Genomic DNA, 214,566 nt, shown 5'->3' with positions numbered 1-214,566 from the left:
ACCACATGACGCAGACTGATCCACTCCGACCCGCAGAGACCTGAGAAAATGGCACGCAGCGACACGCGTTTCCGCGAGACCTACAACAGCCTGCTCGACCTCTGCGGCGGGCACGCCCCCGGCGACTCGCTCCCGTCGGAGAACGCCCTTGGCGACCGGCTCGGGGTCAGCCGCACAGTGGTGCGCGCCTGCCTTCAGCACGCCTCGACACATGGGATGATCCGCTGGGAGGGCCGCGAGAAATCCCTGCTCCGCGCTCCGCGCCCCGACGATCGCTTGCCCCTCGAGACCAAGACCGAGGATCCCGAGATGCTCGAGAGCCGCTTTCTCGAATGGATCCTGCGGTTCGATGTCCCCGCGGGGACACCGCTCAACGTGGCGGCGCTCTCGCGCGAGTTCGGCGTGACACCGCAGCTGCTGCAAGAGTTCCTGGCCGGGCTCAGCCGCTTCGGCCTCGTCGAGCGGCGCAAGAAGGGCGGCTGGCTGCTGCTCGGCTTCACTGCGGCCTTTGCGGTCGAGCTTTCGGAGTTCCGCAGCCTGCTTGAACTCAACGCGGTGCAGCAGCTCGTGACCCTGCCCGGCAGCCACCCGATCTGGCCTAAGCTGGAAACGCTCCGCGCAGAGCATCTCGACCTTCTGGACCGGATCGAGAACGATTTTCACGCCTTCTCACCGCTGGATGAACGCTTCCACGCAACGATCAACTCGGTGGTACAGAACCGGTTTGTGGCGGAATTCCAGAAGGTGATCGCTCTGATATTCCACTACCATTACATGTGGGACAAAACCTTCGAGAGGCATCGCAACCAAGCCGCCATAGGAGAGCACCTCGCCCTGCTCGACGCCTTGCTGCTGCGCGACGCGGCGGCCTCGGAACAGGCGGCGCGGCGGCATCTTCTGACCTCGAAGACGACGCTGCTTTCTTCGCTGCGGGACCATCGCCTCGGCTAAAACCTGCGCGGTCGTCAGTCGAAAAGCGCTCCCGTCCCCGCGGGGACAGGGGCCTTCAGCGCGTCAAGGTTGCGCGTCAGGCTCGAGGCCTTGGACGTGCCAAGCAGCACCGAGGCCGTCGCCCGGTGACGGAGCGCGAACTGCAGCGCGGCGGTGGCCAGCGGCATGCCAAGCGCCTCGGCCTCGCGCTGCAACTCGGCGACGCGGTCCAGTACCTCCTTCGGTGCGGGGCCGTAGTCATAGGTCGCGCCCTCGACCGGGCCGGTGGCGAGGATGCCGGAGTTGAACACCCCGCCCAGCACAAGGCTCGTCCCCGCCGCCACGCAGCGCGGCACCAGCACGTCCTCGGCCGAGCGGTCGAGCAGCGTCAGACGCCCCGCGAGCAAGATTACGTCTATCGGTCCGTGGTCCATCACATCGAGGCAGACCTGGCACTCGTTCACGCCAAGCCCGAAAGCGCCGATCCTGCCCGCTTCCTTGAGCTTGACCAGAGCCTCGTAGCCACTGCCGAAGAAGGTTTCCATGTGTCCCGCGTTGACTTCCGCCCCGTGCGTATAGGCGCCGATGTCGTGCACATAGGCGATGTCGAGCCGGGTGACGCCGAGCCGCCCGCAGGTCTGCTCGAAGCTCTCGCGGATGCCGTCGCCGGAATAATCGTAGGACACTAGGTTGGGCAAAGGCTCGATGTAGCTGTCGGCCTCTGCGATCGGCTCGGGCGAGGGCGACAACACCCGGCCGAGCTTCGACGAAAGCGCGTAGCTGCCCCGGTCCCGACCCTGCAGGAAACGTCCCAGCCGGGTTTCCGACAGGCCGCGCCCGTAGTGCGGCGCGGTGTCGAAATAACGGATGCCCGCCTTCCAGGCAGTCTGCAGCACGGCCTCGGCATCCGCATCGCTCACCTTCCGGTAAAGATTGCCGATGCTGGCGCAGCCGAAGGAGACTTCGGTTACCTCGATGCCCGTATTGCCGATGGTCCTGGTCTTCATACGGTGTCCTTCCTGTGTGCAAGCGCGGCCTCGAGGCGCGGTTTCGCCGTGCGATCGCCTTGGCCGCGCGCCCAAGTCACGAAGGCGGCGATACGGCGGTCGAGTTTTTCCGAATGGTTCTGCGCGATATCCGCCAATGCGTGGTCGAGAAACGGATTGGCGAATCTGTCCAGCGTCTCAGCCACATAGGCAGCGGCGGCCGCGCCCTCGCCTGCTGCCGCGAAGCCCGGCAACACTTCCTCGCGGTAGAGCGTCTCGAGCGCAGCGCGGCGCTCTGGGTCGGCCAGCACCTCGCGCACCAGCGCCGGGCCTTCGCGCCCCGCCTCCAGCCAGCGCGAGACCAACCATGTGTGGCCAAGGTTGAGGATGAAGAGCTTGAGTCGCTCCACACGGCCAAGATCGCCGACAACCTGAACCTCGGGATGGGCGCAGGGCAGGATCAGGCCGGGACGGTCCTCGATGGCCCAGAGCGCATAGGGTTCGGCGACGGCCCCGGCGGGCTCGAGCGGCTCCGAGACGATGCGGTCGACCAGCGAATTCACCCAGAGCACATCGGTACTGAGCCAGTCTTGGAAAGATTGGCAAAGCTCAGTGGAGGCGGCAAGCACCAGCTCATGCAGCACGTCGCCATTGTTCTGCACCAGTTCGGTCGGCATGATCTGGATCGGCGCGCCGCCTGCCTCGAAGCGCGCGAACAGCAGTCGGGCAAGCTTGCCGGGGTAGGACATTTCCTGCTGCGGGCGCGTCTCGGCCGTGCCATCCGCCGGCTGCGGGCGAAAGCCTGCATCGGCAGTGTTGGAGAGGATGATCTGCACTTCGCCGCGCACAAGTTCCAGCAGGTGGTCCATGTCGGTCGCGGTGCTGAGAGCGCGCTTGACGCTGGTGACGCGGCGCTCCTCGTCGATCTGCTCCCCGGCGCGAAGGCCGCGCAGGTGGACCGGGTAACCTTCGGGAGCAATGAGACCTTGCAGCCGCGCGGCGCGCGCGGGATCGCCCGAGGATTGGACGACGGTGACAGGTCCGAGCGCCTCACCGCGGGCCATTGCTTCCGACAGAAAAAGATCAACATGGGCCTGCAGGAAGCGGCTCGTGCCGAACTGTAGGATCGGCGTGCTGAGCATGGTGTCTCCTCCTCCCTGCTCTGCCGGGCCAACTCCTCTTGGTCCGGCGGTGTTTGGTTTTTATTATTCAGTACCCACGCGGGGTCAAGGGCCTTGTCCGGCGGTGCCCGCCATTGAGCGGGCGCATTCCACCAAGGGATGATCTGTCCGGCGTCGGCGCCTATGGGGGACCATGTCAGTGGGGCGGCTCAGGCTCAGATATTGCGATGGACTCCGTGCTCTTCGGAGAGATCGGCAAGGACCTCGTGCAGCCGCGCAATGATCTCGGCACGCGGAGAGACCACGCGTTCGACGATGCCGATATGGCGCGATATCTGCGGGGTGCCAAAAGGAACCTGTTCGAGGTCGCTGTCCTCGGGCTGGGTAAGCGCGGCGTGTGGCACGACGGAGATGCCGAGCCCCTGGCGCACGCAGGTCACGATCGAGCCGATGGTGTCGATCTCGGCGATGTCGTTCGCGACCACCCCCATGCGCGACAGCTCGGTGTCGATCACGTTGGCCAAGGGCACCGCGCTGCGGAACCGGACATAAGGCAGCGCGTTCAGCGCCCCAAGGGGGTCGCGCAGATCGCTCCCCCGCGGGCCGATCAGCCAGAGGGGCTCTTTCAGGAACGTGCTCCACCTGAGGGACGAAGGAAACCCGACGTGCTCGGCCACGACCGCGGCGTCGAGCCGCCCTGCCGCGACGTCGGCAATGAGTGTCGAGGAGAGCGAGACCCGGAGATTGAGTTTTAACTCGGGGTAATCCCGGCGCATCCGGACGATGGCCTTTGGCAGCAGGTTCAGCGCGCTTGACCGCACCGACCCCAGCATGAGCGTTCCCGAGATACGATCCCCCCGCAGGCTGGCTTTCGTGTCATCCTCCAGGCGCAACATGTTTCTCGCCATTTCAAGAACCTGCATGCCCTCTGCGGTCGGTCGGGGCGGCCGCGACGCGCGCTCGAAGATACGGACGCCCAATTCCTGTTCCAGGGTCTGAACTTGCTGACTGACCGCAGAGGGGGTCAGGCCGACGACATCTGCGGCGCGCGCGAAGGTCCCGTGCGCGGCAATGGCAACAACGGTCTTGAGTTGGCGGGTGTCCATGGCTTGATCCAGTTTTTCTTAATCTGCAAAGCAGAATTATTCGCTGTTGTGAAGTAAAACTTTCCAATATGCCATTTCGGCAGGAGGAAACCGCGCCCCGAGGAGAGGACGCGGATCCAATAGAAAAACATGAGACCGAATGCCTTCCGCCCTGCTGCGGAGGATGTGGAGACCTACGCGATGAGCAAAACCATTCTCGTTACCGGACCGGATCTGCATCCGAACGCAGCGCGATACGTGCGTGACCATGGCTACGAGACGGTGCACACGCCTCCCTATGCCGACAGCGCGGTGATCAAGGAATACATCGACAAGACCGGTGCCGTCGGGATCGTCTCGCGCATGGGGCGGATCGACGCCAGCGTGCTGGCGGATGCGGGCTCGCTCAAGGTGATTTCCAAGCACGGCGTCGGCGTCGACAACATCGACCTTCAGGCCGCCGCAGACCGGGGCATTCCGGTGCTCGTGGCCACCGGCGCCAACGCGGTCTCGGTCGCCGAGCACGCCATCGCCCTGCTGATGACTTGCGTCAAGCGGATCCTGCCGCTCGACACCAGCCTGCGAGAGGGCCGCTGGGAAAAGCCCGGCTTCAAGGGCCGCGAGATCGCCGGCGCGACGCTGGGCCTGATGGGCATGGGCGCCATTGCCCGCGCCACCGGCAAGATCGCCGCCGCCGGCCTCGACATGAAAATCATCGGCTACGATCCCTATGCGAGCGACGAGGCCTTTGCCGCGATCGGCGCCATCCGGTGCGACAGCTTCGAAGAGCTGCTGGCCGGATCCGATTTCCTCAGCCTGCATTGCCCGCTGACCGACCAGACCCGCGGCCTTCTGAACGCCGAGGCTTTCTCGAAGATGCGCGACGGTGCCTTAGTCATCAATACCGCCCGCGGCGGGCTGATCGACGAGACCGCGCTGTTGGACGCGGTGCGCTTGGGCAAGCTTGCCGGTGCCGGCCTTGACAGTTTCGCCGTCGAGCCGCCCGCCGCGGATCACCCCTTCTGGGACGAGCCGCGCATCGTCGTCACGCCGCATATCGGCGGCGTCACCGCCGAGGCCAATGCCCGGGTCGGTGTGGACGCGGTCAGCGGCATCATCGGCTATCTCGCCGGCGAGCAGCTTCCCCCGCAACGCATCATCAACCGCACCCTGCTCGACAGCGCGCGCGCCACACTTTCCAAGGTAGAGGACTAATCCATGTCGATCGGTTTCCGTATCTGCACCCGCGAGCAGGTCGCGTCCAAAGAGCTTGTCGAGGCATTCTCCAAGCTGCCCGTCGCCAACGTCTCGGATTCCATGTCGCGCCTCAGCGCTGCCGGGCCGACCCTGCGCCCGATGCACGCCTCGGGGGGAATGGCGGGTGTCGCGATCACCGTGAAATGCCGCCCCGGTGACAACCTCATGCTGCACAAGGCCATCGACATGGCCGTGCCGGGTGACGTGATCGTGGTGGATGCCGGCGGCGAGACCACCAATGCCTTGATGGGCGAGCTGATGCTGGCCTACGCCATCAAGCGCGGCGTCGTGGGCTTCGTGCTCAATGGCGCGATCCGCGACCTTGACGCCTTTGTCGAAACCAACCTGCCGACCTTCGCCGTCGGCGTGACCCACCGCGGCCCGTACAAGGACGGCCCCGGCGAGATCAACGTGCCCATCAGCCTTGGTGGCATGGTGATCAACCCCGGCGACATCGTGATCGGTGATGCCGACGGCGTGCTGTCCGTGCCGCTGGCGGATGCAGAAGAAGTGCTGGCCAAGACCGAGGCTAAGCAGGATGCCGAGGTGCGCCAGATGAAGGCCATCGCAGAAGGCACGAACGACCGGACGTGGGTGGACGCAGCGCTCAAGAAGCTGGGCTGCGCTCTGCCGACCGAATGAAGAACGAGTTGAACCAAGGGAGGAAAATGATGTTCAATTCCATCAAGTACGCCACCGTTATCGGGGCCACGCTGATCGCGGGCGCCGCCATAGCGCAAGACTACCCGGAGAAGCCGATCGAGGTGATCGTTGGCTACTCCGCCGGCGGCGGCACCGACGTGATGGCGCGCACTGCCGCGCCCTTCATCGAGAAATACCTCGGTGACGGCGCGAGCCTCGTGGTCAAGAACATGCCGGGTGCGTCGGGCCAGATCGGCGTGACCGAAGTCGCAAATGCCGACCCCGATGGCTACACACTGGGCACGTTCAACCTGCCGGGCATGATGGCGCGTACCATCGACCGCAAAGCGGACTATTCGGCGGACAGCTTCACGTATCTCGCAAACGTGGTGAACGACCCCAACGTGATCGTCACCTCGAAACGCAGCGGCATCGAAACCATGGACCAGCTCGTCGAAGAGGCGCGCGAGAACCCCGGTGCGGTGACCGTCGGCATGTCGAGCCTCGGCGGCGACGACCACTTCATGCTGATCAAGCTGCAGAACCTCACCGAGACCGAGTTCACCATCGTGCCGTTCCGCGGCTCGGCCCCGGCGCGCACCGCGCTGATGGGCGGCCACGTGGCCATGGGCATCCTCAACATCTCCGAGGTTGCCAGCTTCCAGGACGATCTGAACGTGCTGGGCATCGCGACCACCGAGCGCTCGGATTTCGCGCCCGACCTGCCGACTTTTGCCGAGCAGGGCTACGAGCTGGTCAACGGCTCGATGCGCGGCTTCGTCGCGCCCAAGGGTCTGCCCGAGGATGTCGAGGCCAAGCTTCTTGCGGCCTTCGAGCAGCTCGACGGCGACGAGGAATTCCTCGCCGCGATGGCCGCGACCTCGAACCCGGTCGAAGTGGTCACAGGCAATGACTTCAAGGTCCTGACCCAGGACCTGTGGGATCTTGCCAAGGGTGTCTGGGACGAGACCCCCTGGAACTGAGTTCCTCCCAGGGGGCCCGGCCCGGCGCAAGTCGCGCAAGCCGGGTCCCCGCCTTATCTCACATATCACCGTAGAGCGCGGCGGCAGGGTACTGTACTGCCCCCGCATCTTCAGACTCAGGGATCCGATCCATGTCCGACCGACACACATCCCGCCTGCTGCGCCCCGAAACGCTGACTGCCATTGGCATCATCGTCGTGGCCGGCTGCTTCCTTTACGCCACGACCGACCTGCGACCGATCTCCGCCCTGCTTCCCGGGGCGATGCTGGCCGGTCTCGTCGTTCTGGCCGTGGCGCTTCTGGTCCGGGACCAGAGGAAGGCCTCCGCCGGTGAGCCTCCGGTTCAACTGAGCAGCGCCCCGCTGCGCGTCATGGGAGCCTTCGCGCTGATCGTCGGCTACGCGGTCGCCACCGATTTCATCGGCTTCTACCCGAGCACCATCGTGATCATCCCGCTGGTCTCCGCGCTCTTCGGCTTCCGCAATCCGCTTGGCCTGCTTGCCGCGACCGTGATCGTGGTCGGCGCCGTCTACCTGATCTTCGACTTCGGCATGTCGCAGGATTTCCCTGCCGGCCGGCTCTGGCAGAACTGAGGCCGCCATGTATTCCGATCTTCTCCACGCACTTCCCGAAGTCTTCGGCCTGACCAACTTCTTCGCGGTGATCATCGGCGTGATCGCCGGGATCGTCGTCGGGGCCATGCCCGGGCTGTCGGCCACCATGGCGATCTCGGTCCTCGTGCCGTTCACCTTCGGCCTCGAACCGCTGGTGGCGCTCGGCCTGATGGCCGGTATCTACAACGGCGCCATGTATGGCGGCGCGATCCCGGCGGTGCTGCTTCGCATCCCGGGCACCCCGGCTGCGGTTGCGACCACCTTCGACGGCTACCCCATGGCACAAAAGGGCCAGGGGGGTTTCGCGCTGCAGGTTGCCGTGGTGTCCTCGTCGATCGGCGGTATCGCCTCGGCCTTCGCGCTCATGCTGCTGGCGCCGCCGCTGTCCAAGGTGACGCTGCTCTTCGGCCCGTCCGAGGTGTTCTGGGTGGCGGTCTTCGGCCTTGCCTCGATCATCTTCCTGCTGGGCGGCAACCCGATCAAGGGGCTGATCAGCGCCTGTTTCGGTGTCTTTGTCTCGGTGATCGGCTCGGACCCGATCTATGGCAACGATCGCTTCACCTTCGGCCAGCTCGAACTGCTGGACGGCATCAACATGGTGATCCTGCTGGTGGGCCTCTACGCGCTGCCGCCGGTCATCGACCTGCTCGAGACGCCGCTGAAGACAGATAACGTCGGCGAAAGCCAGCTCGGCACCGAGCCGATCTGGAAAGCGCTGCCGAAGATGAAGCACTTCTGGAAGACCTGGCTGCGCTCGTCCTTCATCGGCATCTGGATCGGCATCCTGCCCGGTGCCGGAGGCTCCATGGCGGCCTTCATGTCCTACAACGAGGCGCGCCGCGCGTCGAAGAACCCCGACGCCTGGGGCGAGGGTGAGCCCGAGGGCGTTGCCGCCGCCGAGACCGCCAACAACGCCGACACCGCCTCGGCCCTGATCCCGGCGCTGACGCTGGGCATTCCGGGAACCGCCGTTGCTGCGGTCATGCTCGGCGGCCTGCTGGTGCATGGTCTGCAGCCCGGCCCGATGCTGTTCCGCGACAACCCCGATGTCGTCTTCGGCTTCATGTGGCAGTTCCTGTTCGGCGCCATCCTGCTGGTGCTGCTCGGCGGCTCGCTGGCAACCAACAGCTTCGCGCGCCTGCTGAACCTGCCGCGACCGCTGCTCGGCTCGATCATCATCGTGCTCATGCTGATCGGCGTCTACTCGATCCACGGCCGCATGTTCGACGTCTACCTGATGCTGGGCTTCGGGGCCGTTGGCTGGGTCATGGACAAGCTGAAGTTCCCGCTGCCGCCGGTGGTGCTCGGCCTCATCCTTGGCGGCTTCGCCGAAGAGAACCTGCGCCTCGCCCTGCGGATCGGCCGCGGTGACTGGATGGTGCTGTTCAGCAACGTGACCAGCCTTGTCATCGTCGCGCTGACCGTCGCCGTCATCGTGGGACCGATCCTGAAGAAGAAGCTTGCGAAGTCCAAGACGCGAGACGCGACCTGACATCCACACGCGACAGAGACTCTGTGTCGCGGAGAGACAGGTGAACCCCGGATCGAAGAGCACACTACGTGGCGGCGCATCCGGCCACCTTCGCCCCCGATCAGGTCGCCGGGGATCTGTGACATGAATTTGCGCAGGGTGGCGCCAACGGCCACCCTGCGCAACAAGCGATGCACCTCCTGGCCAAAGGAGGGACTCGACCAATGAAGCACCCTGTTGTCACGGCGCTTGCCGCGCGCGTCCGCACCACCGCTGCAGCACAGGCCGCCGACTTGGCCGGAACCCGTTCCAGTCGTTCTGAGTGTGCAGATTGAGGCGGATGCAGAACTTTGGATGCGTCGAATTTGGCCCTATATCCACACCAGTCGATGAAACGCGAAGGAAGTCCGATCATGGCCACCACCGGAAAACAGCTCTTCACCACGCTCGAGGCCGACGGCACACTGACCGTCGCGCTCGAGGACGTGTCGTTCGCCGACCCCTCCCAAAACCAGGTGCTGGTGCGCATGGAAGCCGCACCGATCAACCCCTCGGACCTCGCCATTCTCGTCGGCGGCGCCGACATGGAAAACGCAGATTACACGCCCGGCAAGTTCGTGGCCCGAATGCCGGAGGCGGCAAATGCCGCGTCGAAGGCGCGTCACGGTTTGAAATTGCCCGCTGGTAACGAAGGCGCAGGCACGGTCATCGCCGCTGGCGACAGTGATGCTGCGCAGGCGCTGGTGGGGCAGCGTGTCTCCTGCGTCCCGGGCAACGCCTACAGCCAGTATTGCCTCTCCGACGCGGACATGTGCCTCCCGCTGGGCGAGCATTCCGCCGAAGAAGGCGCCAGCGCCTTCGTCAATCCGATGACCGCGCTCGGCTTTTTGGAGACTGCCAGGGCCGACGGACAGAACGCCATCTTGCACACTGTCGGGGCCTCGAACCTCGGCCAGATGCTGACGCGCATCTGCGCAGAGGATGGCATCGGGCTGGTGAACATCGTGCGAAAGAGCGATCAGGTGGAGCTGCTGAAGGGGCTTGGCTCCGAGCATGTGGTCAACTCCTCCGAGGAGGACTTCATGGACCGTCTGGCCGACGCCATTCGTGCCACGGGCGCCTTTTACGGCTTCGATCCAGTGGGGGGCGGCACGATGGTCGATACGGCCTTCCGGGCGATGGAGCGCGTCGCAAGGGAGCAGATGGCCGAGTATTCACGCTACGGATCGAACCAGCCGAAACGCATGTTCATCTACGGCCGCCTCGACACCAGCCCCACTGTCCTGACACCCAGCTATGGGTTCGGCTGGACGCTGTCGGGCTGGCTGCTGTTCCCGTTCCTGCAATCGGTCGGGCCCGAGACCGTGGGCCGGATGCGTCAGCGCGTGCGTGACAACCTGACCGGCACCTTTGCGAGCAGCTACAAATCTCGGGTCACGCTTGAGGAAATGCTCACCAAGGATGCTGTGCTGGACTACCGCGAGATGCGCACGGGAGAGAAATATCTCGTCACGCCCTGGGCCTGACTCGCAGGCAAGAGCGGCGGCGCCCGGCAAAGGGCGCCGCCACAGGCCGCCACAGGAGGTTACAGAAGGGCAAGCACATTCTTGGCCGCAACCTCCGACGATGCCGGGTTTTGACCGGACACCAGACGGCCAGCTGCCACGGCATGCGACTGCCGGTTGCCGATGGCGCCGAAGTGGGCCCCGAACTCGCGAAGCTTCGAGCACGCGTCCGAGCGAGCTGGCACCGGGGTGCCAGCGCGCTCCGACCTCAACAGGTCTTCACGCCGTCGCCGCAGCCAGCCCCTGGTCAAGATCGGCGATGATATCCGCGACATCTTCGATGCCGATCGAGATGCGCACCACATTCGGCGCGGCCCCGGCCTGCACCTGCTGCTCTTCCTCGAGCTGCCTGTGGGTCGTCGAGGCCGGGTGGATGATCAGGCTGCGCGTATCACCGAGGTTGGCGACGTGGCTGAACAGTTTTAAGCTGTCCACCAGTCTGACGCAGGCGTCGTAGCCGCCCTTGATCGCCACGGTGAACAATGCGCCAGCGCCCTTGGGCACGATGCGCTGTGCCCGATCATGCCAGGGGGAGGAGGGCAATCCTGCATAGGTCACCGCCTCGACGCGCGGATCCTTTTCGAGCCATTCCGCCACCGCCTGCGCGTTCTTCACATGACGCTCCATGCGCAGGCCGAGGGTCTCGATTCCCATCAGCGTATAATGCGCGCCTTGCGGGTTCATCGTCATGCCGAGGTCGCGCAGCCCCACCGCGATGGAATGGAAGGTGAAGGCCATCGGCCCCAGCGCGGCGTGGAAGGTCAGCCCGTGATAGGCCGGCTCGGGCTGCGACAGCGAGGGGAACTTGTCAGAAGCCGACCAGTCGAACTTGCCCGAGTCCACCACGATGCCGCCGGTGACCGTGCCGTTTCCGGTCAGGTACTTGGTGGCCGAATGCACTACCAGCGTCGCGCCGTGCTCGATCGGCTTGCAGAGCCACGGGGTGGCGGTGGTATTGTCGACAATGAGCGGGATGCCCGCCTCGTCCGCGATCTTTGCCATGGCCCCGAGATCGGTGACGTAGCCGCCAGGGTTTGCGATCGTCTCGCAGAAAAGCGCGCGGGTGTTCTCGTCAATCGCCGCCTTCACCGCCTCCAGATCATCGGTGTCGACAAATGTCGCGGACCAGCCAAAACGCCGGATCGTCTGGCTGAACTGCGTGATTGTGCCGCCGTAGAGTCGCGAGGACGAGACGATGTTGCAGCCCGGCGCCATCAGCGGGAAGAGCGCCATGATCTGCGCCGCGTGGCCCGAAGAGCAAGCGATGCCGCCGGCTCCGCCCTCGAGCGCGGTGACCCGGTTCGCCAGCGCCGAGACAGTGGGATTGGTCAGGCGCGAGTAGATGTAGCCGACCTCTTCGAGGTTGAAGAGCCGGGCCGCATGATCCGCATCGCGGAATACGTAGGACGTGCTTTGGTAGATCGGCACCTGCCGCGCGCCGGTGGCGGCATCGGGCTCGGTGCCGGCATGCACGGCCAGCGTGTCGAAGCCGGGGGTCTTGTCTGTCATGGATTCACTCCTCCTTACCTCGCGGCACGTTAGGCAAGCCGCACGCCGGCTGCAATGACCCGAGCGGTGCGCCGCCCCGATCTCGGGCGCGGGCGGTTGCGCCGAGACTTCCTGGGGCGGCGACGTCCATCGCGACACGAGGTCCGCGGGCGAGCGACACGAGGATTTCGGCGACCCAGACGTCGACACGGCGCATTGCGGCGCTATCTCCCCCTCCACAAACCACGCGCCACGCTACGCATGCGCAGCCAGGGAGGGAAGCCATGGTTTCGTTCGAACTCAACGGAAAAGATGTGTCCGTCGACGTGCCGGAGGAGACACCGCTCCTCTGGGTATTGCGCGATGAGTTGCAGATGACGGGCACCAAGTTCGGCTGCGGCATCGCCCAATGCGGGGCCTGCACGGTGATGATGAATGGCATGACCCGCAGGTCTTGCGTGACCCCCGTCTCCATGGTCGACGGTGCCTCTGTGACCACGATCGAGGGTATCGACGGCCCAGAAGCCGAGGCCGTGCAGGCTGCCTGGGAAGGGCTCGACGTGCCGCAATGCGGCTGGTGCCAGTCGGGACAAGTGATGAGCGCCACCGCGCTCCTACGCGAAGTGCCCAAACCCAGCGACGAGGACATCGACAACGCGATGGCCGGCAACATCTGCCGCTGTGCCACCTACGTCCGCATCCGCAAGGCGATCCATGACGCCGCGGACAAGCTGGAGGGATGAGACGATGACACAGGTGCTTTCCCGCCGCAGTTTCCTGGCCTCCTCCGCGGGGCTGGTGATCGGCATGACCCTGCCCCTTGCGGCCCGCGCCCAGTCCGGGGCGGCCGCGGCCTTTCAGTCCGGGGCGACCGACGAAGCGAGCTTCGCCCCCAATGCCTTCGTGCGCGTCGCGCCCGACGACACCGTGACGGTGATCATCAAGCACATCGAGTTCGGCCAAGGCCCGTTCACCGGCCTCGCCACTCTGGTGGCCGAGGAGATGGACGCCGACTGGGGCCAGATGCGTGCCGAGAACGCGCCGGCCAACGACGAGCTCTACAAGAACCTTGCCTTCGGTATGCAGGGCACCGGCGGCTCTACCGCCATGGCCAACTCCTACATGCAGATGCGCAAGGCCGGCGCCGCTGCCCGCGCCATGCTGGTCGCCGCCGCGGCCGAGGAATGGGGCGTGCCCGAGAACGAGATCACAATCTCCAAGGGACAGATCGGCCACGGCTCGGGCAAAAGCTCGGGTTTCGGCGCGCTGGCGGAGAAGGCTGCCGGGATGACTCCGCCGGAGGACCCGCCGGTGAAATCCGCAGACAAGTTCGTGCTGATCGGGACCGACCTGCCCAAGCTCGACACCAAGGCCAAATCGACTGGCACGGCGATCTTTACCATGGATGTCTACCGCGAGGGCATGCAGACCGTGGTCGTGGCGCATCCGAGCAAACTGGGGGCCACGGTTGCCTCCGTCGACGACAGCGCGGCGCTCGAGGTTCCCGGGGTCGAGGCCGTGCGGCAGATCCCGCAGGGCGTCGCTGTCTACGCCCGATCCACCCACGCTGCGCTGAAGGGCCGCGAAGCGCTGAGCGTCGAATGGGATGAGAGCGGGGCGGAGACGCGCTCCTCCGCCGAGATTTTCGAGGCGTTCTCGAAAGCCGCCTCGGAGGGCGGCAAGGACGCCGAGATGCTCGGCGACGGGGTGGCGGGCATCGACGGGTCCGCCGAGGTGATCGAGGCGGAATTCCGTTTCCCCTATCTCGCCCATGCCCCGATGGAGCCGCTCGACGGCGTCATCGAGGTCCGCGAAGACGGCGCCGAGGTCTGGATGGGCTCGCAATTCCCCGCGCTCGACAAGCCGACCATCGTGCAGACGCTCGGACTTTCTCCCGAGAGCGTGCAGCTCAACGTGATGCTGGCGGGCGGCAGCTTTGGTCGCCGTGCGCAGGACACTGCGCATTTCGCCGCTGAACTCGCCGAAGTTGCCAGGGCCGCCGGCGGCCCCGGCAGTTTCAAGCTGGTCTGGACCCGCGAGGACGATCTTCACGGCGGCTATTACCGTCCGCTCACCATCCACAGGATGCGCGCCGGCCTTGATGGCGACGGCAAGCTGACCGGCTGGGAAGACATCGTCGTCAACCAGTCGATCATGGCGGGGGGGCCGATGGCGCAGATGATGCAGGACGGCATGGACCCGACCTCCTACGAGGGCTCGACCAAGATGCCCTACGACCTCGGCAATCTGCGCGTTGGTTGGGCCCAGCAGGAAAGCCCCGTCTCGGTGCTCTGGTGGCGTTCGGTGGGGCATACGCACACCGGCTATGCCACCGAGGTCTTCCTCGACATGGTGCTCGAGGCGCAGGGCAAGGACCCGGTGCAAGGGCGTCTCGACCTCATGCGCGAGGATGCGGCGCGCGACCGCGGCGTGCTCGAGAAGGTCGCTGAGATGGCGGGCTGGGATGGCACCAAGGTCAAGGGCGACAAGGCCTATGGCGTTGCCGTGCACGAGAGCTTCGAGACCTACGTGGCGCAGATCGCCGAGGTCTCGGACGCGGGCGGGCAGCCGCGCGTGCACCGGGTCTGGTGTGCCGTTGACTGCGGCGTCGCGGTAAATCCGAACGTGATCCGCGCGCAGATGGAGGGCGGCATCGGCTTCGGCCTCGGCACGGTGCTCTTTGACGAGATCACCTTGGGCGAGGGCGGCGTGGTCCAGCAGTCGAACTTCGACAGCTACCGCATGTTGCGCATACACGAAATGCCAGAGGTGATGGTCGAGATCATCGCCTCGGACGCCGAGCCCACTGGCGTCGGAGAGCCGGGCGTCCCACCGATCGGACCCGCCGTCGCCAATGCCTGGCGGGCACTGACCGGCAAAGCGGTGACCGAACTGCCCTTCCTCAAGACCATGGAGGCCTGAGCCATGCGCAAAACGATCCTGATGGCGGCGCTGCTCGGCGCCGCACCCGCCCTTTTCGCCCTGCCCTCCCTTGCCGAGACGGTGAAAGGCCTGCGCACCGTGGATGAGTTCGATGGCATCGAGAACGAAACCGAACGCTCGGTGGCGCTCTTTACCGAGATGATGGCGGTGATCGAGCACCCGCGCTGCCTCAATTGCCACCCTGTCGGCGACAGCCCGCGGCAAGGCATGGACATGCATCCGCATGTGCCGCCAGTGGTGCGGGGGGATGCGGATTTTGGCGCACCGGGCATGCGCTGCAACACCTGCCACGGCGAGGAGAACTTTGCCTTCACCACCGGCGAAGGCTCCATCCCCGGGCATTCACCCTGGCAGCTTGCCCCGATCGAGATGGGCTGGGTTGGCAAGAGCGCCGCGGAGATCTGCGCGCAGCTCAAGGATCCGGAGCGCAACGGTGGGCGCAGCATGGACGACCTGCATGAGCACAACGCCACGGACGGGCTTGTCGGCTGGGGTTGGGAGCCGGGCGAAGGGCGCGAAACTGCCCCCGGTACGCAGGAGGTCTTCGGCCAACTGACGAAAGCGTGGATCGAGACCGGTTCGGCCTGCCCCGATGGCTGATCCTCTGCATCTGAGACTTGGATGGCACAACCAATTAGGCGCCCCCGCAGGAAAGACGAGGGGCCGGATGGGGTTCGATCAACGTCGTGGAAGTATGGCAGCGTGGTCGAGTTGATGGGGTGCCCCGCGAACCGAATTCAACCGGAGGCATGACCCAGGCCCAACGGCGTGGTTAGCGACCTGCCTTGGCTGAAGCGGTCATGCTGGGCGGGGATGTCTGTCTCGGAGCCGAAGTGGCGAGCAATCGCGCGTCGCTCATGGGTGTGCCTTTAATCTCGGTGCCTCTCGCCTAGATAGCTTTAAGCGATCAACTATTCCGACGAGAGCCATGTCCAATTTGCGCCAGCTTCCGAGGGGAGCAAGACCATGATCCCCGCCCTGGCCTTCTTTGCCTTCAGCGTCGGTTACGCGCTCTTTTCATTTCTGATTGCCGTGCTGTTTCGCGACGAGGTGATCGCCGATGTCCTCGGGACGGTGAGATCAGAGCCGGATGTCTCGCTCTGGTACGTGGGTGTGATCGCCCTTGCGCTGGCGTATTGGGCCCTACGCGCAGAGACCCGGCGCGGCGCGAGCCGAAGGAGGGCCGCCGCCAATGTCGCGCTGGTCTTCGGTGCCATCCTCGCCCTGCACCTCGGCTTCACGCTGTTCAAGACCACGATGCCGCAGATCGTGCCCTATTACGCGGATCCCTACCTCGCGCGGTTCGATGCCTGGTTGCATGGGGACACGGACCCTTGGACGGTCATCAACCGGCTCTTCGGCCCCGACATCATGCTGAGCCTCACCCCGCTCTATCACGGACCCTGGCTGATCGCCGCCTTCCTGTTCCCGGTGATCCTCGTGGCCTGTGACCACGATCACACGCGGGTAAAGCGCTACCTGGTGCTCTATTGCGCAAGCTGGATCGTCATTGGCAATATGATCGCCCTCGGCGGCATGTCCGTGGGGCCGGTGTTTTATGACCGGCTCTACGACAGCAACCGCTTTGCCATGCTGACCTGGACGCTGCGCTACGCAGGGGTGGACGGCTCCACGATGGGGGCGTTGCAGGATTACCTATGGGAAATGTACTCGGCGGGGCGCGAGAGCTTTGGCACCGGGATCTCTGCCTTTGCCTCGGTGCATGTGTCGGTCGCCACGCTGGTCGCGCTCTATTGCGGCGAGCGTTCGGCGCTGCTGGCCTTTCCGGCGGCGCTGTTCTGCGCGGTCATCCTGCTGCTGTCGATCTGGAGCGGCTACCACTACGCCGTGGACGGATACTTCTCCATCGGCGTCATGGCGCTGCTCTGGGCCTACCTGCGCAAGCGCATGGAGCCAGAGGCGGGATCCCTCGGGCTCGGTGGCGGTGCGCTGGGGGGGCTCCAGCGAGTCCGAAAGGACTGACGCCCGGAACAAGGCCTCGGCAGTTTCGCAACCCGCTCGGCCTGAGCCATGCACGGTGGCGAAACCGAGGGAATGTTGATGAATGTCCTCGCCGGAGCGCGCGTGTCGCCCGGAGGGCTGCAGCCAACTCGGGTGTTGCGATGCCGATGCGCCCGGTGGAAGCGGGCCTGCGCTCTACTCGCCAACCGTCCCCGGAGCAAGCGTCGCGTAATAGGCGGCAAGATCAGCGACATCTGCATCCGTAAGGTTCCGCGCGGCCGCCTGCATGAGATGCGATCGCGGTGTGTCGGGCGCGGGACCGTCCCGGTAGAGATGCAGCCAGTTGACCAGCCAATAGCCGTCCTGTCCGGCGATCCGCGGGGTGTCGGTCCGCTTGGGTGAGATCCCGTCGGCGCCGCCCTCGTGGCAGGCGGCGCAGCTGGCGATATCCTCGTGCTCGTCGCCCCGCTGTGCCAGCTCGCGCCCCCGCTCGGCATCGCCGAACGGCAGCGGCCTCCCCTGCCAGTCGCCGCTCATCCCCGCGTAGCGTTCGGCGATCGCGGCGCGTGTCCCGGCGGCAAGCGGCGCGGCGAGCGGCTCCATGAAGCCGCTTTCGCGGTGGCCCCCGGCATAGGCGCCGAGCACCAGGTCCAGCCATTCGGCGGACTGGCCGGCCAGCTTCGGCGCCGTGCCGTCGCGGCCCAGCCCGTCCTCGCCGTGGCAGCGTGCGCAGGCCAACTCCTGCGGAATGGCCCCGGGCAGACCCCCGAAGCGCACGCCTTCGCTTTCATAGCCCCCGGCGCGGCCAAAGGCGGCGTCCTCGTAAGCGGCACGGTCGAAGCTGTCGTAGTGCGACAGGAAGGCTGCCAGCGCCCAAGGCTCGTCGTCGCGGCCCTCGCCGGGCCAACTCGGCATGCCCGTATACTTGAAGCCATGCCGGGCGATCCACCAGAACTCCTTGGGCTCGAAGTCACCGGAGGTAAGCATCGGCGGCTCGGGGCGCATGCCCTTGACCACCGGGTTGCGCGCGATACCCGGCGCGCCGTGGCAGGTCTGGCAACCGGTGGCGAAATGCCCGGCGCCGAGGCGGATCAGCGCCGGATCGTCGAGGTCGACGTGGCGCGGCACCTCCACCCGGTTCGCCCGCACTCGCACCGCGTTGCGCAGGTACTGGTGCAGCGTCTCTCCCACGCCCGGCAGATGCGGGACCGAGGCCGCGATATTGTAGGGCGCGAACCAGAAGAACGCCGCGCCCCCGACCGCCAGCGCGCCGATGCCCCCCGCGATCCAGCGTTTCAGTCTCATGCCTGCGTCTCCCCGAGTTCCAGAGCCTGCCCCAGCCGGCGCAATGCGGCAACGAGGTAGATCGCGCCCCCTGCCCCGGCCATCAGCGCCCCCGCCACCTGCTGCTCCTGCAGCGCCGAGAGGCCCAGGTGCCCTGCGCAGATGTCCCCGTAGAGCGTGCGCGGCGCGAGGCCGATCAGCGCGCCGAGCAGGGTCATGTGCATTGTCGTGGCCAGCAGCACCACAGCGCCACCAAAACCGCCCGCCGCGCGCACCGTTGCCCAGAGCAATATCCCGGCGACCAGAAAGCTGCCTTGCTCCAGAACGAGGCCGGTGGTGCTCAGCCGAGCCCATAGGTGCAACGCCGGAAGGTGCCAGACCCAGACCACGAGCATCTCGGCCACTGCGCCCAGCACCAGCGCCATGGCGCCCGACGGCAGGCGCAGGACCGGGGCCCAGAGCGCCGGAACCACGGCGGTCACGCCCAGATGCAGCACCATGTGCAGCACCATCGACCCCGCCGCCAGCCCGGGCAGCGGCCCGAGCCAGAGAGCCGCCAGCAGGCCGAGCGCAAGGAGGCGGCGCGGGCTCAGCATTGGCCCAGCACCATGCCGGGGATCACGGTAAAGAGGATCGCCACCGCCGAGAGCACGCAGAGCAGCAGGGCCACGTGGCCGATGAATTTGTCGCGCGCCCGCTCCGAGCTTTCGGTGATTTCCTCGAAGATCACGAAGACGCCACCGTAGCGCCGGATCGCCAGCGCAGCCAGACCTGCGATCACCGCGATGCAGAGCGCCCCGAGCGCGGCGATGATCCAGCGTGGTTCGGCCAGCGCGGTCCCGCGCCCGAGCTTGGCGCACCAGATCGCGGCGACCCAGTAGCTCAGCAGGAAATGCGCCGCCCAGATCGAGGGCGCGGCGACGAGGATCCAGACAGAGCCCTGGTCGATCACCCGCGGCGCCTCGCCGGGCGGAACGGTCTTTTTCCCCTCGGACCGGGCCATCACACCACCCCCATCAGCATCGGGAAGAGCGCCAGCAGCGCGAAGATCACCACCGCCGTCAGCGCGAGGAAGTGGGTGAAGAGCGTCAAGTTCGCACTGTCGGCGCGGTAGCGCGGCGTGCAGCGCCCGCGCCAGATCCGCGCCGCCACATAGAGCCGCATCACCGCGTCGAGCAGCAGGTGCAGCCCCATCCACAGGATCAGCACCCAGACGGTGGCGTCGAAGGAGGTCTCGGTGGGGTTCAGTCCGGCGCTCCATGCCGCCCAGCACCACGCCCCGATCCCAAGCGCGGCAAGCGGCACGCCCGCGATCAGCAATGCCATCGCCTGCGCGGTGCCGCCCCCGGCCAGTCGCTCGCGCGCGAGCAGCGCCGTGATCCAGCCAGCCAAAAGCAGCGCGAGCCCGATGACCAGCCAGCCGAAACCCGGAAGTTTCGCCGCGTCCGGCAGGAAATTGGGCAGCGCGGTCCAGTAGAAGAAATAGCTGAACACCAGCCCCATGAAGGCGGTCATGTCGCCGGTCATGGTGATGAACACCGCCCACCAGCCGGGCGCGTTGTTGCCCTGCGCGTAGGTCGGCAGCACCAGCCCGCGCCCCGCCTCTTTCTCCGGCTTTTCGGGGATCTCCGAGGTGCCGGTCCAGAGCCACCAGAGCGTGAACCCGACGAAGCCCGCGCCGAAGAGCAGCGTCAGCGTCCAGAGGTGGAAGGTGGCGAGGATGAACACCGCGCCGAGGCAGAAGGCCGAACCGAGCGTCAGGTAGCTCGGCCCGCCGACCCGCTGCACGTAGAGCGGCCGCGCGTCAAGGATGTCGGTGATGATGAGCTCGCGCTTGCCCTCTTCCGCGTCGGGCAGGAACCATTCGCCCCTGTCCATCTCGCCGAGCAGCTCTTTCTGCTCCCAGAGCGGATAGCGGGTGTGGATATAGGGGATCGAGCGCACGCCCCAGGGCTTGTCGGGAACCTCGGCGCTCCATTCCATGGTGCCGGCGTTCCACAGGTTCCGCTCCACCAGCGGCGCCTTTCCGCGTGGCCAGAGCACGTTGACCGCGAGCACCACGAAGCCCGCCGCGAAGATGAAGGCCCCGACGGTTGAGACCATGTTCAGCACCGCCCAGCCGTCGGTCACGTCATAGGTCCAGACCCGCCGCGGCATGCCCATCACCCCGGTCCAGTGCATCGGCAGGAAGGCAAGGTTGAAGCCGCCGAACATCAGCCAGAAGCTCCAGCGCCCCAGCTTGTCGGACATCTTCTTCTGCGTGACGAACGGGTACCAGTAATGCACCCCGGCAAAGAGCGGGAAGAGCATGCCGCCGATCAGCGTGTAATGGAGGTGCGCCACCACGAAGTAGCTGTCATGCGCCTGCCAGTCGAAGGGCACCAGTGCCACCATGACACCCGTCAGGCCTCCGAAAACAAAGATCGCCAGCGCGCCCCCCGCAAAGAGCATCGGCACGGAGCGGCGTACCTTGCTGACCAGCATGGTCGCGATGAAGCAGAAGATCTGGATGCCCGTGGGCACCGCGACTGCTTCGGAGGCCGCCGAGAAGAACGAGAGCGAGATCTCGGGCAGGCCCGTGGTGAACATGTGGTGCACCCAGAGCCCGAAGCTCAGGAAGGCGACCCCCACTGCCGAAAGCACGATCCACGAATGGCCCACCATGGGCCGCCCGGCGAACGTCGGCAGGATGGTCGCGATGAGCGCGATGGAGGGCAGGAAGATGATGTAGACCTCGGGGTGGCCGAAGATCCAGAAAAGGTGCTGCCACAGAAGCGGGTCGCCGCCCCGGTCGGGGTCGAAGAAGGCCCAGCCAAAGGCCCGCTCCATCTCCAGCAGCAGATCCCCGGCGATCAGCGGCGGGAAGGCAAAAAGGATCATCCCCGCCACCACCAGCACGTACCAGCAATAGAGCGGCACAAGGTTGAGCCGCATCCCCGGCGGGCGCGACTTGAGCACTCCGACGATCAGCTCGACGGCGGCGGCAATGGACGAAACCTCGATGAACGACAGGCCCAGCAGCCAGATGTCGGCCCCCAGCCCGCTGTAATCGGGGTTGGACGACAACGGCGCGTACATGAACCAGCCGCCGTCCGGGGCGACGCCAAAGAACACCGAGCCGCAGACGAAGATGCCGCCGATCAGGAAGCACCAGTAGCCGAAGGCCGAGAGCCGCGGGAACGGCAGGTCGCGCGCGCCGAGGATCTCGGGCAGGATGAGGATCGCCACCGCCTCGAAGATCGGCACCGCGAACAGAAACATCATCGCAGTGCCGTGCAGGGTGAAGAGCTGGTTGTAGAGGCTCTGCGACAGCAGATCGTTGTTCGGCACCGCCAGTTGGGCGCGCATCAGCAGAGCCAAGAACCCGGCGAAGGCGAAGAAGGCGAAGGAGGTCAGCAGGTACCATTTGCCCACCGATGAGTTGTTCACCGCCGAGATGCGCCGCCAGCCGGTCGGGGTCTGCCAGACCTTCATCAGGCGCGCGCGCTGCGCCTCGTCGCGCGCCTTGTCGTAGGGCTCGGCGGGGGGGAGCTTCGAGAGGTCGATCTCTTCGGTCATGCGCGGCGCGGTCCCTTATTCGAGGCTCATCAGGAAGCCGACGAGCGCATCCAGCCGCTCGCCCTGCAGGCCCGGATAGGCGGGCATGTCGATCTCGGGCTTCATTTCGTGGGTGTCGGTGATCCAGCGCGCCATGTTCCCCGGAGTCATCGCGTAGATGCCCGCCCCAAGCTTGTCGCGCGAGGCGAGATGGGTGAGATCCGGCCCCACCGCTCCCCGCGCCTCGGTGCCGCGGATGGCATGGCAGGCGCCGCAGCCTTCCTCGTCGAAGACGACGAAACCCCGATCGCCCTCGGCCACCTGCGCGGGCCGCGCTTCGTGTTCAAGCCATCGAGCAAAGTCATCGGGCTCCATCACCACGGCGTCAAAGCGCATCAGCGCATGCGCGCCGCCACAGAACTCGGCGCAGAGCCCGCCCCAGTTGCCGAGCCTCCGGGGCGTCAGGGCCAGTTCCGTCTCGCGGCCGGGGATCATGTCCATCTTGCCCCCCAGAGCGGGCACCCAGAAGGAGTGAATCACGTCATCGGCGGTCAGCTTGAAGAGGGCCCGCTCGCCGAGCGGCAGGCGGATCTCGTTGGCGGTGGTCACCGGGCCCTCGGGCGTTTCGTAAATCACCCGCCACCACCAGCGCTCGCCGTCGACGCGCACGGTCAGCGCGCCGTCATCTGCGGTGATGTCGCGCAGGATCAGCAGCCCCCAGACCAGCAGGCCGCCGACGACAAGCACCGGCAGAATGACGCCGCCCCAGACGATGAAACGCCGGGCCTCGCGCTCGCGGTGCGGCTTGGCCTCGGCACGGTGGGCATAGGTGGCCGCGCCGATCACCAGAGCCCAGATCACTCCCGCGCCCGTCAGGACCACCCAGAAAAGCGTCTCTACCGACCGCGCTTCCTCGCCGGCGCCGGCGAGCCAATTGTGGCGCCCCGAGCACCCGGCCAAAAATACCAGTGCCGCCGCCGCTGCCAATGCCCTCAAAGGTTTGCCCTGTCGCTGCAAAATTCTTGCTAAACGATTCAGGAGGCGAAGCGTTCCACGCCAGCCCTGCGAAAGTTACCTCGCGGCGCGGGCGCCCCACGCTCCCTCAGAGGCTTCGCGCGACAAACTCGCGATCTGCCCTATCATCATCCAGCAGGCGGACAGCACCCGCTTCAATTTTACCGGTATTCCCGAAACACCACCGTCGACAGGAGCAAGATCCGTGGCACACCCCAAGATTGCAGTCATCTTCTACTCAACCTATGGCACCAATCACCAGATCGCCCTCGCGGCGGCCGAGGCCGCCAAGGACGCCGGCGCGGAGGTCCGCCTTCTGCGCGTCGCCGAGACCGCACCCGAGGCCGTGGTGAACGGCCAAGACGCCTGGAAGGCGCAGGCCGAGAAGATGGCCGACATCCCCGTCGTCACGCCCGACGACATGGTCTGGGCCGATGGCTATTTCTTCAGCGCCCCAACGCGCTACGGCCAGTCCGCCTCGCAGTTGCGGGCCTTCATCGACACGCTCGGCGGGGTCTGGTCGGAGGGCAAGCTCGCGGGCAAGACGATCACCGCGACCACCAGCGCGCAGAACGTGCACGGCGGCCAAGAGGCGACCACGCTTGGCCTTTACACCACCGCGATGCATTGGGGAGCGATCATCGTGGCGCCGGGTTATACGAGCGACGTCATCTACGCCTCGGGCGGCAACCCCTACGGCTTCTCGACCGAAGCCGGCGCGTTTGACGAGACCGGCAAGGCCTCGGTCTCGCACCAGGCCAAGCGCCTGGTCGACATCACCGCGAAGCTGATCGCCTAACGCGCCTGCCTTGGGCCCTTGCGCACCGGGTTTCAGAACTCGGTGCGCAAGGAGAGGCCCGTCTCGCCAAAGGCGCGTCCTCAAGCGTGCCATGACAAATTCGTGGCGGTTGCTCGCCAATTCCTCTGGCGCGCGTGCCGAGTCGGTCGCCTCGCACCGGCTCAGTACGGCAGCGCGAGCCGGATCAGCAGCGCCACGGCACCCACTGCCGCGATTCCCGCAAGCCAGAGCCCTACGAACCAGAGCAGCCTCCTGCCCCGCATCAGTGATAGCCCTCAGAGGGGTCGATCTTGCCGCGGAACACCCAGTAGGCGTAGGCGGTGTAGGTCAGGATGATCGGGATCAGGATCACTGTGCCCACGAGCGCGAAGGCAAGGCTGCTGTCGGGCGCCGCAGCCTCGACGATGGTCAGCGAGGGCGGGACGATCATCGGATAGAAGCTGATGCCGATGCCGATGAAGCCCAGCACAAAGAAGCCGAGCGCCGAGAAGAACGGCAGTCGGTCACCGCCGCCTCGCAGCCCCTTCCAGAGACCCGCCGCGCAAAGCAGCACCAGCACAGGTACGGCCACGGAGAAGACCAGCGAGCCGCCGCTGAACCAGCGCTGGAAGTAGACCTCGTCCTGCAGCGGCGTGAAGAGCGACACGAGGCCCAAAAAGACCAGCGTCGCCAGCCCCAGCGGCTGCGCGACCCGGCGCATGCGGTCATGCACCCCGCCCTCGAGCTTCATGACGAGCCACGTGGCGCCGAGCAGCGCATAGCCCGTGGCCACCGCCAGCCCGGTGAGCAGCGAGAAGGGCGAGAGCCAGTCCCACCAGCCGCCGGCGTAGCCGCGATCCACCACCTCGATGCCCTGCACCAGGCCGCCGAGCGCCATGCCCTGCGAGAAGCCCGCCACCAGCGAGCCGCCGAAAAAGGCGAAGTCCCACAGCCGCTTCCAGCGTTTCGTGCGCCAACGGTACTCGAAAGCGACCCCTCGGAAGATCAGCGCGAGAAGCATCAGGATGATCGGCACGTAGAGCGCCGGCATGACCACCGCATAGGCCAGCGGGAAGACCGCGAAGAGCCCGCCGCCGCCCAGCACCAGCCAGGTTTCGTTGCCATCCCAGATCGGCGCGACCGAGTTCATCATCACGTCGCGCTCCTGCTCGGTCTTGGCGAGCGGGAACAGGATGCCCACCCCGAGATCGAACCCGTCGAGGATCACGTAGACCAGCACGGCAAAGGCGATGATCCCGGCCCAAATGAAGGAAAGCTCCAATCCGAGCATGTCAGTCGCTCCTCTCGCCGGAGGTCATTGTAGGGCCTGGCATGATCCCCGCCGTCCGGATCGGCCCGTCGCGCAGGCCGAGCCGCGGCGTATCGGGCGCCTTGCGCATCATCCGCAGCAGGTAAAAGGTGCCCGCTCCGAAGACGAAGAAATAGACGGTGACGAAGCCGATCAGCGAGGTCGTCAGAGCCGGCAGGTCCAACGGCGAATGACTCTCGGAGGTGCGCAGCAGCCCGTAGACCGTCCAGGGTTGGCGGCCGACCTCGGTGGTGATCCATCCCGCCAGCACCGCCACGAAACCCGCCGGACCGAGCGCCACGCAGGCGCGCAGCAACCAGGGATCGCTATAGAGCCGGCCTCGCCAGCGCGCCCAGAGCCCCCAGAGCGCCAGCCCGAGCATGGCAAAGCCGAGCGCCACCATCACCCGGAACGACCAGAACACGATCCAAACCGGCGGCTGATCCTCGACCGGGAATTCCGAGAGGGCCGGGATCTGCCCGTCCCAGCTGTGTGTCAGGATGAGAGAGCCCAGGTGCGGCACCTCGAGCGCATAGTCCAGCTTCTGGTTCTGTTGGTCCGGGATGGCAAAGAGCACCAGCGGCACGCCACCCTCGTGGCGCTCGAAGTGGCCCTCCATCGCGGCGATCTTCGCAGGCTGATGTTCGAGCGTGTTGAGCCCGTGCTGGTCGCCGGCGAAGATCTGCAGCGGCGCCACGAGCACCAGCATCCACATCGCCATCGACAGGCTCCGTTTCGACACCGTGTGGCCGGGCGCCCTGAGAAGCTGGAAGGCCGAGGCGCCACCGACCACGAGCGCGGTGGTCAGATAGGCCGCCAGCACCATGTGCACCAACCTGTAGGGAAAGGAGGGGTTGAAGACGATCTGCCACCAGTCCTCGGGCACGAACTGGCCGTTCTCGGCGATCGAGAAGCCGGCCGGCGTGTGCATCCAGCTGTTCACCGCGAGGATCCAAGTGGCCGAAATCAGCGTCCCCAGCGCCACCATGCCGGTCGCCAGCATGTGCAGCCCGTCCCCCACCCGGCTACGGCCGAAGAGCATAATCCCCAAAAAGCCCGCCTCGAGGAAGAAGGCGGTCAGCACCTCGTAGGCCATCATCGGGCCGATCACCGGGCCGGCCTTGTCGGAAAACACCGACCAGTTGGTGCCGAACTGGTAGGACATGACGATGCCCGACACCACGCCCATCCCGAAGGCGACGGCGAAGATCTTTTTCCAGAAGTTGAACAGGGACAGGTACCGCCCGTCCCGCGTCCACAGCCAGGCGCCGTTGAGCACCGCGAGATAGCTCGCCAGCCCGATCGAGAAGGCCGGGAAGATTATGTGGAACGACACCGTGAAGGCGAACTGGAGCCGGGCGAGAACTTCTGCGGTCATGGCAAATTCCGTCGAAGGTGTGGCTTTAGGTAGAGCTAGCCCCGCCCGCGCATCCGGCAAACAGCCGGACGATCTTCGGGCAATCGGCCTGTCCGGCCGGATCGCTCCGTGGTCGGTCTGCCCCATTGATGGAGACTACGGCACAGCAGCCGCTGCGGATCACCCGGAGGCTTCACGGAACCGGCACCGGCGGAACAATCCCCCCGACGCCCCGGTTGTCCCGAAGCCCCCACGGAGCAAAGGAGCGATGTCATGGATGAAAGAAATTCCTCTGCCGGCCACCGGGCGGACACCCAGGATCCGGACACGCCCTTCGACAGTCACCCGGCCGGCGGTTGGGGCTCACTGAAGGGTGTCGCACGGATAGCTGGCGAAACCGGGGTCCCCACCGTGGCGACGAAGGTACTGGCCAAGCTCAACAAGCCAGGCGGGGTGATGTGCTCCTCCTGCGCCTGGGCCAAGCCGGCAAAGCCAAGCACCTTTGAATTCTGCGAAAACGGTGCAAAGGCGACCCTCTGGGAGCTTGATCGCAACCGCGCCGGGGCCGAGTTCTTCTCACAGCATACCCTCGCCGAGCTGCGCGGCTGGCACGACCATGATCTGGAGAAGTCCGGACGCCTGACCGAGCCTCTGCGCTACGATCCAGCGCAGGACCGCTATCTGCCCGTCCGCTGGGAGGAGGCCTTCGCCGAGATCGGTCGCGAGCTGCGCGGTATGGCCCCCGAGAAGGCAGTTTTCTATGCCTCCGGCCACGCGGGGCTCGAGGCGTCCTATCTCTACGCGCTCTTTGCCCGCGCCATGGGGCACCAGAACCTGCCGCAAAGCTCGAACATGTGCCACGAGACCACCAGCGTGAACCTCAAGACCTTCATCGGCACACCGGTCGGCACCTGCACGCTCGAGGATTTCGAGCATTGCGACACGATCTTTTTCTTCGGCCAGAACACCGGCACCAACAGTCCGCGCTTCCTGCACGTGCTGAAGGATGCGGTGAAGCGCGGCTGCCGTATTGTCACCTTCAACCCGGTACGCGAGCGCGGGCTGATCGAATTCGCCGATCCGCAGAGCCCGGCGCAGATGACCGTCGGCACGCCGACGCGGATCTCCGAGCTTTATTACCAGTTGCGCCCGGGCGGAGACATCGCAGTGATCGCCGGTCTGATGAAATGCGTTCTCGAGGCCGAGGACGCCGCGCCCGGCACCGTGCTGGATCACGGATTTATCGCGGCGCATACGAGCGGCTTCCCGGAGACGCAGCAGGCCGTGCGGGCTGCAAGTTGGGCTGAGATCGAGCGGCACTCGGGGCTGACCGAAGCGATGATCCGTGAGGCGGCGGAGGTGTATCTCTCGGCCAAGACCGCAATCGGCATCTACGGAATGGGCATGACGCAGCATGTCAACGGCTGGCTCAACCTGGGGATGCTGTGCAACCTGCTCCTCATGCGCGGCAATATCGGCAAGTTGGGCGCCGGCATCTCGCCGGTGCGCGGCCATTCCAACGTTCAGGGTCAGCGCACCGTCGGCATCGGCGAGAAATCGGCGCATATGCCAGCAGACAAGCTGCGCGCACTCTTCGGGATCGAAGCGCCGACCCGCGATGGAATGAACGCCGTCCACGCCTGCGAGGGCATCCTCGACGGCCGTGTCGAGGCGATGATCTCGCTCGGTGGCAACCTGGTCCGCGCCCTGCCCGACCGCGCGCGCATGGAGGCCGCCTGGCCGCGCCTGCGCCTGACCGTGCATGTGGCCACCAAGCTCAACCGCTCTCACCTTGTCCCGGGCCAGGTCAGCTACATCCTGCCCTGTCTTGGCCGCACGGACCGCGACATCCAGGCGACCGGCCCGCAGGCCGTTTCGATGGAGGATACCTTTTCGCATATCTACGGCTCGCTCGGTGGGGCCGAGCCACCGTCGGAGACGGTGCGCTCCGAGCTCGCCATCGTGGCGGGCATGGCCAAGGCGACGCTGCCCGAGAACCCGAAGCTGGACTGGGAGGGATGGACTGAAAACTACGATCTGTTGCGCGACCTGATCGCCCAGACCTTCCCTGACGACTTTGCCGACTTCAACGAGCGGCTGATGCAGCCCGGCGGCTTCTACCGTGGAAATCCCGCTCGCGATCGCATCTGGCACACCGAGAGCGGCAAGGCCGGGTTCACCGAGCCCACGACGCTCTCGGCGCTTGGCGAGGCGCCGACGGGCAAAGAGGTGATGACGCTGATCACCCTGCGGTCGAATGACCAGTTCAACACCACGATCTACGGCTTTTCCGACCGGCTGCGCGGGCTGAGCGGCGGGCGCGAGATCGTCATGATCAACCGGCGCGAGATGGAGCGGCTCGGTCTTTCCGAGGGGCAGAAGGTGGCGCTGGTCACCGCCGTCGACGAGGGCGTGTCCCGGCGGGTCGAGGACTTCAGGATCACCCCCTACGACCTTCCCGATGGCTGCATTGCGGGCTATTATCCCGAACTCAACCCGCTGGTGCCGCTGACCTACCACGAGAAAAATTCCCAGACCCCCGCCTACAAGGGCACACCTGTGAGGATCGTCGCGTGAGCCTGCACCAGAGCCTGACCGGCGAGGGGCCTGCGCTGCCGCCGCAGATCGGAGAAGCCCCTGTGGCGCTGACCTGCGACGGCAGCACGCTCGCGGTGATGATGGCGACCCCCGACGATCTGGAGGACTTCGCGCTCGGGTTCATGTTGACCGAGGGTATCCTCCACCACCGGAGCGAGCTGCGCGACCTCGAGATCCTGCACCACCCGAATGGCTTCGAGGCGCGCATGTGGCTGGCGCCGGAGGCGTCTCACCGCGTGATGAAGCGCCAGCGCGCCACGATCGGTCCGGTGGGCTGCGGCCTCTGCGGCATAGACAGCCTTGCCAAGGTGGCGCGCGACCTGCCGACCTTACCCGACGGGCCCTGCTTCGACCCGGACGAACTCGCCGCGGCGCCCGAGCGGCTCCGCGCGCACCAGCCCTTGCACGATCGCACGCGCGCCTGCCATGCGGCGGGCTTCCTGCTGCCGGGCCGCGGCATCGTGTTGGCCCGCGAAGACGTGGGCAGGCACAACGCGCTCGACAAGCTGGCCGGTGCGCTGTGCCGGGGCGACCTCAACCCGGCGGAAGGCGCGGTGATCATCTCGTCGCGCGTGTCGACGGAGATGGTGCAGAAGACCATCGCGATCGGCGCCACGGCGCTGGTCGCCCCGAGCGCCGCAACCGACTACGCGCTGCGCATCGCTCTGGACGCCGGCCTGACGCTGGTCGCCCGCGGCACAGGGCGGACGCTGTGCTGTCTCAGCGGCTCGAGGAGGCTGCTGGCGCGGTAGACCGGGTCCCGCGCACGTCCCACCCTTCGGTGAGGCACGCGGCACGCCACGGCGTCAGCCGGACGTCAAGAACCCCCTGAATTCCTCGGACTCGGGCATGCGCACTGGCGCCACCGCGGAGCACCCAAGCAGCCGATTGGTCATCCGCTCCTCGAGGCTCAGCCGGTCCTCGAGCATCGCCCATCCCCCGGCGACGTCGCCCTCCACGCAGAGCTGGCGCGCCTGCGCAAGGACCACCCAGCGCATTCGCCACGTGTGCTGCAGCAAGCTCACGGTCATGTCGATGTCGATCACGTCGAAGGCCCTTTCCCGGACGCCATCGGCGACGAGCCGTCGCAACAGCGGCGTGGCCCGCTGCCGGGATTCCTCCTCGAGCTTGAGAAAGATCGACTCGTTCCCGGCCATCATCGCGATACGGATCACCGCCATGATCTTTTCGGCATGGTCGAGTTCCCAGCGGGTCGTGCCCCCGAGATAGGCGGTGAAGCGCGCGACCGCGCCGCCTGGACTCCGCTCGTGGACCGCCTGGCCTGCTGCGGTGCACGCGTCGGTGAACCGCAGCAAAAGCGCTTCGAGCACGTCCTCCTTCGAGGTGAAGTGGTGGTAGAAGCCGCCCTTGGAGATCCCTGCCCCCTCGAGAAGAAGGGCCACGGTCACCTCTTCCCACGGGTGAGTGGACAGTAGCTCGGCCGCGACATCCAGGATCGCCGTGCGGCGGTCCCCTGCGGTCATTCTGGAACGTTTGGCGGTCACGATTACGTTCTCCGTCATCTGCGCCCTTGATTACAGACCGACGGTCGGTATGTAAAGGCGCGCAGACCGAGTTCCGATCACGCCCTCATGAGCGAAGGTGCACCAGCATGACCGACCGCCCCGACGCCGCGCCCCGAGGACCGGCGCTGCAGTTCGAAACCGACCGCGGCTCCTCGCGGCCGTTCTGGATCGCCATCGCGCTGGTGGGGGCCCTCGTCGCCTGGATGGGCAGCGGCTTCCTCTTCCCCGGTGCCGAGCCAAAGAACGAGGCCGCCGCCAAGGAGCCGCTGCCACCCTCGGTGAGGGTCCGCCCCTCGCAGGCGGAGCCGGTCACGCTGAGCTACCGCGCCGAGGGTCAGGCGCTGCCCGACCGTGACACCGAGGTGATCGCCGAGACCGCGGGCACGGTGATCGAGGTGCCCTTCTCCAAGGGCGACCGGGTGGAACCGGGAGACATCCTCGCCCGCCTGGACGCGACCCGCGCCGAGGCCGCGTTTGCCCAGGCCAAGGAACAGCGCACCAATGCCCGGCGGGAATTCGACAATGCCGCGCAGCTTTTCGAGCGCGGCGTCGCCACCAACGACCGGCTGTCCGACGCCCGCGCCGCGCTGGCCGTCGCCGAGGCCGACGTGGCAAGCGCCGAGGAGGCCATCGGCAACCTTGTCGTCGAAGCCCCCTTCGCGGGGCGCATCGAGGCGCTGCCTGCCAGCGAGGGCGAATACGTGCAGGCCGGTGCCACCATCTCGCGCATCGTGGACAACGATCCGCTCACCGTTGCCATCCAGGTGCCGCAGCAGGCCTTGAGCCGGATCCGCGAGGGACAGAGCGCCGAGGTCAGTTTCATCACCGGCCAGACCCGCGAGGGGCGCGTCAGCTTCGTCGGTGCCGCCGCGGCCGCCGAGACCCGCACGTTCCTGACAGAGATCGAGGTCGCCAACCCCGGCGGCGAGGTGCCCGCGGGCATCTCGGCGCAGGTCACCATCCCCACCGGCGAGGCCAAGGCGCATCGCGTCGTTCCTTCGATCATCTCGCTCGACGAGGCCGGTCAGATCGGGCTGAAGACCGTCGAGGACGGGCGCGTCGTCTTCCACCCGGTCCAGATCGTGAAGACCGAGATCGACAGCGTCTGGGTCACCGGGCTCGACGACGAAGCGACGCTCATCACCCTTGGACAAGGCTTCGTGCGCGACGGCGAGGACGTCCGAGCCGAGCGGGAGGAAGGCACAGGGCAAGGCTCCGCCGCCACCGCCGCCCTGCCGCTCGATGTCGCCGAGGATACCCCATGAACAGCCTGATCGACGCCGCCTTCTCCCGCGGCCGCGCGGTGATGATCCTGCTGGGGATGATCCTCGCCTTCGGCGCCGTGGCCTATGTCTCGATCCCCAAGGAGGCGAACCCCGAGGTTCCCCTGCCGCTCGTCTACGTCAGTACGACGCTCGACGGTATCAGCCCCTCGGATGCAGAGCGGCTGCTCATCGAGCCTATGGAGGCCGAGTTCGGCGCCATCGAGGGGCTCGAGAAGATGTCGGCCGAGGCCACCGAGGGCTTTGCCAGCGTGCAGCTCGAATTCGCCGCCGGCGGCGACATCGACGAGGCGCTCGACAAGGTACGTGAGGCCGCCGACACGGTGCAGAGCGACCTGCCCGAGGACGCGACCACGCTCAACGTCACCGAGATCAACACCGCGCTCTTCCCGATCATCACCGCCGTGCTGTCCGGCCCCCTGCCCGAGCGGACGCTGAACGACATCGCCGAGGCGGTGCAGGACAAGCTCGAGGCCCTGCCCGGCGTGCTCGAGGTGGACATCGGCGGCGCGCGCGAGGAATTCCTCGAGGTGCTGATCGATCCCACGGTCTTTCAGACCTACAACCTCAGCTTCGAGAGCCTGACCAGCCAGCTCCAGCGCAACAACCAGCTGATCGCGGCGGGCGCCATCGAGACCGGCGGCGGGCGCATCGTGCTGAAGGTGCCAGGCCTTATCGAGGATCTCGAGGATGTGATGGACATGCCGGTCAAGGTCGACGGCACCACGGTCGTCACCTTCGGCGATGTCGCCACGGTGCGCCGCACGTTCGAGGACCCCACCGGCTATGCGCGCATTGATGGCCAGCCCTCGCTCGCACTCGAGGTCACCAAGCGCTCTGGGGCCAACATCATCGACACGGTCGCAGCCACCAAAGAGGTCATCGACGAGATGAGCGCCGACTGGCCGGACAGCCTGCGCGTGACCTACCTCCAGGATCAGTCCGAGCAGGTGAAGACGCTGCTTTCGGACCTCGAGGCAAACGTCATGGCCGCCATCATGCTGGTGATGATCGTCATCGTCTTTGCGCTCGGTTTCCGCTCGGCGATCCTTGTCGGCCTGTCGATTCCCGGCGCCTTTCTTGCCGGTGTCGCGATCATCTGGGCGATGGGTTACACGATGAACATCGTCGTGCTCTTCGCGCTGATCCTCGTGGTGGGCATGCTGGTCGACGGCGCCATCGTCACGGTCGAACTCGCAGACCGCCGCCTGCAGGAGGGCGACAGCCCCAAGGCCGCCTACGCCCATGCCGCCAAACGCATGGCCTGGCCGATCATCGCCTCGACCGCCACCACCCTTTCGGTGTTCTTCCCGCTGCTGTTCTGGACCGGCCTCATCGGGCAGTTCATGAAGTACCTGCCGATCACGGTCATCCTGACGCTCGGGGCCTCGCTCTTCATGGCGCTGATCTTCATTCCGGTGCTCGGCGGCATGATCGGCCGCAACCAGCCGCAGACCGCGCGCGCCAAGGCGGCGCTGCACGCGGCCGAACGCGGCGACCCGCGGCAGATCGGTGGGCTCACCGGGGCGTATGTGCGACTGCTCGAACGCGCCATCCTGCGCCCCTGGACGACCATCGTCCTGGCGCTGGCGCTGCTGCTCGGCGGCTTTGCGCTCTACGGCCAGTTCGGGCGCGGCATCTCGTTCTTCCCGTCGGTCGAGCCCGAGTTCATGCAGGTGCAGGTGCGCGCCCGTGACAACCTGTCAATCTACGAGCGCGACGATCTGGTGCGCAAGGTCGAAGACCGGCTTGTCGGCACCGAGGGCATCGAGAGCGTCTATGCCCGCTCGACCATGAGCGCCGGAGGCGGCGAGGAGGACGTGATCGGCACGCTTCAGCTTGACCTCGTGGACTGGCAGGAGCGCCGGACCGCCGACGAGATCGGCGCCGAAATCCGTGACAAGATGGCCGATATTGCCGGCATCGACGTGCAGGTCGAGACCGAGAGCGGCGGACCCTCGAGCGGCAAGCCGGTGAACCTCAGGGTCTCGGCGAGCGACACCTCGGAACAGAGCGCCTCGGTGGATGCCGTCCTGGCCGCGATGGAACGTGTCGGCGGCTTCACGGACGTCACCGACACCCGACCTCTGCCCGGGGTCGAGGTGGCGATCAACGTCGATCGCGCCGAGGCCGCGCGCTTCGGGGCCGACGTCAGCCTGCTCGGCCAGGCGGTGCAGCTGCTCACCCAGGGCATCACCGTGACCGACTACCGGCCGCCGGACGCCGACGGCGAGCTCGACGTGCGCGTGCGCTTCCCCAACGACTCCCGCTCGCTGTCGGAACTGACGAACCTGCGTGTGCCGACCTCGGCGGGTCTCGTGCCGATCTCGAACTTCGTGACCTTCGAGCCAGTCGAGCGCGTCGGTGTCATCCGCCGGATCGACGAAAAACGCGTCACCACAATCGAGGCGAACGTCGCGCCCGGGCTTTTGGTCAACGATCAGGTCACCGCCCTGCGCGCCGAGCTCGACAGGGCGGAGCTGCCCGAGAGCGCCAGTTACGACTTCGCCGGCGAAGCCGAGGATCAGCAGGAATCGATGATCTTCCTTGCGCTCGCCTTCGTTGCCGCCATCGTGCTGATGTTCCTGATCCTCGTGGTGCAGTTCAACAGCATCTACCAGTCCGCCGTGGTGATGAGCGCGATCGTCTTCTCGATCGGCGGGGTGCTGCTAGGGCTGGTCGTCACCGGGCGCCCCTTCGGCATCGTCATGGGCGGCGTCGGGGTGATCGCGCTCGCAGGCATCGTGGTGAACAACAACATCGTGCTGATCGATGCCTACAATGACCTGCGCCGGACCGGGCTTTCGCCGCTCGAAGCCGCACTGCGGACCGGCGCGCAACGCCTGCGCCCGGTGGTGCTCACCTCCGTCACCACGGCGCTCGGCCTGATGCCGATGGTGCTGGGGATGAACATCAACTTCATCGACCGAGAGATCGTCTTCGGCGCGCCCTCGACACAGTATTGGACGGAACTGTCGAGCGCGATCGCCGGCGGGCTGGTGATTGCCACGGTGCTCACCCTCGTGGTGACCCCTGCGATGCTCATGCTGCGAGAGAAACCGGGTAGGCGCGCCTTGGGCACGCAGGCCCCGCAGCCTGCGGGGTGAAGCCAAGCCGCAGGGAGCCCTCGCACGATCAGCTCTCTCCTCCGGGACACGCTCGCCGTCCGGAGGCCTTGGCCAAGAAATCTTCCTCCACCCCGAGCTAACCGGTCTTGGGGGGCTGTGTCTCGAACTCGGCCGCCTTCGCCTCGGCCCCGCCCGATAGGGGGCAGGACAGGGCCGCGGGCGACTGTCGCGTCCGTGTGTTGATCAGGCTTTGATGCGCGCCACGGTTTGCCACCAGTTCAGCGACTGCCCGCTCACCATGAAGGGCCTCAAGCAGCACCTTCGCCTTCAACTCGGCGCCGTAGCTCTTCCGTTTGACAGCCATGCTTTTCGGGCTCGACATCGTTGGCGGCAAGCTCGGCAAAATGTCGGAATTTCGGTGCCTTCCTAAACCCGTAGCTAGCGCGCCGGATGCTCTGCACATGATCGGCAGCAGAACTTCTCTTCGGCTTCGTCGACATCGCCTCGATCCGACTTTGGGTGCGCCAGTTCTCAGCCTGACCTAGGAAACAGAATTTTGTCGCTCGCTGACGTTAGGCCATCCCGCCATACCCCATGAATCCGACGGTCGGATTGCTCCCATCCGAGCCCACCCGGCATCGCCACGGGGCGCCGCTTGGACCGATCCGCATGTAGACCGAGCTTCTTGCGCCCGTGGATTGCGATCCCACGACCTTCAGCTTGCCCGAGGTTTCCGCCGCCAGCTTGGCCCTGCATGCCCCCACGGCCGCATCGCTCGCGGTAAAGCTGCCCTCGACAAAGCCCTTGGTCAGCGGTTGTATCTGCGGGCCCTGGGCACAGGCGCCCAGGGCAAGAACCGTGGCAACCATCGCGAACGTCCGGGCGTGCTCGACCATCGGGGGATCCTCCTTTCGGGGCAGTCGAGAACAGCTTGCGGCACGAAGGGGCCCGTCTCAAGGGGGGCTGGCGAACTCGTGTCCGCCCCCGATCGCGTGTGGGCGCCTCTTTGCCGGTCACCTCCGCGCTGCTCCCGATGATGGCGGATGGGGATGTCGATGCCATCCCGGTGCTGGAGAGCGGACGCATTGTCGGCATCGTCACGCGCACCGACCTAATCGCCGCGCCGACGCGCGAGGCGCTAAGGTTGGGCTGAGATCGCCGTGGAAGTCGGGCAGCCGGCAAGGCGGCCTACGCGGTGATGGTGTCGATCGGCAGTACAGTCTGGGTCTTCAACCGCCGCAGCGCGAAGTTGGCGGAAATCTCGCGCACCGGAACTGCTTCGGTGATCTGCCGCCGCAGACGCTCGAAGCCGGACATGTCGCGAACCACGATGCGCAGGACGTAATCGTGACTCCCGGCAAGTTGATAGACCTCCATGACCTCCGGCAAACCGACCACGACACTTTCGAACAGTTTTTGCCACTCTGCGCTCTGCTCCGGTGCCGAAATGCTGACGAAGACGGTGAGACCGAGCCCAAGATGCTCGGGATCCACCAAAGCCACGCGTCCCCGGATCACGCCGGTCTGCTCCAGTTTGCGCACGCGCTTCCAACAGGGGGTCTGTGACAACCCCACCATGTCCGCCAGCCGGGCGAGCGGGACCGTCGCGTCCCCCATCAGCGTTGCGACGATCTTGCGGTCGATGCGGTCGAGGCCCATCCGGATCCCTCCTGCGAGTCGGTTTACCGGATCAGCATGTCGCATTTTAACAATATGTCTACCGTCATTATCGTGATTAAAGTAAAGACGACTTCTCCTGCCGTGAATTTGGTGTTTTACTGGGCGCATGATCACGCAGAAGACCAAATACGCTCTCAAGTCCCTCATGGCCCTCGGCGCGCTCGAACCGGGCACGGCGCTGACCATCGAGGAGGTCGCACAACGGTCGGGAGCGCCGAAGCGCTTTCTCGAGCACATCCTGCTCGATCTGCGGAAATCCGGATACCTCGGGGCCAAACGGGGTCGCGCCGGAGGGTACTTTCTGATCCGCGAGCCCGCAAAAGTCTCGCTTGGCGAGTTGCTGCAACAGATCGACGGGCCCATCGCGCCCCTGCCCTGCCTCTCTCGCCGCGCCTATCAGCGCTGCGAGGATTGCGACGACGAGCAGAGCTGCCAGCTGCGCCGGGTCTTCGGCGAGGTGTTCTACAGCTACCTGCTGCTGATCGAGTCGCTGACCCTTCAGGATTTGCTGAAAGATCCTGTTATGGCAGGGAAAACCTTCGGCACCGGCACGCCATAGGGGGCGGCGCAGGCAAACGGATTGTCGCGGCAACCGAGCGCCAGAGAATAAAGTTCTCTCACAGCGATGCAAGACGCTGAACCTCTTCTCTCGCAAATACGACTAACACGATGGATATTTAGGTTATTGGGCAAGCTGCCCAGCTCATCGTCGGGCGATCCCGCCCGTCCGAAAGGAGGACCCGAATGCCGACGTCCCTTCACTCCAGTCCTGCGCGGCGGGTGCATGTGACGCACCTCGTGGCCCGCGACTCCCGACTGCCGCTTCAGCTCGGCAGCCGTGCGCTGACCATGCGTGCCAGCGACCACGAAGGGGACCGCCCGCGAGAGGATGCAAGGCCGCTGCCCCATGCAATGGCGTGTCCGCGTGATCCGTCCCGGCCAAAGGCCGATCTGACATTCCCGTTTTGAGAGAGACCCGACATGAGCCTCGCCTTTCTTCGCACCCCTGCGCCCCTGCTCGCCGCCGTGCTGGCCAGCGGCGCGGTCATGAGCCCCAGTCTCGCCGCCGCCGAGACCCGGCTGCTTAACGTCTCCTACGACCCCACGCGCGAATTCTACCGCGCCTACAACGCGCTATTCTCCGACTGGTGGCAGGCGCAGGGACACGATCCCGTCACCATCGAACAAAGCCACGGCGGATCAGGCGCGCAGGCGCGTGCGGTGATCGACGGGCTCGACGCACAGGTGGTGACACTCGCGCTCGCCTCGGACATAGACGCAATCGCCGAGCGTTCCGGCGTGCTGCCCAAGGACTGGCAGGCAAGCCTGCCGCATAATTCCGCGCCCTATACCTCGACCATCGTCTTCCTTGTCCGCCAGGGCAATCCCAAGGGCATCGCCGACTGGGACGACCTGATCCGCGACGACGTGCAGGTGGTCACCCCCAACCCCAAGACCTCGGGCGGGGCACGCTGGAACTTCCTCGCCGCCTGGGGCTGGGCGCTGACCCAGTCCGGCGGCAGCGGGGACAGCGCGCGGGACTACGTGACCGAGCTTTTCAGACACGTGCCGGTCCTCGACAGCGGCGCGCGCGGGGCGACCACCACCTTCACCCGGCGCGGCGTCGGTGACGTGCTGCTGGCCTGGGAAAACGAGGCCTTCCTCGCGCTCGACGAGCTTGGCGCGGAGGCCTTCGAGATCGTCGTGCCGTCTGTTTCGATCCTCGCCGAGCCGCCGGTGGCGCTTGTGCCGGGCAATATCAAGGATGACGCGCAGCGCGAGGTGGCGCAGGCCTATCTCGAGTATCTCTACAGCCCCGAGGCGCAGGCGCTGGCGCTCGCCAACTTCTACCGCGCCTGGGACAGCTCGCTGGCCGCGGATGACGAGATCGACCGCTTCCCCGACCTCGAGCTCGTCACGATCGCCGATTTCGGCGGCTGGACCGAAGCGCAACCGCGCTTCTTTGGCGACGGCGGCATCTTCGACCAGATCTCCGCGGAGTGAGCCCGATGCTGCGCGTCGCCTCTCCCCTGCCCGGCTTCGGCCTCGGCATAGGGATAATGCTTGCCGCCCTGACCGGCGTGGTTCTGCTGCCGCTGGCGGCGCTTCTGGGTCAGGGCCTGCTCATAGGCCCGGCGGAGATCGCCGGTCACCTCGCCCCGGCACGGGTGCGCGCGGCGCTCCTGCTTTCGTTTCGTGCGGCGCTGATCGCCTCGCTGTTCAACCTGGTCTTCGGGCTGGCGCTGGCCTGGGTGCTGACCCGCTATCGCTTTCCGGGGCGGCGGCTGATCGATGCGGCGGTGGACTTGCCCTTTGCCCTGCCGACGGCGGTGGCCGGGATCGCGCTGACCACGCTCTACGCGCCGAACGGCGTGTTTGGACAGGCGCTGGCGCCGCTGGGGATCAGCGTCGCCTACACCGAGGCGGGCATCTGGCTGGCGCTGGTCTTCGTCGGGCTGCCCTTCGTGGTGCGCACCGTGCAGCCGGTGATCGACGAAATCGACCCGGAATGGGAGGAAGCCTCGGCCACGCTCGGCGCCTCGAGGCTGCGCACGCTGCGCAAAGTCGTCCTGCCGGTGCTGACGCCCTCGCTGCTGACCGGCTTTGCGCTGGCGCTGGCCCGGTCGGTGGGCGAGTTCGGTTCGGTCATCTTCATCGCCGGCAACCTGCCGGGACAGACCGAGATCGCGCCGTTGCTGATCGTCATCCGGCTCGAGGAATACAACTACGACGCGGCTGCGGCCATCGGCCTCGCCATGCTCGGCATCTCCTTCGCGATGCTGCTCTTCATCAACGCCACGCAGGTCTGGACCCGCAGGAGGATCGGCCATGTCTGACCCCGCCGCGCTTGACAGGCCCCAGCCCCACCGCGCGACCACCGAGGGCCCGACCGTCCGCGCCCTGCTCACGTTGGGCGTGCTCGGCCTGACCCTGGTGCTGCTGATCGCGCCGCTTGCGGTGGTTTTCGCCGAGGCCCTGCGGGACGGGTTTGGAGCCGCCGGCGCCGCACTCACCGAGCCCGACGCGCTCTCGGCGATCCGCCTCACCCTCATGGTCGCCGCCGTCTCGGTGCCGCTCAACGCGGCGATTGGCCTCGCCGCCGCCTGGTCCATCGCCAAGTTCGACTTCCGTGGCAAGGCCGTTCTGATCACCCTCATCGATCTGCCCTTCTCCGTCTCGCCGGTGGTCGCGGGGCTGGCCCTCGTGCTGCTTTACGGAGCGCACGGCTGGCTCGGCACTTGGCTGCAGGCGCATGACCTCAGGATCGTTTTCGCCTTCCCGGGCCTGCTGCTGGCGACGCTTTTCATCACCTTTCCCTTCGTCGCGCGCGAGCTTATCCCGGTGATGACCGAACAGGGCCGCGCCGAGGAAGAGGCAGCGCTGACGCTCGGCGCCTCGGGCTGGCACATGTTCCGCACCGTGACCCTGCCCAATGTCCGCTGGGCGCTGCTCTACGGCGTTCTGCTGTGCAATGCGCGCGCCATGGGAGAGTTCGGTGCGGTGGCGGTGATCTCGGGCAAGATCCGTGGCCAGACCACCACCATGCCGATCATGATCGAGATGCTCTACAACGAGTATCTCTCGGTCGCCGCCTTCTCGATGGCGGCGCTGCTGGCAGCGCTCGCTCTGCTCACGCTCGCCCTCAAATCCCTGCTTGAATGGCGCCACGCGGACCAGCTGGCCGCCACCCGCCGTCACTGATCGGAGACTTCCATGCACATCGACATCGACGAGATTTCCAAGAGTTTCGGCACGATGACCGCGCTGCACCCGGTGTCGCTCGCCATTCCCTCGGGCGCGATGGTCTCGCTGCTTGGCCCGTCCGGCTCGGGCAAGACCACGCTGCTGCGCATCCTGGCCGGGCTGGAACAGCCAAGCGCCGGGCGGGTGCTGCTCGACGGCGTGGACGCCACTGGCACCCCGGTGCAGCAGCGGCGCACCGGCTTCGTGTTCCAGAGCTACGCGCTCTTTCGCCACATGACAGTGTTCGAAAACATCGCCTACGGTCTGCGCGCCCGGCCGCGCCGCACCCGCCCCGGCAGTGCCGAGATCGCCCGCCGCGTCGCGCGGCTGCTCGAGCTGATCCAACTGCCGCAGATCGCCGGGCGTTATCCCAGCCAGCTGTCGGGAGGCCAGCGCCAGCGGGTCGCGCTGGCGCGCGCGCTGGCACCCGAGCCGCGCATGCTGCTGCTCGACGAGCCCTTCGGGGCGCTCGACGCCAGGGTGCGCCGCGAGCTGCGCGCCGGCTTGCGCGAAATCCACGATGCAACGGGGCTTACCACCGTTTTCGTCACCCATGACCAGGAAGAAGCCCTGACCCTCGCCGACCGGGTCGCGGTCATGTCGATGGGCCGGATCGAACAGGTCGGAGCCCCGGCCGAGATCCGCAACCAGCCGGCCACCGAGTTCGTCCGGAGCTTCATCGAGCCGCCGGCCGGCGTCACACCGACACGCGCCACCGCGGTGCTCGACAGCGCAACTGTGCCGCGATAGCACAGGACCGACACCGCTGGCTGCGGGCCCGCGCGCAGGAGACGACACCCATGAGGTCCCATGCCTGATCCCGTATCTGGCCCCCGACCCGCAATGCCCGCTCGATGAGAAGCCCGCTCCTCCGAGGCATCCTGTCGGTCGGCAGCTGGACGCTCGCCAGCCGTTTTGTCGGCTTCCTGCGTGACCTGATGATCGCCGCCTACCTCGGGACCGGGCCGGTGGCGCAAGCCTATCTCGTGGCCTTCAGCCTACCCAACATGTTTCGCCGTTTCTTTGCCGAGGGTGCGTTCAACACCGCCTTCGTGCCGATGTTCGCGCGGCGCCTCGAGGTCGGCGACACCCCGCGCGGATTTGCCGAAGAGGCCTTTTCCGGACTCTTTGCCGTGGTGTTTGCGGTCTCGCTGCTGGCACATCTGGCGATGCCCTGGCTGGTGGCGCTGCAGGCCAGCGGCTTTCTCGGCGACGAGAGGTTCGATCTCGCGGTGGTCTACGGGCGCATCTGCTTTCCCTACATCCTGTTCATCTCGCTCACCGCCCTGCTCTCGGGCCTGCTGAATGCGGGAGGCCGCTTCGCCACCGCCGCAGCTGCACCCGTGGTGATGAACCTCGTTCTGATCACCGCGATGCTGCTGGCGGACCGGCGCGGCTGGGACATGGGCCTCGCGATGGCCTGGTCGACCCCATTGTCGGGAGTGGCGCAGCTGGCCATTGTCTGGTGGGCGGCCCGGCGCATGGGCTTCGCGCTGCGTCTGCGCCGCCCGCGGCTGAGTCACGACATGCGCAGGCTGCTCGTGGTCGCCGCGCCGGCGGTGCTCGCGGGGGGCGTGGTGCAGGTGAACCTGCTGGTCGGGCGGCAGGTCGGCTCTTACTTCGAGCATGGCATCGCCTGGCTGACCAACGCCGACCGGCTCTATCAACTGCCATTGGGAGTCGTCGGGATCGCTATCGGGATAGTCCTGCTGCCCGAGATCACCCGCCGCCACAAGTCTGGCGACATCGCCGGTGTCCGCCATGCCTTCAACCGCGCGGCCGAGCTTGCCTTGGTTCTGACGCTGCCCGCCGCGGCGGCGCTGGTTGTCATCGCCGAGCCGCTGATCTCGGTGCTGTTCCGCCGCGGGGCGTTCCTTGAATCCGACGTCGGCCCGACCGCACTGGCGCTGGCGATCTACGGCGCGGGCCTGCCGGCCTTCGTGCTGCAAAAGGTGCTTCAGCCTCTCTACTTCGCGCGAGAGGACACCCGCAGCCCGTTCCGCTTTGCGCTATGGTCGATGGCGGTGAACGCCGCGCTGGCGCTTGGCCTCGCGCCGGTCATGGGATTTTCGGCCGCGGCGCTCGGTACGACGGTCGCGGGCTGGGTCATGGCGCTGCAGCTTTGGCGGGGCGCACGCACCTTCGGCGCCGCCACGCGGCTTGATCAGCGGTTGCGGCGGCGCCTGCCGCGGATCGGCATCGCCACGGCTGTCATGGCCGCCACGGTGGCGGGAGCCTGCGGAGGTTTCAGCGGCGCGCTCGAGGCGGACGGCCTTCGATACATTGCTCTCGGGGCCGTTATTCTGGTCGGCGCAGGCAGCTATCTCGGGACGTATTGGATGCTGGGCGGATTGCGCCGCAGGGGCTCGGAACTCTAAAGCGATCACGAGCACGAACCGAGACGGGCTATGACGCCAGGCGCGCATGGCATCGCGACGACCGAGACCGAACTGTCGCGCGTCACGGAGCGCGCAGACGGCGTCGGGCATAGCTGCATGGGGACGAGTAGTCCGGGAGGAGAGGAAGGGTGGCGACGACCCAAGGGAGGAGGAGAAGGGTCGTCGCCGATTTCCGAGGCTCAGGGAGGAGGAGGAGAGCCTCTAGAAAATTCCTCGGCACTGCGTGGTGCCGATGAGCCATTGATGCCATTTGCTGCGCCGCAGCACCACTGCCGAAAGAGAAGACCCGCCTTGCATCCGGCGCATGGCTCGGACCCGCATGAGGCAACTCCGGGAAGCGGCTGTTTACAAACGTTTAATGAAAGCCCGTCACCCGACCAGCGGCCGGAAGGAAACCTGTCCCTGAAGCCAGTCCGCAAAGGCCGCCGCCTTGTCGCCCCGCCCTTCCGGCGCGACGATGTACCAGGCCTGCTCGGTGCTCAGCGGCGCGTCCAGCACGATGGTCAGCTCGCCGCGCTCCAGCTCCGCCTCGATCAGGTAACGCGGCAGTAGCGCGATGCCGAGCCCGGCCTTGACTGCCTCGATGCTGAGCGCGAATTCGTCGAACCAGTGGCCGCCTTGCGGATCGGCCCCGTCCAGCCCCAAGCTGGCAAACCACTCGGCCCACATGGTCGCGCGGCTGGTGACATGCAGCTTGGGCTGCGCCAGCAGCTCCCCCGCGCGTCCGATCCGAAGGTCGCGCAGCGCACCTCCGGCGACGGGCACCACGATCTCGCTGCACAGGTAGGTGCATTGCCCGCCCGGCCAGAGCGGCTGACCGAAGTGCAGCGCGAGATCGCATTGCCGGCTGCCGAGGTCGAAGACGCCGGGATTCGTGCTCACATCCACCCGCAGCCCCGGGTGCCGCGCCAGGAAATCAGGCAGCCGCGGCATGAGCCAGCGCGTGGCGAAGGTTGGCGGCGCGTTCAGCGCCAGAAGGCTCTGGCCCTGCGCCCCGGCGGTGGCATGGCGCATGGTGCTTTCGGCCATGCGCAGCAGGCGCTGCACCTCGGGCAACAGCTCCGCCCCGGCTTGGGTCAGCACCACCCGCCCCCGCAAACGGTCGAACAGCGGCTTGCCGATCTGCGCCTCGAGGTCCCGCACGTGCCGGCTGACCGCGCTTTGGGTCAGGGAAAGCGCCTCGCCCGCGCGGGTGAAATTGCCGTGCCGGGCGGCAAGCTCGAAGGTCTGCAGCACCTTCATGTCGGGAAGCAGGCGTCGTTGCAGGGGCACGTCGGTCCTCGGGTTGATGCGGCGGTCACGATATGCCGCAGCAGCAGTGATCACCATGCCAAACCCGCATGGGGTCAGCCCGACTTGGCGTTATGCGCATCGGCTGTTCGCTTGCTAACCTTACGCCGACCCATCGCTCCCGGAGGCCCCCATGCTGAGCAAACCCCTGCCCGCCCTCACCGCCGAAACGCTCGAAAGCTGCGGCGTCGCCGCCGCGCTTGACGTGGACGGCGGCTTGCAGGTCGTCTCCCCGGTGACTGGCGACGTCGTCGCGACGCTCGCGACCCACAGCGCGGAAGACGCGGCCAAGGCGATCGACATCGCCGCACTGGCCTTCCGGGCCTGGCGCCTCGTGCCCGCCCCGCGCCGCGGCGAGCTCGTGCGGCTCTACGCCGAGGAACTGCGCAAGTCCAAGGATGCGCTCGGCCGCATGGTCTCGATCGAGGCGGGCAAGTCGCCATCCGAGGGGCTGGGCGAAGTGCAGGAAATGATCGACATCTGCGACTTCGCTGTCGGCCTCTCTCGCCAGCTCTACGGCCTGACCATCGCCACCGAACGCCCCGGCCATCGCATGATGGAGACCTGGCACCCGCTCGGCGTGGTCGGCATCATCACCGCCTTCAATTTCCCCTGCGCGCCCTGGTGCTGGAACGCCGCGCTGGCGCTGGTCTGCGGCGACCCGGTGCTCTGGAAACCGTCCGAGAAGACCCCGCTCACCGCGCTCGCCTGCCAGGCTGTGCTGGAGCGTGCCCTTGCCCGCTTCGGCGACGCGCCCGAGGGGCTGAGCCAGGTGTTGATCGGCGGGCCGGAGCTGGGCAAGACGCTGGTGGACAGCCCGAAGGTGGCGCTGATCTCGGCCACCGGCTCAACCCGCATGGGCCGCGTCGTCGGGCCGAAAGTGGCGGCCCGCTTCGGTAAGTGCATCCTCGAGCTTGGCGGCAACAACGCGGGGATCGTCTGCCCCTCGGCCGACATGGACATGGCCCTGCGCGCCATCGCCTTCGGCGCCATGGGTACGGCGGGACAACGGTGCACCACCATGCGCCGGCTCTTCGTGCACGACAGCATCTATGACCAGCTCGTCCCCGCGCTGCGCAAAGCCTACGCCAGCGTTACCGTCGGCAACCCGCTGGACAGCGGCGCGCTGGTCGGGCCGCTGATCGACAAGGCCGCTTTCGAGAGCATGCAGACCGCCCTGCAGGAAGCGGCGGAACTTGGTGGCACCGTGCACGGCGGAGCGCGCGCGCCGGTCGAAGGCGCGGCCGCCTACTACGTGAAACCCGCGCTGGTCGAGATGCCCGAGCAGGCCGGCCCGGTGCTGCGCGAGACCTTCGCGCCGATCCTCTATGTGATGAAATACAGCGATCTCGACGAGGCGCTGGAGCAGCACAACGACGTCGGCGGCGGGCTCAGCTCGTCGATCTTCACCACCGACCTGCGCGAGATGGAGACCTTCCTCTCGGCCCGCGGCTCGGACTGCGGTATCGCCAACGTCAACATCGGCACCTCGGGCGCCGAGATCGGCGGGGCCTTCGGCGGCGAAAAGGAAACCGGCGGCGGGCGCGAGAGCGGCTCGGATGCCTGGCGCGCCTACATGCGGCGGGCGACCAACACGATCAACTATTCCTCGGAGCTCCCACTGGCGCAGGGCGTCGTCTTCGACATCGGCTGATCGGGGGGCGCCGGGCGTGCAACCCCCGGCGCTTTATCGTGCGGCCTACCCTAGGAACCCCGGCTTCAGGGCATGGGTCAGCGTCGCGCCAGCCTCGTAGTAGGCACTGCGCAGGCCGGTGAAGCGCTCGGCATAGCTGTCGATCGGCGCAACCGGCAGCGCGTCCTCGCGCCCTTCGAGAAGCGCCTCGGCGGCGGCGGTGCCAAAGACCGTCCCCGGCGCGATGCCCCGGCCCGAGTAGCCGAAAACCGAGAGCGCCGTGGGGCCGAAACGCACCACCTTGGGCACATGGTCCCGGGTCATCGCGATGCGCCCCTGCCAGGCGTGCTCGAAGGGCACATCCGCCAGTTCGGGATAGACCTGCGCCAGTTTGCGTCGCGCCCATCCCGCGTGAAGACCGCCGCCGAGCCCTTCCGCATCCCCCATGCCACCGAGGATCAGCCGCCCGGCCTGATCGACGCGGAAAGAAGACATCACAAGCGCGGTGTCCCAGCATCCCTCGCCCCCCGCCAGGATGCGCGCGCGCAGATCGTTCGGCAGCGGCGCGGTGGCAAACTGGCTGTAATGCACGGCGACGTAGGACGGGCGGAAGGGCTCCGAGAACCCCTCGTGATAGGCATTGGTGGCCATCAGCACGGCCCCGGCCCGGACCCGGCGCCCGCCCGCGCGGATCTCCCAGCCCTTGCCGGAGCGCGACAGCTCGGTGACCTGCGTGCGCCCGTGAAGTCTTGCACCCGCCGCCTGCGCGGCCCGTGCCAATCCGCGGCAATAGGCCAGCGGCTGCACCGTGCCCGCCCGCGGGTCGAGCAACGCGCCAGCGAAAGCGTCGGACCCGGTCCGCCGCGCGGTCTCGGCGGCGTCGAGGAGCTGCACCGGTGCGCCGACCCGATTGCCCTGCCGATGGCGCGAAGCGAGATCCTCCGCCCCCGAGGCCGCATGCGCGAGATGCAGCGTGCCGTTCCGCGTCGCCTCGCAGGCGATCCCCTCGCGCTCGATCAGACCGAAGACCCGTGCCGGAGCCCCGCCGAGCACGTCGATCAGCCGCCGCCCCGCCGCCTCGCCCATCTGCGAGAGGATCTCGTCCGGGGGCAGCCAAAGCCCGGCGTTGACCAACCCGACGTTCCGCCCCGAGCCACCATGGCCGATCTCCCGCGCCTCGAGCAGTGCCACGCTGGCGCCGAGACGCGCCGCCTCGAGTGCCGCCGCACAGCCGGTGAAGCCGCCGCCGATCACCGCCAGGTCGACGTCGAGATCATTCTCGAGCGGGGGCGCCAAGACCTCTTCGGAGGCGCTCGCGTGCCAGAGGTTGCCCTTCGGGAAGTCTTCCATGTTTTCAGCCCAGTCCTCGCGGCCCCTCTGGCCGCGAGGACAGTCTTGGTCAGAGCCTCCGCCGCCGTCCAGTGCCGTTTGCGCATAGGCCGACAAGTGCGGCGCATGGTGGCCAGGCTGGCACGGGCCACACGCCGGGCTCCCGGGGAGGTTGGCGTCCAGAGGAAAAGGCGGGCGTTCAGGCGGCGAGGAGCCCGACCAATGGCAAAAGCGCGAGGAGAATGCCGAGCTCCACCCAGCCGCCGTCCTCGTCCGAACCCTCCTCGTCTTCGGCGGGCCGCGTGTCTTCGGCTCCGGCCAGATCGATCAGGGGCATCTCCGTGCCGGGTGAACTGCCGCCCTCGACGGTGTCGATCCCGGCAAGGACCGGGGCGAAGGCCTCGGTCGGAGACACGTCCCAGATGACGACCTGAAGGATCTCTTGGGGCGCGAGGGTGACTTCGAGCAGCCCGTCTCCGTAGAGCACCTCCGGGTCGAGCGCCTCGAGCTGCGGCGCGGCGGCCGCATCGCCGGGACGCGCTCCCTCGGCGACGCCGAGCAGGGTGATCTCCATGCCGCCGAAACCCGTGAGAAGGCCCGACAGATCGAGATCGGTGACGCTGGCCTCCCCAATCTGCGAAATCACGTAGAGCACAAGATCGCCCTCCCCCGCAAAGCCATGCACGGCAAGCGCGGCATCCCCCGTCTCTGTGACGCTGGCGTCGCGGGGGGCGAAGTCGAGCAGGGCCTTGCCGGGGATCGCCCCGGCCATCATGGCGAACATCTCTCCAGGCACGGTGCTGGCCGTGTACGTGACCCCTGTCGAGAGCGCATTCGCGGTGTTCTGGATCAGCGGCCAGACGTGCGCCTGCTCGACCCCGGCCTCGACGAACTCCTCGACGATCTCCAGCATCTCCTGCGCCTGCAGCAGCCCATAGTCCGACCGCGCATCGAGGTTTTCCGAGGACTTGAGGTTCCACTCGGTGACATGGATCTCGAGATGTCCGAACCCCTCCTGCGCCAGCCAGGTGTCGTGGATCGTGTCAAGATCGTAGGACCGGCTGTCCTCGGTCCCGCGGGCGTACACATGGGCGATGACGCCATCGAGCGCCGCCTGCTGCGCTTCGGTCTCAAAGCCCATGCGGACCAGCGCGTTGGTCACCTCGGACCAGTTCACCTCGCCATTGCCGCGGATATTGGCGGCGCCGAGCCCGGCTCCCGGATAGGTCTGCGCCAAATCGGCAATGATGTCCTCGGCGTCCCAGCCCGCATAGCCGTCGGAAATCTTCGAGGCCCCGTAGTTCTGGCCCATCTGTGCCAGCACGCGGATCTTGCTGGTGTCGAGGTCCATCACCTCCGCCACGAGCGCCAGTTCGTCGGCGATGATCTCGGCCATACGCGCCGCCAGACGCCCGTATTCCACCGCCGTCATCTCGCCCGAGCCCCAGTATTCGTTGCCGATCTCAAGCGCCGCGATCTCGGCATCGCCGTAAACGCCGGAGACGAGGTCGTGCACGAAGTCGCGCAGGGCTTCCTCGTCGATCCGCGGCAGGCGGTTGTCAGACGCGTCCAGCGCCTCCGACAGCTGGTCGCGGGTCGGCAGCACGACGGTCACCGCGTGGCCCGCCTCCCCCGCATAGGTCATGAAGTCCGACAGCGGGATAAAGGGTATCTGCTCCCCCGTCTCGGCGTGGCTGGCGGTGGCGACATCGGGGGTGGCAAGGTCGAAATAGTATTCGGTGAGCGAGCCGCCCGGGTAGCGCAGCCCCGTGACGTTGAGCGCCGCGATGGCCTCGGCATAGGAGCCTTCGCCGGTCATCGCCGTGCGCGGTGCGAGGATATTGCCGCCAAAGAGCGCCGCGCCGGCGGGCGCGCCGGTCGCGGTGATATCTGTGGGCAGGGCAAGGGGCATGCCGTCCTCCGGGTGGCGGCGCGGGGGGAGCGGGAAACCGGGGGAACTGGCGCTGGACCGGCCGGAGCCGGGCACAAAAAGGCTCTGGCGGAGCCACAAGAGGCTCGCCATGCAGCACTCGTCTCAGGCGTCGAAACAGGGAAGGCCGCGATATCCGCGGCGCGGTCGTGATCGGAAATATCGGAATGAAAGCTGCTTACGCGGCGCGAAACCCACCAGCGCCTGCCCTCGACGGTAGATGGGCACCCCCGTCCGCGCAAGCGTGTTCACCCGGTGGGCGAGCGGATGGGCGGGGTCCTGCCGCAGGCCCGTCAGGCGGGCCGGCAAAAAAAGGCGCGGCGACAGGGGTCTGCCGCCGCGCCTGTGATGCGCAAGGTGCCGGGCGGACCCGGCGCCCGCTCAGAGTATGCGCTCGCCGGTGCCGGGATTGAAGTAGGACACCTTGCCGAGATCGAAGGCGAAGGTATGCGCCGCCCCCGGGGCCGCCGCGGTCTCGGCATGGAGCCGCGCGGTGATCTGTTTGCCGCCAAGCGTGGTCATCACGTAGGTGTCCGCGCCCGCGGGCTCGACGATCTCGACCTTGCACTGCGCCTGCTGCACGGTCTCGCCCGAGCGGTAACCGGGCTCCGAGATGTCCTCGGGGCGCAGGCCGAGGATCACGTCCTCGGGCAGGTTCGTCGCGCGGGTGTCCGTGAGCACGACGGGCTCGGCGCCTTCACGGGCGATCTCGAGCTTGGTGCCATTGCCGTTGGCGCGGGCCTTGGCGGGGATCAGGTTCATCGCCGGGGAGCCCATGAAGTCCGCGACGAAGAGGTTGGCGGGCTTGTTGTAGATCTCGGCCGGGGTGCCGATCTGCTGGATCACGCCGCCCTTCATCACGACGATCTTGGTGGCCAGGGTCATCGCCTCGATCTGGTCGTGGGTGACATAGACCATCGAGGCGCCGAGCCGCTGGTGAAGCGACTTGATCTCGGTGCGCATCTCGACCCGCAGCTTGGCGTCGAGGTTCGACAGCGGCTCGTCGAAAAGGAAGAGCTTGGGATCGCGCACCAGCGCCCGGCCCATGGCCACGCGCTGCCGCTGGCCGCCCGAAAGCTGGCCGGGACGGCGCTTCAGCAGCGGCTCGATCTGCAGCTGGCGGGCCACCTCGGCGAGCTTGCGGTCCTGGGTCGCCTGATCGACGCCGCGCACCTTCATGCCGAAGGTGATGTTCTTGGCGACGCTCATCGTCGGGTAGAGCGCGTAGGACTGGAACACCATGGCGATGTCGCGGTCCTTGGGCGAGACATGGGTCATGTCCTCGCCGCCGATCTTCAGCGTGCCGCCGGTGATTGGTTCGAGCCCGGCGATGCAGTTGAGCAGCGTGGACTTGCCGCAGCCCGAAGGGCCGACGAGCACGAGGAAATCGCCCGGCTCGATCGAGACATTGATGTCCTTGAGGATCTCGGTCGCGCCGTAGTTCTTGTAGAGGTGCTGGATATCGAGGATCGGAGCCATGGGGATCATCCTTTGACGGATCCGGCGGTCAGACCGCGGATGAAGTATTTGCCGGCGACGACGTAGACGAGGAGGGTCGGCAGCGCGGCGATAATCGCGGCGGCCATGTCGACGTTGTATTCCTTCACGCCCGTCGTCGAGTTGACGATGTTGTTGAGCGCCACGGTCACCGGCTGCGTGCCGGCCGAGCTGAAGGAGACACCGAAGAGGAAGTCGTTCCAGATCTGGGTGAACTGCCAGATCACGCTGACCACGATGATCGGGATGCTGAGCGGCAGGAAGATCGACCAGAAGATGCGCAGGAAGCCCGCGCCGTCAACCTTGGCCGCTTTCACCAGCTCCTGCGGGATCGTGACGTAGTAGTTGCGGAAGAACAGCGTGGTGAAACCGATGCCGTAGATCACGTGCACGAAGACCAGACCGGGGATCGTGCCGGCGATGCCCATCAGCCCGAGCAGCCGCGCCATGGGCAGCAGCACCACCTGGAAGGGGATGAAGCAGCCGAAGAGCATCAGCGCGAAGATGATGTTGGCGCCCTTGAAGCGCCATTGCGCGATCACGTAGCCGTTCACCGCCCCCAGCAGGGTCGAGATCAGCACGCCGGGCACGGCGATCAGCACCGAGTTCCAGAAGTAGGGACGCACCCCCTCGCACTGGATGCCGGTGCAGGCGCCGGACCAGGCCTTGGCCCAGGCGTCGAAGGTCACCTCGCGCGGCAGCGACACGAGATCTCCGGTGCGGATCTCCTCGAGGCTTTTCAGCGAGGTGGTGAGCATCACGAAGAGCGGCATCAGGTAGTAGACCGCGAAGAGTCCGAGGATCAGGTAGAGCCCCCAGCGCAGCGCGGTCTTCAGGCCGGTGCCCTGCGAGCGGGCCGCCGCCGCGGCAGCGGGCGTTGCGGAGACATCAGTCATTTTTCGCCCTCAGTTCGGAGTAGAGATAGGGCACAACGATGATGAAGATCACCATCATCATGATCATTGCCGAGCTGGCTGCCTGGCCGACGTCGCCACGCGAGAAGGCCATCGCGTACATGTAGGTGGCCGGAAGGTCGGTGGCATAGCCGGGGCCGCCGCCGGTCAACGCGATGACGAGGTCAAAGCTCTTGATTGCAAGGTGCGCGAGCACGATGAAGGCCGACAGGAAGATCGGGGCCATCGAGGGGATGATGATCGCGGTATAGACGCGCCATGTCGGGATGCCGTCGATCTGCGCCGCGCGGATGATTTCGGTGTCGACCGAGCGCAGCCCCGCGAGGAAAAGCGCCATGACGAAGCCCGAGCTTTGCCAGATCGCCGCCATCACCACCGTGTAGATGGCCATGTCCGGGTTCACCAGCCAGTCGAACTTGAAGTTCTCGAAGCCCCAGCCCTGCACCATGGCCTGCACGCCGAGGCCCGGGTTCAGGATCCATTTCCACGCGGTGCCGGTGACGATCATCGACAGCGCCATGGGGTAGAGGTAAATCGTGCGGATCGCGCCCTCGACGCGGATCTGCTGGTCGAGCAGTATCGCAAGGATCAGCCCCAGCACCAGCGAGATAACGATGAACATCCCCCCGAAGATGTAGAGGTTGTTCATTGCCGTGTCCCAGCGCGGGGAGGCAAAGAGCCGGTCGTATTGAATGAAGCCGTCGATCTCGTAGCGCGGCATCAGCTTGGAGCGGGTGAGCGACACCCAGGCAGTCCAGCCGATGAAGCCGTAGACGAAGATCAGGACCGCGATGAAGCTGGGCGCCAGCACGATCTTCGGCAAATGGGTTTCGAACCATTTGGCCATGGTGTTCTCCTATGACGGGCCCGCCCCGGTGAGAGACGGGCCCGCTTGAGTTTGGTCAAAAATCGTACGATCCAAGACCGGGAACGGTGATTACATCGAGTTCGCGACAGCGTCCGCGAGCATCTTCACCGCATCCTCGGAGCTGATGTCCGAGTTGAAATGCGCCGTCACCACATCGGTGATCGCGCCGGACTGCGCACCGCGCAGCGCCATGCCGTGGGCGTAGGAAGGCAGCAGCGAGGCGTTCTCGGCGCTGGCCTTCATGTCCTCGGAGGATTTCACCGCGCAGTCGTCGAAATCGTCGAGCGCGACGTCGGTACGGACCGGGATGGAGCCCTTGTTGAGGTTGAACACCTTCTGGAAGTTCGGTCCGACGATCAGCTTGGCGAGCAGCTCCTGCCCGGCCTTCTTGTCGTCGCCATCGACGTCGAACATCGCGAAGCTGTCGACGTTGTAGAGATAACCCTCGCCCGGGGTCGCGGCGCAGAGGAAGTCCTCGCCCGGCACCTTGCCCGCGGCCAAGAATTCGCCCTTGGCCCAGTCGCCCATGATCTGGAAGGCGGCTTCGCCGTTCATCACCATCGCGGTGGCGAGGTTCCAGTCACGGCCCGAGAAGTTGTCGTCGACATAGCCGCGCATGGTGCGCATCTGGTCGAAGACCTGCACCATCGTGTCCGAGGTCAGCGCCTCCTGGTCGAGGTCAACCAGCGCCTTCTGGAAGAACTCGGGGCCGCCGAGACCAAGCACGACAGTCTCGAAGACGGTGGCGTCCTGCCAGGACTGGCCGCCGTGCGCCAGCGGGATCACGCCAGCCGCCTTCAGCTTCTCGGCTGCGGCGTTGAACTCGTCCCAGGTGGTCGGCATCTCGATGCCGTTGGCGTCCAGAACCGACTTGTTGGCCCAGATCCAGTCCACGCGGTGCACGTTCACCGGCGCGGCGCACCAGGTGCCCTCGCACTTCATGTGCTCGGCGATCTGCGCGGGCAGCACGTCGGCCCAGCCCTCGGCGTCGGCGACCGAGGAGATGTCGGCGAGAACACCCTCTTCGTACCACTCCTGGATCGCCGGACCCTTGAGCTGCACGGCGGTCGGCGCGTTGCCCGACAGCACGCGGGCGCGCAGCGCGGTCATCGCGGCATCGCCGCCGCCGCCGGCCACCGGCATGTCAGTCCAGGTGCCGCCGTTTTCCGAGAACTCTTCTTGCAGAACGGCAACGGCCTTGGCCTCGCCACCGGCGGTCCACCAGTGCAGAACTTCGGCTTGCGGCTCGGCATGGGCAACGCCGGCAACCGTCAGGGCGAGCGCAGAGATCGCCGCTTTTGCGGTGTATGTCATATCGGTATTCCTCCCGTTCGTGCTGCTTTCCCAAGCAGCGTGTGGCGAAAACCCTGCGTTTTCGCGGCGCGGGTTCGCAAGGGCTTACCCCACGCCGCCGCGCAGCATCCCTTCAGAATTCCGGGCGATCTGTTACAGGCTGTTACAGCACGATTGCAAAGCCCGCCAGCGGAGGCAAAAACTCCGCGCCGGGACAGCCGCGAGGAGACGCCAGTGACCATCTCGAGACTGCTCGTCGTGGACGATGATTCCGAGATGCGCGAGATGATGATCCAGTTCCTGCAAAGGCAGGGGTTCATCGCGCATGGGGCGCAGAACATGGCCGAGATCGCGGCGGCGATGGAGGCAGGGCGCATCGATCTCATCCTGCTCGACGTGATGCTTGGCGACGAGAGCGGCATCGAGATATGCGCCCGACTGCGGCGCGAGCAGGACGTGCCGATCATTATGGTCTCGGCGCTCTCGGCCGATCACCAGCGCATGGCGGGCTACGAGGTTGGGGCGGACGACTATATCGCCAAGCCCTTCAACCCTGAACTGATGGTGGCGCAGGTGCGCGCGGTGCTGGCCCGCACTCGGCGCACCGCCTCTCTGGCGCACCGCCGCCGCACGCAGGCGTTCCGCTTCGCCGGCTGGCGCTACGACGCCAAGCGCGCCGAGGTGACCTCGCCCGAGGGCTTCCAGGTGCCGCTGTCGCGGCGCGAGACCATGCTGCTGCAGGCGCTGCTGGCCAATCCTTTCATCCCGCTCACCCGCGAGGAGATCGCCGCGGCGCTCGACGTCACCGGCGAGGGCGGCACCGAGGACGCCCAGGGCCGCGCCATCGACGTGCTCGTCGGGCGGCTGCGTTCGAAGATCGAGAAGACGCCGAAAGACCCGAAGATGCTGCGCACCGAGCGCGGGGTGGGCTACGTATTCGCGGTGGATGTGACCACCGAGGAGACATGACGGAGGGCGTGGGCTCCGGGGGCCCGAGCCTGCGCCTCTCGGGCACGCTGCTGATCCTCGCCGCGGCGCTGGCAGGGGTGGTGATCACCGGCATGTGGAGCCTGTCGCAGACCCGTTGGACGGCGCATCTCGACCGCGCCGAGCGGGCGGGGCTCCTGCTCTATGGCGCCTTGACGCGAGGACTGGCTCCGCCCGAGGGTGTCAGCCTCGCCCCGCTGGACCCCGCCGATGCCGCGCGCGCTGAAGAGGGCAACTTCGCGCAGGTCTCTGCCCTGCCAAGGCCAGCCTATGTCACCCTCGCGCCGATCCTGCCCGATGGCACCGGCGGCCCCGGGCTGCAAGTCGCGGTGGTCTCGGACGGGCTGCAATACCGCGTCGCCGAGCTGCCCTCGCGCCCTGGCCAGCGCCCCGAGGAGACACTTGGGCAACTCACCCGGCTGATGGCGCGCTACTGCAGCCACCCGCAGATCATCGCCCGCCCCGACGCCGGAGATTGGCAGCGCGTCGAAGCGCCGGGGGTCTGGGGCTGCGAGGCCGCCCCTGCCGATCTGCGCCTGCCCGCCATCGTCCTGTCGTTGCTGGCGCTCGGGGTGATCTTCACGCTGGTCACGAATACAGCCGCCCGCTTCACCGAGTTCGCCGCGGCGCTCGCCGCGCGCCGTCGCCTCGGCGGGCCGGAAAGCTACGAGGCCACGGGCCCCGCCGAGCTGCGCGCCATCGTCGGCGCGGTCAACACCTACCTCGAGGCCGAACGCGAGCAGCTCGCCAAGCGAGCGGTGGTGCTCTCTGGGGTCAGCCACGACCTCGGAACGCCTGCGACCCGGCTGCGCCTGCGCTCGGCGCTGATCGAGGACGACGGACTGCGCGGAAAATTCGAGGCCGACATCGACCGCATGACCGCGATCATCGAAAGCGCGCTGACCTACACCCGCGCCGAACTCAACGTCGAGGCCCCGCGCGAGCTGTCGCTCTCGGCGCTGGTCGAGGCGTTGGTGGACGACTACCGCGATATGGGCCAGCCGGTAAGTCTCGCTGCGGTAGAGCCGATCGTGCTGCGCGGCGGGCAATCGCTCTTCACTGCGCGGCGCGGGGCGCAGGTGGTGGGGGGCGCGCATCGGGTCATCATCACCGCCCGCCCCGTCTCGATCCAGCGCGCGGTGTCGAACCTCGTGGACAACGCGCTGAAATACGGTCGCAGCGCCCGGCTGCGCCTCGAGGCCAGTGCCGAAACCGCGACGATCATCGTCGAGGATGAGAGCGGCATGCGCTCCACCGAGGAGATCGAGGCGCTCATGGCCCCCTTTCGCCGCGGCGCGAACGCGCGCTCGAGCGACGGCATCGGTCTGGGGCTCAGCATCGTGTCCACAATCGCGATGATGCACGGCGGGGAGTTGCGCTTCGAAACCGCGCCGCATGGGCTGCGCGCGCTCTTCACCATCCGGCGCGGTTGAACCCCCGGCACTGAATTCGCGCGAAAATTTGCCTGTTCCGGATTGCGCGCTACTCCTTGAAGGGACGCGGCCGCGAGCCTTCCCTGCAGCGTGGCCCGCCGTTGAAACCAAACGGGAACCTCGCCATGTCCTATCGAACCGGCCTGACCGTCATGATGGTCTCGGCGCTGGTCGCGCTCGGCTGCGGCCTCTACGCCTATTTCACCCCTCTCACCGGCGTGACCGGGGTCTGGGGACCTCTCGCCGCCGCCTTCGGCGCGCTCTGTCTTCTGCTCGGTGCGGCGCTGATGATCCGCGCCCGTGCCCGCGGCCTGCGCGTCCTGCTGCTTGTGTTGCTCGCGCTCGGCCTGCTGCTCACCGCCATCGCCGCCTTGCTGATGCATCAATGGGTGATGCTCGCCGCTCTGGCGGTCTGCGCGCTTGGTTGGATCGCCGCGCTCTCCGGTCCGGAAGGAACCTACGCATGACCTCTCTTCTCCGCAGCACCGCCCTGCTCGCCCTGCTTGCTGGCCCCGCCTTCGCCCAGCAGGCAGACACCCCGACGCCCCCGGCGCAGCCCGAAAGCGCCGCGCCGGAAACCGAAGCCCCCGAGACCCCGCCGCCCGGCGCGACCGCGACCGAAGAGGGCAGCGAGACTGGCGTCTCGACGGAGGAAGGGCCCGCCCGCGATGCCGTGAGCCCCGAAGCGCAAGGCGCCGAGGCCCCCGCTGCCGAGGCTCCGGCCGCCGAGGCGCAGGACGACAGCGCCCCCGAACCCAACGCTGAAACCATCAATGTCGAGGTCCCCGCCGCACGCCCGTCGTCGGACGCCAAGGTGCCGACCCCCGGCACCGGATGGCCGAGCTTCCACGGGCAGGTCTCGGGCGCGAAATACTCGCCGCTCGGCCAGATCACCCCCGAGAACGTCGGTGACATGGAACTGGCCTGGCGGGTCGAGACCGGCGATGTTTCGGACGGCTCGGGCGATCTGCCCGCGACCGTCTGGTCCGCGACACCGATCTACGCCAATGACACGCTCTACATCGGCACGCCCTTTTACCGCGTGCTGGCGCTCGATCCGGGCACGGGCGAGGAAAAATGGTCCTTCGACAGCAAATCAACCCTCGAGGCGCTCACCCAGCCCGCGCTTAAAAACCGCGGGGTCGCCTATTGGGAGGCCGACGATCCACAGGAGGGCGCGGCCTGCCAGAAGATCGTCTACCTCGGCACCATGGACGCGCGGCTCTTCGCCATGGACGCCGACACCGGCGCGCTCTGCGAGGATTTCGCCGATGGCGGCGTGCTCGACGTCAACCAGTGGAACACCGTCAACGACCGCTGGCCGCTGTCGCTGCTGCAGCCGCCGACCATTGTCGGCGACCATGTGATCATCGGCTGGGCCGGCAACGACTGGGACTGGGCCGAGGCGCCTCCGGGCTCGGTCTTTTCGGTCGACGCGCAGTCGGGCGAGCTGGAATGGACCTTCGACACCATCCCCGAGGACATCCGCGCCAAGACCGGCACTGCCAACGTCTGGACCGCGATGAGCGCCGACGAGGAACGCGGCATCGTCTACCTGCCCGTGGCCTCGCCCTCGCCCAACTACTGGGGCGGCAACCGCACAGAGGACATCCCCTATGCCACCTCGACCACCGCGCTCGACGTCGACACCGGCGAGGTGATCTGGTCGCGGCAGTGGGTGCATCACGACATCTGGGACTATGACATCAACTCCGCCCCCACCCTGATGGACATCACTGTGAACGGAGAAGAAATCCCGGCGCTGATGCAGGCCACCAAGATGGGCTTTCTCTTCGTGGTCAACCGCGAGACCGGCGAGGACATCTGGCCGATCGAGGAACGCCCCGTCCCCGCGGGGACGATCGAGGGCGAGCGCTACGCGCCGACCCAGCCCTTCCCCACGATCCCCAAGCCGCTGCTCGACCAGTCGCGCCTGCCGGACGTGTGGAAACTGGCCGATCTCGCCTCCTTCGGGGAATGTTCGGAGCTCTGGAGCAAGCTGACCTACGACGGCATGTACACCGCACCCACCACTGAGGGTGAAGGCGCCGGGGCCTACCCGAACTCGGCGGGCGTGGTGCAATGGGGCGGCGTCGGCTACGATCCCGAGCACCAGATCGCCGTGGTGAACCTCAGCCATGTGGTGCAATACATCAAGCTGTGGTCGCGCGAGGATTACGAGGCCGAGAACGGCGAAGCCGGGGTCGGAGAAAGCGGCTTCCACCCGCAGACCGGCGCACCTTACGGCATGTCGCTGAAGACTGCGATGAACCGCTGGGGCATGCCGTGCTGGGAGCCTCCCTTCGGGGAGTTGATGGCGCTCGACATGACCACAGGCGAGACGCTCTGGCGCAAGCCCTTCGGCATGTCGCAGCGCTATGGCTTCTACATGCCCGAGGCCTGGGGTTCGCCGACCATCGGCGGCCCGGCGATCACCGCCGGCGGGCTGATCTTCATCGGCGGCACGATGGACGGCATGGTGCGCGCCTACAACCTGCAGAGCGGCGAGGAGCTTTGGAGCGACCTGACCGAGGCGCCCTCGGTCTCGAACCCGGCCATCTACGAGCACGACGGGCAGGAATACGTCGCCTTCATCTCGGGCGGCAACTCGATCCTGAAGCCGTCGGTGGGCGACATGATTTCGGTCTACCGCCTGCCCCTCTGAGCCCTTTCCCCCGAAAATTCCTGTCGGCGCCACGCCGCCGACAGGCCCACCAAGGCTCTGGAGCCACACCCCCTTCCGCGCTATGCTGCAACGCAGAATTTCTCCACTTTTTCGGAGGCTTTTTGCTTGTCCATGACGACTTCAAAATCACATGATTCCAACAAGATAATACTCGACGTCGCACTGCAGGGCGGTGGCGCGCACGGGGCCTTCACATGGGGCGTCCTCGACGCGCTCCTGGAAGAGGAACGCATTGAAATCGGCGCCCTTTCGGGCGCCAGCGCCGGGGCTATGAACGCCATCGTCGCAGCCTCGGGCATCGCCACCGGCGGACGCGAGGGCGGGCGCGCCGCGTTGCGCCGCTTCTGGACCTCGGTCAATGCCGCGGCGCGCGAGGCGACGCCGGTCTTTCATATGCTCGAGACCTTCCCCGGGTTCTTCGCCGCATCCGCCGCCTGGTGGCAGATGGTCAGCGGCGGACAGGTCACCGTCTCTTCGCGCCCCTGGCAGGGACGCGGCGCCCAGATGGCGCTCCGCCAACTCATCGCTGACCAAGTGGACTTCGAGGCGCTGAGGCGCGCCGATGCGCCCCGGCTCTTCGTGTCGGCGACCAATGCCCGCAGCGGCGGCGCGCGCATCTTTCGCAACGATGAGATCAGCCCCGACGTCGCCATCGCCTCGGCCTGTCTGCCGATGAGTTTCCCGCCGGTGACCATCGACGGGGTCGATTACTGGGACGGCGGCTACTCCTCCAACCCGCCCGTCGCCGCCCTCGTGCGCTTCACCCCGCAGGCCGATTTGCTGCTGGTCACCATCAACCCCGCCCGCCGCCCCTTCACGGCGCGCTCGCCCGAAGAGATCACCCAAAGGGTCAGCGAGATGGTCTTCAACCAGGCGCTGCTTACCGAGCTCCGTGCCATCGCCATCATCCAGGACGCGCTGGTCGAGCATATGAAGTCGCATGAGGGCGACAGCAGCTCGGACCTGCTACGCGACCTGCACGAGTTGCGCTTTCACGAGATCCACGACGAAGCGAGCCTCTCCGAGCTCGATCCCCATACCAAGATGTACCCGACCCTCGACATGCTGCTCGAGTTGCATGAAACCGGGCGCGCCGCGGCGCAGGGCTGGCTGACGAACAACTTCGAGCATCTCGGCAAGCGGGGCACCGCGAAACTCAAGGAGCGCTACCTGAGCGACATGCTGCAGACCGGAGCCTGACTCGCTTCTGCCTGACTCGCTTCTGAAGGTAACGCTCGACGCAAGCGCCTGTTTCGCGCTAGGATTTCTCCCAAGCGACGGCAAAGACCCGCGACGGAAGGGAAGACGGCGGCGCGCAGGCACCGGTCGGAGGGTCCGGTCGGCAGTCGGAATTTGCGCGGCGCACAGCCTTGCCGGACGGGTCCGATTGATGTGGGTGCGTCCGATGCGTTTTCTTGAAGTCCTTCTTTTTATCGCTCTTTTGCTTGTTACCTTCGTCTTCGGGATGAAGCTGATCTTCCCCCTGCCCAAGCAGAATTTTGCGGAAAGACAGCTCCGGCTGCCGCCCGACACCGAGGGCGAGCTTGGCAGGATCATCGCCCCGATCGTTGCCGCGCACCCTGGGCAGAGCGGGGTGCTACCGCTTGCCGACGGGCGCGACGCCTTTGCCGCGCGGATGCTGCTGGCGCGGGCGGCGCAGCAGTCGATCGACGCGCAGTATTACATTTGGCAGGACGACACGACCGGGCTGATCCTGCTCGACGAATTGCGGGCCGCCGCGGATCGCGGCGTGCGGGTGCGGCTGCTGGTGGACGACAACGGCATTCCTGGCCTCGATGCGCTGCTCGCCGAACTCGACTCCCTGCCGAGCGCCGACGTGCGCATCTTCAACCCTTTCACCCTGCGCACGCCCAAGCTTGCGTCCTACCTCTTCGATTTCAGCCGGTTGAACCGGCGGATGCACAACAAGTCGATGACGGTCGATGGGGCGGCCACCGTGGTCGGAGGGCGGAACATCGGCGATATCTACTTCGAATACGGCGATGGGACGCACTTCTTCGACGTTGACGCGCTGGCGCTGGGACCGATCGTCAACGACGTCTCGGCCTCGTTCGACCGCTACTGGAACAGCGCCTCGGCCTATGATGCGGACCTGCTGCTGGATCCGTTTGTCAGCCCGGCGCTGGCCGAGGCGGGCAAGGGGGCGCGCGGCACCTCGGTCGGCAACGGCTATCTGAAGGTGGTGACCGAGAGCCAGCTCGTCTCGGGGCTGAAGGGCGGGGCGCTGAACCTCGAATGGGGCAAGGCCGAGTTGCTCGTCGACGATCCCGCGAAGGGGCTGGGCCGGGCGCCCGCCAAGAGCAAGATCGTCGAACGGCTGTTCGAGCTGCTCGGCGAGGTGGAGAGTAGCCTCGATCTCGTCTCTGCCTATTTCATTCCTGGCGAACGCGGCACCGAGGCGCTGACCGACCTCGCCCGCAAGGGCGCGCGCGTCCGGGTGCTGACCAACGCGCTGGAGGCCACCGACGTGATGCCGGTGCATGCCGCCTACATGGGCTATCGCGCGCCCCTGCTCGAAAGCGGTGTCACCCTCTACGAGCTGCGCGCCATGCGCGAGGAGCATGTGAAGCGCTCGCTGCCAGAGGTGCTCTCGGGCTCGGCCTCGGGGCTGCATGCCAAGGTCTTCGGGCTGGACGGCAAGCGGGCCTTCATCGGCTCGTTCAACCTCGACCCGCGCTCGGCGCAGATCAACACCGAGATGGGCATTCTGATCGACAGCCCGACCATCGCGGCCTCGCTTTCCGAGCAGCTCGACACGCCCCGCTACGCCTATCACGTCACGCTGGATGACGCAGGAGCGCTTGTCTGGACCAACACCCCCGAGGTCGGCCCGCCGCTGGTCTTTCACCACGAGCCGAACACCGGCCCGCTGAAACGCGCGCTGACCTATGTCGTCGGCTGGCTGCCGTTGGAATGGATGCTCTGAGCGGGCGGTTGCGGCGGACGCCGGGTTGCGACATCTTTCTGCCGAGGTGCCGCGCGGCACCGCAACGAAGCGACGGAGCCTCCCGCCATGACACAGCCCTGCATCATCTGCGTTGCCATCACCGGCTCGCTGCCCACCAAGGCGGACAACCCCGCCGTGCCGATCACCGTGGCCGAGCAGGTCGAGTCCACGCAGGAAGCCTTCGAGGCCGGCGCCACCATCGCCCACTGCCACGTACGCGACGACGATGGAAAGCCGACCTCCGACCCCGAGCGTTTCGCCGCGCTGAAGGAGGGGATCGAGAAACACTGCCCCGGGATGATCGTACAACTTTCCACCGGCGGTCGTTCGGGCGCGGGCAGGACCCGCGGTGGCATGCTGCCGCTGAAGCCGGACATGGCCTCGCTCTCGGTGGGATCCAACAACTTCCCCACGCGCGTCTACGAGAACCCGCCGGATCTTGTGGACTGGCTGGCGGCAGAAATGAAGACCTACGGCATCAAGCCCGAGATCGAGGCTTTCGACCTGTCTCACATCTACCAGGCCAAGGCGATGGCGGACCGCGGCGCGCTGGTCGGCACGCCCTACGTGCAGTTCGTCATGGGGGTGAAGAACTCTATGCCCGCGGTGAAGCGGGTGTTCGATTACTACGTGGAGACCGTGAAGGTTCTTTTCGGCGAGGATACGCCCTGGTGCGCCGCCGGGATCGGGCGACACCAGATCGAGCTCAACGACTGGGCGGCTGCCGCGGGCGGCCACCTGCGGACCGGACTCGAGGACAACATCCGCCTCTACAGGGATACGCTGGCGCCCTCGAACGCCGCGCTGGTCCAGCGGGCGGCGGAGGTGGCGCAGAAGCACGGCCGCAGTATCGCCACCCCCGCCGAGGCGCGCGCGCTGCTGGGGCTGCGCGCCGCCTGACCGCTCACTCCGCCGCGGTGGGCTCCGGCCGGAGCCCGCCGGACGTGCTCTCCTCGCTCACCGGGCCGTGGCCGAACTCCTCGAGGCCCGGCCGCGTGCCGATGGAGATGTGCTCGATATCCTCGGCGTTGAAGCCGCGGATGATCGCCGGGATCATCATGCTCACCAGCACGAAGATCGGCAGGCCCACGACGGTGATCACCTGCTGCAGCGCGGTGAGACCCGCATCGCCCGCCAGCAGGATCAGCATCGCCGCAACGACTCCCTCGGCCGCACCCCAGAACACCCGCTGATGCACCGGACCCGGCGTCGCGCTGCCGGTGCAGAGCATGTCCACCACCAGCGAGGCCGAGTCCGAGGAGGTGGCGAAAAAGATCGCCACGATCACCACCGCAAAGCCCTGGATGAAGGTGGTAAAGGGGAAGTGCTCGAAGAAGGCGAACATCGCCAGCGGCACGCTGTCGGCAACGGCGCGGCTGATTTCGCCAGCACTGTCGCCCATGGCTGCGCGCGCCGCGAGGCCGAGCCCGTCAAAGTCCATCGCCTGCCAGCCGAAAATGGCAAACCAGATCAGCGTGAAGAGCGACGGGGCCAGCAGCACGCCGAAGACGAACTCCCGCACCGTGCGCCCGCGCGAGATGCGCGCCACGAAGAGCCCGATGAAAGGCGACCAAGTGACCGTCCAGGCCCAGTAGAACACCGTCCACGATCCCTGCCAGCCCCATCCGTCGGTGCTCGGGTTCTCGTTGGCCAGCATGTCGTTCCAGAAGGCCAGACGCGGCAGATTGGTCAAATAGAGCCCGAAGGTCTCGACGATGCCGCGCAGCAGGAAAAGCGTCGAGCCGCAGACCAGCACGAAGATCATCAGCGCCACCGCCATGGCGATGTTGAGGTTCGAGAGCATCTTCACACCCTTGTCGAGCCCCGCGACGATCGAGCCCACGGCCACCACGGTCAACACTGTCAGGATCGCCACCTTGACGAAGGCCCCGTCGCCGGTGCCGAAGAGCGCGTCGAGCCCCGCGGCGATCTGGCTCGAGCCGAGACCGAGCGACACCGCCACGCCGAAGAGCGTGCCGAGGATCGAGGCGATGTCGATGGCCTTGCCGATGGGGCCGTGAATGCCCTCACCCAGCAACGGATAGAAGACCGAACTCACCCGCACCGGCAGGTCGTAGCGGTTGATGAAATAGGCGAATGCCAGCCCCGGCAGGGTGAAGATCGTCCAGGTGTGCAGCCCGAGATGGTAGATGGCGATCGAAATGGCGTCGCGTGCTGCCTCTTCGGTGTAGGGCTCTACCCCCGGCAGAGGCGGCGTCGAGAAATGGCTGATCGGCTCGGCGACGCCCCAGAACATCAGCACCGTGCCGATGCCGCCGGCAAAGAGCATGGTGAACCATGACAGGTTGGAATAGACCGGCCGCTCGCCTTTGCGGCCCAGCCTTATATGCCCGTGCCGCGACATCGCGGCCCAAATGAGAAAGCCCAGCCAGACGTTTACGCCCAGCACGAAGAACCAGCCGAGGTTGGTCACGATCCAGCTGCGGCCGGTGGCAAAGGCGTCGCCGATAGCTTCGGGGAAGATCACCAGCGCGAGAACGAAGACGATGGTGAAACCGGCTGAGATGAAGAAGATCGTCGGATCGGTGCGCAGTCCGAGGCGGCGGGCAAGCTGTTCCAAGGGCTCAAACCTATGTGTAATTCCGTGTGGGCTCCGTTTTCGAACCAACGGGTTCCGCATTGGTTCCCAAATTTGCTGCCCGGCGCTCGGCGGAGCCGGCCAGAAAAACGCCGGCCCCGCGAGGGACCGGCGGTCTCCGTTTCGTCGGAATGAGGCCTCTCAGAGGTCGATCAGCACCGTTTTCGTGCGGCGGTTGGCGAGATAGGCCTCGCGGCCCAGATCCTTGCCGAGGCCGCTCGCCTTCCAACCGCCGGTCGGCAGAATATGGTCGCGGGTGCGGCCGTAGCGGTTCACCCAGACCGTGCCCGCCTCGAGATCGCGTGTCAGGCGCAGCGCGCGCGACAGGTCGCGGGTGAAGAGCCCCGCCGCCAACCCGTAGGTCGGATGGCTGGCAAGCTGCATCGCCTGCTCCTCGGTCTCGAAGGTCTGGAAGGTGGCCACGGGGCCGAAGATTTCCTCGCGGACAGCCGGGTTGGTTTCGTCCACGCCGCCGATCAGCGTCGGACGGTAGAAGGACCCCGCATGCTCGAAACGCCCACCGCCGCAGATGAGCTCGCCGCCCTGATCGGTCGCCGCCTGCACGAGGCTGTCGATGCGCTGCAGCTGCTTTTCCGAAATGATCGGCGAGAAACCGGCCTCGGCGCTGTGGGTCTCCGACGGGGTGATCTTGGCAAACCTCTCCGAGAGCTTGGCCGCCAGCTCATCGGCGACGCTGGCCTCGACGATCATCCGCGAGCCGGCAACGCAGAACTGCCCGGCGTTGGGGATGATCCCGGTGACCAGCGCGTCGGCGGTCACGTCAAGATCGGCGTCGGCGAAAACCACCATCGGGCTCTTGCCGCCCAGCTCCAGCGTCATCGGCTTGATACCGCAGCGCGCGATATTCTCCATGATCGCGGCCCCGGCGCGGGTCGAGCCGGTGAACGAGACCTTGTCGATGCCCGGATGACCGGTGATCGCCGCGCCGGTGGTCGGCCCGTCGCCCAGCACCACGTTGATCAGCCCCGTCGGGATCCCCGCCTTCACCGCCAACTCGGCGAGATAGAGCGTGGTGTAGGGGGTCATCTCCGAGGGCTTCAGCACAACCGCATTGCCCGCCGAGAGCGCCGGACCGAGCTTCCAGGCGGCCATCGAAATCGGGAAGTTCCACGGGGTGATCGCACCGATCACGCCATAAGGATGATCCGAGATGAAGCCGAACTGGCTGTCGGCCGTGGGCACCAGCGTGCCCGCCTCCTTGTCGGCGAACTCAGCAAAGAACTTGATCTGCTCGGCGGTGACCATCACGTCCCCGGCCAGCGCCGCGGCATAGGGGCGCGACGAACAGATCGCCTCGAGCTTGGCCAGCGTCTCGGCCTCGCGTTCGATCAGCTCGGCCCAGGCGTAGAGGGCGCGCAGCCGGGCGCGCGGCTGCAGCCCGGCCCAGCCCGAGCTCTCGAGCGCCTTGCGCGCCGTCCTCACCGCGCGATCGACCAGCGCCGCGTCGGCGCAGGGGATGGCCCCGAGCAGCTTGCCCGTCGAGGGCGAGCGCAGCTCCAGCGCGTCCTCACCCGAGACATAGTCTCCGCCGATGAAGTGCTGGTTCGGCAGGGTCAGCCTGTCGGGATCGAAAGCGAACGTCATGGGGTACCTCGTGTTGGTCTTGCGTGGGTCGTCTCGCCAAGGCCCCTCCCGCGCAGCATCGCTGCGCCGCGGGGCGTGTTTGCGACCGAAGCTTCTGCGCCAGTCTTAGCGAGGAGAAATTTCGCTGGCCAGCGCCGCCACGGCCACCGCGCCGCAAGCGGCCTGCCGCACCTCGGGTAAGGCTAGATTTCCGGGCAGTTTTTCCCGGTTCTCGGCCCGCAGGTCCCCGCCGGTGAGATTCGCAGGTCGCGGCCTGCGGCGGACATGCTGCCCAACTCGTAGACACGGACGAAGGTGCGGATATTGTCGAGATAGGACATTCTTCGGCAAAACTTGAAACTGCTTGGATGTTGCTGGAGATAGCAGAATAATTGCTCGCGGCCTAGAGTGCCGCAACAAACTGCATCAGGGAGAGACCGGCATGTATGATCTCGCGATCCTCTGGGATTGGCTCGGCTTTGCCGTGCGTTGGCTGCACGTGATCACCGCGATCGCCTGGATCGGCTCGTCCTTTTATTTCATCGCGCTCGACCTCGGCCTGCGCAAGGCGCCGCACCTGCCGGTCGGCGCGCATGGCGAGGAATGGCAGGTCCATGGCGGCGGGTTCTACCACGTGCAGAAGTACCTCGTGGCGCCCGAGACCATGCCCGACCACCTGACCTGGTTCAAATGGGAGAGCTATGCCACCTGGCTCTCGGGCGCGGCGCTCTTGATGATCGTCTACTGGGCCGGCGGCGAGCTTTTCCTGATCGATCCTACCAAGGCCGACATCTCGCTCTTCCAGGGCATCGTGATCTCGGCGCTGTCGCTGACCCTCGGCTGGCTGGTCTACGACCGGCTCTGCAAGTCCAAGCTCGGCGAGACGCCGACGCTGCTGATGGTGCTGCTCTTCGGGATGCTGGTGGTGATGTCCTGGGGCTACACCCAGGTGTTCACCGGCCGCGCCGCGCTCTTGCACCTCGGCGCCTTCACCGCGACGATCATGACCGCCAACGTCTTCTTCATCATCATGCCGAACCAGCGCATCGTGGTGGACGACCTGAAGAACGGCCGCACCCCCGATCCCAAGTACGGCAAGATCGCCAAGCTGCGCTCGACGCACAACAACTACCTGACGCTGCCGGTCGTCTTTTTGATGCTGTCGAACCACTACCCGCTGGCCTTCGCCACCGAGAACGCCTGGATCATTCCCTGCCTGGTCTTCCTCATGGGCGTGACGATCCGGCATTTCTTCAACACGATGCACGCGCGCAAGAAGGCGCCCTACTGGACCTGGGCGGTGACCGCGCTGCTCTTCATCGCCATCGCCTGGCTCTCCACCGCGCCGATGCTGGATACCTACGAGGAGGCCGAGGCCCGGCCGCTCACCGCCGCCGAGCAGCGTTTCGCGGGGGCGGCGGGCTTCGAGGACGCCTATCACGCGGTGATCGGCAATTGCTCGATGTGCCATGCGCGCGAGCCCTCGTGGGACGGGCTGCACCACCCGCCCAAGGGCGTGGTGCTCGAGACCGAATCCGACGTCGCCCGCCACGCGCGGCTGATCTTCCTGCAGGCCGGCGCCAGCCACGCCATGCCACCGCCCAACGCCATCCAGATGGACCCGGCGGCGCGCCGCGAGATCGTCCAGTGGTACCGCGCCGCGACAAAAGGCTGAGCACGCGCAGGACCTGATTTGAGCTTGGCACCATGTCCCGCGCCGCTCGAGCCGCGCCCCCGGGTGGAAACATCAGGATCAGGAAGTCTGCGGCGCGCCTCCGCACCACGGCTTTCTGTAATGAGCGCCGCCACGAACTGATCACGTCGTTGTTATGACCCGGGTGCATGGCGGGATCTCCGAATTGTCGGTGGTCCGACAGGCCGCCCATCTCTATCTCACCGCCGGTGCAGAAAGGATGACCCATGGCGACCGCAGAGGCAGTGCTGAGAACCGTAACGACCGAAGGCTCCGTCCATCGGGCGGCGGCGCTGCTCTATGGCCATTGGAAGCGCCTCAGCGCCGCGGCGATCCGCAGCCGCTTTCACAGCCGCGTCGGCGACGAGTGGCTGAAGCGCCGCGCCGAGTCCTGCCGTCCTGATCTGGTTCTGGGACTGGAAGCCGACGGCGACACCCGCGCCGTGCTCGAGATTTACCGCGTCGCCAAGACCCATGCCGAGATCGCGCTCTCGGTCGAGGATGCCTATCAGGGGTGCGGCTACGGGCGGCAGCTCTTTTCCGCCGCGCTCGGCCATGCGCGGGAGATGGGGATCGAGACCGTAGAGGCCAGTTTCTCCCACGACAACCGCGCCATGCTGCAGATCGCGCTCAGCGCGGGTGCCAAGATCATCGCCGAGAGCGGCAACCGCTGCGCGACGATCTGGCTCTGAGGCTTTAGGCCGCCTGCGCCTCGCGGATCCGCGCGCGGCACCAGTCGGTCACCGCATCGACATCCGGAGCAAGCGGCTCGGCCAGATCCTCTGCGAAGGCGAGGAAGGCATCCAGGTTGCCGGCGTTCACCGCCACCAGCACCGGCACGCCCGCCGACAGCGCCTCGCCGATCACCGGACGGAAGCCGCGGCCGTCGACCTCCTGCTTGCCGAACTTGTTGACCAGCAGCAACGCCGCGCCCTTCTGCAGCCCGGCGCTCACCAGCCCGACGACCCGCTCGAGCCCCTGCGGATCGAGCCGACACCCGCGCGACAGCGCCCCGAGGTCCTGGCTGATGCGCACGACGTCCGTGCCGCTCAGGACCTGCAGGTCCATGTGGCACTTGCTGGTCGGCCCGGTCTCGATGTTGTGCTGCACAGCGCCGGCGAGCGGCACGCCCTCGGCGCGCAGGCGGCGCGCCACCTCGCACATCAGCACATCGACCTCGCCGCGGCCCAGACCCGTTACGTACCCAAGCATGCTCGTCCCCTTGAAACTCCGCGTCGCAGGTTACAAGATGCCCGACGTGCAGGCCAGAGGAGGCGCAAGATCACCCGCATGCCCGAAATTCCCCTGCTCCCGAACCCCGCCGACCCGCGCCTCACCCGGCGCATCTCGGGCACCGACCAGACCGGTGCCGAGACCGAGATCTCGGTGGTCGAGGAGCGCCCGCTCACCATCTATCTCAACCGCCAGGAAATCGTCACGGCGATGACCATCGGCGACTATCCCGAGTATCTGGCGCTGGGGTTCCTGCGCAATCAGGGGATGCTGCGCGCCGATGACGTGGTGACCGGCGTCGATTACGACGACGAGATCGAGACCGTCGTCGTGCGCACCCTTCGCGAGACCTCCTACGAGGAAAAGGTGCAGAAGAAGACCCGCACCTCGGGCTGCGCCGTCGGCACCGTCTTCGGCGACATGATGGAGGGGCTCGAGGGGCTGACCCTGCCGCAAGCCGAGGTCCGCACCTCTTGGCTCTATGCCTTAGCGAAAGAGATCAACACCACCCCCTCGCTCTATCTCGAGGCCGGGGCGATCCATGGCACCGTGCTTTGCGAGCGGGACAAGCCTTTGGTCTACATGGAAGATGTCGGGCGGCACAACGCCGTCGACAAGATCTCGGGCTTCATGTTTCAACACGGGCTGGGGTCCGAGGACAAGATCCTCTACACCACCGGGCGGCTGACCTCGGAGATGGTGATCAAGACCGCGCTGATGGGCATTCCCGTGCTGGCCTCGCGCTCCGGCTTCACCGCCTGGGGCGTCGAGATCGCCCGGCAGGTGGGGCTGACGCTGATCGGCCGGATGCGCGGGCAGCGCTTCGTGTGCCTGTCGGGCGAAGAGCGGCTTCTGCGCGATGTGGATCCTGCCTCGGTGCCCGAGGAAGACCGCAAGTCCCGTCGCAAATCCGCCGATGAGGCCGCAGAATGAGCCGCCTGCTGCAACAGCCGCTTGGGGTGATCCTCGCAGGCGGCCTCGCCACGCGCATGGGCGGCGGCGACAAGGGGCTGCTGGAGATCGGCGGCGCGCCCCTCCTGCAACGCGTGATCGACCGGATCGAGCCGCAAGTGGGCGGGCTGGCGCTCAATGCCAACGGCGAGGCCGCGCGCTTTGCCCGCTATCGCCTGCCGGTGTTGCCCGATACGATCGCCGGCTTCCCCGGCCCGCTGGCGGGCGTGCTGGCGGGTCTCGACTGGGCCGCCGAGCAGGGGGCCGACAGCATCGTGACGGTGGCCGCCGACACGCCCTTCTTTCCCTGCGATCTGGTGCCGCGCCTGCTGCTCGCCGCCGAGGAGGCGCCGCACCTGCTGGCGCTGGCCTGCACACCGCGCTCCGGGGACGAAGCGCTGAAGTCCGGCGGCGGCAAGAAGATCAACCGGCACCCCACGTTCGGCCTCTGGCCGGTGTCGCTGCGAGACGACCTGCGCGCCGCGCTCGAGGGTGGTCTGCGCAAGGTCGTGCTCTGGACCGACCAGCACGGCGCGGGCGAGGCGCTCTTCCCCGCCGAGCCCTTCGATCCCTTCTTCAACGTCAACACGCCCGAAGATCTGGCGCGGGCCGAGGCGCTGGCGTCGTGAGGATCTACGGCGTCACGGGCAGCAAGAACTGCGGCAAGACCGGGCTGATGGAGCGGCTGGTGGCGGAGGTCTGCGCCCGGGGTCTGTCGGTCTCGACGCTCAAGCACGCGCATCACAGCACCGATGTCGATCAGCCCGGCCGCGACAGCTACAGGCACCGGCAGGCCGGCGCGCACGAGGTGCTGCTCGCCTCGCCGCATCGCTGGGCGCTAATGCAGGAGCTGCGCGATGCGCCCGAGCCACCGCTGGAGGAGCTGCTGACCAGGCTGAGCCCGGTCGATCTGGTGCTGATCGAGGGCTACAAGTCCGCGCCGCACCCGAAGATCGAGGCGCACCGGGCCGAAACCGGCAAACCGCTGCTCTCGCCCGCCAACGCCAGCATCCGCGCCGTGGCCGCCGACAGCGTGGTGGAGACCGCCCTGCCCCGCTTTGACCTCGACGACACCGCCGCCATCACCGATTTCATCCTGCGCGAGGTGGGCTTGTGAGCTTCGACACCTTCGTCGTCGTGGACTGGTCGGGGGCCTCGAAACCCTCGCCCGCCAAGCCGTCGAAGGATGCGATCTGGATCGGCATCGCCCGCGAAGGCGGCGTCGAGGCCAGCTACCACCGGACCCGCGCGGACGCGACCGACACCCTCGCTACCCTCTTTGAGACCGAGCGCGATGCCGGGCGGCGGGTGCTGGCGGGGTTCGACTTCCCCTTCGCCTATCCGAAGGGCTTTGCCGAGGCGCTCACCGGTACGCCGGGTCCGCTGCGGCTCTGGGAGGCGCTGGCGGCGCGCATCGAGGATGCGCCGGACAATGCCAACAACCGCTTTCAAGTCGCCGCCGAGCTGAACGATCTCTTCCCCGGGATCGGCCCGTTCTGGGGCTGCCCCGAGACCTTTGACGACCCGCGCCTGCCGAGCAAGGGCACGCGCCGGGACGGCCACGGGATGCCTGAACGGCGCACGTGCGACGCCACCCCCGGCGCGCAGACGGTGTGGAAGCTCTACACCACCGGCTCGGTCGGCTCGCAGGCGCTGCTCGGGATCCCCCGCCTGCAGGCCCTGCGCGCGCGCTTCGGCGCCGATCTCTCGGTCCGCCCCTTCGAGCAGCACGACACGCCGATCACGCTGGTCGAGCTCTTTCCCTCGCTGATCGCGAAGACCGTGGCCGCGCTGGCCGAGCCGGACGAGATCAAGGACCGCGCGCAGGTGCGCATCCTTGCCGGGGCGCTGCGCGCGCTCGACCCACAGCAGCTTGACGCGATGACCCGCGAGGGCGATGCGGTGGAAGGCTGGATCCTCGGACTCGGCCACGAGGAGACCCTGATCCGGGCCGCGCATCGCGCCTTTCCCCAACCCAGCGAGGCCCCCATGCCCTCCGATCCCGACAGCCCCCTCCTTCCGCCGCGCCTGCGCGACGATTGTTTCGCCATGCCGCAGGGCGTGAGCTGGGTGCCCGTCGACGAGGCGCTCGCCAAGCTGCGCGCCGCGCTCAGCCCGGTGACCGGCACCACGACGATTGCCACGGCCCGCGCAGCGGGCCGCGTGCTGGCGGCGAATGTGGCGGCCAAACGCTCGAACCCTCCGATGCCGAACTCCGCGGTGGATGGCTACGGCTTTGCCCATGCCGCAACCGGCAGCGGCGTGCAGCGCCTGCCGCTGGTGGCGGGCCGCGCGGCCGCCGGGCAGCCCTATGCTGACGCCGTGCCGTCGGGCGATGCGGTGCGCATCCTCACCGGGGCGATCCTGCCCGAGGGGGTCGATACGGTCGTGCTCGAGGAAGATACCAACACCGATGGCACAACTGTGGTCTTCGACGGGCCACTCAAGCCGCGCGCCAACACCCGCAAGGCCGGCGAAGACATGGCTGCCGGTGATCTTGCCCTGCGCAAGGGCCGCCGCCTGCGCGCGCCCGACCTGGCGCTGGCCTCGGCGCTCGGCATCGCCGAGCTGCCGGTGCACCGTCCGCTGCGGGTGGGCGTGCTGTCGACCGGCGACGAGATCATTGCCTCGCCCGACCTGCCCGCCGCGCCGCATCAGATCTGGGACGCCAACCGTCCCATGCTGCTGTCGCTGGCGCAGGGCTGGCACTACGAGCCGGTCGACCTCGGCCACGTCGGCGACGACGCCGAGGACATCGCGGAGCGCCTGCACGAAGGCGCGCGCGAGGCGGATGTGATCCTGACGTCGGGCGGCGCCTCGGCGGGCGACGAGGACCACGTCTCGGCGCTGCTGCGCGCCCGCGGCACCCTGTCGAGCTGGCGCATCGCGCTGAAACCCGGGCGTCCGCTGGCGCTGGCGATGTGGGAGGGCGTGCCGGTCTTCGGTCTGCCGGGCAACCCGGTGGCGGCGCTGGTTTGCGCGCTGATCTTCGCGCGCCCCGCCCTGTCGCTTCTTTCCGGCGCGGGCTGGACCGAGCCGCAGGGGTTCACCGTCCCCGCCGCCTTTCAAAAGCGCAAGAAGCCGGGCCGGCGCGAATACCTGCGGGCACGGCTGAACGAAGACGGCGCGGCGGAGGTCTTCAGCTCAGAAGGCTCGGGGCGGATCAGCGGGCTCTCGTGGGCGGACGGGCTGGTGGAGCTGCCGGACGGAGCGCTCGAGGTCACGCCGGGTACGCCGGTGCGCTACATCCCCTACGCGTCCTTCGGGCTGGTCTGAGGCAGGCCGAAGCCGGACCTCAGCCCTTGCGGATCAGGTAGACCTGCGCCGCGCCCTCGTCCGCCTGACCTACCAGCGCATGGCCGGCCTCGTTGCAGAAATGCGGCACGTCGATCACCGCCGCCGGGTCGGTCGCGACCACCCGCAGCACCTCTCCCGATCCCATGCCCTGCAGGCGCTTGCGCGCCTTGAGCACCGGAAGCGGGCAAAGCAGCCCGCGCGCATCAAGTTCCTGATCCCAAGTCATGCGCTCTCAATAGCAGACGGCCCGGCGCTGTCCATCCGTCTGCTGCCGCCTTTGATAGAGAATGCCTATCAATTGACGGCACAGCGATATTGACCGGCAATGACCCTATGCCCCAAGAACGGATACCCACCGCAACGACAGGGAGGCATTCGATGGCGCTGGATCAGCAGCAGGGGATCTGGAAATCCGGCCGCAAGGGCGGCAAGGGACGCGCCACGCCGAAGGGCCGACAGCTCGACGACCGCGCATGGGACGAGGTGAAGGCGCTGCTCGGCGACCGCCCGCGCCGGCGCGATCTGCTGATCGAATTCCTGCACCTGATCCAGGACCGCTACCGCCACCTCTCTGCGGCACACCTGCGCGCGTTGGCCGAGGAGATGCGGCTGTCGATGGCCGAGGTCTGGGAGGTCGCCACCTTCTACGCCCATTTCGACCCGGTAAAGGAAGGCGAGACCCCGCCGCCCGACCTGACCATTCGCGTCTGCGACTCGCTGTCGTGCGAGATGGCGGGGTCGGAGGCCCTCTTTGACGCGCTCTGCGCCGGGCATGACCCCGCGAAGGTCCGCGTGCTGCGCGCGCCCTGCATGGGCCGCTGCGACACCGGCCCGACGGTCGAGATCGGCCATCTGCACGTCGATCACGCCACGCCTCAGAAAATTCGCTCGGCGATCGACAAGGGCGATTTCGAGCCGGTGATCCCCGCCTACGAGGACTTCGAGACCTATCGGGCGGGCGGTGGCTATGACCGGCTGCTGACCCTGCGCGAAAGCGGCGACTGGGAGAAGGTGCAGGAGGAGATCTTCGCCGCCGGTCTGCGCGGCATGGGCGGCGCGGGGTTCTCCTCGGGCAAGAAGTGGGGCTTCGTGCGCGCCAACCCCGGTCCGCGCTACCTTGCGGTGAACGGCGACGAGGGCGAGCCCGGCACCTTCAAGGACCGCTTCTATCTCGAACGCACGCCGCACATGATGCTCGAAGGCATGCTGATCGCCGCATGGGCAGTCGAGGCCGAGACCTGCTTCATCTACATGCGCGACGAGTATCCGGCGATCCTTCACATCCTGCACAAGGAGATTGCCGCGCTCGAGGCCGCGGGGATCGTGCAGCCCGGCTACATCGATCTGCGCCGCGGCGCGGGCGCCTACATCTGCGGCGAAGAATCGGCGATGATCGAATCCATCGAGGGCAAGCGCGGCATGCCGCGGCTGCGCCCGCCCTTCGTGGCGCAGGTGGGCATCTTCGACCGCCCGACGCTGGTGCACAATGTCGAGACCCTGCATTGGATCGGCCGCATCGCCCGCGAGGGGCACGCGATCAAGTCCGAGGTCGCGCACAACGATCGCAAGGGGATGCGCAGCTACTCGCTCTCCGGCCGTGTCGCCAATCCGGGCGTCTACGTGCTGCCTGCCGGCAGCACGATCAATGATCTTATCGAGGCCGCGGGCGGCATGGCCGAGAGTCATGTGTTCAAGGCCTATCAGCCGGGGGGGCCATCCTCGGGCTTGCTGCCGGCCTCGCTGGGCGACGTGCCGCTCGATTTCGACACGTTGCAGCCGCATGGCACCTTCATCGGCTCCGCCGCCGTGGTGGTGCTGTCGGATCAGGACAGCGCCCGCGGTGCGGCTCTCAACATGCTGAAGTTCTTCGAAAAAGAGAGCTGCGGCCAATGCACGCCCTGCCGTGTCGGCTGCGAGAAGGCGGTGAAATTGATGCAGGCCGAAAGCTGGGACGGGGAGCTGCTCGAGGACCTCTGCCAGGTGATGACCGACGCCTCGATCTGCGGCCTGGGCCAGGCGGCCCCGAACCCGATCCGATTGGTGATGAAGCACTTCCCCGAGGAGGTGAAATGATGCGCGCGGCCCCCTCCCGTCCCCCTGCCCGCGCGCATTTTCCCGGGCCGCAGCCGTCCTCCGCTCAGTCGGACGCGGCCCGGGACCAATTTCGCCGCACATTTCCTTGCGCCTCTCCCAAGACTTTGACCCCCGGAGCTGCACACCATGGCTGACGGATCGAACCTTCCCCAGACCTCCTTCATCCTCGACGGGCAGGAGGTCACCGCCCTCCCAGGAGAGACCATCTGGCAGGTCGCCAAGCGGCTCGGCACCACCATCCCGCACCTGTGCCACAAGGAGGCGCCGGGCTACCGGCCCGACGGCAACTGCCGCGCCTGCATGGTCGAGATCGACGGCGAGCGCACGTTGGCGGCCTCGTGCTGCCGCGCGCCCGCCGAGGGCATGAAGGTGACCACCGACAGCGCCCGCGCGAAGAAATCGCGCGAGCTTGTGATGGAGCTGCTTCTGGCAGACCAGCCCGAACGCGCGCAGGCACACGACCGCGGCTCGCACCTGTGGGACATGGCCGACCTGACCGGGGTTTCCGACAGCCGTTTCCCCAGGCTCGAAGAGGCCCGCATCCCGCTGCTCGATGACAGCCACGTGGCAATGAAGGTCAATCTGGATGCCTGCATCCAGTGCAACCTCTGCGTCCGCGCCTGCCGCGAGGTGCAGGTGAACGACGTGATCGGCATGGCGGACCGGGGGCATGACGCTTTCCCCGTCTTCGACATGGACGACCCCATGGGCGAAAGCACCTGCGTCGCCTGCGGTGAATGCGTGCAGGCCTGCCCCACCGGCGCGCTGATGCCCGCCACCGTGGTGGACGCGGCCCAGCACGGCGACAGCCGCGACTTCGATGAGGCGGTGCAATCGGTCTGCCCCTTCTGCGGCGTCGGCTGCCAAGTCTCGCTGAAGCTGAAGGACGGCAAGGTCAAATACGTCGAGGGGATCAACGGCCCTGCCAACGAGGGTCGGCTTTGCGTTAAGGGCCGCTTCGGCTTCGATTACATCCACCACCCGCACCGGCTGACCAAGCCGCTGATCCGCCTGGAAGGCGCCGAGAAGGGGCTGAACGTCGATCCTGCCAACCCCTTCACCCATTTCCGCGAGGCGTCGTGGGACGAGGCGATGGAGGTCGCGGCCAGCGGTCTGGCGAAGCTGCGCGACCAGGGCGGCGAGACGGTGGCCGGTTTCGGCTCGGCCAAATGCACCAACGAAGAGGCCTATCTCTTTCAGAAGCTGATCCGGCAGGGCTTTGGCCACAACAACGTCGACCATTGCACGCGTCTTTGCCATGCGTCCTCGGTCTCGGCGCTGATGGAGAACGTCGGCTCGGGGGCGGTCTCGGCCACCTTCAACGAGATCGAGAACGCTGATGTCGCCATCGTCATCGGCGCCAACCCGATCGAGAACCACCCGGTCGCCGCGACCTTCTTCAAGCAGTTCGCCAAGCGTGGCGGCAAGCTCATCGTCATGGACCCGCGCGGCCAGGCGCTGAAGCGCTTCGCCAGCCACATGGTGCAGTTCCGCCCCGGCGCCGACGTGCCCCTGCTCAACTCGATCATGTCGGTGATCGTCGAGGAAGGGCTTTACGATCAGGCCTATATCGACCGCTTCACCGAGAACTGGGAGCACGAGAAGCAGCACCTCGCCGGTTTCGGCCCCGAGACGCTCGAGGATCTGACCGGCATCGACGCCGCCACGGTGCGCGATGTCGCCCGCACCTTCGCCAAGGGCAAGGCGGGGATGATCTTCTGGGGCATGGGGGTCAGCCAGCACATCCACGGCACCGACAATTCGCGCTGCCTGATCTCTCTCGCGCTGATGACCGGCAACGTCGGCAAGCCGGGCGCCGGGCTGCACCCGCTGCGCGGCCAGAACAACGTGCAGGGGGCGTCCGATGCGGGACTCATCCCGATGTTCCTGCCCGACTACCAGGACGTGACCGACGACGGCGTGCGCTCGGCCTTCACCGAGATCTGGGGCTCGGAGGACTTCAGCGGCCAGAAGGGCCTCACGGTCACCGAGATCATGGACGCGGTACATGATGGCGCGATCCGCGGCATGTACATCCTCGGCGAGAACCCGGCCATGTCGGACCCGGATGTGACCCATGCCCGCGCCGCGCTGGCCAAGCTCGAGCACCTCGTGGTGCAGGACATCTTCCTGACCGAGACCGCCAATTACGCCGACGTGATCCTGCCCGCCGCCGCCTTCTACGAAAAGACCGGTACCGTGACCAACACCAACCGGCAGGTGCAGATGGGCCGCGCCGGGGCCACGCCCCCGGGCGACGCCCGCGAGGACTGGGCGATCACGGTCGAGCTGGCGCAGCGGCTGGGGCTAGGCTGGACCTACAGCCACCCGCGCGAGGTCTTCGCCGAGATGGCGCGCGGCATGCCCTCGCTCGACAATATCACATGGGAGCGGCTGGAGCGCGAGGACGCGGTGACCTATCCGTCGCTCTCGCCCGAGGATCCCGGTCAGCCCATCGTGTTTGGCGACGGCTTCCCGCGCGAAGGCGGCCGGGCGCGGTTCACCCCCGCCTCGGTGATCCCGCCGGACGAGACGCCCGACGCCGATTACCCGATGATCCTGACCACGGGGCGGCAGCTCGAGCATTGGCACACCGGCTCGATGACGCGCCGTTCGAAGGTGCTCGACGCGGTGGAGCCCGGCGCCAACTGCTCGCTGCACCCCTCGACCCTGCGCAAGCTGGGCGTCGAGCCCGGCGGCATGGTCAGGCTGCAGACACGGCGCGGCGAGATCGAGGTCATGGCCCGTGCAGACCGCGCGGTGGCGCCCGACATGGTGTTCCTGCCCTTCGCCTATGTCGAGGCGGCGGCGAACATCCTCACCAACCCGGCGATCGACCCCTATGGCAAGATCCCCGAGTTCAAGTTCTCGGCGGTGCGGGTCACGGCGGCGTAGCGGGGCGGCGCGCGCGACCCGCTCTCAGCCCGCCTCTGGCAGCCAGACGGTGAAGACCGCCCCGCCGTCCGGCGCATTGGCGGCGGTGATCAACCCGCCCGCCCGCTGCACGATGCTTTGCGAGATCGACAGGCCCAGCCCGGTGCCTTCGCCGCGGCGGGTGGTGAAGAAGGGATCGAAGAGCGACGGCAGGTTCTCTGGCGGGATGCCAGGCCCGGTATCGCGCACCACCAGCGCCACGCCCGGCAGGCCGTCCCGCGCCTCTTCGGAGAGCAAAAGCGAAAGACGCCCTGTCCCGCCCATCGCCTGCGCCGCGTTGAGGATGAGGTTGATCACCACCTGCTGCATCTCGCCCGCGTCGATGGTCACCTGCCGCAGGGCGGGCAGTTCGGTCTCGACCGTGATCGCGCCCTTGCTCAGCGCGTGCTCGACCAGCAGCAGGGAATCCTCGACCAGAGGCGCCAGATCGACGGTCTCGCCGCAGTCAGAGAACTCGGCAGGGCGGGCGAATTTCAGCAGTTTTCCGACGATGGCCTCCATCCGCATGATCTGCCGGTCGATGAGCGACAGCTCGGTCTCGACTTGCGCGGCGGCCTCGCCCAGTTCCATGCGGATCACCTCGACGTTGCCCTGGATCACCGCCATCGGGTTGTTGATCTCATGCGCAACCCCTGCAGTGATTTCGCCGATCGAGGCGAGTTTCTCGCTCATCACGAGCTGGCGGTAGGTGTCTTCGAGCTTGGAATTTGCCTCGCGCAGTTCGGCTGTGCGCTGATCGACCCGGTCCTCCAGCTCCTCCGCCCAGGCCCGCAGTTTCAGGTCCCGATCCTGCACCTGGTCGAGAAGCCCGTCGAGATGCGCCGCCACCTGGCCGATCTCGTCCAGTCCCACCGGGCCGATGCGTGCCGAGAGGTTGCCCCGCCCCACCCGCCGCATCGTGTGGGTCATCCGCTCGAGCGGGGCGAAGATGCCCTTCGCCATCCACAGGAACACCGGCGCGGAAAGCGCCAGCACCGCCGCGAAGGCCGCCATCATCCACAGGTAGGCGGCGCGCTTGGCCTCGGCGAAAGGCGCCTCGAGGAAGCCGACGTAAAGCATGCCAACCCGCTTGCCGAAACTGTCGGTGAGCGGCAGATACCCCGAGATGTACCAGTCATTGACCACGAAGGCGCGGTCGAGCCAGGTCCGCCCCTCGCCCAGCACCGCCTGCCGAACCGACGCCGAGACCCGCGTGCCGAGCGCCCGCACGTCCTCGAACAGCCGGACGTTGGTCGAGATGCGCACGTCGTCGAGGAAGAGCGTCGCGGTGCCCTGCCGCGCGCCGCCGGTGACCGGGTTGAGATAGACCAGTGCATTGATCGCATCGATGAAGCCGAGGTTGCTGTTGAGCAGGATGCCCCCGACCAGCACGCCCTCGCGCCCCGGCAGCGAGACCGGGCTGGCTGCATGAACCACCATGCCGCGGTCTTCGACCCTGCGCTCGGTGGGCACGGCGGCCTGTGTCTTGATCAGATCGATACGCGCCCGAGCCGCGAGGTCGCGCGGCAGCGCCGCGAGCGCCTCTTCCGGGAAGATGTCGATGGCGGTCCGGGTCGTGCCCTGCCCCGCGGCGGCGATCACCGGCCAGTCGGCGGCGGCCTTGGGCACCTCGGAGGCTGGCAGGTAGTAGAGGAAATCCAGTTGCAGTTCAGAGCGTTTGTTGAGCAAGAACTGGCGGTCCGGCACGCCGTCTGCAAAGGCTTCGGCAAAGGCGACGGAGCCCGACACCCCCGACAGCTCTTCGCCGGTGCGCGCCATGAGCTGCGAGAGATATTGCTCGGCGATGCGCAGGTCGCTCTGCACGTTGGCCGCCAGCACCTTGTCGTAATCCTCGGTCCAGCGGGTCATGCCGAGCAGCAGCAGGAGCGGCATCAGCAGGACGAGCGGCGCAAGCGCAAGGATCAGCAGGCGCAGGCGGACGGAGATCATCGGGCGGGACTTCGCTTTCATGTCGGAGCGAGCCTAGCACGGCCCTCGCCCCCGGTCAGTCTGGATCGTCGGGCCCGATTTGGGGGCCGGATCTGGGCGCGCCTCAGTGGTGGTGGCCGTGCGGGTCGTCGAGCGAGCCGTGGATGGCGAACTGCTCGAGCCCGGCGTCGCTGGCCTCGATCACCCGGTAGCTCTCGCGCACCCCGGCCTCGGTCAGCTCGCGGGCGACGGTGAGCAGGGTGTTGGCCGGGTGGTCGTCGCAGAGCTCGACCATCTGCGCCAGCTCTTCGGCGGCGACCGGGCGCGCGGCCTCGACCGAAGGCGCGCCGTAATAGGTCACAAAGTGCTCGGCCAAAAGGTCGGTCAGCGCCTGCATCTCGGCGGGCTCGGCATTGGTCACCGCGACAAAGGTCACCCGGCCGAAGGTCTCGAGCCCCAGCCATCCGTTGGCAAAGGCCTGCCGCGCCTTGCCGGTAAGATCGCCCTCGGTCCAGTTGGAGAACTCGAAGCCGCCCGAGATGCACCATTCCCCGGTGCGGGCGGGCGAGGCGAAGACGCGGGTGTCGCTTTCGTCGAAATGGATGGCGCGGGCAAGCTTCATGCAAATTCCTTCAAGGGGCGGGGTCAAGCAGGGTGGTGAGCGGAATGAGATGGGTGGTCTCGCCGTCGCGCAGCAACATGCCGAAGTCCTCGTCGACGCCGAGGAAGGTGCCGGAAAGCCCGTTCTGCGTGACCTCCTCGCCCATGTCCTGCGCCAGTGCGCGCCAGTCGGTGTGCAGCGCGCGGCTGCCCTCGTCCTCCCAGCGGTTGACCCAGTTCAGCGTGTGACGCGCCCAGGCTTCCAGCAACGCGGGCGGCTGCACCTCGGCGCAGCCCTCGGCGAAGAGCGAGGTCTGGTCGGGGGTGTCGCCGGGACGGTCGCTCTCGGGGATCAGCGGCAGGGTGAAGCCGATGACCAGCCAGTCCGGCACCTGGGCGGGATCACTCGTCGAGGCCATGCAGCGGAACCGCCCGCAGGCGGCGCCGTTGATCCGGATGCCGCCGTCCCAGTCCAAGTGCACCGAGACCTCGGGCGGCGCCATGACGCCAAGCGCGTTCTGGAAACCGACGCCGCAGAGCGGCAGCATCGACAAGGCCTGCTTGAGCGGCACCTCGGGGGCGAAGACCAGCGCCCCCTGCAGCACGTCCGCCGTGATCCGGTAGGCGACCAGCCCGGCATCGCAGCCCAGAAGAGCGCGCTGGCAGGCGTGGTCAAAGGCATCGGTGGTCACCTCCTCGCCCCACAGAAGGGGCGGGAAGGCAAGCGCGTCGGTGGTGCTCATGCCACCCCCTGCGCCACCAGCGCCGAGGCGATGGCGTGGAACGCCTGTGCCTGCGCGCTGTCGGGCTGGCTCACCACGATCGGCGCACCGCCGTCCGAGGCGAGGCGGATCTGCAGGTCGAGCGGCACCTCGGCGAGCAGCGGCACGCCGAGCTTCGCCGCCTCGGCGGCGACGCCGCCATGGCCGAAGACATGCTCTTCATGGCCGCAGTTCGAGCAGACGTGGGTGCTCATGTTCTCCACCATGCCGAGGATCGGCACGTTCAGCTGCTTGAACATGTCGATACCCTTGCGCGCATCGAGCAGCGCCACGTCCTGCGGCGTGCTGACCACGATGGCCCCGTCCACATGCGCCTTCTGGCTCAGCGTCATCTGCACGTCGCCGGTGCCCGGCGGCAGATCGACGATCAGCACGTCGAGCGCCCCCCATTGCACCTGCATCATCATCTGCTGCAGCGCGCCCATCAGCATCGGGCCGCGCCAGACCACCGCCTGATCCTCGTTGGTCATCAGGCCGATCGACATCATGGTGACGCCGTGGTTGCGCAGCGGCAGGATGGTCTTGCCATCGGGCGAGGCAGGACGGCCCGAGACACCGAGCATGCGCGGCTGGCTCGGCCCGTAGACATCGGCATCCAGCAGACCCACGCGCCGCCCCTGCTGCGCGAGCGCGCAGGCGATGTTGGACGAGACGGTGGACTTGCCGACCCCGCCCTTGCCCGAGGCAATCGCGATGATGTGGTTTACCCCCGGGATGCGCTGCGGGCCTTGCGGCTCGGCCTTGCGCATCTTCAGATCGGGCGGCGCCTTCTCGGTGTGGCCGGTCAGCACGATCGAGACCGCCGAGACACCCTCGGTGGCCTTGAGCGCGTTCTCGGCCTGATCCTTGATCTTGGTGTAGGCGGCGCTCTGGCTGGGCGGGATCTCCATGACGAAACGCACCGCGCCCGCCTCGTCCACATTCAGCGCGCGCACGACGCCGCTCGACATGATGTCGCCGCCCGCAACCGGATCGGCGACGCTCTTCAGGACGGCCTGAACCGCCTCTCTGCTGGCTGGCAAGGGTTTACTCCTGTCCCTTGATCTCGCCCGTGACCTCATGGGTCAGACCGAGCTCTTCGATGGTGATCACGGCTTTCACGGCAAAACTCTTCCCGGCCGTGTCGCTGCCGCGCATGGCCTCCTCGATGGCCTGCTGCGAGGTGACGCCCACCTGCTTGAGGAACTTGCGCATGGACATGTTGAAATCGTCGCTCATTCGGGCCTCCTGTGGCTCGGCATTCAGTGGTCGCGCCGTTTGCTGAGGTAATCGTCCGTGGTCCGGGGACGCGGACGCTCGCCGGCGGCAAACGGGTTGTCCTGTGCATGGTACTGCGCATTCACCCGGCAGTCGTCACACATCTGGATCATCCGCAGCTTGTCGCCGCCGAACATGGCGTGGGACTGAAGCTTTTCGGTGATCCGGTCAATGGTCGATTTCACCCCGAAAAGCGTGCCGCACTCGATGCAGGCAAAGGGCTCTTCCTCGTTGACAACGCGCTGCTCGAGCGCCTCGTCGCTGAGCAGAAGGCGCGGCTCGTAGGTGATCGCATCCTCGGGGCAGACGTTGGCGCAGAGCCCGCACTGCAGGCAGGCGTCCTCCTGGAAGCGCAGCTGCGGAAGGTCCGGGTTGTCGCCGAGCGCGCCCGACGGGCACAGCGAGACGCACGACAGGCACAGCGTGCAGGCGTCGGTATCGACCAGCACGGCGCCATAGGGCGCGCCCTCGGGCAGCGGAAGGCTCTCGGCTCCGGGATGCAGCGCCTTCGCCGCCTGCCGGGTGATCTGGCGGCGGGTGCCCATCGGGCGCACCGGCGTGGCGACCGGCGCGGGGGCCTCTTCGGCGTAGAGCGCGGCGGACATGGCGTCGGGATCCGGTGTTTCCAGCAGGCGCACCTTGCCGCCACCGCTGATCGCATCCGAGAGCGCCACCTGCGCCTGCAGCGCCGGCAGGTCGGCCCCCGGACCTGGCAAGATCGTGACCGAGGCAAAGCCGGCGGCCAGCGCAGCCACGCTCTCGGCATGGCCGAAGGCGCCGATGGCGCGGATTTCCAGCGGGATCACGTCGGCGGGCAGCCCGTCGCCGTGGCGCGCCGAGAGGCGGATCATCTCGGCCCCATGCGCGTCGTGCACCAGAAGGCGCGGCGCATGGCCCCCAGCGTCGAGGAAGGTCTTGGCCAGCACCTGCACGCGGCGCATGGTGAGATCCACCGGCGGCGCATCGTAGCTGATCGCCCCCGAAGGGCAGGCCGAAGAACAGGCCCCGCAGCCGGCGCAGATCATCGGATCGACCGTCACATGCTCGCCATCGGGCGAGATCGCCCCGGTGGGGCAGAGGTCGAGGCAATTGGTGCAGCCGGTCTGGCCCGCGCGGGAATGGGCGCAAAGCAGAGGTTCGAGCCGCACGTAGAGCGGTTTCTCGAATGTGCCGACAAGGTGCGACGCCGCCATGACCGCTGCCGCCACCGCCTGCGGGCGCCCCGGATCGGCGCGCAGGTAGCCCTCGCGCTTTTCATGCGCCGGGAAGAGCGGCGGCTCGCGGCGCAGGTCGAGGATCACGTCGCACTGCGACACTCCAGCATCGCGCGGCTCGGTCAGGGTGAAGCTGCCGCGCCCGCCGGGCTCCACCTGGCGCAGCGCATCGATGGTCACCTTGAACTGGCCAAGCGCGCCCTGGGCCTTGCGCAGACGACCGGTGACCACGTCGAAGGCGCGGGTGTCGGGGATCTCGTCCGCCTGCTCGAGCAGCACCGTCACGCCAAGATGCGGGGCCAGCTGCGCAGCCGCCTCGAGCGCTACCTCCGGCGCGCCGAGGATCAGGCACAGCCCCTCGGAGATGACGTCGAGGGTCTTCTCCGGTGCCGCGGGCAGCATGGCCTCGGCGGCGAGGGCGGACATTTTGGGTAGTTTGGACGCGCCGTCGGCGCTCCAGCCGGCGCGGTCGCGCAGGTCGAGCAGCGGCGCGGCCTCCACCTCGAGCTCCTCGGCCAACGCCTCGAAGGTGCGGCTCTCCTGGGTGCAGCAGAGGACAACATTCCCCTGCGTCAATCCCTTGGCGGCGCGCTCGATCTGGCTGGTGCAGAGTGCCTTGCAGGGCGGCGCGACCTCGAATCCCGTGGCTTTGGCGAGCGCCTCGGCATCGATGGACTGCGTGCCCATACAATCACATGTAATCAAGGTCTTGGTCATGACTTCCTTCCTGGCGAACGGCGCGGATGCGGGCCGTTTTGCGCTCGGTATTGGGGGTAGCTAGCCCCGATTCGCCCTATCCCACAACTCAATTCCGCGAGCGGAAAGCCGCCCACGACCAGACCTCTGCCCCGCTCCAAGCCGGTGTGATTCGCATGCCGCGTCGCAGCACCTTTTCGGAGTAAAAAGGTCGGATTGGACAGTTTGACCTTGCCGCATTTTTGCCCCCTCGACGACTACCCAAAATGTCCACCATCGGTCACAGAATACCGCTGTGCACAAATTGGCCCTTCCCCGAGGCGCTCTAGTTGCTTCAATCACAGTGGGAGGAAGGATACATCACTGTGACAGGTCATCCGAGCAACGATCAATACATGCCCGTGGGCGTGGTCCTGCGCCGCACTCCCGGCGTCACCCGGTGGGCCAAGTGGGCCTGGCGGGCCGTTGCCGTGCTGCCCGGCGCCGGCCCTGCCGACTGGCGCGAGCTGCGCCGCGAGGGCGATGCGGTCGAGTATCACGCCGCCACAGTATCGCTCGAGCTCTACCGCGCCGAAACCGAGGCCTACCTGCATGGCATCACTGCCCGCGAACCCAGCGTCTACGTCGTGATGCGCAAGACCCTCGGCGAACACCCCTTCGAGGTCGTGCTGATCACCGCCTCTCCCTACGAGGCGCAGGACTATTGCGACAGCGGCGAGGACATCGTCGAGAAGGTGCCGATGCCCGCCGGGCTGCTGGCCTGGGTCGGCGATTTCGTCGAGCGTTACCACGAAGAGGAAGAATTCGTGAAACGCCGTCGGGATCGTGCCAAGGTGGATGGCCAGCAGGACGGCATCGGCGATCCGCGCATTTCCAAGCCCGCGGATATCTACGCCTCGCCCGCCCTGAAAAGAGGGAGGCTGCAATGAAGGATTTCTGGTCCCGCCGAAAAGCCGCCGTCGCGGCCGAGACCCGCTCCGACGAGCAGGCGCAGGACACCGCCCGCCGCGCAGAGACCGAGGCGCAACTGGCCGAGCGCAGCGACGAGGAACTGCTGGCCGAGGCCGGGCTTCCCGCGCCGGAAGAGATCACCGACGGCGAAATGGTCCGCAAGTACCTCGAGTCGCAGTTGCCCAAGCGGCTGAAGAACCGTGCCCTGCGCGCCCTTTGGCGGTCGAACCCGGTGCTGGCCTGCCTCGATGGGCTGAACGACTATGACACCGACTTCACCGGCGTGACCCCTGCTGCCGACTTCAAAACGACCTATCAGGTCGGCAAGGGGCTGCTGGCGCATCTCGAATACGTCGGACGACAGCAGACCGAGACCGAGAGTGCCGAGCCCCAGGCGGAGGAGGATCAGGCCGAGATTGCCGACGCCGACAGCACGTCGATCCGCGCACCTGAAACCCTTGGCCCGACCATCGAGGCGCAGCCGGAGATCCCGCCGCTGCATACCACCGAGCCGCAGGTGGCCGAGGCCGCCCAAATTGACCCCGAGCCCGAGGAAAGCGCCCTGCCCGCAAGCGCGCGCCGCATGCGCTTTTCCTTCGAGGCCAGCTGATGACGGACACGCCTGACATGACCGCAGCCGCACAAGCCACTGCCCCAAAGATCGCCGACGAGGACCGCCTGCGCGCCGACCTCTACAACTTCCTCGGCCTGCTCCTCTCCCGGCCCGCCGACCAGGGTCTGATCGACCAATGCGCCGGGCTGACCGGCGATGCCAGCCCGATCGGCGAGGCGGTGACCACGCTGGCAAAGGTGGCGAAGATCTCCAAGCCCAAGGCGGTGGAGAGCGAGTACAACCGCCTCTTCATCGGTCTCGGGCGCGGCGAGCTGCTGCCCTATGCCTCCTACTACCTGACCGGCTTCCTGAACGAGAAGCCGCTCGCCCTTCTGCGCCAGGACATGACCGCCCGCGGTCTCGCCCGCGCCGAGAACGTCTTCGAGCCCGAGGACAACATCGCCTCGCTGATGGAGATGATGGGCGCGATGATCGTCGGGCGCTTCGGCACCCCGGCCACGCTGAGCCAGCAGAAGAGCTTCTTCAACAAGCACATCGCCCCCTGGGCGAGCCATTTCTATTCAGATCTCGAGGGCGCCAAGAACTCGGTCTTCTATGCCCCGGTCGGACGTCTCGGCCGGGCCTTCATGGAGATCGAGACCGAAGCCTTCCGGATGAGCGCGGAGTGATCCGCACAAGGGCGGGCAACCGCCGCAACCCTGAGAGAGGAGGTCTCTCGATGAAGCGGAAAGACGAGGAGGCGACCAGCCGCCGCGATTTCCTGAAACTGGCCTCGACGGCAGCGCCGCTTGCGGCGGTCGCCGTGGCGACCACCACCGGAACCGAGGCGGAAGCCGCCGAGCCCGACCTGTCGTCGAACAAGATGCAGGACACCGCGCACACGCGCGCCTATTACGCCGCCGCCCGGTTCTGACCGGACGAGGCACTTCCCGCCAAGGACGACTGGTTGCGTGACGCCCGACTGTCCGAGGCACCCGATCAACACCAAGCAAGCCAGGCACCATGCGGGGGCCTAGCGCGCAAGGGGAGAGAGAAACATGTTGAGGAAAAAGACCAACGGGGTTGCGCGACGCCCCCAGCGGACAAGTATCCTTTCCGAAGTGGCGAACACTTCGGTTGACCGTCGCGCCTTCCTGCGCGGGTCCGGTCTGGCGATCGGCGGCCTTGCGGCCGTAGCCGCCACCGGAGGTACGGTAACCCAGGCCACCGCGGCCACCGCCACCGGCGGCGAGATCAAGACGGTGAAATCCGTCTGCACCCACTGCTCGGTCGGCTGTACCGTGATGGCAGAGGTGCAGGGCGGCGTCTGGATCGGGCAGGAGCCCGGCTGGGACAGCCCGTTCAACCTCGGCTCGCATTGCGCCAAGGGCGCCTCGGTGCGCGAGCACGCGCATGGCGAGCGGCGCCTGAAGTACCCGATGAAGAAGGTGGGCGGCGAATGGCAGCGCATCTCCTGGGAGCAGGCGATCAACGAGATCGGCGACCAGATGCTGTCGATCCGCGACAGCTCCGGCCCTGACTCGGTCTACTGGCTGGGCTCGGCCAAGCATAGCAACGAGCAGGCCTACCTGTTCCGCAAGTTCGCCGCCTACTGGGGCACGAACAACGTGGATCACCAGGCCCGGATCTGCCACTCGACCACGGTTGCGGGCGTTGCGAACACATGGGGCTACGGCGCCATGACCAACTCCTACAACGACATCCACAACTCCAAGGCCATCTTCATCATCGGCGGCAACCCGGCCGAGGCGCACCCTGTCTCGCTGCAGCACGTGCTGAAAGCCAAGGAACAGAACAACGCGCCGCTGATCGTCTGCGACCCGCGCTTCACCCGCACCGCCGCCCACGCGGACGAATACGTGCGGTTCCGTCCGGGTTCGGACGTGGCGCTGGTCTGGGGTCTGCTGTGGCACATCTTCGAGAACGGCTGGGAAGACAAGGACTTCATCCGCAGCCGCGTCTGGGGGATGGATCAGATCCGTCCCGAGGTCGCCAAGTGGACCCCGGACGAGGTCGAGCGTGTGACCGGTGTTCCGGGCAGCCAGCTCGAGCGCGTGGCGCGGACGCTGGCCAACAACCGTCCGGGCACCGTGATCTGGTGCATGGGCGGCACCCAGCACACCAACGGCAACAACAACACCCGCGCCTACTGCATCCTGCAGCTGGCCCTCGGAAACATGGGCACCGCCGGCGGCGGCACCAACATCTTCCGCGGCCATGACAACGTGCAGGGCGCGACCGACCTCGGCGTGCTCGCCGACACGCTGCCGGGCTACTACGGCCTGACCGCAGGCGCATGGGCGCATTGGGCGCGTGTCTGGGGAGAGGACCTCGACTGGCTCAAGTCCCGCTTCGCCATGCTGAAAGGCAAGGACGGCAAGGACAAGGAGATGATGGGGCTGACCGGCATCCCCGTCTCGCGCTGGATCGACGGCGTGCTCGAGGCGAAGGAAAACCTCGAACAGCCCGACAACACCCGCGCGATGGTCTTCTGGGGCCACGCCCCCAACTCGCAGACCCGCCTCAAGGAAATGAAGACGGCGATGGAGAAGCTCGACCTCTTGGTCGTGGTGGACCCCTATCCCACCGTCTCGGCGATCCTGCACGACCGGACCGACAACACCTACCTGCTGCCGGCCGCGACGCAGTTCGAGACCTACGGCTCGGTCACCGCGTCGAACCGCTCGCTGCAATGGCGTGACAAGGTGGTGGACCCGCTCTTCGAGTCCCTGCCCGACCACATCATCATGCACAAGTTCGCCACCAAGTTCGGCTTTGCGGATCGCATGTTCCGCAACATCGAGGTGAACGGCGAGGAGCCGCTGATCGAGGATCTGACCCGCGAGTTCAACAAGGGCATGTGGACGGTGGGCTACACCGGCCAGTCGCCGGAGCGCCTCAAGACGCACATGGCGAACCAGCACACCTTCGACCGCACGACGCTGCGCGCAAACGGTGGCCCCGCGGATGGCGACTTCTACGGGATGCCGTGGCCCTGCTGGGGCACTGCCGAGATGAACCACCCGGGCTCGGCCAACCTCTATGACATCTCTCTGCCGGTGGCCGAGGGCGGTCTGCCCTTCCGTGCCCGCTACGGCGTGGAGCACAACGGCGAGAACCTTCTCGCCGAAGGCTCCTACACCGTCGGGTCGGAAATCGAGGATGGCTATCCCGAGTTCACCATGCAGATGCTGATCGATCTCGGCTGGGACAAGGACCTCACCCCCTACGAGCGTCGGATGATCGAGTGGGTCGCTGGGTACACGGACTCGCGTCCAGAGACCGACACCGAAGTTGGCGAGCAGTCGCAGACCGGCCCCTACCCCTCGGACTTCGCCGAGCAGATCGGCGGCGTGAACTGGAAGACCGACCTGTCGGGAGGCATCCAGCGCGTGGCGATCAAGCATGGCTGCGCCCCCTACGGCAACGCCAAGGCCCGCTGCGTGGTCTGGACCTTCCCGGATCCGATCCCGCTGCACCGCGAGCCGCTCTACACCAACCGGCGCGATCTGGTGGAAGACTACCCGACCTACGAGGACAAGACCTTCTGGCGGGTGCCGACCATGTACGCCTCGATCCAGAAGAACGACTTCTCGAAGGACTATCCGATCATCCTCACCTCCGGCCGACTGGTCGAATACGAGGGTGGCGGCGACGAGACACGGTCCAACCCGTGGCTCGCCGAGCTCCAGCAGAACATGTTCGTCGAGATCAACCCGCGCGACGCCAACAACCTTGGTGTGCGTGACGGGGCGGACGTGTGGGTCGAGGGCCCCGAGGGCGGCAAGGTCAAGGTCATGGCCATGGTCACCCCGCGGGTCGGAGAGGGCGTTGCCTTCATGCCCTTCCACTTCGGTGGCCATTTCGAAGGGGTCGACCAGCGGTCGAAATACCCCGACGGGGCGGACCCGATCGTGCTGGGCGAATCCACCAACACCGCGCAGACCTATGGCTACGACTCCGTCACGCAGATGCAGGAGACCAAGGCCACACTCTGCAAGATCATGCCGGCGTAAGGAGAGCGAGACATGGCACGAGCTAAATTCCTCTGCGATGCCGAACGCTGCATCGAGTGCAACGCCTGCGTCACCGCGTGCAAGAACGAGCACGAGGTGCCGTGGGGCATCAACCGTCGGCGGGTGGTGACCATCCAGGACGGCCAGCCGGGCGAACGCTCGATCTCGGTCGCCTGCATGCACTGCTCGGACGCGCCCTGCATGGCCGTCTGCCCGGTGGACTGCTTCTACCAGACCGAAGAAGGTGTGGTGCTGCACTCCAAGGACCTGTGCATCGGCTGCGGCTACTGCTTCTACGCGTGCCCCTTCGGCGCGCCGCAGTACCCGCAGGCGGGCAACTTCGGCTCCCGCGGCAAGATGGACAAGTGCACCTTCTGCAACGGTGGCCCGGAAGAGAACAATTCCGCGGCCGAGTTCCAGAAGTACGGGCGCAACCGGATCGCCGAGGGCAAGCTGCCCATCTGCGCCGAGATGTGCTCGACCAAGGCTCTACTGGCCGGTGACGGCGACCAGGTGTCGGCGATCTACCGCGAGCGCGTGGTGGCCCGTGGCTTCGGCTCGGGCGCCTGGGGCTGGGGCACCGCCTACGACGAAAAGGCCAACTGAGCCAAGGACGGCGGGCTTCCGGGCCCGCCGGCAACGCAACGAAGTCCCGCGCGGGGCGGCGCCTGCCGCCGTTCCGCGCGATTCTCGCGTGACCCTACTTCATGGAGACGACCATGCTGCGCCACCTGCTGGCACTTTTCGCACTGGTCCTGCTGACCGCCGCCCCCTTGGGCGTCGCGGCGCAGGGCACTCTTCTTCCGCCCGAGCCCGACCGCTCCGCCACAGGCGGCGCACAGACGCTCGAGGACATCATGCGCAGGCAGGCAGGCATCAAGGTCGATGACAGCTTCCGGCGCGAGAACATCGGCGGCGATGCCGTCAACGCTCCGGGCATGGGGCCGCTCGGCGGCGCCTCGGACCCGGACCTCTGGCGCGCCCTGCGCTACAACGAGGCCGACGTGCGCGCCTCGACGATCAACCCCAACGGCAAGGTCCTGATCCAGGACGGCGGCATGTGGTGGCTGACCTTCCGCCAGGGCCCGCTGGCCACCTACGGCGGCTGGCTGCTGCTCGGCACCATCGGCGTGCTGGCAGTGTTCTTCCTGCTGCGCGGCCGCATCAAGATCGACGGCGGCAAGACCGGCAGCACCGTGCTGCGCTTCAAGTGGATCGAGCGTTTCGCCCACTGGACGCTGGCCGGCTCCTTCCTGCTGCTCGGCTTCACCGGGCTCTTCACCCTCTTCGGGCGCAAGTACCTCGTGCCGCTGCTGGGCCATGACTTCAACGCCGCGCTGCTGCATTACTCGAAGCTGATCCACAACAATGTCAGCTGGGCCTTCATGCTGGCGCTGATCATGGTCTTCGTCATGTGGGTCTGGCACAACATCCCCGACCGGACCGACATCACCTGGTTCGCCCAGGCCGGCGGCATCATCGGCAAGAAGCACCCGCCCGCGAAGAAGTTCAACGCCGGCCAGAAGATCATCTTTTGGAGCGTGATCCTGCTCGGGGCCTCGGTCTCGGTCTCGGGGCTGTCGCTGCTCTTCCCCTTCGACATGCCCCTCTTTGCCCACACCTTCTCGGTGCTCAACGACTGGGGCGTGCCGGGCTGGTTCGGCATGGACACCTTCCCCGTCGAGCTCGCCCCGCAGGAGGAAATGCAGTTCGCGCAGCTCTGGCATGCCATCGTCGCCTTCCTGCTGATGGCGGTCATCATCGGCCACATCTACATCGGCACGATCGGCATGGAGGGCGCCTATGACGCCATGGGCTCCGGCCAGGTCGACGAGAACTGGGCGCATCAGCACCACTCGATCTGGTACGAGAAGGTCAAGGAGCGCGAGGCCGCCGAAGGTCATGGGTCGGCCCGCAAGTCGGCCACGCCTGCGGAGTGACCGAGATGGGCCGACTGGCCTTGATCCTGAGCCTGATGCTCTGCGCCGCCCCCGCGGCGGCGCAGGAGTTCGCCACTCTGAAGGGCCACGGCGGACCGATCATGGGCATCGCCGTTTCTCCCTCGGGGCAGGTGGCGACCGGCAGTTTCGACAATTCCGTGGGTCTGTGGGACGCGCTCACGCCGACTTGGCTCGAGGGACATGCGGCGGCGGTGACTGCCCTGGCCTGGGGGCCCGAAGGCACGCTGGTCTCGGGCGGCGACGATTTCGCCGTGCGCGCCTGGGGCGATCCCCCGCGCGTGCTGGGCCAGCACCAGGGAAAGGTCGCGGCGCTGGCGGTCTCGCCGGATGCCACGACCGTCGCCAGCGGAAGCTGGGACGGCTCCATCATCCTCTGGCCGCTCGACGGCGGCGAAGACACAAGCGGGGGCGCTGACGGGGGCACTGCCCTGCCCTCCCCCGGCGCCGGCGTCAACGCCCTGGCGTTCGAGGGGTCCGACACGCTCTATGCCGCGACGATGGCCGGGGCGCTGCTGCGCTATGATCTCACCAGCGCAGAGGCACCGCTGGCCATCGCCCAGCATGGCTTCGGCATCAACCGGCTGGCCGTGGGTCCGGGCTGGATCGCCTATGGCGCCGTCGACGGCGGCACCCGGGTGCTCGATCTTGCGAGCGGCGCGCAGCTCGCCGACCTGACGCTCGACCGCCGGCCGATCCTCGCCCTGGCCTACAATGCTCCCTCGCATCAGCTCGCCGTGGGCGACGGCGAGGGGTACATCATGATCGTCGACACCGAAAGCTGGCAGATCACCCGCGACTTCCGCGCCACCCGGCAGGGGCCGGTCTGGGCGTTGGCCTTCTCGCCCGACGGCTCGGTGATCCACGCTGGGGGCCTTGACGACGTCGCCTATGCCTGGCCGGTCGAGGCACTGGACGCCTTCGAGCCCGGCATCACGGGCGAACGCAGCTTCCTGCGCGCTGCCGAGACCATGCCCAACGGCGAGCGGCAATTCATGCGCAAATGCTCGATCTGCCACGCGCTGACCCCCGGCCCCTCGCGCAAGGCGGGTCCGACACTGCACGGCGTTTTCGGCCGCCGCGCGGGCACGGTGCCGGGCTACAGCTATTCGCCAATCCTAGACGGCTCCGACATAACCTGGACCGAAACCACGATCGACGCGCTTTTCGATCAGGGCCCGGACCACTACATTCCCGGCTCGAAGATGCCCATGCAGGTGATCGCGGGCGGCAGCGACCGGGCCGATCTGATAGACTACCTCAAACAGGCCACCAAAGGAGAGTGACCGCACATGAAAGCCATGTTCACAGGCTTCGCCGCCATCATCGTCATCGGCATCGTCGCCTATTTCGGCCTGCACGAGATGAATTTCTCGTCCGCCGAGGTCTATTCGAGCTCCAACGTCCGGCTCGACGACCACTGAGGCACGCATGACGCCGAAGGACGCCGCCACCGACGATTACGGCCCGACGCTGGCCGGCGCCTCGATCCTCGTGGTCGATGACGAGCCGGGCATGCGCAACTTCCTCGTCAAGATGCTGGGCCCCAAGGTGCAGCGGGTCGAGGAGGCGGGCTCGGCACTCGAGGCGACGCAGAAACTCGACGCGGCGCATTTCGACCTCGTCATCCTTGACAACGTGATGCCGAGGATGACCGGGCTCGACTGGCTGGCCGAGCAACAGCGCAAGGGGTTCTTTGGCGACACCATCCTGATCACCGCCTATGCGGACCTGGAAACCGCGATCACCGCGCTGCGCGCCGGGGTCAGCGATTTCGTGCTGAAGCCCTTCCGCGCCAACCAGATCCTCGGCGCCGTGGCACGCACCCTCGACCGCAAGTATCTGCGCCGCGACAACACGCTGCTGCGCCGCGAACTGCGCACTGGGCAGTTCCAGGGCAAGCTGCTCGGCAAGTCCGAAGTCATGGTCGCGGTGCGCGCGCTCTTGGCCAAGCTCGCGCCGCTGCCGACCCCGGTGCTCTTCACCGGCGCCAGCGGCACCGGCAAGGAGATGGCCGCGCGGCACCTCCACCAGCTGTCCGACCGCTCGGACAAACCCTTCGTGCCGGTCAACTGCGCCGCCATCGCCCCCGACCGCATGGTGCAGGAGCTTTTCGGCAGCCTCGAGAACGGCGAGCGGCTGAAGCCCGGCCTGTTGCTGCTGGCGGACGGCGGAACGCTATTCCTTGATGAAGTTGCGCAGATGCCCGAGCCGCTGCAGGCGGCGCTGCTGCGGGTGCTCGAGGACCAGCGCATCCGCCCCACCGGCGCCGAGCGCGAGATTCCGCTCAACCTGCGCTTTCTCTTCGCCACCAATGCCGATCTCGAAGCGCTCGTGGCCCAGAACAAGTTCCGCGCCGATCTCTATCACCGCATCAACGTCCTCAACGTCGAGATGCCACCCCTCTCCGACCGCTCCGACGACATCCTCGAGCTGGCCGCGCTGTTCACTCGGCAATTCAGCCAGGCGCTCGGCATGCAAGGGCTCGAGCTTGACGAGCAGACCCTGTTGAAACTGCGCCGCTACGCCTGGCCCGGCAACGTCCGCGAGCTGCGCAACCTGATCGAACGCTCGGTGATCCTTGGCGGTTTCCCCGAGGAATTCTCGGGCGCGGGCGAGGTGATCGGGGCGCGGGCAATCGAGGATCTCGACCTCGTGGTGCAGCGCCACATCCTGCACATGCTCGACCTCTGCGACGGCAACCGGGCAGAGGCGGCGCGAAGGCTCGGGGTCTCGCGCAAGACCATCGACCGCAAGATGGCACAATGGGGCGAAGAGAGCGTGGCCCCGCCACAGGCGCTGCGGTAGGCTGGGGCAAAATCCGCCCGAGCAGCCCCCCGGAGTCCCCATGAACAGACCCCTCACCTTCCACGGATGGCGCAAGACCGTCGCGGCCGCGCTCCTGGCCTGCGCCTGCCTTGCCTCCCCTGCCGCCGCGCTCGACCGAGGTGCCGTCGAGCGCCAGTTCCGCGGCTGGCTGGAACAGACGGTCTGGCCGCAGGCGGCGCGCAGCGGCGTCTCGCGCGCAACTTTCGAGGCAGCCTTTGCGGGCGTGCATCTCAACTGGGACCTGCCGGACCTCGTGCCCCCCGGCACCAAGCCGCAGACCCCCAAGCGGCAGCGCCAGGCCGAGTTCGGCCAGCCGGCGAAATACTTCAACCGCGGCTCCCTCGACAGCGCCACCTCCATCGGGCGGCAGATGGCGCGGCAGCACGCCTCGGCGCTCGCGGCGACGGAAAAGGCCACCGGTGTGCCCGGCCGGATCATCCTCGGCATCTGGGGGCGCGAAAGTGGCTATGGACGCGTGGCGATCCCGCACAGCGCCTTCGAGGTCCTGGGCACCAAGGGCTTCATGTCCACCCGCGCCGCGTATTTCACTAGCGAGCTGATCGCCGCGCTGCAAATCGCGCAGGCCGGGCATGCGCCCGCCGGCGTGATGAAAAGCTCCTGGGCCGGGGCGCTGGGGCAGCCGCAGTTCATGCCGACGAACTTCCTGAAGTACGCCGCCGACGGCAATGGAGACGGCCATGCGGACATCTGGCGGTCCGAGGCGGACACCATCGCCTCGATCGGCACCTACCTCGCCAAACACGGCTGGCAGAGCGGGCGCGACTGGGGCTTCGAGGTGCGCGTCCCGGCCTCGGTCTCCTGCGCGCTTGAGGGCCCGGATCAGGGCAAGCGGATCTCGGATTGGGAAAAGATGGGGATCACCCGCGTCTCGGGCCGCCCCTTCCCCGAGCACGAGCGGCGCGGCGAGGGCTTTCTGCTGATGCCCGCCGGGCGGCATGGGCCGGCGTTCATTGTCACCCCCAACTTCTACGTGCTGAAGGACTACAACATGAGCGATCTCTACGCGCTCTTCGTCGGCCACGTGGGGGATCGCATCCAGTACGGGTCTGGCGATTTCAGCGCGGGCTGGGGCAAGGTGGGCGGTCTCTACCGCTCGGACGTCGCCGCCATGCAGCGGGCGCTGGAAGGCATGGACCATGACGTCGGCGGCGCCGACGGGCTGCCGGGGTTCAAGACCCGCCGCTCGATCGGCCGCTGGCAGGAGGCACAGGGGCTTTCGGCCACCTGTTTCCCCGAGACCGCGATGAAGAGCGCGCTGCGCTAGGCGTTCCAGACCACCTCGCCGAGCCGCGACAGATCATAGCCCCCAAGGCTTTCGGCACGGCTGCGGAAGGTCTCGGAGCGGCAGAAGGCCATGAGCGTCTGCAGAGGCGGCTCGAAATACGCCTTGCGATCGATGAGCAGGTCGAAGCGCTCTTCGATCACCGGCACGAAGGGCAGCCCGTAGGCCCGCGCCACCGACTCGAGGCCGAAGGTCACATCCGCTTCGCCGCGGCGCACGCTTTGCACCGCCTCGTCCTCGGTGCGCTCCAGCGGGGTCAGCGTGACGGTGCCCAGCTCGAGCCCGGCCTCTGCGGCGAGATCGCGCAGCAACCCGGCAGTGCCGGAACTCTCCTGACGCGGCGCCAGCCGCAGCCCCGCAAGATCCGCGAGCCCTTGTGGAGCAGGCCCGTCCTGGCGCAGCACCAGCCCACGCCTCCGGGCCGCGAAGCCGACCAGCACCGCGTTCTGCCCCGAGGCCGCCTCGCGCGCCGCGTCAATGTTCCAGCCGCCCTCGGTATCGCGCACGTGAAGGCCCGAGGCGACGCCCTCGCCCGCGGCAAAGCGGGCCAGCCCATCGAGCGAGCCGTCGAAATAGGTGGCAAGCCCGCAGCGCGACTGGCGGATTGCCCAATCGAGCAGAGGATCGTGGGAGCCCAGAAAGACCCCGGGGCGCACCACCGGCGCTGCGACGAACCCGCCCCTTTGCGCGCCCTCGATCCAGGCGCGGATCTCGGCGGCGGGGAAGAGCAGCTTCCCGGTGGCGCGCGAACAGGGAACCTCGCCCGAAGCGGCAAGATCGTAGACCTTGCGCTCCTTCAGGCGGAGCAGATCGGCCAGCTCGCGGACGGTAAGGTATTCGTGGGGATGGTCTGGGGGCGGGCTCTGCAGGTCAGTCATCGTCTCGGGCATATTGGGGGCGGCACTGTGCCGCCCCCCGAACCCTATCAGTTCTTCGGTGCGTTGGGGAAGAACAGCTGCTGGCCCTCGATCTTGTACTCCGCGATGGCCTGCTGGCCCTCGTCCGAGAGCAGCCAGTCAGCGAAATCCTGCGCCGCGTCGATCTTCACCGAGGGGCATTTCTCGGGGTTCACCGGGATCACGCCGTACTGGTTGAAGAGATCCTCGTCGCCTTCGACCTCGACCGCGTAGTCCTGCTTGTTCTGGAAGCTGATCCAGGTGGCGCGGTCGGTCATCACGTAAGCACCCATGCCGATGCCGGCGTTCAGCGTCGCGCCCATGCCCGACCCGGTCTCGCGATACCACTCGCCCGAGGCCGCCGTGGTGTCGATGCCTGCGGCCTTCCAGAGCGCGACCTCTTTCTTGTGGGTGCCGCTGTCGTCCCCGCGCGAGGCAAAGAGCGCGCCCGCCTCGGAGATCTTGGTCAGCGCCGCCTCGACGTCGGTCATGCCCTTCACGCCCGCCGGGTCGCTCTCCGGGCCGACGATGACGAAGTCGTTGTACATCAGATCCGTGCGCGTGGTGCCGAAGCCTGCCTCGACGAATTTCTCCTCCGACGGCTTGGCGTGCACCAGCAGCAAGTCGCCGTCGCAGTTCTCGGCGTTCTTGATCGCCTGCCCGGTGCCCACGGCGACGACATTGACGGTGATGCCGCTCTCTGCGGTGTAGATCGGCAGCAGATAGTCGTAGAGCCCCGAGTTGGCGGTCGAGGTGGTCGACTGCACGATGATCGACTGCTCCTGCGCGAGGGCGCCGCCGGCGAGTCCGAGGGTCAGCGCGGTCGAGGCGATCAGTCTTGCGATGGTCATGAGGAACGTCCTTCTGTCCTTGGTAATCAATAACTTGGTGAGAGAGTGGCGCGACGGGTCAGAGCACGATCCGACCCGCGAGATAGTCCCGCGCCGCCGCGCTGCGTGGCTCGGGGAAAAAGACATCGGCGCTGCTGTGCTCGGCGACGCGGCCGCGGTGCAGGAAAACCACCTCGTCGGCCATGCGCCGGGCCTGCCCAATGTCATGGGTGACAAAGATGATCCGCGTACCGCGGTCGCGGGCGGCGGCCACGATGCGCTCGATCACCAGCACCGAGGCGGGATCGAGGCTGGCGGTGGGCTCGTCGAGAAACAGCACCTCGGGATCGATGGCAAGCGCCCGGGCCAGTGCCAGCCGCTGCGCCTCGCCGCCCGAAAGCATCCGCGCGGGCTGGCGCGCCTTGTGGAGAAGCCCGACCTCGCGCAGCAGCGCATCGCGGCGCGCGCGGTCGCGGCGCCGGGTCTTCAGCACGAAATCAAGATTGGCAGCCACCGAGCGGCGCAGCAGCACCGGTTTCTGGAACACCAGCGCCTGCCGCGCTGTGGCCCGCGCGGCGGGGGTGCCGTTCCAGCTCACCTCGCCGCCTCCCGGCACCAGCAGCCCGTGCAGCATCTTCAGCAGCAGGCTCTTGCCCGCGCCGTTCGGCCCCATGATCACCGTGCAACCGCCGGGCGCGAGCGTCAGGTCCACCCCGTCGAGCAGCGCCGCGCCGCCCGAGGCGAGCCGCAGGCCAGAGACACGCAGGGGCAGAAGCGGGCGTTTCATCGCAGCCTCGTCGCGGGGGCGCGCCACGGGCGGCACGGCGGTGATCGGCAGGTCAGACATGGGTTTGCTCAGACATGGGACACCTCAGACATGCGCCTGCCGTGCCGCGGTCATGCGCAGGGTCTGCACCCCGGCGTTCACCCCGAGCGCCAGAACCAGCAGGATGATCCCCAGCGCCAGCGCCAGCGGCAGGTCGCCCTTGGAGGTCTCGAGCGCGATGGCGGTGGTCATCACACGGGTCAGGTGGTCGATGTTGCCGCCGACGATGATCACCGCGCCGACCTCGGCCACGGCCCGACCAAAGCCCGCCAGCCCCACGGTCAAGAGCGCGTAGCGCCCGTCCCAGAGCAGCGCGGTGATGCTCTGCCAGCGCGTGAGGCACAGCGAGCGGAACTGCTCGGCGTATTCGGCGTGCAGGTCTTCCAGCACCTGCCGCGACAGCGCGGCGACGATGGGCACGATGAGGATGGTCTGCGCGAAGATCATCGCGCCGGGGGTATACAGCAGCCCCAGAAAGCCGAGCGGCCCCGAGCGGGAGAGGTAGAGATAAACAAGCAGGCCGACGACCACCGGCGGCAGCCCCATCAGCGCGTTCATCACGACGAGGACGACACCCCGCCCGCGGAACCGGCTCACCGCGACCAGAGCGCCGACCGGCAGGCCGATCACGCAGGCAAGCACCGTGGCGCTCAGGCTGACCCGCAGCGAGAGGCCGACGATCTCGTAGAGATCGGCCTCGCCGGACAGGACCAGCGACAGCGCCAAGTGGAAGGCCTCTCCGATGTTCTGCAAAATTTACCCTCCCTGCGGAAATTTTGCCTCATTTGACTATGCACCCTCTGGCTCATGACGCAAGGGTCGTCAATGGCCTGAATAAGATACGGCCCGCTCAATGGAGCGGGCCGCGGTCTATGGCATACTGCAAAATTTCCCGGGATCGGGCCAAGTCGCGTCAGAAAGGCAGGCCGACGTAGTTCTCGGCGAGATCCTTGCGCGCAGTTTCCGAGTCCGCCAGATGCTGCAGAGTGGCGCGGCGCATCTCCGCGGCGAAGCTGTCCTCGCCTTCAAAACTGTGCAGCATGGTGGTCATCTGCCAGCTGAAGCGCATCGCCTTCCAGATCCGCGCCAGCGCGCGCTCGGAATAGCCGTCGATGCCCGCGGTCTGGCCCGCCTTCAGCGCCGAGATCAGCGCCTCGTGCAGGTAATAGACATCCGAAACCGCGAGGTTCAGCCCCTTCGCCCCGGTCGGCGGCACGATATGCGCGGCATCGCCGACAAGGAACAGCCGGCCCCAGCGCAGCGGCTCCGAGACGAAGCTGCGCAGCGGCGCGATGGATTTCTCGATCGACGGGCCGGTGATCAGCTTGGCGGCCGCCTCTGACGGGATGCGGCGCTTGAACTCGGTCCAGAAACGCTCGTCGGACCAGTCCTCGACCTTGTCGGTCAGCGGCACCTGCACATAGTAGCGCACCAGGTTCTCGTTGCGCATCGAGGCCAGCGCGAAACCATGCGGCGAGTTGGAATAGATCAGCTCATCATGCACCGGCGGCGTGCGCGAGAGGATCCCCAGCCAGCCGAAGGGGTAGACCCGCTCGAACTCGCGGCGCTTCTCTTCGGGGATGGTCTTGCGGCTGACGCCGTGGAAGCCATCACATCCGGCCACATACGCGCAGGTGATGCGGTGCCGTTCGCCGTTCAGCGTGTACTCAACCGCGGCCTCGGACGCGTCGAGGTCATGAATGGTCACATCCTCGACCCCATGGATCACCGTGGTCCCCATCGCGTCTTGCGCTTCGTAGAGGTCATGGGTCACCTCGGTCTGGCCGTAGACCATGACCTGTTTGCCGGTGAGCGCCTTGAAGTCGATATGCACCATCAGCTCGGCATCGGTCAGGTAGGTGCCGTCGTGCGGATACCCTTCGGCATCCATGCGCGCGCCGACCCCGGCCTCGCGCAGCAGCTCGACCGTGCTCCATTCGAGGATGCCCGCCCGGATGCGCGACAGCACATGCTCGCGGCTCGACCGTTCGAGCACCACGGTTGCGACCCCGGCCTTGTTCAGCAGCTGCGAAAGCAGCAGGCCCGAGGGGCCGCCGCCGATGATCACGACTTCGGTTTTCATGCAGTCTCCTCCGATAATTGTTGGCAGCCTAGCCCCTGCAGGGCCGCGCGCGAATAGACGGGAGCCGCATAGGCTGGTACTATTCATGCATGACCCAGCGTCCACACATCCCCTTTTTCGATCTCTTCGGTGAGACCGGAGGCTTCCCCGACACGGTGCATTGCGAGCGCATCTGGGACCGGGCAAGACTTCACGATTGGGTGATTTCCCCGCACAGACACGCAGAGATCACCCAGGTTTTCTTTATGCGGCAGGGACACGCCGAGGTCCGGATCGACGGGCGGGATGCAACGCTCGGCGACGGGCAGTTCCTCCTGATCCCGGTACATATCGTGCATGGGTTCGAGTTCCAGAAGCTGAGCGAAGGTCTGGTGCTCTCCTTCCCCGCACCTGTGCTCGCGGGGATGCGGCCCACCTCGCCGGGGCTTGCCGCCCGGCTCTCGCGCCCGGTGGTCGGCACGGCCTCGGACACGCTGGTCACCCTTTCCGACCAACTCGTCGCTGCCTTTGCCCGCCCCGGCCTCTACCGCGCAAACCTGCTGGTCTCGCTGGCGCAGGCGCTGCTCGCCGAGATCTGCGCGCTGGCCCCGACCGAGGAGGCCGCCGCCCCCGGCGGGGCGAAGATGATGGCGCTCGACCGGCTGATCGCCGAACATCTTGCCGAGGGTTGGCGCGCCGGCGACTACGCCGCGGCCCTGTCGATCACCCCCGGCCATCTCACCCGGATCTGCCACGCCGCCACCGGCCTCAGCGCCTCGCGCTACATCGAGGGCAAGGTGATGACCGAGGCCAGCCGGATGCTCGCCTTCACCCAGGTGCCCGTGGCCGAGGTCGGCTACCGGCTGGGCTTTGCCGACCCGGCCTATTTCTCCCGCCGCTTCCGCGCGTTGCGCGGCCAGAGCCCGAGCGCCTACCGCGGTCGCTTCGTCGGCTGAGCCGCGGACCACCCGCTTGACCCCGGCGCGCAGAGGCGTATCGCTTGGCCGGTCCAAGTTCCGCGGAGGCACCCCATGACCCGCATCATGATCAACGGCTTCGGCCGCATCGGCCGCACCCTGCTGCGCCAGATCCTCACCGACCCGGCCCATGCCGATCTCGAGCTGGTGGCGATCAACGACATCGCCTCGCCCGAAATGTGCGCCTATCTCTTCCGCTACGACAGCGTCTTCGGCCCCTACCCCGGCACGGTGACCGAAGAGCCCGGCACGCTGGTCGTAGACGGACGCCGCATCCCGTTCCACACCACCCGCGACCTGCGCGAGCTCGACCTGAGCCATGTCGACGTGGTGCTCGAATGCACCGGCGCCGCCTCGAACCGCCCGCATGCCGAGGCCGGGCTGCTGGCCGGGGCGAGGTCGGTGCTGCTCTCTGGCCCCTCCGAGGCCGCCGACGTGACCTGCGTGCTCGGCGCCAACGAGGCCGAGATCGGCGACGCCCGCATCGTGTCGAACGCCTCCTGCACCACCAACGCCATCGCGCCGATGCTCAAGGCGCTCGACACCCGCTTCGGCATTGCCCGCGCCCATGTCACCACGATCCACTGCTACACCGGCAGCCAGCCGACGGTGGATGCCCCCGGCGCCAGCTACGAGCGCAGCCGCGCCGCCGCGGCTTCGATGGTGCCGACCAGCACCAGCGCCGCGAAACAGGTGATCAAGGTGCTTCCCGGGCTCGACCAGCGTCTCAGCGTGACGGCGGTGCGCGTGCCCTGCATCTCGGTCTCGGCGGTGGACGCGGTGCTGCAGCTCGACACTATGCCCGAGGATGCCAATGCCGCGCTTGTCGAGCTCTTCGCGGGTTCTCCGCTCGTCGGCCTCACCGGGGATCCCTGCGTCTCGACCGACCTGCGCGCCCGGCCCGAGTCGCTGGTGCTGTCAACGCGCGAGACCCGCGTGGTCGAGGGAGGCCAGCTCAGGCTCTTCGGGTGGTACGACAATGAATGGGGCTTCTCGGCGCGGATGCTCGACATGACCCGGCGCATTGCGACGCGCTGATCTTCAAACCGCGTTTGAAACTGCCTCGGCCGGGCGGGCCTTTACCCGGCCCCCGCTTCTGCCACTATGACCCGCGACACCGCCGAGATACCTCATGGAGACCCGCCGATGACCGGATACCTGACGACCCACGTGCTCGACACCGCCCGTGGCTGCCCCGCCGAGGGTCTGAAGATCGAGCTCTTCCGGATCGAGGACGGAACCCGCAGCCTTCTCAAGACGCTGGTCACCAATGACGACGGCCGCACCAATGAGCAGATCCTGCCCGCCGCCGAATTTGCGCCCGGCACCTATGAGCTTGTGTTCCACGCCGGGGCCTATCTCGACGCCTGCGGCACGCCGCCGGAGGAGCCGCGTTTCCTCGACGTGGTGCCGATCCGTTTCGGCATGTCCGAACCCGCGCATTACCACGTGCCGCTGCTGCTTTCGCCCTTCGGCTATTCGACCTATCGCGGCAGCTGATCCCCGGATCCCGAACTGACACGACCGGCGCCCCTCGCGGGCGCCGTTTTCGTTTTCGCGGCTGATTTCACCAATCTGTCACGCCCCTGTCGCCCGCCTGTCGCAGCCCGCCGCCACAGATCGCCGCGACGCTGCACAGCTGTGCAGCCCGGCAAACAGGGCAGACCATGAGCGACATTCGCATCTCGGGGATCGACAAGAGCTACGGCCAGACGCAGGTGTTGCGGCAGGTCTCGCTGAGCATCGAGGCCGGGGAGTTCGTCGCCGTCCTCGGCCCCTCGGGTTGCGGCAAGACCACGTTGTTGCGCTGCCTCGCCGGCTTCGAGCGGCTCAACGCCGGCCGTATCGAGATCGGCGGAGACATCGTCTCGGCCCCCGGTCGTCACCTCGCCCCCGAGCATCGCGGCATCGGCGTTGTGTTCCAGAATTACGCCCTTTGGCCGCATATGTCGGTGGCGCAGAATGTGGCCTACGGGTTGAAGATCGCCGGCATTCCCAGAACCGAGAGGAAGTCCCGTGTCGCCCGGGTGCTCGATCTGGTCGAGTTGGGTCCGCTCGCGCACCGCCGCCCCGCAGATCTCTCGGGCGGCCAGCGCCAGCGCGTCGCCCTCGCGCGCTGCCTCGCCATGGAGAGCCGCGTCGTGCTGCTCGACGAGCCGCTGGCCAATCTCGACGTGCACCTGCGCGGCGCGCTGGAGGAGGAATTCGCCGCCTTCCACGCCCGCTCCGGCGCCACCATGTTCTACATCACCCACGACCAGTCCGAGGCGCTCGCCCTCGCCGATCGCGTGGCGGTCATGGACAAGGGCCGCATCCTGCAGTTCGACCGCCCCGAAGCGCTGTTCAGCCAGCCGCAGACCGAGACCGTCGCGGGCTTCATCGGCGAGGGACGGGTGCTCGAGGCCGAGGACATCCGCCCGCTCGGGCAGGGCCGCGCCGCCGCCTCGCTGCTCGGCCAGCGCATCGAACTGCGCTGCGCCCCCGGCCAGACTGCCCGCCGCCGCGCCAAGATCTCCTTCCATCCCGGCGACCTCCAGCTCACGGATGCGGCGGAGGCCATCGCGGGCAACGTCACCCGCGCCACCTACCGCGGTGCCTTCCTGCGCGCCGAGGTCATGGCCGGGCCCGCGGGGGACATCCCGCTCTCCGTGAACATCGCCGCCCCCGCCGCGCTGAGCCGCGGCCAGCGGGTCTCGCTCGCCCTGCGCGACGGCTGGGTCATTCCCGATGCCGCCGCGTCTCACCCCTCCTGAACACGCAACCGCAAGGACACCGAACATGCGTCTTCTCTCCCTCACCCTCGCCGCGTCGCTGCTCTCCAGCGCCGCCTTTGCCGAAACCACGCTGACGCTCTACACCAGCCAGCCCCCCGAGCAGGCGCAGCAGACCGTCGACGCCTTCGAGGCCGCCCACCCCGACATCAAGATCGAATGGACCCGCAACGGCACCTCGGCGCTGATGAACGTGGTGCGCGCCGAGATCGAGGCGGACAACGTGCAGCCCGATATCCTGCTGGTCGCCGACGTGATCAACCTCGGCGAGCTCAAGGCCGGCGGTCACCTGATGGCCTACGAAGACGCACCCGTGGCGGACTACGACCCCGCCACCTATGACGCCGACATGACCTATTTCGGCACCAAGGCGATGACCACCGGCATCGCCTACAACACCGAGATCGCCGAGCCGGTCAGCCATTGGATGGACCTCATCACCGAAGAGAACCGCGGCATGATCGGCGTGCCGTCGCCGCTCTACTCCGGCGCCGCGCTGAACCACCTGCATGCGTTGCTGAACGCCGAGGGCATCGGCTGGGCGTTCTACGAGGGGCTCAACGAGCTCGACATCGTCCCCGAGGGCGGCAACGGCCCGGCGACCAAAGCCGTCGCCTCAGGCATGGCGAAATACGCGATCATCGTCGATGCCAACGCCCTGCGCGCCAAGGCCGACGGCTCGCCGGTCGACTTCATCGTCCCCGAGGATGGCGTGAGCTTCATCACCGAGCCCGCCGCGATCATGGCCGGCACCGAGCACCCGGAAGAGGCCAAGCTCTTCATCGACTTCCTGCTCAGCAAGGAAGGCCAGGAGCTGGTCGCCGAGCAGGGCTCGCTGCCGATCCTGCCCGGCGTCGAGGGCCCCGAGGGCTTTCCCAAGCTCGAGGACATGACCCTGCTCGGCTACAACGTCGATGCCGCGCTCGAGACCAACGAAGCCGTGCGCGCGCAGTTCGCCGAGCTCTTCGGGCTCTGATCGCGTGAGCCTCGTCCAAGACCAAGCGGCGCGCCCCTCTCGGGCGCGCCGGCTGCTCGGGCACCTCGGCGGCGAACGCGCGCTGACTCTGGTGCTGATCCTTTTCGTGGGGCTGCTCTCCATCGCGCCGCTCGCCCGGCTCCTCTATGCCGCGCTCTTCCCCCAGGGCACCTTCGACGTCGAGCGCATCGCCGCGATCCTCGGGGGCCGCCGGGTGCTGGAGGCCACGCTCAACACCCTCTGGATCGCCTGCGCCGCAACGCTGCTGGCCACGGCGGTCGGCACGATGGCCGCGCTGCTGACCTCGCTCACGGATATGCGCCGCCGCACGCTCTGGGTCTTCGGCTTCGTGCTGCCGCTGATGATCCCGCCGCAGGTCACCGCGCTGGCCTGGGTTCAGGCCTTCTCTCCGGCAAGCCCGATCCTCGGCCCGCTCGGCCTCGCGCTGCCTCCCGGCACCCGCCACCCGCTCTATTCCATGGGCGGCATCATCTTCCTGCTCGGGCTCTACAATGCGCCCCTCGTGTTCCTGTCGGTCCGCGCCTCGCTGCAGCGCCTCCCCGCCTCGCTGGTCGAGGCCGCCCATGCGAACGGCGCCGGCGCGGGACAGGTGACGCGCGACATCATCCTGCCGCTGATCCGCGGCGGCGTCTTCGCCGGGGCCGCGCTGGCCTTCGTCTCGTCGATCGGCAACTTCGGCATCCAGGCGATGCTCGGCATCCCCGCCCGCGTGCCGACGCTGATCACCCTCATTTACCAGCGCCTCAACGCCTATGGCCCCTCGGCGCTGAACGACATGGCGCTGCTGGCGCTGCTGCTGGCCCTGCTGACCGTGCTCGGCATGACCCTCACCGCCTGGCTCGGACGCCGCGGTGACCAGCGCGTCGATGCCGCGCAGCGCCCGCCCCGCATGGCGCTCGGAGCCTGGCGCCTGCCGGTCAGCGGCGTGGCCTGGCTCTACCTCGCGCTCTGCCTCGTCCTGCCGCTCTCCGCCCTTCTCGGCACCGCACTGGTGCGCGGCTACGGCCAGCCCCTGACGCCGGACACGCTCACCTTCGAGAACTTCGCCAACGCCCTCTTCCACCACGAGGGCATCCGAAGCGCCTTTCTCACCTCGCTCTGGCTGACGCTGCTGACCGTGGCGGTATTGATCCCGGCGGCGGTCGCCCTTGGCTACGTGCTGAGCTGGCGGCGCGGCTGGGTGGCGCGGCTGCTGCGCCTCGCGTCAGAGCTGGCCTATGCGCTGCCCGGCATCATCATCGGCGTGGCGATGATCCTCTTCTTCCTGCGCCCCCTGCCCTTTGTCGGCACCGGGCTCTACGGCACGGTCTGGGTGATCCTCGCCGCCTACCTGTCCAACTTCCTCGCCCTCGCGCTGCGCCCCGTCCTCGGCGGCTACGCCCAGATCGACCGGGCGCTGGACGAGGCCGCGCAGCTCGCCGGCGCCGGGGTCTTCGCCCGGCTGCGCGACATCGTGCTGCCCGCGCTCGCCCCCTCGGCCATGGCGGCGGCGATCCTCGTCTTCATGACGGCGGTGAACGAGATCCAGGTTTCGGTGCTGCTGGTCAGCTCGCGGGCCACCACCATCGGCCCGATGATCATCTTCCTCGAAGAGGCGGGCTCCTCGACCCTCGCCGCCGCGGTCGGATGCCTGATGGTGCTCATGGTGCTGGCGCTCATGGGGCTGTCGCTGCTCGTCGGCCGCCGCCTGCCCGAGGGGGTGCTGCCATGGCGCGACTGACCGCCCTTAGCGGCCTCGGCCGCAAAAGCGCCGCGCTCTTCCTGCTCGAGATCGAGGGTCGCAGGCTGCTGCTCGACATGGGCGGCGGGCTCGAGGCGGGCGAGCGGCCGGATCTCTCGCAGGCCGGGCGTGTCGACGCGGTGCTGCTGAGCCACGCCCATGTCGATCACGTCGGCGCGCTCGACCGGCTGGCCGAGATCGGCAACCCGCCGGTCTACGCCACCCAAGAGACCCAACGCCAGCTCCCCTCCAACCTGCGCCCACCGCGCCTCGCAAAGCTGCCCGACCGTGGCTGTGCCGAGATTCTGGGCGTCCGCCTCGACACCGGCCGCTCCGGCCATGCGCCCGGCGGCATCTGGATGCGCTTTCCAACCCTGCGCGGCGGCTTTCTCTACACAGGCGACTTCAGCACCGAGGCCCCGCTGCTGCGCTGCGATCCCTTCCCGCGCAGCGCCACGGTGCTGGCCGACGCCTCCTACGGCGATCGCGAGGACGCGCTCGCCGATCAGATCGCCGCCCTGACCGAAGCAGCGCGCGGCGGCGCGGTGTTGCCCTGCCCGGCGGACGGGCGCGGCCCGGACATGGTGGCGGCGCTCGGGGCCGCCGGGCTGACCGTCCACGCCTGCCCTCAAATCGCCGATGAGACCGAACGGCTCACCGGCACCCCTCCGCCCGTCGCCACGCCCGAGACCGCCACCCCGGCGCAGGTCATCGTCGCCGACGGGCCGAACGCCGAGCATGGACTCTGCGCCGCGCTCCGGGAGCGCCCCGGCTTCCGCTTCATCTTTTCAGGCCATGTGCCGCGCAGCAGCCCCGCGCATGCGATGCTCGCCGAGGGTCACGCCCGCTGGATGGGCTGGAACGTGCACCCGCGACTCTCGGACATCCTCGCCATGGCCGAGACCACCCGGGCCGAACGGGTGCTGCCGGCCTTCGTCGATCTGCGCGCCGCCCCCCGCCTGACCGCTGCGCTTGGCCCGCGCCTGCGGCAGTGCCCCAGCCTCGAGGTCTGACCCATGATCCGTCACCACCTGCCCGACACCGTCCCCGCAGCCGAGGCCGCCGAGGACCAAAAACCGCTGCTCTGGCGGGCCGCAGGCGAAATCGGCCCCGGCCTCGACGGGCTGTGGCTCGGCAACCTGCCGGCGGCAGAGGATGGCGACGCCCTGCAGCAAGCTGGCATCGGCGCCAGCCTCAACCTCGCGATGAACATCTTCCCCGGCCCTCTCCTCCGCCCCGACGGCACCCATCTGCGGCGCTACCAGATCGGCCTGCTCGACGGGCCGGGCAATGCCGCCGAGACGCTGGCCGCGGCGGTCACGCTGATCGACGGGCTCGCCGCGGTCTACACCATGGGCAAACCGCACTACCCCGCCCACACCAGGGGCGGGCTGCTGGTGCATTGCCGCGGCGGGCGCTCGCGTTCGGTCACCGTGCTGGCGCTCTGGCTGCACCTGCGGCGGCCCGGCACCTATCCGAGCTTCGACGCTGCCCTCGCGCACCTTCGCGCGCTGCGCGGGCTCGGGAAAAGCTACCCGCTGCCACCGATGCTCGCGCTTGCGCAAGAGGTGCTTGACCGGGGCCTCTGCGCCCGATGACACCGCCCCGCCCGCCGCTCGGACCGCACCGGAGCCGCTTCGTCTCGGCCGCCGATGTGGCACGGCTGGCCGGGGTCTCGCGCTCGGCAGTGTCGCGCGCCTTCACGCCCGGCGCGCAGGTGTCAGAGCAGGCCCGCGCCCGCATCCTCGAGGCCGCCGAAGAGCTCGGCTACCGGGTCAACCGCCTCGCCCGCACCTTGCACCAGGAGCGCTCGGACCTCGTCGGCGTGGTCGGCGGCAACTTCTCCAACCCCTATATCTCTGCCCAGCTCGATGCCCTCTCGAAGGCACTGCACGCCCGCCGCCTGCAATGCCTGCTGATGAACGGCGCCGGTGGCGTGGCCGAGGATCTCAAACGCCTGCTCGACTACCGGGTGCGCACCGTCGTGCTGCTCTCCGGGGCCGCGCCCGATGCGCTGATCCGGCTCTGCGCGCAGAACGGCGCGCGCATGGTGCTGATCAACCGCCCGCGCCCGCCAAAAGGCGCGCGGGCCGATCTCATCCTCGCGGACAGCGCCCGCGGCGGGCGGCTGGCGGCCGAGCGGCTGGCCCGGGCCGGCTGCCGCAACGTGGCGGTGGTGATCTCGGGCTCGCGCACCTCGGCCAAGACCGACCGGGCCGAGGCCTTCTGCTCGGAAATGGCCCTGCGCGGCATCCCGGTGACCTGCTGGGTCGACGGGCCGAACAGCTACGAGACCGGGGCCGAAGCGGCCCGCGTGCTGCTGCAAGGGACCGGCATCGACGGCATCTTCGGCGTCACCGACGAGATTGCGCTCGGGGTGCTCAACACCGCCCGCTTCGAGCTCGGCCTGCGGGTACCCGAGGATCTGTCGGTGATCGGCTTCGACGACGCGCCAATCTCGGGCTGGTCCTCGCATGCGCTGACCACGGTCAACCAGTCGCTCGAGGATCTCACCCGCGCCACGATGGAGGCCATCGCCCTGCCCGCCGAGGCCGCGCCCATGCTCTACGAGGTGCCGGTGCGGCTGGTCGAGCGCGGCTCGGTGCGCGCGCCGCTCAGCCCCTGAACGGGTTGAGGATGCGCAGGCGCCCCTCGACCAGCAGCCCGTGGTGCATGTCCTCGGACCAGAGCGTGTCGCAGCCTGCTTCCAGCGCCGCGCCGACGATCATCGAGTCGTAGACCGAAAACCCGTAGCGCATCCCGAGCGCCCGGCCGATGTCATGGGTCCGCTCGGTCAGCGGCACCACCTCGCAGAGCGCCCGGACGCCGGCAAGAAACGCGCCCGCCTCCTCTGCGCTCAGCTTCGCCTTGCGCAGGCAGTTCACCAAAGCCTCGTTCAGCACCTGCACGCTGATCACCCCTCCCTGCTGCAGCAGCGCCTCGGCGCGATCCGCCTTCGGCGCCTCGCCCAGAAGGTAGAGGATCACGTTGGTGTCGAGAAAGGCCCCCGCCATGGATCAGCCCCGGGATCAGCGCGCGTTGGCCTCGTCGCGGGGCAGCGGCCCATCGGGCAGCCGCCCCCGGAAACGGCGCAGACCGGCGAGGATCTCCTCGGGCCGCGCGGCGCGGCTCACCGCGAGCCCCCGGTCGTCGGGATGCAGCTCGATCCGGTCGCCCTCTTTCAGCCCCAGTTCGCGCACGAGTTCGGCAGGCAGGCGGACCGCCAGGGAGTTCCCCCATTTCGAGATCTGCATCACTGCCTCCTGACCTTATGATATACGTTGCATGAATGTATATCCACCCCCCGCGGTGATCAACCGCTGCGGCGACCCGCGGTGTCGGAAAAAAATAGGCACCCGGAGATTACCCCGGGTGCCGCTCATAATTATCAAAAGACTAAGGATACTTAGGCCAAATGGCCTCCCCCCTTCACCTGAACGAAACTCGCCGCCCTGCCAATATGGGCATGAAGCTGCCATCAGGAGAGAAAACTCCGATTTGCTCAGTCATAGCAGCACCACCAGGCAGATTTACAGTAGCGCGATTTCGCCGGTCGCGAGCAGATTTTTGGGCCCGCGGCGCATGTTTCATGCAAGCCCCTGCAAGGACGAATTTTTTCCACAATCTGTTCACAGTTCAGTTTCAACCTCTGCGCGAACGACTCGGTCGGGGGTACCACGCCCCCGGGAAGGCAAGGCAGAATCACTTGCAGACGCGCTGATTTTTTAGCGCTCCAAATATCTAACATACTGTTAATATTCTGAATTTATTGAACCTCTCGCGGGGAGCCACCACATGCAGTAGGTAATCTTTGTGCACCTACACTCTGCGGTATGTTGTCGCAGAACGCCCCGGCGCCACACTGTCGGCTTGTGGACAAAAGGCGGAAAGGTCCCACGGAACCCGCGAAGCACTGCCCCGAACGCAAACACCCCCGGCCTTTCAGCCGGGGGGTGCCCATCTCGTCAGCGGTGTCGGTTTCAGCCGAGGATGCCGTTCAGCGTTGCCGAGGGGCGCATCACGGCAGCGGTCTTCTCCGCGTCACCGTGGTAGTAGCCCCCGAGATCCGCGGGCTTGCCCTGCACCGCCGCCAGCTCTGCCACGATCGCAGCCTCGCCCTCGGCCAGCGCCTTGGCGATGGGCGCGAAATGCGCCGCCAGCTCGGCGTCGTCCGATTGCGCCGCCAGCGCTTCGGCCCAGTAGCGCGCGAACCAGTAGTGGCTGTCGCGGTTGTCGGGCTCACCCACCTTGCGCGAGGGCGAACGGTCGTGGTCGAGAATGCCCTGCGTCGCGGTCTCCACCGCATCGCCCAGCACCCGCGCCTTGGCGTTGTCCTTCTGGTCGGCAAGGAACTTGAAGCTCTCGCCGAGGGCGCAGAACTCGCCCAGCGAATCCCAGCGCAGGTGGTTTTCTTCCATCAACTGCTGCACGTGCTTCGGAGCCGACCCGCCGGCACCGGTCTCGAAGAGGCCGCCGCCGTTCATCAGCTTCACGATCGAGAGCATCTTGGCCGAGGTGGCCAGCTCGAGGATCGGGAAGAGGTCGGTCAGGTAATCGCGCAGCACGTTGCCGGTGATCGCGATGGTGTTCTCGCCCTTGGTGATGGTCTCGAGCGAGGCGATGGTGGCTTCGCGCGGGGCCATGATCTCGAACTTGTCCGACACGCCCTTCGCCTCGAGGATCGGCTTCACGTAAGCGATCAGCTCGGCATCATGCGCGCGGTTCGCATCGAGCCAGAAGATCGCGCGGTAGCCGGTGGCCTTCTGACGCTCGATGGCGAGGTTCACCCAATCTTCGATCGGCGCCTTGCGGGCCGAGGCCGAGCGCCAGATGTCGCCCGCCTGCACCTCGTGCGAGTGCAGAACGGTGCCGTCGTCGAGGATCATCTTGACGATGCCTGCCTCGGGCATCTCGAAGGTGGTCGGGTGCGAGCCGTATTCTTCCGCCTTCTGCGCCATCAGGCCGAGGTTCTGCACGGTGCCGGCGGTGGCCGGGTTCAGCTTGCCGTTCGCCTTGAAGAACTCGATCGCCGCGTCATAGACCGGCGCATAGGAGTTGTCGGGGATCACGCAGTTGGTGTCGGCTTCCTTGCCGTCCGGGCCCCAGCCCTTGCCGCCGGCGCGGATCAGCGCGGGCATCGAGGCGTCGATGATCACATCCGACGGCACGTGCAGGTTGGTGATGCCCTTGTCCGAGTTCACCATGTACATCGGCGGACGCGACGCGGTCACTTCCTCGATTGCGGCCACGATATCGGCGTTGTCCTTCACCCGCTCCAGCAGGTCGCCAAGGCCCGAGTTCGGGTTCACGCCAAGCGCCTTCAGCTCGTCGCCGTACTTGTCGAACACCGGCTTCAGCCAGGCCTTCACCGCGTGGCCGAAGATGATCGGGTCCGAGACCTTCATCATCGTGGCCTTCATGTGCAGCGAGAAGAGCGTGCCCTCGTCCTTGGTCTTGGCGATCTCGTCTTCCAGGAAGGCGTCGAGCTTCGCCGCGCTCATGTAGGTGGCATCGACCACGGTGCCCGCCGGATAGGAGACGCCCTCTTTCAGCACGGTCTCGCCCGAGGCAGTCTCCAGCACGATCTTCGCGGTCGCAGCCTTGTCGAGCGTCGCCGAGACCTCGTTCGAGAAGAAGTCGCCGCCGTCCATCGCGGCGACGCGGGTCTTGCTGTCCTTGGTCCACTCGCCCATGCGATGCGGGTTCGACTGCGCGAATTTCTTCACGGCGGCGGCGGCGCGGCGGTCAGAGTTGCCCTCGCGCAGCACCGGGTTCACGGCCGAGCCCTTGATCCCGTCGTACTTGGCCTGGATCGCCTTTTCCTCGTCGCTCGAGGCCTCATAGGGGTAGTCTGGCAGCGCGTAGCCCTGACCCTGCAGTTCCTTGATCGCGGCCACCAGCTGCGGCACCGAGGCCGAGATGTTGGGCAGCTTGATGACGTTGGCCTCGGGCGTCTTGACCCACTCGCCAAGCCAGGCCAGGTCGTCCGACTGGCGCTGCGCCTCGGTCAGTGCCTCGGGAAAGGTCGCGAGGATGCGGCCCGCGAGCGAGATGTCCTTGGTGCCGACCGACACACCGGCGGCAGCGGCAAAGCTGCGGATGATCGGAAGCAGCGAGGCCGAGGCCAGCTCGGGCGCTTCGTCGACCTTGGTGTAAACGATGTCAGGAGTGTTGTTCTCAGCCATGATGCGATGCCTTTCCTGGGGGTTTCGCCCCCTTTAGCCGTTCTGCATACAAAGGTCTACAGTCGCGGTGCCGCACCGGATCGCCGCACCGCGCCCCCCTGCCCTAGCGTGGATTTCCGTCCATTTCCACGCCGCGCAGGCCCCATGCGCGGGCGCGCGCCGGTGCACCGTCCCCGTGGCCCCTCGTGCGGGACCGGGCCGTTCAGTCCTCCTCCCGCAAGCTCGACCCTTCCGGCAACGGACGCTTGATGTTGCGCTGCATGTCCATGACGTAGCCGATGATCGCGGCCACGGCCTCCCAGTGTTCGATGGGGATCTGCTTGTCGATCTCGGCCACACCGTGCAGCGCCCGCGCCAGCGGCTTGTTCTCGATGATCGGTACCTCGGACTCGCGCGCGAGCTCGCGGATCCGCGCCGCGAGCAGGTCGGCCCCCTTGGCGACGCAGACCGGCGCCATGTCGACGCCGCTCTCGTATTTCAATGCCACGGCAAAATGCGTCGGGTTGGTCAGCACCACCGTCGCCCGCGGCACCGCCTGCGCGATGCGCTGGCGCGCCCGCTCGCGGCGCAGCTGCATGCGCTTTGCGCGGATGTGCGGATCGCCCTCGGTGTCCTTGTGCTCGTCCTTGATCTCCTGCATCGACATGCGCTGCTTGCGCCGATGCTCGAAGCGCTTCCACAGCACGTCCGCCACGGCGATCACCAAGAGGATCGACAGCACGACCATCAGCATGCGCGAGGCCGCGTGCCGGGCGAACTCCGTCACCATCTCGGGCAAGATCCCCTGCACCTGCCAAAGCTCGCGCACCCCCTGATAGGTGATCCAGAGCCCGATCCCGCCGACCACCAGCACCTTCAACATACTCTTGCCGAACTCCACCATGGCGCCGAGCGAGTAGATCTTCTTGAACCCCGACATGGGCGAGATCTTCGACAGTTTCGGCCGGATCCGCTCGACAGCCACCACGATGTCGCCCTGCAGCAGCGCGCCGGCGACCGCCCCCAGCACCATCAGCGCCAGCAGCGGTGCCAGCAAGAGCCCGACCCCGCGCAGCATGCCCCAGCTCACCCCGCCGATATCGCGCATGCCCTGCACGTCCTCGCCGATGCTCACCTGCCCGGCGGTCTCGAAGACCCCGCGCAGAACCCCGGCAAACATTGCCGAGACGCCGGGCATGACAAACGCGGTGATGGCAAAGAGCGACAGCACCGCGGTGACATTGCCGACCTCCTTGGAGCTCGGCACATCGCCCTTCTCGCGGGCCTTTCGGAGTTTTCGCTCTGTCGGCTCCTCGGTCTTGTTGTCCTTGTCTTCACCCTCGGCCATGCCCGGACGTCCCCCGCCTCAGAACACCAAGAGGCCGAGCCACTCGGCAAAGCGCTCGGCGAATTCGCGCAGCATCATCGGCGCGGCCATGACCAGGACCAGAAGCCCCGAGAAGATCAGAACCGGCCCGGCGACGAAAAACACCGGCAGCGTCGGCATCATCCGCGCGGTCAGGCCCATGGCGAGGTTGAGCAGCAACCCCATGACGAAGAAGGGCGCGGCGATCGACAGCCCCATGTAGAAGCTCGCGCTCACCGCCCGGACGATCTGCTGCGCCAGATCCCCGGTCAGGATCCGCCCCGGCGGGAAGACATCGTAGCTCATCACCATGGCGCCGATGATCAGGTGGTGCAGGTCGGTGGCAAAGATCACCGCCACCGCCGCCATCATCAGCGCGGTGGAAATTAGATCGGCCCCCTCGAAGGAGCCGAGACTGGGCGAGAAGGCATTGGCAAGCCCCGAGATCGTGCCGATCTGGTAGCCGGCGAATTGCAAACCCGACAGGAGGATCCGCGCGCTGACACCGATCCAGACCCCCAGCGTCAGCTCGATGGCAAGAATGCCGATGAAGGCGGCGATATCATCGAAATCCACCGGCCCCAGCGGCGCCAGCGGGTAGAGCGCCAGCGACAGGACGAGCGCCATGGCCAGCCGGTGACGCACCGGAAACAGCGCCTCGCCGAGGCCGGGCATGAACATCAGGATGCCGCCGATCCGGGCAAAGACCAGCGCCACCCCAAGGAACTCGGTGGTGATCAGCGCCGAGACGTTCATCTACTTGCCGATGGTGGCGACGGTGCGCAGCGCCGCCTTGCGGTGGATCTCGTTGTGCGACAGCACGGTGGTCATCGGGCTCACCCGTTCCAGCATCGAGCGCACGAAGCTGCGCACCTCGGGGCTGACCAGCAGCGCCGGCCATTCGTCGCGTTCGGCGAACTGCTGGATCTCGCGCCGGGTCTGCAGCACGAAATCCTGCACCCGCTGCGGCGACATGACGAAGTTGCGCTCCTCGCCGCTGACCCGCAGCGCCTCGAGGAACTCCTTCTCCCAGGCCGGCCCCATGGTGATCACCGGAATGAAGCCCGCGCCGTCCATCATCGACTTGCAGATCTGGTTGGCGAGGCGCCGGCGCACCTGCTCGGTGATCTGCGTGACGTTCGACGTGCTGCGCTTGGCCTCGGCGATGGCCTCGACGATCAGCGGCAGGTTTCGCACCGAGACCCGCTCGGCCAGCAGCCCCTGCAGCACCTGCTGGATCAGCACCATTGGCGCATTGCCGGGAATGTCCTTGGCGAGCTTCTGGTACTCGCGATCGAGCCCCTCGATCAGCTCCTGCGTCGCGCCATAGGTCATCAGCTCGGGCAAGTGTTCCTTCACCACCTCGGTCAGATGGGTGATGATCACGCTCTCCGGGTCGACCACGGTCAGCCCCATGCCCTCGGCGATCTTGGCGGTCTCGGGATCGACCCAGAGCGCATCGAGCCCAAAGGTCGGATCCTTGCCGCGCTCGCCCTTCAGCCCGCAGTCGCCGGGGTTGACCACCATCATGCCGGTCGGACGCACGTCGCCGCGCGCCACCTCGACCCCCTGCACCATGAGCGCATAGCTCTGCGAGGGCAGCATCGGCTCGTCCTTGATCCGGACCGTCGGGAGCACGAAACCGAACTCGCGCGCAAACAGCCCGCGCAGGCTCTTGATCTTGCCCGCCAGCGCCGCGTCGGGGCTCGAGATCAGCGGCACCAGCGCCTGTCCCAGATCGAGCCGGAGCGTGTCGAGCTTCAGCGTCTCCTTGATGCTGTCCTCGGCCGGCGCCGCCTCGGCCTTCTGCCGCTGCGCCTCTTCGCGCGCGGCGCTGCGGGTGGCTTCCTCGGCGCCGCGCTGCACTGTGATGCCGAGAAAGATCATCAGCCCCGCGAGCACCGCGAAGACCAGCGCCGGAAACCCCGGCAGCAGCCCGATGGCAAAGAGCAGCGCCGCCGCCATGAACAGCGCCTTGGGGAATTTCGACAGCTGGCCGAGAACCGCCTCGTTGGCCGCGCCCTCGGTGCCGCCCTTGGTGACGATGAGACCCGCCGCCAGCGACACCACCAGCGCCGGGATCTGCGACACCAGCCCGTCGCCGATCGTCAGCACGGTGTAGAAGTTCGCCGCCTCGGACAGCGACAGCCCATGCTGCGCGACGCCGATGAGGATGCCGCCGATGACATTGATCAGCGTGATGATGATTCCGGCCACCGCGTCGCCGCGCACGAATTTGCTTGCGCCGTCCATCGCCCCGAAGAAGCCGCTCTCGTCCTCCAGTTCCTTGCGGCGCGAGCGCGCCTGCTCCTCGTCGATCAGCCCGGCGCCGAGATCGGCATCGATGGCCATCTGCTTGCCGGGCATCGAATCCAGCGAGAAGCGGGCCGAAACCTCGGCGATGCGGGTCGAGCCCTTGGTGATCACCACGAAGTTGATCACCACGAGGATGGCAAAGATCACGATGCCGATGATGAAATTGCCGCCGACGATGAAGCGCGAGAAGCCCTCGATCACCCCACCCGCGGCGCTGGGGCCGGTGTGCCCCTCGGACAGGATCAGCCGGGTCGAGGCGACGTTGAGCGACAGCCGCAACATGGTGACCATCAGCAAGAGCGACGGGAAGGAGTTGAACTCCAGCGGCTTCGGGATCCAGAGCGCCACCATCAGGATCAGCACCGAGACCGAAAGCGACACGGCCAGCCCGAGGTCGAGGATCACCGGCGGCAGCGGCACGAAGAGCACGCCGAGCATCAGTGTCACGCCGATCGCGAAGGCGACGTCGCGGTTCGCCAGCCCCCGGGCCTTCAGGCTGGGGCGCTTGCGCGAGGCGGTGAAGGGATCGGTCAGGGCCATCAGAACATCTTTCGGAAGGCGGGCAGCACGGGTTGCATCACCTCGCGCCCGTAAAGACTGCGCGCCCCCTCGTCGGCGGCGCCGCTGCGCGTGGTCAGCCAGGAGGTCCAGAAGTGCCCCTCGGGCAGCGGCTCGGCGGCGGCCATGGCGACCGGCGGCGGGGCGCCGCCCCCCTCCCTTGCCGCCAGCGCGCGGAAGATGTCGAGCCGGTCATTGGCGATGCCGACGTTCTGCTTCAGCCGCCCGAGATAGGCCTGCCGGTGCTCCGGCGTGGCCGAATGGTAGCGCCCCGCCGCCTCGACCCAGTCGCCGGTCTGCTCATAAAGAGACACCAGCAGCCGCGCGGCGTAATCGACGTTGCGCGCCGGATCGAACCCATGCTCGAGCGAGACAAAGGCGTCGGGATGCCAACGCAGGTTCACCTGCATGCAGCCGACGTCCACCGAGGCCACCCCATCGGCCTGCCGCGCCCGCACCCAGCTGGCGGCGGTCTCGGGGCTGGTGAAATAGCGCCCGTCACCTTCGGCATTGGCGGTCCATGGCCAGATGGTCAGCTCGCCCTCGTGCATCATGCCCGATTCCTGCAGCCCAATTCCCAGCAAGAGGTTGCCGGGGATCTGGTGCCGCAGCTGCGCGCGCAGGATCTCGCGGATGCAGAGCCCCGAGGGCGCAGCCTGCGCGGGCAGCGCCGGAGCAGGCAGAGCCGTCCGCGCGGTCGGCCGATAGAAATCGCTCCAGTCGGCCCGCGCCCCCTGCCCCGTCACCAGCAGCAGCAGCGCGACCAGCATCCCCGCCAGCGCCCGCATCAGAAGCCCCCGCTGATGATCAGGTCAAACGCGGTGTCCGACAGCTTCTTGACCATAGCGTACATGAACGGAAGGAACGCCAGCAGCCCGAGGAAGATCGCCACGATCTTCGGCACGAAGGTCAGCGTCATCTCCTGGATCTGCGTCAGCGCCTGGAAGAAGGCGACGATGAGCCCGACCACCAGCGCGATGCCCATGATCGGACCGGACGCGTAGAGCACGGTCAGAAAGGCATCCGACAGGATCGTATGCGTATCGGCTTCGGTCACCGCGCCCCCATTCGCCGGATCAGACCGGCATGCGCATGATTTCCTGGTAGGCCTCGACCAGCTTGTCGCGCACCGCAACGGCGGTGTTCACCGTGGTTTCGAGCTCCAGCGTGGCCAGCACGACCTGCTGCGTGTCGATGTCGCCGCGCATGCCGTTCTGCGCGACCGCCTCGGCCTCGCGGATGGTCTGCACGGTGTCGGCGCCGGCCTTCGAGATCATCTCGGCAAAGCTGGGTCGCTCGGCCTGGTCCGGCGCGATCGCCGGCATCTTCTCGGCGACCATATCGCGCGACGCGCGGTAGGCGCCGCTGGCCGAGTTCAGCGAAAGGAGCGAGGAAGGTCCCGCCATACGTCAAAGTCCTATTTCAGCAGGTCGAGAAGCTGCGTGCGCATGGTGCGCCCGGTCTCGAACATGTTCAGGTTGGCCTGGTAGCTGCGCGAGGCCTCGCGCATGTTGGCCAGCTCGAGGATCGTCTTCACGTTCGACACCTTCACGAAGCCGTCCTGGTCGGCGGCCGGATGCGCGGGGTCGAAGCGAAGTTCGAAATCAGCGGAGTCGCGGGTCACGTCCGACACCCCCACCATGGAGGCCCCGGTTTCCCGGTCCACCAGCTCCTCGAAGGAGATCACCTTGCGGCGATAGGGATCGCCGCCCTCGGTGTTGCCGGTGGAACTGGCGTTGGCGACGTTCTCGGAGACAACCTTCAGGCGCTCGCCCTGGGCACGCATGCCGCTGGCGGCGACGTTCAATACGGATTTCAGCGGATCCATGGTGTCCCCTCTCAACGAATGCCGGTGACCGCGACGGTCAGCAGGTTGTGGCCCTTGCGATACAGCTCGGCCGCCAGCCGGTAGCTGCCCGCCACCTCCGCGGCCTTGATGGTCTGCTGCTCGACCGACACGGTGTTGCCGTCGAGGCTCGCTTCCCAAGCAGTCTCGTCGCGTTCGATTCGCACGCCGTCGGGCGTGCTGTGGCCGCTCTGGATGTGCTGCGCATTGGTCACCTCGAGGCCGCTCATCGCGCGCTGCCCCTCGAGCGCCTGCGCAAAATCGTTCACCTCGCGGGCCTTGTAATTCGGCGTATCCGCGTTGGCGATGTTCTCGGAAATCACACTCTGCCGCGCTCCGAGCCACGTCATGCGCTCGGAGGCCAACTGGAAAAAGGACATACCATCAAGTTTCATGAAGAGTTTCCTTTCGGCTCAAACAAGGATAGCATGAATAAAACGGACACATCAATGGATAGTGACCATGCACACCGCGTTTTCGGAGCTTTCAAGCCTTACCCGGACCCTTGAAAGGTCAAGTATTACCGGCGAGGTGAAATCCGCGCTCGGCCTGGTCCTGACGGTGTCGGGCCTCCAGCGCGCGGTTGGGATCGGCGCGCATTGTCTTGTCCAGGGCCGCGAGGGACCGGTGCTGGCGGAAGTTGTGGGCATCGACGAGCAGGGCACCCGGCTCCTGCCTTTCGGCAGCTGGGACGGGGTGCGCACCGGCGATCCGGTACAGGTCAGCCACAGCGCCAACGAGATCCGCCCCGATGACGCCTGGATCGGAAGGGTGGTGAACGCGCTCGGCCAGCCGCTCGACGGCAAGGGCCGCCTGCCCGAGGGCGATACCCCCCGCAGGATTCGCGCCGCGCCCCCGCCCGCTTTCGAGCGCCGCCGGGTGGGCCAGCGTCTCAACACCAAGGTCAAGGTGATGGACGTCTTCACCCCGCTCTGCCGGGGCCAGCGCATGGGGGTCTTTGCCGGCTCCGGCGTCGGCAAGTCCACCATGATGGCGATGCTGGCGCGCGGCGCCCAGGCCGATGTGATCGTTGTCGGCCTCGTCGGCGAGCGCGGCCGCGAGGTGCAGGACTTCCTGCAGGAAGATCTCGGCGAGGAAGGCTTGGCGCGCTCGGTGGTCGTCGTTTCCACCGGCGACGAACCGCCGCTGATGCGCCGCCAGGCCGCCTGGACCGCCACCGCCGTGGCCGAGCATTTCCGCGATCAGGGCAAGCAGGTCCTGCTGCTGCTCGACAGCGTCACCCGCTTTGCCATGGCGCAGCGCGAAATCGGCCTCGCCGGGGGCGAGCCGCCCACCGCCAAGGGCTACCCGCCCACCACCTTTGCCGAGCTGCCACGCATGATGGAACGCGCCGGTCCCGGCTCTGGCAGCGGCGGCGACATCACCGCGCTTTACACCGTGCTGGTCGATGGCGGCGACATGGAAGACCCGATCGCCGACGCGGTGCGCGGCATCATGGACGGGCACATCGTCCTCGACCGCAAGATCGCCGAACAGGGCCGTTTCCCGGCGGTGAACCTCTTGCGCTCGATCTCGCGGATGCTGCCCGACTGCCACCACCCGGACGAGTATGCGATCTACAAGGCCGCCCGCCGCGCCGCCGCCCGCTATGCCGACATGGAGGAGCTGATCCGCATCGGCGCCTATCGGCGCGGCAGCGACCCCGAGGTGGATTCCGCCATCGATCTCGCCGAGCCGCTCGACCGCCTGCTCAGCCAGGGCAAGCGCGAGGCCATGGACGCGTCGGAAACCTTCGCCCGGCTGCACGGCGCCCTCTCAGACGCGGACATCGTCGTGGAAGCGCCCTGAAGGCAGGCCTCGGCGCGCCAAGCGCCGCGACGCTCCGACCGGGCGGCCCGTTTTGATGGTTGCCCCCTGCCCCGTTCCTCTCTGGCTCGGTGGCAAAGCCATTTCGGCGCGCCTGCCTCGGGATTTCCGGAGCCATTTCGCAGATCCTTTGCAGTAGAGTTCTGTTAATCTTTCCTTAACGAAGTCGTTTAAAAAGCGGACATCCGCTGACGTAATTTCTCGGAATTGATGTTCATTTGGATATACCTTTACTCTCTGGGTTGACTCGTGATTAAAGCTGGATCAACAAGCCGATTATGACCAATTCGTGTCGTGAGACGCGGTCGCGGCCACCAAGGGTGGCCCAGAGCGCATTTTGTCGTCGTTCAGGTGGCCAAAGAGGCCGGACTGTATCGCGTAAGAGTTAAGAGTTCTTGGGGTTTGACAGTGTTTGATGCAGCATTTTATTCCGCGGACGCAGGGTTTCTCGGCGAGCAGCGCCGGCTCTACCGCAAAAAGGCGCAAGGCATCTACCGCCAATTCGCCAAGCCGATTTTCGACACGCTTCTCGCCCTCGCGCTTCTGCCGCTTCTGGTGCCGGTGATTGCCGTCCTGTGGCTGATGGTGCGCCTCGAAGGCGGGCCGGGTTTCTTCGGCCACCGCCGGATCGGCAAGAACGGCCGGGTCTTCCGCTGCTGGAAGATCCGCACCATGGTGCCCAACGCCGAGCAGAAGCTGCAGCAATATCTCGCCAGCAACCCCGCTGCCCGCGCCGAATGGGAACGCGATCACAAGCTGACGAATGACCCGCGCATCACCCGCCTTGGCCGCTTCCTGCGCGAGACCAGCCTCGACGAGCTGCCGCAGATCTGGAACGTGCTGACCGGCGAGATGAGCTTCGTCGGCCCCCGCCCGGTCGTCCGCGCCGAAATGACCAAATACGGCATGCACCGCACCGCCTACCTGCTGATGAAGCCGGGGATCACCGGGCTGTGGCAGGTCTCCGGCCGCAACGACGTCACCTACGACGAGCGAGTCGAGATGGACGTGCGCTACCTCTGCGAGCAGTCCTTCGCCACCGACAGCCGACTGCTGCTGCTCACCGCGAAGACCGTGCTGGACCGCACCGGCCGCTGAGCTTTCTCCCCTGTTTCGAAAAAGAGACCCCGGACCCAAGGTCCGGGGTCTCTTTGCATCCGCGTCGGGCGATTGCGCAGCGCCCGGCGCTCCGGCAGAGTTGCGGCGCAACCCCCTCAAGACGAAAGCCTCCCGCATGAGCCACCAGAGCGCCGCCCTCCCCCCTCCTGCCCCGGGCCGCTGGTCGATGCTGGCGCTGATCTGCCTCGGTGTCGTCGGAGTGCTCTGCACCTGGTTCTCGGCCACCGCGATCATACCCGAGCTCGTCAGCGACTGGCAGCTCAGCCCGACCCAGGCCGCCTGGCTGACCAACGCCGTGCAGCTCGGCTTCGTGGTCGGCGCCCTCGGCTCGAGCCTCGTCAACCTGCCCGACATCCTGCCGATGAAGCGGCTGATGACCGGCGCAGCGATCATCGCCGCGCTGGCCAATGCCGCGCTGCTGGTCTCCGACCCGACCACGGCGATCCTCGCCCGCTTCCTCACCGGCATCGCGCTGGCCGGCGTCTACCCTCCGGCACTCAAGCTGATGTCCACCTGGTTCTCGCGAGGCCGCGGCCTCGCCCTCGGCTTCCTGATCGGCGCGCTGACCCTCGGCTCTTCCATGCCGCACCTGTTCCGCGCGCTCACCACTGGCATCAACTGGCAGGCCGTGGTCTGGGGCACCTCCGGCGCGGCCCTCGCCTCGGCCATCCTGTTCGCGGGCACCTTGCGTGAAGGCCCCTACGGCTTCGGCCGCGCCGCCTTCGACCCTCGCCAGTCGCTCGCGGTCTTCAGAAACCGCCCGCTGATGCTCGCCAACCTCGGCTACTTCGGCCACATGTGGGAGCTCTACGCCATGTGGGCCTGGTTTCTCGCCTTCGCCGCCGCGGCGCAGGAAAGCGGCCTTGCACCCTTCCCCTTCGGCACCGCCTCGATGCTGAGCTTCGTGGTGGTTGCCAGCGGCGTCATCGGCAGCCTGCTCGGCGGCTGGCTCTCGGATCGCATCGGCCGGTGCCTGACCTGCGCCGGAATGATGATCGTCTCCGGTGCCTGCGCCGCCCTCATCGGCTTCGCCTTCGAGGGTCCGACCCTGCTGCTCGCCGCCCTTGCCCTTATCTGGGGGGTCAGCGTCGTCGGCGACAGCGCGCAGTTCTCCGCCGCGGTCACCGAGCTTTCCGAGCCGCATTTCGTCGGCACCGCCCTCGCCCTGCAACTCGGCATAGGCTTTGCCCTGACCGTCGTGGCGATCTGGCTTTTGCCCATCTTTGCGAGCGCGATCGGCGGCTGGCACTGGGCATTCCTGATGCTGCTGCCCGGCCCGGTGATCGGCGCCCTTTCCATGCTCGCCCTGCGCCGCGAACCGGCAGCGGCGCGTCTCGCCCACGGCGCGCGCTAAACGCTACGCGCTCTCGGCGTCCTCGGCGAGCCCGTCGAAGGCGCCGGGCGACAACTCCTCCCAGAAGGCCGCGATGGCCTCGGCGTTCAGCGCCGACATCCAACCATGGCGCTCAAAATCATCCCGCGCCGCACCCGAGAGGCGGCCGATGAACAGCAGCTTGTCGGCGTCTCTCTGCGTCGGCTTGCGGCTTGCGGCGAGGTCCCGAATGCGTTCCAAACGCCGCGCACGCAGCGTTGACGGTTTCGCAGGGTTTCGCCGCGAAACCTCCGGCGCCTTCGCCGGCGCGCCCTTCGCGTAATCCTCGCGCAGCGCCTTGGTGAGGTAGCCGACGGTGTTCTTCACCCCCTCCTGGCCCTCGACATACTCCAGCTTCTCGGCGACATACTCTTCGCCATGCTCGGCCAGCCACTGACGCGCCAGCCGGTCCGAGACTCCCAACTCGCGCAACCGACCGTAAAGCTCGGAGTTGCGCAGCCCCTCCCCATCGTCGAGATCGAGGATCGCCAATTGCGGGTTCTCGGAAATCAGGAAGCGGATCTCCGTCACCGTGCGCCCCATCTTGCGGGTCTCCGGCGTAAGGAGGATGTTCGAGGTCTTGTTCACCTCGGCCACCGCGGGCTTGATGATCTTGGCGTTGAGCTGCTTGTAGACCTCGTAATAGGGGCTGTCCGCCACACCCATCAGGCGCCGGAAGAGGTCGAGCGACCACCAACCGGTCGAGCCGGTGCGCACGAAACGGTAGCAATTCTCGTAGAGCGCCAGCGCATGGCCCGAGGTGAAGCGCCGCTGTATATTGAGGTTGATCAGCGCAAAGACCTTCGGGTCGTGCAGCTTCTCGGCGAGCGCCGGAGAGTAGGCATATTCGCAGACACCGCCCTTCAGCTTGGCGTAGCTGAGCAGCGAGCTGACTCCCCATTCCTGCTGGCCCTTCTCGTCGAGCATGTCCCATTCCGCAACAGTCTCCGCGAGGCCGCGCAGAGACTGTTTTAGTGTCTCCATGTCGTTGGAGTTGTAGCCGATCATCAGACTGAGCGTGCGCGCGTCGATCTGGTGCCGAGACTGCGAGGTGAGCGTGTCGTAGGCGTTGAGCAGCAGCACGTTCGACAGCTTGCGCTGCAGCAACGTGAGCTTGCCCGAAACGTGGATCGCCGCAACGTGCTTCTTCACCGCTCCGCGGCGCAGCGGGCCGCTCAGCCGGTCGCGCGGAATATCGTCCATTCTGCTCTCGCTTTCCCGGGGCCTCGCCCCACTTGCCGGTCCTCGTGGTTCCCTGCCTTGTCATACGACTCGTCCAAGCGAGTCGCCGCGGCCGGGTTATCCCCATGATCCGCCAAAAGGTATCCGCAAGCAAGATCCTCGCTGGCACCTCAACCCGCGCCAAGACGCCCCCCGTAAACGGGCACCCAAGGATCTTTCGTCCCAGGGATAGGTATCCATTTCCGGGATGTCGCACCCCCCGGCCTGCGCAGGAGGAGTCCGATTCGTGGCCCAAAGACCCTAATCCGTCGAAAACAGGCTCTAACGCTCAGTCTTTCCAAGGCCGCCCCGAGAATCGGACCCCTTGATCCCGGAAACGGGTGCCTTTACCCCCGTTTCCGGGCACCCTTGCTCCCGCAAGCGGGCGCCGCATCAAGGGTATCCCCAGGTATTTATTGAACTTTTATTAACCTAAAGCTCTTAAAAGGACTCAAAGAAACTCAAACATACCGACCGTCTGTGTGATATCTTCCATAATTAGAGTGAGATGAGCGCTCGAATGCTTCCACTTTGCCCCCAGCATGTGCCATAGTTCTCAGGATATCGCGGCAAACAGCGAACATGGTGAGGCGACATGGCACATAAACCCGGCACTCCGCCGAAGGCAGACCTTCCCCCCTATTTCAACATCGACCCGGCCGAGGCCGCGGCAAAGCTCGCCGATCCCATAGACACCGCGCGTTTCGCAAAGGCCGCATCCTTTGCCATGCGCGGTCGCGACGATCTTGCCCGCCGCGGCTATGCGCCCGACGGGGCGAAGCGGCTGCGACGCTTCTCGACCTGGGAAATCTGCCGCTACCTGATCCCGGTCAACCCGGCCCACCTGCGCCGCGTGCTGCGCCAGAACCCCGACCTGCCGCAGGGCGAGGGCGAAGGCGGGTCCAAGTGGTTCACGCTCGAGGAGGTTCTGCGGCTGCGCGACCATTTCGCCGAGGAAGGTGCCAAGGATCGCGAGTACCGGGCCTGGCGCCCCGAGGGGCTTCCGGCCAAGGTGGTCGCCGTGGCCAACTTCAAGGGCGGCGTCGGCAAGACCTCGACCTGCGCGCATCTTGCGATGTCCGCCGCGCTCGACGGCTACAAGGTGCTGGTGATCGACCTCGACAGCCAGGGCTCGATGACCTCGATCATGGGCGGCAAGGTCGAGGACGAATGGCAGACCGTTTTCCCAATGCTGGCCCGCGACTATGCGCTTCACCTCCAGCAGGAGAACAAGGTCCGCGAGGCCGCCGGGCAGACACCTTTCCAATTCGATGAGACGCTGAGCGCTGCACTCGAGGTTTCGCCGCGAAACCTCGTGCAGAAGACCCACTGGCCGAACATCGACCTCATTGGCGCGCAGCTCAACCTCTACTGGGCCGAGTTCCAGGTGCCGGTCTGGCGGATGCAGATGCTGAGCTGGCCGCTCTGGGACGCGCTGACCAATGCGCTGGAGGAGGGGGGGATGCTGGATGACTATGACATCATCCTGCTCGACACCCCGCCGGCGCTTGGCTACCTGACGATCAATGCGCTTTCGGCCGCGGACATCCTATTGGTGCCGCTGGGGGCGTCCTTCCTCGAGTTCGACTCGACCGGGCGGTTCTTTGACATGATCTATTCGACCTTTGCCTCGATCGAGGAGGGGGAGAACCGGGTTCGGCGCGCGGACGGATTGCCCGAGATGCGGTTCGAATGGGATGCGGTCCGGGCACTGGTGACGCGGTTTGACGCGGCGCAGCAGACCGACTTGGCGAATGTCATCCAGGCTTATTTCGGCGACTTCATGACTACCTACCGGCAGGAGCTGACCGCGATGGTCGGGCAGGCGGGGGAGCAGGTCTCGGGGATTTACGAGACCGATTACCGGGACTTCAACCGGGACACCTATGTGCGCGGGCGCGAGACCTTCGACCGGACATGGGCAGAGGTGAAGGAGGTGATCCTCGGGACGTGGTGGCGCGACGCGCAGATGGAGCAGGCTGAGAGGGAGGCCGTCTGATGGCAAAGAGACGCAAGCTCGAGGCGCCCTCGGCAGAGGACCTGACCCGCTACGAAGAGGAGTTCCACCGCGAAAGCTCGTCGCGCGGGCTGATGTCGGCGCCGATCGCGCAGGTGGCCGCCGAGGCGGCGACGCTGCATGACCCGCGGCCGGCGGGGCAGCGAGCCGAGGCGGCGAAGGACAAGGCTGACGCCGAGCGGCTGCGGGATGCCGAGGGGCGCGGGCTGGTGATGCTCGAGCTGGCCGTGGACGACATCAACGCCGATGCGCTGGTGCGTGACCGGGTGGTGCTCGACGCCGAGGAGATGGAGGAGCTGAAGGCCTCGATCGCCAAGGGCGGGCTGCGGCTGCCGATCGAGGTGTTTCCGACGCCGGCAGACGGGCAGGGGTTCGGCTACGGGCTGCTGTCGGGCTACCGGCGGCTGAAGGCCTTCCGCGATCTTTATGCGCTGACCAAGGATAGTCGTTACCAGAAGATTAAGGCGGTGATCCGCGACCCCGAGGCCATGGGCGGCACCTTTGCCGCGATGATCGAGGAGAACGAGATCCGCGCCTCGCTCAGCCATTACGAGCGCGGGCGGATCGCGGTGATCGCGGCGCAGCAGGGCGCCTTCGTCAATGCCGAGGAGGCGGTCAACGCGCTGTTTCCGCAGGCCTCCAAGGCGAAGCGCTCGAAGATACGCTCCTTTGCACTGATCTTCGAGGAGCTGGGCGACATGCTAACCTTCCCCGACCTGTTGAAGGAGAAAGACGGGCTGCGGATCGCCGCGGCGCTGCGCGACGGCGCCGAGGTGCGGCTGCGTGAGGCGCTGGCCGAGCGGGTGCCGGAGACGGCCGCCGAGGAGGCGGAGCTGATCGCCGCGGCGCTGGACGGGGTCGAACTCACCTCGGACCCGAAGAGGGGCGGGCGGCCGAAAAAGGCCGCGTCGCCTGCCAAGGCGCTGTCCTCGGGGCTGACGGTGCAGCTCGGCGAGGATGCGCAGGGCTGGGTGATCCGGGTCCGCGGCAAGCGCGTCGGACGCGAACTGATGGAAGCGGCGATGCTGGAGCTGGAGAGGCTCCTGGACGCGCCGTAGACGAAATAATATAATGTTATCAGTATCTTGACGTGAAAATGGCGCGCCTTGGAGACAGGGCGCGCCATTTGCGTGGGGATGCGGCCCCGGGGCCGGTCAGGCCTCTTTCGGGGCCTCCGGCTCTTCACCGAGGATTTCCGACACGTCCAGCCCCCGGCGCTTGGCGCTTTGCCGGACCGCCTCGCGCAGCTTCTCTGAGCGTTTGAGCAGGCGCTTGAAGCGGCTCTCGTCGAGACGCAGCAGCGTCGAGGGGGCGATGGCGCGGACCTCGGAGCGGCGGCGCCGCCTGGGGATGAGCAGCGCGAGTTGGCCGCACATCTCGCCGCGGCCGAGGCGGAAGCTTTGTCCGCCGACCTGCTGCTCGAGCGCGCCCGAGGCAATGAACCAGACCGCGCGCGCGGTGCTGTCGCGGCGGATGATGATGTCGCCCGGCGCGGCGTAGCGGGTGCGCAGCGCGCGGGCGAGGGGCCGGATGTCCTTTTCCTCGAGATCGGCGAAGAGCGGGAACTGGCGGACCAGCTCGGTGCGCTGCACCGACAGGTCGAGCGGCGGGCGCTGCTCGGCCTTGGCGCGGCGGCGGGCGAGGTCCTGCTTGAGCGCGGTGAAGAGCTCGGCGCCGATCAGCCCGTCGTCATACATCGTGTCGTATTCGCCCTCTTCGAGCCGCAGGGCGGTGCGGCGGATGAAGCGGCGTTCGAGCTCGTCGGCGTAGCCGGGGTATTGCAGGCGCAGGCCTTCGAGCGCGGTTTCGACGGCGTCGAGCCGGCGCGAGAGCAGCTCGCGCAGCAGGTCGGCGATGCGGCGGCCATGGATTCGGCGGATGCGGCCGTCGATGAAGCCCTCGAGGTCGCGCAGGATCTGCCGCTGCGCCAGCAGCAGATCGAAGCGGTCGGCAGTCATGCGCGCCAGCGGCCCAGAGATGCCGAGACGGTTGTGGGCAAAGAGCGCGGTGCGGAAGGGCGCCCCGTAGCGTGCACTGGCGCGGGCGGCGCGCTGGTAGCCGGTCCGGCCGTCGCTGCGCGCGCCTTCGATCAGCTGGTCGCAATCGGAGAGGGCCTTTTGCGCGAGCCGCAGCGACATGGTGCGCTCACGGATCCGCGCGGTGGTGGCGTCGCGCTCGGCCCCGGCAAGGGCGATGAGCCCCAGGGTGATGCGGTCCCGGTCCAGGATCTCGTCGCCTTCCTCGGCGGATTTCACCGCCTTGTCGAGCCGGGCGCCGAAGCGCTTGGCCTCGGAGCGCACGATCTCCCGGTCGAGCCCGTAGGTGTCGGTGGTGGTCGAGACCTGCTCGCGCACGGATTGCAGCGCCACGGCAACCACCTGGTTGGAGAGCGCCTGGTCGAGCGGGGCGAGCTTGTCGAGGCCGAGCTTTTTGATCACCCAGGTGAGGGTGGTGCCCTGCACGAGCAGCGTCCAGAGGGTAAAGCCGGTGGCGAGGATGCCGACCACGCGCTTGACTTCGAAGGGCACCCGGAAGCTCTCGGTCACCGCGAGGGCCAGCGCGAGGGTCAGCGCGCCGCGCAGCCCGCCCCAGAGGATCGCGACCCGGTAGGGGCGTTCGATCTTCGGCGACAAGCGCAGCAGCCGCAGGATCGGCAGCAGGCCCGAGAGGATCGCGGCGCGGGCGGCGATGGCGGCAACGACAACCACGAGGATCAGCAGGAAATCGCGGAAGTTCGTGTCCTCGAGCAGCCGCGGGATCAGCAGCGCGGCGAGGATGAAGATCAGCGCGCCGGCCCAATGGGCGAGGATATCCCAGACGTCCTTGAGGTTGGCCCAGGCGGTGGGCGGGATCTTTCCGGGGCCGACGAGGTTGAGGGTGAGCCCCGAGACCACCACTGCGATGACCCCCGAGGCGCCAAAAACCTGCTCGGAGCCGATGTAGGCGAGATAGGGCAGGGCGATGGACACCGAGAGCTGCGCCTTCTCGTAGCGTTCGAGCAGGGCCATGGCGCCGATCGCGCCCTGGGCCACCAGCCAGCCGGCCAGTGCGCCGCCGCCGAGCAGCATGGGGAACTGGGCGAGTGCGCCGAGCGGCGTGGGGTTCGGCACGCCCTCCATCACGAAGCCCATGAACAGGCCGAAGAGCGCGATGGCGGCGGCGTCGTTGAGCAGGCTCTCGCCCTCGATGATGCGCACCAGCCGGCGCGGTGCGGCGATGGATCGGAAGATGCCGACCACCGCCGAGGGGTCGGTGGTCGACACGATCGCCCCGACGAGGAAGCAGGCCATGAGCGGCAGCGCGCTCGTCCACGAGAGCGCCAGACCGACAAAGAGCGTGGCGGCGACCACCGCGACGATGGCCAGCACGAGGATCGGCACCCAGTCGTCGAGCATCCGCCTGAGGTTCATGCCCAGCGTTGCCTGGAACAGCAGGGTGGGCAGGAAGACGTATAGGAAGACGTTGGACCTTATGGGGAAGTTGATGATCGCCGCGGCCACGGGATTGAGCGCGTCGGTGATATCGGTGCGCAGGAAGAAGATCGCCGCCCCGCCGATGAAGGTGCCGAGAAGCGCGAGGATGGCGCTGTAGGGCAGACCGAGGCGGGCCGCCAGCGGCTCGGCCGCGGCGATGACGAGAAAGAGCGACGCGATGACCGCGGTGACGAGAACAACATCCATGCCCCCAGATAAACCGCAAACGACGTCGGGAGAACGGCGGTGCGTCAAATTTTTCGTGCTTTGCGTTACATCGCCGGTGCGGCCTGCGCGGGCGCGGCAGAATTGCGCGGCGCGGCGAGCTACAGCCTTGAGATGTGGGGACGGCCGGGCTATCAGCGGCGGCAATTACGGGAGGGCGGTTCCCCATGCGAAGGAGACACTCGATGACCCTGGATCGGAGACATTTCATCACGGCGGGCGCGGCGCTTGCGCTGTCGCCGCTGCTGCCGCGCGGGGCGCGTGCCGCCTTCAGCCCGACCCCGGCGGACTGGCGCCGGTTCGAGGTCACCACGCGCGTCGAGATCCCGGCGGGCGGCAAGCCCGTGCAGGCCTGGGTCCCGGTGCCCTCGGTGAACGAGGCGGGGTGGATGCAGGCCGAGGCGCCGAGCTTCTCGGGCAATGCCGACACCGCAGTGCTGGTGACCGACGCCGAGAGCGGCGCGCAGTTCATCCACGCGGTCTGGAGCGGCGGGCAGGAGAGTGCCGAGCTGGAAGTGGCCGCGCAGGTCTCGACCCGCGACCGCGCTGTCGACCTTGGCGCGCCGGGGCAGGGGGCGACGCTCTCGGAGGCGGATCGCGCGCTCTACACCGCGCCGACGCGGCTGATCCCGACCGACGGTATCGTCAAGGCGACCGCCGACATGATCACGCAAGAGATGGAGACCGATCTCGAGAAGGCGCGGGCGATCTACGAGTGGGTCGTCGAGAGCACCGAGCGGAACCCCGAGACCCGCGGCTGCGGCATCGGCGACGTGGCCTCGATGCTGGAGATGGGCGATCTGACCGGCAAATGCGCCGATCTCAACGCGCTTTATGTCGGGCTGGCGCGGGCCGCCGGCCTGCCGGCGCGCGATGTCTACGGTCTGCGCGTTGCGCCTTCGGCCTTTGGCTACAAGAGCCTTGGTGCGGGGTCGTCGGATGTCAGCAAGGCGCAGCACTGCCGCGCCGAGGTCTTCCTGTCGGACTACGGCTGGGTCGCGGTCGACCCGGCGGACGTGCGCAAGGTGATGCTCGAGGAGCCGCCGAAGAACCTCGCGCTCGACGATCCCAAGGTGCGCGCGGTGCGCGCCGCGCTCTTCGGCGCTTGGGAAGGCAACTGGATCGGCTTCAACTTCGCGCATGACGTGGCGCTGCCTGGTTCAGCGCGCGACGAGGTGGGCTTCCTTATGTATCCGCAGGCCGAGATCGACGGCGTCGAGCAGGACGAGCTCGACCCGGGCAGCTTCGCCTATTCGATCACGGCGACCGAACTGGACGCCTGAGCGAAACCCGACGCGCGCGCCGATGCCGGCGCGCGCGGTCCCGGGCACGGTCCTAGGGCGTGTTTTCCGGGGAGCGGCTAGCTGACCTTGTGTCAAGCGCCGCATTGCCACTTGGCACCGAACCCCTTTGAATCTACCTCACGCCCCATGAAGTTCCTGTTCAAACGCCGCAAGCCGCCCGCGCCCGTCTTCGATGCCCCGTTCCGCCCCGCCGACAGATGTATCGTCATCGGTGACGTTCATGGCTGCGACGCCTTGCTCGCCAAGCTGTTGGGGCGCCTCGAAGGGCGCTCGTCGCCGGAGACCAAGCTGGTGCTGGTCGGGGATTATGTCGACCGGGGGGACGAGAGCGCCGCGGTGCTGCGCCGTCTGCAGCAGATGCAGGCTCGTCTGGGCAGCGAACAGGTGATCTGCCTGCGCGGCAACCACGACCAGATGATGCTGGACTTTCTCGACGATCCAAAGACGGCGGGGGCGCGCTGGTTCAAGTACGGCGGGCTGCAGACGCTGGCGAGCTATGGCCTGGCGGGGGTCGCGCATACCGCGCCGGAAGAGGACTGGGTGAAGCTGCGTGATCGTTTGCGCGCGGCGATGACACCGGAGATCGAGACCTGGCTGCGCGGGCTGCCGTTGAGTTGGCAGACCGGCAACGTCTTCATCTGCCATGCCGGAGCCGACCCGCTCCGCCCGCTCGAGGCGCAAAGTTCCCGGGACCTGATCTGGGGACCGCCGGGTTTCGAGACCACGGCGCGCACCGATGGCAATTGGGTGGTGCATGGGCACACGATCACCGATCACGCCCGCCCGACCGCGGGGCGCGTTCCGGTTGATACAGGTGCCTATGCCACTGGCCGGCTGACAGCAGCGCTGCTGAGCTCTGGCAAGGTGGAGTTCGTCTCGACCTGAGGTGAGACCCTTAAGGGGTGCTGGAACACCTTCATTCTCGTCATGGTTGATTTGTGCCGAGTCGGGAATCTGGCGCGTTCGAGGACAAAGGGACCGCGTTCGGGACGCAAAAGCCTCGGTTTTGACGCTATTTGTCCCATTCATGCCCCAGCCGCCACGAAATGGTGCGCAGGCGCGTCCGGCGACCGCCGTTTCTTTCAGCATCAGGGCGCAGCTGTGTGCATTGTCGGCCACAAAGCCGGGTTTGGGAAAATCGGTCCCTGCGTCAACTAGGCCCGGGAACAGGGAGGGCTTGGCTGCTACCCGAGAAGTTCAAGCCCCTGTTTCCAGAGCGTTAATTTTGATGAAAGGTTTGTTGCGGGCGTTCGGCGGCGCTCGAACTGCCAAAAATCCGTTACGAAAACGTCTTGTAGCCGTGGGTTGAAGCCCTAAAGCACCGCGTGTATCAGCAAAGTGTACTTAATGATTAACGGGAGCTGACCCTCAGCTCCGTACAATACTTGGCCCAAGATGTTTCAGAAATTAACTCTTTTGTCCGGCATGTCCGCCGTCGGATCGATGCATCTAGCCATTTCGCTTGGAGGATTTAGCCGATGAGATCCATTGAATTCGGGGCAAGCGAAGATGACGCCCACTCCCCACGCCCCACCGATGGCCGCTTTCTCCGTTGGAGCGACAGGGTCTATGCTCACGTCCTGAAGCGGTGGTTCGACCTTGCCGTCGCACTGATGCTGGTGCCCGTCCTGCTGCCTGTGATTGCTGTGCTGTGGGTGGTCGTGCGCGCCGATGGTGGGCCGGGCTTCTTTGGCCATAAGCGTGTCGGCAAGGACGGTCGGACCTTTCGCTGCTGGAAGATTCGCACCATGGTGCCGAATGCCGAGGAAAAGCTGCAGGCGCTGCTGGCCAGCGATGAGGCCGCCGCGGCGGAATGGGCGCGCGATCACAAGCTGACCAAGGATCCGAGGATCACGCTGATCGGCAGGTTCCTGCGGCAGACCAGCCTCGACGAGTTACCGCAGATTTGGAACGTGGTTCTCGGGGAGATGAGCTTTGTCGGGCCGCGCCCGATCGTCGATGCGGAACTCGAGAAATATGGCGTGCACCAAGCGGCTTACCTGTCAATGAAGCCAGGGGTGACCGGGCTTTGGCAGGTGTCGGGGCGCAACGATGTTACCTATGACGAGCGCGTGGCCATGGATATCGAATACCTGCGGGTGATGTCCTGCGCCACCGACATCAAGCTGATGGTGAAAACCTTCACCGCCATGTGCAACCGCACCGGGTATTGAAAGGTCTTCGGAAGGCGCGTTCGCTCCTTGGGAGCGGCGCGCGTTTGCTATGTTCGGGGTGCCGCCAGGGTGTCGCAGGGAACTGACCCTGCATGGAGGCTGCGCAGGGGTGTGCCGGGATTTTCGGCATGTCTCGCGCACAGCTTGCGCGGGCGCCCGCGATCGCCGCGCGCAGGGTGACAGGAGAGGGCGGCGGGTGATAACCTGGTACCGAGGGTTCAATTAGGGCCGTGTCGGTGTTTTGTGGTCCGACCGATTTCTTTGGAGCCGTCTGGTTTCTCTTCCGCCGGTGTCCGACTTTGCCGTATCCTTCGGGCACAATCGTTTAAGTCTTAAGACGCGAGTTAATCGCACAATTGAATTCAGATTCCTATTTTAGGGGGGCGATCATGTCCTTGCGGAGTCATCGCTATTTCAAGTGCAGGTATTGCAATCACAAGTTGCGCTTTGGGGCGCAGCAATGTGGAAGCTGTTATCAACCGACCCAGATGATCAACCGGGTGCCAACCTGGACCGTGCTTGGCTTAGCGCTTGTTGTCACCGGTGCAGCGGTGGCGGCCGGGACGCTGCCGTCGATTCTGAATGCCAGCAAAGGCGGGGCAGGTCAGGAACCGGGGGCGACCGGCGAGGCGCGGATCAAGGTGAGCCTATAAGGGATGCGTCGGCCCGATCGCGGGGATCGGGCCGGTGAGTTGCGGTGAACCCTCTGTCAGCCGAGGATCGCCTCGCGCAGCTGCGCGAGGCCCTTGTGCATGAGCGCCTCGGCACCGGCGCGGTCCTGCGCCTCGACGTAGAGCCGCAGCTCCGGGGCGTTGCCCGAGGGGCGGACGTGCAGGATGCGGCCGTCGGCGAGGGTGATGCGCACGCCGTCCGTCTGATCGCAGGCTGCCTCGGTGGCGCCGAGCGGGGCGAGGAAGGCCGCGCGGGCTGCGCTGTCCTCGCGAAGCTTGGCGACGAAGGGTTGCGAGGCCTCCTGCGGCACCTCCTGAAGGCGGTCGGCCATGGTGACGACGGGCGGCTCCTGCGCGACGCGGGCCGACAGAGGGCCGTCGCCAGTGGCGATCAGCGTCATGATGAGTGGCAGCATGCAGTCGCGGGTGGGCAGGGCGGCGAGCGTGCCGGTCGGCCCCTCGGCGGGAAAGCCAAGGAGGAAGCCGCCGTTGGCCTCGTAGCCGACGACCTTGCCGCCGAGCTTTTCCATGCCGGCGATCACGAAGGGCGAACCGATGCGGGTGGTGAGCACCTTGCCGAAGCGCTTGCGGGTGACGCCGGAATTGGAGGAGATCGGGGTCACCACCGCCTCGGCGCCGAGGGCTTCGGCGGTGATCTGGCCCATGATGTCGCCGGGCACGATGGTGCCGGTCTCGTCGGCCAGAAGCGGGCGGTCGCTGTCGCCATCGGTGGAGACCAGCGCGTCGAGCTTGTGCTCCGTCACCCAGGCGGCGATCTGCGCGCGGGTGTCCAGGTCCACCGCCTCGGTGTCGACGGGGATGAAGGTCTCGGACCGTCCCAGCTCGCGCACCTCTGCGCCGAGGCCTTCGAGCATGGCCCGCAGGTCGTCGCGGCCTACGGCGGAATGGGCGTAGAGGCCGATGCGCTTGCCCGAAAGGGCGTCGCTGCCAAGCGTGTCGACGTAGCGGGCGACGAAGCGAGTACCGGCCTCGGGATCGGTGTCGAGCGGGCCCTCGGCGGTGCCTGCCCGGCGGCCAAGGGCGGCGGTGATCGCCGCCTCGTCGGACTTGGTGATCTCGCCGCTGCGGGTGTAGAACTTGAGGCCATTGCGGTCGGCGGGGATGTGGCTGCCGGTGATCATGATCGCGCCGGCACCGGCCTCCTGCGCGGCGAGCGCCAGCGCCGGGGTCGGCAGCGCGCCGCAGTCGATCACCCGCAGCCCCTCGGCGCGGGCGGCGGCGATGATGTCGCTCGCGATGCGCGGGCTGGAGGGGCGCAGATCCTGTCCGACGCAGAGAAGCCCGCCGTGGTCGCAGGCTGCGGCGAAGGCGCGAACGTGGTCGGCGACCAGTTCGGGGGTCAGTTCCACCACGAGGCCGCGCAGGCCGCTCGTTCCGAATTTCGGTGCCATCAGGGCGCCTTTCCTGTCTTTACAGAAGCGCCGACCCTCGCGGGCCGGCGCGGTATTTTCGCTCTTGGCGGGGTCAGCCCTTGGCGCCTTGGCCTCTGGCGTAGACGTCCTCGTAACGCACGATGTCATCCTCGCCGACATAGGAGCCGGTCTGCACCTCGATCAGCACCATCGGCATCTTGCCGGGGTTCTCCATCCGGTGAACGGCGCCGAGCGGGATGTAGACGCTCTCGTTCTCGGTCACCAGCTTGACCTCGTCGTCGACGGTGACCCGCGCGGTGCCCTCGACCACGATCCAATGCTCGGAGCGGTGGAAGTGGCTCTGCAGCGACAGCGAGGCGCCGGGGTGCACATGGATCCGCTTCACCTGGAAGCGGCTGCCGACCACGAGGCTTTCGAACCAGCCCCAGGGGCGGTGGTCCATCGGGAATTCGACCGCCTGCTTAGCGCCCTTCTTCTTCAGCGCGTCGACGGCCAGCTTCACGTCCTGCGCCCGGTCCTTGCTGGCCACCAGCACGGCATCGTTCATCGCCACGGCGATGACGTCCTTGAGGCCGATGCCGACGATCTCGATGGCGTCGGAGCCGGTGCGCAGCATCGATCCCTCGCAGTCGATCGCCGTGGCGCCCTCGCTGCAGACCACACCGTTCTCGTCCTGCTCGAGCTCGCGCCAGATCGCGTCCCAGCCGCCGAGGTCGGACCAGCCGCTGTCGAAGGGCACCACTTCCAGCGCATCGGATTTCTCCATCACCGCGTAGTCGATCGAGATGTCCTCGGCCTCGGACCAGGGGCCGGGCGCGAGGCGCAGGAAGCCGAGGTCGACCTCGGCCTGGTCCACCGCGGCGCTGACCGGGGCCAGCAGGCCGGGGGCGTAGGTCTCGAAGGCGGCGAGGATGTCCTTGACCCGGAAGAGGAAGATCCCGGCGTTCCAGAGGAAGCCGCCCTGCGCCAGCATCTTGGCGGCATTCTCGGCGTCGGGCTTCTCGACGAAGCGTTTCAGCGGCGTGGTGGCGGGGCCGGCGTTGGCGAGGTCGAGCTCGAGGTAGCCGTAGCCGGTCTCGGGCCGGTCGGGGTGGATGCCGAAAAGCACCAGCTTGCCTTGCTCGAGCGCGGCCCGGCCGTTCTCGACCGCGGCGCGGAAGGACTCGCGGTCGGGGATGCGGTGATCCGAGGGCGCCACCAGCATCGCCGCCTCGGGATCCTTGCGCGCGAGGTGCAGCGCGGCGGCCAGAACGGCGGGGGCGGTGTTGCGCCCCTCGGGCTCGATCAGGATCGCGCCGGGGTCGATGCCGATGGCCGAGAGCTGCTCGGTTACCACGAAGCGGAAGTCGGAGTTGGTCACGACGACAGGCTTGGTGAAGCAGGCGCTGCCCGAGAGGCGCTCGGCGGTGGCCTGGAACAGGCTGGTGTCATCCACGAGCCGCGCGAACTGCTTGGGGTAGCTCTTGCGCGAGACCGGCCAGAGCCGTGTTCCGGAACCGCCACAAAGAATGACCGGGGTAATTGCCTGCATGAATGTCTTTCCTTCCAACTGCCGAGCAATGCGACTGCGGATGTTTTTAGAAACATCGCCTAACAGCCGCATGAAACCACTGCGAAGGAAAAGAGCATTTGCCAATAGGAACGGCAAGCGGAAGGCACCCTAAACCGATGCATTGCGCCAGATAAGGTCCCGTCAAAGATCGTCGAATTGGCAGCCGCTCGTTTTCCCGTCACGGCGACAGAAACCTCGGGCGCGTGGGGTTTGCAAGACGTGGCGACGCCTTGGCGGCACGGCGGCGGGAAATTGTCGCCCGGCTGCAAGAAAGGCAGTGAAAAGGAAAGGGCCGGAAGCATGGCTCCCGGCCCTTGATATGAGTCGCCGTCAGGCGATCAGGCGATCAGGCGTTCCAGGGGCGGTCGCCCTTGGCGTCCTTGACGCGGGTCGGCAGACCGATCTCGTCGAGGATGGTGAAGAAGGGCTTGGGGTCCAGCTCCTCGACGTTCTTCATGGTCTTCGCATCCCACTCGCCCGAGGCGACCAGCATTGCCGCGGCGACCGGCGGCACGCCCGCGGTATAGGAGATGCCCTGGCTGCCCACCTCGTTGTAGGCGTCCTTGTGGTCGGCGACGTTGTAGACGAACATCTCGACCTCTTCGCCGTCCTTCACGCCCTTCACGAGATCCCCGATGCAGGTCTTGCCGGTGTAGTCGGGCGCGAGCGAGGAGGGGTCGGGCAGCACGGCCTTGACGACTTTCAGCGGCACGACCTCAAGGCCTTCGGCGGTTGTCACCGGCTGCTCGGACAGCAGGCCGAGCGACTGCAGCACGGTGAAGACGTTGATGTAATGCTCGCCGAAGCCCATCCAGAAGCGCACGTCCGCCTGCGGGTAGTTGGCCGAGAGCGAATGCACCTCGTCGTGGCCCGACTGGTAGGTGCGCTGGGTGCCGACGACGGGCAGGTCCCAGTCCTTGCCCGAGGCGAACATCGAGGTTTCCTTCCACTGCTGGTCTTCCCAGTAGTAGACGGTGCCGGTGAACTCGCGGAAGTTGATCTCGGGGTCGAAGTTGGTGGCGAAATACTTGCCGTGCGAGCCCGCGTTGATGTCGACGATGTCGATGCTCTTGACCTCGTCCATCTGGTCGATGGCGAAGCGGGCGAAGGCGTTGACCACGCCCGGATCGAAACCGGCGCCAAGGATCGCGGTGATGCCTTTCTCGGCGCAGAGGTCGCGCTTTTTCCACTCGTAGTTGGCGTACCACGGCGGGGTCTCGCAGATCTTCGCGGGATCCTCGTGGATCGCGGTGTCGATATAGGCGGCGCCCGTCTCGATGCAGGCGTCGAGCACGTACATGTTGACGAAGGCCGAGCCCACGTTGATGACGATCTGCGCGCCGGTGTCGCGGATCAGCTGCGCGACGGCGGCCGTGTCCATCGCGTCGACCTGGTGAGCCTTGAGGACGCCCTCAACCTTCATCGCGCCCTTTTCGCGGACCGACTCAAGGATCGCTTCGCATTTCGAAAGCGTCCGGCTGGCGATATGGATCTCGCCGAGCACATCGTTGTTTTGAGCGCATTTATGCGCCACGACCTGAGCGACGCCGCCTGCGCCGATGATGAGAACGTCTTTTTTCAACTCACTGGACCTCCGTCTTTGTCCGTCTTGGTTTGCGTGCGCTCAGGAGAGCGCGGCGCTGAAATCGTCGTAGGTGAAGTCGCGCACCAGCCGTTCGCTGCCGTCGAGCTCGCGGATGGCGATCGAGGGCATCTGCACCCCGTTGAACCAGTTCTTCTTGACCATCGTGTAACCGGCGGCGTCCTGGATCGAGAGCCGGTCGCCGGGGTTCAGCGCCTTGGGGAACATGAACTCTCCAAAGATATCGCCCGCCAGGCAGGACTTGCCGCAGATCATCCAGGGCTGATCGCCGCTTTCCTTCATCTTGGCGCTCTCGCGGTAGATCAGCAGGTCGAGCATATGCGCCTCGATCGAGCTGTCGACAATCGCGAGGTTCTTGCCGTTGAAGAGCGTGTCGAGCACCGTCACCTCCAGCGTGGTCGAATTCGTGATCGTCGCCTCTCCGGGCTCAAGATAGACCTGCACCTCGTTTTCGCCAGCAAAGCGTTTGAGCCGCTCGGCAAGGCGGTCGAGCGGATAGCCTTCGCCGGTGAAGTGGATGCCGCCGCCGAGGCTGATCCATTTCATCTGTCGGATAAGATGACCGAAGCGCTGCTCGATGGAGCCGAGCATGGCGTCGAAGCGCTCGAAGTCGGCGTTCTCGCAATTGTTGTGGAACATGAAGCCGCTGATCTGCTCGAGCACCGGCTCGATGTCCTTGGGGTCATGCTCGCCAAGGCGCGAGAAGGGGCGGGCGGGGTCGGCGAGATCGAAGCCCGAGGTGGACACGCCCGGGTTGACGCGCAGACCGCGGGTGTGGCCGCGGCTGACGTCCTCGAAGCGGGAGAGCTGCGCGGCGGTGTTGAAGATCACCTTGTCCGAGCTTGCCAGCACCTCTTCGATTTCATGGTCGGCCCAGGCGACGGAATAGGCATGGGTCTCGCCCGGGAATTTCTCCCGGCCCAGCTTCACCTCGAAAAGCGAGGAGGAGGTGGTGCCATCCATGTACTCGCTCATCATGTCAAAGACCGACCATGTGGCGAAACACTTGAGCGCCAGCAGCGCCTTGGCGCCGGAGGTCTCGCGCAGGTGGGCGATCTTCTCGAGATTGGGCAGGAGCCGCGATTTGTCGATCAGGTAATAAGGCGTCTGCATCGGTGGTCACCTCCGGACAGCGAACACGGGGAAGCCGTGCCAATATAGCGCAAGCCCGCCGAGAACAATGCCCCCCTGTTGCCGCAGCTCTCTGACATAGGTGTGACGGTCTCGAGGGGCTGGGCGCGAAAGCTTTGGGCGAGGATTGCGGGTCTTTTCGAAGAGAGGCGGGCGTGGGGCAGGGGGCATGGAAAAAGGGGCGGCCCGAAAGCCGCCCCAGTTGGTCGAAGTCCCTGTCGGATGGTGCAGGCTCAGGCGGCTGTCTTCAGCTTCTGGCTGGCCTGCGGGGAAACGAAGGCTCCGTGCAAGGCGGCGATGACCGGATTGAGGTCGTCGCGCTCGAGGATGAACTGCACGTCCACGTTGCGCGGACCCTGAGTGGCACCGATCGCTTCATAGCCCGCCTCGGCGATGGCCTGCAGACCGCGCGTCAGGACGCGCAGGGTGCTGAGGTCACGTCCGATGACCGAGGCCATCGACAGCGTGCGCGAGCTGATCTTGGCTTGCGGGTAGAGCTTGGCCAGATCGTCTTCCACCCGGCGCATCGTCTTGAGCGAGCTGTCCAGGTAGTGGGTGATGGTGTTGGCGTTCGACACCTTCGAGACGATGCGGACCTGGTGACGGGTCAGCACGTCGAGGATCGCGGCGTCATAGCCCTTCACGCCCACCATGTCCTGCTCGAAGACCTCGAGCGCCACGATGTCGAGCCCGGTGACGATCTCGACCGCCGGGGTCTCGGCCGGCTGATCGTCGATCAGCGTGCCCGGATCGCCCGGCTCGAAGGCATTGGTGACGCGCAGCGGCACCTGCGCCTGGCGCAGCGTCTTGGCGGCCTTGGGGTGGATCGCCTCCATCCCCATGTTCGACAGCTGGTCGGCCACGTCGTAGTTGGTGCGGCCCAGCTTGCGCACGTTCTCGGCGCCCACCAGCTTGGGGTCGGCGGAGCTGAGGTGGAACTCCTTGTGGATGATCGCCTCGCGCGCGGACGTCAGAGACGCCAGCTTCGAGAAGGTCACCTCGGAATAGCCACGGTCGAACTCGCGCATCAGCCCTTCGGTGCACTGGGCATAGCCTGTGACGATGGGCATCTCGGTGGTCGGATCGACGCCTTCCATCGCTTTCATGATGCGCTCTTCGAGCGTGTAGTGACCATCGTCGCGCCAGCCCGACAGATCGACGTTGCGCGCGTTGACGCCGGAGCGCTGGAGCATCAGCACGGTGACATAGGCCGAATGCGCCTCGCCGAGACCGGAGAGCAGCTCGCGGATCTGCAGCATGTGCTCCGACAGCTGGAAGTGCCCGTAGGAGCACAGCCGCTGGAGGTCGATCAGGCAGTTGCGCGCGCCCTCGATACGGTTCCGCACGAAGTCGGTCGCCTGCTCGACGTCGCCGGGATGGTCGAGCACGGATTCATGTGCCTCGATCATCGCCTTGGAGACTTCGGTCAGCGCGTCGTGCCAGCCGTGGCCGGTGTCGGAGTTGGCGAACTGGCCGTAAACGCCCGGCTTTCCCGATTTCTTGTGCTCGAGCAGCAGGTCGGTGATGCCGCCAAAGGCGGAAACCACGAAGACACGACCGTAGAGATCATCCCCCTTGCGGCCGCCGATGAGCAGCGTGTCGCGCAGTTCGTTGAGGCGGGACATGCTCGTCCCGCCGATTTTCTCAACGGTATGGGTCATGGCTTACGCCACCTCCTCGGCGGGGGCGTAGGAGCCGTCTTCGCGGTGCACTTCGGTACCGGTGACGGGCGGGTTGAAGCAGCAGGCCATGTGAAGCTCTTCCTCGGCACGCAGGATGTGCTTGTCGTTGAGGTTGAGCGCATACATGACGCCGGGCTTGATCTCGTGGGTCTCGCCGGTGGCGATATCGGTGATCGAGCCCTTGCCCTTCATGCAGTAGACGCTCTCGAAGTGGTGCTTGTAGTGGAACGTGTGTTCCGAGCCCGCCTCGAGGATGGTGATGTGGAACGAAAAGCCCATACCGTCCTGCGCCAGCAGCATCCGGGTGGAGGTCCACTGCGCGTCGGCAATATGCTTGTCGGTGTTCTTCAGGTCGTTGAAATCTCGTACAATCATGATGTCACTCCGCGGCAATCTTGTGGTTGTTCAGGCTGGTGGCGACGCTCTCACGCAGGATCTCGAAACCCTTGCGGAAGGTCTCCTCCGAGGTGGTGAGCGGCGCGAGCACCTTGACGACTTCGTCGTCCGCACCCGAGGTCTCGATGATCAGACCGCGCTCGAAGGCCGCGGCGCAGATCGCACCGGCCAGCTCGCCCGAGCCGACATCGACGCCGCGCATCAGGCCGCGGCCCTTGAGGTAGGCACCGGGGACCATCTCGGCGATGGTGTTGAGCTCGTGCTCGATCAGCTGCGCCTTCTCGGCCAGCGACTTCTGGAAGCGGCCATCGGCCCAGAACTTCTCGAGCGCCACGCGCGCCGTGATGAAGGCGTGGGTGTTGCCCCGGAAGGTGCCGTTGTGCTCGGCCGGTTTCCAGACGTCCAGCTCCGGCTTCAGCAGAAGCGCGGCGAAGGGCAGGCCGAAGCCCGAGAGCGATTTCGCCAGCGGAATCATGTCCGGCTCGACGCCCATCTCCTCGAAGGAGAAGAAGGTGCCGGTCCGACCGATGCCGGCCTGGATGTCGTCGGCGATGAGCAGCGCGCCGTGCTTCTTGGCAAGGCGGGCGATGCCGCGCAGCCATTCGGCGGAGGCGGCGTTGAGGCCGCCCTCACCCTGCACCGGCTCCACGAGGAAGGCGGCGGGGGCATCGAGACCCGACGAGGGGTTCTCGAGCATCATCTCGATCTGCGCGAGCGTATCGACATCGGGACCAAAGGCGCCCTCATAGGGCATGTGGGTCACGCCCTGCAGCGGCATGCCGCCGCCGTTGCGCTTGCCCTTGTTGCCGGTGGCTGCCAGCGCACCCACGGTCATGCCGTGGAAACCGTTGGTGAAGGCGATGATGTTGGTGCGGCCCGTCACTTTGCGGGCGAGCTTCATCGCGGCCTCGACGGCATTGGTGCCGGTCGGGCCGACCATCATCACCTTGTGGTCCATACCACGCGGCTCGAGGATCAGGCGCTCGAATGTCTGCAGGAAGGCTTCCTTGGCGTCGGTGTGCATATCGAGACCATGGGCGATGCCATCGCTCATGATGTGCTCGACCAGCGCCGCCTTCATGTGCGGATCGTTGTGGCCGTAGTTCAGCGAGGAACAGCCGGCCAGGAAGTCGATGTAGGTCTTGCCCTCGTCGTCGGTCAGTTCCGAACCACGGGCAGAGGTGAAGCTCACCGGGAAGGAGCGGCAGTAGGAGCGTGCCTCGCTCTCGCGGCGAGCGTAAATAGTCGGGCCGTTAGACGTGTCTTTCGGCATAACGAAGTCCTTTCTAGAACTTAGAAAAAGATAAGATTAGCGATTTTGGGGGAGCGATCAGGCCGCGGCGCGCAGCTGCTCTTCCTCTTCGGGCAGCTCGATCGTGACCATGTGTTCGGTCGCGTGCATGCCATCGAAGTGGTCGTCGCGCGTGTAGTGCGGCGCGTCCGTCAGGTCGCCGCCGATCGAGCGGGCGAAGCTGCGGAACAGACCCCACGATGCATCGTTGTCGCGGGTGATCGTGGTCTTGAGTTCGGTCGCCTCGGCACATTCATCACGTTCGACAAGATGGGTGAGCATCTTGCGACCGAGGCCCAGGCCGCGCGCCTTGGGGCTGACAGCCACCTGCCAGACGAAGAAGGCGTCCTGGTTCGGGATCATGTGCCCCGAGATCCAGCCCACCACCTCGCCGTCAAGTTCGGCCAGCACGCAGGTGTCGCGGAAGTGTTCGGCCTGCACGAGGTTGCAGTACATGGAGTTCTCGTCCAGCGGCTTGCACGCGCGCACGAGGTCCCAGATCGCAGCCCCGTCCGTTGCTTCGGGCTTACGCAGCACCGGCGTGCGCGTCTCAGGCTGTGTCATGTCTTTCGGCATCGATCTGGTGTCCTCCATTTCGTTCGTCAATCTAACTAATATACCCGGCCTAAAGTTTCAACCGACGAAGCATTTTTTACGCTCATAGCGGCCCATGAGCCTATTTTGCAGCGTTCATGCTAAGATTTTATGAAGCAAATCTGCTTAGTCTTGCGAATGACACAGTCAAGTGCTTAGCCAATTGAAGCTCTGGCGGAATCCTGCCAAAAGTCATGCATGGCTGACCCAACTCCAGATCGCACAGACCAGAGCCTGATCGCGCTGCGCCGCATCCTGCGCGCGACCGAGCTTTACGAGCGCAAGCTTGCGCAGGCCGCCGGCCTGACGCCGGCGCAGCTGCGCGTGCTGCAGATCGTCGCCAAGAAGGACCACGGCGCCGCCACCCCCAAGGGGCTGGCGACCCAGATGGGGGTCAGCCAAGCGACGGTGACCGCGCTGGTCGACAAGCTGGTGGCGCGCGGCATGGTGGCCCGGCATCGTTCCGACGTGGACCGCCGGCAGACCGACGTGGCAATCACCGACAAGGGGCGCGAGGCGGTGAGCCAGTCGCCCGACGCGCTGCAGCAGAAATACGTGAAGAGCTTCGAGGGGCTGCAGGACTGGGAGCAGGCGCAGCTCGTGGCGTCGCTCGAGCGGGTCGCCGCGATGCTCGATGCGCATGAGATGGATGCCTCGCCGGTGCTGACCATCCGCGACATCCGTCAGGAAGGTCAGTGACGGTCTGACCGCATGCCCCGGGTCTGGAACCGTCGCAGCCGCAATCGTGCTTGAATCCCGGTCTGCCGTCGGGGCAGATGGGGCAACCCGCGCCGCCCGGGGGAGGGCTGCCCGCGCGGCCGGGATGGCGCTTCATGACGCGACCCGGCGCAGGGCGGGCGCGTGCCTCGAACCGGAGCGCCTCATGCCGCAGCAGATCGCCATCAACATCAAGACCCAGGCCTATCACCGCATGCTCGGCGAACGCTTCACGCTGCACGATTGCACCGCTGGATACGCGCATCTGACCGAGACGGAGCGCGCCGCGGTCCGCGTGCTGATCACCGCCGGGTTCAAGGGCGCCACGGGCGCCGAGATGGACGAGTTGCCGAACCTCGGGCTGATCTGCTGCGTCGGCACCGGCTACGAGGGGATCGACGTGCAGGCGGCCATCGACCGCGGCATCAGGGTCACCCATGGCGCCGGGGTGAACGCCGGGGCGGTGGCCGATCACGCCATGGCGCTCCTGCTTTCCGTGGTGCGCTGTATTCCGCATCAGGACCGGCTGACCCGCTCGGGGGCGTGGAACTATACGGAGACGCCGCGACCGCTGGTCTCGCGAAAGAAGATGGGGATCTTCGGCATGGGCGGCATCGGCGCGGCGCTGGCGCGACGGGCGACGGCCTTCGACATCGAGGTGAGCTACCACAGCCGCAGCCCGAAGCCGGAGCTGCCCTATGCCTATGTGCCCTCGCTGTTGGAACTGGCGGGGCGGGTCGATTACCTCGTGGCCTGCGTGCCGGGCGGGGCGGCGACGCAGCACGCGGTGAACGCCGAGGTGCTCGCCGCGCTGGGGCCGCAGGGCTATCTCTTCAACGTCGGGCGGGGCACGGTGGTCGACACCGACGCGCTGATCGCGGCATTGCAGGCGGGCACGCTCAAGGGCGCGGGACTCGACGTCTTCGAGCATGAGCCCGAGGTGCCTGCCGCGCTCTGTGCGCTTGAGAACGTCGTGCTGACCCCGCATATGGCAGGCAACGCGCCCGAAGTGCAGCAGATGGCGACCGACCTCATGTGCGACAACATCGCGGCCTTTACGGCCGGTGCGCCGCTGGTCACCCCGGTGCCGGAGATGAGGGCGCTGGCAACCGCCGGCTGAACCGGGCGCGGGGCAGGGGGCTCAGTCCTCCTGCGCCGGGTGTGCGGCGGCGACGGCGACCAGCGCCTCAACGAGGTCCTGCAGCACCGGGTCCGGCAGCATCCCCTCGCGCAGCGAGATGCCGAGGGGCCCGCCGAGCAGCTCGTTCTGCACCGGCAGCACGCTCAGCTCGCCGCTGTCCAGTTCGGCGCGGACCACGCCCGCCGAGATGAACCAGATGGTGTCGGAGCGCGCCACGACGCGGCGTCCAAAGGCGTGGGAAACATTCTCATATGCGGGAATCGGCTCGCCCAGTCCCAGCGATTGCAGGAAAGCGCGCACCGAGCCCGAGATCACCGCCCCGGCGGGCGGCAGCATCAGCGGGTAGCGCAGCAACTCGGCGGGCTTCCAATCTTGCCCGGCGAGCGGGTGGCTGGGGCGGATCACCGGCACCACGCGCTCCCAGTATAGCTGTCGGAAGCTGAGCCCCTCGCCGGTACCAGTGGCGGGCATCCGCCCCACCACGATGTCCAGCGCCCCTTCGCGGAGCTGCGACAGCAGCAGCCAATTCGGCCCGGTGGAGACGCGCAGGGTGCAGTCCGGGTGGGTCTCGCGGAATCGCGCGGCGGCATCTGGGAAGAGCCCGGTGGCAGCGGTCGGCAGCACCCCCACGGCGAGTTTGCGCTGGTGCTGCGGGAGATCGCTCAGCAGCCGCTGCCCACGCTCGAGATCGGCAAGCGCGGTGCCTGCGTATTGCTGGAAGATCTTTCCCGCCCGGGTCAGTGCAAGACGTCGCCCGCTGCGGTCAAAGAGCTGGGCGTTCAGGATATCTTCTAGCTCCCGCACGGTCTTGGAGGCCGCGGGCTGGCTCACATGCAGGCTCTCGGCGGCGGCGCTGAGGCTGCCGAGCCGGGCGGTCTCGAGGAAGACGCGCAGGTGCCGCATGCGCAGGTGGGGGTGGATCATTCATAACCTCGGAGTTATGGGTTCTGCCTCTGGTTATATTTTTCATCGGCGATTTGCCATGGCAGAAGAACGCCAAGGCCCGATCCGGCCGCGAGGAGGCATCATGCAGACAATCACCGTAGCCGGCGTCAGCCTGCACATCCGCGACGAGGGCCCGAAAGATGGCCGCGTGCTGATGCTGGCCAATTCGCTCGGCACCGACCTGCGGGTCTGGGACGCGCTCATCCCGCTGCTGCCCGAGGGGCTGCGCGTGGTGCGTTTCGACAAGCGCGGCCACGGGCTGTCGGATGCCCCCGAGGCGCCCTACGAGATGGAGATGTTGGTGGGCGATGCCGAGGCGATCTGCGAGGCGCTGGAGCTCAAGGACGTCACCTTCGTCGGCCTGTCGATCGGCGGGCTCATCGGGCAGGGTCTTGCGGCGAAGCGGCCGGACCTCATCCGCGCGCTGGTGCTGATGGATACGGCGGCCAAGATCGGTACGCCCGAGATGTGGCAAACCCGGATCGACGGCATCCGCGCAGGCGGCGTCGCCGCGCTGGCCGATGCCATCCTCGAGCGTTGGTTCACCCCCGGCTTCCGCGAGAGCGACCCGCAGTTCGCCGCGTGGAGGAACATGCTCGTGCGCACTCCGCTCGAGGGCTACGTCGGGTGCTGCGCGGCCATCGCGGGCGCCGATCTGACCGAGAGCACCCGCGCGCTGACGCTGCCGGTGCTGGCCATGGCCGGAGCCGAGGACGGCTCGACCCCGCCCGAGCTGGTGCGCGCCACCGCCGAGCTGTGCCGGGCGGAGTTCGCGCTGATCGAGGCGGCGGGGCACATCCCCTGCGTCGAGCAGCCCACCGAGACCGCCCGCCTGATCAACGACTTTCTGGAAAGGACTGCCTGAATGGACGAGCTTTACGAACAGGGCATGAAGACGCGCCGGTCGGTGCTGGGCGATGCCCACGTCGACCGCGCCGAGGCCAACAAGACGCCTTTTGACGAGCCCTTCCAGACGCTGATCACCCGCAGCGCCTGGGGCACGGTCTGGGCCTCGGACGCGATCAGCCAGCGTGAGCGCTCGATGCTGACGCTGGCGCTGCTGGCGGCAACTGGCAACTTCGAGGAGATCCCGATGCACATCCGCGCCACGGCGCGCACCGGGGCCAGCAAGCAGGACGTTCTGGAGGCCTTCCAGCACGTGGCGATCTACGCCGGGGTTCCGCGCGCCAACCACGCGCTGAAACTGGCCAAGGCGACCTATGCCGAAATGGAGGCGGCAGCCGAATGAGCAACTTCATCACCCCAGACTCGATCAACGACAAGGGTCCGCTGATCCCGCGCAACCGCTACGTGCATCCGGTGGCTTATGATCCGGGCTACAAAACCAGCGTCGCGCGGTCCCCGAACCTGCCGCTGCTGTCGCTGGAAAGTTCGCCCTCGGAGGAAACCGGCCCGACCTTCGGTCACGGCAAGCTCGGCGCGCTCGACAACAACCTGATCCTCAACTGGACCAAGGGCGCGGCCCCGGCCGTGGGCGAGCGCATCCTGATGCACGGCCGCGTGCTCGACGAGAACGCGCGCCCGGTACCGAACACGCTGCTGGAGATCTGGCAGGCCAACGCGGGCGGACGCTACCGGCACAAGAAAGATACCTACCTGGCGCCGCTCGATCCGAACTTCGGCGGCTGCGGCCGCACGCTGACGGATGAGAACGGCTATTACCAGTTCCTGACCATCCGCCCGGGCGCATATCCCTGGCCGAACCGCGGCAACGACTGGCGTCCGATGCACATCCATATCTCGGTCTACGGTCACAGCTTCGGCCAGCGGCTGATCACCCAGATGTATTTCGAGGGCGATCCGCTCATCGACCATTGTCCGATCGCCGCGACGATCAAGAACCGCGCCCAGCTCGACGCGCTGGTCGCCCCGCTCGATCTGGCGCATTCGCGCCCGCTCGACTACCTCGCCTACAAGTTCGACATCGTGCTCCGCGGCCGCCGCCAGTCGATGTTCGAGAACAAGCTGGAGGGCATGTGATCATGGTGCAGAAACTCGACACCCTCGTGGAAACCGCCTCGCAGACCGCCGGGCCCTATGTCCACATCGGCCTGATGCCCACCTACGCGGGCAACGCCGGGTATTACCACGAGGAAATCGGCGTCAGCCCCATCGAAGAGGGCTGCGAGGGCGAGATCATCGAGATCACCGGCTCGGTCTACGACGGCACCGGCTGGGCGATGCGCGACGCGTTGATCGAGAGCTGGCAGCCCGATGCCAAGGGTGTGTTCCCCGGTCAGGACGGCGCTGACCCCAAGGTTTCGGGCCATTGCCGCTTTGCCGCCGATGCCGAGACCGGCGAGTTCACCCTGCGCACGGTGAAGCCGGGCAAGGTGAAGGGCCGCGGCGGCGTGGTCGGCGCGCCGCATATCTCGCTCTGGGTCGTGGCGCGCGGCATCAACATCGGGTTGCAGACGCGTATCTACTTCGAGGACGAGGACAATTCCTCGGACCCGCTTCTGGCACGCATCGAGCAGCGCCCGCGGGTCGAGACGCTGATCGCCAAGAAGACCGGCGAGGGCAAGTACCGCTTCGACATCCGCTTGCAGGGCGAGGGCGAGACGGTCTTTCTCGACATCTGAGACAGGCGCTGTAAGCAAAAAAGAAACGGGGCGGCCTTAAGGTCGCCCTTTCGACATGCAAGAGGGACGGAGCAAGATGAGCGCGAGCGTTTTCGATCACCCCTGGCTGGGCGGGCTGTTCGGCGATCCGGAGATGGCGGAGATTTGGTCCGCCGAGCGCCAGATGTCGCATATGCTTGCCTTCGAGGCGGCCTGGAGCCGGGCGCTCGGCGCCTGCGGGCGGGTGGATGCGGCGCTGGCCGAGGCTGCGGCCGAGGCGATTGCCTCGGCGCGGATCGATCTCGCGGACATCCGGGCAGGCATGGCGCAGGATGGCGTGCCGGTGCCGCGGCTGGTGAAGCAGCTGCAGGTGATTGTCGGACCGGACGGGGCCTCGGCGCTGCACAAGGGTGCCACCTCGCAGGACGTGGTGGACAGCGCGCTGGTGCTGACGCTCAAGGACAGCACCGCGCTGCTGGCACGGCGGGTGGCCGAGCTCGAGGCGGCTTTGATCGAGCTTGACGCGCGACAGGGCGAGACCCCGTTGATGGGCCGCACGCGGATGCAGGCGGCGACCGAGATTACCGTGTCCGACCGCCTGCGACCCTGGCACCAGCCACTTGCAGCGCATCTGGAACGGCTGGCCGAGATCGCCCCGCGGGTCGAGCGCGTGCAGGTCGGCGGCGCCTCGGGCGACCGCGGGGCGCTGGGGGAGGACGCGCAGGCGGTGACCGATCACGTCGCCGCCGAGCTCGGCCTCGCCAGCACCGGCGGGGCATGGCACGCCATGCGGGGCAGGGTGGCCGAATACGCGGGGCTCTTGTCGCTCATCACCGGCACGCTGGGAAAGATCGGGCAGGACATCTGCCTGATGGCTCAGCAGGGGCTGGATGAGATCAAGCTCTCGGGCGGCGGCGGCTCTTCGGCAATGCCGCACAAGCAAAACCCGGTGGGGGCCGAGCTGCTGGTGACGCTGGCGCGGTTCAACGCGGTGCAGCTTTCGGGCATGCACCAGGCGCTGATCCACGAGCAGGAGCGCTCGGGCGCGGCCTGGGCATTGGAGTGGATGATCCTGCCGCAGATGGCGCAGGCCACGGCCCGGGCGCTGGCGACGGCGCAGGCGCTGGTGGGGAGCATCGAGCGGATCGGCGCTCCGGACTGAGTGGCGGGCGAGCCCGCCTTCCTGTAACTGGGTCCGGAACCGTTTCCCCTTTCGATCCAGTTACAGGACCTTCCATGACCCAAGACGTCGCCCGGATCATCGCATCGGACCGTTTCAAGCGCGCGCAGGAGGACCTGGCGCAGGGCCATGAGCGCTTTGTCGGCGAGATCATAGAGCTGACCGAGATCCCCGCGCCGCCCTTCAAGGAAGAGGTCCGCGCCGCTGCCTACGCTGAGAAGTTCCGCGCGCTGGGGCTTCAGGAGGTCGAACTTGACGGCATCGGCAACGTGCTGGGCCTGCGCCGCGGCCGCGGCAACGGGCAAGTGATCGTGGTCGCGGCGCATCTCGACACCGTTTTCCCCGAAGGCACCGACGTGACCGTGCGACGCGAGGGCACCAAGCTCTATGCGCCGGGCGTCGGCGATGACACGCGCGGGCTGGCGGCGCTGCTGGCCTTTATCCGGGCGCTGGATGCCGCGGGGATCGAGACAGAGCAGGATATCCTCTTCGTCGGCGACGTGGGCGAGGAGGGCAAGGGCGACCTGCGCGGCATCCGGTATCTCTTTGAGCAGGGCGCCTACCGCGAAAAGATCGCGGGCTTCTTCACCATCGACGGGCTGGAGGTGGGACAGATCACCACCGGCGCAGTCGGCTCGCTGCGCTACAGGGTGACGTTCCGCGGGCCGGGCGGGCATTCGCTGAACGCCTTCGGCACGGTCAACCCGGCCTATGCGCTCGGGTCGCTGATGGCGGGCATGGCGCGGATCGAGGTCCCGGCAGAGCCGCGCACCACATTCTGCGCCTCGGTCATGGGGGGCGGCAGCTCGATCAATGCCATCCCCGAGGACGTTTGGCTCGAGGTCGACCTGCGTTCTGTGGATGCAGCCGAGCTGGACAAGCTCGACACGGCGCTGCACGCGCTCGTCGAGGAGGCCGTGGCGGCGGAGAACGCCCGCGGCGACACCCGCCATGGCGCGATCCGCGCCGAGGTGAGCCGCATCGGCAACCGCCCGGCGGGGCAGACCGCGCCCGAGAGCACCATCGTCCAGTCGGCCCTTGCGGCCCTTCCGGCCTTTGGCTTCACGGCGTCGACCGGCGAGAGCTCGACCGACGCCAATATTCCCATGAGCCTTGGCGTGCCGGCGATTTGCCTCGGATCGGGCGGCACCGGCGGGCGGGCGCACACTCTCGAGGAGTGGATCGACGTCGAGCCGGAGCTGTCGCTGCGCGGGCTCTACGCGGGGCTTGCCGCGATCCTCGGCACGGTGGGGATGATCGAGGGCTGAAGCCCGGGCCCCAAAAAGAAGGACCGCGCCGGTGGGCGGCGCGGTCCTTGCAGGGGCAGGGGAGGTGGGTCAGCCGAAGGTCAGCTGGACCTTCACCGCTTTGCCCCGATCTATCGCCAGTTCGATGGCGTCCTGTGCCTGATCGACGGGCAGGGAATGCGTCACGATGGGCGCGAGGGTCAGGGCGCGCGCGTTGATCAGCTCTACCGACTGGCCGAACTCGGCGTCGAACCGGTGTGTGCCGCAGAGGTTGATCTCTTTCGAGACCAGCATGTTGAACGGCACCGGCGTGTCGCCCATGACGCCAACCTGCACGATGGTGCCGAGCGGGCGGGTGCAGGCGATGGCCGAGCGGATTGCCGGGCCGGCGGCGGAGCATTCAAAGCAGAGGTCGAACTGGCCTTTCTCGGCCTCGTATTCGGCCAGGGCTTCGCCGTTGGTGGCGACGTTGATCGCGCGGGTTGCGCCGACCTGCTTGGCCACTTCGAGGGTCGCGTCCTGCAGGTCGGTGACCACGATCTCCGAGGCTCCGTAATGCTTGGCCAGCGCCACGCATAGCGCGCCGATCGGGCCAGCGCCGGTGACGAGGACGCGCTTGCCCTCGAGCGAACCCGCAACCTTTACGGCCCGGGTCACGGCGCGGCAGCAGACGGCGAGCGGCTCGGCCAGCGCGGCCTCGGCCATCGGCACGCCCTCGGCGATCTTGTAGCACTGGCCTGCCCCGATCGCGATGCGGTCACGGAAGAAGCCCTGCTCGTGCGGCAGGAACATCGCCGAGCCCTTGAAGCGCATGCTCATGCAGTGCTGGTGCTCGCCCGCGGTGCAGAACTTGCACTCTCCGCAGGGGTGGGAGGGGTTCACCGCCACCACGTCGCCGGGGCTCACGCCGGTCACTCCGTCGCCGACCGAGACCACGGTGCCCGCCGCCTCGTGGCCGATGATGATCGGCTCGCGCACCCGGATCGTGCCGATGCCGCCGTCGGCATAATAGTGGATGTCCGAGCCGCAGATGCCGCCCGCGCCGATCGCGACCACCACCTCGCCCGCCGCCGCGGTGGGCTCTTCGATGGTCTCGACGCGCAGGTCTTTCTGTCCGTGCAGCCGTGCGATGCGGTTGGTCATGATCTTGGTCCTAGTTCGACAGGAAGGAGGGCAGCCAGGTGCTGAAGAACGGCACGTACGACACGAGCAGCAGCACGAGGATGTTGGTGATGATGAAGGGCATGATCGCGCGGGTGACTTGCCAGAGCGTGACCCGGCCGATGCCGGCGCAGATGAACAGGCATACGCCGACCGGCGGTGTGGTCAGGCCGATCATCAGGTTGAGCACCGCGAAGACCGCGAAGTGAAGCGGGTCGACGCCGACGCCGGTGGCCAGCGCAAGAAGCGGGCCGAAGAGGATGATCAGCGCGGCGATGGTCTCCATGAACATGCCGACGAAGAGCAGCACCAGGTTGATCAGCAGGATCACCAGGAACTTGTTGTCGGTGATGCTGAGTACGCTGTCGGCGATCATCTGCGGGATGCGCTCGGATACGAGGATCCAGCCGAAGACGTTGGCAAGGCCGACCAGCACCAGGATTGCGGCGGCGGAAACGGCGCTGTCGATCAGGATCTTCGGCACGTCGCGCAGCTTGAGCCCGCGGTAGACGAAGGCACCGACGACGAAGGCGTAGATCGAGGCGACGATGGCGGTCTCGGTCGGGGTGGCGAAGCCGGTGAGCAGCCCGCCGACGATGAGCCCGGTCATGGCCACGGCCCAGAACGCGCCGAGGAAAGCTTTCCACAATTCGCCCATGCCCTGCCATTGCTGGCGCGGGTAGTTGTTGCGGCGCGCGATGATCCAGGCGGTGACCATCATTGCCACGCCCATCAGGATGCCGGGCAGGGCGCCCGCGATGAACATCTTGCCGACCGAGATGCCCGAGAGCGTGCCGACGATGATCATCGGCACCGAGGGTGGGATGATCGGCCCGACGGTCGAGGAGGCGGCGGTGATCGCGGCGGAGAAATCGGCGGGGTAGCCGGCCTTCTTCATGCCGGGGATCATCATGCCGCCGATCGAGGCGGCGTCCGCCGCGGCGGTGCCAGAGATGCCGCCGAAGAGCATCGAGGCGGCGACGTTGGTGAGGCCCAGCCCGCCGCGCATCCAGCCGACCAGCGCCTGCGCCAGCCGCACGATGCGCCCGGTGATGCCGCCGGCGTTCATCAGGTTGCCGGCAAGGATGAAGCCGGGGATGCAGAGCAGCACGAAGCTGTCCATGCCCGCGTACATTTTCTGCGGGATGACCACGAGCGGCATGCCCTTGAAGAGGATGTAGGCCATCGACGACACGCCGAGGGTGATCGCCACAGGCAAGCCGATGATCAGGCCGCCGAGGAAGCAGCCGAGCAGAATGGTCAGCTCCATCTCAGAGCTCCTCTTCGGGTTTTTCGGGAAGTCCGGTGTCGCGGCGGCTCAGCATGCCGGCCACGCGCAGCCCGGCAAACAGGCTGATCGAGAGCAATGCGACCAGCACCGAGGCGTGAATGAAATCCATGCGCACGCCCAAAGACGGCGCTGTCTGCCGCGCGCCGATCGACACGTAAAGCCAGGTCGCCTTGATCAGCATCAGGCCGAAGCCGAGCGTGATCACCGCGCAGATGAGCCGCAGCATCCAGGGCAGCCGTCCGGGCAGGGCCTCGCAGACGATGTCGACATTGACCAGATCGCCCGAGCGGTAGGCCAGCCCGACGCCGAAGGCGGCGAGGTAGAGCAGGGCGAAGCGGGTCAGCTCCTCGGTCCAGACGACCGAGGAGATCACCCCCGAGCGCCCGAGCAGCTGGATGATGACGGCGGCGATGATGGCGGCGAAGCTGAGCCCCGTCGCGATGCGAGCGATTGCGGTCAGGACCGTGACGAGCTTTTGCATGGATCGGCTCTTCGGTGAAATTACGGGAAGGGCCGGACCCGAGTGGAGGGGTCCGGCCCGGGAGTACGGGCCCGGGAGAAGGGGAGGAGGGGCCCGCGGTCCGGCTCAGCGGTCGAAGAGCGCTTCGACGTCGGGCCGGATGTCTTCGGAGACCGAGCTCAGCACCGCTTCCTTGGCGGCGGCTGCGAAGGCCTCGTTGTCGACGTCGACAAATTCCACGCCGAGGTCCTGAAGCTGGGTGACCAGCTGCTCTTCGTCGGCGAGGAAGAGCTCACGCTCGTATTCCTGCGTGCGCTTGGCGGCTTCTATGACGTTGGCCTGATCCTCTTCGGACATCTGGTTCCACGCCATTTCCGAGATCGTCAGGTAGATCCACGAGCGCACGTGATCGGTCTTGTTGATGTACTTCTGGACCTCGTTGAAGTTGGCCGACTTGATCAGCGCCAGTGGGTTCTCCTGCGCCTCGATGGTGCCGTTCTGCAGCGAGGTGAACACCTCGGAGAAGGCCATCGGGGTCGGGTTCGCGCCAAGCGCCTTCCAGACGTTGAGGAAGAGCGGCACGTTCGGCACGCGCATCTTCAGGCCGTTCAGCTCGTCCGGCGAGGTGATCGGGCGGTTCGAGGTCAGCTCGCGCGGGCCACGGGCGAAATAGGCGATCGGGCGGATACCCACCTTCTCGATGATCTGCGCCTCGATGCGGTCGCCAAGCTCGCCGCCGGCGACGGAGTCCATGTCCTCGAGCGAGCTGTAGGCATAGGGCATCGCCAGCAGCGCTGCCATCGGTGCCCAGTTCTGCAGCGACTCGCCGGTGATGGTCATGTCGGCGGTGCCGAGCTGCATGCCGTTGATCACGTCGACTTCCTTGCCGAGCGTCTCGTTCGGATAGACCTCGACCTCGATGCGGCCGTCGGTGAGCGTGGCCAGCTCCTCGGCGAACTTCAGCGAAGCCTTGTGCCAGATGTTGTCCTCGTTGGCGAGGTGGCCGAGCTTCAGGGTCATGTCGGCAGCCATCGCCGAAGCGCTGAGCGCGACGGTGGCAATGCCGGAAAGCAGCAGGGTTTTCAGGGTTTTGGCGACAGTCATGGTGTCCTCCCTTTCAGGGTCGCTTGGGGACGATGCAGCGCGGATATTCACGCGGCATCGGGGTCGAAGTAATCGGGGAAGGCCTCGCGGATGGCCGGCAGGTCCGACAGGATCATCTGCAGGTGGCCGCGCATCGCCCTCTCGGCGGCATCGGGATCGCCCGCGTCGATGGCGTCGACCACCGCGGTATGCTGGGCGATGAGGTGTTCAAGCGGGAAATGCGCCGAGGTCATCTGGCGCACCCGGTCCATCTGGCTCTTCATGCCGACGATCACCGCCCAGGCGTTGGGGCGACCCGCGCCCTTGGCCAGCGTGTGGTGAAACTCGTCGTCGAGCGGCACGAAGGCGGCGGGGTGCTGATCCACAAGCCGGGCCTGCGCGGCGATCTGGCTGCGCAACTCCTCGACCAGCCCGTCGGGTCGCGCGCTGGCGCAGGCCTTGGCGATGTCGGCCTCGACCGCCTCGCGCACGAAGCGCGCGTCGAGCACGGCAGCGACAGAAATCTTGCGCACGAAGGATCCGCGTTGCGGGCGGATCTCCAGCAGGCCCTCTTCGGCCAGCTTGATGAAGGCTTCGCGGACGGGTTGGCGCGAGACGCCGAAGCGCGCGCCGATCTCGGCCTCGGAGAGCCGGGTGCCGGGTTCGAGCTGGTTCTGCACGATCGCCTGGCGCAGGGCGCGGATCAGCTGTGGTCCGACGGGCGCTGACTGGTCGACCTGCTCGATCTGGATTGTCTCGATTCCCATAGCTCTCCTCCGTGGCGGCAACCTGCTCCATACTTCCATACTAGTCAACATTTGAATCGGCTGCTATGAATCTCGTGACCACCGAGGCGCGGGAGTCCGTCCCGCACGGCAGACAAGAGGGAGGGTTTCCGATGCGTCAGACCTGGCGTTGGTTCGGTCCGAAAGACCGCGTGAGCATCGACGACATGATGCAGGCTGGCGTCGAGGGCGTCGTTTCCGCATTGCACCACGTGCCTACCAGCGCAGTCTGGACTCCCGAAGAGATCGCGCAGCGCCAGCGCGAGATCGCCACGCGCAAGGATGGCCGCCCGTCGCCGCTGGTCTGGGACGTGGTCGAATCGTTGCCCGTTTCGGAAGACATCAAGAAGCAGAAGGGCGAGTGGAAGGCTCATGTCGAGAGTTGGAAGACCTCGATGCGGCACCTTTCCGAGGCCGGTCTTGAGACCATCTGCTACAACTTCATGCCGGTGCTCGACTGGACCCGCACCGATCTGGCCTGGGAACGTCCGAGCGGCGCGCGCTGCATGCGCTTTGACCTGATCGACTTCGCCGCATTCGACATCCACATCCTCGAGCGCGCGGGCGCTGCCGAGGGCTTCCCCGACGATGTGGTCGCCGAGGCCGCGGAGCGCTTCGCCAAGATGGATGACGCCCGCAAGGAGCAGCTCGCCGGCAACGTCGTCTTTGGCCTGCCCGGCGCGGCAGAGAAATTCTCGCTCGACGATGTGAAGCTGCACCTCGCGGAATACGACAATATCTCCGAGACCCAGCTGCAGCAGCACATGATCGACTTCCTGTCGGAGGTGACGCCGCTGGCCGAAGAGCTGGGCATGCGCCTGTGCTGCCACCCGGACGATCCGCCCTTCCCGCTGCTCGGCCTGCCGCGGATCATGTCGACCGAGGCGCATTACCGGAAGATCCTCGACGCCGTCGATCTGCGGGCCAATGGCGTCACGCTCTGCACCGGCTCGCTGGGGGCGCGCCCGGACAACAACCCGGTCGAGATCTTCAAGGCGCTGGCCGACCGCGTGCACTTCCTGCACCTGCGCAACGTCAGCATCGAGGGCAGCGAGGTGATGAACTCGCTCTACGAGGACGAGCACCTTTCGGGCCACACCGACATGGTCGCCATGGTCGGTGCCGTGGTCGCCGAGGAGCGCCGCCGAAAGGCCGAGGGTCGCGCCGACTGGTCGATCCCCTTCCGCCCCGACCACGGGCAGGACATCCTTGACGACATCGGCCGCGAAGCGCAGCCGGGCTACCCGGCGATTGGCCGTCTCAAGGGGCTGGCCGAACTGCGCGGCCTCTATCGCGCCTTCGAGCACCAACTGGCGGCGGGGGCGGCATGAGGCTGTCTTCGCTGAGCCAGGTGCCCGAGGCGTTGCGTCCGGGCTATGATCCGCAGGCGCATGGGGTGGGCATCGTCCACCTCGGCCTCGGCGCCTTCCACAAGGCGCACCAGGCGGCGCTGACCGATCTGGCGCTGGCGGCCGAGGGCGGCGATTGGCGCATCCTCGGTGTGTCACTGCGCTCGCCTAAGGCGTCGGACGAGCTGCATCCGCAAAACGGGCTCTACACGCTGATCGCCAAGGGCGCCGAGGGCACCAAGGCGCGGGTGATCGGCGCGATCGCCGATGCCATCTGCTCGGCGGGCAACCCGGAGCCAGCGCTGGGGGCCATGTCCGCGCCGGGTACGAAGATCGTCTCGCTGACGGTGACCGAAAAGGCCTATGGCCTTGACCGCGCGACGCAGGGCTGCGACCCGTCGCACCCCGCCGTCGCCGCCGATCTGGCCAGCCCCGCGGCGCCGCAGGGCGTGCTGGGCCTGCTGACCGAGGCGCTGCGCCGCCGCCGGGATGCGGGGCTTACACCCTTCACCGTGCTTTGCTGCGACAACCTGCCGGATAACGGCGTTCTGCTGCGCGGCGCGGTGGTGGATTTCGCCCGCCGCATCGATCCCGCGCTGTCTGAGTGGATTGCTGCCGAGGTCGCCTTCCCCTCGACCATGGTCGACCGCATCACTCCCGCCGCCACACCTGCGACGCTGGCCGAGGCCGCCGAGTTGACCGGGTGCGAGGACCAGGCAGCGATCGCGACCGAGACCTTTGTCCAATGGGTGATCGAGGACAATTTCCCGCAAGGTCGCCCGGCCTGGGAAAAGGCCGGGGCGATCTTCACCGGCAACGTCACCGCCTTCGAGATGATGAAGCTGCGGATGCTCAACGGCACCCACTCCATGCTGGCCTACGCCGGATTCCACGCCGGGTGCCCCTACGTGCGCGACGTGATGGCGGCAAGGCCGCTGGCCAAGCTGGTGCGCCGCCACCTTGGGGCCGCCGCCGCGACCCTGCCTGTGATCCCGGGGATCGACACCGCCGCCTATGCCGAGGCGCTGGCCATACGCTTCGAGAACCCCGAGATCGCGCATCAGACCTTCCAGATTGCCATGGACGGCTCGGAAAAAATGCCGCAGCGCGTCTTTTCCGCAGTGGCGGATGCGCGGGCCAGGGGGGTGGATTGCCGTGCTTTCACCTTTGCCACGGCGGCCTGGTTGCGACACCTCAGCGGCGCGACCCACGATTGCGCGCCCTACGCGCTGCGTGACCCCCGCGCCGCCGAGCTGCAGGCCATGGCCAAGGGCAGGGAGGCCGACGAGATCGTCGGCGCGCTGCGTCACGCAGCCTTCGTGCCGCCGGCGCTTGCCGCGGACGAGGGGTTCTGGGCCGAGGTGGCGGGGCTTCTGGCGGAGATGCTGTTCGAGCCGATGCGGGACGTGATCGCGCGTGAAGCCGCCTTCTGAGCGCCATGATCGCTGCCCGCCGCGCAGGCGGGCAGTCGCGCAATCCACTGTTTGCGCGAACAGGATGTCCGGATGTACTGACCTGATGAAAATGTCGCTATATTATCGGCCTGGGAGGACACCATGCCATATACCGACTTTGCACGCGGGTCCCGGACGTTCAGCACCCCCCGGAGACAGTCCGAGGAGAGCGCCGAAATCACCCGTCTCGAGAATGAGTTACGCGCATTCGTGGCCGTTGCCCTGCAACACGGGATGCGCGACTACTGCGAGATTCGCCATCCCGAGTTGACTCGCGAACTGGAGGAGGGGCTTGAACGGGCCGGTCGCCGCGCCGAGGTGAAATACGCCTATGTCACCGAGCGCCTGGCGCGGGTGCCGGGTCTCATGGCCTCGACCGGAGAGACCGGCGAGCGCACCTATTATCGCGACAGCGAGGAGAACGTCGCCTACATCGAGCATTCGCTCTGGAGCAAACGCTTTATCCTGAGCGGCATCTGGGTGGCGCCGAAGCACCGGGGCAAGGGCGTGGCGCATCGCATCCTGCGCCAGCTGGTCGAGGCGGCGGATGAAGCCGAGCTGGGAATCGAGCTGCACCACGAGCCCTTCGGGGAGGAGGGGCTCGACAAGCCCGCGCTCGAGGATTTCTACAGCCGCCACGGCTTCCAGCACCACGAACTCACTCCGGGCGCGATGTTCCGAATCCCCCGCTCGCCGCTGGACCGCCACGGCCGATCCTAGGGCTCGGCAGCCGCCGTGGCAATCTCTGCGGGCGCGCAGCCGACGTGCCTATTATTAGGTGCCTGTTATAAGGTGTCGGATGCCGCCGGGTTCGGTGAAATCCCCACACATGCCGGGTCTGCGGCTCTCGCCCGTATCGTGAATTGCGGCCTCGGGCGGGGGCGATCGACGAAGGCATTGTCCTTGCACGTGCGGAGGTCCGCCTCCACCAGCAACGGAAACCGGCGAATCATCGCTGGACCTTGCCGTGGCGTGGCGGTTCCGCCGGCGCATTCCAGCGCCGCAGCGTCGTGCCGATGCGGGAAGTGGCGCAGTTCGGGGCACTGGTGGCAATTTGCCGCCAAGTTTTCGGTCAAGGAAGGGGCTGAGTCCCGCAACCTGTGGCCTAGATCATGTTCAAAGCGTGGTCACAGCGTTTATTTTCGTGTAATAGGATTCGGGTAGTTAAGTTTTAATCCCACGCGCAAGCTACAGATTTTAAGCTAATATTTTCTGGGGGCCCCCGTCATTCTCGCGGGTCCTGACCGGAGGTGCTTTTCATATGCGAATTGGAACGGAGAATCCGATGAATATTGTAATCCTTGGATGCGGGGGCTTTATCGGCAGCCATCTGCTGGATCGCCTGCTCACCACCACCGATCACAAGATCATCGGATGGGACCCGGAGAGCTCGAAGATCCGGAAGCACCTGGATAATCCGAACTTCACGCTCCACCAGCGCTACGTGGATGATCCAGAAACCCAACAGGATCTGCGGGATGCTGTGGCTGATGGGGATGTGGTCATCAACCTTGCCGCGATCTGTAACCCGTCCGAGTACAACACCAACCCGATCAGCGTGATCAAGTCCAACCTGTTCGACGTCTATCCGATTGTCGAACTCTGCGTGGAATACAAGCGCTGGTTGATCAGCTTCTCGACCAGCGAGTGCTATGGCCGCACGCTGTCGAGCTATGTCGGGGACACGAGCTACGAGAACCCCGACCTCTACGAACTCAAGGAAGACGAGACGCCGCTCATTATGGGGCCGATCGTCAACCAGCGCTGGACCTATGCCTGCGCCAAGCAGATGGTCGAGCGTCTTGTCTATGCCCACCACAAGGAAGACGGCCTGCCGTTCACCGTGGTGCGCCCGCTGAACTTCTTCGGCCCGCGTATGGACTACATTCCGCAGCGCGACGGCGATGGCGTTCCCCGGGTTCTGGCCTGCTTCATGGGCGCCCTGCTCAACGGCGATCCGATGAAGCTGGTGGACGGCGGCAGGGCACGCCGCACCATCGTCTCGATCTACGAGGCCGTGGATGCGATCTGCCGCATGCTCGACAACCCCGAGAAGGCCAACGGTCACGCCTTCAACATCGGCAACCGCAACAACGAGGTCACCATGGCCGAGCTGGCGGATCTGATGCGCAAGACCTACGCCAAGATCACCGGGGATCCCTCTTACGAGGATTACCCGATCATCGAGGTGAGCGCCGAAGAGTTCTACGGCGAAGGTTACGAAGATTGCGACCGCCGCATGCCCGACATCTCGAAGGCCAAGGAGCTTCTTGGCTGGGAGCCGAAGATCGCGCTCGAGGACGTTCTTCTCGATACGATGACCTACTTCCATAACGAGTATGCAGGCTCCATGAAGCCCGCACAGGTGGCCGAATAGCCCCCTCGCCCTTTCAGTTTTTCCTCCCCTGCCGCGCTCCCTCCTGAGCGCGGCAGTTGCTTTTCCGGCGCCCGGGGACCTCCTGCCGGCGCAATGGCTCTTCGCGCCGCCGTGGCGCTCGCCTATAAGCGCGGCATGGATATCGGTCGCCTTCCTCCGCTGCGCAGCCTCATCGCCTTTCAGACCGTCGCGCGCTGCGGCAGCTTCACCCGCGCCGCCGAGCTGCTGGCGCTGACCCAGAGCGGCATCAGCCGGCAGATCGCGCAGCTCGAGGATCACGTCGGTGCGGCGCTCTTCGAGCGCCAGCCTGCGGGCGTGGTGCTGACCCGGATCGGCGAGGAATACGCCAAGGAGGTGGGCCGGGCGCTCGATGCACTGCAATCGCTCGAAGCGGGGCAGATCGCCCGGCGCCGGCAGGACCAGGTGACCATCGCCTGCTCGCGCGCCGTGGCCGACCTTTGGATGCTGCCCCGGCTCACCCGGCTGCGCGACGCCTTCCCGGCGCTCGAACTGAAGCTCATCGTCAACGACTTCTTCCAGCAGTTGCGTCACGACGAATACGATCTTGCGATCTACTACCGCCCCAACCGCCCCGCCGACCATCTCGTCGCCGCGCTCGGGCCGGAAGAGATCCTTCCGGTCATGGCGCCCGGCGGCACGCCGCTTGTAGAGGCGGCGGCCCCGATGTTGCTGACCGTCGAGGAGACCCACAAGGAGTGGACGGACTGGGGCAATTGGCTTGCCTCTGTCGGCCTCAAGCTGCCCGACGCGACGACCCGCTGGAAGCTCGGCGACTATCACCTCTCGGTCGAGGCGGCGCGGCGCGGCGTCGGCTTCGCCATGGGCTGGACGTGGTTCCTTGTCGACTACCTGGAGAGCGGCGCCCTGGTTCCGGCAGATACGCGGCCGTTCCGCGGTCATGGCGAGTATTACCTGATGCGCCCAACCACCCGTCACCAGCGGCAGGCGGCGCGCCAGGTCGGCGACTGGCTGGTCGAGAGCAACAGGCGATGGCGGGCGAGCTGAGCCGCTGGCACCGGGCAAGCCTCTGATTCCCATTTGAAAACCGCGCGCTTGAAATGCCCTCAGAGGGGCATGACAAATTTTCATTTGTACCTCTAAGCATTCCCCGGAATGTTCTGCGCCAAGCCGGACAAGAGCCGCGTATAAGCAAGAATTCACAGGAGAGACGACATGACGAAACTTCATGACATGTCCGGCATCAGCCGTCGCGGCCTTCTCGCGGGGGCTGCCGGAATGGGCCTCGTGGGTCTCAGCGGCCTGCCGCTGCGCGCGCAGGAGACCCCGCGCAAGGGTGGCACGCTGAAGCTCGGGATCAGCGGTGGCTCGACCACCGACGATTTCGACATCCGCAAGCTCGCCGACTGGGTGCCGGTGAACCAGGCCTACATGGTCATGAACGGCCTCGTCGAGATCGACTCCGACAACATCGCCCAGCCCGAGCTGTTCTCGGCCTGGGAAGCCGAAGAGGGCGCCGCCGCATGGGTGTTCGACATCCGTCAGGGCGTGACCTTCCACAATGGCAAGAGCCTCACCGCCGACGACGTGATCTACTCGCTGAACCTGCACCGCGGCGAAAGCTCCTCGGCGGCGCGTTCGATCCTCGCGCCGATCACCGAGATCGAGAAGCTCTCGGATCACCAGATCCGCATCACGCTCGAGAGCGGCAACGCTGATCTGCCGTACCTGCTGTCGGATTATCACCTGCTGGTCGTGCCCGAGGGCTTCGACGACTGGTCCAACCCCGTCGGCACCGGCCCCTTCATCCCCGAGCGCGTCGAGCCCGGCGTGCGTGGCCGCTTCGTGCGCAACGAGGACTACTGGAAGCCCGGCTGCGCCAACGTGGATGCCGTCGAGGTGGTGGTGATCAACGATGTGACCGCCCGCACCAACGCGCTGATGTCGGGCCAGGTGCACGCGATCAACGCGGTGGACTTCAAGACCGTCACCCTGCTGGGGCGCAACCCCAAACTCGAGATCGTCCGCTCGGCCGGGGGCCAGCACTTCACCTTCCTGATGGATTGCACCAAGGCCCCGTTCACCGACGAGAACGCACGTCTGGCGATCAAATATGCCGTGGACCGCGAGCAGCTGCTGAAGACGGCACTCAACGGCTTTGGCCAGCTGGGCAATGACCACCCGATCCCGCAGACCGACCGCTTCTACAACTCCGAGCTGGAACAGCGCGCCTACGATCCCGAGAAGGCGCAGTTCCACGCCAAGAAGGCCGGCTTTGATCCGCTGGCCGTCACCCTCTCGGCCTCCGACGCAGCCTTCTCCGGCGCGGTCGATGCGGCGGCGGTCTTCCGCAGCGCGGCCACTGGCGCTGGCGTCGACGTGACCATCAAGCGTGAGCCGGCGGATGGCTACTGGAGCGACGTGTGGATGCAGGTGCCGTTCTGCATGTCCTACTGGGGCGGCCGTCCGACCGCCGACCAGATGCTGTCGATCGCCTATGAGTCCAGCTCCTCCTACAACGACACGCGCTGGAGCAACGAGCGTTTCGATGCGTTGCTGAAAGAGGCCCGCGCGCTGCTCGACGAGGAGAAGCGCCGCGAGATCTACTGGGAGTGTCAGGCGCTGATCCACGAGGACGGCGGCGCGATGATCCCCATGTTCGGCGACTACCTCGACGCGGTGTCGAAGGATGTGAAGGGCGTGAAACCCCATGCGATGTTCAACCTGATGGGCGCGCGCATGGCCGAGAAGGTCTGGCTGGAAGCCTGATGGGTTCGCTGATCGCAAAACGCGCGGGCCTCGGGCTGCTGACGCTTTGGCTGGTCTCGGTTCTGGTGTTTGCCGGAACCGAGATCCTGCCCGGCGACGTGGCCGGGGCCATCCTCGGGCAGAGCGCCACGCCCGAGTCCCTCGCCGCGCTGCGCAGCGAGCTCGGGCTCGATGTGCCCGCGCTGCAGCGCTACTTCGACTGGCTGGGGGGCATCCTCACCGGCGACATGGGCCGCTCGATGGCCTCGGGTCAGCCGGTCTCGGAACTGCTCTGGCCGCGGTTTCGGAACACCATGGCGCTGGCGGCCTACGCCGGGGTCATCGCGGTGCCTCTGGCCGTGGGTCTCGGCATCCTCGCCGCCGCCAAGCGGGGCACGATCTTTGACCGCGCCGCCAATGTCGCCGCGCTCGCCTTCGTGTCGCTGCCCGAGTACTTCCTCGGCCTGCTGCTGGTGCTCTGGCTCTCGGTAAAGACCGGCTGGTTGCCGAGCCTTGCCGATACCTACGAGGGCATGGGGCTCGCCGCCTGGTTCAATGCCACCACCCTGCCGATGCTGGTGCTGGTCATGGTCACCATGGCGCAGATCCTGCGCATGACCCGGACGACGGTTCTGGGCGTGATGGACCAGCCCTATATCGAGACCGCCTTCCTCAAGGGCTTGAAGAACGGCCGGGTGGTCATGCGCCACGCCGCGCCCAATGCCGCCGCGCCCATCGTCAACGTGGTCTCGTTCAACATCGCCTATCTGATCACCGGCGTTGTGCTGGTCGAGGCGGTGTTCAACTACAACGGGCTGGGCCGCTTCATGGTCGATGCTGTGTCGAAGCGCGATCTGCCGATGGTGCAGGCCGCCGCGATGATCTTCGGGGCCGCCTACGTGATCCTCAACATGATCGCCGACATTGCCGCCATCGCGCTCAACCCCCGCCTGCGCCACCCGCGCGGAAAGGAGGCGTAAGATGTCCCGCCTCTCCAACATCCCGCTGACCGGCTGGATCGGCATGGCGCTGATCGCCGCGAATGCGATCCTGTTCCTCTTCGGGCCGATGCTCGCGCCTTTCGGACAGGAAGAGATCGTCGGCATGCCCTTCGACATGCCGCAGCCGGGCCACCCGCTGGGCTTCGACCAGAACGGCCGCGACATGCTCTCACGCCTGCTCTACGGCGCGCAGATGTCGATCGGCATCTCTCTTGCCGCGGTGTGCCTGTCGTTCGCCGTCGGCGTGCCGCTCGGCATCCTGGCGGCGATCCGCGGTGGCTGGCTCGATCTGGTGCTGTCGCGCGTCGTTGATACCGTCATGTCGATCCCGGTGCTGATCTCGGCGCTGGTGGTGCTGCAGGCGCTCGGCTCGTCGCTGCCGGTGCTGATCGTCACCATCGCGCTGCTCGACAGCACCCGGGTGTTCCGCCTTGCACGCCTCGTGGCGCAGGGGATCAACGTCATGGAATACGCCGAGGTCGCCCGCCTGCGTGGCGAGCGCCTTGGCTGGATGATCCGCCGCGAGATCCTGCCCAACGCCCTGCCGCCGCTGGTGGCCGAGTTCGGCATGCGCTTTTGCTTCACGTTCCTCTTCGTGGCGGGGCTGTCCTACCTCGGTCTTGGCGTGCAGCCGCCCTTCGCCGACTGGGGCGGCATGGTGCGCGACAACCAGCAGGGCATCCTCTACGGGCTTTACGCCCCGCTTTTCCCCGCCGGTGCAATCGCCATGGTGACCATCGGGGTGAACCTCACCGTCGACTGGCTGCTCGCGGGCCATACCACCGTGCAGGGAGACAACCGATGAGCGATATCCTTCGTATCCGCGACCTGCGGGTTGCCACCGCCGAGGGCGTGGAATTGCTGCATGGCGTCTCGCTCGATCTGGAGCAGGGCGAGATCCTCGGCCTGATCGGCGAGAGCGGTGCGGGCAAGTCGACCATTGGCCTTGCGGCAATGGGCTACGGGCGCGGCGGCTGCCGGATCACCGGCGGCAGCATCGGGTTGGCGGGCCGCGACCTGGCGTCGTCCTCTAGGTCCGAGCGCGAGGCCGTGCGCGGCGCGCGCATCGCCTATGTGGCGCAGAGCGCGGCGGCGGCCTTCAACCCCGCGCACCGGCTGGAACGGCAGATCATGGAAGGCCCGCTGCGGCATGGGCAGATGAGCGCCGCCCAAGCCCGCGCCTGGATGATCGAGCTCTTCACCGCGCTCGGGCTGCCCGAGCCCGAAACCTTTGGCCGCCGCTACCCGCACCAAGTCTCGGGCGGACAGCTGCAGCGGGCGATGGTCGCCATGGCCATGTCGTGCAAGCCCGACATCCTCGTGCTCGACGAGCCGACCACGGCGCTCGACGTGACGACGCAGATCGAGGTGCTGCTGCTGCTGCGCGAGACGATCCGCAAATACGGCACCTCGGCGCTCTACATCACCCACGACCTCGCGGTGATCGCGCAGGTCGCCGACCGGCTCATGGTGCTGCGCAACGGGGCCGAGGTCGAGACCGGCACCACCGAGCAGATCCTTGCCGCCCCGCGCGAGGAGTACACGCAGCGGCTCGTCTCCGAGCGGCAGGCCAGCCTCAACGCCGAGGCGGGCGCGCATCACCGGACGGGCGAGGAGATCCTGCGGATCGACAACCTCTCTGCCGCCTATGGCAGGACGCCGGTTCTGCATGACGTTGACCTGTCGGTAAAGCGCGGCGAGACCGTGGCCATCGTCGGCGAATCCGGTTCGGGCAAGTCGACGCTGGCGCGGCTGGTATCGGGCCTGCTGGCGCCGTCTGCGGGGCAGGTGCAGTTTGACGGCCAACCGCTGCCCGTGACCTACCGCAAGCGCTCGCCGGATCTCTTGCGCAGCATCCAGCTGATTTACCAGCTGCCCGACGTTGCGCTGAACCCGCGCCAGACGGTGGCCGAGACCATCGGTCGCCCCTTGCAGACCTTCCGCGGGCTCAAGGGCGAGGCGCAGCGGGACGAGGTGGCGCGTCTGCTCGAAATGATCGGCCTTCCGACCGAGATGGGAAACCGTCTGCCCGGCGCGCTCTCGGGCGGGCAGAAGCAGCGCGTCTGCATCGCCCGTGCGCTGGCCGCCGAGCCCGATCTGATGATCTGTGACGAGGTCACATCGGCGCTCGACCCGCTGGTCGCCGAGGATATCCTGCGCCTCTTGCGCAAGCTGCAGGACGAGCTGGGGATGACCTACCTCTTCATCACCCACGACCTGTCGGTGGTGCGCCGGCTCGCCGACCGCACGGTGGTGATGCAGAAGGGCCGGATCGTCGAGGAGGCGGACACCGCCACGCTCTTCGAGGCGCCGCGTGATCCCTACACCCGCAAGCTCTTGGACTCGGTGCCGCAGCTGGATCGCGGGTGGCTCGACAAGGTGCTGGCCGCCCGCGCGTCCTGACCCAAACAATCATCTGAATACACACGATAAACGGAAGTCATCATGGCCACCGAATTCATCGAACACGTCTGGATCCCGATGCCGGATGGCACGCGGCTCAGCGCCCGGCTCTTCCTGCCCGAGGGCGCGCGCAGCCACGCGGTCCCGGCGGTTCTGGAGTATATTCCCTACCGCAAGCGCGACGGCACCCGCGGCCGCGACGAGCCGATGCACGGCTATTTCGCGGAACACGGCTATGCCGCCGTGCGCGTCGACATCCGCGGCACCGGCGAGTCCGAGGGCCACATGGCCGACGAGTACCTTGAGCTGGAACAGGACGACGCTTGCGAGGTCATCGCCTGGATCGCGGCGCAGGACTGGTGCGACGGCAACGTCGGGATGATGGGCAAGAGCTGGTCGGGGTTCAACTCGCTGCAGGTCGCCGCGCGCCGTCCCCCGGCGCTGAAGGCTATCATCACCTGCTATTCCACCGACGACCGGTTCAAGGACGACATTCACTTCATGAATGGCTGCCTGCTGAACGATAACCTCTGGTGGGGTTCGATCATGATGGGCTACCAGGCCCGTCCGCTCGATCCTGAGGTGGTCGGCGAAAGCTGGCGCGAGGACTGGCAGAAGAGACTGGAAACCCTTCCCTTCTTCCCGGCTCTCTGGGCCGAGCACCAGAGCTATGACGCATACTGGAAGCACGGCTCGGTGCAGGAGGACTACTCTGCGATTCAATGCCCGGTGATGGTCGTCGGGGCCTGGGCCGACAGCTACACGAACTCGGTGCCGCGCCTGCTGGAGAACCTGCAGGTTCCCACGCGCGGCATCATCGGTCCCTGGGGTCATGTCTATCCGCAGGACGGCGTGCCGGGCCCGGCGATCGGTTTCCTGCAGGAGGCGACACGCTGGTGGGACCAGTGGCTGAAGGGCAAGGATACCGGCGTGACGCAGGAGCCCAAGCTGCGCGCTTACATCAACGATCCCATTGCGCCCGAGACCTCGCGCCCCGACCAGCCGGGCCGCTGGGTTGGCTCCGACTGGCCGCTGGCCGAGCCTATGCGGCAGATGCACTTGACCCCCGGCGGCGCGCTCGCCGATGCACCGGAAGAGGGCGCTCTGCTGCCGATCCGTTCGCCGCAGAGCCATGGCATTGCCGCGGGCGAATGGATGGGCGTCGGCTGCCCGGGCGAGATGCCTGGAGATCAGCGCATCGAGGACGGCGGCGCGCTGGTCTTCGAAACCGGGGTATTCGGTTCCGATCTTGAAATCCTCGGCGTGCCCGAGCTCGACCTGCACCTCGCCTCGGACAAGCCGGTGGCGCAAGTCGTGGTGCGGCTCGGCGACGTCGCGCCCGATGGCAAGGTCACCCGGGTCAGCTACCAGGTGCTGAACCTCACCCATCGGAACGGCCACGAGACCCCTGAGGCGCTGGTGCCGGGACACTTCGAGACCGTGAAGGTCAAGCTCTCGGCCTGCGGCCATCGGTTTGCCGCGGGCCATAAGCTCCGCGTCTCGGTGGGCACCGCCTACTGGCCAATCATCTGGCCCGCGCCCGAGGCCGCCACGCTGACCATCGACACCGCGCGCAGCCTGCTGCACGTGCCGCAGCGTCGCGGCGGCGACGTTCATCCGGGCTTCGAGCCCCCGGCGCATGGTCCGGCCTGCCCGATGACCATGATCCGGCCCGCCAAGCTCGAGCGCCATGTCACCACCGACTACCTGACCGGCGAGGTCACCTATGTGACCAACGGCGAGGGCGGTCTCTTCGGTGAGGGCGTGCTGCGCTTCGACGAGATCGGCACGGTGCTCTCGCACAGTCTGCGGCGCGAGCTGACCATCCATCCCGACGATCCGACCTCGGCGCGCTACAAGCTGCACCAGGTCTACGAGATGGGCCGTGAGGGATGGCAGACCGTTTCGGTGCTCGACAGCGAGATGATCAGCGATACGGAGAGTTTCTTCCTGAAGGCCCGGATGTCGGTCACGCTCAATGGCGAGGAAGTCTTCGCGAAGGACTGGTCCGAGACCATCCCGCGGCATCTGATCTGACCGCCGGGTCTTTCGTTTGGGAACGGGCGCCCCTCTGGCGGCGCCCGTTCCTGCATGCGGAATTCGTGTGGCCTGCGTGCATTGCCCGGATTCTGGAAACGCGACGTTTCCAAAAATTGCTAAATTGCGGCGGGAATATGTCTTAGGCTCCGCGAAGTTGTTGTGGTTCAGCGCCTGCAACGTGTGCCGTGCCCTCGCATTCTGGTTCCGGTTGTTTTCATGCCCACGCTTTACCTCTTCTCCCTTCTTATCGGCGGTATCTTGTGGAGCGTGGCGGGCGGCACGTCCTCCTCGGGCGAGGAGGATGCCCCGGAGGACAGGGCCGCCGAAGATGCCGATGAGACAGCGGACCTCAATGGCGCGACGCTGATCGGCAGTGCAGAGAGTGACGCGCTTTCCGGCGGCCCGGGCAATGACACTCTGGAAGGAGGTGCCGGGGACGACCTGCTTATCGGCGGGGAGGGAAATGACCAGCTCGTCGGCACACAGGGAGCGGACAGCGCGCAGGGCGGGGCGGGGAACGACATCCTGCTTTTCGTCGACGAGGCGCTCGGGGCGCCGGATGTGCTGGAGGGCGGCGTGGGGAACGACGTGCTCTGGGGCAATGACGGCGACAGGATGACCGGCGGCGGAAATGCGGATATCTTCGTCGTGCCGGTGGGGCAGGAGGGCGCCGCGCCGGTTACCATCACCGATCTCGACTTCACCCGCTTCACCGAGCAGGACGTGCCCGACCGCGTGGTCTTTGTGACGCCGGAGGGCGAGATCCTCCCGCGCGCCGCCTTTTTCGACGGCACGCTCGCGGCAGGCATCGGCGACATGCCCGACGGCAGCGGCGCGGGGATCTACATGAACGGCGAGGTGGTGGCGGTGATCGAGGGCCACACCGCCGAGGAGCTTTTCTACGAGACCGTCTGGATCGGGAACTTCTCGCCCGCGCTCACCGGCTTTTTTGACGGCGACGACGCGCTTACCGGCAGCGAGGGGCGCGACGAGCTCTTCGGCGGGAGCGGAGCGGATACGCTGGTGGGTCTTGGCGGAGGTGACTATCTCGACGGCCAGTCCGGAGACGATTTCGTCAACGGCGTCGACGAGGAGGGGGCCGAGACGGTGGGCGACACGCTGGTTGGCAACGCCGGGGACGACACGCTGCGCGGCGACGCGGGCGATCATCTTGCGGGCGCGGCGGGAAAGGACAGCTACGAGATCGTGGTGCCGCAGGGGGAGGGGGCCTTCGTTCCGATGACGCTGCACACCTACGACCTGCGGGGCAACGACGGTGCTCCGGAACTCATCACCCTGGTGCAGCCGGACGGCACGCGGCTTTCGGCAGGGGCGGCCTATGGCAGCCTGACGGTCGCGGAAGCCGAGGATGGCAGCGGCACGGCGCTGGTCTTCGAGGGCCGGGTGCTCGCGGTGATCGACGGCGTGGATGCGGCCGAACTCGGCGACCCGCGCGGCTGGCTGGGCAACCTCGCTGCCGTGACGCCGTTCGCGGCCGCCCCGCCCGCCTTCGACGGAACGCAAGTCTCGGTCACCGCGGCGACGGGTACCGGACAGGTGCTGGAGGGGGCCTATTTCGGCGGCAACCTCGTGTTCAGCGTCAACACCGAGGACGGGCTGCCTTTCGACAATTTCGGCGCTGCGGCGGATGCGCTCGATATCACCCATCTGCGCTTCCCGGCCGGGCAGGGCGACAGCGGCGATCTCGAGGAGGATGGCGCGGGGTTCCTCAATATCCTGCAGATGGAGCGGGTTGACGGGGCATGGGCGCTCCGGCACGAAGTGACCGATATGCTGGATTGGGCGCGGGAGACTGGCGCCAAGGTAACGCTGGTGCTGCCAACCAAGAACTACAGCGTGACTGACTACGAGGCGCTCGACGGGGACATAGCCCGCTTTGCCGAGACGGTGATGCGCGACCATTCGGACGTGGTCGAAGCCTTCGAGATTGGCAATGAATACTGGAGCATGGGCGAGACCGCCTATGGGGCCAAGGCCGATGTCGCCGCCGTGGCGCTGGCGCGGGGCATGGAGGAGGCCGGCTTCGAGCCGGAGGATCAGGCGGCGATCCTCGTGCAGATGGCCTCGCCCTTCGCGGGGTCGGAATACCACGTCTCGATCGATGATCGCCCCTATTTGCAGCGCGTGCAGGATGCCAACCGCACCATCATCGGCCAGCTTGGCAGCGAGGCGCGCGAGGCCCTCGACGGGGTGGTCGAGCATTACTACTACGACAAGCGGGTGACCGAGTTCGAGGGCACCAGCGGCGAGATGAACTTCATCAACCGCGACTACGCGGTTTGGGACGACGCCTTCGACAAGGAGCTCGATCTCTACGTCACCGAGTGGAATGTGCGCACCTCGGACACCACGGAGACCGGTCTGCGCTCGGCCTCGGTCATGGTCGAGATGACCTCAAACATGAACGGGCTCGGCGTCGACGCGGCGCATGTCTGGCCGGTGCAGCACAACACACCCACCGACCTTGCCGGAAAGCAGCACGAGAACGTCCTCACAGACGCCGAGGGGCGGGTGCTGAACACGATCAACGGCGCGACATTCGATCTGATGAGCTCCAGCTTGCCGGGACTGGAACTGCTCGAGACTGACCTTTCCATCGAGGATGGCAGCTTCACCTTCCACGCCTGGCAGTCCGAGGACAGCACCGTCGTCTACGTCGCCTCGCGCGCCACCGACAGCCTCGAGCTGGAGCTCGATCTCTCGACGCTGGTGCCCGGATACGCCTCGGCCTCGGCGGTGAAGATTGGCGCGGATGTCTCGGCCAACTCCAGCGACGGGGTGCACTACGTGCCGGGCGAGGGCTTCCAGGAGGCCGACAGCCTTCTGGTCAACGGCCAGCGCTACTACATCAACGAGAACGACGTGCGGGCCAAGCTGACGGATATCGCAGTCACCGGGACCAAGGTGCCGATCACCCTCGACCCCTTCGAGGTCATTGAGATCACCTTCGACACCGCGGGCATCGATGCGGCGGAGCCGGACACCGTCGGTGACATGGGCGAGCGGATCACGGGCAGTACGACAGGCGACACGCTGGAGGGGGGTGACGGCGACGATACGCTCGAGGGACTGGCGGGCGACGACAGGCTGGTCGGCGACAAGGGGGATGACAGCGCCAATGGCGGCGCTGGGGATGACCGTCTGCTCGGCTGGGGCGGGGGTGATTACCTCAAGGGTGGGGACGGCAACGATCTCATTTCCGGCAACCAGGGAAGCGACACGCTGGTCGGCAGCGAGGGCGACGACATACTGACCGGCAACGAAGAGCATGACGTGCTCAACGGGATGGTGGGCAACGACAGGCTCTCGGGCGGGCCGGGGGCGGACACGCTGACCGGCTGGGCTGGGCGGGACGTTTTCGTGCTGGAGGAGGGCGACCTCACCGGCGGCGACGTGATCACCGATTTCACCCCCGGGAAGGACGTGATCGAGGTCGACCTGCCGGGGATCGACGATCTGTCGGACCTTAGCTTCGCGGCCAGCGAGGCGGGCATCACCATCCGCTTCGGCGCGCAGGGAAGCTTGCTGCTGCAGGGCGATCTGCGCATCTCCGAGGTGAGCGCGGCGCGCAACTTCAGCTTCGTCTGAGGCGGGGCCGAAGCCTGTCCCCGCGGGGACAGGCCCGAAGGGTCAGAAGGTCGCGCGGATGCGGAATCCGACCTGGGTGTAGTCGTCGTAGCTTTCGAAGCTCGGCTTGACCCACATGATATTGCCGCCGAGGCGCCAGTTCTCGGTGAGCGCGGCCTCGTAGAAGGCCTCGACCGCCGACTCGTCCTGCAGGTTGACCCCGTAGGCCCCCAGCGCGTCACCCAGCTTGTCGGACCAGTTGTACTTGCTCCAGGCTATACCCCAGCGGTCCCCCTGCCGCCCGTAGAGCGGCGAGTTGCCCCCGAGGCCCAACAGGAACATCTCGTCGAGCGGGTTGGGGTTGCCATCGCCGTAGCCGATCTGGCCAAAGACGCCCCAGCCGACCATCGGGTTTTGGGGATCGCTCCAGAGGTATTGCTGGAAGCTGACGCCGGTGTAATTGACCCCGTCCTTGGTGCCCGCGAAGGCGTCATCGCTGGGCGAAAGCAACAAGGATTCGTAGTCGGTGCCCTTCTTGGTCGAATGGGCAATGTTGAAGCTGTAAAAGCCGGGCATGCCGTTGATCTGGGTCGTGTAGGTGGCGGTGCCATTGTAGACCACGCCGTCGTCGAAGAGATCGTCCCAGAAGTCCTCGCCTTGTGCGTTGTTCGCATCATAGATCATCAGCGTATAGATCATCGGCGCATAGTTCACCGTCAGAACGCCGCCGAAAATGTAGGGCGGGAGCACGAAGTTGCCGGGGGCGCCGATGCCGAGGTACTGGAATCCACCCTGGCCCTGTCCGCCCAGAAGCGGCACCGCCTCGGCCAGATCGATCACGTTGAACTTGCCGAAGCTGACGCTGGTGGTGTTGCTGAACTGCTGCGTGAGGGTCAGCGACAGCGTGGTCTCATTGTCCGAGGTAACGGAGGGCAGCGTCGCGAAAGTGTTGGTCGGCCAGACCAGGCCGCCTTCGCCGAGGCCGACGTAGCCGTCGCCGTCGTTGTATTCGACGTGCCCGCTGATCGAACCTCCGGACCAGATCTCCGCGTAGTTGAGCTTGATGTCGACCCGCCAGTTGTAAAGCGCGTCGTCATCGGTGTCGCCGCTGGTTGGAACATCCGCGAAGGTGGTCAGCCCGAAGCTGAGTTGCGGCCCGCTGTTCTGCGCATGGGCGGCAAGGGGCAGGCCGGCAGAGGTCAGCAGGGCGGCAAGCAGCGTTGGGCGGAATGAAAGGCGGACAGTCATGGCAAATATCCTCGTATCGGAGGTGGCTGTTCCTTGGGAAATTACGGTCCCGGCAACGCGCCGCGCCTTGATCCTTCGTGGATCCCTCGCGCGGCCCCGGAACGGCACTCATTCAAACGCAGTCTCGAAAATGCTGATTTCCCGGCGAGAAACGAAGCCTTGAAACCCTGCGAAAAGCCTTCCACAGGAGCGTGATAAAAGCAATTCTGGATCTACCGTGGCGCGAACCGGTGCTAAGAGTGTGGCGCGGCTGCCCGGTATCGGTGCAGGCGTGCGGGTCGGGGTCGGCGGGTCAGCCGGTGCGGTTCCAGCGCAGCAGCGACAGCTCGTCCTGCGCGTCTGCCTCGCGCTTGGCACGCGCCTCGCGCTCTTCGGCGAGGCGCTTGAGACGGAGGATCTCGTAGGTCTTCTGCTCGGCCAGCGCGGCGCGCAGCTTCTCCTCGGAGCGGGCAAGCTCGGGTGCCAGCTTGGCGGCGTCGTTTGAGATGCGGTCGACCTCGGCGCGGATTGAGCGGATGAAACGCCCAAGGTAAGGGGCGCCCTCGAGCCCGTCGATCCGCGACTCGCCGGAGAGCCGCTCCAGCAGCGCCGTCTTGTCGTTTTCGAGCCTGTCCATGCGCGCGCGGATCGCGCCGGTCTCTGCCGCCTGCCGCTCGGTCTCGAGCGACTTGAGGCGCTCCATCACCTGTAGCGCGCGCAGGCGTCGCCGGGTGGCTTCAGTGGCCATCGGTCGGCGCGGCGGGGCTGTCGGGATTCGGCGCCGAGGGCATCGGCCGCTCGCCGCCGAGCGCCATCCGCATCCGGGCGAGGATGGGCTCGGGAAAGCCGTTCCCCGAGGGCGGCATGGCGTGGAACTTGCCCGGTCGGGCGGCGGAGATATAACCCAGCGTCGCCAAATCTTCCTTCGGGGTAGGTGCGCTTTCTGCCGAGGCCATGCCGGCGAAGAGCAGCAGGGGAAGGGTGCGCAGAAGGCTCATGCCGCGGGCAGTTCCTTTTGCGCGGCCTCGACCTCGTAGAAGTCGGGCTGCATCCGGGTCGGAATATTGCCGCGGCCGATCTCGACGCAGATGCTCGGCGGGTGGTCGGAGACCATGGCCACGAAGATGTCGCGGATGATGTGGTAGAAGGCCGCGTCCTCTTCCTCGATCTGGGCCAGGCGGCCGGAGATCGGCTGCACCATGCAGTACGCGAGGAACACGCCGAGGAAGGTGCCGACCAGCGCGCCACCGATCATCCCGCCGAGGATCTCGGGCGGTTGGTCGATAGAGGACATGGTCTTGATCACCCCCAGAACCGCCGCGACGATGCCGATCGCGGGCAGGCCGTCGGCCATGGTCTGGATCGCGTGCGCCGAGGCCATGGCCTCATGGTGGTGCTTCTTGATCTTGCGGTTTATCACGTCCTCAGTTTGGTACTTGTCGTCGAACTGCATCGACAGCATCCGGAAGCTGTCGCGGATCAGGTCGATCGCGAAATGGTCTGACGCGATGCGCGGGTAGCGCGCGAAGATGTCGCTCTCTTTCGGGGACTCGATGTGGCTGTCGAGGGCAAGGATGCCGCGGGACTTGTATATGCGCGACAGCTCGAACATCAGGTTGAGCAGGTCGGCGTAATCCTTGGTTTTCCAGCGCGGGCCCCGCACCACCTTGATCACGCCCTTGCCAGCGCTCTTGATGACCGTGAAGCTGTTGGCGATGACGAAGGCCCCGATCGAAGCGCCGCCGATCATCATGCCCTCGAAGGGCAGGGCGTGCAGCACGATGTCCATCTTGCCACCGGAGAGGATGAATCCTCCGAAGACCAGGCCGAAGACAAGGGCGAGACCGAGGATCAGCGTCATGGGGAAATCTCTGCTTGGCTCTTTTGCCGGGATGCGCCGGCTGTCATGATGAGCATATGTAAATTTGACTTTCTTTCAAGTATAAACAAGAATAGATTCCGAAGTTGAAGAATTGTTCGAGGCCGCTGATCATGAACGCCGAAAAGCTCGCATATTTTTTCGAGGCCGGTGAGCTTCTGACGGTCTTCGCCGAATGGCCCAACGAGATCGGCCTTGTGCTCTGCCTCGACGACGCGGGCACCTGCGAAATGGTGCTGCATCACCTTGACGAGGGACGCTCGGTGCTGCGCAAGGCCGCGGCGCTGCTGGACTGCGGCAAGGGCGGGTTCGCCGTCGTGCCTCCGGTCGAGGGCTACCCGACGCGTAGGGTGCTCTTCTCGGACGAGCAGAAGCTTCTGAAGCTGGTGGCCGGCGAGGATGACCTGCCGGAGATGGCCGAAGACTACCTGATCAACTACCGCTTCGAGCAGGAGCGCAAGGCGCGTTCGGCGCCGGCCCCCGCGCCGGTCACCGACCCCCTGGCCGAAAAGGTCAGCGCGGCGCTGCGCGGCCCCGAGCCCTTCCGTTGGCGCCCCCGGTTGCACCTCGCCGAGCTTGCGCCGCGACCAGTGGCGCGCCGCAAGCCCAAGCCCGAGATGCCCGAGGGCTACCTGCCCGCCGAGGTGGTTTCAGGCAGCGAGTGCCAGTTCGTGGAGGCGGAGGTCAGCCTCGGTCACCGCGGTGTCCGGGTGACCCTCTGCCCCGGGTTGGTGACCATCCAGACCCGCGCCGTGCTGGTCGAGGAGGTCGGTTTCCGCGATGATTTTTCGCGCTTCGTGCTGCCGCGTAAGGCGGTGCAAGGTTGGGTCGCCGGCGCGCCTCTGGTCATTGATATCCCCGAGAGCCGCTTTCCCGCCGCCCTGCGCCAGCGGTTTGCCGCATCGCCCCGCGTGGCCGAGGTGACGGTGACCGGACATGGGGTCTTTGTGGCGCCCGGCCCGGCGACGCAGTCCGCCGAACCCACGGTGCCGGCGGCGGCGGTGCCCGCGGTCGCGGCCAAGCCGCGCCGCGCCCGCCGCGTCTTCTCGCCGCTGCGGGTGGCGCTGGCGGTGCTCACCGGCGCGGGGCTGATGACCGGCACGATGATGCGGGCGGTGGAGATGCCGGCGAGCTTCGAGACATCGGTGTTCGAGATGGCCTTCGACAACTAGAGCGGGGCGTCGCCTTCGAGCACGTAACCCTGCGCCCGGATCGTGCGGACCCGCAGCGCGGTGCCGTAGCTCTCCTCCAGCTTCTTCCTGATCCTTCCGACATGCACATCGAAGCGCCGGTCGCCGTAGCTCCATTCGGCTCCGGCCACCTCTGCGGCGAGCGCGGACCGGCTGACGATCTGGCCGCGCCGCAGGTTCAGGAAAGCGAGAATGCGCTCTTCCAGCGGGGTCAGTCCGAGCTGTACCAGCCTCGCCGCGCGTTGCCCGGCAAGCGAGGCGCCCCGCAGTCTGACCGAAAGCCGTGCGCGCAGCTCCGAGGGATCATGGTCTGCCCGCAGCGCGTCATCGGCTCCGGCGGCGAAGATCTCGGCGGCGCCGCGCGGGCGGTTGCCGTGATCGATGGCGAGGATCACCGCATCGGGGACCAGCCGCCGCGCCTCGGCGATCAGCCCGAGCATGTCATCATCCCGCGGCAGATGGGCGGTCAGACCCACGAGCATGGCGGTCAGCGGCGCGCCCGGGGTCACCAACTCGCGGGCCTCGGCGGGGCGGGCGCGGCGCAGCACGCGGCGCAGTCCGCTGCGCTCGAGCATCTGCGACCAAGCGGTGCGCTGCGCCGTGTCGCGCTCGACAACCACGGCAAATGAGGCACGATTTGTCATTTCGCTCTCGTCGGACAAGGTTTTGTCGGATTTTTTCCCATGACTCGACGAAAACTCGCGGCATTCAACATGGATTAACCTTCTAATCCTATCTGCTCTACCAAGAGTGAGTAAGAACACTAAGTAGAGACAAGGGAATGGGTAAAGAGTTGCGAGGGTTCCTTTTGCGGATTTTAAGGTGGAGCCGGGCAAATGCGTCGTCACCGCGGGGCGACTCATACTCGATGCTGACATGCCGGGAAACCGGGATGCAAAAGCCCCTCCTGCGCAGGCATCTGCGCGAGGTTCTGGGGATGACGCCCGAGGAATACCGCAGGAAGTGGCGCCTGCCGAAAGACGCGCCGCTGGTTTCGCAATCCTACCTCGACCGGCGGGAAGCCGCTCGAAACATGGAGTGGGAAGGTTAAATTGCCGCAGCGGCAAGAATCTATGTAAAGTAAAAGTGCAATCCCCGTCGACGGGCGCGCTTGTTCAAGGACAAGCAAGAACGGACAGAAGTGCGTTTGGTCCCTTCGATGCGAAAGCAGAACGACGATCGGCAGGATGAGATTATGAGTGGACATGACGAATCGCAGGATATGGTGGCCCGGATCGTGGCGGCCTACGCGTCTAGACCGGACGTGACCCCGGATGAGATCGTGAATCTTTACAGGCGGTTGACGGGTGAGGTGCAGGACATGCCCGCCTCTGCCACGATGGCCGAGCCGGCGCACGGCGCCGCGCAGGGACACGGCGGGATGCGGCCCGCGCTGCCGGTGGCCCAGGCGGTGACCGAGGAAAAGGTCTACTGCCTGTGCTGCGGTCGCGGCTTCAAGATGCTCAAGCGCCACCTCGGTGCCGAGCACGGGATGACCGAAGCGCAGTACCGCGCGGCTTTCGGTCTTCCCGAGGACTTCCCGTTGGTGGCGCCGAGCTACTCGCGCAAGAAAGCGGCCCACGCCAAGGAGGCGGGCCTCGGAAAATACGACCGCACGGTGATGGCGGGACAAGAGTAAAGGCAGCGCATGGCAGGCACGAACGAGCAGTCGGTCATCATCAAGAGGATCGAGGAGACCGGCGGTCACGGGCATCACGGCGGCGCTTGGAAGGTCGCCTATGCCGACTTCATGACGGCGATGATGGCCTTCTTCCTGCTGCTCTGGATCCTTGCCGCCTCCGACGAGGAAAAACTGCGCGGACTTGCCGACTATTTCACCCCCTCGCTCTCCGAGTCCGGCGGGCGCGGAGATGGGTTGCTCGACGGCACGGTGCTGGGCCAGGATGGCGTAATGAGCGGCACCGACGGCCCGCAGAGCCCTGTGCAACTGCCGAGCTTCGGCCAGGAGAACCCGCTGGCGGTTTTCGACAGCCGCCTGCGCGACCCGGACTCGCGGGTCGTCGTGGAATTCGACTCGCGTCCCGACGGCACGCAGGACAGCCAGACGATCAACACAGGCGAGAACGGGGTCGCCGATGGTGCCGCCGCGGCGCAGGCCGCCGCGGATTCGGAGGCCGAGGCAGAGCAACTCGAACGTGCCGAGCAGGAGTGGCAGGAGACGCAGACCCGTCTCGAGCAGTCGATCACTGACCGCGTCACCGAGGATCCCAAGCTCGAGGCCATGATTGACAACCTGCTGTTCGAACGCACTGCGGACGGGCTCGAGATCCAGATCGTCGACAAGAACAGTACCTCGATGTTCGCGACCGGCAGTGCCCGGATCGAGGAGCGGACGCGCGACCTGCTGCGCATCGTTGCCGAGGCCATCGTCGACCTGCCGAACGAGATCTCGATTTCCGGGCACACAGACTCGGTGCCCTACGCGCGGGCGGGAACCTATTCCAACTGGGAGCTTTCGGCCGACCGCGCCAATGCCACGCGGCGCGTGTTGGTTGATACCGGGGTGAACCCGACCCGGATCACCCGTATTTCCGGCCTTGCTGATACGGTTCCACTGGACCCGGAGCACCCGCTGGCCCCGGAAAACCGCCGCATCAGCGTCACATTGCAGTATCCGCAGGATACGCAGCCCTGAGCGACGTCGCGGCGTTCGGAAATATGACCTAATAACTCACCACATTTAGTGTCCTGTTTGCAGCACCCTCCTGCATATCCACACCTAATTCGAGCTATGTAAAGATAAGTCAGAGGGTGTGGACTTCGGTTTGGCGCTTTGGCTCGGTCTGTTTCGGCGCCGGGAACCCCTGCAAACACAGGGCCTTCGAGGGGCGACTCTCCTGTCAGGATGTAGGGCTTGGAAAGTTCAACCCCCCTACATCTGGCGGAACCATTAACATTTGGTGGGTTTGCGGATATCCGCTCAAAATTTACTGTATGTCCTGGGGAAATGACTCACTTGGGGCATGGGTAAGCAGATGCGTGGCGGGGATGTACTTCGGTTGATCTGGCGGAACGGCGTGGCGCTGCCCGACACGGGCTTCGGCTTGCGGTTTCGTGCGGCGCTTTCCTCGATCCTGCCGGTCCAGGTGGTTATCCTGATCGCAAAGGGCGGCTGTGCGCGGCCGCTGGTCATGGCCGACGAGCTGGAACTGGCCCCCGCTCTGCCGCTTGGCGACGTGCTTGTCGAAGAGCTGCCGCTCGACTTGCCTTATGGCACGATGGTGGTGATGTTGCCGGAAGGCGAAATCCCATTCTCACAGTTGCTTGGCGAGACCGTGGGTGAGGCGCTGGTTTTGGCCCAGAGCCTTGGCGGTGTGCCGATGGAGCACGAGACCGACGCGCTCTATATCATGGCCCACGCCGCGATGCGCCGGGCCGCGACGCTGGTTCTAGAGCGGCATGACGTGGATCCGCAGGGCTTCTGCCGTGGGCTCGGTCGGTGCCTGTCGCGTCACTGGCTTGCCGAGCGACGCCCGCTGCTGCCCGATCCCATGCTGTTTATGCGCTCCGATTTCCTCTGGCAGCGGCAGCTTGCGGTTTATCTCGCGGATCTCGACCCAGGCTTCAGCTCGCCCGACCCTCTGCTCGTACCCGAGGACTTGCTGAGCGTCTCGGATGCACCGCTCCGGCTGAGCGAGTGGGCGGCGCGGACCGAGATCATGCTGCGCGCCGTCATGGGGGCGCCCGAGCGCGAAGACGCGCCGCTGAAGAGCAACTTGGCTGCACGGTTTAACCTTCAGTAAATCATTATATTCTTCCGAAGGTTGAAGAACTGTGTTTACTTGTTCTTGCAGGCAAGAATGAGTTGGGCGTTTCTTCATGATGTCCATGACGTACCAGGCAGCCATGCGCGAGCCATTTCTTGACGTAGAGCAGGAACGGACCGCCATCTGCGATTGGCAAGACAGCGGGGACCGCAAGGCCCTTGAGTTGCTGCTGCGCTCGCACGCGCGGCAGGCGTGGTCCCAGGCCGCGCGGTTCACCGACAACCCGGTGCATCTCGAGGACCTGGCGGCCGAGGGAATTCTCGGTCTGATCAAGGCCGCCGACTGTTTCGACCGTCAGCAGGAGGTGCGCTTCTCGACCTATGCGGCCTGGTGGGTGATGAACGGCATTTCCAGCGCGCTGGCGCGGATCAAGGCGGTGATCGATATCCCGGCACGCACCTATCTCGATGCCCAGACCGGCAAGCTCTCGGATGAGGAACGCGCCCGGATCCGTATGGCTACCCATGGGATCATCGCGCTCGACGGCGGTGACGACGAAGAGGATGGGCGCCCGCGGGACATTCTCGTATCGGGCGAGCCGGGCCCGGAAGAGCTGGTCACGCAAGAGAGCGAGCGGGCCATGCTGACACGCCTGCTGGCCGAGGCGCTGGAGCCGATGACCCCGGAAGAAGCCGCGGTGATCCGGCGCAGGCGCCTGCAGGCAGATCCCGAGCCCTTCGGCAGCATTGCCCGGGATCTCGGGGTGTCGCAGGACCGCCTGCGGCAGGTTGAAAAGCGCGCCATGCTGCGGCTGAGGCGCAATCTCATAGACAGGGGCTTCTCGCGAGCAGTGCTGACATGATCAATATTCTCGGCGCATTCGGCGGCGCGGGAGCCACGAATGGCGCCACGGCGGAAAAGCCGGCGGAAGGGGAGACACCCTTCGCCGGCCTTCTCGCGCTCTTGGGGGGGATGACGCGCCTCCGGCGGAAGGCGATGGGGCAGGGTCCGGCGAGCTCGGTGACATGCTCGCCGACGCCGCGGCGGCGCTGGCCGATCCAGACCTGTCCGAGGAAGAGATCACGGCCATTGTCGGCCCGCTGATCGCGCAGCTCGGCACAGCTTTGGCCGGCGATCCGGCGCTGCTGGAGCGCGCCGAAGCAATGGTTGCCGATCTCTCTGCGAGCTTTGGGAGCGAGGGCGCGGCGGACGAGATGTCCTGGCGTGACCTCTCCGAGGGGCTGGCAGACCTTCAGGCGTTGCTGGGCGGAGCCGATGAGATCGAGGGCGAACCCGCCGCGCTGGCAGCGCTCTTGGGCCAGGCCATTCTCGTGGCCGAAGAGGTCGCGCAGCCGCTCGGTCCGGCCGCCTCCGGGTTGGGGCAGCTTCTGTCGCTTCCCCTGCGCGGCCAGCCCGCAGAGGAAGGCGTGGCGGGGTCGAGGTTGCCAGAGGAAATCAGGCATCCTGCGGCTGAGTTGCGGGGGATCGCCGAAAAGGTGCCGCAGACCGATGGCGAGACCTCGGACGGGCAGCGGGCAGCGGTTCAGGTGCTGGCGGCGGGAACAACGGCTGCCCGGGTGGCCGCCCAGCCGGCGGAGGGCGCGGCATCGCACATGCAAGCCATGCCGCTTGCGCCGGTCTCCGCGACGCCGGTCTCCGCGACGCCGCTTGCCGCGAGCGGCCTTGTCGCCGCGCAGGTGGCTGGTACGTCGCCGCAACTGGCGGTGCAGGGGCAAGACGTGCTGGGTCAAATCCGCGCCAGCGCCAACGCCGAGGGAGAGATCAACGTCGAACTCAAGCCCGAGGGACTGGGCAAGGTCGAGATATCGCTGACGCCAGACGAGGCGGGCAAGCTGCAGGTCGTCGTGCGCGCCGATCAGGCGGCGGTGCTGTCCTCGCTGCGCTCCGACCGCGACGCGCTTCTGGCCCTGCTGCGCGACGCCGGGCATGCGGTCGAGGATGGCGCGCTCAGCTTCTCTGACATGGGGGCGCAGGGAGGCTCTCAGCACTCCGGCCAAAACCACGACGGCGCCCGCACGGGCGGTTACACGACTTACGGCAGCGTCAGCACCGAGGCATCGAGCCTCGACGGCGCAGTAACGCACTCACGCCTGCTGCCCGAGGGCAGCGTGGACATCAGCATTTGACGGGGACCTATCTCGATGGCCATTGATCCGTTCGGCACGACCAGCGTCAGCACGACCACCAGTTCCGCAAGCAGCTCGATGAGCCAGCTCTCTGAGGACTACGAGAGCTTCATCACCCTGCTTACCGCGCAGATCCAGAACCAGAACCCGCTGGAGCCGATGGACAGCACCACCTTCATCTCGCAGCTCGCGCAACTCAGCCAGGTAGAGCAGTCGGTTGCGACCAACTCCAACCTCGAGGGCATCTCCGACCAGCTGGCGTCGATGGGGGCCATCACCGGCCTGTCGCTGGTCGGCCGCTCGGTGGTGACCGCTACGGAGGGGGTGACGCTGGGCGAGGACGGCGGCTCCGCCGAGATGTCCTACGTCCTGGCTGCCGAGGCCGCGACTGCGACGCTGACGGTGACTGCAGAGGATGGCACCGTGCTGCGCAGCTACACCGGGCTCGACACCAGCGCCGGGGCGCGCCACACGGTGGTCTGGGATGGGCTCGACTACGAGGGGCTGCCGCTGCCGGCTGGCAACTATAAGATGAAGCTCGAGGCGTTGGATTCCGAAGGTACCACGATCGCCTCGCAGACCTATGCGCCGCTCAAGGTGCAGAGCATGACCTACGAAAACGGCCTCGCCACGCTCCACCTGGAGAACGGCGAGACCGTGCTTGCGGGCCTCATCGAGGAAATCATCTGAGCAGCTCAGCTGCGCGGCACGTCGGCCTTCACGAGCGACAGGAACAGGACTTCGGAGACATCGTCTCCGAAGTCTTTTTTCAGGTCCGCAGACAGCTCGCGCGACAGCACGCCGGTGTCGATGTTCACACCCTTCATGGTGTTGCCATCCGCGGCGCGGTGCATCGAGGTCAGGATCGCGTCGCGCAGGCGCGAAGCGTTCTCGGCGATGTTGAAGTTGACTGCGGTGGGTACGTCGCGCATGGCGACACCGACTTCCGAGACCACGTAGGTAATGCTGGAGGCGCGGTAGACCGGCACCGAGATCTTGCCAAGCGACACGATGCTGGAATCGTCCATCCGATCTTTGGTCAGGATGCCCGCGGTGTCAGCGGGCTCGTGGGAGATCTCGGTCTCGGGGTGACCACCGTTGCGGGCATGCTCGTGCGGCAACGGCTGCGCAATCTCGGTGTCATCCTCGGGCGTGGGGACGTGCTTCGGCCCTTTGGTCGCCAGATCGTCGAGGATCTGTTTGGCTGCCGCAGGCTCGACGGCTTCCGCTTTGGTTTTGACCGGCGCGGTCGCAGCGGGCGCCATCATGTGGCCGGCAGCGTAGCCAAGCGCTCCGAAGACGAGCGGCAGGGCGGCCAGGGCGATGTATGATTTCTTCATAACGAATCCCGCAGTTTCTCTGTCAGGGTCCGTAGTGACGTAAGATTCGGGCGATAGTTTCTTCAAATAAGGGCGCGATTTAGTTCAATAAGGCAAAATAACGTCCATCACGTCCTCGCCGTAACCGCGCGTCTGCTGCCGGCTGACCGAGCCGCGGCCACCGTAGGAGATGCGCGCCTCGGCGATCTTGTCGTAGGGAATGGCATTCGTACGATCGATGTCCTGCGGCCGGATGATGCCGGTGACGCGCAGCTCGCGCAGTTCCTCGTTGACCTTGACCTCCTGCCGGCCAGCGACGACGAAATTGCCGTTGGGCAGCTCCTGCACGACGAGCGCCGCCATGCGGAGGCTTATGCTCTCTTCGCGGTCGATGCTGCCGGAGCCGGAGGCGCCGGTGGTTGAGGTGATATCGACGATGTTGTCTCCCGATGGCAGATCCTCGGGGCCGACGCCGGGCAGGATCTTGTCGATCTGGCTGCCATAGCCGAAGAAACTGGGGAAACCCAAGGTCGAGCCGCCGGTGCGGCTGCGGTCCGATTCATTGCTGAGCGACGCTTCGTCCTCGATTTCGACGAGGATGGTCAGGATGTCACCGATCTGCGTTGCCCGCTGATCCCCGAAGAAGCCCGACGACCCTCGTTCCCAGAGCGACGCACCTTCTGCGCGGTAGGGTATGCGGTCGGGCTTGGGCGGCGGCATCGGAATGTTCACGCTGCGCGCTTCGGCCAGCGTCTCGGGGTCGATCCCGACGCGGCTCACCTCGGGCTCGCGGTCGAAGGCCGGGGTGCTGCAACCCGCCAGCAGGGCAAGGGCAGAGGCGGCCATCAGGCCATGGCGGAGCGGGGTCATCGGATCACCTCCACGAGGCCCGCCTCGCGCGCGATGGCGACGAGGGGGTATTGCTGACGAGATTGACGATGCGGATTTCCTGCCCGCGGTGGGCATCGGTGAGCGCGCGGCCCGGGGCGGTCACCACCAGCCGGCCATCGTCGTAGAGAATGTTCACCTTGTCGCCGCGGCCGACGACCAGCGGCTGCATCACGGATTGGGTCATCACCGGCCGTCCCTGCGCCAGCATCCGGCGCACCTGCATGCCGGCAAGCTTTTCCTCGTCGACCACGGTGAAGGCGCCGACCCGGCTCAGCGGCATTTCGACGCTCTTGATGTCCTGCGCGCCGATCAGGTCGCCGGGCATCAGCCGGCGGGTGGGCACGGGCAGGCTGCGCGTGGCGATGATGAAGCCCTGCAGGCGGTGCGTCACCCCGTCTTCGGTCACCGCGTTGGCAAGGAACTGGCCGCTGTCACGATCCATCCAGAAGGCCGAAATTGTCTCGGCCTCGTCGATCATCGCGCCCTTGAACCGCACGCGCAGGTTCGCCTCGGCCGGAAGCGACTCTGCCCAGCTCATCCGGGCCTGCTCTTCGATGAGCACGTCGGGCGTTTCGGCGTGTGCAGAAAGCGGCGCCAGCATCAGCGCGGCGAGGAGGGCAGCGAGGCAGCGCATGGGCTCAGCGGATCTGGTTCGCGGCGGACATCATCTGATCGGCGGTCTCGATGGCCTTGGAGTTCATCTCGTAGGCGCGCTGCGCCTGGATGAGGTCGGTGATCTGCCGGATGATGTCGACGTTCGAGCTTTCGAGGTACCCCTGGCGCAGGATACCGACGCCCTCGTCGCCGGGTACTGCGGGGATCGGATCGCCGGAGGCCACTGTCGCCTGCAGCATGTTGTTGCCCAGCGGGCGCATGCCGGCATCATTGACGAAGGTGGTCAGGGTGAGTTGGCCCACCTCGACAGGGGTTGTGTCATTGCCGGTGTAGGCGCTGACGATGCCGGTTTCGCTGATCGAGATCGAGACCGTGTCGTCGGGCAGCACGATCCCCGGGTCGATCTCGTAGCCCTGTTCGTTGACGATCTGCCCCTCGGCCGACAGGCGGAACGAGCCGTCGCGGGTGTAGGCCTGGCTGCCGTCGGGCATGTTCACGGTGAAATAGCCGCGCCCGTCGATCGCCATGTCGAGCTGGTTCTCGGTCTGCGCCAGGCCGCCTTGGGTGTTGAGCCGTACGGTGCCCGCGGTGCGCACACCCAGGCCGATGTCGAGGCCGGTGGGGCGGGTATTGCCCTCCTCGGCGGTCACCGCGCCCTCGCGGGTGATGTTCTCGTAGATGAGGTCGGTGAAGCTCGCCCGCGAGGCCTTGAAGCCCGTGGTATTGGCGTTGGCGATGTTGTTGGAGATGACATCGACGTTGGTCTGCTGTGCCATCATGCCGGTTGCGGCGATTCCGAGTGCCTTCATGGTCGTCCCTTCCTCAGCTGTTCCGGATCCGGCTCAGCATGTCCTTTTTCAGCTCGTCATCCGATTGCACCAGGTTCAGCGACTGCTGATAGGCTTGCTGGATCTCGATCAGCCGGGTGACCTCGGTCACCGCCTGAACGTTGCTCATCTCGACGGCGCCCTGGATGATCTGGGTTCCGCTCTCGTCTGGCAGCAGCCCGCCATTGCCGTCCTGCGGCACGAACATGCCGCCGCCCGAGCGCCCGAGGCTCTGCCGGTCGGGCAGGGTGAAAACTCCGATCTGTCCCAGAACGGCACCTTCGGCATCCGAGATCACCCCGTCATTGGAGATGCTGACCGTCGAGGCCTGCGCCGGCGGCAGCACCATCGGTGCGCCGCCCGCATCCAGCACCTGCGCGCCGCTGGCGGTGATCACCCGGCCCTCGGCATCGAGCACGAAGGCTCCGTCACGGCCGAAGGCGGTCTGTCCCTGCGCGGTCTGGTAGGCGAACCAGCCCTCTCCGCTCAGCGCGAGGTCGAGCGCATTGCCGGTGGGCATGATCGCGCCCGAGCTGTTGTCGACGTAGGAGCCGCGGTCGAGCACATAGTTGGTGCCGTCGCCGGCCAGCGCCGCGTCGTCCTGCTGGAGATAGGTCTCGAACAACACCCGCTCGGCCTTGAAGCCGGTCGAATTGGCATTGGCGATGTTGTTCGAGGTCACGTCCATCTGCCGCTCGAGAGCGGTGAGCCGGGAGAGTGCGACGTAAATCGAATTATCCATGCAAATTGCCCGTCAATATTTGCTCGATCATTCTTTTCTTGCTGATGATGCGGGTTTTGCTAAGATAACGCAAGCATTATGATGATAAGGCGGGCGTGATCGGTGGTCTATTCTTGCGCATGGGTGGGGCGGCAGGCGGCGGTGGTGGCGCTGGTCCTCTGCGGCTGCCCGGCGCTCGCCGAGCGCGCCAGCCCCGCGCAGATCGCCCAGGTCACCCCGGCAGTCTTGGCCGAGCCGCGGGTGATCGACCCGCCCGCGCTCTATCTTGGTGCCCGCGCCGGTCAGCCCTTTCTCGAGGAGCGCGCGCATCTCATGGATGCGGTGATCGCGGCGGAGGACCGTCAGCCCGACCTTGCCCGCGCCCTGACCGATCTCGCCGAGTTCTTCTTCGCTCATGCGATGGCCCCCGAAGGTCTTTCGGTGCTGAGTGCCGTGCGCGGCGAGGGGGTGCCGCTGGCGCACGAGTTGCGGGCGCGTGCGTTCGAACTGGCGCTCGGCCTGATCGATGAGCGCCGCCGCCCGTTGACCGACCGCGCGGCAGCGCTGCTCGGTCCGGGGCACGACGGCTGGCCCGATCAGCCGCTTTTCCTTGCCCTTTCGCACATCCGCGACGGAAGCTGCACAGAAGCTGGGCCGCTGCTGGCGCGCGCCGTTGCGCGCCTTGCGCGTTTCCCCTCGCCGGTGCGGGCGCGGGTGCTGCCGGGGCTGCTCGAATGCGCCATCCAGACCGGGCAATGGCGCCTCGCGCGCGATCTGGCGGCATCCTTTGATGACTACCCCGAGCTGAAGGGCGGAGCCGCCTATTACTACCTGCTTGGGTCCGTGGCCGAGACGGTCGACAAGCCGCTGGCCGCCTTCGACAGCTACGCGCATGTGATCTCGGGTCGGGATGTGTGGGCGCACCGCGCGCGGCGGGCGCTGGTCTCGCTGGGTCTAAGGCGAGATGCGCTCTCGACCGGCGAGGCGATCCAGTTGCTCGAACTGGAGTCCGAGATGTGGCGGGGCGACGACTCCTCGGGAGAGGTGCTCGACGAGCTGGCGTCGCTGCAGGTCATCGCCGGGCGCAAGGTCGAGGCGATCGAGACCTACGGGCTTCTGGTGTCGCGCCGCGCCGGCACGCCGCAGGCGGCCGCCGCGCATCAGAAGGCGCGGGCGCTGATAGAAGACCTCTATCGCAAGGGCTCGGAGGGAGAGATCTCCCTCGGCGACTTCATGGCGGATCACACGCGCATTTCGCGCTACTTCCGCTTCACGCAGGGTTTCGCGCTGGCTTCGGAGATGTTTGCCGACACCTTCCGAAAAGCCGGAGCAACCAAGGTTGCCGCCGAAGAATATGCCACCACACACGACTACCTCACGGCGGCACAGGACTTGGGCATCACCACCGCGGAAGATGGGCAATTGGCGCGCCTCAAAGTGAAGGAAGCCGAGACTTTGCTGGCGGGCGGCCAGTTCGAGGCTCTGGGCACGCTGCTCCTGCAGCCGATCACGTTGTCTGATCCGGATCTGAAACACCGTTTCGATCTGGTTTCGGCCCGCTACTTCGATGAGACGGGACAGAGTGCCGAGCTGCTGGCCGACACGGACGAGCGGGGTGAAACCACGCAGATCCTGCGCCTGCGGGCGCTGGCGCGTTTTGAGCGGGGGGACTGGGCTCCGGCGGCCACGGCCTACGGGACGCTGCATGCGCGCGAGGGCAGTGCGCTGCCGCTGCCGGACGCGATCCGCTACCTGCTGGCCGCGCACCGCAGTGGCGACAATGCCCGGGCAGCCGAGCTTGCGGAGACCTTTCCGAGCCTGACCGAACTGCCGGGCTGGGCCGAGATCGCGCGCGGGTTGACCGAGCCGGCGCCGGCGCTGCTGCCGTTGCGCGAGGAAACCGCGCGAGCGCGGATCGACAAGGCGCAGCAGACGCTCGACAGCCTGCCGGAGACGGGGAACCTCAATTGATCGAGGGATCTAAACACCTCGCAAGATCAGTCAAGATTCGGCGGGCTCTCGCTGAAATTAATACAAGTAAAGGCGGATTTAACCATGGTGAAACCTGGTTCGCCTATGTGACCAGTCAGTAAAAGTTCAACTGCGACCAACAGGGCGAGACGGACATGAGCATTTCCAGCGCGATGGCGGCCGGGGTCAGTGGCCTCACGGCGAACTCCAATGCGGTTGAACGCATTTCCAACAATATTGCGAACGCGGATACGGCAGGCTATCGCCGCAGCTTCGCGCAAATGATCACCTCGGGTTCGACCGCCGCCACCGGCAGCACCTCTGCCGGTGTGGCGACGACGATCACCCATTCGAACACCACCGAGGGGACCTTTCAGGAAACCTCGGTCGCGTCGAACCTGACGATCAACGGCAGCGGCTTCTTCGTGGTCAACTCGAACATCGACGCGGGCTACACGACGGGCAACATGTTTACCCGCGACGGCAGCTTCGCGCCGGATGAGAAAGGCAACCTGGTGAATGGCGCCGGGCTCTACCTGATGGGCTTTGCCTATGGTGCCGATGGAGAGCTTGGCGCGGTGGACCGGTCCAGCTTTGCCGATCTCGAGCCGATCAACGTCGCCAGCCAGTCGATCAACGGCTCGGCCACGGGGGCCATCGGGATCAGCGGCACGCTGCCCTCGCAGGAGACCGGCCTCGCCACGCCGGGGAGCGCGTTTACCACCTCGGTCGAGTTCTACAACGATCTCGGCGAGGCGGACCGGCTGACGCTCTCCTTCCAGCCAACCGCCGCCGATGACACCTGGGACGTCACCATCTCGGGCCCCGGCGGTGACTACGGCAGCGTCACGATGACCTTCAACAACAGCGGCCCCAATGCGGGTTCGCCGGCGAGCTACACCAACGTGACCTCGCTGGCGACGGCGCCCGCGGGCTTCGCCTTCGATGTGGCCACCGGTGAGGTGAGCCTGACGATCAACAATGGCACCACGCCGCAGACCATGACCATGTCGCTTGGCGCGCCTGGCGCCTTCGACGGGCTGACCCAGTTCGCCGGGGATTACACGCCGATGAAGGTCGATGCCGACGGCAGCGAGAGCGGCGTGCTGACCAGCGTCGAATTCGACGAATCCGGCGACGTTTGGGGCATCTTCGACAACGGCACCCGCAAGCCGCTCTACTCGGTGCCGCTGGCAACCTTCGCCAACGCCAACGGGCTTGCGACCTCGAACAACTCGACCTTCCAGGTGTCGGGCGAGTCCGGCGATTTCTATCTCGGTGCGTCGGGCACCGGCGAGACCGGCTCGCTCACCTCGGGCGGAATCGAGGGCTCGAACGTCGACATCGCGCAGGAACTCACCAGCCTCATCCAGCGTCAGCGCGCCTATTCCTCTAACGCGAAGATCATCACGACCGCCGACGAGATGCTGAACGAAACCGTCAATCTCAAGCGCTGAGCCCCGGGCGGAACCGGGTGACAGACTTGGCATATAGGATCGCACCATGAGCCTTTCCGCGGCCCTCAACGCGGCACGCAGCGGGATGAGCGTCACCTCCCGCTGGGCGCAGACGACCTCGAACAACATCGCCAATGCCAACAACGCCTCTTATTCGCGGCGCGATCCGACCATCGTGTCGGGCAATCAGGGTGGGGTCACGATCAGCGAGATCACCCAGGCGGTGAACACCTCGCTCGACAGCATGTACCGGCTCGAGGTCTCGCGCACCGCAACCCAGGACGCGATCGCGACGGGCCTGTCGCTCTATGCATCGCAACTGAGCAACACCGAGTCCGACGTCACACTGCTCACCCGGCTCACCGACCTGCAGAACAGCTTCGGGCTGATGGCGGCGAGCCCCGCGGACAGCTCGTTGCAGCTCGTCGCGGTGGGCGAGGCGCAGGAACTTGCGCAGTCCCTGAACGCCGCCTCGGGCGCGCTGGTGGACGCGCGGGCGCAGGCGCTGTCCTCGGCACAGAACGACATCGTCAGCGTGAACGCGACGCTGGCCGACCTGGCCGAGATGAACGCGCAGCTCTCCAGCGGCAAGCTCAGCGAGGGCCAGACGCTGGCGCTGGGGGACAAGATCACCGCGGCGCTTGACGGGCTGGCGGAGAAGATGGATTTCACCATGCGCACCGATGCCAAGGGGCGAATGGAGATCTTCACCACCGGCGGCACCGCGCTGCTGCAGGGAGAGGCGGCCCAGTCGATCAACTTCGATGCGCAGACCGGCGTGCTGAGCGCGGGCGGCGTCGACATCACGCCCGGCGTTGCCGGGGTGCGCGGCATCGCCGAGGGCTCGCTCGCGGGTCAAGTCACCCTCTACAACGACACGATCCCTGAGATGAGCGCGCAGCTCGACGAGGTGGCGCGTGCCCTGGTGGACGTCTTCGAAAGCGCCGATGCCTCTCTGGCGCCCGGTGAGCCGGGGCTGTTCACCGATACGGGGGCCGCGCTGAGCGTCCCCGTGACCGCCGGGCTTGCCGCGCGGATCGCGGTGAACAGTGCCGTTGTTCCCGACGAGGGCGGCGCGGCCTGGCGTCTGCGCAACGGCATGTCGGCGACGGTCGAGGGCGAGAGCAACGAGACGACCCAGCTCAATGCGTTCATCGATGGGATGGCAACGAAGACCAGCTTCGACGGATCGCTTGGACTTGGCGACACCGCCACGCTCGCGGACTACATGTCGGCCCTCATCTCGGGTCAGAACACCACCCGCGCAAGAGCCGAGAGCGCTGCCGAGACCAACGCCGCGGCCGCGATGACGGTGCAGGAAACCCGCCTCGGCTTCATGGGGGTCAACGTCGATGACGAGCTGCAGCAGCTCGTTGCCATCGAGCAGGCCTATTCCGCCAATGCGCAGGTCATGACCACGGTCATGTCCATGCTCGACACGCTGCTCGACAGCTTCTGATCCCGGAGCCCGCCATGATTTACCTCAGCAAAGGTGCCTCAACGCTCTACTCGAGCCTGCTGCGCCGGAACCAGAATGCGGAACTGTCGAACGCGCTGTCGCGCGCCGAACAGGAGCTGTCGACCGGCTACAAGAGCGACATCTACAAGTCGATCGGGCTCGGCGCGACCGAGGCGCTCAGCCTCAACGCCCGGCTCGATCGCGACGAGGCGCAGTCGGCCGCCAATGCGCTCACGTTGTCGCGGATCGAGATGACCACAGAGGCGCTCGGCTCCATGCGCGAGTCGGTGCAGGAGGCGCTCGATCTCGCGGTGGCCAATTCCGAGCATTCGGCAAACGGCGTCACCGGTGTGCAGATCGCCGCCAGGGCCGCGCTCGACGCGCTGATCGGCCATTCGGCGCAAGCCTATTCGGGCATGAGCCTCTTCTCGGGTACCGTGAATGTCACCAGTGCTCTTCAGCCCTGGGGGCAGGCGCAATCGGACAGCGGCCTGTCTCCGGAAGGCGTGCTGGCAGGTCTGCTGTCAGGAGGGCTCAACTCCGCCGCCGACGCGGATGCGGTTCTGGCAGAGATCGACGCGATTTTCTCCGACACCGCCGCTGATCCCGCCACGAACTACCAGTCGCTGTTCTACAATGGCTCGGTCGGCAATGCCCGGCAGCGCGCCAACCTCGGGGATGGTGTCAGCGTTGCCTATGGCGTGCAGGCGGACGACGAAGCCTTCCGGCAGGTGGTCAAGGGACTGATCCTGCTGGTCGCGCAGGATCCGGCGGAGATCGGCGACGGCGAAGCCTACAACACATGGATGGGCGCCGCCGTGAAGGCGCTGTCCGGCGGCGTGACCGGTCTGCTGGAGACCGAGACGCAGGTTTCCACCGTCGCGGCGCGTCTTGAGACCGAGAACGAAAAAATCGCGGACCGGGCAGTGCTCTACAAGACGCGCCTGATGGAGCTCGACGGCGTCGATGCCTACGAGGCGGCAAGCAACGTGACCCTGCTGCAGACCCAGCTCGAGGCCAGCTACACGGTCACAGCGCGCCTATCCCAGCTGAGCTTTCTGAACTACATGTGACCGGTCGGCGAGGCTGAGGCGCGCCGTCTCGGCCTTCTTGCCGGCTCCGGCTTCAGTTTCGGCTTCGGCGCCGGGTGCCAGCTTGTAGCCACGCCCGCGGATCGTGCGGATGTGCGGATCGCCCGAAGGCGACATTTCCTCGATCTTCTTGCGGATGCGGCAGATGTAGACGTCGATCACCTTGTCGAAGGGCTGGTCCTCGGCCATGCCGTAGACCGCGTCGTAGATCACCGATTTCGACACCACGCGGGGCGCCGCAAGCGCGATCTGCTGGAAGATCGCCAGCTCGCGCTGCGACAGGCGCATGGGCGTGCCGGCCACGTCGGGATCGCGGCCGTCGAAATAGGCGGTGATATCGCCGATCCGCACCGATCCGGCCGCATGGCCGTGGAACCGCCGCGTGATGGCATTTACCCGCGCGCGCAGTTCGGGACCGGTGAGCGGGCCGACGATGTCGTCATCGGCGCCGGCATCCAGCGCTTCCATCGCCGCCTCGGGATCGCGCTGGTCGCGCAGCACGAGGATCGGGTTGCGGCAGCCGGACTTGCGGAGGCGGAAGATATGCTCGACGGTCCGCGGCTGCTCCGACAGCAACACCGGCCGGTCTGCGTAGCCGTCGCTGCTCAGCAGCCCGAGCTCGCGCTCGAAGAAATCGTCACCCACGGCCACGGTCTGCCATTGCGCCGCATCCAGTTCGGAGAGCAGGCCGCTGAAGGAGTTTGAACGTGGCTCGTAAAGATAGATATGCACAAGGCTCTCCCGATAGCCGGCCGTCACTGATTATCCATGATGGATAGGCGGATCATGAGGACAAATTTTTGTCAGGTCAAGCAATACACAAGGATAGCATGATTAGTTTGGAAAATGTCGTTGAAGAAATTGGCGATACGATGTTTAATTCTTGAAACACCGGACCGCACCCAGGAGTCCCATGCGTATCGCAGCCTGTCTCGTCGCCGCCAGCTTGGCGCTCTTCGTGGCGCTTCCCGCCTCGTCGGATGTCCGGATCAAGGATATCGCGACCTTCGAAGGCGTGCGGGAAAACCAGCTTGTCGGCTATGGCCTCGTGGTCGGACTCAACGGTACCGGCGACAGCCTGCGCAACAGCCCCTTCACCGAGAAGAGCATCGAGGCGATGCTCGAGCGGCTCGGAGTCGGCAACCTCTCCGACGACCAGATCAAGACCAGCAACACTGCCGCCGTGATGGTCACCGCCATGCTGCCGCCCTTCGCCCGGCTCGGCTCGCCGATCGACGTGGTGGTCTCCTCTCTGGGGGATGCCAGCTCGCTGCGCGGCGGCACGCTGATCGTGACTCCGCTGACCGGTGCCGATGGCGAGGTTTACGCCGTGGCGCAGGGGCCGATCGCCGTCGCAGGCTACGCCGCGCAGGGCATGGCCGCCTCGGTGGTCGAGGGCGTGCCGACCGTGGCGCGGATCGAGAACGGCGCGACGGTCGAGAACGAGGTCGAATTCGCGCTCGCCTCGCTCAGCTCCATCCGCATCGCGCTGCGCAATCCCGATTTCACCACCGCGACCCGCATGGCCGAGGCGATCAACAAGCGCATGGGCAGCAACACCGCCACCGCGCTCGATCCGGGCACGGTCGAGGTCGCGCTGCATGGCGCGGGCAAGGGCGACGTGGCGGGCATCCTGTCGGACGTCGAGAACATCCGCGTCGATCCCGATGCCGTGGCCAAGGTGGTGATCGACGCGCGTTCGGGCACCATCGTCATCGGCGAGGACGTTCGGATCGACCGCGTGGCGGTCAGCCAGGGCGGGCTTACGGTCATGGTGCGCGAGGATCCCGAGGTCAGCCAGCCCGAGCCGATCACCATCGGCGGCACCACCGTCGTCGTGCCGCGCACCACCGTGGCGGTGGACGAGCAGGAAACCCATTTCACCATCCTCGAGGGCGCCGACGTCAGCCTGCAGCGGCTGGTCGATGCGCTCAACGCCATCGGGCTGACCGCGACGCAGACGATTTCCATCCTGCAGGCGATCAAGGCTGCCGGCGCGCTGCATGCCGATCTTGAGATCATCTAGGGGAGAGACCCGATGGACGTGAAGAGCTCCATGGCCGCCTTGCAGGTCACCGGCACGCAGATCGCCCAGCCGGGTATGGTTGCGCCCGACGCCCCGGCCAGCGCCGCCAAGGAATTCGAGGCGATGTTCCTCACCGAGATGGTCAACGAGATGCTGAGCGAAGTGGATCTCGGCGATTTCGGCGGCGGCAAGGCCGAGGAGCACTGGCGCTATTTCCTCGCCGAGGCCTTCGGCAAGGAGCTGGCAGAGCAGGGCGGCGCGGGCATCGCGCGCAACCTGGAACAGGCGATGTCGGCCTATGGGGCCGCCCGCCGTGGAGACAAGACATGACCGAGATGACCCGCCCCCGCGCCCATGCGCTGATCGACCGGCTGTCGCGCCTGCTGCGCGAGGAGATCGCCGCCATCGGCAAGGGCGAACTGGCGCGCGTCGAGCAGCTCTTTCCGCGCAAGCAGGAGCTGCTGGCCGAGATCGAGGCCGCCTTCGCCGACCCCGAGCTGCTGCTCGGCGGCGAGGACCCGGCGGCGGCGAAGCTGCGCGAGAGCCTGTCGGAGCTGCGCGAGCTGATCCACGGCGACCTGGCGCTGCTGCGCCGGATGACCGAGGCGACCGGCGCGGTGGCGAAAGAGATCGACCGGATCCGCGAGCGCCAGAGTTTGCGGGGTGTTTATGGCAAGGATGGCACCAAATCGACACAATGCGTTACCCAGACGCAACGCTTCGATCAGTCGGTTTAGCGTTAACCTTCCTTTAACCGCTCGCTCCAATCTCTCGTGGTACGGATAGCCTACGGCAGGACCGTTTTCGCCAGAAAGGCGAAGCACAACGATAGAAATCGGAGCAGATACAATGTCTTCCATCAATACCAATGCGAGCGCGATGAACGCGCTGTCGACCCTGCGCGGCATCAACAAGAACCTCGAAGAAACGCAGAGCCGCATCTCGACCGGCCTCAAGGTTCAGTCGGGCAAGGACAACGCGTCTTACTTCCAGATCTCGACGACGATGAGCGCTGAGAGTGGGATGAACACCGCAATCAACGAGGGCCTGACCCTCGCAAAGAACTCGATTTCGACAGCAGCTCTGGGCGCCGAAGAAATCGTCAAACTCGCCAAGGACTACATGGATCGCGCCGCCTTCGCGCAGGAAGAAGGTGTCGATCAAGCGGCGGTTGGAACCGAACTGACGGCTTTGACCGAGCAGATGAAGACAATCATCGCTCAGTCCGTATTCAACGGCGAGAACCTTCTGGATGCGGGTGGCGCCAAAGTTATTACGACCGGTGTCACCCGCAACGCTACTGGTGGCCTTGAGACCACCAACCAAACTTTCACGTTCGAGGCCTTTTCGGATATCGTTACGGAGCTTGAAAACCAAACCACGGCCATAACTGCCTCGACCGCTGGCCAACCGGAATTTGAAGCCGCGCTCGGGCTCGCGCAGGCGGAGGTTGATAAAGCGATTGCAGGCGCAACCACACTTGGCGTTTCCGAAAAGGCCATCGAGACCCAACAGTCGTTCCTGAACAACCTGACTGACCGTCTCGACAGCGGCGTTGGCGCCATGGTCGATGCCGACATGGAAGAGGAAGCGGCGCGTCTGCAGGCGCTGCAGGTCCAGCAGCAGCTGGCCACGCAGTCGCTGTCGATCGCCAACTCCGCACCGCAGAACATTCTGTCGCTCTTCCGCTAATAGCGCTGGAAGCGGCACATCTTCTGATGGCATAAGTGGGGGGCGCCATCGGCGCCCCCTTTCCGTCGGAGCCTCGGACGAACCGGGCCCGGCTTACCGTCACCCCGCAGCACGTCGGGGGAGCAGAGGCAGGAACGGCAATGAGCATCTCCGCATATCAACGCACGATCCGCGAAAGCGAGTCCCCGCGCCAGATCGAGGCCCGCGTCTTCGCCCGCGTCACCGGCGCCCTGCAGCAGCACGTCGAGGCCTGGGCGGCCTCCCCCGAGAAGTCCGCGCGGATCGCGGTACTCTCGGACGGTCTGCGCGACGCGCTGGCGCAGAACCAGCGGCTCTGGTCGCAACTGCGCGACGACCTCGCCAGTTCGCGCAACGCGCTGCCCGAGGCGCTGCGCGCCAACCTTCTGTCGATCTCGCTCTGGGTCGACCGCACCAGCACGACGGTCCTAGGCGGCGGCCCCGGCCTGCCGGCGCTGATCGACGTGAACCGGAACATTCTCGCCGGGCTCTCCGCTGCCCGCCCGGCCCCGACAGGCATGGCACAAGATGGCGCTCAACCTTACTCTCAAGCCCTTTGAACGGATCGTCGTCAACGGCTGCATGATGCGCAACGGCGGGCGCAAGACCACGCTGACCATCGAGAACCGTGCCGACATCATCCGCGAGACTGACCTGCTGAAGCCCGAGGCCGCCGCCACGCCCGTGCGCGCGGCCTATTTCCTCATCCAGTCCGCGCTGATTTACCCGGACCGCCGCGACGCGCTGACCAAGTCGGCGCAGCAGCAGCTGGCGAAGCTGGCCACGGTGTTCACGCCGCAACTGGCCAGGCATGTGTTCGAAGCTGCCAACAACGTCAGCATGGGCGAGTATTTCACCGCGCTGCGCGAGCTGCGGCCGCTGATGAAGCGCGAGCTCGAAGTGCTTGGCCCGGCGGGCCTCGATCCCACGTCCCCTGACGAATTGCCGAGGATCCCGACATGATTTCCGTTGCTGGCCTGTCCACCGGTCTCGCCCTTCGCATCGTCGATGCGACGGCGGACAAAGAGCACGCGATGATCCCGGACGAGGCGGAGCACAAGCGCGCCATCGACTACTTCATGGAGAACATCGAGAAGGTCGAGAGCGTCGACGACCTCGTCGGCGACTACCAGCTCTACAGCTTCGTGATGAAGGCCTACGACCTCGAGGACCAGATCTTCGGCAAGGCCATGATGAAGAAGGTCTTGCAGAGCGACATCAACGACCGCGGCGCCCTGGTCAACCGGCTGACCGACGACCGCTTCGAAACCCTCTACAACGCCATGGGTTTCAGCGACGGCGGCAAGGCGAATTCCAATACGTCGGACGACGACTGGAAGGCGAAGATCGTGGCGGCCTATGTCGACACCACCTACGTCAACGCCAAGTCCGAGGACAACGAGGCGCTCGGCACCGTGCTCGAGTTCCGCCGCAAGGCCGCCGAGGTCAGGACGGTGTTCGATCTGCTCAAGGATCGCGATCTTGCGGAGTTCGCCCGCACCGCGCTCGGGCTGCCCGATGCCATCGCGGGCGGGGACATCGACAAGCAGGCCCAGCTCATTGCCAGCCGCATCGAGATCGGCCGCCTGGGTGATCCGGAGTATGTCGAAAGCCTTGTGCAGAAATACGTCGCGATCACCGATGCGACTGCGGATTTCAGCTCCACGAATGCCGCGATTCAGCTGATGAACAGCGCCGCCAGCGGCTCCTCCGGCAGCTTCGTGCCGGTGACCATCGATATCCAGGCGATCCAGGGCTTCAGCGGGTACAGGACGCGCTGAACCCCGGACTTCCCGTCGTCAATACATCTCGTCGTCGTCGTCGCCGAGCGGCAGGGTGATCTGGTCCTGATCGGCAAGCGTGCGCGCGTAGTCGAGCATCAGCGCCTGCGCCGCGCTCACGTCGCGGCGGCGGACGGGGCCCATGCTCTCCATCTCCTCGATCAGCATGTCGCGCGAACGACCAGGCAGCGCGTTGAGGAAGGCGTCGCGCGCGTCCTGGCTGGCGCCGCGCAGGGCGGTGGGCAGCGTGTTGCCGGGCACGCCGCGCATGATCCGCGCAAGGTCCATCGGCTCGAGCCGCACGAGGTCCTCGAAGGTGAACATCTTCGCCTTGATCGAGGCGAATGCGTCGGGGATCGTGGTCTCGAGAATGGGGGCCATGGCGTCGAAGGCGCTGCGGTCGAGTTTGTTGAACAGATCCGCCATGCGCTGGTGCTGCTCGGCGGCGGTGGGCTGCGCGCCGGCATTGATGATGTCGCTCTGCAGCGATTCCTCGATCTGCCGCATCATGTGGTGCGGCACGGCCTCCATGCGGATCATCCGCTCGACGACGCTGTTCATCTTCTCCGGCCCCAAGAGCGGCAGCACCTTGGCGACCACATCTGTCTTCACGTTGGTGAGGATCGCCGCGATGGTCTGCTCGTGCTCGCCCTTGAGGTAGTTGGCGATGACGTTCTCCGAGAGGCCGCTGAACCGGGCCCAGAGGTCGCGCTCCTTCAGCGGGCCGCGGATGTCCTTGAGGATGGCCTCGACCTGCTCGCCGGGCAGCAGCGAGCGCAGCAGGTTCTCGGCCACCGCGAAGGAGCCGACGACGCCGCCGCCGTTCGTCATGTCCTCGACGAAATCCGCCAGCACCTGCTCGACCGTCTGCGCCGCAATCGAGCCAAGGCCCGACATGGCGCGGGTGACGCGCTGGATCTCGTCGTCGTCGAGCTTCTGCATCAGCGCCGAGCCGCGCTTCTCGCCAAGGCAGAGAAACAGGATCGCCGCTTTCTGCGGGCCGGTGAGCTTGCGCCGCGGCGCCTGCGGGGCGGGATCGCTCGTCGTGGTGCGTTGAACGTTCGCTACAGCCATCTGGCGGCTCCAATCATGTCTTTCAGCCCGCTCCCGAGAGCGGCAGATAACTTTCCATCAGGCTCCCGGCGAGCATGTACCAGCCGTCGATCAGCACGAAGAAGATGACCTTGAACGGCAGCGAGATCAGCACCGGCGGCAGCATCATCATGCCCGCGCTCATCAGCACCGAGGCGACGATCAGGTCGATCACCAGGAAGGGCAGGTAGATCAGGAAGCCGATCGAGAAGGCCCTGCGCAGCTCCGAGATCATGAACGCCGGAACCAGCTCGCGCCAGCCCACGGCCTCGGCGGAGGCGGGCAGGGGGCCGGGCTCGACCTCGGCGCCGCCGGCGTCGCTGCGCGCGGCGATGTCGTGGAACAGGCTCAGGTCCTTTTCCCGGGTGTTGGCATACATGAAGCTCTTGAACGGCTGTCCGATGCGCGCGAGCGCCTGTTCCTCGGTGATCGAGTTCTCCATCAGCGGCTGCACGCCGCCCTCCCAGGCGTCCTCGAACACTGGTTGCATGACGAAGAAGGTCATGAACAGCGCCATGGAGGTCAGCACCATGTTGGGCGGCGTCTGGTTGAGCCCCAGCGCCGATCGCAGCATCGAGAAGACGATCACGAAGCGGGTGAAGCTGGTCATGATGACGAGCAGTCCCGGGGCCAGCGACAGCACCGTCATCGCCGCGATGAGCTGAAGGATGCGCCCCGAAAGCGAGGCACGCTCGTCCGATCCGGCGGGGGCGGAACTCAACGCGTCGCCGATCGCGCCCAGAAGGTCAGAGCCGGCCGCCTGCGCATGGGCCGGGCCCGCGGCCACAAGCAGCCCCCCCGCCGCCAGAAGCAGGCAGGTGAGTGCAACTCCCCACTGGCCGGACCGGAGGCTCATTCTTCGGAGACGTAGTCCTTGACGATCTCGATGAGCGAGACGCCGAGCCGTTCGTCGGGCAGGCGCACGAGATCGCCGCGGGCCACCAGCCGCTCGTTGATCATCACCTCCACCGGTTGGCCGATGCTCTTGTCCAGTTCGATGATCGAGCCCCGGCTGAGCTTAAGCAGCTGCGCGATCGGCATGCGGGTCTGCCCGAGCACGATCTGCACGTTCAGCCCGACGTTCAGCATCGCGTCGATGCCCTGCCCACCATCGGCGGGCTTGGGCGCGGCGGCGCCTCCGGGTTCCGCTTTTGCGGTCTGCGCGGTCTGTGCCTCGTCTGTCACGTCTTATTCTCCTGCCTGATCCTGCCCGACGCTTGCGTCGATGCGTGCCTTGCTGTCCTCGAGCGCGCCGAGGATGCGCTGGCAGATGTCATTGAAACTATAGTGCATCACCCCGTGGTCCCATTCGGCACGCACATCGCCCGTTGCCAGCGCGGGGTCGGGGCTCACCTCGATCCGTCCGCCGAAACCGGCGTGCCGCGCGACGCGCTGAATCTCGGCGGCGCAGCTTTCCGTGACCTCGGGGGCGAAGTGGAATTTCAGCTCTGCGGCGCCGAGCGCCATGCGCACCGCGCCGCGGGCCTCCTGCAGCGCCTCCTGGTCGGCCAGCGCGGCGCTCGCCGCCGGGGCAACTTGCCGCAACACAGAAAGCGCAAAGCCCACCATTTGCGACTCGAGCACCGCGTGGTGATGGTCGGCATCGGCAAACAGCGCCTGGAGCGCGGGCGCGATGGCCTCGACGGCGGTCACCTGACGTGCGCTCGTGCTCTGCTGCGCGGCGCTCGCGGCCTCGTCACGGCCCTGCGCCAACCCGGCCTCGAAGCCTTCGGCCTGCGCCTTGGCCACCGCCGCATCGAACTCCGCGCGGGTATAGATCGCGCCGACCTTGGCCTGCTCGCCGCGGCGCTGCGCCTCGGCCTCGGCATCGAAGTTGCGGTCGAAGATGAAACTCATGTCGCGGTCCCCTCTGCCAGCCAGCCTTTCAGCACCTTGATCGCGTCCTCGGGCTCATCCTCGATCAGCTGGCCGACCGTATTGATCCAACCGCGCTGTACGCCGCCCTGCACCGAGGCGAAGGAGACCATCTCGGCACTGCCCTCGGGCAGCGGGTCGAGCACCGTGCCGCTGTGGACCTGCTCTTCGCGCAGAGCCTGGATCGGGGGTGCGTTTGGCTGGCCGGGAAGGCCTGGGGGCGTCTTGGCACCGGGCAGGGCGGCTGCTTCAGGCGCGGGCAGCCCGCCGGGGCCCTCTCCGGTTGCGGGCCTGTTCGCCTCCATCAGACGCAGCAGCGCCGGGCGCACGCCAAAAGCCAGCACCGCCGCGACCAGACCCAGCGCGAAGAGCCCGCGCAGGATGGTCCCGAGGTTGTCGGTAATGACCTGCGCGAAGCTGCGGGATACCGGCTCGCCGACGTCCATGGAGTAATCCATGAACCGCAGGCTCACCACCTCGAGCGTGTCGCCGCGGTTCTCGTCGAAGCCCATGGCGCTTTGCACCAGCGCCTGCAGCCGCGCGATTTCCTCGGCGCTGCGTTCCTCGTATTCCACCGAGCCGTCGGGCTGGACGTTGTAGATCCCGTTGATCAGCACCGCCACCGACATGCGCTCTACGTCTCCGGGCTCGCGCACCGTCTCGACCTGCTTGCCGCCGATCTCGTAGTTGACGATCTCGTTGCTGGTGTTCGAGCTGTTGGTGTTGCTGCCGGGCACCGCGTCGGCCAGTGCCGCAGGCACGTCGTCGGCCACGCCGACCTCGCCGCTGGCCGCGCGCTGGTCCTGTGTGGTTTCCTCGCGGGTCTCGGTCGAGCGCACCACCCGCTGGTCGGGATCGTAGCTCTGCTCGCGCACCACCTGCCGCTCGCTCGACAGATCGACGCTCACCGTCACCCGCGCGTTCCCCGCGCCGACACGGGCCGAGAGGATCTGCGTGATGCGCTGACTGAGCCGGTCTTCGATCTGGGCGCGGGCCGATTGCAGCGAGGCCTCGCTGCCCGCCTCGCCGTCGTCGGCCAGGATCGTCTCGCCCGAGGCCGAGAGCACCGTCACCTGCGCCGGGGCAAGGTTGGGCACCGCCGACGCAACCAGAGAGCGAATCGCATGAGCCTGCTTCATCCCGATCTGGCGCGAGCCGCGCACGATGACCGAGGCCGAGGGTTTCGGCCGCTCGCGCGAGAAGGGCTCGCGCTCGGGCAGCACCAGGTGGACCCGCGCCGCCTCGACCCCGTCGATGGTCTGGATCGAGCGCGCCAGCTCGCCCTCCATGGCGCGCATCCGGTTCACCCGCTGCATGAAACTGTTCATGCCAAGCCCGCTCTGCTCGTCAAAGAGCTCCCAGCCCGGTGTGCCTTCGCTGGGCAGGCCGAGCGAGGCGAGCTCCATGCGGGCGCGGGCCATGTCCTCGGCGGGCACGCTGACTGCGGTGCCGGCGGTGTCGGTGCGGCTGCGGATCCCGGCGGCTTCGAGCGAGTCGACGATACGGGCGGCATCGGCCGGATTCAGATCGCGGTAGAGCGAGACGTAATCCGGCGTGGTGATCACGGAAAGTCCGAAAAATACCGCCAGAACAAGGGCAAGCCCGGTGCCTCCGAGGACCGAGAGTCGCCGCCATCCCAGCGATTTTAGATTTTCCAGTATCGCCTGCACGTGTCCTGCGCCCTATCGTGTCGCTCGCCGCAAGAATAAACACAACTGTTCTTGCTCATCAAGAACTATACCGGAAGTTCTGCTTGCTTGCTGCGAAGATTCCACGCATAGTAAATCAAGATTAGATACCACTTTCAAAGACGGTTCATGGCTGACGCGACGACGACGGAAACCACATCCGACGGCTCCCGGAAAGGGGGGCTGGTCATCGCGCTCGCAATCGCGTTGGCCTGTGTCGTGGCGCTTCTGGCGGGGCTTGTCGCCGCAGCGGGGCCAGCCCGGCTGGGGGCGCTGATCAGCGGCACAAAAGCGCCGGAGAGCAGCTCGTCGGCGCATACGGATGCGTCGGGGCAGGGTACGGCCTCAGCGTCTGGTTCCGGGGCCTCCAGCTATACGCAGCTGATGGACATGCCCAAGCAGCCCGAGAACATCATCGTGCTGCCGTTCCAGGAGATCATCGTCAACATCACCGCCACCACGGCCACCGGGCGGCAGACCTCGCGCTTTCTCAAGCTGAACCTGGCGCTGGTCTACGACAACAGCATCGCCGGGGCCGCGACGATCGAAACCCGCCAGCTGTTCATGCGCGACAGCTTTCAGGACTACCTGCGGCAGCTCAACGAGAGCGATCTGCAGGGCTCGATCGGCATCGCCCGGCTCAAGGCGGAGTTGCTGCGCCGCGCCCGCGCGATCACCGACAGCGAGGCGCCCCGGGAATTTCTCATCGCGGACCTGATCATCCAATGAACGAGCAGAGCCAATTCGTGATCGACACCCGCGCCGTCGAGGAGCTGATCGTCGAGCGTGCCAAGCGCTCCTACGCGCGCCTGCCGATGCTCGAGGTGGTGTTCGACCGGTTCGCGCTATCGCTCTCGCAGGCGCTGAAGACCTACCTTGGGGCGGTGGTCGACGTGACCTTGGCCAAGATGGATTACCTGACATGCCAGGACGCCATCGACTCGCTGCCCGAGCCCGCGCTGATCGGCGTCACCGAGGCGGTGGAATGGGGCGGCACCATCGCCGCCGCGCTGCGCCCGGAGTTGCTCTACTCGATCCTCGAGATCACCTTCGGGGGCCGCACGGTGCCAGAGAGCCCGCGCAGCCCGCGCACCTTCACCGGCATCGAGAAGCGGATCGGCAAGGCGTTCTGCGAGCGCACGCTCGCGGAGCTGTCGGCGGCTTTCGAGAAGGTGACGCCGGTGCGCTTCGAGATCGGCCATCTCGAAACCAACCCCAAGGCGCTGATGCTCGGGCCGCCGACCAGTTCTTGCGCACGCGCGGTGCTGCGGATCAACATCGAGGATCGGGTCGGCGAGATGGTCTTCCTGTTGCCGACCACGGCGCTCGACGCGGTTGGCGACGTGCTGTCGCAGCAGTTCACCGGCGGCCAGCTGGGCGGCGACACCGGCTGGCGTATGAAGCTGACCGAGAAGCTCGGAACGACCAATATCCCGGTCGCCGCGGTGCTGGGGGAAACCAACCTGAGCCTGCGCGAGGTGCTGTCCTGGATGCCGGGACAGATCCTCGACCTCGGCATGCAGGTGGATGATCCGGTGACCATCTGCGTGACCGGCAAGACCATTGCCCGCGCCGAGGTCGGCCGGCGCAAGAACGGCAAGATCGCGCTGAAGGTCTCGGAAAAACTGTACGAAGAAGAGGAATTGCCCAATGTCCTTCTTGATTGACATGGCCATACTGGTGCTCCTCGTCGGCACGCTCACCTACGCCTGGGTGGTGGATCGCCGCGTGCGCGTGCTGATGGCGGCGCTGCGCGAGCTCGAGCCGATGATCGGCAGCTTCTCTGCCGCGGTGGACAAGTCCGAAAGCGCGGTCTCCGCGCTGCGGGCCGCCGGTGAGCAGGCTGCGGACAGTCGTGGCCGCCGCCAGCGCGAGCCCGAAGTCAGCCGCAGCGACGCCGCCCGTGGCGAGGCGCCGTCGTTCCGCACCTCGCGCGAGCGGCCGAACCGGCCGACCGGCACCGCCTCTGTGTCGGGCAAGTCGGAGCTGGTGCGCGGCTTCTTCGAAACCGTGCGCAACCGGGAGGCGTGAGCCGGATGCGCCCGATCACCTTCCTGCTCGTGGGTCTTGCGGTCGCCGTGATCGGCAAGATCGGCGTGACCCTTGCCAACGAACCCAAGCTGGCCTCGGTCGCCGAGCCGCCGCAAGCCGAGCAGACGATGTTCGTCGGTGCCGCTTCCGCGGCCGCCAGCGGCGAGCCGGACCCTGTACCGGCTGCGGCCACGGCGGCGGCGGCGGATCCGGCAATGCTCTGCGAAGGCGGTCCCGAAGAGCTGCTGGCCTCGATCCGCGCCGAGCGCGAGCTGTTGCTGGCGCAGAAGGACCGCTACGCGCAGCGCGAGGCCGAAATCGAGCTGGCGCGCGAGACGCTCGAGATCGAGCAGCAGCGGCTCGCGGATCTGAAGGTCGAGCTCGATGGGTTGCTGGAGAAGGTCAAGGCGGCGCACACTTCCGACGTGGACCGGCTGGTGGCGCTCTACCGGAACATGAAGCCCAAGGATGCGGCGACCATCATGGACGATCTCGACATCGAGGTTTCGGTCATGGTTCTCGGCACGATGAACGAGCGCGACGCGGCGCCGATCATGGCCGCGCTGAACCCGGTGCGGGCGCGGGCGATCTCGCAGATCATCCTCGAACGCTCCAAGCTGCCGGGCGATCAGCGGCTCGACGACATCCGTCTCTGATCGGTTTTCCCTCGTGAAAGCGCCGGCCCTCGTCTTTGGGCCGGCGTTCTCATGTCTGGCGGGATCGGAGCGGGCTCAGCTCGCCAGCTCGTAGTAGGCGGCCTTAGCCTCGATCAGCACGTCGTGGCTGCCGCGTTCGACCACGCGGCCCTGTTCCAGCACCACGATGTGGTCGGCGTCGCGCACGGTGTTGAGCCGGTGGGCGATGACCAGCGTTGTGCGTCCCACTGCCAAGCGCGACAGCGCCGCCTGCACCTCGCGCTCGGTGGTCCGGTCGAGCGCCGAGGTCGCCTCGTCGAGAAGCAGGATCGGCGGGTTCTTGAGGAACACGCGTGCAATCGCCACACGTTGCCGCTGCCCGCCCGAAAGCATCACGCCGCGCTCGCCGACCACAGTGTCGAGCCCCTCTGGCAGGGTCTCGACCAGCGGGGCAAGCTGGGCGTGGGCGACGGCGGCGCGGATTTCCTCCTCGGTGGCGCCGAGCTTGCCATAGGCGATATTGTCGCGCAGCGTCCCGCCGAAAAGGAAGACGTCCTGCGACACCAGCCCGATCTGGCTGCGCAGCGAGGCGAGGGTCATCTTGTGGATCGGCACGCCGTCGATGCGGATCTCGCCGCCGGTGGGCTCGTAGAACCGCGGCAGCAGCGCCATCAGGCTCGACTTGCCCGCACCCGAGGGGCCGACGAGCGCCACCGTCTCGCCCGGGCGGATGTCGAGCGAGACCTCGTGCAGCACCCCGCGCGCGCAGTCATAGGCAAAGCTGACCTGGGCGAAGGTGATTTCGCCGCGAAACCTCGGGGCCTCGATGGCGCCCGGCGCGTCGGTGATGTCGGCCTCTGTGGCCAGAAGTTCGGTGTAGCGGCGGAAGCCGGCGATGCCGCGCGGGTAGGTCTCCATCACCGCGGCGATCTTCTCGAGCGGGCGGAAGAAGACGTTGACCAGCAGCAGGAAGCCGACGAAGCCGCCCTCGGACAGCGTGCCGTTGAAGACGAAGCCCGCGCCGGCCACCATCACCACCACCTGCACCATGCGCATGCCGCTGTAGTGCAGCGCGGTGAGCTTGGCGAGGATGCGGTAGGCGTCGAGCTTGGTCTCGCGGTAGCGGCGGTTGTCCTGCTCGAAGAGCGCGCGCTCGTGCGGCTCGTTGGCAAAGGCCTGCACCACGCGGATGCCGCCGAGGCTTTCCTCGAGCCGCACGTTGAAGGCGCCGACACGGCTGTAGATGGCCTGCCAGGTCTGGGTCATCCGCCCGCCGTAGACGGCGATCAGCCAGACCATGACCGGCACGATCACCAGCGTCATCAGCGCCAGCGGCAGGTGGATCCAGGCCATGAGGCCAAAGGCGCCGGCAAAGGTCATGATGGCGATGAACAGATCCTCGGGGCCGTGGTGGGCGACCTCGCCGATCTCTTCGAGGTCGCGGGTGACCCGGGCCACGAGCTTGCCGGTCTCGGCGCGGTCGAACCACCCCCAGCTCAGTTTGGTGAGATGCGCGAAGGCCTTGCTGCGCATCTCGGTCTCGATGTTGATACCAAGCTTGTGGCCCCAGTAGGTGACCACGATCATCAGCCCCGCGTTGATCAGGTAGACAACAACCAGCCCGACAGCGGCGAGCAGCGTCAGCGTCCAGTCACCGCCGGGAAGCAGGTGGTCGATGAATCCGGCGATGGCCAGCGGGAAAGCCAGCTCGAGCAGTCCCGAGATCACGGCCGACCCGAAGTCGAGCCAGAAGAGCCGCATGTGCGGGCGGTAGTAGGCGAAGAACTGGCGCAGCATCTGGCTGTCTCCTAGGGGTCGTGGCGCGGTCCTGCCGGGCAAAGGCAGAAAGGGGCCCCGCATCCATAGACGCGGCGCCCCGGCTTGTCAGGCGAAACGGATCACCACTTGTAGGTCAGGCGGGCCTGAACCGTGCGACCGTCACCATAGTAGCAGCCGAAGGAGCCGCAGTTGGCCACATAGGCCTCGTCGGTGAGGTTGCTGACGTTGACCGAGACCTGCATGTCGTCGGTCACCGCATAAGAGGCCTGCAGGTCCAGAAGGGTCACGTCGTCCATGTGGTAGAGGTTGGCCGCGTCGCCGTAGCGTTCGCCGATGTAGCGCGCGCCCCCGCCGAGGGTGAGCCCGTCCAGCGCCGAGCCAGCGGCAAAGCTGTAGTTCGCCCAGAGGCTGGCGTTGTGCAGCGGCGCGTTCGGCATGTCGAAGCCATCATAGTCGCCGCCCTCCTGCTCGGCGCGGTTCCAGGCATAGGCGCCGCGCAGGTTCCAGCCGCCGTCGAGGTCGACCGAGGCTTCCAATTCCAGACCCTGCGAGTGCACCTCGCCGACCTGCCGCTCGTCGCCGATGCCGCTGTCGTCGGTGACCGGGGTCTTCACGTTGGTCTGCCGCAGGTCATAGATCGCCGCACTGAAGAAGCCATTGAAGCCGAGCGGCTGGTATTTCACCCCGGCTTCCCACTGCTTGCCCTCGGTCGCCTCGAAGGGGGTACCGCTGTTGTCGACGCCGATCTCGGGATCGAAGGAGGTGGTGTAGCTCAGGTAGGGTGCGAGACCGTTGGCGTAGACGTAGCTCAGACCGGCACGCCCGGTGGTCGCCTCGTCGTCCTGGTCGATGTCGGTGTTGCTCTCGTAGATGGCGCCTGCCCAGTCCATCCAGGTCGAGGCGGTGCCGGTCTGGCTGGCCCAGTCATGGCGCAGCGCCAGCGAGGCGCGCCAGTTGCCGAAAGCGAGCTCGTCCTGCATGTAGAGGCCGACCTGCTCGAGCGTGAGGTCATTGGTCTCGGAGTACCACGGGGCGCTCAGGTTCGCGCCGCCGTAGGAAGGGTTCGAGAAGCTGATCGCATCGGCGTTGAGGAAGTCGGTGGTCTCGTCGATGCCGTAGCGGCGCATGTCGAGGCCGAGCACCAGCCGGTGGTTCACTGCGCCGGTGTCGAGCTGACCGTTGAGCCGCAGGTCGAGGTTCTGCGAGAAGCTCGCTTCGCTCGTGCCATTGGCGCCGCGGGTGATGGTATCGCCGTCGCTCACCGGGTTGTTGACGTAGAAGCCGGTATAGTCCCAGTCGAATTTCTGGTAGCGGAAGTTCGCATCCACCGACCAGTCGCGGCTCAGCTCGTGGCTCAGCTCGAAGCCGAGGTTGAGCATCTCGCGATCGCTCTCGTCATCACCGGGATCGCCGGCGTAGAAGTCGCGCAGGTCCTCGTCGTCGGCCGCGCCGAGCAGGTCATGGGGCACACCGGCGGGGGTGATCGGGCTGTCCTTCTGCCGGGCGCCGAGGACTTGCAGCGAGGTCTGCGCGGTCGGCTGCCAGCGGGTGGCGAGGCCGAGGTAGCGGCGGCTGTTCTCGAGCTCCTCCACGTCTTCCTCGCTGTCGCGCGCCACGGCGGTGACGCGGGCGGCGAAGGTGCCGCTGAAGGCGTGGTTGTAGTCGATGAAGCCCTCGGTCGCCTTGGGCTCACCGGCGCCGACGCCGAGCTCGCCGAAGCTGAGGAACTGGGCGCGCTTCTGGATCTGGTTGATCACGCCGCCCGGGATCCCCGCGCCGTAGAGCACCGACGCCGGGCCCTTCAGCACCTCGACACGTTCCAGCGAGTAGACCTCGAACGACGGCGCGCCGCGTTCCCGCAGCAGGCGCAGGCCGTTGAGATACTGGGCGTTGCCGCCGTTGAAGCCGCGGATCGTCGGCGCGTCGAAGCGCGGGTCAGTGCCGTAGGGCTGCGCGGTGACGCCGGCGGTGTAGCCGAGCGTGTCTCCGAGCGTGGTCGCGCCCTGGTCCTCGATCTGCTCGCCGGTGATCACCGAGATCGACTGCGGCGTCTCGAGGATCGGCGTGCCGGTCTTGGTGGCGGTCTGCGCCGTGGTGGCCACATATCCCGGCACCGGGTCCGACGGATCGTAGCCGCCCTCGAGCACGAGCTCGCCCAGGTCAAAGAGGTCTGCGGTGGATTGCGCCTGTGCGGCCCCGGCGAGGGCGAGCAGGCTGGCGCTGGCGAGAAGAGGCAGGCGGAGGGTACTTGTCATGTCACGTTCCAGAATACGGATTTTTTTCCGAGTATTTATCTCGGGATTTAAAGCCGCGCTTGAACGAGACTGCCGTGATTTGAAGAAATCGCGCGCGTTCTGACCTTTCGCCAGGCGGCGGGGGTCTCTCCCTGCGCGGCGCGGAAGGCGCGGGTGAGATGCGCCTGGTCGGCGAAACCCACGGCGGCGGCGATCTCGGCGAGCCCCATCGGCGTGTCGGTCATCAATCCCATCGCCGTCTCGACCCGAAGCTGTGTCAGCCAGCGCTGCGGCGTGGTTCCGAGGCTCTGCTTGAAGGCCCGGGTGAGCCAGCTTTCCGAGAGGCCCGCCAACTCAGCCAGTTCGGCCACCTCGATCCGCCGATGCAGCGCCGAAAGGGCATGGCTGCGCAGATCTCGGATCACATGCGGCGGCAGACCGCCGCGGCGCGGCTCCGCCACGGTCGCACCAAGGTCGAGCACCTCGCAGAGCAGCGCCGAGAGCAGCCCGTCGAGCATGATGTCGGGGCGGGACGGGTTCTGCACCTCTTCGGCCAGAAGCGCGGCGAGCGGCTGGGTGCGGTTCTCGGCAGCGAGGAAATGCGCCTCGTCCATCCGCCGCGCGCCGCCCGCGGCACGCAACCGCTGCGCCAGCGGTCCGGCCTCGAGGTGAAAGTCGAGATGGGCATAGTCTCGCTCTTCGGGCAGGGCGCTCCAGAGTGGCATGCCGGCGGGGATATAGAAGGCGCCGATCCCCTCCAACCATGCCCCGTGCGGGCTGGTGCGCAGCCGCAGCGCCCCGACTTGCGCGCCGAGGAACACCACCAGCCGCGGGTCGGGTGAGCGGTAGAAGCCGCCCGCGCCCGCCTCGCCATGCACATGCCAAACGTCGGCGATGGCAGCGCCCCAGCGCCGCCAGCGCAGCGGGCGCGTGGGGCTGATGGCTCGGGTCTGCGATGTCATGCGGGGCATGAAGGTCATGGCGGCTCGCGTCGGTCAGGCGGGGAGGCGCGGCCGCGGGGCGTGGCGCACCCGGGTGCCGGCGGGGACATTGGGCAGGAAAGGCGCGGCGGGCGCCGGAGCGAAACGCCGGTCAGTTTGGACTTCTAGGAAAACCAACCAATTTAGTCAAGCAAGTCGCCCAGCATTCACGACGCCGCGTCGGACGAATCGCCCGGGTCCCTGTTTCCTGCCGGATGTGTGCTCGGTTCGCCGGCGTTCTCTAGACGCGCCCCGGAAAAATGCACAGTTCGAAGGCACCATTTCGGTGAAATCCAAGGCAAACCCTAGGTTCTCTTGCCCGATCCGACGTTTTCATACCAAATGGTTTGATCATTCGCTATGAGACCGCAAATCACCGTGGTGCGGCGAGGGCTGTCGAAGGAGCAGGGCATGAAACGATACTGGGCGGATTACAGCAGCAGGGAGTTTGCCGCGCTCGACCGCGAGAAGCTGATCGCGGTGCTGCCGCTCGGCGCCATCGAACAGCACGGCCCGCATCTGCCCATGTCCGTCGACACCGCCTCGGTCGAGGGTGTGGTCTCGCGTCTTGCGGGCGCGCTGCCCGATCACAGCCCTGTGGTCTTCCTGCCGACCCAGGCGGTGACCAAGAGCAACGAGCACAGCGCCTATCCGGGCAGCCTGACGCTCTCGGCCGAGACGCTGCTGCGGGTCTGGACCGAGATCGGCGCCTGCGTGGCGCGCTCGGGCGTGCGCAAGATCGTCCTGCTCAACGGCCATGGCGGCAATATCCCGGCCATGGACATCGTTGCCCGGGAGCTGCGCGAGAAACACAAGATGATGGCCTTTGCCCTGAGCTGGTTCGCCGCCGGGATGCCCGAGGGGGTCTTCTCGGAGCGCGAGTTGCGCCATGGCATCCACGCGGGCGACATGGAAACCTCGGTGATGCTGGCGCTCGATCCCGGCAACGTCGACATGTCCGAGGCCCGCGACTTTCCCTCGCAGGCCGAGATCTGGGCACGGGACACCCCCTCGATCGCGCTGCCCGGCCCCGCAAAACCCGCCTGGCTGACGCAGGATCTCAGCAGTGCCGGGGCCTGCGGCGAGGCCCATCTGGCCAGCGCCGAGAAGGGCGCGGCGACGCTCGATCACGCGGTCGCCCGGCTCCTCGACATCTTCGACGAGATCGACCGCGCACCGCTGTCGCGGCTCGACACGCAACCCGACTGGTAAGGAGCCCGCCCATGCCCCTCGACACCACAGCACACGCCTCTGTGCAGGGCGCTGCGCAGATCGAGATGTCCCACGTCTTCAAGCGCTTCGACAACGGAACGCTGGCGCTGCAGGACATGGATCTCACCATTCGGCAGGGCGAGTTCGTCAGCCTGCTCGGCCCCTCGGGCTGTGGCAAGTCGACGGCGCTGCGGATGATCTCGGGGCTTCTGGCGCCTTCGTCGGGTCAGATCACCGTCAACGGCCACGCGCCGGGCGGTGCGGGCACCTCGGGGGGCGTGCAGGGCGGTGACGTCAGCTTCGTCTTCCAGGAGCCGACGCTGATGCCCTGGGCCACGGTGTTCGACAATGTCTACCTGCCGCTGAAGTTGCGCGGGCTGAACCGCAAGCAGGCCGAGCCGCAGGTGACTGAGGCGCTCGAGATGGTGGGTCTTGCCAAGTTTGGCGGCAGCTACCCGCGCGAGCTGTCGGGCGGCATGAAGATGCGGGTCTCGATCGCCCGCGCCATGGTGACAAAGCCCAAGCTGCTGCTGATGGACGAGCCCTTCGCGGCACTCGACGAGATGACCCGCTTCAAGCTGAACAACGACGTGCTCAACCTCTGGCGGCGCAACGGGCTGACGGTCATCTTCGTCACCCACTCGGTGTTCGAGAGCGTCTACCTGTCGAGCCGCGTCGTGGTCATGGCACCGCGCCCGGGCCGGGTGGTGCATGACATCGCGCTGCCCGATGCCACCACCCGCGACGAACACTACCGCACCACGCCTGAATATGCCGAGACCTGCCGTCTCGTGTCGGATGCACTCGAAGGGACCATGGACGATGTCGACCTCAACCACTGACCCCGTCACCATGGCCGCGAAGAGCGCCCCCGCCTCGGAAGACCCCGCGCTGCGCGTCGCCCGCCGCGAGCGCCGGATGCAGATCCTCATGCCCTGCGCCGCGCTGCTCTGCGCGCTGGGGCTCTGGGAATTCCTCGTGCGCTACAACGAGGTCCCGCACTACCTGATCCCGGCACCGAGCCTCATACTCGAGACGCTCTGGACCGACGGACCCTCGCTGCTGTCGAGCGCCTGGTTCACCGTCAAGCTGACGCTGCTGTCGCTTGGCCTTGCGATAATCGGCGGCGTGGCGCTGGGGATGGTCTTTGCGCTCTCGCGCACCATCGAG

General features: G+C 66.7%; 196 protein-coding genes and 1 pseudogene (1 of these 197 cut by a window edge). 112 read left to right on the top strand and 85 right to left on the bottom strand.

Translation table 11 applies throughout. From position 1 onward, the window contains the following. Window positions 1-48: 48 nt before the first annotated feature. On the top strand, window positions 49-951 hold the full coding sequence (locus CEW88_RS21455; RefSeq protein ID WP_108970387.1) for a GntR family transcriptional regulator: 903 nt from the start codon (window positions 49-51) through the stop codon (window positions 949-951). 14 nt (window positions 952-965) lie between these two features. Here CEW88_RS21455 and CEW88_RS21450 read toward each other — a convergent pair whose 3' ends face one another. The 3 genes from CEW88_RS21450 to CEW88_RS21440 all read right to left on the bottom strand — a co-directional run bounded on the left by CEW88_RS21450 (window position 966) and on the right by CEW88_RS21440 (window position 4,143). After that, window positions 966-1,937, bottom strand: coding sequence for an aldo/keto reductase (locus tag CEW88_RS21450; RefSeq protein WP_108970386.1), 972 nt, complete (start codon window positions 1,935-1,937; stop codon window positions 966-968). Further along, window positions 1,934-3,058 carry a D-mannonate oxidoreductase gene (locus tag CEW88_RS21445; protein WP_108970385.1) on the bottom strand — a complete coding sequence of 375 codons (1,125 nt, stop codon included), beginning with the start codon at window positions 3,056-3,058 and terminating at the stop codon, window positions 1,934-1,936. The genes CEW88_RS21450 and CEW88_RS21445 overlap by 4 nt, the downstream gene beginning before the upstream one ends. A gap of 194 nt (window positions 3,059-3,252) precedes the next feature. Then, the gene (locus CEW88_RS21440) at window positions 3,253-4,143 is read right to left on the bottom strand and encodes a LysR substrate-binding domain-containing protein (protein WP_108970384.1); all 891 of its coding nucleotides are present in this window, start codon (window positions 4,141-4,143) and stop codon (window positions 3,253-3,255) included. A gap of 180 nt (window positions 4,144-4,323) precedes the next feature. Between CEW88_RS21440 and CEW88_RS21435 the strand changes: the two genes are divergently transcribed. The 6 genes from CEW88_RS21435 to CEW88_RS21410 all read left to right on the top strand — a co-directional run bounded on the left by CEW88_RS21435 (window position 4,324) and on the right by CEW88_RS21410 (window position 10,615). After that, window positions 4,324-5,337 carry a hydroxyacid dehydrogenase gene (locus CEW88_RS21435; RefSeq protein WP_108970432.1) on the top strand — a complete coding sequence of 338 codons (1,014 nt, stop codon included), beginning with the start codon at window positions 4,324-4,326 and terminating at the stop codon, window positions 5,335-5,337. Between the two features lie 3 nt (window positions 5,338-5,340). Beyond that, entirely contained in the window at window positions 5,341-6,021 is a 681-nt protein-coding gene (locus tag CEW88_RS21430; protein ID WP_108970383.1) for an RraA family protein, read from the top strand. A 29-nt stretch (window positions 6,022-6,050) separates the two neighbouring features. Beyond that, window positions 6,051-7,004, top strand: coding sequence for a Bug family tripartite tricarboxylate transporter substrate binding protein (locus tag CEW88_RS21425; protein ID WP_108970382.1), 954 nt, complete (start codon window positions 6,051-6,053; stop codon window positions 7,002-7,004). 131 nt (window positions 7,005-7,135) lie between these two features. Beyond that, window positions 7,136-7,597, top strand: coding sequence for a tripartite tricarboxylate transporter TctB family protein (locus CEW88_RS21420; RefSeq protein ID WP_108970381.1), 462 nt, complete (start codon window positions 7,136-7,138; stop codon window positions 7,595-7,597). Window positions 7,598-7,604: 7 nt separating this feature from the next. Next, on the top strand, window positions 7,605-9,110 hold the full coding sequence (locus CEW88_RS21415; RefSeq protein ID WP_108970380.1) for a tripartite tricarboxylate transporter permease: 1,506 nt from the start codon (window positions 7,605-7,607) through the stop codon (window positions 9,108-9,110). A 392-nt stretch (window positions 9,111-9,502) separates the two neighbouring features. After that, window positions 9,503-10,615 carry a zinc-binding dehydrogenase gene (locus tag CEW88_RS21410; RefSeq protein WP_108970379.1) on the top strand — a complete coding sequence of 371 codons (1,113 nt, stop codon included), beginning with the start codon at window positions 9,503-9,505 and terminating at the stop codon, window positions 10,613-10,615. Between the two features lie 258 nt (window positions 10,616-10,873). On the opposite strand, the gene CEW88_RS21405 is transcribed toward CEW88_RS21410, so the two are convergent. Continuing rightward, the gene (locus CEW88_RS21405) at window positions 10,874-12,163 is read right to left on the bottom strand and encodes an O-acetylhomoserine aminocarboxypropyltransferase/cysteine synthase family protein (RefSeq protein ID WP_108970378.1); all 1,290 of its coding nucleotides are present in this window, start codon (window positions 12,161-12,163) and stop codon (window positions 10,874-10,876) included. 263 nt (window positions 12,164-12,426) lie between these two features. On the opposite strand from CEW88_RS21405, the gene CEW88_RS21400 reads away from it, so the two are divergent. From CEW88_RS21400 to CEW88_RS21385, 4 genes are all read left to right on the top strand, one after another. Further along, window positions 12,427-12,885: a (2Fe-2S)-binding protein gene (locus CEW88_RS21400; RefSeq protein WP_108970377.1), complete on the top strand. Its 459-nt coding sequence runs from the start codon at window positions 12,427-12,429 to the stop codon at window positions 12,883-12,885. Between the two features lie 4 nt (window positions 12,886-12,889). Beyond that, window positions 12,890-15,064 (top strand): xanthine dehydrogenase family protein molybdopterin-binding subunit, encoded by a 2,175-nt coding sequence (locus CEW88_RS21395; protein WP_108970376.1) that lies wholly within the window; start codon window positions 12,890-12,892, stop codon window positions 15,062-15,064. 3 nt (window positions 15,065-15,067) lie between these two features. After that, the gene (locus tag CEW88_RS21390; protein ID WP_108970375.1) at window positions 15,068-15,685 is read left to right on the top strand and encodes an Isoquinoline 1-oxidoreductase subunit; all 618 of its coding nucleotides are present in this window, start codon (window positions 15,068-15,070) and stop codon (window positions 15,683-15,685) included. 366 nt (window positions 15,686-16,051) lie between these two features. Beyond that, window positions 16,052-17,068, top strand: a complete 1,017-nt coding sequence (locus tag CEW88_RS21385; RefSeq protein ID WP_108970374.1) for a phosphatase PAP2 family protein — start codon at window positions 16,052-16,054, stop codon at window positions 17,066-17,068. 174 nt (window positions 17,069-17,242) lie between these two features. Here CEW88_RS21385 and CEW88_RS21380 read toward each other — a convergent pair whose 3' ends face one another. Genes CEW88_RS21380 through coxB form a run of 5 tightly spaced genes read right to left on the bottom strand, consistent with a single transcriptional unit; the run spans window position 17,243 to window position 22,864 of the window. After that, the gene (locus CEW88_RS21380; RefSeq protein WP_254694559.1) at window positions 17,243-18,352 is read right to left on the bottom strand and encodes a c-type cytochrome; all 1,110 of its coding nucleotides are present in this window, start codon (window positions 18,350-18,352) and stop codon (window positions 17,243-17,245) included. Then, the gene (locus CEW88_RS21375) at window positions 18,349-18,927 is read right to left on the bottom strand and encodes a cytochrome c oxidase assembly protein (RefSeq protein ID WP_108970373.1); all 579 of its coding nucleotides are present in this window, start codon (window positions 18,925-18,927) and stop codon (window positions 18,349-18,351) included. The genes CEW88_RS21380 and CEW88_RS21375 overlap by 4 nt, the downstream gene beginning before the upstream one ends. Next, complete coding sequence (locus CEW88_RS21370; protein ID WP_108970372.1) at window positions 18,921-19,334, bottom strand: hypothetical protein; 414 nt, start codon at window positions 19,332-19,334, stop codon at window positions 18,921-18,923. Before CEW88_RS21370 ends, CEW88_RS21375 begins: the two co-directional genes overlap by 7 nt. Then, a complete protein-coding gene (ctaD, locus tag CEW88_RS21365; RefSeq protein WP_108970371.1) occupies window positions 19,334-21,889 on the bottom strand; it encodes a cytochrome c oxidase subunit I in 2,556 nt (851 codons plus the stop codon). Before ctaD ends, CEW88_RS21370 begins: the two co-directional genes overlap by 1 nt. 15 nt (window positions 21,890-21,904) lie before the next feature. Further along, window positions 21,905-22,864, bottom strand: coding sequence for a cytochrome c oxidase subunit II (gene coxB, locus CEW88_RS21360; RefSeq protein ID WP_108970370.1), 960 nt, complete (start codon window positions 22,862-22,864; stop codon window positions 21,905-21,907). A 223-nt stretch (window positions 22,865-23,087) separates the two neighbouring features. Between coxB and wrbA the strand changes: the two genes are divergently transcribed. Next, entirely contained in the window at window positions 23,088-23,681 is a 594-nt protein-coding gene (gene wrbA / locus CEW88_RS21355; protein ID WP_108970369.1) for an NAD(P)H:quinone oxidoreductase type IV, read from the top strand. 161 nt (window positions 23,682-23,842) lie between these two features. On the opposite strand, the gene CEW88_RS21350 is transcribed toward wrbA, so the two are convergent. From CEW88_RS21350 to CEW88_RS21340, 3 genes are read right to left on the bottom strand one after another with little or no spacing between them, the layout of a single operon-like run. Beyond that, complete coding sequence (locus CEW88_RS21350; protein WP_108970368.1) at window positions 23,843-23,944, bottom strand: DUF2474 family protein; 102 nt, start codon at window positions 23,942-23,944, stop codon at window positions 23,843-23,845. Continuing rightward, window positions 23,944-24,951 (bottom strand): cytochrome d ubiquinol oxidase subunit II, encoded by a 1,008-nt coding sequence (cydB, locus tag CEW88_RS21345; RefSeq protein ID WP_108970367.1) that lies wholly within the window; start codon window positions 24,949-24,951, stop codon window positions 23,944-23,946. Before cydB ends, CEW88_RS21350 begins: the two co-directional genes overlap by 1 nt. A 1-nt stretch (window position 24,952) precedes the next feature. Then, on the bottom strand, window positions 24,953-26,347 hold the full coding sequence (locus tag CEW88_RS21340; RefSeq protein WP_108970366.1) for a cytochrome ubiquinol oxidase subunit I: 1,395 nt from the start codon (window positions 26,345-26,347) through the stop codon (window positions 24,953-24,955). 252 nt (window positions 26,348-26,599) lie between these two features. Here CEW88_RS21340 and CEW88_RS21335 point away from each other — a divergent pair, with 252 nt between their 5' ends. Both CEW88_RS21335 and fdhD read left to right on the top strand, forming a co-directional pair. Continuing rightward, complete coding sequence (locus CEW88_RS21335) at window positions 26,600-28,903, top strand: FdhF/YdeP family oxidoreductase (protein ID WP_108970365.1); 2,304 nt, start codon at window positions 26,600-26,602, stop codon at window positions 28,901-28,903. Further along, window positions 28,900-29,676 (top strand): formate dehydrogenase accessory sulfurtransferase FdhD, encoded by a 777-nt coding sequence (gene fdhD / locus CEW88_RS21330; protein ID WP_108970364.1) that lies wholly within the window; start codon window positions 28,900-28,902, stop codon window positions 29,674-29,676. Before CEW88_RS21335 ends, fdhD begins: the two co-directional genes overlap by 4 nt. Before the next feature lie 54 nt (window positions 29,677-29,730). Here the strand turns inward: fdhD and CEW88_RS21325 are convergent, their stop codons facing one another. Continuing rightward, complete coding sequence (locus CEW88_RS21325; RefSeq protein WP_159099698.1) at window positions 29,731-30,429, bottom strand: TetR/AcrR family transcriptional regulator; 699 nt, start codon at window positions 30,427-30,429, stop codon at window positions 29,731-29,733. 107 nt (window positions 30,430-30,536) lie between these two features. On the opposite strand from CEW88_RS21325, the gene CEW88_RS21320 reads away from it, so the two are divergent. Then, entirely contained in the window at window positions 30,537-31,715 is a 1,179-nt protein-coding gene (locus CEW88_RS21320) for an efflux RND transporter periplasmic adaptor subunit (protein ID WP_108970362.1), read from the top strand. Then, the gene (locus tag CEW88_RS21315; RefSeq protein WP_108970361.1) at window positions 31,712-34,840 is read left to right on the top strand and encodes an efflux RND transporter permease subunit; all 3,129 of its coding nucleotides are present in this window, start codon (window positions 31,712-31,714) and stop codon (window positions 34,838-34,840) included. The genes CEW88_RS21320 and CEW88_RS21315 overlap by 4 nt, the downstream gene beginning before the upstream one ends. A 97-nt stretch (window positions 34,841-34,937) precedes the next feature. On the opposite strand, the gene CEW88_RS21310 is transcribed toward CEW88_RS21315, so the two are convergent. Both CEW88_RS21310 and CEW88_RS21305 read right to left on the bottom strand, forming a co-directional pair. Then, on the bottom strand, window positions 34,938-35,165 hold the full coding sequence (locus CEW88_RS21310; protein ID WP_108970360.1) for a hypothetical protein: 228 nt from the start codon (window positions 35,163-35,165) through the stop codon (window positions 34,938-34,940). A 208-nt stretch (window positions 35,166-35,373) separates the two neighbouring features. Beyond that, window positions 35,374-35,697, bottom strand: a complete 324-nt coding sequence (locus CEW88_RS21305; RefSeq protein ID WP_108970359.1) for a hypothetical protein — start codon at window positions 35,695-35,697, stop codon at window positions 35,374-35,376. Between the two features lie 110 nt (window positions 35,698-35,807). Here CEW88_RS21305 and CEW88_RS21300 point away from each other — a divergent pair, with 110 nt between their 5' ends. Next, complete coding sequence (locus CEW88_RS21300) at window positions 35,808-35,954, top strand: CBS domain-containing protein (RefSeq protein ID WP_438839486.1); 147 nt, start codon at window positions 35,808-35,810, stop codon at window positions 35,952-35,954. 35 nt (window positions 35,955-35,989) lie between these two features. Here the strand turns inward: CEW88_RS21300 and CEW88_RS21295 are convergent, their stop codons facing one another. Next, entirely contained in the window at window positions 35,990-36,460 is a 471-nt protein-coding gene (locus CEW88_RS21295; RefSeq protein WP_108970358.1) for an Lrp/AsnC family transcriptional regulator, read from the bottom strand. A 127-nt stretch (window positions 36,461-36,587) separates the two neighbouring features. On the opposite strand from CEW88_RS21295, the gene CEW88_RS21290 reads away from it, so the two are divergent. The 6 genes from CEW88_RS21290 to murJ all read left to right on the top strand — a co-directional run bounded on the left by CEW88_RS21290 (window position 36,588) and on the right by murJ (window position 42,603). Beyond that, a complete protein-coding gene (locus CEW88_RS21290) occupies window positions 36,588-37,040 on the top strand; it encodes an RrF2 family transcriptional regulator (RefSeq protein WP_108970357.1) in 453 nt (150 codons plus the stop codon). A gap of 422 nt (window positions 37,041-37,462) precedes the next feature. Further along, a complete protein-coding gene (locus tag CEW88_RS21285; RefSeq protein WP_108970356.1) occupies window positions 37,463-38,485 on the top strand; it encodes a sulfate ABC transporter substrate-binding protein in 1,023 nt (340 codons plus the stop codon). A gap of 5 nt (window positions 38,486-38,490) precedes the next feature. Next, window positions 38,491-39,318: a sulfate ABC transporter permease subunit CysT gene (cysT, locus tag CEW88_RS21280; RefSeq protein ID WP_108970355.1), complete on the top strand. Its 828-nt coding sequence runs from the start codon at window positions 38,491-38,493 to the stop codon at window positions 39,316-39,318. Next, window positions 39,311-40,183 (top strand): sulfate ABC transporter permease subunit CysW, encoded by an 873-nt coding sequence (cysW, locus tag CEW88_RS21275; RefSeq protein ID WP_108970354.1) that lies wholly within the window; start codon window positions 39,311-39,313, stop codon window positions 40,181-40,183. Before cysT ends, cysW begins: the two co-directional genes overlap by 8 nt. Before the next feature lie 12 nt (window positions 40,184-40,195). Continuing rightward, window positions 40,196-40,975: a sulfate/molybdate ABC transporter ATP-binding protein gene (locus CEW88_RS21270; protein WP_108970353.1), complete on the top strand. Its 780-nt coding sequence runs from the start codon at window positions 40,196-40,198 to the stop codon at window positions 40,973-40,975. A gap of 104 nt (window positions 40,976-41,079) precedes the next feature. Beyond that, window positions 41,080-42,603 carry a murein biosynthesis integral membrane protein MurJ gene (gene murJ, locus CEW88_RS21265; RefSeq protein WP_108970352.1) on the top strand — a complete coding sequence of 508 codons (1,524 nt, stop codon included), beginning with the start codon at window positions 41,080-41,082 and terminating at the stop codon, window positions 42,601-42,603. A 390-nt stretch (window positions 42,604-42,993) separates the two neighbouring features. Here murJ and CEW88_RS21260 read toward each other — a convergent pair whose 3' ends face one another. Continuing rightward, entirely contained in the window at window positions 42,994-43,896 is a 903-nt protein-coding gene (locus tag CEW88_RS21260; RefSeq protein WP_108970430.1) for a LysR family transcriptional regulator, read from the bottom strand. A 151-nt stretch (window positions 43,897-44,047) separates the two neighbouring features. On the opposite strand from CEW88_RS21260, the gene amaB reads away from it, so the two are divergent. Beyond that, window positions 44,048-45,568, top strand: a complete 1,521-nt coding sequence (gene amaB, locus CEW88_RS21255) for an L-piperidine-6-carboxylate dehydrogenase (RefSeq protein WP_108970351.1) — start codon at window positions 44,048-44,050, stop codon at window positions 45,566-45,568. A 45-nt stretch (window positions 45,569-45,613) separates the two neighbouring features. Here amaB and CEW88_RS21250 read toward each other — a convergent pair whose 3' ends face one another. The 6 genes from CEW88_RS21250 to CEW88_RS21225 form a co-directional block, all read right to left on the bottom strand. Next, a complete protein-coding gene (locus tag CEW88_RS21250) occupies window positions 45,614-46,897 on the bottom strand; it encodes an NAD(P)/FAD-dependent oxidoreductase (RefSeq protein ID WP_108970350.1) in 1,284 nt (427 codons plus the stop codon). Window positions 46,898-47,075: 178 nt separating this feature from the next. After that, window positions 47,076-48,788 carry a type I secretion protein gene (locus CEW88_RS21245; RefSeq protein ID WP_108970349.1) on the bottom strand — a complete coding sequence of 571 codons (1,713 nt, stop codon included), beginning with the start codon at window positions 48,786-48,788 and terminating at the stop codon, window positions 47,076-47,078. A 399-nt stretch (window positions 48,789-49,187) separates the two neighbouring features. Further along, window positions 49,188-50,285, bottom strand: coding sequence for an ABC transporter ATP-binding protein (locus CEW88_RS21240; RefSeq protein WP_108970348.1), 1,098 nt, complete (start codon window positions 50,283-50,285; stop codon window positions 49,188-49,190). A gap of 5 nt (window positions 50,286-50,290) precedes the next feature. Then, on the bottom strand, window positions 50,291-51,199 hold the full coding sequence (locus CEW88_RS21235; RefSeq protein ID WP_108970347.1) for a carbohydrate ABC transporter permease: 909 nt from the start codon (window positions 51,197-51,199) through the stop codon (window positions 50,291-50,293). Then, the gene (locus tag CEW88_RS21230) at window positions 51,192-52,064 is read right to left on the bottom strand and encodes a carbohydrate ABC transporter permease (RefSeq protein ID WP_095883539.1); all 873 of its coding nucleotides are present in this window, start codon (window positions 52,062-52,064) and stop codon (window positions 51,192-51,194) included. Before CEW88_RS21230 ends, CEW88_RS21235 begins: the two co-directional genes overlap by 8 nt. Before the next feature lie 90 nt (window positions 52,065-52,154). Next, complete coding sequence (locus tag CEW88_RS21225; RefSeq protein ID WP_108970346.1) at window positions 52,155-53,399, bottom strand: ABC transporter substrate-binding protein; 1,245 nt, start codon at window positions 53,397-53,399, stop codon at window positions 52,155-52,157. Window positions 53,400-53,612: 213 nt separating this feature from the next. On the opposite strand from CEW88_RS21225, the gene CEW88_RS21220 reads away from it, so the two are divergent. From CEW88_RS21220 to CEW88_RS21190, 7 genes are all read left to right on the top strand, one after another. After that, complete coding sequence (locus CEW88_RS21220) at window positions 53,613-54,347, top strand: response regulator transcription factor (RefSeq protein WP_108970345.1); 735 nt, start codon at window positions 53,613-53,615, stop codon at window positions 54,345-54,347. Then, window positions 54,344-55,798 carry a sensor histidine kinase gene (locus tag CEW88_RS21215; protein WP_108970344.1) on the top strand — a complete coding sequence of 485 codons (1,455 nt, stop codon included), beginning with the start codon at window positions 54,344-54,346 and terminating at the stop codon, window positions 55,796-55,798. The genes CEW88_RS21220 and CEW88_RS21215 overlap by 4 nt, the downstream gene beginning before the upstream one ends. A gap of 125 nt (window positions 55,799-55,923) precedes the next feature. Next, window positions 55,924-56,265, top strand: a complete 342-nt coding sequence (locus tag CEW88_RS21210; protein WP_193989103.1) for a hypothetical protein — start codon at window positions 55,924-55,926, stop codon at window positions 56,263-56,265. Continuing rightward, complete coding sequence (locus CEW88_RS21205) at window positions 56,262-58,463, top strand: outer membrane protein assembly factor BamB family protein (RefSeq protein ID WP_254694558.1); 2,202 nt, start codon at window positions 56,262-56,264, stop codon at window positions 58,461-58,463. Before CEW88_RS21210 ends, CEW88_RS21205 begins: the two co-directional genes overlap by 4 nt. Window positions 58,464-58,595: 132 nt before the next feature. Beyond that, window positions 58,596-59,684 carry a patatin-like phospholipase family protein gene (locus tag CEW88_RS21200; protein ID WP_108970343.1) on the top strand — a complete coding sequence of 363 codons (1,089 nt, stop codon included), beginning with the start codon at window positions 58,596-58,598 and terminating at the stop codon, window positions 59,682-59,684. A 205-nt stretch (window positions 59,685-59,889) separates the two neighbouring features. Then, window positions 59,890-61,431 (top strand): phospholipase D family protein, encoded by a 1,542-nt coding sequence (locus tag CEW88_RS21195; protein WP_108970427.1) that lies wholly within the window; start codon window positions 59,890-59,892, stop codon window positions 61,429-61,431. A gap of 87 nt (window positions 61,432-61,518) precedes the next feature. Beyond that, window positions 61,519-62,352: a 3-keto-5-aminohexanoate cleavage protein gene (locus CEW88_RS21190; protein ID WP_108970342.1), complete on the top strand. Its 834-nt coding sequence runs from the start codon at window positions 61,519-61,521 to the stop codon at window positions 62,350-62,352. A 4-nt stretch (window positions 62,353-62,356) separates the two neighbouring features. Here CEW88_RS21190 and CEW88_RS21185 read toward each other — a convergent pair whose 3' ends face one another. From CEW88_RS21185 to CEW88_RS25045, 3 genes and pseudogenes are all read right to left on the bottom strand, one after another. Then, window positions 62,357-64,033 carry a BCCT family transporter gene (locus CEW88_RS21185; RefSeq protein ID WP_108970341.1) on the bottom strand — a complete coding sequence of 559 codons (1,677 nt, stop codon included), beginning with the start codon at window positions 64,031-64,033 and terminating at the stop codon, window positions 62,357-62,359. A 159-nt stretch (window positions 64,034-64,192) separates the two neighbouring features. Further along, window positions 64,193-65,656, bottom strand: a complete 1,464-nt coding sequence (locus CEW88_RS21180) for an aldehyde dehydrogenase family protein (RefSeq protein ID WP_108970340.1) — start codon at window positions 65,654-65,656, stop codon at window positions 64,193-64,195. A 221-nt stretch (window positions 65,657-65,877) separates the two neighbouring features. Continuing rightward, window positions 65,878-65,976, bottom strand: a pseudogene (locus CEW88_RS25045) (helix-turn-helix domain-containing protein); the annotation flags it as partial. A 101-nt stretch (window positions 65,977-66,077) separates the two neighbouring features. On the opposite strand from CEW88_RS25045, the gene CEW88_RS21170 reads away from it, so the two are divergent. Further along, window positions 66,078-67,310 (top strand): urate hydroxylase PuuD, encoded by a 1,233-nt coding sequence (locus tag CEW88_RS21170; protein ID WP_108970339.1) that lies wholly within the window; start codon window positions 66,078-66,080, stop codon window positions 67,308-67,310. A gap of 245 nt (window positions 67,311-67,555) precedes the next feature. Next, on the top strand, window positions 67,556-68,020 hold the full coding sequence (locus CEW88_RS21165) for a GNAT family N-acetyltransferase (RefSeq protein ID WP_108970338.1): 465 nt from the start codon (window positions 67,556-67,558) through the stop codon (window positions 68,018-68,020). Between the two features lie 4 nt (window positions 68,021-68,024). On the opposite strand, the gene CEW88_RS21160 is transcribed toward CEW88_RS21165, so the two are convergent. Next, on the bottom strand, window positions 68,025-68,540 hold the full coding sequence (locus CEW88_RS21160) for a DUF2478 domain-containing protein (protein WP_108970337.1): 516 nt from the start codon (window positions 68,538-68,540) through the stop codon (window positions 68,025-68,027). A gap of 78 nt (window positions 68,541-68,618) precedes the next feature. Between CEW88_RS21160 and CEW88_RS21155 the strand changes: the two genes are divergently transcribed. From CEW88_RS21155 to CEW88_RS21140, 4 genes are read left to right on the top strand one after another with little or no spacing between them, the layout of a single operon-like run. Next, window positions 68,619-69,494: a formate dehydrogenase accessory sulfurtransferase FdhD gene (locus CEW88_RS21155; protein WP_108970336.1), complete on the top strand. Its 876-nt coding sequence runs from the start codon at window positions 68,619-68,621 to the stop codon at window positions 69,492-69,494. Further along, entirely contained in the window at window positions 69,491-70,141 is a 651-nt protein-coding gene (gene mobA, locus CEW88_RS21150; RefSeq protein ID WP_108970335.1) for a molybdenum cofactor guanylyltransferase MobA, read from the top strand. Before CEW88_RS21155 ends, mobA begins: the two co-directional genes overlap by 4 nt. Next, complete coding sequence (gene mobB, locus CEW88_RS21145) at window positions 70,138-70,629, top strand: molybdopterin-guanine dinucleotide biosynthesis protein B (RefSeq protein ID WP_108970334.1); 492 nt, start codon at window positions 70,138-70,140, stop codon at window positions 70,627-70,629. Before mobA ends, mobB begins: the two co-directional genes overlap by 4 nt. Further along, window positions 70,626-72,788: a molybdopterin-binding protein gene (locus CEW88_RS21140; RefSeq protein ID WP_108970333.1), complete on the top strand. Its 2,163-nt coding sequence runs from the start codon at window positions 70,626-70,628 to the stop codon at window positions 72,786-72,788. Before mobB ends, CEW88_RS21140 begins: the two co-directional genes overlap by 4 nt. Window positions 72,789-72,807: 19 nt before the next feature. Here CEW88_RS21140 and CEW88_RS21135 read toward each other — a convergent pair whose 3' ends face one another. Then, complete coding sequence (locus CEW88_RS21135) at window positions 72,808-73,035, bottom strand: sulfurtransferase TusA family protein (protein ID WP_108970332.1); 228 nt, start codon at window positions 73,033-73,035, stop codon at window positions 72,808-72,810. 152 nt (window positions 73,036-73,187) lie between these two features. Here CEW88_RS21135 and CEW88_RS21130 point away from each other — a divergent pair, with 152 nt between their 5' ends. Together CEW88_RS21130 and fdhF are read left to right on the top strand one after the other, a co-directional pair. Further along, on the top strand, window positions 73,188-74,882 hold the full coding sequence (locus tag CEW88_RS21130) for an NAD(P)H-dependent oxidoreductase subunit E (RefSeq protein ID WP_108970331.1): 1,695 nt from the start codon (window positions 73,188-73,190) through the stop codon (window positions 74,880-74,882). 147 nt (window positions 74,883-75,029) lie between these two features. Continuing rightward, window positions 75,030-77,798 carry a formate dehydrogenase subunit alpha gene (gene fdhF, locus CEW88_RS21125; protein WP_108970330.1) on the top strand — a complete coding sequence of 923 codons (2,769 nt, stop codon included), beginning with the start codon at window positions 75,030-75,032 and terminating at the stop codon, window positions 77,796-77,798. A gap of 24 nt (window positions 77,799-77,822) precedes the next feature. Here the strand turns inward: fdhF and CEW88_RS21120 are convergent, their stop codons facing one another. The 6 genes from CEW88_RS21120 to CEW88_RS21095 form a co-directional block, all read right to left on the bottom strand. Further along, entirely contained in the window at window positions 77,823-79,766 is a 1,944-nt protein-coding gene (locus CEW88_RS21120; protein WP_108970329.1) for a sensor histidine kinase, read from the bottom strand. A gap of 103 nt (window positions 79,767-79,869) precedes the next feature. Further along, window positions 79,870-80,367 (bottom strand): DUF6505 family protein, encoded by a 498-nt coding sequence (locus CEW88_RS21115; protein ID WP_108970328.1) that lies wholly within the window; start codon window positions 80,365-80,367, stop codon window positions 79,870-79,872. Between the two features lie 10 nt (window positions 80,368-80,377). After that, the gene (locus CEW88_RS21110; RefSeq protein ID WP_108970327.1) at window positions 80,378-81,088 is read right to left on the bottom strand and encodes a biotin/lipoate--protein ligase family protein; all 711 of its coding nucleotides are present in this window, start codon (window positions 81,086-81,088) and stop codon (window positions 80,378-80,380) included. After that, entirely contained in the window at window positions 81,085-82,149 is a 1,065-nt protein-coding gene (locus CEW88_RS21105; RefSeq protein WP_108970326.1) for an Mrp/NBP35 family ATP-binding protein, read from the bottom strand. Before CEW88_RS21105 ends, CEW88_RS21110 begins: the two co-directional genes overlap by 4 nt. Before the next feature lie 4 nt (window positions 82,150-82,153). Further along, on the bottom strand, window positions 82,154-82,345 hold the full coding sequence (locus tag CEW88_RS21100) for a DUF6494 family protein (protein WP_108970325.1): 192 nt from the start codon (window positions 82,343-82,345) through the stop codon (window positions 82,154-82,156). 23 nt (window positions 82,346-82,368) lie between these two features. After that, window positions 82,369-84,315 carry a 4Fe-4S binding protein gene (locus tag CEW88_RS21095; protein ID WP_108970324.1) on the bottom strand — a complete coding sequence of 649 codons (1,947 nt, stop codon included), beginning with the start codon at window positions 84,313-84,315 and terminating at the stop codon, window positions 82,369-82,371. A 374-nt stretch (window positions 84,316-84,689) separates the two neighbouring features. On the opposite strand from CEW88_RS21095, the gene CEW88_RS21090 reads away from it, so the two are divergent. From CEW88_RS21090 to CEW88_RS21045, 11 genes are all read left to right on the top strand, one after another. Further along, on the top strand, window positions 84,690-85,223 hold the full coding sequence (locus CEW88_RS21090; protein ID WP_108970426.1) for a DUF3305 domain-containing protein: 534 nt from the start codon (window positions 84,690-84,692) through the stop codon (window positions 85,221-85,223). Next, window positions 85,220-85,855, top strand: coding sequence for a DUF3306 domain-containing protein (locus CEW88_RS21085; RefSeq protein WP_108970323.1), 636 nt, complete (start codon window positions 85,220-85,222; stop codon window positions 85,853-85,855). Before CEW88_RS21090 ends, CEW88_RS21085 begins: the two co-directional genes overlap by 4 nt. A 17-nt stretch (window positions 85,856-85,872) precedes the next feature. Continuing rightward, the gene (locus tag CEW88_RS21080) at window positions 85,873-86,487 is read left to right on the top strand and encodes a TorD/DmsD family molecular chaperone (RefSeq protein WP_108970322.1); all 615 of its coding nucleotides are present in this window, start codon (window positions 85,873-85,875) and stop codon (window positions 86,485-86,487) included. 50 nt (window positions 86,488-86,537) lie between these two features. Then, window positions 86,538-86,732, top strand: a complete 195-nt coding sequence (locus tag CEW88_RS21075; protein ID WP_092424675.1) for a twin-arginine translocation signal domain-containing protein — start codon at window positions 86,538-86,540, stop codon at window positions 86,730-86,732. Between the two features lie 124 nt (window positions 86,733-86,856). Continuing rightward, a complete protein-coding gene (locus CEW88_RS21070) occupies window positions 86,857-89,835 on the top strand; it encodes a formate dehydrogenase subunit alpha (RefSeq protein WP_108970321.1) in 2,979 nt (992 codons plus the stop codon). 12 nt (window positions 89,836-89,847) lie between these two features. Beyond that, a complete protein-coding gene (fdh3B, locus tag CEW88_RS21065; protein ID WP_095882707.1) occupies window positions 89,848-90,441 on the top strand; it encodes a formate dehydrogenase FDH3 subunit beta in 594 nt (197 codons plus the stop codon). 113 nt (window positions 90,442-90,554) lie between these two features. Next, window positions 90,555-91,775, top strand: a complete 1,221-nt coding sequence (locus CEW88_RS21060) for a formate dehydrogenase subunit gamma (protein ID WP_108970425.1) — start codon at window positions 90,555-90,557, stop codon at window positions 91,773-91,775. Window positions 91,776-91,780: 5 nt separating this feature from the next. Continuing rightward, on the top strand, window positions 91,781-93,079 hold the full coding sequence (locus CEW88_RS21055) for a c-type cytochrome (RefSeq protein ID WP_108970320.1): 1,299 nt from the start codon (window positions 91,781-91,783) through the stop codon (window positions 93,077-93,079). A gap of 6 nt (window positions 93,080-93,085) precedes the next feature. Continuing rightward, window positions 93,086-93,217 (top strand): hypothetical protein, encoded by a 132-nt coding sequence (locus tag CEW88_RS25170; protein ID WP_255455681.1) that lies wholly within the window; start codon window positions 93,086-93,088, stop codon window positions 93,215-93,217. Between the two features lie 7 nt (window positions 93,218-93,224). Further along, window positions 93,225-94,601, top strand: a complete 1,377-nt coding sequence (locus CEW88_RS21050; protein ID WP_108970319.1) for a sigma-54-dependent transcriptional regulator — start codon at window positions 93,225-93,227, stop codon at window positions 94,599-94,601. A gap of 40 nt (window positions 94,602-94,641) precedes the next feature. Next, window positions 94,642-95,907 carry a lytic murein transglycosylase gene (locus CEW88_RS21045; RefSeq protein WP_108970318.1) on the top strand — a complete coding sequence of 422 codons (1,266 nt, stop codon included), beginning with the start codon at window positions 94,642-94,644 and terminating at the stop codon, window positions 95,905-95,907. On the opposite strand, the gene CEW88_RS21040 is transcribed toward CEW88_RS21045, so the two are convergent. The 5 genes from CEW88_RS21040 to pobA all read right to left on the bottom strand — a co-directional run bounded on the left by CEW88_RS21040 (window position 95,904) and on the right by pobA (window position 100,560). Further along, complete coding sequence (locus CEW88_RS21040; protein ID WP_108970424.1) at window positions 95,904-96,803, bottom strand: helix-turn-helix transcriptional regulator; 900 nt, start codon at window positions 96,801-96,803, stop codon at window positions 95,904-95,906. The genes CEW88_RS21045 and CEW88_RS21040 overlap by 4 nt on opposite strands. Window positions 96,804-96,850: 47 nt before the next feature. After that, the gene (locus CEW88_RS21035) at window positions 96,851-97,672 is read right to left on the bottom strand and encodes a substrate-binding domain-containing protein (protein ID WP_108970317.1); all 822 of its coding nucleotides are present in this window, start codon (window positions 97,670-97,672) and stop codon (window positions 96,851-96,853) included. A gap of 58 nt (window positions 97,673-97,730) precedes the next feature. Then, window positions 97,731-98,498: an ATP-binding cassette domain-containing protein gene (locus tag CEW88_RS21030; protein WP_193989102.1), complete on the bottom strand. Its 768-nt coding sequence runs from the start codon at window positions 98,496-98,498 to the stop codon at window positions 97,731-97,733. A 24-nt stretch (window positions 98,499-98,522) separates the two neighbouring features. Then, entirely contained in the window at window positions 98,523-99,230 is a 708-nt protein-coding gene (locus tag CEW88_RS21025; protein ID WP_108970316.1) for an ABC transporter permease, read from the bottom strand. Window positions 99,231-99,390: 160 nt separating this feature from the next. Then, complete coding sequence (pobA, locus tag CEW88_RS21020; protein WP_108970315.1) at window positions 99,391-100,560, bottom strand: 4-hydroxybenzoate 3-monooxygenase; 1,170 nt, start codon at window positions 100,558-100,560, stop codon at window positions 99,391-99,393. Window positions 100,561-100,649: 89 nt separating this feature from the next. On the opposite strand from pobA, the gene CEW88_RS21015 reads away from it, so the two are divergent. The 9 genes from CEW88_RS21015 to CEW88_RS20975 all read left to right on the top strand — a co-directional run bounded on the left by CEW88_RS21015 (window position 100,650) and on the right by CEW88_RS20975 (window position 109,630). After that, on the top strand, window positions 100,650-101,495 hold the full coding sequence (locus tag CEW88_RS21015; protein WP_108970314.1) for a helix-turn-helix domain-containing protein: 846 nt from the start codon (window positions 100,650-100,652) through the stop codon (window positions 101,493-101,495). Window positions 101,496-101,570: 75 nt separating this feature from the next. After that, on the top strand, window positions 101,571-102,554 hold the full coding sequence (locus tag CEW88_RS21010) for a type I glyceraldehyde-3-phosphate dehydrogenase (protein ID WP_108970313.1): 984 nt from the start codon (window positions 101,571-101,573) through the stop codon (window positions 102,552-102,554). Between the two features lie 108 nt (window positions 102,555-102,662). Beyond that, window positions 102,663-103,016, top strand: coding sequence for a hydroxyisourate hydrolase (gene uraH, locus CEW88_RS21005; RefSeq protein ID WP_108970312.1), 354 nt, complete (start codon window positions 102,663-102,665; stop codon window positions 103,014-103,016). A 167-nt stretch (window positions 103,017-103,183) separates the two neighbouring features. After that, complete coding sequence (locus CEW88_RS21000; protein WP_108970311.1) at window positions 103,184-104,269, top strand: ABC transporter ATP-binding protein; 1,086 nt, start codon at window positions 103,184-103,186, stop codon at window positions 104,267-104,269. A 25-nt stretch (window positions 104,270-104,294) separates the two neighbouring features. Continuing rightward, a complete protein-coding gene (locus CEW88_RS20995) occupies window positions 104,295-105,263 on the top strand; it encodes an ABC transporter substrate-binding protein (RefSeq protein ID WP_108970310.1) in 969 nt (322 codons plus the stop codon). Between the two features lie 4 nt (window positions 105,264-105,267). Continuing rightward, complete coding sequence (locus tag CEW88_RS20990) at window positions 105,268-107,004, top strand: ABC transporter permease (RefSeq protein WP_254694557.1); 1,737 nt, start codon at window positions 105,268-105,270, stop codon at window positions 107,002-107,004. Further along, window positions 106,992-108,017 (top strand): MBL fold metallo-hydrolase, encoded by a 1,026-nt coding sequence (locus tag CEW88_RS20985; RefSeq protein WP_108970308.1) that lies wholly within the window; start codon window positions 106,992-106,994, stop codon window positions 108,015-108,017. Before CEW88_RS20990 ends, CEW88_RS20985 begins: the two co-directional genes overlap by 13 nt. A gap of 3 nt (window positions 108,018-108,020) precedes the next feature. Then, a complete protein-coding gene (locus CEW88_RS20980; protein WP_108970307.1) occupies window positions 108,021-108,602 on the top strand; it encodes a dual specificity protein phosphatase family protein in 582 nt (193 codons plus the stop codon). After that, window positions 108,599-109,630 (top strand): LacI family DNA-binding transcriptional regulator, encoded by a 1,032-nt coding sequence (locus tag CEW88_RS20975; RefSeq protein WP_108970306.1) that lies wholly within the window; start codon window positions 108,599-108,601, stop codon window positions 109,628-109,630. Before CEW88_RS20980 ends, CEW88_RS20975 begins: the two co-directional genes overlap by 4 nt. Here CEW88_RS20975 and CEW88_RS20970 read toward each other — a convergent pair. The 11 genes from CEW88_RS20970 to flgB form a co-directional block, all read right to left on the bottom strand. Next, a complete protein-coding gene (locus CEW88_RS20970; protein WP_108970305.1) occupies window positions 109,620-110,018 on the bottom strand; it encodes a PIN domain-containing protein in 399 nt (132 codons plus the stop codon). The genes CEW88_RS20975 and CEW88_RS20970 overlap by 11 nt on opposite strands. Window positions 110,019-110,033: 15 nt before the next feature. Further along, window positions 110,034-110,258, bottom strand: a complete 225-nt coding sequence (locus tag CEW88_RS20965) for an AbrB/MazE/SpoVT family DNA-binding domain-containing protein (RefSeq protein ID WP_108970304.1) — start codon at window positions 110,256-110,258, stop codon at window positions 110,034-110,036. A gap of 726 nt (window positions 110,259-110,984) precedes the next feature. After that, on the bottom strand, window positions 110,985-113,189 hold the full coding sequence (locus CEW88_RS20960; protein WP_108970303.1) for an NADP-dependent isocitrate dehydrogenase: 2,205 nt from the start codon (window positions 113,187-113,189) through the stop codon (window positions 110,985-110,987). A 202-nt stretch (window positions 113,190-113,391) separates the two neighbouring features. Then, window positions 113,392-114,516 (bottom strand): flagellar biosynthesis protein FlhB, encoded by a 1,125-nt coding sequence (gene flhB / locus CEW88_RS20955; RefSeq protein WP_108970302.1) that lies wholly within the window; start codon window positions 114,514-114,516, stop codon window positions 113,392-113,394. Window positions 114,517-114,534: 18 nt separating this feature from the next. Beyond that, window positions 114,535-115,290: a flagellar biosynthetic protein FliR gene (locus tag CEW88_RS20950; RefSeq protein ID WP_108970301.1), complete on the bottom strand. Its 756-nt coding sequence runs from the start codon at window positions 115,288-115,290 to the stop codon at window positions 114,535-114,537. After that, window positions 115,291-117,390: a flagellar biosynthesis protein FlhA gene (gene flhA / locus CEW88_RS20945; RefSeq protein ID WP_108970300.1), complete on the bottom strand. Its 2,100-nt coding sequence runs from the start codon at window positions 117,388-117,390 to the stop codon at window positions 115,291-115,293. After that, entirely contained in the window at window positions 117,390-118,196 is an 807-nt protein-coding gene (locus tag CEW88_RS20940; protein WP_108970299.1) for a lytic transglycosylase domain-containing protein, read from the bottom strand. Before CEW88_RS20940 ends, flhA begins: the two co-directional genes overlap by 1 nt. After that, entirely contained in the window at window positions 118,196-118,465 is a 270-nt protein-coding gene (locus tag CEW88_RS20935) for a flagellar biosynthetic protein FliQ (protein ID WP_108970298.1), read from the bottom strand. The genes CEW88_RS20940 and CEW88_RS20935 overlap by 1 nt, the downstream gene beginning before the upstream one ends. 19 nt (window positions 118,466-118,484) lie before the next feature. After that, window positions 118,485-118,814 carry a flagellar hook-basal body complex protein FliE gene (locus CEW88_RS20930; RefSeq protein WP_108970297.1) on the bottom strand — a complete coding sequence of 110 codons (330 nt, stop codon included), beginning with the start codon at window positions 118,812-118,814 and terminating at the stop codon, window positions 118,485-118,487. An 11-nt stretch (window positions 118,815-118,825) separates the two neighbouring features. Continuing rightward, a complete protein-coding gene (gene flgC, locus CEW88_RS20925) occupies window positions 118,826-119,236 on the bottom strand; it encodes a flagellar basal body rod protein FlgC (RefSeq protein ID WP_108970296.1) in 411 nt (136 codons plus the stop codon). An 11-nt stretch (window positions 119,237-119,247) separates the two neighbouring features. Continuing rightward, window positions 119,248-119,649, bottom strand: coding sequence for a flagellar basal body rod protein FlgB (gene flgB, locus CEW88_RS20920; RefSeq protein WP_108970295.1), 402 nt, complete (start codon window positions 119,647-119,649; stop codon window positions 119,248-119,250). Window positions 119,650-119,716: 67 nt separating this feature from the next. Between flgB and fliI the strand changes: the two genes are divergently transcribed. The 3 genes from fliI (at window position 119,717) to CEW88_RS20905 (ending at window position 123,554) form a co-directional block, all read left to right on the top strand. Continuing rightward, window positions 119,717-121,063, top strand: a complete 1,347-nt coding sequence (fliI, locus tag CEW88_RS20915) for a flagellar protein export ATPase FliI (protein ID WP_108970294.1) — start codon at window positions 119,717-119,719, stop codon at window positions 121,061-121,063. A 507-nt stretch (window positions 121,064-121,570) separates the two neighbouring features. Beyond that, window positions 121,571-122,179, top strand: a complete 609-nt coding sequence (locus CEW88_RS20910; protein ID WP_108970422.1) for a sugar transferase — start codon at window positions 121,571-121,573, stop codon at window positions 122,177-122,179. Window positions 122,180-122,315: 136 nt separating this feature from the next. Next, window positions 122,316-123,554: an MFS transporter gene (locus CEW88_RS20905; RefSeq protein ID WP_108970293.1), complete on the top strand. Its 1,239-nt coding sequence runs from the start codon at window positions 122,316-122,318 to the stop codon at window positions 123,552-123,554. Between the two features lie 3 nt (window positions 123,555-123,557). Here CEW88_RS20905 and CEW88_RS20900 read toward each other — a convergent pair whose 3' ends face one another. Beyond that, a complete protein-coding gene (locus tag CEW88_RS20900) occupies window positions 123,558-124,775 on the bottom strand; it encodes a replication initiation protein (RefSeq protein ID WP_108970292.1) in 1,218 nt (405 codons plus the stop codon). 613 nt (window positions 124,776-125,388) lie between these two features. Between CEW88_RS20900 and CEW88_RS20895 the strand changes: the two genes are divergently transcribed. Continuing rightward, a complete protein-coding gene (locus tag CEW88_RS20895; protein ID WP_108970291.1) occupies window positions 125,389-126,792 on the top strand; it encodes an AAA family ATPase in 1,404 nt (467 codons plus the stop codon). Further along, on the top strand, window positions 126,792-127,868 hold the full coding sequence (locus tag CEW88_RS20890) for a ParB/RepB/Spo0J family partition protein (RefSeq protein ID WP_108970290.1): 1,077 nt from the start codon (window positions 126,792-126,794) through the stop codon (window positions 127,866-127,868). The genes CEW88_RS20895 and CEW88_RS20890 overlap by 1 nt, the downstream gene beginning before the upstream one ends. A 96-nt stretch (window positions 127,869-127,964) precedes the next feature. Here CEW88_RS20890 and CEW88_RS20885 read toward each other — a convergent pair whose 3' ends face one another. Further along, entirely contained in the window at window positions 127,965-130,490 is a 2,526-nt protein-coding gene (locus CEW88_RS20885) for a cation:proton antiporter (RefSeq protein ID WP_108970289.1), read from the bottom strand. 203 nt (window positions 130,491-130,693) lie between these two features. Between CEW88_RS20885 and CEW88_RS20880 the strand changes: the two genes are divergently transcribed. The 3 genes from CEW88_RS20880 to CEW88_RS20870 all read left to right on the top strand — a co-directional run bounded on the left by CEW88_RS20880 (window position 130,694) and on the right by CEW88_RS20870 (window position 133,986). Next, entirely contained in the window at window positions 130,694-131,791 is a 1,098-nt protein-coding gene (locus CEW88_RS20880; RefSeq protein ID WP_108970288.1) for a transglutaminase-like domain-containing protein, read from the top strand. Between the two features lie 147 nt (window positions 131,792-131,938). After that, window positions 131,939-132,697 (top strand): metallophosphoesterase family protein, encoded by a 759-nt coding sequence (locus CEW88_RS20875; RefSeq protein WP_108970287.1) that lies wholly within the window; start codon window positions 131,939-131,941, stop codon window positions 132,695-132,697. Window positions 132,698-133,290: 593 nt separating this feature from the next. Beyond that, window positions 133,291-133,986 (top strand): sugar transferase, encoded by a 696-nt coding sequence (locus CEW88_RS20870; RefSeq protein ID WP_108970286.1) that lies wholly within the window; start codon window positions 133,291-133,293, stop codon window positions 133,984-133,986. A 709-nt stretch (window positions 133,987-134,695) separates the two neighbouring features. Here CEW88_RS20870 and CEW88_RS20865 read toward each other — a convergent pair. The 8 genes from CEW88_RS20865 to ectA form a co-directional block, all read right to left on the bottom strand. Further along, a complete protein-coding gene (locus tag CEW88_RS20865) occupies window positions 134,696-136,069 on the bottom strand; it encodes a phosphomannomutase (RefSeq protein ID WP_108970285.1) in 1,374 nt (457 codons plus the stop codon). A gap of 73 nt (window positions 136,070-136,142) precedes the next feature. Continuing rightward, complete coding sequence (locus CEW88_RS20860; protein WP_108970284.1) at window positions 136,143-137,582, bottom strand: mannose-1-phosphate guanylyltransferase/mannose-6-phosphate isomerase; 1,440 nt, start codon at window positions 137,580-137,582, stop codon at window positions 136,143-136,145. A gap of 367 nt (window positions 137,583-137,949) precedes the next feature. After that, entirely contained in the window at window positions 137,950-139,185 is a 1,236-nt protein-coding gene (locus CEW88_RS20855) for a saccharopine dehydrogenase family protein (RefSeq protein WP_108970283.1), read from the bottom strand. 42 nt (window positions 139,186-139,227) lie between these two features. Then, a complete protein-coding gene (locus CEW88_RS20850) occupies window positions 139,228-140,319 on the bottom strand; it encodes a carboxynorspermidine decarboxylase (protein ID WP_108970282.1) in 1,092 nt (363 codons plus the stop codon). A gap of 251 nt (window positions 140,320-140,570) precedes the next feature. Continuing rightward, entirely contained in the window at window positions 140,571-141,998 is a 1,428-nt protein-coding gene (locus CEW88_RS20845) for an aspartate kinase (protein WP_108970281.1), read from the bottom strand. A 3-nt stretch (window positions 141,999-142,001) separates the two neighbouring features. Then, window positions 142,002-142,394, bottom strand: coding sequence for an ectoine synthase (locus tag CEW88_RS20840; protein ID WP_108970280.1), 393 nt, complete (start codon window positions 142,392-142,394; stop codon window positions 142,002-142,004). Between the two features lie 4 nt (window positions 142,395-142,398). Continuing rightward, window positions 142,399-143,688, bottom strand: a complete 1,290-nt coding sequence (gene ectB / locus CEW88_RS20835) for a diaminobutyrate--2-oxoglutarate transaminase (protein ID WP_108970279.1) — start codon at window positions 143,686-143,688, stop codon at window positions 142,399-142,401. Window positions 143,689-143,745: 57 nt separating this feature from the next. Beyond that, a complete protein-coding gene (ectA, locus tag CEW88_RS20830) occupies window positions 143,746-144,282 on the bottom strand; it encodes a diaminobutyrate acetyltransferase (RefSeq protein WP_108970278.1) in 537 nt (178 codons plus the stop codon). A gap of 216 nt (window positions 144,283-144,498) precedes the next feature. Between ectA and CEW88_RS20825 the strand changes: the two genes are divergently transcribed. Then, window positions 144,499-144,999, top strand: coding sequence for a MarR family winged helix-turn-helix transcriptional regulator (locus CEW88_RS20825; protein WP_108970277.1), 501 nt, complete (start codon window positions 144,499-144,501; stop codon window positions 144,997-144,999). A gap of 184 nt (window positions 145,000-145,183) precedes the next feature. Continuing rightward, the gene (locus CEW88_RS20820) at window positions 145,184-146,137 is read left to right on the top strand and encodes an NAD(P)-dependent oxidoreductase (RefSeq protein WP_159099697.1); all 954 of its coding nucleotides are present in this window, start codon (window positions 145,184-145,186) and stop codon (window positions 146,135-146,137) included. A 21-nt stretch (window positions 146,138-146,158) separates the two neighbouring features. On the opposite strand, the gene CEW88_RS20815 is transcribed toward CEW88_RS20820, so the two are convergent. After that, the gene (locus tag CEW88_RS20815; RefSeq protein ID WP_108970275.1) at window positions 146,159-147,082 is read right to left on the bottom strand and encodes a LysR substrate-binding domain-containing protein; all 924 of its coding nucleotides are present in this window, start codon (window positions 147,080-147,082) and stop codon (window positions 146,159-146,161) included. Between the two features lie 103 nt (window positions 147,083-147,185). On the opposite strand from CEW88_RS20815, the gene pcaD reads away from it, so the two are divergent. The 6 genes from pcaD (at window position 147,186) to CEW88_RS20785 (ending at window position 152,133) form a co-directional block, all read left to right on the top strand. Further along, entirely contained in the window at window positions 147,186-147,968 is a 783-nt protein-coding gene (pcaD, locus tag CEW88_RS20810; RefSeq protein WP_108970274.1) for a 3-oxoadipate enol-lactonase, read from the top strand. After that, complete coding sequence (gene pcaC, locus CEW88_RS20805; protein WP_108970273.1) at window positions 147,969-148,352, top strand: 4-carboxymuconolactone decarboxylase; 384 nt, start codon at window positions 147,969-147,971, stop codon at window positions 148,350-148,352. Continuing rightward, on the top strand, window positions 148,349-149,104 hold the full coding sequence (gene pcaH, locus CEW88_RS20800) for a protocatechuate 3,4-dioxygenase subunit beta (RefSeq protein ID WP_193989100.1): 756 nt from the start codon (window positions 148,349-148,351) through the stop codon (window positions 149,102-149,104). The genes pcaC and pcaH overlap by 4 nt, the downstream gene beginning before the upstream one ends. A 2-nt stretch (window positions 149,105-149,106) precedes the next feature. Continuing rightward, complete coding sequence (pcaG, locus tag CEW88_RS20795) at window positions 149,107-149,706, top strand: protocatechuate 3,4-dioxygenase subunit alpha (RefSeq protein WP_108970272.1); 600 nt, start codon at window positions 149,107-149,109, stop codon at window positions 149,704-149,706. 76 nt (window positions 149,707-149,782) lie between these two features. Continuing rightward, window positions 149,783-150,847: a 3-carboxy-cis,cis-muconate cycloisomerase gene (locus CEW88_RS20790; RefSeq protein ID WP_108970420.1), complete on the top strand. Its 1,065-nt coding sequence runs from the start codon at window positions 149,783-149,785 to the stop codon at window positions 150,845-150,847. Window positions 150,848-150,921: 74 nt separating this feature from the next. After that, window positions 150,922-152,133, top strand: coding sequence for a M20/M25/M40 family metallo-hydrolase (locus CEW88_RS20785; RefSeq protein WP_108970271.1), 1,212 nt, complete (start codon window positions 150,922-150,924; stop codon window positions 152,131-152,133). A 69-nt stretch (window positions 152,134-152,202) separates the two neighbouring features. Here CEW88_RS20785 and CEW88_RS20780 read toward each other — a convergent pair whose 3' ends face one another. From CEW88_RS20780 to CEW88_RS20760, 5 genes are all read right to left on the bottom strand, one after another. After that, window positions 152,203-153,255: an L-idonate 5-dehydrogenase gene (locus CEW88_RS20780; RefSeq protein ID WP_108970270.1), complete on the bottom strand. Its 1,053-nt coding sequence runs from the start codon at window positions 153,253-153,255 to the stop codon at window positions 152,203-152,205. 10 nt (window positions 153,256-153,265) lie between these two features. Continuing rightward, a complete protein-coding gene (locus CEW88_RS20775; protein ID WP_108970269.1) occupies window positions 153,266-154,543 on the bottom strand; it encodes a TRAP transporter large permease in 1,278 nt (425 codons plus the stop codon). Between the two features lies 1 nt (window position 154,544). Further along, window positions 154,545-155,045: a TRAP transporter small permease gene (locus CEW88_RS20770; RefSeq protein ID WP_108970268.1), complete on the bottom strand. Its 501-nt coding sequence runs from the start codon at window positions 155,043-155,045 to the stop codon at window positions 154,545-154,547. Window positions 155,046-155,150: 105 nt separating this feature from the next. Continuing rightward, window positions 155,151-156,128 (bottom strand): TRAP transporter substrate-binding protein, encoded by a 978-nt coding sequence (locus CEW88_RS20765; RefSeq protein ID WP_108970267.1) that lies wholly within the window; start codon window positions 156,126-156,128, stop codon window positions 155,151-155,153. A 47-nt stretch (window positions 156,129-156,175) separates the two neighbouring features. Continuing rightward, window positions 156,176-156,874, bottom strand: coding sequence for a GntR family transcriptional regulator (locus CEW88_RS20760; protein WP_108970266.1), 699 nt, complete (start codon window positions 156,872-156,874; stop codon window positions 156,176-156,178). A 131-nt stretch (window positions 156,875-157,005) separates the two neighbouring features. Between CEW88_RS20760 and uxuA the strand changes: the two genes are divergently transcribed. The 11 genes from uxuA (at window position 157,006) to CEW88_RS20705 (ending at window position 173,852) form a co-directional block, all read left to right on the top strand. Then, a complete protein-coding gene (uxuA, locus tag CEW88_RS20755; RefSeq protein WP_108970265.1) occupies window positions 157,006-158,223 on the top strand; it encodes a mannonate dehydratase in 1,218 nt (405 codons plus the stop codon). After that, complete coding sequence (locus CEW88_RS20750; RefSeq protein WP_108970264.1) at window positions 158,220-159,674, top strand: mannitol dehydrogenase family protein; 1,455 nt, start codon at window positions 158,220-158,222, stop codon at window positions 159,672-159,674. The genes uxuA and CEW88_RS20750 overlap by 4 nt, the downstream gene beginning before the upstream one ends. A gap of 123 nt (window positions 159,675-159,797) precedes the next feature. Next, a complete protein-coding gene (locus tag CEW88_RS20745) occupies window positions 159,798-160,415 on the top strand; it encodes a GNAT family N-acetyltransferase (protein ID WP_108970263.1) in 618 nt (205 codons plus the stop codon). A gap of 565 nt (window positions 160,416-160,980) precedes the next feature. Continuing rightward, entirely contained in the window at window positions 160,981-162,072 is a 1,092-nt protein-coding gene (locus CEW88_RS20740; protein ID WP_159099696.1) for an NAD-dependent epimerase/dehydratase family protein, read from the top strand. A gap of 93 nt (window positions 162,073-162,165) precedes the next feature. Then, a complete protein-coding gene (locus CEW88_RS20735; protein WP_254694556.1) occupies window positions 162,166-163,098 on the top strand; it encodes a LysR family transcriptional regulator in 933 nt (310 codons plus the stop codon). Window positions 163,099-163,266: 168 nt separating this feature from the next. After that, a complete protein-coding gene (locus CEW88_RS20730; RefSeq protein WP_108970261.1) occupies window positions 163,267-164,820 on the top strand; it encodes an ABC transporter substrate-binding protein in 1,554 nt (517 codons plus the stop codon). Then, the gene (locus CEW88_RS20725) at window positions 164,820-165,779 is read left to right on the top strand and encodes an ABC transporter permease (RefSeq protein WP_108970260.1); all 960 of its coding nucleotides are present in this window, start codon (window positions 164,820-164,822) and stop codon (window positions 165,777-165,779) included. Before CEW88_RS20730 ends, CEW88_RS20725 begins: the two co-directional genes overlap by 1 nt. Before the next feature lies 1 nt (window position 165,780). Beyond that, entirely contained in the window at window positions 165,781-166,605 is an 825-nt protein-coding gene (locus tag CEW88_RS20720) for an ABC transporter permease (RefSeq protein ID WP_108970259.1), read from the top strand. Next, window positions 166,602-168,203, top strand: coding sequence for an ABC transporter ATP-binding protein (locus CEW88_RS20715; protein WP_108970258.1), 1,602 nt, complete (start codon window positions 166,602-166,604; stop codon window positions 168,201-168,203). Before CEW88_RS20720 ends, CEW88_RS20715 begins: the two co-directional genes overlap by 4 nt. 42 nt (window positions 168,204-168,245) lie before the next feature. Then, complete coding sequence (locus CEW88_RS20710) at window positions 168,246-170,240, top strand: CocE/NonD family hydrolase (RefSeq protein WP_108970257.1); 1,995 nt, start codon at window positions 168,246-168,248, stop codon at window positions 170,238-170,240. 219 nt (window positions 170,241-170,459) lie between these two features. Next, window positions 170,460-173,852, top strand: coding sequence for a calcium-binding protein (locus CEW88_RS20705; protein WP_108970256.1), 3,393 nt, complete (start codon window positions 170,460-170,462; stop codon window positions 173,850-173,852). 42 nt (window positions 173,853-173,894) lie between these two features. Here CEW88_RS20705 and CEW88_RS20700 read toward each other — a convergent pair whose 3' ends face one another. From CEW88_RS20700 to motA, 4 genes are all read right to left on the bottom strand, one after another. Continuing rightward, window positions 173,895-175,079: a carbohydrate porin gene (locus tag CEW88_RS20700; protein WP_108970255.1), complete on the bottom strand. Its 1,185-nt coding sequence runs from the start codon at window positions 175,077-175,079 to the stop codon at window positions 173,895-173,897. 292 nt (window positions 175,080-175,371) lie between these two features. Then, window positions 175,372-175,806 carry a flagellar FliJ family protein gene (locus CEW88_RS20695; protein ID WP_108970254.1) on the bottom strand — a complete coding sequence of 145 codons (435 nt, stop codon included), beginning with the start codon at window positions 175,804-175,806 and terminating at the stop codon, window positions 175,372-175,374. Beyond that, window positions 175,796-176,056: a hypothetical protein gene (locus tag CEW88_RS20690; RefSeq protein WP_108970253.1), complete on the bottom strand. Its 261-nt coding sequence runs from the start codon at window positions 176,054-176,056 to the stop codon at window positions 175,796-175,798. Before CEW88_RS20690 ends, CEW88_RS20695 begins: the two co-directional genes overlap by 11 nt. Further along, window positions 176,053-176,919 (bottom strand): flagellar motor stator protein MotA, encoded by an 867-nt coding sequence (motA, locus tag CEW88_RS20685; protein WP_108970252.1) that lies wholly within the window; start codon window positions 176,917-176,919, stop codon window positions 176,053-176,055. The genes CEW88_RS20690 and motA overlap by 4 nt, the downstream gene beginning before the upstream one ends. Window positions 176,920-177,050: 131 nt before the next feature. Here motA and CEW88_RS20680 point away from each other — a divergent pair, with 131 nt between their 5' ends. Then, window positions 177,051-178,109 carry a hypothetical protein gene (locus CEW88_RS20680; protein ID WP_108970251.1) on the top strand — a complete coding sequence of 353 codons (1,059 nt, stop codon included), beginning with the start codon at window positions 177,051-177,053 and terminating at the stop codon, window positions 178,107-178,109. Here CEW88_RS20680 and CEW88_RS20675 read toward each other — a convergent pair. Further along, window positions 178,106-178,771 carry a response regulator transcription factor gene (locus CEW88_RS20675; protein ID WP_159099695.1) on the bottom strand — a complete coding sequence of 222 codons (666 nt, stop codon included), beginning with the start codon at window positions 178,769-178,771 and terminating at the stop codon, window positions 178,106-178,108. The two genes, CEW88_RS20680 and CEW88_RS20675, sit on opposite strands and share 4 nt — an antisense overlap. 137 nt (window positions 178,772-178,908) lie before the next feature. Between CEW88_RS20675 and CEW88_RS24625 the strand changes: the two genes are divergently transcribed. The 7 genes from CEW88_RS24625 (at window position 178,909) to CEW88_RS20640 (ending at window position 184,692) form a co-directional block, all read left to right on the top strand. Continuing rightward, a complete protein-coding gene (locus CEW88_RS24625; RefSeq protein WP_108970418.1) occupies window positions 178,909-179,178 on the top strand; it encodes a MucR family transcriptional regulator in 270 nt (89 codons plus the stop codon). Between the two features lie 144 nt (window positions 179,179-179,322). Further along, the gene (locus CEW88_RS20665; RefSeq protein ID WP_108970417.1) at window positions 179,323-179,766 is read left to right on the top strand and encodes a MucR family transcriptional regulator; all 444 of its coding nucleotides are present in this window, start codon (window positions 179,323-179,325) and stop codon (window positions 179,764-179,766) included. A gap of 9 nt (window positions 179,767-179,775) precedes the next feature. Further along, window positions 179,776-180,783: a flagellar motor protein MotB gene (locus CEW88_RS20660; protein ID WP_108970249.1), complete on the top strand. Its 1,008-nt coding sequence runs from the start codon at window positions 179,776-179,778 to the stop codon at window positions 180,781-180,783. A 328-nt stretch (window positions 180,784-181,111) separates the two neighbouring features. Next, window positions 181,112-181,891, top strand: coding sequence for a hypothetical protein (locus CEW88_RS20655; RefSeq protein ID WP_108970248.1), 780 nt, complete (start codon window positions 181,112-181,114; stop codon window positions 181,889-181,891). Between the two features lie 76 nt (window positions 181,892-181,967). Beyond that, a complete protein-coding gene (locus tag CEW88_RS20650; RefSeq protein ID WP_108970247.1) occupies window positions 181,968-182,717 on the top strand; it encodes a sigma-70 family RNA polymerase sigma factor in 750 nt (249 codons plus the stop codon). Between the two features lie 163 nt (window positions 182,718-182,880). Next, a complete protein-coding gene (locus CEW88_RS20645) occupies window positions 182,881-184,002 on the top strand; it encodes a flagellar hook-length control protein FliK (protein ID WP_108970246.1) in 1,122 nt (373 codons plus the stop codon). 15 nt (window positions 184,003-184,017) lie between these two features. Continuing rightward, a complete protein-coding gene (locus CEW88_RS20640) occupies window positions 184,018-184,692 on the top strand; it encodes a flagellar hook assembly protein FlgD (protein ID WP_108970245.1) in 675 nt (224 codons plus the stop codon). Window positions 184,693-184,697: 5 nt separating this feature from the next. Here the strand turns inward: CEW88_RS20640 and CEW88_RS20635 are convergent, their stop codons facing one another. The 5 genes from CEW88_RS20635 to flgF form a co-directional block, all read right to left on the bottom strand. Beyond that, window positions 184,698-185,342, bottom strand: coding sequence for a hypothetical protein (locus CEW88_RS20635; RefSeq protein ID WP_108970244.1), 645 nt, complete (start codon window positions 185,340-185,342; stop codon window positions 184,698-184,700). Window positions 185,343-185,426: 84 nt separating this feature from the next. Next, window positions 185,427-186,191 (bottom strand): flagellar basal body L-ring protein FlgH, encoded by a 765-nt coding sequence (flgH, locus tag CEW88_RS20630; protein ID WP_108970243.1) that lies wholly within the window; start codon window positions 186,189-186,191, stop codon window positions 185,427-185,429. 4 nt (window positions 186,192-186,195) lie between these two features. Then, window positions 186,196-186,846, bottom strand: a complete 651-nt coding sequence (flgA, locus tag CEW88_RS20625; protein WP_254694555.1) for a flagellar basal body P-ring formation chaperone FlgA — start codon at window positions 186,844-186,846, stop codon at window positions 186,196-186,198. Between the two features lie 4 nt (window positions 186,847-186,850). Next, window positions 186,851-187,636, bottom strand: coding sequence for a flagellar basal-body rod protein FlgG (flgG, locus tag CEW88_RS20620; protein ID WP_108970242.1), 786 nt, complete (start codon window positions 187,634-187,636; stop codon window positions 186,851-186,853). A gap of 13 nt (window positions 187,637-187,649) precedes the next feature. Beyond that, window positions 187,650-188,396, bottom strand: a complete 747-nt coding sequence (gene flgF, locus CEW88_RS20615; protein ID WP_108970241.1) for a flagellar basal-body rod protein FlgF — start codon at window positions 188,394-188,396, stop codon at window positions 187,650-187,652. Window positions 188,397-188,498: 102 nt separating this feature from the next. Between flgF and CEW88_RS20610 the strand changes: the two genes are divergently transcribed. From CEW88_RS20610 to CEW88_RS20595, 4 genes are all read left to right on the top strand, one after another. Next, window positions 188,499-190,346 carry a hypothetical protein gene (locus CEW88_RS20610; protein WP_159099693.1) on the top strand — a complete coding sequence of 616 codons (1,848 nt, stop codon included), beginning with the start codon at window positions 188,499-188,501 and terminating at the stop codon, window positions 190,344-190,346. A gap of 155 nt (window positions 190,347-190,501) precedes the next feature. Further along, window positions 190,502-191,803, top strand: coding sequence for a flagellar hook protein FlgE (locus tag CEW88_RS20605; protein ID WP_108970239.1), 1,302 nt, complete (start codon window positions 190,502-190,504; stop codon window positions 191,801-191,803). 46 nt (window positions 191,804-191,849) lie between these two features. Further along, complete coding sequence (gene flgK, locus CEW88_RS20600) at window positions 191,850-193,262, top strand: flagellar hook-associated protein FlgK (RefSeq protein WP_108970238.1); 1,413 nt, start codon at window positions 191,850-191,852, stop codon at window positions 193,260-193,262. A gap of 14 nt (window positions 193,263-193,276) precedes the next feature. Continuing rightward, on the top strand, window positions 193,277-194,335 hold the full coding sequence (locus CEW88_RS20595) for a flagellin (RefSeq protein ID WP_108970237.1): 1,059 nt from the start codon (window positions 193,277-193,279) through the stop codon (window positions 194,333-194,335). Here CEW88_RS20595 and CEW88_RS20590 read toward each other — a convergent pair. Next, window positions 194,303-195,085 (bottom strand): response regulator transcription factor, encoded by a 783-nt coding sequence (locus CEW88_RS20590; RefSeq protein WP_108970236.1) that lies wholly within the window; start codon window positions 195,083-195,085, stop codon window positions 194,303-194,305. The genes CEW88_RS20595 and CEW88_RS20590 overlap by 33 nt on opposite strands. Window positions 195,086-195,266: 181 nt before the next feature. On the opposite strand from CEW88_RS20590, the gene CEW88_RS20585 reads away from it, so the two are divergent. From CEW88_RS20585 to CEW88_RS20555, 7 genes are all read left to right on the top strand, one after another. Continuing rightward, the gene (locus tag CEW88_RS20585) at window positions 195,267-196,379 is read left to right on the top strand and encodes a flagellar basal body P-ring protein FlgI (RefSeq protein WP_108970235.1); all 1,113 of its coding nucleotides are present in this window, start codon (window positions 195,267-195,269) and stop codon (window positions 196,377-196,379) included. 12 nt (window positions 196,380-196,391) lie between these two features. Continuing rightward, window positions 196,392-196,709, top strand: a complete 318-nt coding sequence (locus CEW88_RS20580) for a rod-binding protein (RefSeq protein ID WP_254694554.1) — start codon at window positions 196,392-196,394, stop codon at window positions 196,707-196,709. After that, complete coding sequence (locus tag CEW88_RS20575) at window positions 196,706-197,116, top strand: hypothetical protein (protein WP_108970234.1); 411 nt, start codon at window positions 196,706-196,708, stop codon at window positions 197,114-197,116. Before CEW88_RS20580 ends, CEW88_RS20575 begins: the two co-directional genes overlap by 4 nt. 112 nt (window positions 197,117-197,228) lie before the next feature. After that, complete coding sequence (locus CEW88_RS20570) at window positions 197,229-198,071, top strand: flagellin (RefSeq protein ID WP_108970233.1); 843 nt, start codon at window positions 197,229-197,231, stop codon at window positions 198,069-198,071. A gap of 140 nt (window positions 198,072-198,211) precedes the next feature. Beyond that, on the top strand, window positions 198,212-198,649 hold the full coding sequence (gene flaF, locus CEW88_RS20565; RefSeq protein WP_108970232.1) for a flagellar biosynthesis regulator FlaF: 438 nt from the start codon (window positions 198,212-198,214) through the stop codon (window positions 198,647-198,649). Continuing rightward, window positions 198,618-199,052, top strand: coding sequence for a flagellar biosynthesis repressor FlbT (locus CEW88_RS20560; protein WP_108970231.1), 435 nt, complete (start codon window positions 198,618-198,620; stop codon window positions 199,050-199,052). Before flaF ends, CEW88_RS20560 begins: the two co-directional genes overlap by 32 nt. Continuing rightward, a complete protein-coding gene (locus tag CEW88_RS20555) occupies window positions 199,049-199,870 on the top strand; it encodes a DUF1217 domain-containing protein (RefSeq protein WP_108970230.1) in 822 nt (273 codons plus the stop codon). Before CEW88_RS20560 ends, CEW88_RS20555 begins: the two co-directional genes overlap by 4 nt. Before the next feature lie 18 nt (window positions 199,871-199,888). On the opposite strand, the gene CEW88_RS20550 is transcribed toward CEW88_RS20555, so the two are convergent. The 5 genes from CEW88_RS20550 to fliF are packed head-to-tail and all read right to left on the bottom strand — an operon-like array spanning window position 199,889 to window position 204,507. Next, window positions 199,889-200,944, bottom strand: a complete 1,056-nt coding sequence (locus tag CEW88_RS20550) for a flagellar motor switch protein FliG (RefSeq protein WP_108970229.1) — start codon at window positions 200,942-200,944, stop codon at window positions 199,889-199,891. A 22-nt stretch (window positions 200,945-200,966) separates the two neighbouring features. Then, on the bottom strand, window positions 200,967-201,818 hold the full coding sequence (fliP, locus tag CEW88_RS20545) for a flagellar type III secretion system pore protein FliP (protein WP_108970228.1): 852 nt from the start codon (window positions 201,816-201,818) through the stop codon (window positions 200,967-200,969). After that, the gene (locus CEW88_RS20540; RefSeq protein WP_108970227.1) at window positions 201,815-202,147 is read right to left on the bottom strand and encodes a FliM/FliN family flagellar motor switch protein; all 333 of its coding nucleotides are present in this window, start codon (window positions 202,145-202,147) and stop codon (window positions 201,815-201,817) included. The genes fliP and CEW88_RS20540 overlap by 4 nt, the downstream gene beginning before the upstream one ends. Before the next feature lie 3 nt (window positions 202,148-202,150). Beyond that, a complete protein-coding gene (locus CEW88_RS20535) occupies window positions 202,151-202,819 on the bottom strand; it encodes a FliH/SctL family protein (protein WP_108970226.1) in 669 nt (222 codons plus the stop codon). Beyond that, window positions 202,816-204,507 carry a flagellar basal-body MS-ring/collar protein FliF gene (gene fliF / locus CEW88_RS20530; protein WP_108970225.1) on the bottom strand — a complete coding sequence of 564 codons (1,692 nt, stop codon included), beginning with the start codon at window positions 204,505-204,507 and terminating at the stop codon, window positions 202,816-202,818. Before fliF ends, CEW88_RS20535 begins: the two co-directional genes overlap by 4 nt. Before the next feature lie 147 nt (window positions 204,508-204,654). On the opposite strand from fliF, the gene CEW88_RS20525 reads away from it, so the two are divergent. From CEW88_RS20525 to CEW88_RS20510, 4 genes are read left to right on the top strand one after another with little or no spacing between them, the layout of a single operon-like run. Then, window positions 204,655-205,254, top strand: coding sequence for a flagellar basal body-associated FliL family protein (locus CEW88_RS20525; RefSeq protein WP_108970224.1), 600 nt, complete (start codon window positions 204,655-204,657; stop codon window positions 205,252-205,254). Further along, window positions 205,251-206,192, top strand: a complete 942-nt coding sequence (locus tag CEW88_RS20520; protein WP_108970223.1) for a flagellar motor switch protein FliM — start codon at window positions 205,251-205,253, stop codon at window positions 206,190-206,192. The genes CEW88_RS20525 and CEW88_RS20520 overlap by 4 nt, the downstream gene beginning before the upstream one ends. Beyond that, window positions 206,176-206,556 carry a flagellar motor switch protein gene (locus CEW88_RS20515; protein WP_108970222.1) on the top strand — a complete coding sequence of 127 codons (381 nt, stop codon included), beginning with the start codon at window positions 206,176-206,178 and terminating at the stop codon, window positions 206,554-206,556. Before CEW88_RS20520 ends, CEW88_RS20515 begins: the two co-directional genes overlap by 17 nt. Before the next feature lie 5 nt (window positions 206,557-206,561). Then, entirely contained in the window at window positions 206,562-207,212 is a 651-nt protein-coding gene (locus tag CEW88_RS20510) for a MotE family protein (protein WP_108970221.1), read from the top strand. Window positions 207,213-207,287: 75 nt separating this feature from the next. Here the strand turns inward: CEW88_RS20510 and CEW88_RS20505 are convergent, their stop codons facing one another. The 3 genes from CEW88_RS20505 to CEW88_RS20495 all read right to left on the bottom strand — a co-directional run bounded on the left by CEW88_RS20505 (window position 207,288) and on the right by CEW88_RS20495 (window position 212,184). After that, window positions 207,288-208,988 (bottom strand): ABC transporter ATP-binding protein, encoded by a 1,701-nt coding sequence (locus CEW88_RS20505; protein WP_108970220.1) that lies wholly within the window; start codon window positions 208,986-208,988, stop codon window positions 207,288-207,290. Between the two features lie 101 nt (window positions 208,989-209,089). Continuing rightward, the gene (locus tag CEW88_RS20500) at window positions 209,090-211,225 is read right to left on the bottom strand and encodes a TonB-dependent siderophore receptor (protein WP_108970219.1); all 2,136 of its coding nucleotides are present in this window, start codon (window positions 211,223-211,225) and stop codon (window positions 209,090-209,092) included. Window positions 211,226-211,272: 47 nt separating this feature from the next. Next, window positions 211,273-212,184: a helix-turn-helix domain-containing protein gene (locus CEW88_RS20495; protein ID WP_108970218.1), complete on the bottom strand. Its 912-nt coding sequence runs from the start codon at window positions 212,182-212,184 to the stop codon at window positions 211,273-211,275. Between the two features lie 411 nt (window positions 212,185-212,595). On the opposite strand from CEW88_RS20495, the gene CEW88_RS20490 reads away from it, so the two are divergent. The 3 genes in view from CEW88_RS20490 to CEW88_RS20480 are tightly spaced (at most 11 nt apart) and all read left to right on the top strand, a layout consistent with a single transcriptional unit that may run on beyond the window. Then, on the top strand, window positions 212,596-213,396 hold the full coding sequence (locus CEW88_RS20490; protein WP_108970217.1) for a creatininase family protein: 801 nt from the start codon (window positions 212,596-212,598) through the stop codon (window positions 213,394-213,396). Window positions 213,397-213,407: 11 nt separating this feature from the next. After that, on the top strand, window positions 213,408-214,238 hold the full coding sequence (locus CEW88_RS20485) for an ABC transporter ATP-binding protein (RefSeq protein ID WP_108970216.1): 831 nt from the start codon (window positions 213,408-213,410) through the stop codon (window positions 214,236-214,238). Between the two features lie 10 nt (window positions 214,239-214,248). Then, window positions 214,249-214,566, top strand: the start of a protein-coding gene (locus CEW88_RS20480) for an ABC transporter permease (protein ID WP_108970415.1). Its footprint extends 519 nt past the window's final position; the window shows 318 of its 837 coding nt (coding positions 1-318); its start codon is at window positions 214,249-214,251; its stop codon lies beyond the right edge, outside the window.

It is taken from the genome of Alloyangia pacifica, from assembly GCF_003111685.1.
Taxonomy (GTDB): domain Bacteria; phylum Pseudomonadota; class Alphaproteobacteria; order Rhodobacterales; family Rhodobacteraceae; genus Salipiger; species Salipiger pacificus_A.
The sequence above is the reverse complement of the archived record's forward strand: the minus strand, read 5'-3'. Positions and strand labels throughout refer to the sequence as shown.

Excerpts from the sequence above, each read along its gene's own strand:
- CEW88_RS21455 (WP_108970387.1), top strand. The coding sequence starts at position 49 with ATGGCACGCAGCGACACGCGTTTCCGCGAGACCTACAACAGCCTGCTC.
- CEW88_RS21450 (WP_108970386.1), bottom strand. The coding sequence starts at position 1,937 with ATGAAGACCAGGACCATCGGCAATACGGGCATCGAGGTAACCGAAGTC.
- CEW88_RS21445 (WP_108970385.1), bottom strand. The coding sequence starts at position 3,058 with ATGCTCAGCACGCCGATCCTACAGTTCGGCACGAGCCGCTTCCTGCAG.
- CEW88_RS21440 (WP_108970384.1), bottom strand. The coding sequence starts at position 4,143 with ATGGACACCCGCCAACTCAAGACCGTTGTTGCCATTGCCGCGCACGGG.
- CEW88_RS21435 (WP_108970432.1), top strand. The coding sequence starts at position 4,324 with ATGAGCAAAACCATTCTCGTTACCGGACCGGATCTGCATCCGAACGCA.
- CEW88_RS21430 (WP_108970383.1), top strand. The coding sequence starts at position 5,341 with ATGTCGATCGGTTTCCGTATCTGCACCCGCGAGCAGGTCGCGTCCAAA.
- CEW88_RS21425 (WP_108970382.1), top strand. The coding sequence starts at position 6,051 with ATGTTCAATTCCATCAAGTACGCCACCGTTATCGGGGCCACGCTGATC.
- CEW88_RS21420 (WP_108970381.1), top strand. The coding sequence starts at position 7,136 with ATGTCCGACCGACACACATCCCGCCTGCTGCGCCCCGAAACGCTGACT.
- CEW88_RS21415 (WP_108970380.1), top strand. The coding sequence starts at position 7,605 with ATGTATTCCGATCTTCTCCACGCACTTCCCGAAGTCTTCGGCCTGACC.
- CEW88_RS21410 (WP_108970379.1), top strand. The coding sequence starts at position 9,503 with ATGGCCACCACCGGAAAACAGCTCTTCACCACGCTCGAGGCCGACGGC.
- CEW88_RS21405 (WP_108970378.1), bottom strand. The coding sequence starts at position 12,163 with ATGACAGACAAGACCCCCGGCTTCGACACGCTGGCCGTGCATGCCGGC.
- CEW88_RS21400 (WP_108970377.1), top strand. The coding sequence starts at position 12,427 with ATGGTTTCGTTCGAACTCAACGGAAAAGATGTGTCCGTCGACGTGCCG.
- CEW88_RS21395 (WP_108970376.1), top strand. The coding sequence starts at position 12,890 with ATGACACAGGTGCTTTCCCGCCGCAGTTTCCTGGCCTCCTCCGCGGGG.
- CEW88_RS21390 (WP_108970375.1), top strand. The coding sequence starts at position 15,068 with ATGCGCAAAACGATCCTGATGGCGGCGCTGCTCGGCGCCGCACCCGCC.
- CEW88_RS21385 (WP_108970374.1), top strand. The coding sequence starts at position 16,052 with ATGATCCCCGCCCTGGCCTTCTTTGCCTTCAGCGTCGGTTACGCGCTC.
- CEW88_RS21380 (WP_254694559.1), bottom strand. The coding sequence starts at position 18,352 with ATGAGACTGAAACGCTGGATCGCGGGGGGCATCGGCGCGCTGGCGGTC.
- CEW88_RS21375 (WP_108970373.1), bottom strand. The coding sequence starts at position 18,927 with ATGCTGAGCCCGCGCCGCCTCCTTGCGCTCGGCCTGCTGGCGGCTCTC.
- CEW88_RS21370 (WP_108970372.1), bottom strand. The coding sequence starts at position 19,334 with ATGGCCCGGTCCGAGGGGAAAAAGACCGTTCCGCCCGGCGAGGCGCCG.
- ctaD (WP_108970371.1), bottom strand. The coding sequence starts at position 21,889 with ATGACCGAAGAGATCGACCTCTCGAAGCTCCCCCCCGCCGAGCCCTAC.
- CEW88_RS21350 (WP_108970368.1), bottom strand. The coding sequence starts at position 23,944 with ATGCGGGGCAGGAGGCTGCTCTGGTTCGTAGGGCTCTGGCTTGCGGGA.
- cydB (WP_108970367.1), bottom strand. The coding sequence starts at position 24,951 with ATGCTCGGATTGGAGCTTTCCTTCATTTGGGCCGGGATCATCGCCTTT.
- CEW88_RS21340 (WP_108970366.1), bottom strand. The coding sequence starts at position 26,347 with ATGACCGCAGAAGTTCTCGCCCGGCTCCAGTTCGCCTTCACGGTGTCG.
- CEW88_RS21335 (WP_108970365.1), top strand. The coding sequence starts at position 26,600 with ATGGATGAAAGAAATTCCTCTGCCGGCCACCGGGCGGACACCCAGGAT.
- CEW88_RS21320 (WP_108970362.1), top strand. The coding sequence starts at position 30,537 with ATGACCGACCGCCCCGACGCCGCGCCCCGAGGACCGGCGCTGCAGTTC.
- CEW88_RS21315 (WP_108970361.1), top strand. The coding sequence starts at position 31,712 with ATGAACAGCCTGATCGACGCCGCCTTCTCCCGCGGCCGCGCGGTGATG.
- CEW88_RS21310 (WP_108970360.1), bottom strand. The coding sequence starts at position 35,165 with ATGGCTGTCAAACGGAAGAGCTACGGCGCCGAGTTGAAGGCGAAGGTG.
- CEW88_RS21305 (WP_108970359.1), bottom strand. The coding sequence starts at position 35,697 with ATGGTCGAGCACGCCCGGACGTTCGCGATGGTTGCCACGGTTCTTGCC.
- CEW88_RS21295 (WP_108970358.1), bottom strand. The coding sequence starts at position 36,460 with ATGGGCCTCGACCGCATCGACCGCAAGATCGTCGCAACGCTGATGGGG.
- CEW88_RS21290 (WP_108970357.1), top strand. The coding sequence starts at position 36,588 with ATGATCACGCAGAAGACCAAATACGCTCTCAAGTCCCTCATGGCCCTC.
- CEW88_RS21285 (WP_108970356.1), top strand. The coding sequence starts at position 37,463 with ATGAGCCTCGCCTTTCTTCGCACCCCTGCGCCCCTGCTCGCCGCCGTG.
- cysT (WP_108970355.1), top strand. The coding sequence starts at position 38,491 with ATGCTGCGCGTCGCCTCTCCCCTGCCCGGCTTCGGCCTCGGCATAGGG.
- cysW (WP_108970354.1), top strand. The coding sequence starts at position 39,311 with ATGTCTGACCCCGCCGCGCTTGACAGGCCCCAGCCCCACCGCGCGACC.
- CEW88_RS21270 (WP_108970353.1), top strand. The coding sequence starts at position 40,196 with ATGCACATCGACATCGACGAGATTTCCAAGAGTTTCGGCACGATGACC.
- murJ (WP_108970352.1), top strand. The coding sequence starts at position 41,080 with ATGAGAAGCCCGCTCCTCCGAGGCATCCTGTCGGTCGGCAGCTGGACG.
- amaB (WP_108970351.1), top strand. The coding sequence starts at position 44,048 with ATGCTGAGCAAACCCCTGCCCGCCCTCACCGCCGAAACGCTCGAAAGC.
- CEW88_RS21250 (WP_108970350.1), bottom strand. The coding sequence starts at position 46,897 with ATGGAAGACTTCCCGAAGGGCAACCTCTGGCACGCGAGCGCCTCCGAA.
- CEW88_RS21245 (WP_108970349.1), bottom strand. The coding sequence starts at position 48,788 with ATGCCCCTTGCCCTGCCCACAGATATCACCGCGACCGGCGCGCCCGCC.
- CEW88_RS21240 (WP_108970348.1), bottom strand. The coding sequence starts at position 50,285 with ATGGCTCCGATCCTCGATATCCAGCACCTCTACAAGAACTACGGCGCG.
- CEW88_RS21235 (WP_108970347.1), bottom strand. The coding sequence starts at position 51,199 with ATGACTGATGTCTCCGCAACGCCCGCTGCCGCGGCGGCGGCCCGCTCG.
- CEW88_RS21230 (WP_095883539.1), bottom strand. The coding sequence starts at position 52,064 with ATGGCCAAATGGTTCGAAACCCATTTGCCGAAGATCGTGCTGGCGCCC.
- CEW88_RS21225 (WP_108970346.1), bottom strand. The coding sequence starts at position 53,399 with ATGACATACACCGCAAAAGCGGCGATCTCTGCGCTCGCCCTGACGGTT.
- CEW88_RS21215 (WP_108970344.1), top strand. The coding sequence starts at position 54,344 with ATGACGGAGGGCGTGGGCTCCGGGGGCCCGAGCCTGCGCCTCTCGGGC.
- CEW88_RS21210 (WP_193989103.1), top strand. The coding sequence starts at position 55,924 with ATGTCCTATCGAACCGGCCTGACCGTCATGATGGTCTCGGCGCTGGTC.
- CEW88_RS21205 (WP_254694558.1), top strand. The coding sequence starts at position 56,262 with ATGACCTCTCTTCTCCGCAGCACCGCCCTGCTCGCCCTGCTTGCTGGC.
- CEW88_RS21200 (WP_108970343.1), top strand. The coding sequence starts at position 58,596 with ATGACGACTTCAAAATCACATGATTCCAACAAGATAATACTCGACGTC.
- CEW88_RS21195 (WP_108970427.1), top strand. The coding sequence starts at position 59,890 with ATGCGTTTTCTTGAAGTCCTTCTTTTTATCGCTCTTTTGCTTGTTACC.
- CEW88_RS21190 (WP_108970342.1), top strand. The coding sequence starts at position 61,519 with ATGACACAGCCCTGCATCATCTGCGTTGCCATCACCGGCTCGCTGCCC.
- CEW88_RS21180 (WP_108970340.1), bottom strand. The coding sequence starts at position 65,656 with ATGACGTTCGCTTTCGATCCCGACAGGCTGACCCTGCCGAACCAGCAC.
- CEW88_RS21170 (WP_108970339.1), top strand. The coding sequence starts at position 66,078 with ATGTATGATCTCGCGATCCTCTGGGATTGGCTCGGCTTTGCCGTGCGT.
- CEW88_RS21165 (WP_108970338.1), top strand. The coding sequence starts at position 67,556 with ATGGCGACCGCAGAGGCAGTGCTGAGAACCGTAACGACCGAAGGCTCC.
- CEW88_RS21160 (WP_108970337.1), bottom strand. The coding sequence starts at position 68,540 with ATGCTTGGGTACGTAACGGGTCTGGGCCGCGGCGAGGTCGATGTGCTG.
- CEW88_RS21155 (WP_108970336.1), top strand. The coding sequence starts at position 68,619 with ATGCCCGAAATTCCCCTGCTCCCGAACCCCGCCGACCCGCGCCTCACC.
- mobA (WP_108970335.1), top strand. The coding sequence starts at position 69,491 with ATGAGCCGCCTGCTGCAACAGCCGCTTGGGGTGATCCTCGCAGGCGGC.
- CEW88_RS21135 (WP_108970332.1), bottom strand. The coding sequence starts at position 73,035 with ATGACTTGGGATCAGGAACTTGATGCGCGCGGGCTGCTTTGCCCGCTT.
- CEW88_RS21130 (WP_108970331.1), top strand. The coding sequence starts at position 73,188 with ATGGCGCTGGATCAGCAGCAGGGGATCTGGAAATCCGGCCGCAAGGGC.
- fdhF (WP_108970330.1), top strand. The coding sequence starts at position 75,030 with ATGGCTGACGGATCGAACCTTCCCCAGACCTCCTTCATCCTCGACGGG.
- CEW88_RS21120 (WP_108970329.1), bottom strand. The coding sequence starts at position 79,766 with ATGATCTCCGTCCGCCTGCGCCTGCTGATCCTTGCGCTTGCGCCGCTC.
- CEW88_RS21115 (WP_108970328.1), bottom strand. The coding sequence starts at position 80,367 with ATGAAGCTTGCCCGCGCCATCCATTTCGACGAAAGCGACACCCGCGTC.
- CEW88_RS21110 (WP_108970327.1), bottom strand. The coding sequence starts at position 81,088 with ATGAGCACCACCGACGCGCTTGCCTTCCCGCCCCTTCTGTGGGGCGAG.
- CEW88_RS21100 (WP_108970325.1), bottom strand. The coding sequence starts at position 82,345 with ATGAGCGACGATTTCAACATGTCCATGCGCAAGTTCCTCAAGCAGGTG.
- CEW88_RS21095 (WP_108970324.1), bottom strand. The coding sequence starts at position 84,315 with ATGACCAAGACCTTGATTACATGTGATTGTATGGGCACGCAGTCCATC.
- CEW88_RS21090 (WP_108970426.1), top strand. The coding sequence starts at position 84,690 with ATGCCCGTGGGCGTGGTCCTGCGCCGCACTCCCGGCGTCACCCGGTGG.
- CEW88_RS21085 (WP_108970323.1), top strand. The coding sequence starts at position 85,220 with ATGAAGGATTTCTGGTCCCGCCGAAAAGCCGCCGTCGCGGCCGAGACC.
- CEW88_RS21080 (WP_108970322.1), top strand. The coding sequence starts at position 85,873 with ATGACCGCAGCCGCACAAGCCACTGCCCCAAAGATCGCCGACGAGGAC.
- CEW88_RS21075 (WP_092424675.1), top strand. The coding sequence starts at position 86,538 with ATGAAGCGGAAAGACGAGGAGGCGACCAGCCGCCGCGATTTCCTGAAA.
- CEW88_RS21070 (WP_108970321.1), top strand. The coding sequence starts at position 86,857 with ATGTTGAGGAAAAAGACCAACGGGGTTGCGCGACGCCCCCAGCGGACA.
- fdh3B (WP_095882707.1), top strand. The coding sequence starts at position 89,848 with ATGGCACGAGCTAAATTCCTCTGCGATGCCGAACGCTGCATCGAGTGC.
- CEW88_RS21060 (WP_108970425.1), top strand. The coding sequence starts at position 90,555 with ATGCTGCGCCACCTGCTGGCACTTTTCGCACTGGTCCTGCTGACCGCC.
- CEW88_RS21055 (WP_108970320.1), top strand. The coding sequence starts at position 91,781 with ATGGGCCGACTGGCCTTGATCCTGAGCCTGATGCTCTGCGCCGCCCCC.
- CEW88_RS25170 (WP_255455681.1), top strand. The coding sequence starts at position 93,086 with ATGAAAGCCATGTTCACAGGCTTCGCCGCCATCATCGTCATCGGCATC.
- CEW88_RS21050 (WP_108970319.1), top strand. The coding sequence starts at position 93,225 with ATGACGCCGAAGGACGCCGCCACCGACGATTACGGCCCGACGCTGGCC.
- CEW88_RS21045 (WP_108970318.1), top strand. The coding sequence starts at position 94,642 with ATGAACAGACCCCTCACCTTCCACGGATGGCGCAAGACCGTCGCGGCC.
- CEW88_RS21040 (WP_108970424.1), bottom strand. The coding sequence starts at position 96,803 with ATGACTGACCTGCAGAGCCCGCCCCCAGACCATCCCCACGAATACCTT.
- CEW88_RS21035 (WP_108970317.1), bottom strand. The coding sequence starts at position 97,672 with ATGACCATCGCAAGACTGATCGCCTCGACCGCGCTGACCCTCGGACTC.
- CEW88_RS21030 (WP_193989102.1), bottom strand. The coding sequence starts at position 98,498 with ATGTCTGACCTGCCGATCACCGCCGTGCCGCCCGTGGCGCGCCCCCGC.
- pobA (WP_108970315.1), bottom strand. The coding sequence starts at position 100,560 with ATGAAAACCGAAGTCGTGATCATCGGCGGCGGCCCCTCGGGCCTGCTG.
- CEW88_RS21015 (WP_108970314.1), top strand. The coding sequence starts at position 100,650 with ATGACCCAGCGTCCACACATCCCCTTTTTCGATCTCTTCGGTGAGACC.
- CEW88_RS21010 (WP_108970313.1), top strand. The coding sequence starts at position 101,571 with ATGACCCGCATCATGATCAACGGCTTCGGCCGCATCGGCCGCACCCTG.
- uraH (WP_108970312.1), top strand. The coding sequence starts at position 102,663 with ATGACCGGATACCTGACGACCCACGTGCTCGACACCGCCCGTGGCTGC.
- CEW88_RS21000 (WP_108970311.1), top strand. The coding sequence starts at position 103,184 with ATGAGCGACATTCGCATCTCGGGGATCGACAAGAGCTACGGCCAGACG.
- CEW88_RS20995 (WP_108970310.1), top strand. The coding sequence starts at position 104,295 with ATGCGTCTTCTCTCCCTCACCCTCGCCGCGTCGCTGCTCTCCAGCGCC.
- CEW88_RS20985 (WP_108970308.1), top strand. The coding sequence starts at position 106,992 with ATGGCGCGACTGACCGCCCTTAGCGGCCTCGGCCGCAAAAGCGCCGCG.
- CEW88_RS20980 (WP_108970307.1), top strand. The coding sequence starts at position 108,021 with ATGATCCGTCACCACCTGCCCGACACCGTCCCCGCAGCCGAGGCCGCC.
- CEW88_RS20975 (WP_108970306.1), top strand. The coding sequence starts at position 108,599 with ATGACACCGCCCCGCCCGCCGCTCGGACCGCACCGGAGCCGCTTCGTC.
- CEW88_RS20970 (WP_108970305.1), bottom strand. The coding sequence starts at position 110,018 with ATGGCGGGGGCCTTTCTCGACACCAACGTGATCCTCTACCTTCTGGGC.
- CEW88_RS20965 (WP_108970304.1), bottom strand. The coding sequence starts at position 110,258 with ATGCAGATCTCGAAATGGGGGAACTCCCTGGCGGTCCGCCTGCCTGCC.
- CEW88_RS20960 (WP_108970303.1), bottom strand. The coding sequence starts at position 113,189 with ATGGCTGAGAACAACACTCCTGACATCGTTTACACCAAGGTCGACGAA.
- flhB (WP_108970302.1), bottom strand. The coding sequence starts at position 114,516 with ATGGCCGAGGGTGAAGACAAGGACAACAAGACCGAGGAGCCGACAGAG.
- CEW88_RS20950 (WP_108970301.1), bottom strand. The coding sequence starts at position 115,290 with ATGAACGTCTCGGCGCTGATCACCACCGAGTTCCTTGGGGTGGCGCTG.
- flhA (WP_108970300.1), bottom strand. The coding sequence starts at position 117,390 with ATGGCCCTGACCGATCCCTTCACCGCCTCGCGCAAGCGCCCCAGCCTG.
- CEW88_RS20940 (WP_108970299.1), bottom strand. The coding sequence starts at position 118,196 with ATGCGGGCGCTGGCGGGGATGCTGGTCGCGCTGCTGCTGCTGGTGACG.
- CEW88_RS20930 (WP_108970297.1), bottom strand. The coding sequence starts at position 118,814 with ATGGCGGGACCTTCCTCGCTCCTTTCGCTGAACTCGGCCAGCGGCGCC.
- flgC (WP_108970296.1), bottom strand. The coding sequence starts at position 119,236 with ATGGATCCGCTGAAATCCGTATTGAACGTCGCCGCCAGCGGCATGCGT.
- flgB (WP_108970295.1), bottom strand. The coding sequence starts at position 119,649 with ATGAAACTTGATGGTATGTCCTTTTTCCAGTTGGCCTCCGAGCGCATG.
- fliI (WP_108970294.1), top strand. The coding sequence starts at position 119,717 with ATGCACACCGCGTTTTCGGAGCTTTCAAGCCTTACCCGGACCCTTGAA.
- CEW88_RS20905 (WP_108970293.1), top strand. The coding sequence starts at position 122,316 with ATGAGCCACCAGAGCGCCGCCCTCCCCCCTCCTGCCCCGGGCCGCTGG.
- CEW88_RS20900 (WP_108970292.1), bottom strand. The coding sequence starts at position 124,775 with ATGGACGATATTCCGCGCGACCGGCTGAGCGGCCCGCTGCGCCGCGGA.
- CEW88_RS20895 (WP_108970291.1), top strand. The coding sequence starts at position 125,389 with ATGGCACATAAACCCGGCACTCCGCCGAAGGCAGACCTTCCCCCCTAT.
- CEW88_RS20890 (WP_108970290.1), top strand. The coding sequence starts at position 126,792 with ATGGCAAAGAGACGCAAGCTCGAGGCGCCCTCGGCAGAGGACCTGACC.
- CEW88_RS20885 (WP_108970289.1), bottom strand. The coding sequence starts at position 130,490 with ATGGATGTTGTTCTCGTCACCGCGGTCATCGCGTCGCTCTTTCTCGTC.
- CEW88_RS20880 (WP_108970288.1), top strand. The coding sequence starts at position 130,694 with ATGACCCTGGATCGGAGACATTTCATCACGGCGGGCGCGGCGCTTGCG.
- CEW88_RS20875 (WP_108970287.1), top strand. The coding sequence starts at position 131,939 with ATGAAGTTCCTGTTCAAACGCCGCAAGCCGCCCGCGCCCGTCTTCGAT.
- CEW88_RS20870 (WP_108970286.1), top strand. The coding sequence starts at position 133,291 with ATGAGATCCATTGAATTCGGGGCAAGCGAAGATGACGCCCACTCCCCA.
- CEW88_RS20865 (WP_108970285.1), bottom strand. The coding sequence starts at position 136,069 with ATGGCACCGAAATTCGGAACGAGCGGCCTGCGCGGCCTCGTGGTGGAA.
- CEW88_RS20860 (WP_108970284.1), bottom strand. The coding sequence starts at position 137,582 with ATGCAGGCAATTACCCCGGTCATTCTTTGTGGCGGTTCCGGAACACGG.
- CEW88_RS20850 (WP_108970282.1), bottom strand. The coding sequence starts at position 140,319 with ATGCAGACGCCTTATTACCTGATCGACAAATCGCGGCTCCTGCCCAAT.
- CEW88_RS20845 (WP_108970281.1), bottom strand. The coding sequence starts at position 141,998 with ATGACCCATACCGTTGAGAAAATCGGCGGGACGAGCATGTCCCGCCTC.
- CEW88_RS20840 (WP_108970280.1), bottom strand. The coding sequence starts at position 142,394 with ATGATTGTACGAGATTTCAACGACCTGAAGAACACCGACAAGCATATT.
- ectB (WP_108970279.1), bottom strand. The coding sequence starts at position 143,688 with ATGCCGAAAGACACGTCTAACGGCCCGACTATTTACGCTCGCCGCGAG.
- ectA (WP_108970278.1), bottom strand. The coding sequence starts at position 144,282 with ATGCCGAAAGACATGACACAGCCTGAGACGCGCACGCCGGTGCTGCGT.
- CEW88_RS20825 (WP_108970277.1), top strand. The coding sequence starts at position 144,499 with ATGGCTGACCCAACTCCAGATCGCACAGACCAGAGCCTGATCGCGCTG.
- CEW88_RS20820 (WP_159099697.1), top strand. The coding sequence starts at position 145,184 with ATGCCGCAGCAGATCGCCATCAACATCAAGACCCAGGCCTATCACCGC.
- CEW88_RS20815 (WP_108970275.1), bottom strand. The coding sequence starts at position 147,082 with ATGATCCACCCCCACCTGCGCATGCGGCACCTGCGCGTCTTCCTCGAG.
- pcaD (WP_108970274.1), top strand. The coding sequence starts at position 147,186 with ATGCAGACAATCACCGTAGCCGGCGTCAGCCTGCACATCCGCGACGAG.
- pcaC (WP_108970273.1), top strand. The coding sequence starts at position 147,969 with ATGGACGAGCTTTACGAACAGGGCATGAAGACGCGCCGGTCGGTGCTG.
- pcaH (WP_193989100.1), top strand. The coding sequence starts at position 148,349 with ATGAGCAACTTCATCACCCCAGACTCGATCAACGACAAGGGTCCGCTG.
- pcaG (WP_108970272.1), top strand. The coding sequence starts at position 149,107 with ATGGTGCAGAAACTCGACACCCTCGTGGAAACCGCCTCGCAGACCGCC.
- CEW88_RS20790 (WP_108970420.1), top strand. The coding sequence starts at position 149,783 with ATGAGCGCGAGCGTTTTCGATCACCCCTGGCTGGGCGGGCTGTTCGGC.
- CEW88_RS20785 (WP_108970271.1), top strand. The coding sequence starts at position 150,922 with ATGACCCAAGACGTCGCCCGGATCATCGCATCGGACCGTTTCAAGCGC.
- CEW88_RS20780 (WP_108970270.1), bottom strand. The coding sequence starts at position 153,255 with ATGACCAACCGCATCGCACGGCTGCACGGACAGAAAGACCTGCGCGTC.
- CEW88_RS20775 (WP_108970269.1), bottom strand. The coding sequence starts at position 154,543 with ATGGAGCTGACCATTCTGCTCGGCTGCTTCCTCGGCGGCCTGATCATC.
- CEW88_RS20770 (WP_108970268.1), bottom strand. The coding sequence starts at position 155,045 with ATGCAAAAGCTCGTCACGGTCCTGACCGCAATCGCTCGCATCGCGACG.
- CEW88_RS20765 (WP_108970267.1), bottom strand. The coding sequence starts at position 156,128 with ATGACTGTCGCCAAAACCCTGAAAACCCTGCTGCTTTCCGGCATTGCC.
- CEW88_RS20760 (WP_108970266.1), bottom strand. The coding sequence starts at position 156,874 with ATGGGAATCGAGACAATCCAGATCGAGCAGGTCGACCAGTCAGCGCCC.
- uxuA (WP_108970265.1), top strand. The coding sequence starts at position 157,006 with ATGCGTCAGACCTGGCGTTGGTTCGGTCCGAAAGACCGCGTGAGCATC.
- CEW88_RS20750 (WP_108970264.1), top strand. The coding sequence starts at position 158,220 with ATGAGGCTGTCTTCGCTGAGCCAGGTGCCCGAGGCGTTGCGTCCGGGC.
- CEW88_RS20745 (WP_108970263.1), top strand. The coding sequence starts at position 159,798 with ATGCCATATACCGACTTTGCACGCGGGTCCCGGACGTTCAGCACCCCC.
- CEW88_RS20740 (WP_159099696.1), top strand. The coding sequence starts at position 160,981 with ATGAATATTGTAATCCTTGGATGCGGGGGCTTTATCGGCAGCCATCTG.
- CEW88_RS20735 (WP_254694556.1), top strand. The coding sequence starts at position 162,166 with ATGGCTCTTCGCGCCGCCGTGGCGCTCGCCTATAAGCGCGGCATGGAT.
- CEW88_RS20730 (WP_108970261.1), top strand. The coding sequence starts at position 163,267 with ATGACGAAACTTCATGACATGTCCGGCATCAGCCGTCGCGGCCTTCTC.
- CEW88_RS20725 (WP_108970260.1), top strand. The coding sequence starts at position 164,820 with ATGGGTTCGCTGATCGCAAAACGCGCGGGCCTCGGGCTGCTGACGCTT.
- CEW88_RS20720 (WP_108970259.1), top strand. The coding sequence starts at position 165,781 with ATGTCCCGCCTCTCCAACATCCCGCTGACCGGCTGGATCGGCATGGCG.
- CEW88_RS20715 (WP_108970258.1), top strand. The coding sequence starts at position 166,602 with ATGAGCGATATCCTTCGTATCCGCGACCTGCGGGTTGCCACCGCCGAG.
- CEW88_RS20710 (WP_108970257.1), top strand. The coding sequence starts at position 168,246 with ATGGCCACCGAATTCATCGAACACGTCTGGATCCCGATGCCGGATGGC.
- CEW88_RS20705 (WP_108970256.1), top strand. The coding sequence starts at position 170,460 with ATGCCCACGCTTTACCTCTTCTCCCTTCTTATCGGCGGTATCTTGTGG.
- CEW88_RS20700 (WP_108970255.1), bottom strand. The coding sequence starts at position 175,079 with ATGACTGTCCGCCTTTCATTCCGCCCAACGCTGCTTGCCGCCCTGCTG.
- CEW88_RS20695 (WP_108970254.1), bottom strand. The coding sequence starts at position 175,806 with ATGGCCACTGAAGCCACCCGGCGACGCCTGCGCGCGCTACAGGTGATG.
- CEW88_RS20690 (WP_108970253.1), bottom strand. The coding sequence starts at position 176,056 with ATGAGCCTTCTGCGCACCCTTCCCCTGCTGCTCTTCGCCGGCATGGCC.
- motA (WP_108970252.1), bottom strand. The coding sequence starts at position 176,919 with ATGACGCTGATCCTCGGTCTCGCCCTTGTCTTCGGCCTGGTCTTCGGA.
- CEW88_RS20680 (WP_108970251.1), top strand. The coding sequence starts at position 177,051 with ATGAACGCCGAAAAGCTCGCATATTTTTTCGAGGCCGGTGAGCTTCTG.
- CEW88_RS20675 (WP_159099695.1), bottom strand. The coding sequence starts at position 178,771 with ATGACAAATCGTGCCTCATTTGCCGTGGTTGTCGAGCGCGACACGGCG.
- CEW88_RS24625 (WP_108970418.1), top strand. The coding sequence starts at position 178,909 with ATGGGTAAAGAGTTGCGAGGGTTCCTTTTGCGGATTTTAAGGTGGAGC.
- CEW88_RS20665 (WP_108970417.1), top strand. The coding sequence starts at position 179,323 with ATGAGTGGACATGACGAATCGCAGGATATGGTGGCCCGGATCGTGGCG.
- CEW88_RS20660 (WP_108970249.1), top strand. The coding sequence starts at position 179,776 with ATGGCAGGCACGAACGAGCAGTCGGTCATCATCAAGAGGATCGAGGAG.
- CEW88_RS20655 (WP_108970248.1), top strand. The coding sequence starts at position 181,112 with ATGGGTAAGCAGATGCGTGGCGGGGATGTACTTCGGTTGATCTGGCGG.
- CEW88_RS20650 (WP_108970247.1), top strand. The coding sequence starts at position 181,968 with ATGATGTCCATGACGTACCAGGCAGCCATGCGCGAGCCATTTCTTGAC.
- CEW88_RS20645 (WP_108970246.1), top strand. The coding sequence starts at position 182,881 with ATGCTCGCCGACGCCGCGGCGGCGCTGGCCGATCCAGACCTGTCCGAG.
- CEW88_RS20640 (WP_108970245.1), top strand. The coding sequence starts at position 184,018 with ATGGCCATTGATCCGTTCGGCACGACCAGCGTCAGCACGACCACCAGT.
- CEW88_RS20635 (WP_108970244.1), bottom strand. The coding sequence starts at position 185,342 with ATGAAGAAATCATACATCGCCCTGGCCGCCCTGCCGCTCGTCTTCGGA.
- flgH (WP_108970243.1), bottom strand. The coding sequence starts at position 186,191 with ATGACCCCGCTCCGCCATGGCCTGATGGCCGCCTCTGCCCTTGCCCTG.
- flgA (WP_254694555.1), bottom strand. The coding sequence starts at position 186,846 with ATGCGCTGCCTCGCTGCCCTCCTCGCCGCGCTGATGCTGGCGCCGCTT.
- flgG (WP_108970242.1), bottom strand. The coding sequence starts at position 187,636 with ATGAAGGCACTCGGAATCGCCGCAACCGGCATGATGGCACAGCAGACC.
- flgF (WP_108970241.1), bottom strand. The coding sequence starts at position 188,396 with ATGGATAATTCGATTTACGTCGCACTCTCCCGGCTCACCGCTCTCGAG.
- CEW88_RS20605 (WP_108970239.1), top strand. The coding sequence starts at position 190,502 with ATGAGCATTTCCAGCGCGATGGCGGCCGGGGTCAGTGGCCTCACGGCG.
- flgK (WP_108970238.1), top strand. The coding sequence starts at position 191,850 with ATGAGCCTTTCCGCGGCCCTCAACGCGGCACGCAGCGGGATGAGCGTC.
- CEW88_RS20595 (WP_108970237.1), top strand. The coding sequence starts at position 193,277 with ATGATTTACCTCAGCAAAGGTGCCTCAACGCTCTACTCGAGCCTGCTG.
- CEW88_RS20585 (WP_108970235.1), top strand. The coding sequence starts at position 195,267 with ATGCGTATCGCAGCCTGTCTCGTCGCCGCCAGCTTGGCGCTCTTCGTG.
- CEW88_RS20580 (WP_254694554.1), top strand. The coding sequence starts at position 196,392 with ATGGACGTGAAGAGCTCCATGGCCGCCTTGCAGGTCACCGGCACGCAG.
- CEW88_RS20575 (WP_108970234.1), top strand. The coding sequence starts at position 196,706 with ATGACCGAGATGACCCGCCCCCGCGCCCATGCGCTGATCGACCGGCTG.
- CEW88_RS20570 (WP_108970233.1), top strand. The coding sequence starts at position 197,229 with ATGTCTTCCATCAATACCAATGCGAGCGCGATGAACGCGCTGTCGACC.
- flaF (WP_108970232.1), top strand. The coding sequence starts at position 198,212 with ATGAGCATCTCCGCATATCAACGCACGATCCGCGAAAGCGAGTCCCCG.
- CEW88_RS20560 (WP_108970231.1), top strand. The coding sequence starts at position 198,618 with ATGGCGCTCAACCTTACTCTCAAGCCCTTTGAACGGATCGTCGTCAAC.
- CEW88_RS20555 (WP_108970230.1), top strand. The coding sequence starts at position 199,049 with ATGATTTCCGTTGCTGGCCTGTCCACCGGTCTCGCCCTTCGCATCGTC.
- CEW88_RS20550 (WP_108970229.1), bottom strand. The coding sequence starts at position 200,944 with ATGGCTGTAGCGAACGTTCAACGCACCACGACGAGCGATCCCGCCCCG.
- fliP (WP_108970228.1), bottom strand. The coding sequence starts at position 201,818 with ATGAGCCTCCGGTCCGGCCAGTGGGGAGTTGCACTCACCTGCCTGCTT.
- CEW88_RS20535 (WP_108970226.1), bottom strand. The coding sequence starts at position 202,819 with ATGAGTTTCATCTTCGACCGCAACTTCGATGCCGAGGCCGAGGCGCAG.
- CEW88_RS20525 (WP_108970224.1), top strand. The coding sequence starts at position 204,655 with ATGGCTGACGCGACGACGACGGAAACCACATCCGACGGCTCCCGGAAA.
- CEW88_RS20520 (WP_108970223.1), top strand. The coding sequence starts at position 205,251 with ATGAACGAGCAGAGCCAATTCGTGATCGACACCCGCGCCGTCGAGGAG.
- CEW88_RS20515 (WP_108970222.1), top strand. The coding sequence starts at position 206,176 with ATGTCCTTCTTGATTGACATGGCCATACTGGTGCTCCTCGTCGGCACG.
- CEW88_RS20510 (WP_108970221.1), top strand. The coding sequence starts at position 206,562 with ATGCGCCCGATCACCTTCCTGCTCGTGGGTCTTGCGGTCGCCGTGATC.
- CEW88_RS20505 (WP_108970220.1), bottom strand. The coding sequence starts at position 208,988 with ATGCTGCGCCAGTTCTTCGCCTACTACCGCCCGCACATGCGGCTCTTC.
- CEW88_RS20500 (WP_108970219.1), bottom strand. The coding sequence starts at position 211,225 with ATGACAAGTACCCTCCGCCTGCCTCTTCTCGCCAGCGCCAGCCTGCTC.
- CEW88_RS20495 (WP_108970218.1), bottom strand. The coding sequence starts at position 212,184 with ATGACCTTCATGCCCCGCATGACATCGCAGACCCGAGCCATCAGCCCC.
- CEW88_RS20490 (WP_108970217.1), top strand. The coding sequence starts at position 212,596 with ATGAAACGATACTGGGCGGATTACAGCAGCAGGGAGTTTGCCGCGCTC.
- CEW88_RS20485 (WP_108970216.1), top strand. The coding sequence starts at position 213,408 with ATGCCCCTCGACACCACAGCACACGCCTCTGTGCAGGGCGCTGCGCAG.